This window comes from uncultured Umboniibacter sp., from assembly GCF_947497555.1.
Taxonomy (GTDB): domain Bacteria; phylum Pseudomonadota; class Gammaproteobacteria; order Pseudomonadales; family DSM-25080; genus Umboniibacter.
The window spans coordinates 1-204148 of sequence record NZ_CANMGY010000005.1 but is presented as its reverse complement, the minus strand read 5'-3'; the positions used below and the strand labels follow the sequence as shown (position 1 = coordinate 204148).

The 204148-nt window shown below is 48.2% G+C and carries 188 protein-coding genes, 14 tRNA genes and 1 pseudogene; 130 read left to right on the top strand and 73 right to left on the bottom strand.

Annotated features, from left to right (window positions below; genetic code table 11):
- Positions 1-76: transfer RNA gene (locus Q0698_RS08075), tRNA-His, on the top strand.
- Positions 77-97: 21 nt separating this feature from the next.
- Positions 98-173 (top strand) — tRNA-His (locus Q0698_RS08070).
- Positions 174-375: 202 nt separating this feature from the next.
- On the opposite strand, the gene guaC is transcribed toward Q0698_RS08070, so the two are convergent.
- Positions 376-1419: a GMP reductase gene (guaC, locus tag Q0698_RS08065; protein ID WP_298635543.1), complete on the bottom strand. Its 1044-nt coding sequence runs from the start codon at positions 1417-1419 to the stop codon at positions 376-378.
- Between the two features lie 266 nt (positions 1420-1685).
- Here guaC and Q0698_RS08060 point away from each other — a divergent pair, with 266 nt between their 5' ends.
- From Q0698_RS08060 to Q0698_RS08050, 3 genes are all read left to right on the top strand, one after another.
- Complete coding sequence (locus Q0698_RS08060; RefSeq protein ID WP_298635541.1) at positions 1686-2534, top strand: MBL fold metallo-hydrolase; 849 nt, start codon at positions 1686-1688, stop codon at positions 2532-2534.
- A gap of 54 nt (positions 2535-2588) precedes the next feature.
- Positions 2589-3380, top strand: coding sequence for a putative RNA methyltransferase (locus Q0698_RS08055; protein ID WP_298635539.1), 792 nt, complete (start codon positions 2589-2591; stop codon positions 3378-3380).
- A 110-nt stretch (positions 3381-3490) separates the two neighbouring features.
- Complete coding sequence (locus Q0698_RS08050; RefSeq protein WP_298635537.1) at positions 3491-4966, top strand: NAD(P)/FAD-dependent oxidoreductase; 1476 nt, start codon at positions 3491-3493, stop codon at positions 4964-4966.
- A gap of 149 nt (positions 4967-5115) precedes the next feature.
- On the opposite strand, the gene acnB is transcribed toward Q0698_RS08050, so the two are convergent.
- On the bottom strand, positions 5116-7713 hold the full coding sequence (gene acnB / locus Q0698_RS08045; protein ID WP_298635536.1) for a bifunctional aconitate hydratase 2/2-methylisocitrate dehydratase: 2598 nt from the start codon (positions 7711-7713) through the stop codon (positions 5116-5118).
- Positions 7714-7937: 224 nt separating this feature from the next.
- On the bottom strand, positions 7938-8765 hold the full coding sequence (locus Q0698_RS08040) for a hypothetical protein (protein WP_298635534.1): 828 nt from the start codon (positions 8763-8765) through the stop codon (positions 7938-7940).
- Positions 8766-8883: 118 nt separating this feature from the next.
- Here Q0698_RS08040 and miaE point away from each other — a divergent pair, with 118 nt between their 5' ends.
- Genes miaE through Q0698_RS08010 form a run of 6 tightly spaced genes read left to right on the top strand, consistent with a single transcriptional unit; the run spans position 8884 to position 14526 of the window.
- Entirely contained in the window at positions 8884-9522 is a 639-nt protein-coding gene (miaE, locus tag Q0698_RS08035) for a tRNA isopentenyl-2-thiomethyl-A-37 hydroxylase MiaE (protein WP_298635532.1), read from the top strand.
- Between the two features lie 23 nt (positions 9523-9545).
- Positions 9546-9983: a DUF2147 domain-containing protein gene (locus tag Q0698_RS08030; protein ID WP_298635530.1), complete on the top strand. Its 438-nt coding sequence runs from the start codon at positions 9546-9548 to the stop codon at positions 9981-9983.
- A gap of 52 nt (positions 9984-10035) precedes the next feature.
- A complete protein-coding gene (locus tag Q0698_RS08025) occupies positions 10036-10827 on the top strand; it encodes a TIGR00266 family protein (RefSeq protein WP_298635529.1) in 792 nt (263 codons plus the stop codon).
- Positions 10817-12886 carry a penicillin acylase family protein gene (locus Q0698_RS08020; protein ID WP_298635527.1) on the top strand — a complete coding sequence of 690 codons (2070 nt, stop codon included), beginning with the start codon at positions 10817-10819 and terminating at the stop codon, positions 12884-12886. The genes Q0698_RS08025 and Q0698_RS08020 overlap by 11 nt, the downstream gene beginning before the upstream one ends.
- Positions 12887-12895: 9 nt before the next feature.
- Positions 12896-13393, top strand: a complete 498-nt coding sequence (tpx, locus tag Q0698_RS08015; protein ID WP_298635525.1) for a thiol peroxidase — start codon at positions 12896-12898, stop codon at positions 13391-13393.
- 14 nt (positions 13394-13407) lie between these two features.
- Positions 13408-14526: a mechanosensitive ion channel family protein gene (locus Q0698_RS08010; protein ID WP_298635524.1), complete on the top strand. Its 1119-nt coding sequence runs from the start codon at positions 13408-13410 to the stop codon at positions 14524-14526.
- On the opposite strand, the gene Q0698_RS08005 is transcribed toward Q0698_RS08010, so the two are convergent.
- Together Q0698_RS08005 and Q0698_RS08000 are read right to left on the bottom strand one after the other, a co-directional pair.
- Positions 14523-14963: a MarR family transcriptional regulator gene (locus tag Q0698_RS08005; protein ID WP_298635520.1), complete on the bottom strand. Its 441-nt coding sequence runs from the start codon at positions 14961-14963 to the stop codon at positions 14523-14525. The genes Q0698_RS08010 and Q0698_RS08005 overlap by 4 nt on opposite strands.
- A gap of 48 nt (positions 14964-15011) precedes the next feature.
- On the bottom strand, positions 15012-15782 hold the full coding sequence (locus Q0698_RS08000) for a phenylalanine 4-monooxygenase (protein ID WP_298635518.1): 771 nt from the start codon (positions 15780-15782) through the stop codon (positions 15012-15014).
- A gap of 170 nt (positions 15783-15952) precedes the next feature.
- Here Q0698_RS08000 and Q0698_RS07995 point away from each other — a divergent pair, with 170 nt between their 5' ends.
- Entirely contained in the window at positions 15953-16147 is a 195-nt protein-coding gene (locus tag Q0698_RS07995; protein WP_298635515.1) for a type II citrate synthase, read from the top strand.
- Positions 16148-16162: 15 nt separating this feature from the next.
- Here the strand turns inward: Q0698_RS07995 and Q0698_RS07990 are convergent, their stop codons facing one another.
- The gene (locus tag Q0698_RS07990; RefSeq protein WP_298635513.1) at positions 16163-17437 is read right to left on the bottom strand and encodes a HAMP domain-containing sensor histidine kinase; all 1275 of its coding nucleotides are present in this window, start codon (positions 17435-17437) and stop codon (positions 16163-16165) included.
- A 44-nt stretch (positions 17438-17481) separates the two neighbouring features.
- Between Q0698_RS07990 and Q0698_RS07985 the strand changes: the two genes are divergently transcribed.
- From Q0698_RS07985 to Q0698_RS07945, 9 genes are all read left to right on the top strand, one after another.
- Positions 17482-18330 carry a hypothetical protein gene (locus Q0698_RS07985; RefSeq protein WP_298635512.1) on the top strand — a complete coding sequence of 283 codons (849 nt, stop codon included), beginning with the start codon at positions 17482-17484 and terminating at the stop codon, positions 18328-18330.
- Positions 18331-18365: 35 nt separating this feature from the next.
- Positions 18366-19241 carry an NAD(+) kinase gene (locus Q0698_RS07980; RefSeq protein WP_298635509.1) on the top strand — a complete coding sequence of 292 codons (876 nt, stop codon included), beginning with the start codon at positions 18366-18368 and terminating at the stop codon, positions 19239-19241.
- Complete coding sequence (locus Q0698_RS07975) at positions 19238-20161, top strand: metallophosphoesterase (protein ID WP_298635506.1); 924 nt, start codon at positions 19238-19240, stop codon at positions 20159-20161. Before Q0698_RS07980 ends, Q0698_RS07975 begins: the two co-directional genes overlap by 4 nt.
- A 93-nt stretch (positions 20162-20254) precedes the next feature.
- Positions 20255-20503, top strand: coding sequence for a DUF1315 family protein (locus Q0698_RS07970; protein WP_298635505.1), 249 nt, complete (start codon positions 20255-20257; stop codon positions 20501-20503).
- A 1-nt stretch (position 20504) separates the two neighbouring features.
- Positions 20505-21323 carry a DUF2797 domain-containing protein gene (locus Q0698_RS07965; protein ID WP_298635503.1) on the top strand — a complete coding sequence of 273 codons (819 nt, stop codon included), beginning with the start codon at positions 20505-20507 and terminating at the stop codon, positions 21321-21323.
- A 6-nt stretch (positions 21324-21329) separates the two neighbouring features.
- Positions 21330-23924: an aminopeptidase N gene (gene pepN / locus Q0698_RS07960; protein ID WP_298635501.1), complete on the top strand. Its 2595-nt coding sequence runs from the start codon at positions 21330-21332 to the stop codon at positions 23922-23924.
- Positions 23924-24499 carry a DNA endonuclease SmrA gene (smrA, locus tag Q0698_RS07955; RefSeq protein ID WP_298635499.1) on the top strand — a complete coding sequence of 192 codons (576 nt, stop codon included), beginning with the start codon at positions 23924-23926 and terminating at the stop codon, positions 24497-24499. Before pepN ends, smrA begins: the two co-directional genes overlap by 1 nt.
- 88 nt (positions 24500-24587) lie before the next feature.
- The gene (locus Q0698_RS07950) at positions 24588-29258 is read left to right on the top strand and encodes an NAD-glutamate dehydrogenase (protein ID WP_298635497.1); all 4671 of its coding nucleotides are present in this window, start codon (positions 24588-24590) and stop codon (positions 29256-29258) included.
- 40 nt (positions 29259-29298) lie between these two features.
- On the top strand, positions 29299-30324 hold the full coding sequence (locus tag Q0698_RS07945) for a quinone-dependent dihydroorotate dehydrogenase (protein WP_298635557.1): 1026 nt from the start codon (positions 29299-29301) through the stop codon (positions 30322-30324).
- A gap of 9 nt (positions 30325-30333) precedes the next feature.
- Here the strand turns inward: Q0698_RS07945 and rmf are convergent, their stop codons facing one another.
- A complete protein-coding gene (gene rmf, locus Q0698_RS07940; protein ID WP_298635495.1) occupies positions 30334-30510 on the bottom strand; it encodes a ribosome modulation factor in 177 nt (58 codons plus the stop codon).
- A 151-nt stretch (positions 30511-30661) separates the two neighbouring features.
- On the opposite strand from rmf, the gene rlmKL reads away from it, so the two are divergent.
- Positions 30662-32815 (top strand): bifunctional 23S rRNA (guanine(2069)-N(7))-methyltransferase RlmK/23S rRNA (guanine(2445)-N(2))-methyltransferase RlmL, encoded by a 2154-nt coding sequence (gene rlmKL, locus Q0698_RS07935; protein ID WP_298635493.1) that lies wholly within the window; start codon positions 30662-30664, stop codon positions 32813-32815.
- Complete coding sequence (locus Q0698_RS07930; RefSeq protein WP_298635491.1) at positions 32808-33041, top strand: glutaredoxin family protein; 234 nt, start codon at positions 32808-32810, stop codon at positions 33039-33041. Before rlmKL ends, Q0698_RS07930 begins: the two co-directional genes overlap by 8 nt.
- Here the strand turns inward: Q0698_RS07930 and Q0698_RS07925 are convergent.
- Together Q0698_RS07925 and Q0698_RS07920 are read right to left on the bottom strand one after the other, a co-directional pair.
- Positions 33025-33825, bottom strand: coding sequence for a TatD family hydrolase (locus Q0698_RS07925; RefSeq protein WP_298635489.1), 801 nt, complete (start codon positions 33823-33825; stop codon positions 33025-33027). The two genes, Q0698_RS07930 and Q0698_RS07925, sit on opposite strands and share 17 nt — an antisense overlap.
- Positions 33826-33837: 12 nt before the next feature.
- On the bottom strand, positions 33838-34272 hold the full coding sequence (locus Q0698_RS07920) for a universal stress protein (RefSeq protein WP_298635487.1): 435 nt from the start codon (positions 34270-34272) through the stop codon (positions 33838-33840).
- Between the two features lie 83 nt (positions 34273-34355).
- Here Q0698_RS07920 and Q0698_RS07915 point away from each other — a divergent pair, with 83 nt between their 5' ends.
- The 4 genes from Q0698_RS07915 to Q0698_RS07900 all read left to right on the top strand — a co-directional run bounded on the left by Q0698_RS07915 (position 34356) and on the right by Q0698_RS07900 (position 38257).
- Entirely contained in the window at positions 34356-34808 is a 453-nt protein-coding gene (locus tag Q0698_RS07915) for a hypothetical protein (protein ID WP_298635485.1), read from the top strand.
- 78 nt (positions 34809-34886) lie between these two features.
- Complete coding sequence (gene topA, locus Q0698_RS07910) at positions 34887-37529, top strand: type I DNA topoisomerase (protein WP_298635483.1); 2643 nt, start codon at positions 34887-34889, stop codon at positions 37527-37529.
- The gene (locus Q0698_RS07905; protein ID WP_298635481.1) at positions 37530-37928 is read left to right on the top strand and encodes a hypothetical protein; all 399 of its coding nucleotides are present in this window, start codon (positions 37530-37532) and stop codon (positions 37926-37928) included.
- A gap of 74 nt (positions 37929-38002) precedes the next feature.
- On the top strand, positions 38003-38257 hold the full coding sequence (locus Q0698_RS07900) for a hypothetical protein (RefSeq protein WP_298635479.1): 255 nt from the start codon (positions 38003-38005) through the stop codon (positions 38255-38257).
- Positions 38258-38375: 118 nt separating this feature from the next.
- Here the strand turns inward: Q0698_RS07900 and lexA are convergent, their stop codons facing one another.
- Entirely contained in the window at positions 38376-39011 is a 636-nt protein-coding gene (gene lexA, locus Q0698_RS07895) for a transcriptional repressor LexA (RefSeq protein ID WP_298635478.1), read from the bottom strand.
- 150 nt (positions 39012-39161) lie between these two features.
- On the opposite strand from lexA, the gene Q0698_RS07890 reads away from it, so the two are divergent.
- From Q0698_RS07890 to Q0698_RS07880, 3 genes are all read left to right on the top strand, one after another.
- Positions 39162-39791, top strand: coding sequence for a TetR/AcrR family transcriptional regulator (locus Q0698_RS07890; RefSeq protein WP_298635476.1), 630 nt, complete (start codon positions 39162-39164; stop codon positions 39789-39791).
- Between the two features lie 7 nt (positions 39792-39798).
- Entirely contained in the window at positions 39799-40344 is a 546-nt protein-coding gene (locus tag Q0698_RS07885) for a hypoxanthine-guanine phosphoribosyltransferase (protein ID WP_298635474.1), read from the top strand.
- 281 nt (positions 40345-40625) lie between these two features.
- Positions 40626-40835 (top strand): cold-shock protein, encoded by a 210-nt coding sequence (locus Q0698_RS07880; RefSeq protein WP_121876306.1) that lies wholly within the window; start codon positions 40626-40628, stop codon positions 40833-40835.
- A 100-nt stretch (positions 40836-40935) separates the two neighbouring features.
- Here Q0698_RS07880 and Q0698_RS07875 read toward each other — a convergent pair whose 3' ends face one another.
- Together Q0698_RS07875 and mfd are read right to left on the bottom strand one after the other, a co-directional pair.
- Positions 40936-42255, bottom strand: a complete 1320-nt coding sequence (locus Q0698_RS07875) for a CsiV family protein (RefSeq protein WP_298635470.1) — start codon at positions 42253-42255, stop codon at positions 40936-40938.
- Positions 42256-42257: 2 nt separating this feature from the next.
- Positions 42258-45683 carry a transcription-repair coupling factor gene (gene mfd, locus Q0698_RS07870; RefSeq protein ID WP_298635468.1) on the bottom strand — a complete coding sequence of 1142 codons (3426 nt, stop codon included), beginning with the start codon at positions 45681-45683 and terminating at the stop codon, positions 42258-42260.
- A 167-nt stretch (positions 45684-45850) separates the two neighbouring features.
- Here mfd and Q0698_RS07865 point away from each other — a divergent pair, with 167 nt between their 5' ends.
- The 10 genes from Q0698_RS07865 to sthA all read left to right on the top strand — a co-directional run bounded on the left by Q0698_RS07865 (position 45851) and on the right by sthA (position 55997).
- The gene (locus tag Q0698_RS07865) at positions 45851-47308 is read left to right on the top strand and encodes a glyceraldehyde-3-phosphate dehydrogenase (protein WP_298635467.1); all 1458 of its coding nucleotides are present in this window, start codon (positions 45851-45853) and stop codon (positions 47306-47308) included.
- 199 nt (positions 47309-47507) lie between these two features.
- Positions 47508-48836, top strand: a complete 1329-nt coding sequence (locus Q0698_RS07860; protein WP_298635465.1) for a Na(+)-translocating NADH-quinone reductase subunit A — start codon at positions 47508-47510, stop codon at positions 48834-48836.
- Between the two features lie 3 nt (positions 48837-48839).
- Positions 48840-50027, top strand: a complete 1188-nt coding sequence (locus Q0698_RS07855; protein ID WP_298635463.1) for an NADH:ubiquinone reductase (Na(+)-transporting) subunit B — start codon at positions 48840-48842, stop codon at positions 50025-50027.
- A complete protein-coding gene (locus tag Q0698_RS07850; protein ID WP_298635461.1) occupies positions 50020-50775 on the top strand; it encodes a Na(+)-translocating NADH-quinone reductase subunit C in 756 nt (251 codons plus the stop codon). The genes Q0698_RS07855 and Q0698_RS07850 overlap by 8 nt, the downstream gene beginning before the upstream one ends.
- 2 nt (positions 50776-50777) lie before the next feature.
- A complete protein-coding gene (locus Q0698_RS07845; protein ID WP_366140311.1) occupies positions 50778-51440 on the top strand; it encodes an NADH:ubiquinone reductase (Na(+)-transporting) subunit D in 663 nt (220 codons plus the stop codon).
- Between the two features lie 3 nt (positions 51441-51443).
- Positions 51444-52061, top strand: a complete 618-nt coding sequence (gene nqrE / locus Q0698_RS07840) for an NADH:ubiquinone reductase (Na(+)-transporting) subunit E (RefSeq protein WP_121876314.1) — start codon at positions 51444-51446, stop codon at positions 52059-52061.
- A 13-nt stretch (positions 52062-52074) separates the two neighbouring features.
- Positions 52075-53307 carry an NADH:ubiquinone reductase (Na(+)-transporting) subunit F gene (nqrF, locus tag Q0698_RS07835; protein WP_298635457.1) on the top strand — a complete coding sequence of 411 codons (1233 nt, stop codon included), beginning with the start codon at positions 52075-52077 and terminating at the stop codon, positions 53305-53307.
- Positions 53264-54310, top strand: coding sequence for an FAD:protein FMN transferase (locus tag Q0698_RS07830; RefSeq protein ID WP_298635454.1), 1047 nt, complete (start codon positions 53264-53266; stop codon positions 54308-54310). Before nqrF ends, Q0698_RS07830 begins: the two co-directional genes overlap by 44 nt.
- A gap of 2 nt (positions 54311-54312) precedes the next feature.
- A complete protein-coding gene (gene nqrM / locus Q0698_RS07825; protein ID WP_298635452.1) occupies positions 54313-54576 on the top strand; it encodes a (Na+)-NQR maturation NqrM in 264 nt (87 codons plus the stop codon).
- Positions 54577-54590: 14 nt separating this feature from the next.
- On the top strand, positions 54591-55997 hold the full coding sequence (sthA, locus tag Q0698_RS07820) for a Si-specific NAD(P)(+) transhydrogenase (protein WP_298635449.1): 1407 nt from the start codon (positions 54591-54593) through the stop codon (positions 55995-55997).
- Here sthA and Q0698_RS07815 read toward each other — a convergent pair.
- Both Q0698_RS07815 and Q0698_RS07810 read right to left on the bottom strand, forming a co-directional pair.
- Complete coding sequence (locus Q0698_RS07815; RefSeq protein ID WP_298635447.1) at positions 55987-56652, bottom strand: glycerophosphodiester phosphodiesterase; 666 nt, start codon at positions 56650-56652, stop codon at positions 55987-55989. The genes sthA and Q0698_RS07815 overlap by 11 nt on opposite strands.
- Complete coding sequence (locus Q0698_RS07810) at positions 56645-56929, bottom strand: hypothetical protein (RefSeq protein WP_298635445.1); 285 nt, start codon at positions 56927-56929, stop codon at positions 56645-56647. The genes Q0698_RS07815 and Q0698_RS07810 overlap by 8 nt, the downstream gene beginning before the upstream one ends.
- 85 nt (positions 56930-57014) lie before the next feature.
- Here Q0698_RS07810 and Q0698_RS07805 point away from each other — a divergent pair, with 85 nt between their 5' ends.
- The 3 genes from Q0698_RS07805 to Q0698_RS07795 are packed head-to-tail and all read left to right on the top strand — an operon-like array spanning position 57015 to position 60125.
- Positions 57015-58229, top strand: a complete 1215-nt coding sequence (locus Q0698_RS07805; protein ID WP_298635443.1) for an ABC transporter permease — start codon at positions 57015-57017, stop codon at positions 58227-58229.
- Positions 58222-58902 carry an ABC transporter ATP-binding protein gene (locus Q0698_RS07800; RefSeq protein ID WP_298635440.1) on the top strand — a complete coding sequence of 227 codons (681 nt, stop codon included), beginning with the start codon at positions 58222-58224 and terminating at the stop codon, positions 58900-58902. Before Q0698_RS07805 ends, Q0698_RS07800 begins: the two co-directional genes overlap by 8 nt.
- Positions 58902-60125, top strand: coding sequence for an FtsX-like permease family protein (locus tag Q0698_RS07795; RefSeq protein ID WP_298635438.1), 1224 nt, complete (start codon positions 58902-58904; stop codon positions 60123-60125). Before Q0698_RS07800 ends, Q0698_RS07795 begins: the two co-directional genes overlap by 1 nt.
- A 29-nt stretch (positions 60126-60154) precedes the next feature.
- Here Q0698_RS07795 and Q0698_RS07790 read toward each other — a convergent pair whose 3' ends face one another.
- Positions 60155-60670, bottom strand: a complete 516-nt coding sequence (locus tag Q0698_RS07790; RefSeq protein WP_298635436.1) for a DUF2062 domain-containing protein — start codon at positions 60668-60670, stop codon at positions 60155-60157.
- Positions 60671-60780: 110 nt separating this feature from the next.
- On the bottom strand, positions 60781-61248 hold the full coding sequence (locus Q0698_RS07785) for an NAD(P)H-dependent oxidoreductase (RefSeq protein WP_298635433.1): 468 nt from the start codon (positions 61246-61248) through the stop codon (positions 60781-60783).
- Between Q0698_RS07785 and Q0698_RS07780 the strand changes: the two genes are divergently transcribed.
- The 15 genes from Q0698_RS07780 (at position 61235) to Q0698_RS07710 (ending at position 74311) form a co-directional block, all read left to right on the top strand.
- On the top strand, positions 61235-63250 hold the full coding sequence (locus Q0698_RS07780) for a ComEC/Rec2 family competence protein (RefSeq protein ID WP_298635430.1): 2016 nt from the start codon (positions 61235-61237) through the stop codon (positions 63248-63250). The two genes, Q0698_RS07785 and Q0698_RS07780, sit on opposite strands and share 14 nt — an antisense overlap.
- A gap of 10 nt (positions 63251-63260) precedes the next feature.
- The gene (locus tag Q0698_RS07775) at positions 63261-64016 is read left to right on the top strand and encodes a MotA/TolQ/ExbB proton channel family protein (RefSeq protein ID WP_366140307.1); all 756 of its coding nucleotides are present in this window, start codon (positions 63261-63263) and stop codon (positions 64014-64016) included.
- On the top strand, positions 64013-64426 hold the full coding sequence (locus Q0698_RS07770; protein ID WP_298635428.1) for a biopolymer transporter ExbD: 414 nt from the start codon (positions 64013-64015) through the stop codon (positions 64424-64426). Before Q0698_RS07775 ends, Q0698_RS07770 begins: the two co-directional genes overlap by 4 nt.
- Positions 64423-65421 carry a tetraacyldisaccharide 4'-kinase gene (gene lpxK / locus Q0698_RS07765; RefSeq protein ID WP_298635426.1) on the top strand — a complete coding sequence of 333 codons (999 nt, stop codon included), beginning with the start codon at positions 64423-64425 and terminating at the stop codon, positions 65419-65421. Before Q0698_RS07770 ends, lpxK begins: the two co-directional genes overlap by 4 nt.
- Positions 65421-66173: a 3-deoxy-manno-octulosonate cytidylyltransferase gene (kdsB, locus tag Q0698_RS07760; RefSeq protein ID WP_298635423.1), complete on the top strand. Its 753-nt coding sequence runs from the start codon at positions 65421-65423 to the stop codon at positions 66171-66173. Before lpxK ends, kdsB begins: the two co-directional genes overlap by 1 nt.
- On the top strand, positions 66170-66616 hold the full coding sequence (locus Q0698_RS07755) for a low molecular weight protein-tyrosine-phosphatase (protein WP_298635420.1): 447 nt from the start codon (positions 66170-66172) through the stop codon (positions 66614-66616). Before kdsB ends, Q0698_RS07755 begins: the two co-directional genes overlap by 4 nt.
- Complete coding sequence (murB, locus tag Q0698_RS07750; RefSeq protein ID WP_298635418.1) at positions 66613-67635, top strand: UDP-N-acetylmuramate dehydrogenase; 1023 nt, start codon at positions 66613-66615, stop codon at positions 67633-67635. Before Q0698_RS07755 ends, murB begins: the two co-directional genes overlap by 4 nt.
- Before the next feature lie 72 nt (positions 67636-67707).
- Entirely contained in the window at positions 67708-68352 is a 645-nt protein-coding gene (locus Q0698_RS07745; protein ID WP_298635416.1) for a response regulator transcription factor, read from the top strand.
- Complete coding sequence (uvrC, locus tag Q0698_RS07740) at positions 68345-70156, top strand: excinuclease ABC subunit UvrC (RefSeq protein ID WP_298635414.1); 1812 nt, start codon at positions 68345-68347, stop codon at positions 70154-70156. The genes Q0698_RS07745 and uvrC overlap by 8 nt, the downstream gene beginning before the upstream one ends.
- Positions 70157-70200: 44 nt before the next feature.
- Positions 70201-70758 (top strand): CDP-diacylglycerol--glycerol-3-phosphate 3-phosphatidyltransferase, encoded by a 558-nt coding sequence (pgsA, locus tag Q0698_RS07735; RefSeq protein ID WP_298635412.1) that lies wholly within the window; start codon positions 70201-70203, stop codon positions 70756-70758.
- A gap of 90 nt (positions 70759-70848) precedes the next feature.
- A tRNA-Gly gene (locus tag Q0698_RS07730) sits at positions 70849-70924 on the top strand.
- Between the two features lie 57 nt (positions 70925-70981).
- Positions 70982-71055 (top strand) — tRNA-Cys (locus tag Q0698_RS07725).
- 21 nt (positions 71056-71076) lie between these two features.
- Positions 71077-71163: transfer RNA gene (locus tag Q0698_RS07720), tRNA-Leu, on the top strand.
- A 162-nt stretch (positions 71164-71325) separates the two neighbouring features.
- On the top strand, positions 71326-71712 hold the full coding sequence (locus tag Q0698_RS07715) for an MAPEG family protein (protein ID WP_298635410.1): 387 nt from the start codon (positions 71326-71328) through the stop codon (positions 71710-71712).
- 226 nt (positions 71713-71938) lie between these two features.
- The gene (locus Q0698_RS07710) at positions 71939-74311 is read left to right on the top strand and encodes an ATP-dependent helicase C-terminal domain-containing protein (protein WP_298635408.1); all 2373 of its coding nucleotides are present in this window, start codon (positions 71939-71941) and stop codon (positions 74309-74311) included.
- Between the two features lie 78 nt (positions 74312-74389).
- Here the strand turns inward: Q0698_RS07710 and Q0698_RS07705 are convergent, their stop codons facing one another.
- On the bottom strand, positions 74390-75250 hold the full coding sequence (locus Q0698_RS07705; protein WP_298635407.1) for an acyl-CoA thioesterase II: 861 nt from the start codon (positions 75248-75250) through the stop codon (positions 74390-74392).
- Positions 75251-75310: 60 nt separating this feature from the next.
- On the opposite strand from Q0698_RS07705, the gene Q0698_RS07700 reads away from it, so the two are divergent.
- Positions 75311-75976 (top strand): TetR/AcrR family transcriptional regulator, encoded by a 666-nt coding sequence (locus Q0698_RS07700; protein ID WP_298635553.1) that lies wholly within the window; start codon positions 75311-75313, stop codon positions 75974-75976.
- A gap of 183 nt (positions 75977-76159) precedes the next feature.
- A complete protein-coding gene (locus Q0698_RS07695; protein WP_298635405.1) occupies positions 76160-78079 on the top strand; it encodes an aminotransferase class I/II-fold pyridoxal phosphate-dependent enzyme in 1920 nt (639 codons plus the stop codon).
- A gap of 92 nt (positions 78080-78171) precedes the next feature.
- On the opposite strand, the gene Q0698_RS07690 is transcribed toward Q0698_RS07695, so the two are convergent.
- The 6 genes from Q0698_RS07690 to Q0698_RS07665 are packed head-to-tail and all read right to left on the bottom strand — an operon-like array spanning position 78172 to position 81658.
- Positions 78172-78588, bottom strand: a complete 417-nt coding sequence (locus Q0698_RS07690; protein ID WP_298635403.1) for a YiiD C-terminal domain-containing protein — start codon at positions 78586-78588, stop codon at positions 78172-78174.
- Positions 78585-79424, bottom strand: coding sequence for a Rossmann-like and DUF2520 domain-containing protein (locus Q0698_RS07685; protein WP_298635401.1), 840 nt, complete (start codon positions 79422-79424; stop codon positions 78585-78587). The genes Q0698_RS07690 and Q0698_RS07685 overlap by 4 nt, the downstream gene beginning before the upstream one ends.
- A 32-nt stretch (positions 79425-79456) precedes the next feature.
- A complete protein-coding gene (locus Q0698_RS07680; RefSeq protein ID WP_298635399.1) occupies positions 79457-80215 on the bottom strand; it encodes a pyridoxine 5'-phosphate synthase in 759 nt (252 codons plus the stop codon).
- Positions 80169-80768, bottom strand: a complete 600-nt coding sequence (locus Q0698_RS07675) for a peptidylprolyl isomerase (RefSeq protein ID WP_298635397.1) — start codon at positions 80766-80768, stop codon at positions 80169-80171. Before Q0698_RS07675 ends, Q0698_RS07680 begins: the two co-directional genes overlap by 47 nt.
- Positions 80768-81067, bottom strand: a complete 300-nt coding sequence (locus tag Q0698_RS07670) for a YciI family protein (RefSeq protein WP_298635394.1) — start codon at positions 81065-81067, stop codon at positions 80768-80770. Before Q0698_RS07670 ends, Q0698_RS07675 begins: the two co-directional genes overlap by 1 nt.
- A gap of 6 nt (positions 81068-81073) precedes the next feature.
- Positions 81074-81658 carry an inner membrane-spanning protein YciB gene (locus Q0698_RS07665; RefSeq protein WP_298635393.1) on the bottom strand — a complete coding sequence of 195 codons (585 nt, stop codon included), beginning with the start codon at positions 81656-81658 and terminating at the stop codon, positions 81074-81076.
- 64 nt (positions 81659-81722) lie between these two features.
- Between Q0698_RS07665 and Q0698_RS07660 the strand changes: the two genes are divergently transcribed.
- Genes Q0698_RS07660 through Q0698_RS07640 form a run of 5 tightly spaced genes read left to right on the top strand, consistent with a single transcriptional unit; the run spans position 81723 to position 85520 of the window.
- Positions 81723-82583 (top strand): PHP domain-containing protein, encoded by an 861-nt coding sequence (locus tag Q0698_RS07660; RefSeq protein WP_298635391.1) that lies wholly within the window; start codon positions 81723-81725, stop codon positions 82581-82583.
- Positions 82580-83215 (top strand): L-threonylcarbamoyladenylate synthase, encoded by a 636-nt coding sequence (locus tag Q0698_RS07655; protein ID WP_298635388.1) that lies wholly within the window; start codon positions 82580-82582, stop codon positions 83213-83215. The genes Q0698_RS07660 and Q0698_RS07655 overlap by 4 nt, the downstream gene beginning before the upstream one ends.
- 40 nt (positions 83216-83255) lie before the next feature.
- Positions 83256-84059: a segregation/condensation protein A gene (locus tag Q0698_RS07650; protein ID WP_298635386.1), complete on the top strand. Its 804-nt coding sequence runs from the start codon at positions 83256-83258 to the stop codon at positions 84057-84059.
- Positions 84052-84672 (top strand): SMC-Scp complex subunit ScpB, encoded by a 621-nt coding sequence (scpB, locus tag Q0698_RS07645; RefSeq protein WP_298635384.1) that lies wholly within the window; start codon positions 84052-84054, stop codon positions 84670-84672. The genes Q0698_RS07650 and scpB overlap by 8 nt, the downstream gene beginning before the upstream one ends.
- Positions 84673-84677: 5 nt before the next feature.
- Positions 84678-85520, top strand: coding sequence for a pseudouridine synthase (locus Q0698_RS07640; protein ID WP_298635381.1), 843 nt, complete (start codon positions 84678-84680; stop codon positions 85518-85520).
- Between the two features lie 128 nt (positions 85521-85648).
- On the opposite strand, the gene Q0698_RS07635 is transcribed toward Q0698_RS07640, so the two are convergent.
- Entirely contained in the window at positions 85649-86398 is a 750-nt protein-coding gene (locus tag Q0698_RS07635; RefSeq protein WP_298635379.1) for a YciK family oxidoreductase, read from the bottom strand.
- The gene (ubiG, locus tag Q0698_RS07630) at positions 86398-87099 is read right to left on the bottom strand and encodes a bifunctional 2-polyprenyl-6-hydroxyphenol methylase/3-demethylubiquinol 3-O-methyltransferase UbiG (RefSeq protein ID WP_298635551.1); all 702 of its coding nucleotides are present in this window, start codon (positions 87097-87099) and stop codon (positions 86398-86400) included. The genes Q0698_RS07635 and ubiG overlap by 1 nt, the downstream gene beginning before the upstream one ends.
- Before the next feature lie 256 nt (positions 87100-87355).
- Here ubiG and gyrA point away from each other — a divergent pair, with 256 nt between their 5' ends.
- The 11 genes from gyrA (at position 87356) to Q0698_RS07575 (ending at position 99900) form a co-directional block, all read left to right on the top strand.
- Positions 87356-90010, top strand: coding sequence for a DNA gyrase subunit A (gene gyrA / locus Q0698_RS07625; protein ID WP_298635377.1), 2655 nt, complete (start codon positions 87356-87358; stop codon positions 90008-90010).
- Positions 90011-90033: 23 nt separating this feature from the next.
- Entirely contained in the window at positions 90034-91107 is a 1074-nt protein-coding gene (serC, locus tag Q0698_RS07620) for a 3-phosphoserine/phosphohydroxythreonine transaminase (protein ID WP_366140304.1), read from the top strand.
- 5 nt (positions 91108-91112) lie between these two features.
- Positions 91113-92207, top strand: coding sequence for a prephenate dehydratase (pheA, locus tag Q0698_RS07615; RefSeq protein WP_298635375.1), 1095 nt, complete (start codon positions 91113-91115; stop codon positions 92205-92207).
- Positions 92204-94414, top strand: coding sequence for a bifunctional prephenate dehydrogenase/3-phosphoshikimate 1-carboxyvinyltransferase (locus Q0698_RS07610; protein ID WP_298635373.1), 2211 nt, complete (start codon positions 92204-92206; stop codon positions 94412-94414). The genes pheA and Q0698_RS07610 overlap by 4 nt, the downstream gene beginning before the upstream one ends.
- Entirely contained in the window at positions 94407-95081 is a 675-nt protein-coding gene (gene cmk, locus Q0698_RS07605; protein ID WP_298635371.1) for a (d)CMP kinase, read from the top strand. Before Q0698_RS07610 ends, cmk begins: the two co-directional genes overlap by 8 nt.
- A gap of 127 nt (positions 95082-95208) precedes the next feature.
- Entirely contained in the window at positions 95209-96888 is a 1680-nt protein-coding gene (rpsA, locus tag Q0698_RS07600) for a 30S ribosomal protein S1 (protein WP_298635368.1), read from the top strand.
- A 66-nt stretch (positions 96889-96954) separates the two neighbouring features.
- Positions 96955-97260: an integration host factor subunit beta gene (gene ihfB, locus Q0698_RS07595; protein WP_298635366.1), complete on the top strand. Its 306-nt coding sequence runs from the start codon at positions 96955-96957 to the stop codon at positions 97258-97260.
- A 78-nt stretch (positions 97261-97338) separates the two neighbouring features.
- A complete protein-coding gene (locus tag Q0698_RS07590; RefSeq protein ID WP_298635364.1) occupies positions 97339-97632 on the top strand; it encodes a lipopolysaccharide assembly protein LapA domain-containing protein in 294 nt (97 codons plus the stop codon).
- Positions 97633-98826 (top strand): hypothetical protein, encoded by a 1194-nt coding sequence (locus tag Q0698_RS07585; RefSeq protein ID WP_298635362.1) that lies wholly within the window; start codon positions 97633-97635, stop codon positions 98824-98826. It abuts the gene before it with no gap.
- Positions 98781-99530, top strand: coding sequence for an orotidine-5'-phosphate decarboxylase (pyrF, locus tag Q0698_RS07580; protein ID WP_298635360.1), 750 nt, complete (start codon positions 98781-98783; stop codon positions 99528-99530). Before Q0698_RS07585 ends, pyrF begins: the two co-directional genes overlap by 46 nt.
- Before the next feature lie 67 nt (positions 99531-99597).
- A complete protein-coding gene (locus Q0698_RS07575; protein ID WP_298635358.1) occupies positions 99598-99900 on the top strand; it encodes a helix-hairpin-helix domain-containing protein in 303 nt (100 codons plus the stop codon).
- A gap of 18 nt (positions 99901-99918) precedes the next feature.
- Here Q0698_RS07575 and Q0698_RS07570 read toward each other — a convergent pair.
- From Q0698_RS07570 to Q0698_RS07560, 3 genes are all read right to left on the bottom strand, one after another.
- A tRNA-Asn gene (locus Q0698_RS07570) sits at positions 99919-99994 on the bottom strand.
- A gap of 41 nt (positions 99995-100035) precedes the next feature.
- Positions 100036-100111 (bottom strand) — tRNA-Asn (locus tag Q0698_RS07565).
- 18 nt (positions 100112-100129) lie between these two features.
- Positions 100130-100205: transfer RNA gene (locus Q0698_RS07560), tRNA-Asn, on the bottom strand.
- Positions 100206-100365: 160 nt separating this feature from the next.
- Between Q0698_RS07560 and uvrB the strand changes: the two genes are divergently transcribed.
- The 4 genes from uvrB to Q0698_RS07540 all read left to right on the top strand — a co-directional run bounded on the left by uvrB (position 100366) and on the right by Q0698_RS07540 (position 104039).
- Entirely contained in the window at positions 100366-102342 is a 1977-nt protein-coding gene (uvrB, locus tag Q0698_RS07555; RefSeq protein WP_298635355.1) for an excinuclease ABC subunit UvrB, read from the top strand.
- Positions 102343-102436: 94 nt separating this feature from the next.
- A tRNA-Val gene (locus tag Q0698_RS07550) sits at positions 102437-102513 on the top strand.
- Between the two features lie 382 nt (positions 102514-102895).
- A complete protein-coding gene (locus Q0698_RS07545; protein ID WP_298635353.1) occupies positions 102896-103408 on the top strand; it encodes a YcxB family protein in 513 nt (170 codons plus the stop codon).
- A 154-nt stretch (positions 103409-103562) separates the two neighbouring features.
- Positions 103563-104039 (top strand): DM13 domain-containing protein, encoded by a 477-nt coding sequence (locus Q0698_RS07540; RefSeq protein ID WP_298635351.1) that lies wholly within the window; start codon positions 103563-103565, stop codon positions 104037-104039.
- Between the two features lie 18 nt (positions 104040-104057).
- On the opposite strand, the gene Q0698_RS07535 is transcribed toward Q0698_RS07540, so the two are convergent.
- Positions 104058-104984 carry a M14 family metallocarboxypeptidase gene (locus tag Q0698_RS07535; protein WP_298635349.1) on the bottom strand — a complete coding sequence of 309 codons (927 nt, stop codon included), beginning with the start codon at positions 104982-104984 and terminating at the stop codon, positions 104058-104060.
- Between the two features lie 190 nt (positions 104985-105174).
- On the opposite strand from Q0698_RS07535, the gene Q0698_RS07530 reads away from it, so the two are divergent.
- From Q0698_RS07530 to Q0698_RS07485, 10 genes are all read left to right on the top strand, one after another.
- Positions 105175-105999 (top strand): ion transporter, encoded by an 825-nt coding sequence (locus tag Q0698_RS07530; protein ID WP_298635347.1) that lies wholly within the window; start codon positions 105175-105177, stop codon positions 105997-105999.
- Between the two features lie 393 nt (positions 106000-106392).
- Positions 106393-107304 (top strand): hypothetical protein, encoded by a 912-nt coding sequence (locus Q0698_RS07525; protein WP_298635345.1) that lies wholly within the window; start codon positions 106393-106395, stop codon positions 107302-107304.
- 1 nt (position 107305) lies between these two features.
- On the top strand, positions 107306-108136 hold the full coding sequence (locus Q0698_RS07520) for an HAD-IIB family hydrolase (RefSeq protein ID WP_298635343.1): 831 nt from the start codon (positions 107306-107308) through the stop codon (positions 108134-108136).
- Between the two features lie 2 nt (positions 108137-108138).
- Positions 108139-109392, top strand: a complete 1254-nt coding sequence (locus tag Q0698_RS07515; protein ID WP_298635341.1) for a glycosyl transferase — start codon at positions 108139-108141, stop codon at positions 109390-109392.
- On the top strand, positions 109385-111124 hold the full coding sequence (locus Q0698_RS07510) for a sugar phosphorylase (protein WP_298635339.1): 1740 nt from the start codon (positions 109385-109387) through the stop codon (positions 111122-111124). Before Q0698_RS07515 ends, Q0698_RS07510 begins: the two co-directional genes overlap by 8 nt.
- Positions 111125-111484: 360 nt before the next feature.
- Entirely contained in the window at positions 111485-112846 is a 1362-nt protein-coding gene (locus tag Q0698_RS07505) for a DUF1254 domain-containing protein (protein ID WP_298635337.1), read from the top strand.
- Positions 112847-113071: 225 nt separating this feature from the next.
- Entirely contained in the window at positions 113072-113464 is a 393-nt protein-coding gene (locus Q0698_RS07500) for a VOC family protein (RefSeq protein WP_298635335.1), read from the top strand.
- Positions 113465-113569: 105 nt separating this feature from the next.
- Positions 113570-113716 (top strand): DUF2256 domain-containing protein, encoded by a 147-nt coding sequence (locus Q0698_RS07495; RefSeq protein ID WP_298635333.1) that lies wholly within the window; start codon positions 113570-113572, stop codon positions 113714-113716.
- Position 113717: 1 nt separating this feature from the next.
- Entirely contained in the window at positions 113718-115307 is a 1590-nt protein-coding gene (locus Q0698_RS07490; RefSeq protein WP_298635331.1) for a cryptochrome/photolyase family protein, read from the top strand.
- Entirely contained in the window at positions 115304-115801 is a 498-nt protein-coding gene (locus Q0698_RS07485; protein WP_298635328.1) for a TspO/MBR family protein, read from the top strand. The genes Q0698_RS07490 and Q0698_RS07485 overlap by 4 nt, the downstream gene beginning before the upstream one ends.
- Before the next feature lie 151 nt (positions 115802-115952).
- Here the strand turns inward: Q0698_RS07485 and Q0698_RS07480 are convergent, their stop codons facing one another.
- The 5 genes from Q0698_RS07480 to Q0698_RS07460 form a co-directional block, all read right to left on the bottom strand.
- Positions 115953-116426: a hypothetical protein gene (locus Q0698_RS07480; protein ID WP_298635326.1), complete on the bottom strand. Its 474-nt coding sequence runs from the start codon at positions 116424-116426 to the stop codon at positions 115953-115955.
- Positions 116427-118337 carry a putative Ig domain-containing protein gene (locus Q0698_RS07475; RefSeq protein WP_298635324.1) on the bottom strand — a complete coding sequence of 637 codons (1911 nt, stop codon included), beginning with the start codon at positions 118335-118337 and terminating at the stop codon, positions 116427-116429.
- 150 nt (positions 118338-118487) lie between these two features.
- Positions 118488-119066, bottom strand: a complete 579-nt coding sequence (locus tag Q0698_RS07470; protein ID WP_298635323.1) for a thymidine kinase — start codon at positions 119064-119066, stop codon at positions 118488-118490.
- A gap of 261 nt (positions 119067-119327) precedes the next feature.
- On the bottom strand, positions 119328-120131 hold the full coding sequence (locus Q0698_RS07465) for a S1/P1 nuclease (protein ID WP_298635321.1): 804 nt from the start codon (positions 120129-120131) through the stop codon (positions 119328-119330).
- A 58-nt stretch (positions 120132-120189) separates the two neighbouring features.
- A complete protein-coding gene (locus tag Q0698_RS07460; RefSeq protein ID WP_298635319.1) occupies positions 120190-123321 on the bottom strand; it encodes a TonB-dependent receptor in 3132 nt (1043 codons plus the stop codon).
- Between the two features lie 303 nt (positions 123322-123624).
- Between Q0698_RS07460 and thrS the strand changes: the two genes are divergently transcribed.
- The 10 genes from thrS to selD all read left to right on the top strand — a co-directional run bounded on the left by thrS (position 123625) and on the right by selD (position 132710).
- Positions 123625-125544, top strand: coding sequence for a threonine--tRNA ligase (gene thrS / locus Q0698_RS07455; RefSeq protein ID WP_298635317.1), 1920 nt, complete (start codon positions 123625-123627; stop codon positions 125542-125544).
- A 60-nt stretch (positions 125545-125604) separates the two neighbouring features.
- Positions 125605-126144: a translation initiation factor IF-3 gene (gene infC / locus Q0698_RS07450; RefSeq protein ID WP_298635546.1), complete on the top strand. Its 540-nt coding sequence runs from the start codon at positions 125605-125607 to the stop codon at positions 126142-126144.
- Positions 126145-126208: 64 nt separating this feature from the next.
- Entirely contained in the window at positions 126209-126403 is a 195-nt protein-coding gene (gene rpmI, locus Q0698_RS07445; protein ID WP_121876379.1) for a 50S ribosomal protein L35, read from the top strand.
- A 32-nt stretch (positions 126404-126435) separates the two neighbouring features.
- Positions 126436-126792, top strand: coding sequence for a 50S ribosomal protein L20 (gene rplT, locus Q0698_RS07440; RefSeq protein ID WP_121876380.1), 357 nt, complete (start codon positions 126436-126438; stop codon positions 126790-126792).
- Between the two features lie 103 nt (positions 126793-126895).
- On the top strand, positions 126896-127909 hold the full coding sequence (gene pheS, locus Q0698_RS07435; RefSeq protein ID WP_298635312.1) for a phenylalanine--tRNA ligase subunit alpha: 1014 nt from the start codon (positions 126896-126898) through the stop codon (positions 127907-127909).
- A gap of 12 nt (positions 127910-127921) precedes the next feature.
- Entirely contained in the window at positions 127922-130303 is a 2382-nt protein-coding gene (pheT, locus tag Q0698_RS07430; RefSeq protein ID WP_298635310.1) for a phenylalanine--tRNA ligase subunit beta, read from the top strand.
- Positions 130304-130307: 4 nt separating this feature from the next.
- On the top strand, positions 130308-130625 hold the full coding sequence (ihfA, locus tag Q0698_RS07425; protein ID WP_298635307.1) for an integration host factor subunit alpha: 318 nt from the start codon (positions 130308-130310) through the stop codon (positions 130623-130625).
- A gap of 17 nt (positions 130626-130642) precedes the next feature.
- Complete coding sequence (gene pdxH / locus Q0698_RS07420) at positions 130643-131284, top strand: pyridoxamine 5'-phosphate oxidase (protein WP_298635304.1); 642 nt, start codon at positions 130643-130645, stop codon at positions 131282-131284.
- 168 nt (positions 131285-131452) lie between these two features.
- Positions 131453-131529, top strand: a tRNA-Pro gene (locus tag Q0698_RS07415).
- Positions 131530-131681: 152 nt separating this feature from the next.
- Entirely contained in the window at positions 131682-132710 is a 1029-nt protein-coding gene (gene selD / locus Q0698_RS07410; RefSeq protein WP_298635301.1) for a selenide, water dikinase SelD, read from the top strand.
- A gap of 9 nt (positions 132711-132719) precedes the next feature.
- Here selD and Q0698_RS07405 read toward each other — a convergent pair whose 3' ends face one another.
- Positions 132720-133175 carry a DUF4440 domain-containing protein gene (locus Q0698_RS07405; RefSeq protein ID WP_298635299.1) on the bottom strand — a complete coding sequence of 152 codons (456 nt, stop codon included), beginning with the start codon at positions 133173-133175 and terminating at the stop codon, positions 132720-132722.
- An 86-nt stretch (positions 133176-133261) separates the two neighbouring features.
- Between Q0698_RS07405 and Q0698_RS07400 the strand changes: the two genes are divergently transcribed.
- Positions 133262-133888, top strand: coding sequence for a MarC family protein (locus Q0698_RS07400; protein ID WP_298635296.1), 627 nt, complete (start codon positions 133262-133264; stop codon positions 133886-133888).
- 148 nt (positions 133889-134036) lie between these two features.
- Here Q0698_RS07400 and Q0698_RS07395 read toward each other — a convergent pair whose 3' ends face one another.
- The gene (locus tag Q0698_RS07395; RefSeq protein ID WP_298635294.1) at positions 134037-135689 is read right to left on the bottom strand and encodes an electron transfer flavoprotein-ubiquinone oxidoreductase; all 1653 of its coding nucleotides are present in this window, start codon (positions 135687-135689) and stop codon (positions 134037-134039) included.
- A 346-nt stretch (positions 135690-136035) separates the two neighbouring features.
- Between Q0698_RS07395 and Q0698_RS07390 the strand changes: the two genes are divergently transcribed.
- Both Q0698_RS07390 and Q0698_RS07385 read left to right on the top strand, forming a co-directional pair.
- A complete protein-coding gene (locus tag Q0698_RS07390) occupies positions 136036-136785 on the top strand; it encodes an electron transfer flavoprotein subunit beta/FixA family protein (RefSeq protein WP_298635292.1) in 750 nt (249 codons plus the stop codon).
- Position 136786: 1 nt separating this feature from the next.
- Positions 136787-137716 (top strand): FAD-binding protein, encoded by a 930-nt coding sequence (locus Q0698_RS07385; protein WP_298635290.1) that lies wholly within the window; start codon positions 136787-136789, stop codon positions 137714-137716.
- A gap of 100 nt (positions 137717-137816) precedes the next feature.
- Here Q0698_RS07385 and Q0698_RS07380 read toward each other — a convergent pair whose 3' ends face one another.
- From Q0698_RS07380 to Q0698_RS07370, 3 genes are all read right to left on the bottom strand, one after another.
- The gene (locus Q0698_RS07380) at positions 137817-138908 is read right to left on the bottom strand and encodes a GGDEF domain-containing protein (protein WP_298635288.1); all 1092 of its coding nucleotides are present in this window, start codon (positions 138906-138908) and stop codon (positions 137817-137819) included.
- Positions 138909-139193: 285 nt separating this feature from the next.
- A complete protein-coding gene (locus tag Q0698_RS07375; RefSeq protein ID WP_298635286.1) occupies positions 139194-140495 on the bottom strand; it encodes an NAD(P)-binding domain-containing protein in 1302 nt (433 codons plus the stop codon).
- A 174-nt stretch (positions 140496-140669) separates the two neighbouring features.
- Positions 140670-141644 (bottom strand): 3-hydroxyacyl-CoA dehydrogenase family protein, encoded by a 975-nt coding sequence (locus Q0698_RS07370; RefSeq protein WP_298635283.1) that lies wholly within the window; start codon positions 141642-141644, stop codon positions 140670-140672.
- 665 nt (positions 141645-142309) lie between these two features.
- Here Q0698_RS07370 and Q0698_RS07365 point away from each other — a divergent pair.
- Positions 142310-142963, top strand: coding sequence for a TetR family transcriptional regulator (locus Q0698_RS07365; RefSeq protein WP_298635280.1), 654 nt, complete (start codon positions 142310-142312; stop codon positions 142961-142963).
- 30 nt (positions 142964-142993) lie between these two features.
- Here Q0698_RS07365 and Q0698_RS07360 read toward each other — a convergent pair.
- Together Q0698_RS07360 and Q0698_RS07355 are read right to left on the bottom strand one after the other, a co-directional pair.
- Positions 142994-143070: transfer RNA gene (locus Q0698_RS07360), tRNA-Pro, on the bottom strand.
- 48 nt (positions 143071-143118) lie between these two features.
- Positions 143119-143195: transfer RNA gene (locus Q0698_RS07355), tRNA-Pro, on the bottom strand.
- A 232-nt stretch (positions 143196-143427) separates the two neighbouring features.
- On the opposite strand from Q0698_RS07355, the gene Q0698_RS07350 reads away from it, so the two are divergent.
- From Q0698_RS07350 to Q0698_RS07325, 6 genes and pseudogenes are all read left to right on the top strand, one after another.
- Entirely contained in the window at positions 143428-144042 is a 615-nt protein-coding gene (locus Q0698_RS07350) for a dUTP diphosphatase (protein ID WP_298635278.1), read from the top strand.
- A gap of 88 nt (positions 144043-144130) precedes the next feature.
- Positions 144131-145111 (top strand): annotated as a pseudogene (locus tag Q0698_RS07345) (malate dehydrogenase); the annotation flags it as partial.
- Between the two features lie 180 nt (positions 145112-145291).
- Positions 145292-145771 (top strand): thioredoxin-dependent thiol peroxidase, encoded by a 480-nt coding sequence (gene bcp / locus Q0698_RS07340; protein ID WP_298635276.1) that lies wholly within the window; start codon positions 145292-145294, stop codon positions 145769-145771.
- On the top strand, positions 145768-146550 hold the full coding sequence (locus Q0698_RS07335) for an exodeoxyribonuclease III (RefSeq protein WP_298635274.1): 783 nt from the start codon (positions 145768-145770) through the stop codon (positions 146548-146550). The genes bcp and Q0698_RS07335 overlap by 4 nt, the downstream gene beginning before the upstream one ends.
- Before the next feature lie 51 nt (positions 146551-146601).
- Complete coding sequence (gene yajC / locus Q0698_RS07330; RefSeq protein ID WP_298635272.1) at positions 146602-146940, top strand: preprotein translocase subunit YajC; 339 nt, start codon at positions 146602-146604, stop codon at positions 146938-146940.
- A 66-nt stretch (positions 146941-147006) separates the two neighbouring features.
- Positions 147007-148359, top strand: coding sequence for a sodium:alanine symporter family protein (locus Q0698_RS07325; RefSeq protein ID WP_298635271.1), 1353 nt, complete (start codon positions 147007-147009; stop codon positions 148357-148359).
- Here Q0698_RS07325 and alr read toward each other — a convergent pair.
- Positions 148331-149401, bottom strand: a complete 1071-nt coding sequence (alr, locus tag Q0698_RS07320; protein ID WP_298635269.1) for an alanine racemase — start codon at positions 149399-149401, stop codon at positions 148331-148333. The two genes, Q0698_RS07325 and alr, sit on opposite strands and share 29 nt — an antisense overlap.
- A 74-nt stretch (positions 149402-149475) precedes the next feature.
- Between alr and Q0698_RS07315 the strand changes: the two genes are divergently transcribed.
- Positions 149476-150363: a 5'-nucleotidase gene (locus tag Q0698_RS07315; RefSeq protein WP_298635267.1), complete on the top strand. Its 888-nt coding sequence runs from the start codon at positions 149476-149478 to the stop codon at positions 150361-150363.
- A 68-nt stretch (positions 150364-150431) separates the two neighbouring features.
- Entirely contained in the window at positions 150432-151403 is a 972-nt protein-coding gene (gene cysB, locus Q0698_RS07310) for an HTH-type transcriptional regulator CysB (RefSeq protein ID WP_298635265.1), read from the top strand.
- Here cysB and pabB read toward each other — a convergent pair.
- Both pabB and Q0698_RS07300 read right to left on the bottom strand, forming a co-directional pair.
- The gene (gene pabB / locus Q0698_RS07305) at positions 151389-152807 is read right to left on the bottom strand and encodes an aminodeoxychorismate synthase component I (RefSeq protein WP_298635262.1); all 1419 of its coding nucleotides are present in this window, start codon (positions 152805-152807) and stop codon (positions 151389-151391) included. The two genes, cysB and pabB, sit on opposite strands and share 15 nt — an antisense overlap.
- Positions 152808-152849: 42 nt before the next feature.
- Entirely contained in the window at positions 152850-153671 is an 822-nt protein-coding gene (locus Q0698_RS07300) for a pyruvate, water dikinase regulatory protein (protein ID WP_298635259.1), read from the bottom strand.
- Between the two features lie 132 nt (positions 153672-153803).
- Between Q0698_RS07300 and ppsA the strand changes: the two genes are divergently transcribed.
- Both ppsA and Q0698_RS07290 read left to right on the top strand, forming a co-directional pair.
- Positions 153804-156173: a phosphoenolpyruvate synthase gene (gene ppsA / locus Q0698_RS07295; RefSeq protein ID WP_298635257.1), complete on the top strand. Its 2370-nt coding sequence runs from the start codon at positions 153804-153806 to the stop codon at positions 156171-156173.
- 124 nt (positions 156174-156297) lie between these two features.
- Complete coding sequence (locus Q0698_RS07290; protein ID WP_298635254.1) at positions 156298-157239, top strand: LysR family transcriptional regulator; 942 nt, start codon at positions 156298-156300, stop codon at positions 157237-157239.
- A 35-nt stretch (positions 157240-157274) separates the two neighbouring features.
- On the opposite strand, the gene Q0698_RS07285 is transcribed toward Q0698_RS07290, so the two are convergent.
- The 6 genes from Q0698_RS07285 to Q0698_RS07260 all read right to left on the bottom strand — a co-directional run bounded on the left by Q0698_RS07285 (position 157275) and on the right by Q0698_RS07260 (position 163102).
- On the bottom strand, positions 157275-158162 hold the full coding sequence (locus Q0698_RS07285) for a GNAT family N-acetyltransferase (RefSeq protein WP_298635252.1): 888 nt from the start codon (positions 158160-158162) through the stop codon (positions 157275-157277).
- A complete protein-coding gene (locus Q0698_RS07280) occupies positions 158155-159327 on the bottom strand; it encodes a cupin domain-containing protein (protein ID WP_298635251.1) in 1173 nt (390 codons plus the stop codon). The genes Q0698_RS07285 and Q0698_RS07280 overlap by 8 nt, the downstream gene beginning before the upstream one ends.
- Complete coding sequence (purB, locus tag Q0698_RS07275) at positions 159305-160675, bottom strand: adenylosuccinate lyase (protein WP_298635249.1); 1371 nt, start codon at positions 160673-160675, stop codon at positions 159305-159307. Before purB ends, Q0698_RS07280 begins: the two co-directional genes overlap by 23 nt.
- A gap of 97 nt (positions 160676-160772) precedes the next feature.
- Positions 160773-161384, bottom strand: a complete 612-nt coding sequence (gene hflD, locus Q0698_RS07270; RefSeq protein ID WP_298635247.1) for a high frequency lysogenization protein HflD — start codon at positions 161382-161384, stop codon at positions 160773-160775.
- The gene (gene mnmA / locus Q0698_RS07265) at positions 161385-162476 is read right to left on the bottom strand and encodes a tRNA 2-thiouridine(34) synthase MnmA (RefSeq protein ID WP_298635245.1); all 1092 of its coding nucleotides are present in this window, start codon (positions 162474-162476) and stop codon (positions 161385-161387) included.
- Positions 162477-162484: 8 nt separating this feature from the next.
- Positions 162485-163102, bottom strand: a complete 618-nt coding sequence (locus Q0698_RS07260; protein ID WP_298635243.1) for a pseudouridine synthase — start codon at positions 163100-163102, stop codon at positions 162485-162487.
- Between the two features lie 99 nt (positions 163103-163201).
- On the opposite strand from Q0698_RS07260, the gene icd reads away from it, so the two are divergent.
- Positions 163202-164464: an NADP-dependent isocitrate dehydrogenase gene (gene icd / locus Q0698_RS07255; protein ID WP_298635240.1), complete on the top strand. Its 1263-nt coding sequence runs from the start codon at positions 163202-163204 to the stop codon at positions 164462-164464.
- A gap of 44 nt (positions 164465-164508) precedes the next feature.
- On the opposite strand, the gene cspD is transcribed toward icd, so the two are convergent.
- The gene (cspD, locus tag Q0698_RS07250; protein WP_298635238.1) at positions 164509-164727 is read right to left on the bottom strand and encodes a cold shock domain-containing protein CspD; all 219 of its coding nucleotides are present in this window, start codon (positions 164725-164727) and stop codon (positions 164509-164511) included.
- A gap of 245 nt (positions 164728-164972) precedes the next feature.
- On the opposite strand from cspD, the gene clpS reads away from it, so the two are divergent.
- Entirely contained in the window at positions 164973-165305 is a 333-nt protein-coding gene (gene clpS / locus Q0698_RS07245; RefSeq protein WP_298635236.1) for an ATP-dependent Clp protease adapter ClpS, read from the top strand.
- Between the two features lie 22 nt (positions 165306-165327).
- Complete coding sequence (gene clpA / locus Q0698_RS07240; RefSeq protein WP_298635233.1) at positions 165328-167589, top strand: ATP-dependent Clp protease ATP-binding subunit ClpA; 2262 nt, start codon at positions 165328-165330, stop codon at positions 167587-167589.
- Positions 167590-167721: 132 nt separating this feature from the next.
- Here the strand turns inward: clpA and infA are convergent, their stop codons facing one another.
- The 4 genes from infA to trxB all read right to left on the bottom strand — a co-directional run bounded on the left by infA (position 167722) and on the right by trxB (position 170367).
- Complete coding sequence (infA, locus tag Q0698_RS07235; RefSeq protein WP_121876414.1) at positions 167722-167940, bottom strand: translation initiation factor IF-1; 219 nt, start codon at positions 167938-167940, stop codon at positions 167722-167724.
- Positions 167941-168027: 87 nt separating this feature from the next.
- Positions 168028-168726, bottom strand: a complete 699-nt coding sequence (locus Q0698_RS07230) for an arginyltransferase (RefSeq protein WP_298635228.1) — start codon at positions 168724-168726, stop codon at positions 168028-168030.
- Entirely contained in the window at positions 168716-169420 is a 705-nt protein-coding gene (aat, locus tag Q0698_RS07225; RefSeq protein WP_298635226.1) for a leucyl/phenylalanyl-tRNA--protein transferase, read from the bottom strand. The genes Q0698_RS07230 and aat overlap by 11 nt, the downstream gene beginning before the upstream one ends.
- A complete protein-coding gene (gene trxB, locus Q0698_RS07220) occupies positions 169420-170367 on the bottom strand; it encodes a thioredoxin-disulfide reductase (RefSeq protein ID WP_298635223.1) in 948 nt (315 codons plus the stop codon). Before trxB ends, aat begins: the two co-directional genes overlap by 1 nt.
- A gap of 263 nt (positions 170368-170630) precedes the next feature.
- Between trxB and Q0698_RS07215 the strand changes: the two genes are divergently transcribed.
- The 8 genes from Q0698_RS07215 to Q0698_RS07180 all read left to right on the top strand — a co-directional run bounded on the left by Q0698_RS07215 (position 170631) and on the right by Q0698_RS07180 (position 180217).
- Positions 170631-172991 (top strand): DNA translocase FtsK 4TM domain-containing protein, encoded by a 2361-nt coding sequence (locus Q0698_RS07215; RefSeq protein WP_366140299.1) that lies wholly within the window; start codon positions 170631-170633, stop codon positions 172989-172991.
- Between the two features lie 4 nt (positions 172992-172995).
- Positions 172996-173598 (top strand): outer membrane lipoprotein chaperone LolA, encoded by a 603-nt coding sequence (gene lolA / locus Q0698_RS07210; RefSeq protein WP_298635217.1) that lies wholly within the window; start codon positions 172996-172998, stop codon positions 173596-173598.
- Positions 173591-174904, top strand: coding sequence for a replication-associated recombination protein A (locus Q0698_RS07205; protein ID WP_298635214.1), 1314 nt, complete (start codon positions 173591-173593; stop codon positions 174902-174904). The genes lolA and Q0698_RS07205 overlap by 8 nt, the downstream gene beginning before the upstream one ends.
- Before the next feature lie 24 nt (positions 174905-174928).
- Positions 174929-175306, top strand: coding sequence for a fluoride efflux transporter CrcB (gene crcB / locus Q0698_RS07200; protein WP_298635212.1), 378 nt, complete (start codon positions 174929-174931; stop codon positions 175304-175306).
- 38 nt (positions 175307-175344) lie between these two features.
- Positions 175345-176622: a serine--tRNA ligase gene (gene serS / locus Q0698_RS07195; RefSeq protein ID WP_298635210.1), complete on the top strand. Its 1278-nt coding sequence runs from the start codon at positions 175345-175347 to the stop codon at positions 176620-176622.
- Complete coding sequence (gene cysG, locus Q0698_RS07190) at positions 176619-178016, top strand: siroheme synthase CysG (protein ID WP_298635207.1); 1398 nt, start codon at positions 176619-176621, stop codon at positions 178014-178016. Before serS ends, cysG begins: the two co-directional genes overlap by 4 nt.
- On the top strand, positions 178013-179368 hold the full coding sequence (gorA, locus tag Q0698_RS07185; protein ID WP_298635206.1) for a glutathione-disulfide reductase: 1356 nt from the start codon (positions 178013-178015) through the stop codon (positions 179366-179368). Before cysG ends, gorA begins: the two co-directional genes overlap by 4 nt.
- Before the next feature lie 459 nt (positions 179369-179827).
- A complete protein-coding gene (locus tag Q0698_RS07180) occupies positions 179828-180217 on the top strand; it encodes a hypothetical protein (protein WP_298635203.1) in 390 nt (129 codons plus the stop codon).
- Positions 180218-180626: 409 nt separating this feature from the next.
- Here the strand turns inward: Q0698_RS07180 and Q0698_RS07175 are convergent, their stop codons facing one another.
- From Q0698_RS07175 to purE, 10 genes are all read right to left on the bottom strand, one after another.
- Complete coding sequence (locus tag Q0698_RS07175; protein ID WP_298635201.1) at positions 180627-181256, bottom strand: hypothetical protein; 630 nt, start codon at positions 181254-181256, stop codon at positions 180627-180629.
- A gap of 143 nt (positions 181257-181399) precedes the next feature.
- Entirely contained in the window at positions 181400-182494 is a 1095-nt protein-coding gene (locus tag Q0698_RS07170; RefSeq protein WP_298635199.1) for a YcjF family protein, read from the bottom strand.
- On the bottom strand, positions 182491-183939 hold the full coding sequence (locus tag Q0698_RS07165) for a YcjX family protein (RefSeq protein WP_298635197.1): 1449 nt from the start codon (positions 183937-183939) through the stop codon (positions 182491-182493). The genes Q0698_RS07170 and Q0698_RS07165 overlap by 4 nt, the downstream gene beginning before the upstream one ends.
- A gap of 296 nt (positions 183940-184235) precedes the next feature.
- Positions 184236-184538, bottom strand: a complete 303-nt coding sequence (locus Q0698_RS07160; protein WP_298635195.1) for a transcriptional regulator — start codon at positions 184536-184538, stop codon at positions 184236-184238.
- A 1-nt stretch (position 184539) separates the two neighbouring features.
- Positions 184540-185484 carry a sodium-dependent bicarbonate transport family permease gene (locus tag Q0698_RS07155; RefSeq protein ID WP_298635192.1) on the bottom strand — a complete coding sequence of 315 codons (945 nt, stop codon included), beginning with the start codon at positions 185482-185484 and terminating at the stop codon, positions 184540-184542.
- Between the two features lie 133 nt (positions 185485-185617).
- A complete protein-coding gene (locus Q0698_RS07150; protein WP_298635190.1) occupies positions 185618-186058 on the bottom strand; it encodes a RimK/LysX family protein in 441 nt (146 codons plus the stop codon).
- On the bottom strand, positions 186055-187092 hold the full coding sequence (locus Q0698_RS07145) for a succinylglutamate desuccinylase/aspartoacylase family protein (protein WP_298635188.1): 1038 nt from the start codon (positions 187090-187092) through the stop codon (positions 186055-186057). Before Q0698_RS07145 ends, Q0698_RS07150 begins: the two co-directional genes overlap by 4 nt.
- 32 nt (positions 187093-187124) lie before the next feature.
- Positions 187125-188027 (bottom strand): 30S ribosomal protein S6--L-glutamate ligase, encoded by a 903-nt coding sequence (rimK, locus tag Q0698_RS07140; RefSeq protein ID WP_298635186.1) that lies wholly within the window; start codon positions 188025-188027, stop codon positions 187125-187127.
- A gap of 441 nt (positions 188028-188468) precedes the next feature.
- Positions 188469-189587, bottom strand: coding sequence for a 5-(carboxyamino)imidazole ribonucleotide synthase (locus Q0698_RS07135; RefSeq protein ID WP_298635184.1), 1119 nt, complete (start codon positions 189585-189587; stop codon positions 188469-188471).
- Positions 189588-189590: 3 nt separating this feature from the next.
- Complete coding sequence (gene purE / locus Q0698_RS07130) at positions 189591-190058, bottom strand: 5-(carboxyamino)imidazole ribonucleotide mutase (protein WP_366140314.1); 468 nt, start codon at positions 190056-190058, stop codon at positions 189591-189593.
- A 490-nt stretch (positions 190059-190548) separates the two neighbouring features.
- On the opposite strand from purE, the gene Q0698_RS07125 reads away from it, so the two are divergent.
- The 3 genes from Q0698_RS07125 (at position 190549) to Q0698_RS07115 (ending at position 194398) form a co-directional block, all read left to right on the top strand.
- Positions 190549-192663, top strand: a complete 2115-nt coding sequence (locus Q0698_RS07125) for a carboxy terminal-processing peptidase (RefSeq protein ID WP_298635181.1) — start codon at positions 190549-190551, stop codon at positions 192661-192663.
- Positions 192664-192702: 39 nt separating this feature from the next.
- Positions 192703-193512 (top strand): exodeoxyribonuclease III, encoded by an 810-nt coding sequence (xthA, locus tag Q0698_RS07120; RefSeq protein WP_298635179.1) that lies wholly within the window; start codon positions 192703-192705, stop codon positions 193510-193512.
- 112 nt (positions 193513-193624) lie between these two features.
- A complete protein-coding gene (locus tag Q0698_RS07115) occupies positions 193625-194398 on the top strand; it encodes an RNA methyltransferase (RefSeq protein WP_298635177.1) in 774 nt (257 codons plus the stop codon).
- A gap of 103 nt (positions 194399-194501) precedes the next feature.
- Here the strand turns inward: Q0698_RS07115 and tsaA are convergent, their stop codons facing one another.
- The 8 genes from tsaA to Q0698_RS07075 all read right to left on the bottom strand — a co-directional run bounded on the left by tsaA (position 194502) and on the right by Q0698_RS07075 (position 203756).
- Positions 194502-195209 (bottom strand): tRNA (N6-threonylcarbamoyladenosine(37)-N6)-methyltransferase TrmO, encoded by a 708-nt coding sequence (tsaA, locus tag Q0698_RS07110; RefSeq protein WP_298635175.1) that lies wholly within the window; start codon positions 195207-195209, stop codon positions 194502-194504.
- On the bottom strand, positions 195196-195411 hold the full coding sequence (locus Q0698_RS07105) for a hypothetical protein (protein WP_298635173.1): 216 nt from the start codon (positions 195409-195411) through the stop codon (positions 195196-195198). Before Q0698_RS07105 ends, tsaA begins: the two co-directional genes overlap by 14 nt.
- A complete protein-coding gene (locus tag Q0698_RS07100; protein ID WP_298635171.1) occupies positions 195412-195825 on the bottom strand; it encodes a hypothetical protein in 414 nt (137 codons plus the stop codon).
- Positions 195825-197849, bottom strand: a complete 2025-nt coding sequence (gene ligA / locus Q0698_RS07095) for an NAD-dependent DNA ligase LigA (RefSeq protein WP_298635169.1) — start codon at positions 197847-197849, stop codon at positions 195825-195827. Before ligA ends, Q0698_RS07100 begins: the two co-directional genes overlap by 1 nt.
- Positions 197846-198778: a cell division protein ZipA gene (gene zipA, locus Q0698_RS07090; RefSeq protein WP_298635167.1), complete on the bottom strand. Its 933-nt coding sequence runs from the start codon at positions 198776-198778 to the stop codon at positions 197846-197848. Before zipA ends, ligA begins: the two co-directional genes overlap by 4 nt.
- A gap of 12 nt (positions 198779-198790) precedes the next feature.
- A complete protein-coding gene (smc, locus tag Q0698_RS07085; protein WP_298635165.1) occupies positions 198791-202246 on the bottom strand; it encodes a chromosome segregation protein SMC in 3456 nt (1151 codons plus the stop codon).
- A 71-nt stretch (positions 202247-202317) separates the two neighbouring features.
- A complete protein-coding gene (locus Q0698_RS07080; protein ID WP_298635162.1) occupies positions 202318-203343 on the bottom strand; it encodes a hypothetical protein in 1026 nt (341 codons plus the stop codon).
- Entirely contained in the window at positions 203340-203756 is a 417-nt protein-coding gene (locus Q0698_RS07075) for a cytochrome c-type biogenesis protein (protein ID WP_298635160.1), read from the bottom strand. The genes Q0698_RS07080 and Q0698_RS07075 overlap by 4 nt, the downstream gene beginning before the upstream one ends.
- 222 nt (positions 203757-203978) lie before the next feature.
- On the opposite strand from Q0698_RS07075, the gene Q0698_RS07070 reads away from it, so the two are divergent.
- Together Q0698_RS07070 and Q0698_RS07065 are read left to right on the top strand one after the other, a co-directional pair.
- Positions 203979-204054, top strand: a tRNA-Val gene (locus Q0698_RS07070).
- A 20-nt stretch (positions 204055-204074) separates the two neighbouring features.
- Positions 204075-204148 (top strand) — tRNA-Asp (locus tag Q0698_RS07065).

Below are 204148 nucleotides of genomic sequence, written 5' to 3'. Positions count from 1 at the left end.
GTGGGCGTAGCTCAGTTGGTAGAGCCCCAGGTTGTGATCCTGGTTGTCGTGGGTTCGAGCCCCATCGTCCACCCCATATTTTAAACCACCAGTTATGGTGGGCGTAGCTCAGTTGGTAGAGCCCCAGGTTGTGATCCTGGTTGTCGTGGGTTCGAGCCCCATCGTCCACCCCATTTTATCCAGCTTCTTCGCTATTCTATTTACTTCTCGCATCAAGCTATTTACAGCGTGTATTCCTATGCCGCTCAAACTATTGCTTTTCACTAGTCATCGTTCGCGTTGTCGGGTTGACATTCCATACTACCCATTGCCAATGTCTGGAATCAGCGCAAAAAAAAGGGCGCCCTAAGGCACCCCGTTTCAGCTTCGAAAAAGCTATTCCTTTCCGAAAACGTTGTTTTCCTGCTCTTGGACGCGAATGAAGGTAGTTCGCTTAGAGAGCTCTTTCAGTTGCGAAGCACCAACGTAGGTGCAGGTTGAGCGGACGCCACCGAGTATATCGCTAATCGTATTAACGACTGGGCCGCGATAAGGTACTTCTACCGTTTTACCTTCGGAGGCTCGATAATTCGCTACACCGCCCGAGTGCTTGTCCATTGCGGTAGATGACGACATGCCATAGAACTGACGATATACCTTGCCATCGCGTTCGACGGTCTTACCACCAGACTCATCGTGCCCAGCGAACATGCCGCCGATCATGACGAAGTCAGCACCTGCGCCAAACGCCTTTGCTACATCGCCAGCACATGAACAACCACCGTCGGAAACCACATGGCCACTAAGACCGTGTGCTGCATCGGCAGATTCAATAGTGGCAGAAAGCTGCGGATAGCCGACACCCGTTTTTACGCGAGTTGTACAGACTGAACCAGGACCGATACCAACTTTAATAATGTCAGCTCCGCAAAGGAGTAACTCTTCAACCATTTCTCCGGTTACCACGTTACCCGCCATAATGATCTTGTCGGTAAATGCAGTACGCGCTCGACGAACGAAATCAGCGAAGTGTTCAGAGTAACCATTAGCGACGTCAATGCAGATAAAGCGAAGTTGTGGATTAGTAGCAATGACCGAAGAGATCTTCTCGAAATCACTTTCTGAAGTGCCAGTGCTAATCATAATATGATCGAAAATCGACGGGTCAGCTGACGCTAGGAAGTGGTTCCATTCGTCGATAGTGTAATGCTTGTGAACCGCTGTCAGGCATTTGTGCTTGGCAAGTTCGGTGGCCATCTCAAACGTTCCTACGGTGTCCATATTCGCCGCAACTAGCGGTACACCAGTCCAAGTTTGGCCGCTGTTACGGAATGTGTAGGTGCGCTCCAGGCTAACCTGCGAACGGCTCTTAAGCGTCGAACGCTTCGGACGGATGAGTACGTCTTTGAACCCAAGTTTAATGTCATTCTCTACGTGCATGATCGTTCTCTCAATAAGTTAAGTCATGATCGTATAAGCTCTTGGGCCGGCGGAAGTCGCCGAAAATGGCAAGCTTGGGCTCATACGCGCGGATTATTATAAATTAGTGAGTGATGTTCAATAGTTAATTCTTAGTAGCTTAGTCGAAGTAGGCATAATCGCTAACAAAGTGTTGTGTGTGAGCGTTTATGCGGGAACTACTGAGGCGCGAAGGGTGACGACTCTCGTAAAGTTGATCCTTAGCATAACTCTTAGGGATTTATATAATGAAAAAGCTGTTTGCAGTGATAAGTATGTTGTTAGTGTCGAATTTGGCGATGTCACAGGATCGATTTGCAGATGTCGAGTTAAGTTTTAGCCAAGTAAAAGATAATATTTGGGTTCTTTTTGGTGCAGGTGGAAACATTGGATTGAGCTTCGGGGATGATGGGGTTGTCGTTATTGATACTCAGTTCTCTGAATTATCCGAACGTCACTACGCAGCAATTGAAGCTGAGTTCCCAGGCTACGATACGACTTTAGTTTTAAATACTCACTACCATGGTGATCACGCTGGCGGTAACCCGTTTTGGGAAGCTCATGCACACATCCTCTCGCATAATAACGTCCGTACTCGTTTAGAGGCGGCGGATAAGCCAGGCTTACCCAGCCTCACTTATTCCTCGGCAATGGAGGTCTATTTGAATGGTCAGCACATTTCACTCGTTCATCCAGGTCCAGCGCATACGGATGGTGATACCATCGTAATTTGGAACGATCTTAATGTGGTTCATACTGGCGATCTATTCTTCAAAGACCGCTTTCCCTACGTTGATCTTGATAGCGGTGGGAGTGTTCAAGGCTACTATGATGCCGTTACCGCAATGATTACTAACATGGATGCTGAAACTAAAATCATTCCAGGGCACGGCGACCTAGCAACCTTAGCAGACTATCAAAATTTCCAAATGATGCTGGGTGATTCCATCGCTTGGATGACTGCCGCAAAGGCAGACGGTAAGACGTTAGAACAGTTGATCGACGAAGATGTTCCCGCTAAGTGGAGCGACTGGGGTTGGCAATTCATTAGTAATGAACGTTGGATTACCACGCTCTATAACGATATCAACGAGTAGTTAGAAGTCCCCGCAAAGCGCGTTATAATGAATAGCTGATTATTAGGAGCTTTTATGGCGCGCTTTCGTTGTCCCATCTGTCAACAGGCCTTGCAGGTTGATACTACCCCTGTTCACTGTGCCAACGGCCATTGCTTTGATCGTGCTAAACAGGGTTATCTAAACCTCCTACCAGTTCAGAATAAACGTTCAAAGAATCCAGGTGACTCCAAGGAAATGGTGAAAGCGCGCCGTGAATGGTTATCGCTTGGTCTTTACGAGCCAATTGTTGCGGGTATTGCGCAATTGTTAGACGGAATTTCTGCCAACGTGCTTGATGCAGGCTGTGGAGAGGGCTACTACACCAATGCGCTAGCTCAATACTGTGGTGAAATATGTGGTAGTGATATCTCCAAAGAGGCGGTTTTGTCGGCGGCGCGGCAATACTCTGGCGTAGAATTCACGGTCGCTTCCAATCGGGATCTTCCGTACCAAGATCAACAGTTTTCTGCGGTACTGTCGCTCTTTGGCTTTCCCGTTGAAGCGGAGTTTAGTCGCGTGCTTCAACCCGGCGGACGAATTATTACGGTAGACCCAACGCGGGACCATCTTATTGAACTAAAAGAAGCGCTCTACACAGAGATCAAAGCCGCCTCTATTCCATCCTTAGCAAACTGTACCTTGGAATGCGAAATTCCAATTGAGTTCGAGCTGCAAATAGATCATGCAGAGATGATACAGAAGCTGCTGGCTATGACGCCCCACTATTATCGAGCCCCGAAGGATAAGCTCGCCATGCTGCTTGATGCACCGCCTAGGCGCGTCACAGTTTCGGTGGTTGGGCGTATCTGGTCGCCCACACTATAATAACCCTAGGATAGCGCGGTTTTTGCGCTCAAGTGTTACTTGGGTGACAAAGGCTATTGCGTTGACCGTGGTAGTTTTTGCTTATTCAATTTTATTGGGAATAGTGCCTAATGGTCCAAGCAAAAAAATATAAAACAGATGTGCTAATTGTCGGGGCAGGTATCTCCGGTATTGCTTCTGCTTATCATTTGAAAGAGAAGTGCCCAAACCACGATTTTATGATCCTAGAGGGTATGGATAGCTATGGCGGTACTTGGCTAACCCATAAGTACCCCGGCGTGCGTTCTGACAGCGACCTTTACACCTTCGGCTATAGTTTTAAGCCTTGGACGGGCGTACCTATTGCCTCAGCCAAAGAAATTCTTAATTACATGGGCGAGGTGATCACTGAAAGTAAACTGAATGATCAGCTCTACTTCAATCATAAGATTGCCAGTGCGGACTGGCAGGCGGCAAAGAAATGCTGGGTAATCAAAGGCGTATTTGGTCCCGAGAACCAGCCGTTTGTATTGGAAACGAATGTACTTTGGATGGCCGCCGGCTACTACGATCATAAAACACCATATACCCCTGAATTCCCGGGAATGAGTGACTTTGATGGTGAGATTATCCACCCGCAGCACTGGCCAGAGGATCTAGACTATAGCGATAAGCAGGTTGTGGTCATTGGTTCGGGAGCCACGGCAGCGACAATCATCCCAGCCATGGCCGGGGACACTAAGCACATTACCATGTTGCAGCGTTCGCCAACCTATTTCGTGCCGTTGGAGAATAAGAACGAATTAGCGGATACGCTTCGTCAAATTGATGTACCTGAAGCGTTAGTTCACGATATTGTTCGTAAGAAGATTTTATTCGACGCCAAGCAAATTCACGAAGCTTCGAATGCCTATCCAGATATTGTTAAAGCCGAGCTATTGAAGACTGTTCGTGGCTTTCTGGGTGAGGAGTTTGACATCGAGAAGCACTTTACGCCGAGCTACCGACCTTGGCAGCAGCGAATTGCCTGTGTGCCTAATGGTGATCTCTTCGCGGGTATTAACACCGGTAAGGCTTCGGTTGTGACCGATCAGATCGATCGTTTTGTCAGCAATGGAATATTACTCAAGAGTGGCGAGGTACTCGAAGCAGACATCATTGTTACCGCTACTGGCTTTAACTTAGCAATGGTCGGCGGTGTGCAAGTCAGCTTAGAGGGCGAACCCGTTGATTTTGCCTCAATGACCACCTATCGCGGAGTGTTGTTTTCGGGGATGCCTAACTTCATTAACATCTTTGGTTATCTTCGAACTAGCTGGACAATGCGAGCGGAGTTAGTTGCTGAGTATGTATGTAGGTTACTGAACCACATGGACGAGAAGGGTGTTAGTGTGGTGACGCCAGAACTTCGCGTCTCCGATGCAGATATGGAGCGTAAGCCTTTCATTTCCCCTGATGACTTCAATCCGGGTTATTTGCAGCGTGCCGGACACCTTATGCCGAAGCAGGGAGATCGCTCGCCATGGCAGTTCAGTCAAGACTACTACAGCGAAGTTTCAGAGCTTCCAGCGGCTAGCCTCGATGACGATGTACTAAAGTACAGCTAAACGCTTTATAGATTAGTGAGCCGCGCAGTGCCTTAATACGGCGCTATCATCTTGCTCTAGGGCAGAAATAGCTTAAGAGTTGTTGGTTGGCTCAAGTTTAGACAAAGCAAAAAAAAGGAGCCTTTCGGCTCCTTTTTTGTTCAGAGTGATTAAGCTTTTACTTCATCAATCTGAACTGCCGCGATGCGTTTGCCATCAGCAGCTGCTTTTTGGAAGCTTTCGATTTGATCGAAGTTCATGTAGCGGTAGATCTCAGCACCCATCGAATCAAGCTTACCTGCGTACTCATTGTACTCAGCTGGCGTAGGCAGGCGGCCAAGAATGGCGCCTACAGAAGCGAGTTCGGCTGAGGTTAGGTAAACATTAGCACCATCACCTAAACGGTTCGGGAAGTTACGGGTAGAGGTTGATAGAACAGTCGTTCCAGCGCCTACACGTGCTTGGTTACCCATGCATAATGAACAGCCCGGCATTTCAGTACGAGCGCCAGCACGACCAAAGATGTTGTAGTAACCCTCTTCCATCAAGGTGTGCTCATCCATGCGGGTTGGCGGTGATAGCCATAGACGAGTTGCAACAGAACCTTGCTGTTCGTCTAGTAGCTTACCAGCGGCGCGGAAGTGACCGATGTTAGTCATACATGAACCGATGAATACTTCGTCAACCTTGTCACCTTCAACAGAAGAAAGTAGACGCGCGTCATCGGGATCATTTGGTGCACAAACAATCGGCTCAGTAACTTCAGCAAGATCAATTTCGATCACTGCAGTGTACTCAGCATCGGCATCAGCTTTCATCAAACTTGGGTTAGCAAGCCACTCTTCCATCGCACGGGCACGACGCTCTAAGGTACGCGCATCGCCGTAGCCTTGGGCAATCATCCAGCGAAGCATGGTGATGTTAGAGGTCAGGTACTCAGCAACTGAATCTTCGTCAAGAGCGATGGTACAGCCAGCAGCTGAACGCTCTGCAGAGGCATCAGAAAGCTCGAACGCCTGCTCAACGGTAAGACCTTTTAGGCCTTCAATTTCTAGGACACGACCAGAGAAGATGTTTTTCTTACCCTTCTTCTCAACGGTTAGTAGACCTTCCTGGATAGCGTAGTAAGGAATCGCGTGGACCAAGTCACGAAGCGTGATACCGGGCTGCATTTCACCTTTGAAGCGAACCAATACCGATTCCGGCATATCAAGTGGCATAACACCCGTTGCAGCAGCGAATGCTACCAAGCCAGAACCCGCTGGGAATGAAATACCCATTGGGAAACGGGTGTGAGAGTCACCACCAGTGCCCACGGTGTCCGGAAGTAGCATGCGGTTCAACCAAGAGTGAATGATACCGTCTCCTGGACGAAGTGAAACGCCGCCACGGTTAATCATAAAGTCTGGAAGTGTATGCTGAGTATCAATATCAACTGGCTTTGGGTAAGCCGCGGTGTGACAGAATGACTGCATCACGAGGTCAGCGGAGAAACCTAGACAGGCAAGATCCTTTAGTTCATCGCGCGTCATAGGGCCCGTAGTATCCTGAGAGCCTACCGTTGTCATTTTTGGTTCAACGTAAGTTCCCGGGCGAACACCTTCAACGCCACAGGCTTTACCGACCATCTTCTGACCAAGCGTATAACCAGCTTTAGTCGCTACTGGCTCAGAAGGAACACGGAATACGGTAGAAGGCGCTAGTCCTAGACTTTCGCGAGCACGACCCGTTAAACCACGACCAATAATTAGGTTGATACGACCGCCAGCCTGAACTTCGTCCAGAATAACGTCGGACTTGAGTTCGAAGCTAGATAGCTCTTCACCCGTTTCGGCATTGAGAATTTTGCCGTCGTAAGGGCGAATCTCAATCACGTCACCCATTGCAAGCTTATCAACTGGCGCTTCGAATACGAGTGCACCAGCATCTTCCATGGTATTGAAGAAGATCGGCGCAACCTTACCGCCAATACAGATCCCGCCGCCACGTTTGTTCGGCGTTCCTGGAATGTCGTCACCGGTGTACCACAGTACAGAGTTGGTAGCTGACTTACGCGATGAGCCCGTACCAACAACATCACCAACGAAGGCAACTGGGTGACCTTTCTTGTTAAGCTCTTCAATCTGTTCTTTGGCGTTGTGAATACCTTCGCGAGCAACTTTGTACATTGCCAGTGCGTGCAACGGGATATCAGGGCGAGACCATGCGTCCGGCGCTGGCGAAAGATCGTCGGTGTTAGTTTCACCAGTTACTTTGAATACCGTCACTTTAGCGGACTCGGCTACTGCCTCGCGGTTAGTGAACCATTCTGCGTTGGCCCATGATTCCATTACCGACTGCGCTACGGCATTGCCAGCTTTTGCTTTGGCTTCAACATCGTAGAAGGCATCGAACATTAGCAGAGTATGCTTCAGTTCTTCACCTGCAGCTTCGGCAAGATCGCTGTTGTCGAGCTGAGCAACTAAAGTCTCGATGTTGTAACCGCCGTGCATGTTACCAAGCAGTTTAACGGCATCGGCTTTAGTGATAACCGGCGAGTTAGCTTCGTCATTAATGATTGCAGTCAAGAAACCTGCCTTAACGTAAGCAGCCTCATCAACACCTGGCGGCACGCGCTCGCTGATTAATTCAACGAGAGTAGCTTCTTCACCAGCCGGTGGGTTTTTTAGTAGCTCAACCAACTCAGCAACTTGCTGTGGGTTAAGCGGGAGAGGTGGGATACCTTGCTCAGCACGTTCTGCAACGTGTTTACGATACGCTTCAAGCACGACTAATTCCTCTAAAGTGAAACGAAACCCCAATGGCCTCGTTGTTAGTCTAATTTTTAGTGGCGCTATTCTAATGAATTCTGCGCCTTAAGTTAAGCGGCCTAGGGCGTTAAATAGCTAGGTTGCTTAGTAATTGTTAATAATCATAGAACTGATGGGGGATTCCTGCACTATTCACAGCGATTATAAGCGGGATAAAACTTCTACTTAGCGGGACAAAGCGTCTATTTGGCAGCTAAATAGCGATGGACTCGAAGCATTGGAATGAGCGGCACACTGTCAATGCGTTGATCACTGCGAGATTTTCGTGGTGTTTTTTCGTCGGAGGCCGGAAGTGGTTTAATCAAGGGAAGGAAATCTTGCGCCGTTAAAAAAATGGGGGTAGAGCAGTTGAAGGCGGTCATCTCGCCGTTACCGAGGCGAACGTTAGCGCGTATCAGCGGTGCCTGTTTCTGCACGATGCAGAGTTCTGTGGTTGAGCTAATTCCCGCTAAGGTGCTCCACGCCTGCTGGATATCTACACCCTGACGATCAAGTCTTTCAAGGCGATCAACTACCTGTTGGTAATCCACCCGTTTAATGGAACGCCCGTTCTTGTACCAAGCGTAACTAACGCTCTTCACCGGCTGGTCAATGACGCGAACGCGGCGCCAACAGGCTTTCAGATTTAACCGACCGTGGGCCGAATCGGCGAGGGATTGGCGAGCATCAGAGTGGGTGGCAAAAATGGATCGCTGCCAGGACCTTGTTTCTTTTGGATATTGCGCACGATAGTTCGCAATGAGTGCCTTAAAACGGTCTTTGGACTCGTTTAGCGCCACGATCTCGGCGTTATTAGCACCACATATCACCCCGCAACACTGACTCGTTGCGCGTCCGTCGTCGCCGTCGCGATAGAAATAATCGCTTAAACTAGAAGCTAAACTACAGAGATAGGGTTCGTCTTGCTGCCAACAACTTTCGGGTGATAGTTGCTTAACAATCGCCGTGCTTTGCGAGGCAAGCTGGTCGAAAGCGCTGATGAGTTTGCTTGGGTTAAAGGTCTCGGTCATTTTCTTAGTCTACGTGGCGCGAGGTTGATGACGCAAGGGGTAGGCGGAACCCGCGCTCGCAATCTAGTTAACGGGCGATATAATAGCCCCATTCGGAAACAGATGACTGGAGCAGTTTGTGTCAAAAGACGTTGATTTAACGCCTATTAAGGCTTTTTTAGGTTGTGAAACACCTGACGAGTGGGTTTCGGTAGCTTTAAACAACCAAGATATTATGCTAATTGACCACGCTAACTGCGAAAAGAAAGCTGCAAAGACCGCGCTTCATCTCATTTTTCGCTATATCGAGCACAGTGATCTGCTTTACAAAATGTCGCGACTTGCGCGCGAAGAGTTACGGCATTTCGAGCAGGTAATGTCGATCATGAAAAAGCGCTCGGTTGCGTATGAGTATGTGAGTGCTAGTCGTTACGCCGCGAAGATGATGGCTTCAGTGCGTAAAGAAGAACCTGCGAGGCTTATCGATACGCTGATTATTGGCGCATTTATCGAGTGCCGTAGTTGTGAACGCTTCGCCAAGCTAGCGCCATTCCTCGACACCGAATTAGGGCAGTTCTATACCTCGTTGCTGCGCTCGGAAAGTCGTCATTTCATGGATTACATCGAATTAGCCGAAACCCTCGCGGGTGAGCCCATTGATCAACGAGTTTCGTACTTTCGTGAATTAGAGGCTAAGCTAATAATCAGTCGCGATGAAGAATTCCGCTTTCACTCGGGATTACCAAGCGACGAACTATTTAAAACAGGCTCAAGCTAACATTAACTCTCTTGGAGTAACTGATGAAGATTTTCGCGCGTTTAATTGCTATTAGTTGGTTATTAGTGGCGACCATGTCGTACGCTGAAGAGTCACCGATTGGTTATTGGAATACCGTTGACGATTCATCCGGTGAAATCAAATCTACTGTCGAACTCTATATGGAAGGAGATCTACTCTACGGCCGTATCGTTGAACTCACCAATCCTGAAGTGCCGGATCCCATCTGTGAGAAGTGTACGGGAGAAAAGCAGAATCAACCGGTGATTGGCTTGACGATTATCGAAGGGCTGAGTTTCGATGGTGACCATTGGGCTGATGGCGTAATTTTAGATCCAGAAAATGGTGAGACTTACGACTGTGTAATCTGGCGCGAAGGTAAAAAGCTTATGGTTCGAGGTTATGTTGGCTTCTTTTACCGAACCCAGTCTTGGGTACTCAGCGAGGAGACTCGCGACTAGTCAATCATCTTAGATTCCGTTAATCTGTCCTCATACTAAAGAGGGATTTAAGATGAAACATTGTCACGAGCTAGATGTCGAAATCCACGGTCATGATCTGCAGATAGTAGAAGTTACCTTAGATCCTTCTGAGACGGTTGTGGCCGAAGCTGGCGCCATGAATTACATGGAGGCGGGCATCGAGTTTAACACGCGGATGGGTGACGGCTCGGAACCCAACCAGACTATGATGGGATCGCTATTTAATGCGGGGAAGCGCCTGTTAACTGGTGAATCTCTGTTCACTACTCATTTCACTAATCAGGCTTCTAAACCGGCAACGATTGCTTTTGGAGCTCCATTCCCGGGTTCAATTATTGCTCTCGATCTTGCCGAATATGGTGAGCAGGTGACCTGTCAAAAGGACGCATTTTTGTGCGCCGCGCTGGGAACTAAGATCGATATCGCCTTTAACCGAAAGATCGGTTCGGGCTTGTTCGGCGGGGAAGGTTTCATCCTACAAAAACTCTCGGGTGACGGAATTACTTGCCTCCACGCCGGTGGTACGGTTGTTAAAAAAGAACTTCACGGTGAAACGTTACGTGTTGATACCGGCTGCTTAGTTGCCTTTACTCAAGGGATTGACTATGACATCAAACTAGCAGGTGGTCTTAAGACAATGATGTTTGGCGGTGAAGGAATTGCCTTAGCAACGTTATCCGGTCATGGGACGGTATGGTTGCAGAGTCTACCCTTCTCACGTTTAGCTAATCGAGTCTTATCGGCGGCAAGTTCACACGGTGGTCGAGACCAAGGTGAAGGTTCTGTTCTAGGTGGCTTAGGGCGTTTACTTGATGGACGCTAAAGCTCTAAAAACTAAACCTTCCAAAGGTTTATGGGTCGCCAAAATTTTGGGCGGCCTCTTTGTGTTGTTGCTCGCGACAGAACAATTTCTTTTCTTTGTGGGTAGTCAGGATTTTCAGCCGCAAGTATTTCGCGCGAAAGCACAGCAGTACGATGTTGAGATTATTCGTGATGGTGTTGGGGTGCCACATATATACGGTGCGAATGATTTCGATGTATCGTTTGGCCTAGGCTATGCGCAAGCTCAAGATCGGCTTGAGGATATCGAGGAAGCGATTATTATGTATCGCGGTCAATCCGCGGAATTTAACGGTTCGGAGGGCTTAACCGCTGATTACCTAATTCGTCTGTTAGGCGTTTGGGAGCCATTAGAATCGGGTTATGTTGAGTCACAGTTGCCCGTTGAGACGCTGGCACTATTGCAGGCCTATGTCGATGGTGTTAATGCCTATGCCGGCACCGATGTAAAACGCGCTACTCCTGAGCTTTACCCCATTACTCGCCGTGATCTTCTGGCAGGATTTCATCTCCAGCACTTATTTTTCTATGGGTTCGATGAGCAGTTAAAAACGAAAATAGCTGCGCAGACAAACGCCAGTGGCGTGGCCCAATTACAACAGCATCATTTACCCATCGGCTCAAATGCCATAGCGATTGCTCCGCAGCGAACCGAAACCAACTCCACGCTGCTATTGTGGAACTCACACCAACCACTCCGAGGCCCATTGGCGTGGTACGAGGCACACATCGAAAGCGCCACGGGCTGGCAGTTCTATGGAGGTTTCTTCCCTGGAAGCCCAGTGCCATTTATCGGCTTTAATAACAAGTTGGGTTGGGGAGTTACCGTTAACAAACCGAATCTGTTGGATGTGTTTGAACTGCCACAGTCTGAGGTTGAAAGCTACGGTTGCGCCGTTGGATTCAAGATTTATAGAGCCCTACGAGTTCCTTTACCTTTGAGCTGCTATCGTGATGGTGAAGGGCGGCCTGTGCTAGAGCAGGGCGGTCGTTATTTTCAGCTTCGCTATGCCGGCGCTGGAGAATATCGTCAGATTGATCAGTGGTACCAGCTTTCTCAGGCCGATTCGGTGGCTCAATGGCGCAGTATTTTTGCTGAGAATCATCTATCGAGTTTTGCCTTCATCGCTGCCGATGCAACGGGAGATATTCACTACCGTCATAATGCACTAATGCCGAATCGCAGCGCAGGTGAATTGTGGACGGAGTATCTGCCTGCAGACTCGGTTCCCGAGCTTTCGAACCCAAATTCAGGGGTCTTAGTGGCCACCAACCAAACTCCCTGGGCGGTAAGTCAGCTAAACGACTCGCTCACTGTGGTTCAAGCGCTCGATTATGAACAGCAAATTAATAACCGTGCTCTACGGGCACATGAGCTATTAGGTGGTAATCAAACGCTGAGTTTTGATGAGCTCGTTACTGCTAAGTACGACGTAAAATTCAGTCCGGAATCTCTGCAGGTCAGCTATCTTCGCTCGGGGTTAGAAGAGGGCCTTCCCGAGTACTTGTTGGAGGCTTCGGAGGTGTTGAAAGCCTGGGACTTCAGCGCAGATCAAGCGAACCGAGGTGCAGCGCTGGGTGTTTGTCTGCTCGAAGCTGTGGATAGTCAAGTCGGTGTTATTAAGACTCCATTCGTGGAGCAGTTGGCTTTCTGTAACGATCTTTTGCGAACTAAGCTTGGTACCTTGACCCCCCGTTGGGGACAGATAAACCGTTTAGTTGATGGCGGTAATTTCTGGGGAGTTAGCGGTGCTCCGGATACTCTCAGAGCAATGCATGCGGACCACGATGATTTTGAGACCTATGGACTTCGTAGAGTTGTTGCCGGAGATGGACTTCACGGTATAGTAGAATGGCGTGATGGCGCGTTATATCGGGCGGAAGTCATTTCACCTTATGGACAAAGTATTGCGAGATTAACACCGTTCCGAACAGATCAAACGGCAATGTTCATTAACGGACAACTAAGACCCGCTTTGATCGATCGCGCGGAGATTGAGCGTCAAGCAACACAGATTATACTTCCCAAAACCTATTATTAAGGAAATACGATGGCAATTGTTAAATTAGGTGATGCAGCGTTTCATACCATTGGCGAGCTTCCAACTGCTGGCTCAGCCGTTCCCGATTTCACCTTAACGGGTGTTGACTTGGGAGATATCCGACTAGCGGATTACCGTGGTGAATCGATTGTGTTGAATATCTTCCCGAGTATCGATACACCTACCTGCCAAATGTCAGTTCGCGAATTCAATAAAAGAGCAAGTGAACTCTCGACGGCTAGGGTGCTTTGCGTAGCAATGGATCTCCCCTTTGCATTTGCTCGATTTTGTGGCGCAGAGGGGCTGGAAAATGTAGTCAGCGCAAGTGGTTTTCGTTCGAGTTTTGGTGATGCGTTCGGCGTAACCATGACTGACGGTCCGTTGCGAGGTCTATATGCTCGAGCGGTTGTGGTAGTGAATCCAGAAGGACTGGTTACTCACACTGAATTAGTTGAGTCAGTGGGCTCTGAACCTAATTACGATCTGGCGCTTAGCGCAATTAAATAGGTAACCCAAGAATAATGGAAGAATCGACTGAAGCACCCACACCAATCATTGAAGCGTACGATATTGGCCTATTGTTCGAACGAATAGCAGCCTCACCCGCCGAGTTTTGGCAGAAAGTTGCGGTGATCGTTACGGCTACCCTCGTTCTGCTGTATGTGGTGGACCAGATTTTTAAGTTTCTCGAAAAACACCCAAGTGGCGATATCTTGGACGCCGTATGGTTCTCCCTGCGCCGTCCGTCGGCATTCCTGGTGATTATTGCTGGGCTTTATTCCTTAGCAAAGATCGAACAGTTTGGTTTTAATCGAGGCTATCCGCTAGGCGTTGTGAGTTTATTAAAGCTCTCTGCCGCCTGGGTTTATGCATGGGTAATGTTCCGCTTTGGACGAAGATTGCAGTTAAATATCTCCACGGATAGATTTCATCCTGCACGGGTCGATTTAGGCACTGCTGATTCACTCCGGACTCTAATTCGTCTGTTTGCCGTAAGCTGTGCAGTTCTCTACACCTTAGACACGCTGGGCTTCAATCTTTCCAGTCTGCTGGCTTTTGGTTCTGTCAGTGGATTAGTGGCAGGCTTAGCGGCGAAGGATCTGGTCGCCAATTTCGCTGGTTCCATTATGATTCGGATGGATCGCCCTTTCGTTGTCGGCGAGTGGATTCGCTCGCCTGATCAGGAGATAGAGGGCACGGTTGAAGAAATCGGTGTGCGGGTGACGCGAATTCGAACCTTTGACCAGCGTCCTCTCTATGTACCGAATTCTACCTTTACCAGAATTTCAGTGGAAACACCGTCGCGAATGTTAAACCGACGAATTAAGGAAACGATAGGCGTTCGTTATGACGACGCCGCGGTGGTAAAAAATATCATCGATGAGGTTAGAGAGATGCTAAACAATCACGATGCGATTGATAAGAATCGAACGCTAATGGTTAACTTACTAAGCTTCGGCCCATCTGCATTAGAATTCTTTATTTATACATTTACCCGCACCACCGACTGGGCGACATATCACGAGGTCAAAGAAGATGTGTTAATTAAGGTGATGAATATTGTAGCGTCACACAACGCTGAAATTGCTTTCCCTACACAAACACTCAAAGTAGAAATGGAGCCTTCCGCAGAGGGTTAAGCCTCCTTGGTCAGCGTATTCGCATTACATTGGAGCTCGGCAAGCAAATTGTCGAGTTGCTTTCGTTTTGCTTCAGAGAGACTTGAGACCAGTTTGTCTTCGTAAGACTGTGCGACCGGCACGATATCGTTGTAGATTTCGATGCCTTTGTTAGTGAGTGTGAGATAGGCCCGTCTTCGATCGACCGTACAGGGCTCACGCTCGATATAGCCCATCTGCACAAGACTGGCCACAGCTCGGCTTATTGCCACTTTATCCATCTGGGTAGTCGACGCTAAGTCAACCGCCGTTGAACGTGGTTTCTGTGCCAAGAGCGCGATGACTCGCCATCCTGAAATGCTCAAATTGAAACGCTCCGCATAGTATTCCGAAATCGCATTGGAGACGACATTCGATAGCACTGAAAGGCGGTAGGGTAGAAATTGGGCCAGTTCCATGTTCGAATTCCTTGATGATGAGCAGTTTATCTAATTGTTATGACTCAGTTATATCACAGCTGATTTTAAGTCAGAAATAGCGTTATCGATTCGAGTTAATAACTTTTTGTCCTGTATCCCGAGTAGTTGCTCCGTTGAATCCATAACGAAATAGTTAGGCTGAGGCGTGTCGATTCTATAACGAGTACGTAAAATCGTTTCAATATCGAATGGCTGGTGACTGACTAACGAGAGGTCTAAGGAATGAGTTATCTCCTTTGGAGAACTTAGAATACCCCCACCAAATATTTTGGTGTTGCCGTCCTCACGGATTAATCCAAATTCAATGGTAAACCAATATATTCTTGCTAACGCAACCTGTTGTTCGTGATTACATTGAACACCGAGCTTGCCAATCCAGTGCGTAAATGTGGAAAATTCGGGGTTACAGAGAATTGGACAATGGCCCATAACCTCATGGAAGAGATCAGGTTCTGGCAGGTATTCAAGCTGATCAGGACGGCGCATGAAGGTAGCGGCTGGGAATTTCTGCTCGGCAAGGAGTCCAAAAAAGCGCTTGAAATTGATAAGGGCATCAACCGGTTCTAGTTGCCAACCAGTTTTCGCCAATAACACACTGTTAACTTCAGGTAACTGAGCGGGGCCATCTTCTGAAAGGCCTAAAGTTTTCATTCCCGTTAGATACGAAGTACAGGCGTGTTGCTGCGCAAGCGGCTGCTGCCAGTTGAAGAGGTGTTTCCAAGTCTCACCATCTTCCTTTGAGTAGGGTACATAACCCTTTTCATCAACGGGTATGGCAGTGTAGGCGCTATTCTTCATCGTGAATGTCCTATAGATATCGTTGTTATTTTGGTTTCAAGTGTAACTATTAGCTTGAGGGAAAGCAAACGATGACGGAGCAACAGATGAATCGTTATTAGAATGTTGCCTAACGAGGCGTATTAGGCGACTATTAGCGTAATTACTTTTAGTTACGTGAGGAGAATGAAATGGCGGAATTACGTCGCGAAGTCAAGCCGGTGGAGATTAATTACCTCTGTGACAAATGCGAAAAGGGGATGGTGATTAAGTTAGAGCGGGATGTGACTGACGATAAGAACCATCAGTGCGTAATCTGTGGTGAAGGTTATCATTTTAATGGAAATGGCTATCCGCGGATAGTCTACACACCAGTTGAATCCTAAGCGCTGTTTAGAGGCTTAGTCCGCTGAATATCTTCGCGCCTTGTCAAGGGGGCGGATGGGCAACTCAATCGTCACTTCGGTTTCACCTCGATCATTAAGACCTATACGGATAGAGCCGCCGTGGCGATTTTCGATGATGTGAAAACAAAGGCTTAAACCCAATCCATATCCAGACCCCGCCTCTTTTGTGGTGAAGAATGGGGCAAAGACCTGCTCTGCCACGTTTGGGTCAATCGGCTCACCGTTATTACTAATTGTCAAAATCTGATAACCATCGGCCTGTGACTGGACGATGGTTATCTGGGGAATATCGCCACCCGCTGCGGCATCCCCCGCATTGCCTAAAATATTATCAACTACCTGACGTATCTCAATGGGATTGCACAAGACAGGTTCAAAACAGTTAGTACAGGGGATGAGTTCAACCTGGATCTTACTCTCAAGTCCGAATTCTGCAGCAGCAGAGTTGACAAGTTGGCAAACGTCAGTGGGTTCGATGGGTGTTGATGATGACCGGCCAAAAGTTAACATGTTGGCGACTAGGTCTGATAATCGCGTGGTGGCGCTAATAATATTTGCGGTAATAGGCTTGAGTTTTAGGCTATTGATAACGCTCGCGAAGTTGTCAGGTTTAATATCGTGAGCCAGTAATACTTCGTTAACCTTTGGGTTTTCAATATCTAACCGCTTTGCCAAGGTTGAGCAGGTAGTCGTCACAGCCATTAACGGGTTGTTGATTTCGTGGGCGATACCGGTAGTGAGGGTTTCAATCGTTGTCATCTGCGTAAAGAATTTCTCTCGGGCGAGTAAATCAAATTCCGCTGAGGCGTTAGTCAACGCAATGACGGCGCCACGTCGATTGTCTAAAACACTAATTTTCATCTTAGTTTCAAGCCATCCTAATTCAAGAAACTTTCCGACGTTTGGATGGGTTAATGAACGTTTACGAGCAATTAGCCTGTTAAAGTCTATATCGCTGTAGTCATCGAGGACCTTATCGATTAAGCGGTTGAAATTAATCTCCCCCGGTAGTTTAGGAATAGAAGGGAGTACCTTCTTAGCAATCTCGTTGCTATATAGAATATATCCGTGTGTATCGACGCAAAACATAGCAGCAGGAAGCTGGTCTAGTATAAGCTCTTGGGCACTTTGTTTGACGCTCGCGAAGGATTGGTGATCGGAGCTATCTGCGGTCGCATTACGATTTTGATAAAAAGCTCGGCAGATTAGTACACTAAAGACCGTTGACGACGCAATACAGATAACGGCGATGGCTAGGATATCCATCATAACTCCTATCAGCTATTCTGATTATTTTAATTATTGGAACATTGATGTCTTTAATCCATCTTAGAGAGGCCCTCACCAAAAAGCTACTGGTACGCGAATACAGCATGGACGCCTGTAAGTTCTATGTGGCCCACCTAGATGCTGTTAATCACCAATGGGGCGGTAACAAGCTCTTCAAACTTATTGGCTTTCTAGAAGAGGTCTCGATCGGAGATACGTTAGTTAGTTTTGGTGGGGAACATTCAAATCACCTCTACGCTTTGGCAGCGTTGGCTGATAGCTTTCGAATAGTGGTTTATATTCGTCGGTCCTACACCACGCAATCGAATGTCGATAGTAGAGTAGTAAGGCTGTTGAGAGAAAGCGGAGTTAGTTGCCATTATTTAGCTAGCAAAGATTATCAACGAGCACGTAACGATGAGGCGTACCGACAATCTTTAGGTCGAATTCATAACGCCTCATGCATTATCCCTGAAGGTGGGAATGGTGCTGAGGCCGAGTTCGGGTTGAGACTGTTAGCGACGAAATTGAACCATCAGTTTGTAGCGCCGACGGAATTTCACTTGGCCGCCGGTACGGGAACGACAGCGCGTTATTTGGCTAAGCATCTGAATGATCGCCATCGGCTAATGGTCACCCCGGTGGTCACCCCCTCGCAACTTGGTTTTGATGAGCTCGACAATGCCGAAATCGCTTGGTATCAACCCCGGAAACGCTTCGCGAAACTAAGGGCCGCCGATGAGCTAAGACTGGCCCACTGTGCAGACATAAAGCTATCTTTGGACCGTGTCTATAATATCCACGCACTAGAAACTCTGATGGCCTCAAATTTCAGGGGACCTAAATGTCTTGTCCATACGGGTGGAATGCGTTCGCAAATTGCTAACTTGTGATATGCTCATATAAAACTTAATAGGCTAGGAACAGCATGAAAATTGAGCGCGTGGGGATCTTAGGACATAAATATAACCCACAGGTTGCTGAGACAATGGTTTCGGTGGTCGATGTGCTAGTTAAGCGCGGCGTTAAGGTGCTTATTGATCGCTCTAATCCCTACGTTGAGCAGCTAAAAAACGTTGAGTTAGTAGGAATCGATGATATCGGTCAGCAAGCTAATCTGGTCATCGTGGTTGGCGGTGATGGCACGTTATTGGGTAGTGCGCGTAAATTAGCGGCTTATGATGTACCAATGTTAGGGGTCAATAGAGGAAAGCTCGGATTCTTAACAGATATTGTTCCTTCCGAAGTAGAGCCGAGTATCAGTCGGATATTGGATGGTAACTACTACGAGGAAAAGCGCTTTTTGCTGGATGCAACGCTCTATCGCAACGGTGTTGAGATTGCCAATTCGCAAGCGCTAAATGACGTGGTATTACACCCCGGTCAGTCTGTTCGAATGATCGAATTTGAAGTCTTCATAGACGGGCATTTTGTATATTCTCAGAGTTCCGATGGATTGATTCTGGCCACGCCAACGGGCTCAACTGCCTATAGTCTTTCTGCGGGTGGACCGCTACTTCATCCGAGTCTCAACGCCTTTGTAATGGTGCCGATGTTTCCTCATGGTCTGACTAATCGCCCGATTGTTGTACCAGGGACGAGTGAACTCCGCATTGTTATTGCTAAGCATAATCGGACGTATCCTCGCGTTACCTGTGATGGCCAGTCGCATGCTGCGACTCAACCTGGCGATGAGCTGATTGTTAAACAATATGAGAAACCATTAACACTGATACATCCGACGAATCATAATTTTTACCAGATCTGTCGCTCTAAGTTGGGCTGGGGGAGTAGGTTGGTGTGAGTACCGGATTCGACATCATCGGCGATATCCATGGTGAGTCTGAGAAACTCGAAGATTTACTATTGGCCTTGGGCTATCGCGAAGCGTCTGGGGTATTTCAACACCCAGAACGTAAAGCAATTTTTGTGGGCGACATCATCGATCGTGGCCCCAACGTCCGGCGGGTGGTCGAAATAGTTAGTCGTATGGTAGGGGCTGACCATGCGTTCTTAGTTTTAGGCAATCACGAACTTAATTTAATTAACTGGTTTCGACCACTAGGACTGTCTAATACCTTTGCTCATCCTCACAGTAAGGCGAACCAATTACAGCTTGCGGCTACGCTTGATGCATTTTCTGAAGACGAAGCGAAATCATTTGTCAGTTGGTTAAGCTACCAACCGCTTTTTTTAGAGTTTCCGAAGTTTCGTATTGCTCACGCCCTGTGGGATCAAAACTTTATTAGCCGCTTTATTGATACCTATGGAAGTTGCTGTTTGTCGCCTGACATTCTAAAGGATTCGGATCGCAACCCGTGGTTACTCCAGGGGTTAGATCGATTAACTCGAGGTTTAAATCTTCGCCTACCTGAAGGTTATTTTCTCTCTGGGAATGATGGCGTTTCTAGAAAGCGAATTCGTGCTAAATTCTGGGGTGAGCCGGCAACGAACTACGGCAATGTATTGCTGCAGCAACAGGCTTTACCACCAGAGCTTGCTGTTCGTGAACTGACAGCTATCCAGAAGCAACAGCTCTGTCTCTATAGTGAGAGGGAACGACCGTTGTTTGTTGGCCACTACTGGCAGAGTTTACCGGCAAACTTATTTAGTTCGAATATTGCCTGCGTTGATTTTTCCGTCGCCGGCGACGGACCATTGGTCGCCTACAGGCTTTATCATCAAGACACCGCACTTAATCCAGAACAATATTTTCACGTATAATTAGGACTCAATAGCTTGCGTTATCGTCACGACCGAATACGACTGTTTCGGTGCTCGGTAAGCTTCGTGAGTCTAAAAAAGATAGGAATCAACATGGAATACTCTGAAGCCATTCGCCAAATGCCTCGCCATCAGTACGATGCGTTAAAGTCTGCACTCGAAACGGGTAAGTGGCCCGATGGTAAAGCTATTAGTCCAGAGCAGCGCAAGCACTGCATGGCGGCCGTGATTGCCTACGGTGAGATGCATCTCCCTGAAGATGAACGCGTAGGTTATATCTACAACCCGAAGCACGATCATTGTGAAACGGGTGATGTGCAGCCATTGAAGTGGGATAAATAGGGTGCGGGGGTTAGCAACTAAATTAGGCGTTGAGTCGCCCGAGGGGCTAGCGCAATACACACTTCGTTTGGGTGATCAGCAGTTATCACTGAATGAGTTAATCGGTAGCTCGCTGTCGCTGCGTTTTCATGGAGAGATTCGCTGTGCTCACTGCGCGAAGGTCACTAAGAAAAGCTATTCGCAGGGGTATTGTTTCAACTGTATGCAGACGCTACCGCAGTGTGATAGTTGCATTATGAGTCCGGAGAAATGCCACCTTCATGTAGGAACCTGTCGGGATCCTGAGTGGGGAAAAGCGAATTGTGAGATCGACCACATTGTCTATTTAGCCAATTCATCGGGGCTTAAAATAGGTATTACTCGTCATACCCAAGTCCCAACACGCTGGCTTGATCAGGGTGCGGTGGCAGCGGTTCCCTTATATCGCGTTGCCACACGCAGGCTCTCTGGCCTAATCGAAACTCATGCGAAGGGCGCTGTAGCCGATAAAACAAATTGGCGCGCTATGCTCAAGAATGAGGTTCCAGAGATAGACTTAGCTCAAGAGGCCGTCGGAATGCAGAAGCGACTGGGTGAATATGTGGAGGATTTGCAATTCGCCTTCGGGCCGCAAGCCATCGTGCCGTTAGTCCCTTCTGTTTGGCGGACCAGCTACCCTGTCACTGAATATCCTACCAAGGTCGTATCATTAAATCTTGAAAAGCTGGGAGTGGTAGAGGGGAAGCTGATGGGCATCAAAGGACAATATCTGATTTTCGACACCGGTGTTATCAACCTAAGAAAATACACCGGTTACGACATTGAATGTAAGGTGAACTAAGACGCTATGAGTACACAACCCAGCACTATCTATCTGGCGGATTATCGCCCAGCGAACTTCAGTGTTTCCCACGTTGAATTAGATTTCAATATCCATTCAACGCAAACGCGTGTGGTGTCGACTATGACGATGCAGCGCCATCCGCAGGGAGAGCCGATCATTATCCTCAATGGGTTTGAGCTCACCTTGGTTGAGATTGAACTCAATGGCCGAGCTTTGTCTCAGGATGAGTATCAGCGTGACGAGGAATTACTGCGTATTCCCTGTGATGCCGCTGAGGTGACTGTTCGGGTGACCACTGAAATCAACCCGCTGGAGAATAAAGCGCTTGAGGGGCTCTACCGCAGTGCCTCCATGTTTTGTACTCAGTGCGAGGCAGAGGGTTTCCGACGCATCAGCTTATTCCCCGATCGCCCCGATGTATTAGCAACCTACCGTGTCCGTATAGAGGCTGATAAGGCTGAATGTCCGGTGCTTTTGAGCAACGGAAATTTGGAGTTGTCGGGTGACCTTGCAGATAATCGACACTTTAGTGTTTGGTATGATCCATTTCCAAAGCCGAGCTATTTATTTGCGCTAGTAGCGGGTGATCTTCAGGCCCAAAACGATGTTTTTGTTACCGCTAGCGGTCGTAAGGTCGACCTTCACCTGTATGTGGAGGCCAAGGATTTAGATAAATGTGATTTCGCGCTTGAGGCGCTTAAACGCTCCATGACCTGGGACGAAGAACGCTATGGTCGAGAGTACGACTTAGATCTGTTTAATATCGTCGCCGTTGATGATTTCAACATGGGGGCCATGGAAAACAAAAGTCTTAATATCTTCAATTCATCCTGCGTATTAGCAAAGCCAGAAACAACCACCGATCAGGCGTTTCAACGAATTGAAGGGATTGTTGCGCACGAGTACTTCCATAATTGGAGCGGCAATAGGGTAACCTGTCGTGACTGGTTTCAGTTGAGTTTGAAGGAAGGTTTCACGGTTTATCGCGATGCACAATTCTCTGCGGACATGGGTTCGGCAGCAGTGAAGCGAATAGAGGATGTTGCACTGTTGCGTGCGCGACAGTTTGCTGAGGACGCAGGCCCGTTGGCCCATCCAGTTCGCCCAGCCTCCTATATTGAGATTTCCAACTTCTACACGCTCACGGTGTACGAGAAAGGTGCTGAGGTGGTGCGGATGATCAATACTTTGATGGGTGATGAAGCCTTTCGTAAAGGTTCAGACCTCTACTTCGATCGTAATGATGGCAAGGCCGCGACAATCGAAGACTTTATTTCTGCCATGGCCGACGCAAGTGATCGCGATTTTAGTCAATTTATGCATTGGTATTCTCAGGCAGGCACGCCAGAAGTTAGCGTTACCGAGAAGTGGGACGAGACCTCAGGCTATTATGAGTTGACGTTTGAACAAGCCCTTCCGCTGGCGGGTGATCGAACGAAGTGGGAGCCACTGGTCATTCCTATTCGCTTAAGCCTACTAGGTGAGGCTGGCGCGTTGCCTATTGCTCAAGCCGGCTCGGAAAGCGCAGATAATACCGAGTGGGTGTATGAGTTTGACCAATATTCAGCCTCCGTAAAGTTTGGCCCCTTTAACGAGCGCCCCGTTCCTAGTTTACTCCGAGACTTTTCTGCTCCCGTTAAATTAGTTGATGAGCTTAGCGACGAGCAAAGGCGTTTTCTCATTGCTCGTGATACCGATGCGTATGTTCGCTGGGATAGTAGTCAGAAGCTGCTATTGGCCGAGATCGAGCGCGCTAAGTTAGCTGAGTATTCGCTGTGTCCGCTTCTTAGCGAGGCCTTACGAGCGGTATTAATGGATGAGAATGCCGATCCAGCGTTACGCGCTTATAGTCTGTCGCTGCCAAGTGACGCCCTTCTCCAGCAGGGCGAGGGCATAGATCCGTTAGCATTATTTGAGGCGAAGGGGCGTGTCAAGGCTGCGATAGCCAATGAACTCGCTAGCGAATTTAAGGCTATCGTTGCACAGCGAATGAACTGGGATGAGTATCAACCATCCGCAGAGCAAGTAGGGCAACGATTACTCCAAAACTTAGCGCTTGATTATAGTGTCATGCTAGGGGAAAGCTCTGCAGCGGAAGCGCAGTTTAACAGTGCCAACAATATGACGGATCAGTTATCGGCGCTCCGAAGTTTATTCCGCTATGCCGATAGGCACCCCATGAACGAATTCATGGCGCAATGGGCCACCGACGGCCTAGTTTTGAATACTGCCTTTGCACTCCAGGCGAGTGCTAGAAATGGCGCAGCACTTGCTGATATCCAACGCATTACCGAGCATCCTGCATTCGATTTCGATAACCCGAATAAAGTTCGTGCGGTGTTCGGTAGCTTTGCCAGCGACAATACGCCGTTATTCCACGCTAAAGATGGCTCCGGTTACGAGTATCTAGGCGATATGGTACTTAAGATTGATGAATCGAATCCTCAAACAGCGTCTAGGTTAGCGGCTCCGCTTACTCGCTGGCGCAATCTCGACTTGACCCGTTCGGCCGCGATGAAGGCCGTTTTAGAGCGGTTATCCGGGTGCTCAACACTATCGAAAGACCTCTATGAGGTCGTGAGTAAGAGTTTGCTGTGATGGCTGATGATAAATCGTTATTCGAAGCCGAAATGGCGGGCGTCAAAAAGCTAGATATCGCACCCCGTGTTGAGCGTAAGACAACGCGATTGAGTGCTGAGCAAAAGAAAATTCGTCGTACCGTGGCTGAGTCGGAAGATTCTGTCGATTCGAATCAATTGATGACGGATCATCTAGAATTCGTTGAGCCACTGTCGTATCTTGAGTTTCATCGAACGGGTATTCAGTACGGCGTACTGAAAAGCCTTCGCTTGGGGAAATACGGGATCGAAGCAAAGCTCGATCTACATCATCGCACGGTTGAGCAAGCCCGAACTGATGTTTATGAGTTTGTTCGGGATTGCGTTCGATATGATGTCCGAACTGTTGTTATTTCCCACGGCAAAGGTGAGCGCAGTGAGCCAAAAGCTCTACTTAAGTCACACGTAAACCGTTGGTTAAAGCAGTTAGATGAGGTTATGGCGTTTTACACGGCACTTCCGCGTCACGGAGGTTATGGTGCGGTTTATGTGATGCTGCGTAAATCACCAGAGAAAAAATTAGAGAACAAAGAGCGCCATGAGCGCCGAAGATAATCGCGCTCTTTTGATAAAATACATAACGGGTGGATAAAAGGCCCACCTCATGACTACACTGTGATTAAGACAGGATGAGAGCAGTAAAATGGGTATAAAACAAATGGACCCCAATGCGTTACTAGAAGAGGCTCAAAAGGCGAACTGTAGTGACGAGCACCTGGCGTTTATTAATGCTTGGTTGAGTAACTTCCCTTTGGACGAATTTTCTTCGCGCAAAGTCGATAATGTTGCAGGCTGGCTAGTTGATCTGGCGCACCAGCACGTAGGACGAAGTGACGATTATATTCGCGTCTATAACCCTACTATTGAACGTAATCGGTGGCAGGCTGCTAATACGGTTATCGTCATATCTTTTTCGGACCTCCCTTTTGTTATTGACTCTATTCGAATAGCGCTTGGAGTTATTGGGATCGAAGTACGATTACTTCATAGTCATGTATTTCTTACCGATCCGTCTCGTTCACTTGCCTATATCGAGGTTGGCCGTCGCGAGAAGGTGGACGAACTTAATGCAATGGCTGAGACCCTAAACACTACCCTAAGCTCCGTTAAGAACGTCGTCGATGCGTTCCCGAGTATGCAGGAGCAAGTTAGGACCCTAGTAGTGAACTATGAGAAGAAGCTGGCTGGCGATCCAGCACATGACTTCTTAGATTGGCTCCGCCGTGAACATTTCATCTTCTTGGGTTACGGTGAATGGAGTGATGGAAAAATCACCCGTACGTTGGGAACCACTAACGACGACAGCGAGGACGACGATCTCGTTTCGGTTCCCATTCTTCTCGAAGGTGAAAATATTGCGTTCTCCAAATCATCTTCTCGATCTCAGATTCATAGGCACGTCTATTCTGATTATGTCGTTATTCGGGATCCGAAAAAGCCCAAGATAGAACATCGTTTCGTTGGGCTCTTTACCTCAAGCGTTTATCACCAAAACCCGTCTTTAATTCCAGTGGTTCGAGATAAGATTGCCTATGTTCTTCATAAGGCCAATCTCCCCACTAATAGCCATGACGGCAAGGTATTGGATCAGATTTTAGCAAATTATCCTACCGATGAATTATTCATCAGCTCGCCTGAAGAGCTTTATTCTGGGGTTAATCGTGCGCTCCGAATTCAAGAGCGCCCAATTGTGCGCGTGAGTATTCGTCGGGGCCGCCTAGGTCGCTTTGTGAACTGCCTTGTCTATGTTCCTCGGGATCGCTATAACACTGAGCTGCGCAAAAAAATCCAGACGTATTTGAGTAATGAACTCAATGCAGTAGATAGTGAATTTACAACTTACTTCAGCGGGGGTAATCATGCCCGCGTTCACTTTATCCTCCGCACGGCAACGAACGAGCGTCGTGATGTAGATTTAACAAACTTAGAAGATACAATCCTAGATATGTGTCGCGAGTGGCCAGATAGGCTTCGTGATACGCTGTGCGAAACGTTGGGTGACGACGTTGGTAGCCGATTGGCTAGTTTGTATCAGGGTGCTTTCCCTGCGGCGTATCGAGAAGACTATGATACTCGCTTCGCCGGTAGAGATATTGTCACAATTGATGAAATGGCCAATGATCAATCTATGGCGGTGAGCTTTTATCAGCGAGTCGGCGACGCGGATAACGCGGCACGTTTCCGAGTATTCCGTTTCGATACACCCATTGGTCTTTCTGAAGTGCTACCAAAGTTTGAAAACTTGGGTTGGTATGTCTTGGGAGAACACCCCTATGAAATCGATCGTCGTGATGGCGAACGTGTGTGGCTGCATGAATATCGGATCTTAGTTGAAGGACTTAGTGGTGAAAAGATTGAACGTAACGCCACCCTCTGTCAGGAAGCGTTCGAAGCGGTATGGCGCGGGGATGCGGAAGACGATCGCTTTAATCGCTTAGTCCTTCGTGCAGGGCTTAGCTGGCAACAGGTTGCGATATTACGAAGCTATGCGCGCTATATGTTCCAGATACAGTTTGGTTTCTCGTTAGACTATATCGCGGATACCTTATCTGAACATAGCGAGGTTGCTACGCAACTCGTTGATCTCTTTGAAGCAATTTTCGACCCCGAGCGGTCCCCAACGGAGTCGAGTAACATCGACGATAAGTTGCAGGCACTGCGAAACGAAATTGACCGGGTAGAAAGTCTCGATCAAGACCGTATATTGCGTCGCTACCTTGACTTGATTATGGGTACCGAACGAACTAACTACTATCGGCCAACACGCTCTGGACAAGAACGATCGGTACTGTCATTTAAACTCAATACGCGACGCATCCCGGACCTACCAAAGCCAACACCGTATTTTGAGATCTTCGTCTGTTCGCCGCGAACAGAAGGGGTTCACCTTCGTGGTGGTCCGGTCGCTCGAGGCGGCCTGCGTTGGTCTGATCGCTTTGAAGATTATCGAACCGAAGTGCTTGGCCTCGTGAAGGCGCAGCAGGTAAAGAATTCGGTGATTGTACCCGTAGGCGCTAAAGGCGGTTTTGTAGCTCGAAAAACGGATAGCACTTGGTCGAGAGACCGGTTCCTCGAAGAGGGGATAGCCTGTTATAAGGAATTTATTAGCGGTCTGTTAGATATCACCGATAACCGCTCTGGCGAAGAAATTGTCTCACCGCCAGCGGTCATTTGCCGCGATGAGCCTGATCCTTATTTGGTAGTCGCTGCAGATAAAGGTACGGCAACTTTCTCTGACATCGCGAATGATTTGGCCAATGATTATGGTTTTTGGCTCGGTGATGCGTTTGCTTCGGGTGGAAGCCAAGGCTATGACCATAAGAAAATGGGCATCACGGCCAAGGGCGCTTGGGTCTCTGTACAGCGTCATTTCCGTGAAATGGGTATTGATATTCAGTCCGATCCCGTTACCGTATTGGGTATCGGTGATATGTCGGGCGATGTTTTCGGCAACGGCATGCTGTTGTCTTCATCGCTAAAGGTGGTGGCGGCGTTCAACCATCGCCATATCTTTATTGATCCAAATCCAAACCCTGCGAAGTCATTTAAGGAACGACAGCGATTGTTTGAGCTGCCGCGATCCGGTTGGGATGACTACAATACTAAACTCATCTCCAAGGGTGGGGGAGTCTTTAGTCGAAGTGCGAAAGTCATCAAGATTTCGAAGGAAATGAAGGCTCTATTCGCTATAGAAGAGGCTGAACTAAGACCCACCGAACTCCTAGAGCGCTTACTGAAAGCACCGCTTGATCTGTTATGGAACGGCGGTATTGGCACTTATGTTAAGTCGTCAGCGGAAAGTCATACTGACGTCGGAGACAAAGCCAACGATTCCCTTCGAGTGAATGGTGTTGATTTAGGGGCTCGGGTAGTGGGGGAAGGGGGCAACCTCGGACTTACGCAGCTAGGGCGCGTGGAGTATTCCCTCGAAGGTGGGCGTTGTAATACCGATTTCATTGATAATGCCGGTGGCGTAGATTGCTCCGACCATGAAGTTAATATCAAAATTCTTCTTAATCAGCTAACACGTGATGGCGCGATGAGTGAGCTGCAGCGTAATGAGCTGCTTGAATCGATGACCGAGCAGGTCTCGAGCCTCGTGCTTCATAATAATGCTCTCCAGGCACAGGCTATCAGCTTGGAGTCACTCCGTAGTACCTATCGTAGTGGCGACCATCGACGATTTATTATTGACCTAGAGTCAATTAATGTACTCGACCGTGAGTTGGAATTCTTACCGAGTGAGTCAGCGTTGCAATCGCGAATCCAGGACCGTGAGCAGGCTTTAAGCCGACCCGAGTTATCAATTCTGTTGTCCTATGCTAAATCAGAACTTAAGCGTCATTTCGCCCGAGCCAAGCTTATAACTGGTCAATACAGAAAGGCGATGGTGCAGTCCGCTTTCCCTGACATCTTAGCTGATCAATTCCCTCAGCAGATTGAGGATCATCAGCTCAACACTGAGATTGTAGCAACTCAAATGGCGAATGAAATCGTCAACTTTATGGGCATTACCTTTGTTCATAGGTTGCGAAAATCAACCGGCGCCAGTTACCAGGCCATTGCGAGGGCGTGGATTTTCTGTCGCGAGGTCTTTAGTTTAGATACCCTCTGGGATGATATTGAGGCACTTGGATCAAATGTTGACTCCACTGCGCTGCTAGAGCAACTGGATCGAGAGCGGCGAATGGTCCGGCGTGCTGCACGTTGGTATATACATAATCGCCGTACCTCGACTGACGTCGAGACTGATATCCAGTCATTCAAGGATGAGGTGAGCCGATTAATTGAACAGTTGCCAAACTATCTGTCTACTCGGCAGCAGTCTAAATGGACGAAGCGTTATAATGCGATGATTAGCGCCAATGTCCCTGAAAAATTGGCGACCCGCTGTGCCGCGACGGATTATCTCTTTGCAATGCTCAGTATTTGTGATGTCGCTTCGGAAACCGAAACGGATAGTGTACTGGTTGGTAGCGCTTACTTTGAGGTAGCTTCCAAGCTTAGACTCAATGATATTCATGAGTTGTTGACATCCTATAAGGTTCGGGATCAATGGGAGGCGATGGCGCGGGAGGTTAACTTAGATGAGTTAAATCTCCGTCGTAGAGAGCTAACAGCAAGTGTTGTGCGAGGTCTTGAGGACGGTGATGACAACGCTTGTAGCTCGGTAGGTAGCTGGGTGACTCGGAACAAGACGGCGGTTTCTCAGTGGCAAGCTACGATGGCAGAGGTTGATGCAACGAATCAACATGGCTTTGCGCTATTCGCTGTGACACTAAGGGCTTTATCTCAGTTGAGTTCTGACTGCTAAGGCGCGATAATCGCGGCTCAATCAATCGCAAAATAGGATCATTATGTTTTCACTCGTTAAGCCCTTGTTGTTTAGTATGTCTGCGGAAGCTGCACACGATTTAACGATCGACGGACTTAGCGCGCTCGGGCGCCTTGGGTTGATTAGCTTGGCTGGTCAGCGGAGAGTGGATGATCCTTTCACTTGCATGGGATTAAACTTCCCTAACCGTGTTGGTTTAGCGGCCGGCTTAGATAAAAACGGTGTAGCAATCGATGCCTTCGGTGCAATGGGCTTTGGTTTCGTTGAAGTGGGTACCGTGACACCGCGGCCTCAACCGGGTAATCCTAAGCCGCGACTATTTCGTTTAGAGGAACACGGCGCCATTATCAATCGAATGGGATTCAATAATGCCGGCGTTGACGCTTTAGTAGAGCGTCTCGCCGCAAGAAAGTACGATGGTGTGGTTGGCGTGAATATTGGCAAGAACTTCGATACTCCGGTTGAAGATGCTGCCAGTGATTACCTCCATTGTTTAAATAAGGTTTACGCCTTTTCCGACTATGTAACGGTTAATCTTTCATCTCCTAATACCCCCGGACTTCGCGAGCTTCAGTTTGGTGCAAAATTAGATGAATTACTCTCCCAGTTACGAGAGCGACAACTTCAGCTCCAGAGTCAGCATCAGCGCTACGTTCCGATTGCTGTAAAATTGGCTCCAGACATGGAGGATGATGATCTTCGCCAGGTAGCTGAGCAGATTATTTCGTCGGAGTTGGATGCTGTTATTGGCACCAATACTACTCTGGATCGTTCGAACGTTGATGGTCATCCTCTTGCGAATGAAGCCGGTGGTTTGTCAGGCTCCCCGCTTACAGACAAAGCTGAACACTGCTGTAAAGTGCTTAGCGAGCAGTTGGCGGGTAAAATTCCGTTGATTGGTGTTGGGGGAATAGATAGTGGTGATGTAGCTGCGGAGCGCATTGAGGCGGGAGCGGATTTGGTGCAGATATATTCTTCATTTATATATCAAGGGCCTGAGCTAATCAAAGATGCCGCGAAGGCCATTAAGAAGCTCAGATCCTAAGACTACGTATTAACGATCGGGGTCGACTTCCCATTGATCGGCCCGAGCTTGTCGCCAACCACCTAGCCATTCGAGCCGATGGTCTTCTTGAGAGTGGGGGCATTGTTCACGTGATTTGCCCTTCATGCCGGCGTTATATCCTTTATCGTAGGCGCGTTGACTCATATCTCGTTTTTGTCGTTTCACTGGCGAACCTCCAAATTATTACTCAGATGTTACAATTACATTAAAGCAGTGGGAGAGAATGCTTTCCACTCGAAGCGACGAACGGAAGTAATGAATCCGTTCATTTGCGAATCTTGTCACGAAAAAGTGACGCTAAATTAGGAACTACATCATGTCGGCAAACTACACACTTATCGTTACCTGCGCCGGTGGCCTTGAACGCCATCTAGCGGATGAAATCCAGCAGATCCTGCCGGAGGCCTCGGTAGCGCAGGCGCTTGGTCAAGTTAGCCTTGAGGGTGGTATTGAAGAGGTCTATCGTATTTGCCTTTGGTCTCGTGTCGCTTCGAGAGTGTTGCTTCAATTGGCCAGTGCGCGGGTTAACGATGTTGAAGAGCTTTACGACGTCGCGGCAAGTATTCCCTGGCTAGCGCATCTAGGGCCAGAGCACAGCTTTGCCGTGGATTTTCGTGGTATGAATAAGTGGTTGCGCCATACCAATTTTGGCGGGCTGAAGATTAAGGATGCGATCGTCGACGTTATTCGAAATACCACTGGTGAGCGGCCAAATGTAGACACCGAAGACCCTGCTATCCGCGTTTATGGCCATTTACAGCGGGACAAATTTTCCGTGGGGTTAGATATGTCGGGTGGGGGGCTTCATCGTCGAGGCTATCGCGCTGGCGGCGGCTTAGCGCCACTTAGAGAGACCTTAGCCGCAGCGTTATTGTATCAAAGCGGCTGGCCTGTCATTGCCGCAGAGGGAGGATCTTTTCTTGACCCCATGTGCGGTTCGGGCACCTTCGTGGTTGAAGCGGCGATGATGGCAACTGATATGGCGCCGGGGTTAAATCGGGAATCATTTGGTTTCGAACAGTGGTATCGACATAGCGATAGCATTTGGGAGTCTATCTATCGCGAGGCTGTGACGCGAGATCAACAGGGGCGTGCTGCGTTTGAAGGTCATGTGATTGGCTTAGATCTTTCTCACAAGGCACTTCAGGCTGCACAGCGAGCAGTGGCGGGTGCTACGCTTGGACGTTTTGTTAAGATTCATAAGCACGATATCAACGATGAAATTGATCCCGATTGGACGGCAGATTTAGTGCTGACGAATCCACCTTATGGCGAGCGTATTGGCGAGGAAACCGAGCTAGCCGGCCTATACCAGCAGTTGGGTAATCGGGTTGCAGCGTTGCCAAATGTCAGGACCTTTGGTGTATTTACGTCGCGCGTAGATCTCTGCCAGCATATGCCGCTTCGCTCACCAAAGCGCAATAAGTATCAGAACGGCGATATTGAAGCTTTTCTGCTTCGCTTCGATATGAGTTCAGAAGATAGCCGGGGTTATGGTAAACCGTTGCCTACCGCGATCTATGAACGAGAACGGTTATCTGAAGAGGGGTTAATGCTCTATAACCGTTTGAAAAAGAACCAGAAACAATTGAAAGCTTGGGTAAAGCGAGAGCACATTAGCTGTTATCGCGTCTATGACGCGGACCTGCCCGAATTCAGTGTTGCCATTGACGTATATGGCGATCAGCTTCATGTCCAAGAGTATGCAGCGCCGTCCACGATTCCTGAAGCCAAAGCCGCAGCTCGCTTTAAAATAGCACTCACGGCTATTTCCGCAGCGTTTGATGTGCCACTAGCTGAACTAAATAGTAAGGAGCGACGTCGCCAAAAGGGCACCTCTCAGTACGAATCAGCGCCCGAGTCGAAACGTTTCTTTGTGGACGAGTTTGGCCATTCTATCGAAGTAGAATTGGCATCCTACTTAGATACGGGTTTGTTCTTGGATCATCGTCCGCTGCGCAGACGAATCATGAATGAGGCCAAATCTAAGCGCTTCTTGAATCTATTTTGCTATACCGCCGTCGCCTCTTTGCACGCGGCCATGGCGGGTGCCAAGACGACCAGCGTAGACATGTCACGAACCTATCTAAACTGGGCTAAAGATAGCTTTCGCCGCAACTACGTAACCCTTGCACAGCATGAGTTTGAGCAGGCAAATTGTGTTGAATGGCTGGCTAATGCCACAGGCGAGTACGATATCATCATGCTCGATCCTCCAACCTTCTCTAACTCGAAGCGTATGAGTGATGTGTTCGATGTGCAGAAGGATCATGAGAAGTTGATTGACGACGCGATGCGTTTGTTGGCAAAGGATGGCACACTCTATTTCTCAAATAACTATCGGAAGTTCAAACTTGAACCTGGATTAGCTGAGCGTTATCAGATCGAGAATATTAGTGCATCGACCATTGACGTTGATTTTAAGCGTAATCCGAAGATCCATCAGTGCTGGATAATCCGCCATGGCTAGTACCATCAGCCTGATGCACACCCAATACTGTCACCTCTGTGAACAGGCGCTGGAGCTCATTCGCTACTATGCGCCTGAGTATACTCTGAAATTAGTTGATATCGCCTTAAACGATGAACTGATGGAGGCCTACGGAGTCCGTATTCCGGTGGTTGTGATGGGAGGCAATGAGCTGAACTGGCCATTCGATGGGGATCAGTTGAAAGCGTTTATCGCTGCCAATTAAATAGCGAAGTGACATTGGCTTCGGACTGTTCGCGGACCGTTTCAACGGAGACCTGCTTTAGTCGGGCAATGGTAGCGGCGAGATGCGGAATATGACTTGGCATCGCGCACCCCGATTTCGGCTTAGGCCTGAGGTCGCGGGCTAGTAGATAGGGCGCGTCAGTCTCGATGATTAATCGATCAAGGGGGAGGTAGTCAAGGGCCTTGACTAGCTCTTGGTTGCGTCGCTCGTCGCACAGCCAACCGGTAATGCCGATATATAACCCACGATCCAAATAACTGCTCATCTCGGCGCGTCCCTCGGTAAAGCAGTGTGCGATGCCTTGAGAAATATCGAAGTCGGCTAGGCACTGTTGGAACACCTTGTGTGCCTCGCGTTGGTGAAGATAGACGGGGAGCTGATGAAGCTTTGCGAGTTCGAGCTGTGCTTCGAAGGCCCGAACTTGATCCGCTTCAGTCTGCAACATCCGCGCGAAATCCAAGCCAGTTTCACCAATCGCACAGATATTCCTATCCGCCGCTAAAATTCGCTCCGCCTCCCGAAGCACGGCATCTAACGCTGACTTCGATGCATAGTGGGGGTGCAGTCCAAAGGAGGTTCGCCAATCAATTTTCTGGGGGCCGTTGGCGTGAATAAACTCGTAGTCGGCGAGTTCTGTCGCGATACAAAGCCAGCGATCGACACCGTTTGCTAAAGCGTGTTCGATTAGCACTTCACGACGCTTTTGTAGCCGCGGGTTACGCCAGTTTACACCAGCGTCCGTATACTGAGGTTTGTGAGTCAAACTAGCTGTCAGTTAGTCGCCGACACGAACGGCTAAGACGTCACAGGAGGCACCGTTGAGCATGCTGTTGGCGGTAGAGCCAAAGAGCATTGATAGGCCGGCTCGACTGTGACATCCCACGACAACCAAGTCGGCTTCGATTTCGTCTGCGAGTGCACGGATCTCTGCCTCCGGCTGACCAATAAGGATGCGGCAATCGTAGTCAGGAATCTCAAAGCGCTTGGCAATCACTGCTATGCGCTTCGCACTTTGTTCTTTTATTTGCTCCTGAACATCACTCATGTCTAACGGAATATCACCGCCATACGCTAACGCCAGTGGCTCGACCACATGTGCTAAGGTGATTCTTACATCAAGTTCGCTGCTAAGTGCCTTTGCTCGTTTTACAACCTCAGGGGAATATTCAGTGAGATCTAGTGCAACTAATACTTTTTTGTATTGGCTCATGGGCGGCTCCTTGGTCGCATTCGCAATGTTTTCATGATATAAGACAGAGCCATGATTAGGCAACGACTAAGTTAACAACTCCCATGACTATCTATCTAATTATCTTTTTCGCAGTATGTTTGGTCTTAGGCGGCATCGCGATGATAAAACCATCGAAGCGAGAGCAGCAGTTGTCGCGACTGCGGCAAATAGCGTTAACTAAGCGTTGGCATGTAGCGATGGAGAGAGATTCACGGACAAAGGACTTTGTTACGGTCTACCGCTACCAAGATAATAATAAGCGTACCTTCAAAATATGGCGTTGGCGCCAACGTTTCCGAGATGATTTTTTGAATCTTCCAGAACCTGTCATTGACTATATAAAGAAGGCGTTATATCAAGACGAGCGCTTCATTGAACTCGCTACCTACGAACGCGGCATCATTCTAAAATGGCGTGAATTCGGCTCGGATGAAGATGTAACAAATTTATTAGATGACTTGCTAACTTGCCTTAATGCTTCTATTAATGCTAACAATAGAAAAAATGATGGCTAGTGTTAGAGAAGACCAAATTCCGTTCTGTAACGAATAAATACAGTTAACTATTCAAAAATTTAGGTAACAAATCCACATATGGGAAAGTCTTTAGTTATTGTCGAGTCGCCCGCTAAGGCGAAAACGATCAACAAATATTTGGGTTCCAAGTTTGTCGTGAAATCCTCCGTTGGCCACATTCGTGATTTGCCAACGAGTGGTAACACGTCTACAACCACCCCAGCTGAACGAGCTAAACAAGCCGCGAAGACTCGAAAGATGAAACCGGCCGCGAAGGCTGCGTATCAGAAAAAGAAAGCGCATGATCAACTTATACGCAGAATGGGAATTGATCCTGATCATGGTTGGGACGCGCAATACGAAATTCTACCGCGCAAAGAGAAAGTGGTTGAAGAATTACAGAAACTAGCCCGAAACGCTGACACGATTTATCTGGCAACGGATTTGGACAGAGAAGGGGAAGCCATTGCCTGGCATTTACGTGAGACGATTGGTGGCGATCCGGAGCGTTATCAACGCGTAGTCTTCAATGAAATCACCAAGACGGCGATTCAAGAGGCCTTCGAAGAGCCGGGTCGTCTTGATATCGACAGAGTGAATGCGCAGCAAGCACGACGTTTTCTGGATCGTGTTGTCGGCTTTATGGTTTCACCACTGCTCTGGAAAAAGGTCGCCCGAGGACTCTCGGCAGGCCGAGTCCAGTCTGTTGCGGTCAAACTCCTCGTTGAACGTGAACGAGAGATTCGGATCTTTGTCCCGGAAGAATTTTGGGATCTTTCGGCCTTCTTAAAATATCAGGGCGATACCTTTAAGTTCGCCCTCAATAAGAAAGATGGTAAAGACTATAAGCCAACTAGCGGCGCCGAAGCTGCCGAGGTTAAGGCGAAGCTTGAGGCAAGCGATTACAAGGTTAGTGCCCGTGAGGATCGACCAACTAGTTCGAAACCTTCAGCGCCATTTATCACTTCAACACTTCAGCAGGCAGCCTCAACGCGACTAAGCTTTTCGGTAAAGAAGACGATGACCTTGGCTCAGCGACTATACGAAGCCGGTTACATTACCTACATGCGAACCGACTCGACCAATTTGAGTAAGGATGCAGTAGAGAGTTGTCGCGCCCTAATTAGTGACAACTTCGGCGACAATTACCTTCCTAAAACACCCAATACCTATGGGTCGAAGGAGGGCGCTCAGGAAGCACACGAAGCCATTCGCCCATCGAGTATTGAAGTGCTTGAAGAGCATCTTGATACCATGGAGCCCGATGCGCGAAGACTGTACGCGCTAATTTGGCGTCAATTCGTTGCGTGTCAGATGACCCCAGCGCGTTACACCAGTACCCGTATTAAAGTGAATGTGTCAGCTTACGAACTCTCTCTAAAGGGTCGAATCGTAGAGTTCGATGGTTATACCAAAGTATTACCGGCGATGAGCAAGAAAGACGACGACGTTATGCTCCCGGATATGCAAAGTGGCGATGCGTTGGCACTGGCAGACGTGGATGCGAAGCAGAACTTCACTAACCCTCCAGCTCGCTATTCAGAGGCCAGCTTGGTTCGTGAACTTGAGAAGCGTGGCATTGGCCGACCTTCTACCTACGCGGCAATTATTTCTACCATTCAAGATCGAGGTTATGCCCGCGTTGAGAATCGACGTTTTTATGCTGAGAAGATGGGAGACATTGTCACTGAGCGGTTGTCCGAATCGTTCGCTGAGTTGATGAACTATAACTTCACTGCTGATATGGAGTCACGTCTTGATGATGTGGCGCTTGGCAAACTTGATTGGAAGCAAGTGCTTGACGAGTTCTATGAACAGTTCCAGGGCGAGTTAAGTCAGGCGGAGAATGAAGAGGGTGGAATGCGTGCCAATGAGCCGGTGGCAACGAGTATCGAATGCCCTACGTGTAGCCGGACTATGCAGATTCGAACCGGCAGTACCGGTGTCTTTCTTGGTTGTTCGGGCTATAATTTGCCGCCAAAAGAGCGCTGCAAGACGACGATTAACCTAGTTTCGGGTGACGACGTTGTATCTTCAGATGGGTCAGAGGAGGCAGAATCGGCGCTGATTCGGAGTAAACGCCGATGTAGCATTGATAACGCAACGATGGACAGCTACCTAATCGATGAGGGGCGAAAGCTTCATGTCTGCGGGAACAATCCAGATTGCGACGGCTACGAGATTGAGACTGGTTCGTTTAGAATTAAAGGTTATGACGGCCCCACTATCGAATGTGATAAGTGTAGCTCGGAAATGCAGCTTAAAACCGGTCGTTTCGGCAAATATTTTGGCTGCTCTAACGAATCCTGTAAGAATACCCGTAAGCTTCTTAAGAACGGCGAAGTGGCGCCTCCGAAAATGGATCCAGTGCCGATGCCTGAACTCAAGTGTGACAAGGTTGATGACTTTTATGTATTACGTGACGGCGCATCAGGTATGTTCTTAGCAGCAAGTGGTTTCCCTAAGAACCGGGAAACTCGAGCTCCGTTACTCAAAGAAATTATCTCGCACCGCGATGAAATCGACCCGAAATACAACCATTTTTGGTCAGCGCCAGTAGTCGATGGTGATGGCGTACCCGTTACGATACGTTTCTCCCGCAAAACCAAGTCTCACTATGTGCAGAGTGAAGTCAATGGCAAGCCAAGTGGATGGCGAGCAGAGTTCGATGAAGACGCATCACGCTGGGTCGTTAGCGATAAGAAGAAAAAGGCAAAGTAAATGGATTATGCCCAGGCGCAGCGTGAATTACTTGCTCTGCGCCATATTCTTCAACGTGCACGGAATGACGGAGAGCTGACTAAGCTCGACTATCGGCCTCTTTGGGATCGGTTCCTAGGGGCGCTAGCAACACTCCATCAGCTACCCCGCGCAGCGCTTGATCGCCAAGAAAATATCAGCGCACTCCCGTTTGAGTTGGGAGCATTGGTGGTTTTGCAGTATGAAAATAATTCATGGCTACAAAAGTTATTTAAGATTGCTCCTGCAACCATTGCAAGTAGCCAGTTAATTGGTTCAGACCGCGGTATTCATACTGTTGATGAATCAGAAATTGAGTCATCCGTCACAGTCTTTCTGGAACAGCTCGAGTTGCAAATAAATCTCCAATTTGAAGCGTGAAATTGATTTCTTAATGATGTTATAGTGGATTTTACTGCTACAGAGATAGAAAAATATAATAATTAGGGGGTCGTATGGACGACGAAGTATTTGAACTGGTTGAGTTAAGTTCAGGGACCATAGCACTTAAGCGTCACGGTGATGATTCAGACAATGCTGAATGTCTAATCAAAATTGAGATTGGCCCTGAGATTGACCAGAATTTAAGTGTCGAGCGAATGGAATTTGTTCGCATAATGCTCGAAGCAGGTTTTGCCGAAGCTGCTGATCGCCATCAGAGTTGCTATGAAGAGGAACTTCCGCTTCAGCATTCTCAGGTGCTTCACTAGCTGTGTAATAAACTAGCTATGCACTAAAAGCGAACGGTTGTTATTAATCAACCGTCGCATAAAAAAGCCCGTTCGAAGAGACGGGCTTTTTTATGTTTAAATCGCACGATTTAGTTTATTAATGGCGACGTATAACCCCAACGCTAATGCCCTCTATATCGAAGTCCTGATAGCTTAAATCTACTTCAATAGGCGAGTAATCCTCGTTCTCAGCATGAAGTAGTACCTTCGCTGCACTAATCTTTTCGTAGCGTTTTACCGTAACTTCATCATCGATACGCGCGACAACGATATCACCATTTCGAATATTCTTCGTTTGATGTACTGCCAATAAATCACCATCGTGAATGCCAATGTCGATCATCGAATCACCCTGAACGTTTAACATGTAGTTTGCACGGGGGTGAAAGAAGTCCGGTGAAACAGGGCAGTGAGCTTCTACGTGCTCAATGGCTAAAACAGGAGAACCGGCTGCCACTTTGCCAACGATTGGCAGTTGGTTATCGTTAGCCGCTGCACGATCGATATTTGCCTGTTCAGGATTAATAAGAATACGGAGCCCGCGAGACGTCCCGGCAATTTTTTCAATTGCCCCTTTTCGTGCCAAGGCTTTCAAATGTTCTTCCGCGGCGTTAGCAGATTTGAAGCCTAATTCTGCAGCAATTTCCGCACGAGTTGGCGGCAAACCAGTGTCTGCAATATGCTTTGCTAACACATCAAGAACATCTTGTTGGCGTTTGGTAAGTTTGACCATTGTCTTTGCCTGTTTGTTTATACAGTGTTGTAACTATATACAGGTTTAGATGATGCTGCAACCTTAGTAAAAAGTTGTTTTATAGTGGTGCTGTGATCTTGACGAACTAATAATTCAAACGTATGTTTGAATTATTAGTTAGGGAGCATTATGAGTACCACATCACTTCGTATTTTGGATCAGGCAGAACGACTTTTTGCTGAACAGGGTTTTAATGAGACTTCGTTACGAGCAATCACCTCTGCAGCGGAAGTCAATATTGCGTCGGTTAACTACCACTTCGGTTCAAAGAAGAACCTCATTCAAGCGGTGTTTAACCGCTATCTTGAGGATTTCTATTCTGGCTATAACACGCAAATATCATCACTTTCAGTAGCAGATTCTGAGGTGTCACAACGACAGGCTATTGAGGCTGCAATTATTGCGATGCTTGGCACCGATCTGAACGTTTCTCGAGCGCGTCGATTTATGATGTTGTTACGTCATGCCTATGCTCAACAACAGGGGCATTTAAGGCGCTTCATTAAGGATCATTACAATGAAGACTACCGGCGAATGATTCAACACTTAGCGGGGCAGAATCTCCAAGAGAGCTCGAAGTTGAAGTTCTATTGGCAGTTACAATTTCTAATGGGTGCGGCGATGTTCTCGCTAGCCGAGTTTGATACGCTGGATGCCATAGCAGACGCGCAATATCACTCCCGCATAAGCACTAATGAGCTACTCGACTTGTTTATCCCCACAGCTTTAGCTATTTTAAATCCTCACGTAGCAGAGTAGGCAAATTATGGCGGCGTCTGAAGCAGTAGACTTGATGGGGCAGGCAGAGTGCCTCTTTGACCATCAAACCGTTTGTGGGGCAATTGAGCGTCTTGCAGCGGCATTGAATAGGGACTTCACAGACAAACAGCCTGTCGTGCTTGTGGTGATGACAGGCGGTGCCATTGTCGCGGGACATCTTTTACCGCAATTGAGTTTTCCGTTAGAGTTGGATTACATTCACGCGACTCGTTACCAGGGTAAGATGACGGGCGAGAAGGTGCGTTGGTTAGTTCAACCGCAAATATCACTCATTGGTCGCGATGTGTTGATCGTGGATGATATTCATGACGTAGGTCTAACGTTGGGAGAAATTAACTCGTACTGCCTGGAGCGGGGCGCTAACAGCGTTACTTCAGCGGTATTACTCCTTAAGAATCACCCTCGGAAGGCATCGGTACCTTGCGATTACCACGCTCTCGAGGTTGGTGACCGTTTTGTATTTGGCTTCGGCATGGATTACAAAGGCCTGTGGCGCAACGCTCCAGGAATATTCGCGCTGTCGAAGGAGTGATCCTAATTTGCTCCTAACAACGCGGTCGGTATGAAATTAAGGCCGTCAAATCTGTTTGCCGAACTTGTAAGCACGGGACTTTGTGAGTGTTACTAGCCGTCCTTTCTACTCTCTGTTTTTAATTTAATTTGTAGGCAAAACGGGTCCTCACTCGGGGCCATCCATTGAGTCTAAGTTGAATTTGACTTGACAACGTCTCGCTCGCAATAAATTATTATAACTAGCTAACTTAGTTTGCTAACCATAACTCGAAATAAAAATAATAAGATGAGGTTGTAAAAATGGATGCTCGTGAAATCGGCACTGTAAAGTGGTTCAATAATGCTCGTGGTTTTGGCTTTATTCAGCGTGCTGACGGGGAGGACGTATTCGTCCACTACCGCTCTATTCAAGGCGAAGGCTATAAAACTCTCGATGAAGGTCAACAGGTTGAATACGACATGGTGACCGGTGATAAAGGTCTTCAAGCCGAACAGGTAGTCCCTGTTTAGTTGAGAAAATCGACGCTACGTGGCGCAAGCCAATAAATTAAAAGGCCGTGCTGACATGTGTCAGTTCGGCCTTTTACTATTCGAGAGCGTGTATTACGTCTTAGTCATTTAATTCGCTGTCACTAACCAGTGTAGGAAGCAATAAGTCCATAAGTTCTTGGCGATCTTCATAGCGTGTCAGTTTTATGATTACGCCAAATCCAGGATGATCAACATAATACTGTACTCCCGAACGCATTCGCTGAACGGTGTTCAAGCTAAAGTGTTGTTTTGATACCCAATTCTCTGAGTTCGCAGGGCTTTCGTCGAGGGATGGAATGACTAAGCCCGAAGGCATTGATTGAGTTCCGTTGAAATTGAATGGGCTTGATTCATCGAGGTTTTCACTCAGAGACAGATCAACATCATCTACGATAATGTTTTTGGGTGGAATAGGTGGTAGATGTTCATTAACTTCCGCATCGCTCAGTGCCAGTTCGAATGTACTCATCCAAAGGTTGATGTCGGCGTGAACGTAGCGCTGTTGACGGTCAAGTCGGATACTACCCTCTAGTTCGAAGTGATCACCTAATTGTCTGCCTCCGAGGACAATCAATGATTCACCGTTGGAGGCCGGCGGGATGTATTGGTGCCATGCAGAGTGATGAAGAACTCGATAACGATTTGCCGTTAGTCTCGAATCTGGAAACTCAAAAATATCCTCACTAAGCGGAACGTACTCTGCAAAATGCTGGACGAGCAGAGCTATTTCGTCGAGTTCTGATTGCCATTGAGGAATGTCATTATTCGGCTCTGCAGGCGCTGTCAATAAAGTCTCGTCACCGAGAATTTCCGTCTCGCTTTGAGCGAGCTCTAAGTCGCGACTTAACTCATTGTTTTGCCGCCATAGGTCATACAGCTGACTCACCCAGTCCCGCACTGACGGGGCAATCGCAAGTACTGTATTTTGTTGCGGAGGTTCTTGAGTAAGTGCTTGAATCGATTCCTGATCCAGCCCTAACGCAGAGTTTGCTTCGAGACTGCTTGCAGACAGTGCGGCACCATCCTGCCCAGAGCTAGCTGCCTGTGAAAGTCGCTCTTCATCGCTGGACATGGCAGGTAAGAGTGCGGTAGCGGGCTGCAAAGCTGTATCCCAATCGGAGTTCGCCGTGGAGGTTTCATTTGCCTCGGTTGCCTTCCATGCACTCTCCAGCCGCTCAGCGAGTAGCTGTTGAGTAACCTCTGCAGCGGGCTGGAGATGAATTGCATTGAGCGGGTAACTCAGAGGAGGGTTCTCTGGCCAGCGTTCATTGTTAATTCCTGCCTGATTACCTTGTGTGAAGACGAGTAGTTCCACTCGGTACCAGTTTTCGGCACCATAGCTAGGTAGACTTAACATTGCAGCATTTAACAGTGCTACGAGACAGATTTTTGCACGCATTATTATGAGGCCTGTGTTGTTTTACTAAGGTGGTCGATCAAGTCGTTTACCCACACCAACCGCTGTTCGCGATCATCTAATGGTAACCCGAAGCGTAGCTCGTTGGCACCCTGAAGACTAAAAATTCGTGACTGCTGTTGTACTAGTTGAACAATTTCCAAGGGTTCAACCTTAGTATTTTCGGCGAAAACGACCTTACCGCCGGTTGAAGAGCAAACTAGCTTCTTGATACCGATGTCTTGGCAGCGCTGCCGAACTTCATTGACGTCAAACAGGCGTTTGGTGGGTTGTGGCAATAGTCCGAAGCGATCGATCAACTCAATCTGCAATTGCCGTAACTCAGCGGGGGTTTTGGTGTTACTTATTCGTTTATACAGAACCAGGCGCTCATTGACATCACCCACATAGTCATCGGGAATCAGTGCGGGCATTTGCAGGTCTACTTCGCCCGTAGTTTGAAGGCCTTCAAAGCCCGATGGTGTTCTTCCCGCTTTGATATCAGCTACTGCCTGTTCGAGCATATCAATATAGAGGCTGAAGCCCACTGAGTGAATCTGGCCACTTTGTTGATCGCCCAGGAGCTCTCCAGCACCACGAATCTCCAAATCGTGGGTGGCGAGCGTAAATCCAGCGCCTAATTCGCCGGTCGTCGAGATGGCGTCAAGTCGCTTCTTGGCGTCTTTCTTCAATCCTTTGTAGGGTGGGGTAAGAAGATAGGCATAGGCCTGATGGTGCGACCTACCCACTCGCCCGCGAAGCTGATGAAGCTGCGCGATACCGAATTTATCGGCTCGGTGGATGATGATGGTGTTGGCATTAGGTATATCGATCCCAGTTTCGATAATGGTAGTGCACACCAAGACGTTAGTACGGCGGTGGTAGAAGTCAGACATAACACGTTCGAGCTCGCGCTCGCGCATTTGGCCGTGACCAATTCCTATGCGGGCCTCGGGAACTAGCGCTTGGATTTCTTCCGCGGTACGTTCAATGGTAGTGACTTCGTTGTGGAGGAAGTAAACCTGGCCGCCACGGAGAATTTCCCGTAAAACGGCTTCTTTGATCAAGTTGTCATCATTCTCGCGGACAAAGGTATTGATCTTCAAACGCTTAGCCGGTGGCGTGGCGATGATCGATAGGTCTCGCATGCCGTTCATCGCGAGATTTAAGGTTCGTGGAATTGGTGTAGCGGTCATGGTGAGGATATCTACCTCAGCACGAAGAGACTTTATTCGTTCCTTTTGTCGGACGCCAAAACGATGCTCTTCATCGATAATCAATAGCCCAAGGTCGTCGAACTTAAGTGACGATTGAAGTAATTTGTGGGTGCCGATAAGAATGTCGACTTTACCTTCGGACAGCGCCGCATTGATTTCGTTAATCGCTTTATCACTTTTGAAACGCGAGATGACCTCAATTCGAACGGGCCAATCTTTAAATCGATCAAGGAAATTATCATAGTGTTGCTGTGCCAGAAGTGTTGTGGGTACAAGCACGGCAACCTGCTTAGCGGCGTGAACGGCTACGAATGCCGCGCGCATTGCGACTTCCGTCTTGCCGAAACCTACGTCGCCACCGACGAGTCGATCCATGGCTCTAGGAGCCATCATATCGGCCACCACCGCATTAATTGTCTTTTCTTGGTCGGGTGTTTCTTCGAACGGAAAGGATGCTGAGAACTGCGCCAGTGCGGGACCTGGATCCGGAAAGGCAAAGCCCTTCTTGGCTTCACGCCGAGCATAAATATCTAGCAACTCGACCGCAGCGTCACGCGCTTTCTCAGCCGCCTTCTGTTTGGCATTGCTCCAAGTTTCGCTGCCCAGACGATGAAGCGGCGCAGAATCCGGGTCCGAACCCGAGTACCGGCTGAGCACGTGGAGACTTGCGACGGGAATATAGAGCGTAGATTCGCCCGCATACTCTACAACAACAAACTCGATTTTCTCACCGTCAATAGTCAGGTTTTCTAAACCGCGATAGCGTCCAATACCATGCTCAATATGAACAACAGGGTCGCCCATCTCCAATTGACTGAGGTCACGAATAATTAGGCTGTCATCGCTGACCGCTTCATTTCGACGTCGGGTTTGGCGAACCTGGAGACCGTAGAGTTCGGCGTCGGTAAAGATCTGAATGCCATTCTGGGAAATGGAACCTTCGTAGAAGGGTGATGCCAAGAGATAGCATTTCGGTGTTTTATGGTCGGCAAGGTCGTCCCAGTGCGCTAGGAGTTCTACTTTGATCTGTGCTTTGCGCAGTTGCTCGTCGAGCAATTCACGGCGACCTAACGAATCGACACTAATGACAACAGGCTTTGATTGTTTCGCTAAGTGAGCTTTGAGTACCTCTAGGGGTTGCTCGCGGCGTCCATCAATCGTCACGCCTAGGTCGCGTATTGGATTTCGATTGTCGATGGTGAATTGATACCGGGCAAAGGCTTTGATCCTTGCCATACTTCGATCCACTGGGTGGAAGGCTAAATGCGGAGCAAGGATAGGGCGCTGAGTATCGCCGCGGAACTGTTCGTAGCGGTTGTTGATATCCCGCCAGTGGCGATCTAAAGAGCTACTAATGTCACCAACTAAGAACAGGTGACTGTCGGCAGGGCAGTAATCCAGAATTGAAGTGGTTTCGTCGAAAAACAGGCTAAGAAAATATTCGATGCCCGGGGTTGTTAACCCATTAATAATATCTTGGTACATGGGTACCGAATTAAAATCGACGTCAAACTGTTCATGCCAAGCTTCTTCAAAAGCAAGTCGGTGATTGCGATCAGTCGGCACCTCTTGGGCTGGCAGTAATTCAATGGATTCAACTGTCTGGGTGGTCCGCTGAGTATCAACATCAAAGAACTTCAGTGTTTCGATCTCGTTATCAAATAGATCAATTCGGACTGGCTCGTCAGTGCCCATTGGAAAGATATCAATGAGACTGCCGCGAAACGCGTATTGGCCGTGGTCTCTAACGATTTCTACATTCTGGTAACCGCTACGACCTAACTTAGTGCGTAGTTGAGCGACATCAAGATCTTGACCTTTGGCGAGTTTCAACGCTCGCAACTCAACATAGTCGCACGGAGGGAGACGATTACTGAGCGTTGCCGCAGGGATGATAAGTACCCCCTGATCTAGGCGAGGGAGCTCATTCATAGCCTTCAGTCGATCGGAAATAATATCTTGGTGAGGTGAAAACTGATCGTAGGGCAGTGTTTCCCACTCGGGAAAATTGATCACCGAATATTGGTCTTTTGCTAAATAGCTAAGCTCGTCAGTGAGTTGCAGCGCCATGGATGCTTCGGCGCAGATAACAACGAGCAGTTTCTGCTGAGACTGTTGCCAGTCATGGATTGAGAGCGCTACGCCAGCACCATGTAAATCAGGCCATTTGGATATTCGCGCCGGAGAGTTAGCGAACGGCAGGCTAGGGGGCATAGTAGAGCTTCCTGAAAATTTGGTAGTAAAAGACCATAGCAAGTTTACCACTTTTACAAACTAAGCATAAGTCAAATAAATGGCTATATTGTTGAATGAAACTGGCGTGGAAGCGCATAATTAGCAACAGAATACTCCACACACTAATTAACCAATAAGGTGTTCCCATGACGCAAAATCGCCCTGTACCAAGTGATTACTTTCAAGATTGGAAAGCGCGCGAAGCGCTAGCAGAGGGAATGATCCCCCTTGTTGGCAAGATGTATCGTGAAAACAATGTCTCTTGTTACATATACGGCCGAGCGCTAGTGAATAAGTCAGTGATCGATATTATGAAGGCGCATCGTTTTGTTCGCCAGATTGAACATAATGAACTGTCTGAGTTTGACACCTTTCCAATTATTAGCATGCTAGCGAAGCTTGATCTTAGCTACTCACACATCGATGTCGGTCGTTTAGCCGTTGGCTTTATGAACGATAACACCGGCGCTACCTTAGAAGAGTATGTTCAGTCACATCTTGATGTCAGCTTGAATTCAAGTAAAAAGCCGATTGATGACTCTCGTGATGTAGTTCTGTATGGCTTTGGTCGAATTGGTCGTCTTATGGCGCGCTTGCTTATTGAGAAGACCGGTGGTGGTGATGTACTGCGTCTTAAGGCAGTAGTCGTTCGTCCCGGTGGCGAAGGTGATCTGATTAAACGTGCTTCACTGCTTCGTCGCGACTCAGTTCATGGTGGCTTCAAGGGTACCATTCGTATCGACGAAGAAAATAACCGTCTAATTTGTAACGGTAACCCAATTCAATTCATCTACGCGAATGCTCCGGACGACATCGACTACAACTCATACGGCATCGATAACGCCATTTTGGTTGATAACACCGGTAAGTGGCGTGACGAAGCGGGCTTAGGTTTGCACCTCAAGAGCAAGGGGATCTCTCAAGTCCTTCTTACCGCGCCAGGAAAAGGCGATATCAAGAATATCGTGTTCGGTATTAACCACGAAGCAATTCAGCCTTCGGACACCATCGTCTCGGCAGCATCCTGTACTACCAATGCCATCACGCCGGTATTGAGCGTAATGATGGATGAGTATGGCGTTGAAAATGGACACGTTGAAACGGTTCACGCTTTCACCAATGATCAGAATTTAATTGACAACTTCCACAGTGCTGAGCGTCGTGGACGTGCTGCGCCATTGAATATGGTATTGACGGAAACCGGTGCTGCTAAGGCTGTTGCTAAAGCTTTGCCTGAGCTTGCAGGTAAGCTAACTGGTAATGCGATTCGCGTCCCAACCCCGAATGTATCGATGGCGATCTTGAATTTGACGCTTGAAAAGGAAACTACGAAAGAAGAGTTGAATGAATTTATGCGTCGTATTTCGCTACATTCATCACTGCGTAAACAGATTGATTTTACCGATTCTCCTGACGTGGTTTCTTCGGATTTCGTTGGCTCACGCACAGCCTGTATTTTTGACGCTAAGGCTACTATCGTTAATGGTCGTCACGCGGTTCTCTACTGCTGGTATGACAATGAATTTGGTTATTCGTGCCAGGTTCAGCGCATCGTTGAGCGTCTCGCTGGCGTGAAGTACGACATCATTCCGCGTCAAGACTAAAGTCATTGAGTATGGCGTCTTCGTGAATTTGGGGATTTCCACTGGATAAATCTCCTCAGTGCTTTTACAATGCCGCTGAAATTTTACAAAGTCGAGGTAGCTTTATGCTAGTCTCGGCTTTGCTTTGTAAGGTATTAGCTGATTTTTCAGCTAGTATTTTGGTTGTCACAATGAACTTTCATTATTTGGGCAGAGACGTATGATAAAAATCCGCCGGGGCCTCGATCTTCCGATCTCAGGTTCGCCAGAGCAAGCAATTGGTGAAGTGAATCCAATTCACACCGTTGCTTTAGTCGGGTTTGATTACAACGGCATGAAGCCTACTATGGCAGTGCGTGAAGGCGATATCGTCAAACGCGGTCAGGTAGTCTTCTCAGACAAGAAGAATGAAGGTGTAGTATTCACTGCGCCGGCTTCTGGTAAAGTTACCGCGGTAAACCGCGGTGCTCGTCGTGTATTCGAATCTTTAGTTATTGAAGTTGAGGGCGACGAGGCCGTCGACTTTGGTGTTGTCGACGTAGCGGCAGCTACCCGCGAAACACTTGAAGAGAAGCTGGTTGCTTCTGGCCTTTGGACTGCGTTTAGAACGCGTCCATACTCAAAGGTCCCTGCGCTGGGTTCTCAGCCAAACTCAATCTTCGTCACTGCAATGGATACCAATCCGCTTGCAGCGGATCCGCGGATCGTTATTGCGGAGCAGAAAGCTGATTTCGCGCTGGGTCTTAGTGCTCTTGAAAAACTAACTAAAGGTCGAGTTTACGTGTGTCAGAATGACGACGAAAACTTAGCGAAAGAAACGGCACAGATTGAAATCGCCCGTTTCGGTGGTAAGCATCCAGCTGGTTTAGCTGGCACCCATATCCATCACCTTGATCCGGTTACCGCATCCAAGACCGTCTGGTCTATCGGCTACCAGGACGTCATTGCGTTCGGTAAGCTCTTCGCGACAGGTAAACTTGATGCTAGCCGTGTTATCGCCTTAGCTGGACCGCAGGTAAATCAGCCTCGCTTGGTTCGCACTATCTTGGGCGCCAGCTTGGATCAGCTAACGGCTGGTGAGCTTAAAGAGGGTGTTAATCGACTCGTTTCAGGTTCGGTTCTTGGTGGCCGTACTGCCGAGGGTACAACGTCTTTCTTGGGTCGCTACGACAACCAAGTGACTGTATTACTTGAAGGTTACGAGCGTCCGATGCTGCATTACGCAGGTCTTGGAGCAAACCGTTTCTCGACGACCCCCGTATATTTATCAAGCCTATTCAATAAATTGTACGACATGACCACCAGTTGTAACGGTTCGGAACGTGCAATTGTACCAATCGGCAACTACGAGCGCGTCATGCCTCTAGATATTCTTCCAACTCAGTTGATCCGTTCATTAGTGGTTAAAGACACTGAAGCGGCTCAGCAGCTTGGCTGCCTAGAGCTTGATGAAGAAGACGTAGCGCTGCTAACTTTTGTTTGCCCAGGTAAACACGAGATTGGTCCAATGCTCCGCGACAATCTGACAACGATTGAGAAGGAGGGTTAAGCCATGCGTAAGATTCTCGATAATTTAGAACCTCATTTCCACACCGGCGGTAAGTGGGAAAAGTGGTACGCGCTTTACGAAGCGGTAGATACCTTCCTTTACCAGCCAAATGATCGAACCAAAACTACCGCGCATGTGCGCGACGGTATCGATCTGAAGCGCATCATGATCATGGTGTGGTTCGCAGCATTACCATGCATGTTTTGGGCAATGTATAACACGGGTTTTCAAGCTAATACTGCACTCGAAGCAATGGGTGCGACGGGCATTGAAGGCTGGCGTGGAGCCTTACTTGGCGAGTCGATGATTAATTCGGCTAGCTTCTGGGCCAACCTCTATCACGGCGCACTCTACTTCTTACCAGTTTATCTAACGGTATTCATCGTTGGTGGTTTCTGGGAAGTGATGTTCGCGATGGTTCGCGGTCATGAAGTTAACGAAGGTTTCTTCGTTACTTCTATCCTATTCGCACTAACGCTTCCCGCCACGATCCCTCTTTGGATGGTTGCGCTGGGCATCTCGTTCGGTGTTGTCGTAGGTAAAGAAGTTTTCGGTGGTACCGGTAAGAACTTCCTCAACCCTGCACTCACAGGTCGTGCATTCCTTTTCTTCGCTTACCCTGCAGCTATGTCAGGTGATGCGGTTTGGGTAGTTGATGGCTACACCGGTGCTACGGCACTGTCTATGGCTGCTGCTCAAGGCATGGAAGTGATGCAGAACAGCGTGACTTGGATGGATGCCTTCCTGGGTAATATCCAAGGCTCAATGGGTGAAACATCAACACTAGCGATTCTTATTGGCGCCTGTGTGCTTCTCACTACCCGTATCGCTTCATGGCGAATCATGTTGGGTGTGTTACTAGGCATGGCTGCAACCGCTACCTTGTTTAACATCATTGGTTCTGAAACCAATCCAATGTTTGCAATGACGCCAGCTTGGCACCTTGTTATTGGCGGCTTTGCCTTCGGTATGGTCTTCATGGCAACTGATCCAGTATCAGCGGCGATGACCAATCGAGGTCGTTTCTTCTACGGCGCCCTGATCGGCTTCATGGTGGTATTGATTCGTGTTGTGAATCCTGCGTTCCCAGAGGGCATGATGTTAGCGATTCTTTTTGCCAACTTGTTTGCACCTATCTTCGACCACTTTGTGGTTCAAGCGAATATCAAGCGGAGGTTAGCACGTGGCTAATAAAGAGAGCACGGCGCGTACGTTTATCGTCGCCATCCTGTTGTGTTTAGTCTGTGGTATTTTTGTAGCAGCAGCCGCTGTTGTGTTAAAGCCACTTCAAGAGACCAACGCGCAGGAAAACCTTCAGCGTAACGTATTACTTGCTGCGGACGCCTACGATGACTCAAAGACCGTTGCAGAGCAGTGGGGTTCAGTTGAAGAACGCTTCGTTGATATCAACGAAGGTACTTTCACTGAAGCGCCTGTTGGCTACGACTTGAACAAAGTCTTGAAGGATAATGAGCAATCAGTGGTTATCGAACGAGCAGATGATGCTGCCGGTATCGGTCGTCGTGAAAATCTAACTCGGGTCTACATTTTCTCCGATGAGAATGGCGACATCAGCCGTATCGTATTGCCTGTTCGTGGTAAAGGCCTTTGGTCTACCATGTGGGGTTTCTTGGCGCTTGAGAATGATTTCAACACCATTGCTGGATTCACCTTCTACGAGCATGGCGAGACGCCTGGGCTTGGTGGTGAAGTTGACAATCCACGTTGGAAAGCTCAGTGGCCAGGTAAGACACTTTACAACAGCGATAACGAATTGCAGTTGAGTGTCACGAAAGCAGGTCAGGCCGGCGAAGGCCAAATTGACGGTCTTTCGGGCGCTACACTTACTACTAACGGTATCGATGGCACCATCGAGTACTGGTTGGGTGAGAACGGTTATTTCGCGTTCCTACAAAACCTTAAGGCGGGAGATGCTTAATTATGAGTGATTCAGTCAAAGATGTATTGACTAAGCCTATTGCGGATAACAACCCGATTGCGCTGCAAATTCTTGGTGTATGTTCGGCACTAGCTGTAACAAGTAGTATGCAGGTTGCTATGGTGATGACTATCGCGGTAGTGGTAGTTTGTGGTTTATCAAACCTCATTATCAGCTTGTTGCGTAATCAGATTCCTAGCAGTATCCGATTGATTGTTCAGATGACGATTATTGCGTCATTGGTAATTGTGGTTGACCAGGTTTTAAAGGCTTATGCCTATGAAATTTCTAAGCAGCTATCGGTATTCGTTGGTTTGATTATCACCAATTGTATTGTTCTGGGTCGTGCTGAAGCGTACGCTATGAAGAACGGTCCGAAGGCGTCTTTTTGGGACGGTATCGGTAACGGTTTAGGCTACGGTCTAGTCCTATTCGTAGTTGGCTTCTTCCGCGAGCTTTTGGGTGCTGGTAAGTTGTTTGGTTACACCGTTCTTCAGCCGATCTCAGAAGGCGGTTGGTACGAGCCAAACGGCTTGATGCTATTGCCACCTAGCTCCTTCTTCATCATTGGTCTTTTCATCTGGGCATTGCGTAGTTACAAGCGTGAGCAGATTGAGACGCCTGATTTCGTCATTGCGCCGAACTCGCGCACGGCCGAGGGTTAATCGATGGAACAGTTTCTAAGTATTTTTATTAAGTCTATCTTCATTGAGAACATGGCGTTGGCCGCATTCCTCGGAATGTGTACCTTCCTTGCCGTTTCTAAGAAGATTGAAGCCGCTATTGGTCTGGGTATCGCCGTTGTCGTGGTACTCGTGGTAACTGTCCCAGTTAACAATCTGATCTACACCAATCTTCTTGCTCCGGGCGCACTAACCTGGACTGGTATCGAAGGTATGGAAGAGGTTGACCTAGCGTTTCTTGGCCTATTGAGCTACATCGGCGTTATTGCCGCGTTGGTACAGATCATGGAAATGTTCCTAGATAAGTACGTACCTTCGCTTTACAACGCATTGGGTGTATTCCTCCCATTGATCACAGTGAACTGTGCAATTTTGGGTGCAACACTGTTAATGGTTGAGCGTAGCTACTCATTCAGTGAGTCAATTGTCTACGGTGCCGGCGCCGGTGTTGGTTGGGCAATTGCGATTGTTGTATTGGCTGGTATTCGTGAGAAGCTCAAGTACAGTGATGTACCAGATGGTTTACGCGGTTTGGGTATCACATTTATTACCGTTGGCTTGATGTCGCTTGGCTTCATGTCGTTCGGTGGTATCCAGCTTTAAGGGGTAGGATGTAATGAGTATTTCTAGTATGACCATCGTCATTGGGGTCGCAATGTTCCTCGTCATCGTCTTGGCGTTGGTTGTTGTAATTCTAAGTGCGCGTTCTAAGTTAGTGAATTCCGGTGACGTGACAATCAACGTCAACGGCGAGCGTGACATTGTTGTGCCAGCAGGCGGCAAATTGTTGCAAACGCTGGCAGCGAACAACGTTTTCCTATCGTCTGCCTGTGGCGGCGGTGGTAGCTGTGCGCAGTGTACCTGTAAGATCTTCAGTGGCGGCGGCGATTTGTTGCCCACTGAGGAGCCTCACTTCACTCGTCGCGAGGCGAAAGAAGGCTGGCGTCTAAGCTGTCAGGTTAACGTTAAGCAGGATATGAAAGTCGAAGTACCTGAAGAGGTCTTCGGTGTTAAGAAGTGGGAATGTACTGTTGAGTCAAACCCGAACGTAGCAACCTTCATTAAAGAGCTAACGCTTAAGCTTCCTGAAGGTGAAAACGTTGATTTCCGAGCTGGCGGTTACGTTCAGCTAGAGTGTCCTCCGCATACGGTTAAATACAGCGACTTCGATATCCAAGAGGAATATCGTGGTGACTGGGAACGTTTCGGCTTCTTCGATGTTGTTTCGGATGTGAAAGAGACCACAATTCGTGCTTACTCGATGGCTAACTATCCCGAAGAGAAGGGCGTGGTCAAGTTCAACATTCGTTGTGCGACACCGCCGCCGAACAATCTAGCGCTGACTCCAGGTATTATGTCTTCATGGGTTTTCAGTCTAACCCCCGGCGACAAAGTTACTGTTTACGGTCCATTTGGCGAGTTCTTTGCGAAAGATACCGATGCTGAGATGGTTTTCGTTGGCGGTGGTGCAGGTATGGCGCCAATGCGTTCTCATATCTTCGACCAGCTCAAGCGTTTGCAGTCTAAGCGTAAGATTTCTTTCTGGTACGGTGCGCGTTCCTTACGTGAAGCGTTCTACATGGACGAGTTCGATACGCTTGCTGCAGAGAATGAAAACTTTACTTGGACGCTGGCGATGTCTGATCCTCAGCCAGAGGACAATTGGGAAGGTGCTACTGGGTTCATTCACAATGTTCTCCTTGAGAACTATTTGAAAGAGCACGAAGCACCAGAAGATTGTGAGTTCTACATGTGTGGTCCACCAATGATGAACGCAGCGGTTATTACCATGCTGAAGAATCTTGGTGTTGAAGACGAAAACATCATGTTGGATGACTTCGGTGGTTAAGCTTAATCGCTTAGTAAAAACAGGGCTTTTGGCCCTGTTTTTGGTTGTGTATGGCTGTGATTCCGGCCCGAGTTCTACCTTTATTGACGGTGCAACAATGGGTACTACGTATCACATTACCGTCGTGAGTGACGAAGTGGTTGATCGCCAATGGCTGAAGCAACAGATTGATGGCGTCCTGATTTCGGTGAACGATGCTATGTCTACCTACCAATCGGATTCAGAGTTATCACGCATCAATCGCAGTGAACTAACAACTTTTTCGACTTCCGTAGCATTGTCCAATGTGTTGGACACGGCACTTAGTATCTGTGCACAAGCTCCTAGTCATTACGATGTAACCATTGGTCCATTAGTTAATCTCTGGGGTTTTGGCCCTTCAAGGCGTGGTGAAGACTCGCCCACTGCGTTACAGATTAGTGAAGCGCTTTCGCGAGTGGGTTGTGATCAGGTTTCACTGGATAACCAGCACCTAACTCGCCCAGCAGGCATGTATATCGATCTTTCATCGATTGCGAAGGGTTATGGGGTTGATTTGGTGTCCCATGAGCTGGAAAAGCTAGGTTATTCCCACTATATGGTGGAAATTGGCGGCGAAGTATTCGCTAAAGGTTATAATGAGCATGGTAGAATATGGACGATTGGAGTGGAGCGTCCTAGTCTAGAAGTTGGAGCTCCTGTTGTTGCGGTGGCGTTGGATTCTTCTGGTCTTGCAACATCGGGTGACTATCGTAACTTTTTTATCGAAGGCGAGCAGCGCTACGGCCACACTATTAGCCCCCAGACGGGTTTTCCAATCCAGCACAACACACTATCGGTCACCGTGTTGGCACCAACAGCGATGGAAGCGGATGCTTGGGCGACCGCGCTAAACTCAGCGGGTGTTGAGGCAGGAATTAAGATTGCCACAGACTTGGATTTAGCTGCGTTGTTTATTTATGCGGAAGCTGGTGAGTTACAAACTTTAGCTTCGCCCTTATTTACAGAGTTAACGGAGCAGTAATCATGATAACTATCCTTTTGAGCGTTGTAATTTTTGCAGTTTTAGTCGGCGCAATGGCCGTGGGCGTTATACTTGGAAATAAGCCCATTGCTGGTTCTTGCGGTGGTCTTAATACTATCGGGATGAAAGAAGATTGCGACATCTGTGGTGGTAATGACACGCTTTGTGACGAAGAGAAACAACGTAAGAAGAAAGCTGCGAAGCAGGATGTGCTAGCGGTAGGCGGTACCTTACAGCCACTTTTTAACGACGCTACAAAAAAATAACAACGGAGTAATTTATGCCTTCGTACGATTACGATCTACTTATTATCGGTTCCGGTCCAGCTGGAGAGGGTGCTGCCTTGCACGCCGCAAAGCTGGATCAGCGTGTTTGCATGATCGAAGAACAGCATTTCGTGGGGGGGAACTGTACCCACAAAGGAACCATTCCCTCTAAGGCGCTCAGACAAGCAGTACGTCGTATTATTCAGTTCAATACTCTACCTATGTTCCGAGATGTCGACGCACCGCAAATATTCGGTTACCCGAAGGTGCTAAAGCAGGCCGAGCGTGTGATTCGCAAGCAGGTGAAGCTTCGTACTGAGATGCTGGCGCGTAATGGCGTTAAAGTCATTACGGGCGTGGCTTCATTTGTTGATGGCAATACCGTTGACGTCTTAGGCGAGTCAGGAATCGAGGAAAAAATTACCGCGAAGAATTTCCTTATTGCGACAGGCTCGCGCCCCTATCATCCAGCGCATATGGACTTCAACCACCCAAGAGTATTTTGTTCAGACTCAATTCTGCACCTAAACAACACTCCGAAGACGCTAATCGTCTATGGTGCTGGCGTTATTGGGTGCGAGTACGCCAGTATTTTTGCGGGATTGGGTGTTCACGTCGATCTTATTAATACTCGATCAAGCCTCCTCGAATTCCTCGATGACGAAATCTCTGATGCGCTTGGCTATCATCTGCGCGATATGGGCGTAAACGTTCGTCATAATGAAGAAGAAGAGCGGCTTGAGGTTACTGATGACGGCGTGACGCTTTTTCTAGCGTCCGGCAAGCGACTTAGGGGGGATGCTATCCTGTTCTGTAACGGCAGAACTGGTAATACCATTAATCTTAATCTTGAAGCCGTTGGCTTGAAGGCTAATCATCGTGGGCAAATTTCAGTCGATGAAAGTTACTGCACCGAGGTTGATAATATTTATGGCGCAGGTGATGTAATTGGTTGGCCAGCCTTGGCGTCAGCGGCCTACGATCAAGGTCGTTCAGCGGCTGCGGCAATGTTGGGTGGAGAGCAAGTACGTTTCGTAAACGATGTTCCAACAGGGATTTATACGTTGCCGGAGATTAGCTCAATCGGTAAGACGGAGAGTGAGTTAACCGCGGCACGGATTCCGTATGAAGTGGGTAGGGCGTTCTTTAAGAATATCGCCCGTGCTCAAATTACTGGTGACGAAGTGGGTATGCTGAAGCTCTTATTCCATGTCGATACGCTGGAGATCTTGGGCGTGCATAGTTTTGGTCCAGAGTCGTCGGAGATTATCCATATTGGCCAAGCGGTAATGAATCAACCGGGTGATAACAACAGTATCGAATACTTCGTAAATTCTACCTTCAATTATCCCACAATGGCTGAGGCCTATCGTGTTGCAGCGTTAGAAGGATTGGAGCGAGTTGGTCGTCTTAACGACTAAGTTGCGGGCAGAAAGCCCAGGGGCGGTCAGTGATTATTTGGTCGACCCCTAAAGTCTTTAGGTATTTAGCCCGTTTCAGGCTATTTACCGTCCAAACGCTAACCGCTAAACCGTATGCTTTGGCTTTCCTTAAAAGACTGAGGTTAATGCTATTGTCACGCACAGCGATCAGTTCGCAACCCAATCCCCAAGCAAGCCCAACTGGATTGCAGTCCAATTTGTCGACGAGAAGCCCTCGTCTCAGCTCAGGATGATCACGATTTATCAGCGTCAGTAGCTGCCTATCGAACGAAGTTACTACGACATTAGGATTGTTAGTGGCAAAGGCGGAAATTAATCTGATGTGGTGGCGCCAGATGTGAACGGGGGCGGGTTTCAACTCTAGCTGAATCATACCTGGATAGGGCGGCAACTCAGCGAGTTTATCATCGAATAGAATTCTTGAATCTGCCGAAGCTATCTCCGTACTACTGGTTTGGTAGACCGTTCTCGCCCGTAATTTTGCATCGTGATAGAGCGCGAGACGGCCGTCGGAGGTGGGGCGAGCGTCAAGCTCGATCCCGTCGCATCCATACTGGTAGGCGGCCCAAAAGGCCTCCATGGTATTATCATGAAAGCGTTTGCGGCAACCTCGATGTCCGAGTATCTCAGTCACTTTCTACCTCACTAACTGTACTCAAAACCCGATGCTCCTCAAATACGACAATGAATTGTTCGTAGTGCCACCTGCTGATAGCAGGTTCCCCAATGGGCACAGACTCGCTCGTGGGCTCGCCAAACTCAGATAACACCTCCAATTGTGTCTGTCCGCGAGAAGGGAGCGTAAGATCAGTATCGGTTTCTTGAACCACAGGAACTTTAATATCTTCCGCAAACGTGACAGAGGTTATTGAGGTGAGACTAAGCAATATACAAACAACAGCGAGTTTCATAGTATTTTCCATAGTGTGAATTCAGTCTAGCAGTGTATCATGTAGATAATTAACACTCAGTTACTGCTATTGGATATTGTGAAACATGACGCAGAGATTTCTGCTTTCGGTTGCCTGGCGATTCCTCCGCGCTAAACACGCAGGCTGGTTTGCTTCATTTATTACGCTTACCTCGGTACTGGGAATAGCTTTGGGTGTTTGTAGCCTAATCACCGTGATGTCGGTATTGAATGGCTTCTCAGATGAGATTCGTACTCGGGTAGTTGCTGCGGAACCGCACCTTTATGTGGCGCTAGATTCTAGTACCCTCGAAGATTTTAGCGAGGTTGATGTGCTGGCCACCGCGCCGGTTCTCCGTTTTACTGCGATAGGGCAGTCTGCGTCGCAACTTCAAGGCGTAGAAGTTAACGCTGTCATAGCCAACAAATATATCCACGTAGTGCCCATGGATTCGTACCTGGTGGCGGGTAGGTGGCTGGACCAAGACGACCGTTTCAATATTGTGGTGAGTCAACTACAGGCACGTCGTTGGCGCCTTGATGTCGGCGATTCGCTGAACCTTCTTCTACCTAGCTTTATCTCAACCCCGGCTGGACTGTTTCCCAGAAGTAAGTCACTGCGAATTGTTGGTCTCTACAGTTCAAGCTCAGATACAGACTCGGCTCAGGTCTTTATCCCACTCCGAATCGGCGAGTTATTAATGCGCGGTAGTCATTACCAATCCGAGTTAGCTGTTCGAACTACCCGGGCCTTCGACCTTGCCCCCCTTATTGCGCGCCTTGAGCTAAGGAAGGATGTCAATAAAATACAGTCTTGGCAGGATAAGCACCAAGCGCTGTTCGCCGCCATTGCAATGGAAAAACGTGTTACCTCATTCGTCCTGTTAGCGATCGTAGCCGTAGCGGCATTTAACGTTATTGCAGCCTTGTCGATGCAAGTATTGAATAAACGTAAGGGCATAGCAGTAATGAGAACACAGGGTTTATCTCGAAGAGCAGCGGGCCGAATTTTTGCATATCAAGGAATCATCATTGGTGGGGCGGGGATCCTAGTTGGTTCAACGATTGGGGTTCTTTTAAGCTTATATTTCCGAGAATTCAGTAATTGGATTCAGGAGACTTTGGGAATTTACCTCTTTGACCCCAGCATCTATTACGTTAACTATCTGCCGACTTCTCTTGACTGGCGTGACGTTGTTCTTGTGAATGTTGCTACCGCGTTGATCGCCGCGCTAGCGATTTGGCATCCCGTCAAGAAAGCCCTAACTATTGAACCAGCGGAAGCGTTGAATTATGAGTAAAGTCATGTTGTCGGCAAGCGCCATCAGTAAGTCCTATCAGCAAGGGCAAAATACCCTCCCAATACTTCGTAACTTGGATATCACGGTTGGTGAAGGTGAAATGGTTGCCATTGTTGGCCGTTCCGGGAGTGGTAAATCAACGTTGCTGAATCTATTAGCGGGACTTGACCATCCAGACAGCGGTGAAGTGACTCTCGCGGGGTGTTGTTGGCAAAAAACTGGCGAGCGTGAGCGTGATCGTGTTCGTAATCAGTCACTTGGCTTTGTTTATCAATTCCATCACTTATTGCCAGAGTTTAGTGCGGTTGAGAACGTTGCAATGCCGCTCCGAATTGCGGGTGTGAGCAGATCCGAAGCGCGCACGCGAGCACTTGAACTACTGGAAAAAGTTGGCTTATTGGAACGGGCGAAGCATCGACCCAATGAACTCTCCGGGGGTGAAAGGCAGCGTGTCGCCATTGCTAGAGGTTTGGCAAATAACCCCGCAGTAGTTCTGATGGACGAACCTACCGGTAACTTAGATGTAGAGACGGCGTCAGAAGTCAGAGATCTCATTCGGGAATTAAGTCAATCTGCGGCGACAGCCTTCGTTATTGTGACTCACGATCCGAGTTTCGCAGCCTATGCCGATAGGGTGATGACGCTCAATGACGGTAGACTAGAGGGCGAATAATGCGCGTCAGTTTTGATATCGGTCAACGCTATTCCAAGGTGACTCAGCAGGGTTCACTGATTGGGTTTATTTCGAGTTTAGCGGGGAAGGGACTCGCGTTATCGGTGGCAATCTTAGTGGTAGTGATTGCCGTCATTGATGGCTTTGAGCGAGAGCTTGAGGAACGGATCTTAAATCTAGTGCCACATGTTGAGCTGAGCCGTTATGGCGGAGTCGGTGACTGGCCTCAAGCGATTGCCAACCTCGAAGCACTGCCGGAAGTCACTTCGGCAGCACCCTATATTAATCAGTCAGTCCTTTTTAAGAGCGGAACGCAGGTTGCCCCCGGTATCCTTTCAGCTATTGAGCTAGAATCGGAAATGCAATTTAGTCCAATCGCTGAATTCGTCGCGTCGGGGAGTCTTTCTGATCTAGTAAGGGATGACTCCATTGCATTAGGCTCGGCGATTGCTGAAGAACTTAATCTAACCGTGGGGCAATCCTTAACTTTAATGATTCCCGGGAGTACCGATGGCAGTCAGTCCACCATTCGGAGCTTAAAGGTGGTGGCGGTTATAGCCTCAGGGACTGAGCTTGATCATGTGCTGGCGATCACGACTATTGATTCCGCATTGTCTTGGCTTAAGCGAACCCGCGTTGACGGAATCAAACTTAAGCTCACGGATCTTTACCGCGCCGATATGACGGGCCTGCTCATTGCTGAGAGTATGGGTGGTGGCTATACCTCAAAAAGTTGGCAGCGCCAATTTCGCCAGTTATCGTTCGCTATACAAACATCAAAACAGATGATTAATCTATTATTACTGCTGATTATCCTCGCAGCGGTCTTCAATGTAGTGACCACGTTGACAATGGTTGTCATTGAAAAGAAATCCGATATCGCCATTCTTCGCTCTATGGGGGCTTCTCGGTTTGCCATCATGCGAATTTTCGTGAGTCAGGGATTTATGGTGGGCGTTAATGCGGCTTTAAAAGGCGTCATTGCTGGGGTCATGGTGTGCCTCGCGCTGCCATGGTTAGGTGAGGCGATCGAACTGTTTACCGGCGCATCGTTACTCAGCTCAGACGTATATCCTGTTGATTTCATTCCGGTATTTCTGACTATTGATACGATTGGGTTAGTGGCAGGTTCGGCAATCTTGGCGAGTTCGCTCGTATCAGTCTTTCCCGCTTGGCGCGCATCCAAAGTAGACCCAGCCAAAGTTTTACAACTTGAGATTTGAACTTGAGATTTTAAATTGAGGACAGGACGCTATTTTCTGTTTTTATGGCGATTTTTCCAGGCTCGGATTACGTGAAAACGCCAGAAGCCTCTGGCAACCGACCAACCAATCCCACCAAAGAAGCAACCGCAGCTTATACAGCCAATTAGGAAGGGAAGCCAAGATGTTGAGAGTTGCTCACCTAGCCATTCTAACGACAGTTCATCTGGCATAGGAATAGGCGGCTGTCCAAGCAGTAATAAGCCAACACGATACGAGCCGTAAAAGAGGAATGGCATGGTGACAGGGTTACTTATCCAGACAAGAACGACGGATAAGGCAATATTTGCGCTAAGCAACACCGCTAACGCTGCAGCGGCTAGCATCTGAAATGGGATTGGTAGAAAACTACAAAAGATACCTATAAATACCGCTCGAGAAACCGAACGGCGGTTTAGATGCCATAGGCTACCATCCGCTAACCAATGCTGAATCCACGACAAGCCTTTATGCTCACGAAGATACTGAGGGTCAGGGATGATCTTTTTAAAGAAGTTTTTGGGCATCTAAGGTTGTGCTATCAAATTAGGTCGCCTAATTATGTGCCCGATTAGGCGAAAAATCTATTAAAAGGCAGGGAAAGCTTAGGAATTATTTCGCACTGAATAAAAAGTACTCAAATAATACCTAATTCCAGGGCGGTTGCTACGGATTCTCCCAGTTCTTCCGCTGCGTCAAGGTCAGGACCTAACGGTCTTCCGCGAACGATAAGAGCGGTGCCAATCTGCCGAAATTTATATCCTGTAAGAATACGTTGCATTTCTCTCTCCGCTCCCGTTCCGTCGTTACCTGCGCTAATTATTAACTGATAGGGTAGTGCTAGTTGTAACGCTTCGACTTCATAATAGGTTTGGTCGAAGAAGTGTTTCATTCCGCCAGACATAGTGCCGAAGTTTTCGGGTGTTGCTAGAACGAGTGCCGAACACTCCATGAGATCCGATGGAACACCGTGAAGAGCATCAACGATACGAACCCGAATATTGGAGACACGTCTAGCTCCCTCAAGAAAGGCGTCACAAAGCAGTTGCGTATTACCCGTCTTACTGTGTTTAACAAGTAGGAGCGTTTTAATGCTAGTCATCATTGTGCTCGTTCTCTTACTGCTGGTGTGGATGTTGGCAAATTATGTCGCCCTAACTGGGTGGTTCTATGGCTGCTTGATTATAGCGATACTATTCGTGTCGCGTCGGCATGCGGGCCTAGTTATTATGCTGACCTGTGCTTTTCTTGGTCACTACTATTTTGACTATTCAGGTCGCCATCAAAGTATCGACGCTACGGTCTCTGAGGTCAACAAAGGGGGCTTTTCTCAGCAGCTTAGTTTTCACGAGCAGGATCTTCGTATTCGGATTGATCAACATGCTCAGATTGAGCCCAACTGCCTTTTCAGCGGCCAAGTAAGTTGGCGGTACCGCCCAGCTCCTGAAGATTACGGCAATCGCTCCCAGCGTCAACAACAGCTGGTCCCACATGCTTACTCAGATAATTTTGAGATCGATTGCTCAGTGCTGCAAAGCGCAGTTTCTGAAGCCAAGTTTCCTCGACTTAGGGCATTAGTTCAGGGGCATTTTAGGCTGCTTAACGCTAATGAAGTTGAGCAGCTTAGGCGCACTGGAACGCTACATTTATTCGTGGTCAGTGGTCTCCATATTGGCGTCATCTATCTCGCCATAAGCTGGCTATCGAGACGCGTCGTGGGACTTTATACCGCGCGGAAATTGAGCCTGCTAGCTATTTGTTGCTATCTAATCTGGGTGGCATGGGGAGTAGCAGTGGGCCGAGTTTGGTTAATGATTCTCTTCGCGGCGATCACCTGGTGGTCAGCTCGAATATTTAACCGTTACGCGATCTTAACTGCGGTAGCACTGTCAATGTTGTTATGGGCCCCTCAGCTGATTTGGCGACCCGGATTTTGGTATTCATTTAGTGCTGTGCTCTGCATTTTAACCCTCTACGTTGGGGCAAAGGGTGGTGGGGTGACTAAAGTCAGTGCCGCACAGTTATCGATAAGTTTACTGTCGGCAGGGATCAGTCAGCTCCCCACTAATCCTTTTCAATCATTCGCTACAAATCTTATTTTGGTACCGTTATGGGGCTTGGTCGTGCCGTCTGCACTATTGGCGCTAATTCTTCCTTTTGAGCAGCTATCTCAGTTTCTCGAGGCGATGCTTGAACTGATTATTAGATGGCTTCCATCTACCGGAACGCCATGGCTATCGATCAACGCTGATTGGTACTTAGCGCTATTTGCCTTGAGTGTGTATGTGATCATTATAAGTCCCGGCTCATTCAAGTTACTGGGGGGCTTTCTTCTCGTTATCACTTGGTTCACAAGTTCTCAGTTAAGTCAGCTAAGAATTCACGATGTGGGCCAGGGGAGTGCCGTTAGTGTTCTATCTGAGGCTAATTTTAGTCTTTATGACACGGGCTTCGGAAGTACTGAGTTCGGTGCGGTGGTGCAGCGAACAATTTGGCCTCAATTGGTGGCGCTAAAGCCTCGCCACGTTAACTATTTTCTAAGTCATAGCGATGCGGATCATGCAGGAGGTCTTGCCGCAATGCGTGAGCTAAGACCTTCCACGAGATTCAATGGCTTGCAATCCTGCAGTGCCGGACAGCGTTGGCAAATAGGCAACGCGAGAACGTTAGTACTCTGGCCTCGCTATTCGCAGCGCTTACTTAGGAATAACAGTGCAAGTTGCGCCTGGTTGATCGAATTAGACGGCTTGCGAGTTTTAGTTTTGGGTGACATGGGGTTGAACGATGAGCTAGCGATGTTAAGAATGTGGCCAAATTTGACAGCCGATATTGCGGTACTGGCTCATCATGGTAGCGCGACCTCAACATCGTATGCGTTATTGAGTAAGGTTAGGCCGAAATTCGCAATCATTTCTTCTGGGCAGGATAATCGATTTGGTCACCCTTCGAATACAGTAATTCACAAATTATCACAATTTGGTGTTAAAACGCTTGTCACAGCTAAGGTAGGCACTATAACCTTTTCTAAGGTGGATGACGTTGAGTTGATCCGATTAAGTTGTTTAGAACTCATTTCCGCTAAGGACTGCAAAGTCTCGGTGAATTAAGGGGTAGTTTGTGTACGATATTTTAATGGCAGGTGGCTGGCTCATGCTACCACTCGTATTATGTTCTATAGCGGTAGTAGCTATTGCGCTTGAGCGCTATTGGGCATTACTTCCAGCGAACATCTTGCCTAAAAACTTAACGGCTGAAGTATGGCATCAATATAAAGATAGCGGCCAACTGAGTAATGACAGGCTCAGGAATCTGCGTACCAGTTCGCCGTTAGGGCATATTTTAGCAGCGGGTATTGCTAATGCGTCGCATGGTCGAGATACCGTTAAAGAAAGTATGGAGGCCGCAGCAAGCCAGGTTCTCCATGATTTGGAACGTTTTCTCACCGCGCTCGGCGTGATTGCCACGATTGCTCCACTAATCGGTCTGTTGGGCACAGTGACAGGTATGATTGATGTATTCGCCGCCATCGTGACCGAAGGAACCAGTGATGCAAGTCTCTTAGCTGGCGGCATTAGCAAGGCACTGATTACCACAGCGGCAGGACTCAGTGTTGCCATTCCTGCTACCATGCTCGACCGTTACTTCGGTCGCCGTGTTGAGTCGATTGCTGTTAGCCTTGAAAAAGAGGCTGTGAAATTTGTGGACGCAATGTTCGCCCAGCCTTCGTTAAAGACGCCAGTGCAAAGAACTACAACTAAACGCGCTTCGGCAAACACGATCAGTGACGAGAAAAAAGCGCCCGTCAAAAAATCGCCTGCGAAAAGAACTCCCGCTAAAAAATCGGCGGCTAAGAAAGGCGCGGAAAGCTCATGAAATTCGCGCGCCGTTCCAAAACGAAAGAGGGTGTCAATCTAACACCGCTAATTGATGTGGTGTTCCTTCTGCTCATCTTTTTTATGGTGACGACCACTTTTAAAACAGAAAGCGAGCTATCCGTTGATTTACCACAAGCGAGTAACGAAGCTGAGCGAGCCGAGGCTGATATTCGCGTCGTTGTCCAAGCCACCGGGCTAATTACCGTTAATGGCATTGCTCTCCCTAACTCGGATTCAGCAACCCTCATTCGAGGGCTTCGGGAAACAGGTCTCACGGGTCCACAAATAACCGTGGCAATTGAAGCTGATAAAATGGCAACGCATCAGATGGTGGTCACTGTACTCGATGCTGTGGGTAAATCAGGCTATAGTAGAGTGCATCTAGCCACTAGCCAAGAAAGCGAATGAGTCTAAAACAATCTATTGTTAATCAATGGTACCAACGTTCCCCAGGTATGCTGCGATTACTAACCCCGTTATCGTGGTTAGTCGAGAAGCGCGTTGCCAAGCGTTTTAGTCAGCGCCAGTTGGGATTGGTGAATGGTGTTCCGGTTATCGTTATCGGTAATATTTCAGTTGGCGGAACGGGGAAGACGCCCCTCATCGGTTCTTTAATCGCGCATTTTCAGGCTAAAAATCTTCGCGTAGGTGTGATCACTCGTGGTTATGGCGGCGCTCTTTCTGGGCAACAGGTGGTCAAAGTTAACAGCGATCATACGGCGACCGAAGTTGGCGATGAGCCATTGATACATCTTTGTCGCGGCGCCGCTGTATTCCTGTGTACGCAACGGGCGAAAGCTGCAGAATTAGCCTCACGCGAGTGCGATATTATTTTGGCTGACGATGGTTTGCAGCACTATAGTTTAGTGCGGACTATTGAGGTTTGCGTCCTAGACGGCGACAGAGGCCTGGGTAACGGTCACTTACTTCCCGTTGGCCCCTTAAGGGAGCCAGCGAGCCGGCTCGACAGCTGTGACATTGCGGTGGTTAATCACGGCGAGCAGATCCTCGCGGAAAAATCCATTGCTCATCATGCTGAATTTGCCATGAAGGTTGCTCCGGGCGAATTACGATCAGTTCGTGATAACGGCGTTGCAGTACAGCCAGCGAACCGGGTAACGCTAGTCAGTGGCATTGGGAATCCAGCTCGTTTCGAAGATACGGTTAATTCATTGGGTATTGAGTGGGATCAACACATCCGTTTCGGTGATCACCATGCCTATCGAGCGTTCGATTTTGATGAGGCCGAGTCGCAGGTGCTAATGACCGAGAAAGATGCTGTGAAAGTGGCGTCAATGGCACCGGCATCAAGTTTATATATTACTATTAAGGCAGAGTTGAGCAGCGACTTTTACACACAACTAGACGCTCTACTTAATCATAAGCAACAAGAGTTTAGCTAATGAATTTTCACATTGTCATCCCAGCACGTTACGCATCTTCAAGGTTACCCGGCAAGCCCTTAGTTGATATCTGTGGTCTGCCCATGATTCAACGAGTCTGGCAACAGGCCTGCAAAGTGGGCGCCATAGACGTGGTTATCGCAACCGATGATCCGCGAATTCAAAAGGTTTGCGAAAGCTTCGGTGCAAAGGTAGTGATGACAAGAGACAATCATGAATCAGGCACTGATCGATTGCAGGAGGTTGCGGCAATTATGCAGTGGGCGGACGGAGAAGTTATCGTCAATGTTCAAGGAGACGAACCCCTAATTCCACCATCAGTCATTCATCAAGTCGCGAAGAATTGCGCCGTGAATAGCGATGTCAGTGTCAGTACGTTGAGTGAGCCGATTGAACGATATGGTGATTTTGTAAATCCTAACGTGGTCAAAGTTGTGGCGGATCAGCAGCAGCGCGCGCTCTATTTCTCGCGCGCGCCCATGCCTTGGCCACGTGATGACGCTCAGCAGTTGCCGTATTGCGGAGCGTTTCGTCACATTGGCATCTACGCCTATCGCGTGCACGTTTTACATCAATTCGTCAGCTGGGCACCTGTACCGCTAGAGTTAACCGAGAAACTCGAGCAACTTCGATTTATGGATCATGGCCATCGTATTCACGTTGAGCCAGCTTGTGCGTTAGTGCCCGGAGGCGTCGATACGCCGGAAGATCTCGCTGCTGTGAGATCATGGTTTGAGGATCATCCCGAGTGAAAATACTGTTTGTGTGCCTTGGAAATATTTGCCGCTCGCCGACGGCCGAAGCGGTTTATCGTTCAAGGTTTTCATCTGAGGGCCTATTCCTCGATTCAGCAGGAACTGGTTCATGGCACATCGGTAAGGCACCGGACGCTCGTATGTTGGCCACTCTCGCTAGTCATGGTATTGATGCCTCGGACTTGAGAGCGCGTCAGTTTGGGGCTGCAGATTTTGAACAGTTTGATCTGATCATTGCTATGGATGAACAGAATCGGCGCGATATCGAGCAGCTTCGCCCTCCAGGAGCTACCACGCCGGTCCGTTGCCTACTCGAGTTTAGTGGTACCCATCGCGGCGATGTAACGGATCCCTATTACGAGGATGAGAAGGGTTTCGAACTATGTTTCAATCAAGTGGTATCGGGATGTGAGGGGCTTTGGGAACAGCTGAAGCGATGATTGAGATCGAATCGAACGTTAATTTAAAGCAGTTGAATACCATGGCACTCGCGAGTATCGCCGAGTATTACTGCGCGGTTCACTCCGTAGCCGAGCTCACGGAGGCCATAGACTTTGCTCAGCGGGAGGCGTTAGCGCTCCATATTTTGGGCGAGGGTAGTAACACGCTTCCCGTTAGTCATGTCTCCGGATTGTCCTGTCGAGTTGCTCTGAAGGGTATCGAGATTGTTCAAGATAGTCAGGATACCGTCATCTTGCGGGTAGCCTCGGGTGAAAATTGGCATCAACTCGTTGCACACACGGTTAACAACCGGTGGTGGGGAATTGAAAATTTAGCGCTGATTCCCGGTGCGGTTGGCGCAGCGCCTGTGCAAAATATTGGTGCCTACGGAGTAGAAATTGCCGATGTCCTGCTCGCCGTTGAAGTATTTGACCTACAAACGCTTACTCAGCGAACACTAAGCAAAGCCGAATGTGAGTTAAGTTATCGTGAGTCAACCTTTAAAGGAAACGATCGCGGCCGCTTTGTGATTCTTCAGGTATTACTTGAGCTCTCTAAGATAGCCAAACCTGTTTTGTCTTATGCAGGATTGTCAGAGTTAGCGGTGCTGGCAGACCGCGAAGCGTTATCTGCTAGTCGTGTGGCCGAGCGTGTCATTGAACTTCGCTCGGCGAAATTGCCGAATCCAACCGAACTACCTAATAGTGGCAGTTATTTCAAAAACCCCATTGTCGCTCGCAGCGTAGCTGATTCGCTCCTCGAAAACTTTCCTCAAGCGCCGCATTGGGTCGTAGGGCAAGAGGTTAAATTCGCAGCAGCCTGGCTAATGGACCAGTGTGGTTTCCGTGGAACGGAACTTGCAGGAGGTTTCCAACCCTACCATCTTCAGGCTTTAGTTATGACTAATCCCAAGGGTGGAAGTTATCGAGATTTGCTCCGAGCGGAAACGGAAGTGATTCGTACCGTTGCGTCTCGATTCGGGATAACACTTGAGCGTGAGCCGCAATTGTTGGGCTAACGGTGATTAATTAGTTGAGCAAGCTGGCTGAACTAATTACACTGAATCTATCAATAAATTGGCCGCTATAGAATGAAAATACTCATTGCTGATGATCACGAACTCGTCCGAACTGGAATGAAGTATCTACTACGCGCTCTTGCTTTCGATGGCATTGTTCTTGAGGCAGCTAGCGGCGATAACGCGCTAATTCAGGTTCAACAACATCAGCCCGACTTAGTGTTAATGGACGTCAACATGCCGGGCTTGGATGGTATCGAAGTAACTCGACGTATTAAGCGTATTAGGCCCGCTACTCAGGTGATTATGTTGTCCGCTTCGGTAGACTTACTTTGTATCGACGCAGCCTTGGCAGCTGGCGCTGCGGGCTATATTAGTAAATCCATTGGTGGCGACAGGCTTGAACTAGCCATTCGTACTGTCATGGGCGGTGGTTCATTCTTATGCGATGAATCGCGTCGACTTAAGGAACGGTATCGCACCAATAGGACGAACTACTTTGAGCATTTATCTGCTCGCGAGCGGCAAATTTGCCTACTTATTGCAGAAGGCATAAAAGCGAGTGAAATTGCTGAGCAATTGTCACTGAGTCCTAAGACCATCAATACCTACCGCTATCGCATCTTTGAGAAGTTTTGTGTCAATAGCGACGTAGCGCTTGCTCTAGCAATCCATCAGTATCGTCAGCGCGATGCAAGCGCAGTTACAGATGTTTGAATCTGAGCGTTTCCTTGCGGGTTTAACAAGCCAGCCCGGCGTGTATATGATGTACGACAGCGCACAAAAACTACTATACATTGGCAAGGCAAAGAATTTACGAAAGCGGGTTTCAAGCTATTTCAACGCGAGTCCCAAGCCCCTAAAAACGATGGCATTAGTCCGCAAAATAGCGGACATTCAAGTCAGTGTGGTGAGTTCCGAGACGGAGTCGCTATTACTTGAGCAGAGCCTGATTAAGACTCATCGCCCGCCGTATAATATTCTCCTTCGCGACGATAAATCATTCCCTTTTATCTATTTATCCACTCATAAGCAGTTTCCTAGACTGCAAATGTTACGCGGGAAGCGCCCTAAGCACGGTAAATTGTTTGGCCCGTATACCAGTGGCTTAGCAGTGCGAGATAGCTTGAATTATCTACAAAAGGCACTCCAATTGCGTCAATGCGATGATACGTTCTTTAGTAATCGCTCTAGACCCTGCCTTCAGTATCAGATAAAGCGGTGTAAGGCTCCGTGCGTTGGCTATATCAGCGAATCTGAGTACAAGGAGGACGTTGATGCCACTGTGGGCGTGCTCGAAGGTCGAAGCGAGAGCTTAACTTCTCACTTGGCGCAAGAGATGGAACAGCATGCGCGTAACTTCGAATATGAAGAGGCTGCACTCTGTCGCGATCGAATTAGCGCTATTCGCCATATTCAGGAGCGTCAGGGCGTTTTCAATCGTGATGGAAGTGTTGATGTCTTAGCTGTGATTTACCGAGCTGGACTCGCGATTATTCAACAACTTGAGGTACGAGGTGGGCGCATTGTAGCGAATCAGAGTTGGTTTCCTAAACTCGGCTTAGATGAGACTCCTGAGGGGCTTCTTGAGCAGTTTGTCGCTCACTATTATCTCAATGATCGTCCTGATAGGCCGGCCGAGTTGATTGTCAACATTGAACCAACCAACACTGACACGCTTCGCGCTGCAATTAGTGAATCGATGTCGCGACGATTTACTATCAGTACTAAGGTACGAAGTGATCGCGCTAAATGGCTAGAATTAGCGATTCGCTCTGCCGAGGAGAATATCGGACAACGGCTCGCTAGTAAGCGTGTGTTCTACGGCAAGCTCATGGCGTTACGAGAGGCGATTGCGCAACCGAGTATTGATCATATTGAATGTTTCGATATCTCTCATTCATCGGGTGAAGCTACCGTTGCATCCTGTGTTGTGTTCGATGAAAACGGTGCGGACAAGAAGGCTTATCGCGCTTATAACATCAAGGATGTCACCGCAGGTGATGACTATGCAGCGATGCGGCAAGCGCTTAGTCGGCGCTACCAGAGCGCGATTGAAAAACAGCGCTCGCTTCCTGATCTACTCATCATTGATGGCGGTAAGGGTCAAATGAAGCAAGCCATTGAAGTCTTGGATGAACTTGCGATTTCGGGTGTTTGTATACTGGGCGTAGCGAAGGGGCCCACGCGCAAAGCCGGTTTAGAAACCTTGTATCTAGGTCGAGAGTTAGCCGAGATCAACTTGATGCCACATGATCCTGCGCTACATTTAATCCAACAGGTACGCGATGAGGCCCATAATCATGCAGTTAGGAACCACCGTAAGCGCCGTGATAAGAAGCGTGTTGTATCTCGGTTAGATAACATTGAAGGAATCGGTCCAGCTAAAAAACAAGCGCTGCTAAGGCATTTTGGTGGCGTAGCACAAATCGAACGCGCTTCGCTGCAAGATTTATCGCGGGTCAGCGGAATATCACAAAAACTAGCAGATAAGATTTATAACCACTTTCATCCCGCATGATGCTCAGGTACGATTAGCCCACTTTTTATTAGAATTCTTAAAATATGACGATACCCAATATACTCACCACAATTCGCGTTTTCCTTATCCCTGTAATTATTCTCGTGTTTTACCTTGATTGGGTTTGGGCAGGGTTCTGGGCAAGTATCCTTTTTGGCGTAGCTGCGTTCACGGATTGGTTAGATGGTTATCTCGCCCGTCGATTAGATCAGGGCTCTGCCTTCGGTGCATTTTTGGATCCGGTTGCTGATAAACTAACCGTGAGTGTCGCGCTGATTTTGATTACCACTCACTATCCAGCAATTTCAATCACTATCGCTACGATCATCATCATCGGCCGAGAAATTATCATTTCCGCGCTAAGAGAGTGGATGGCCAAAGCAGGGCAAAGCCACTTAGTGGCGGTTGATGCAGTGGGTAAATGGAAAACTGCGGCACAAATGTTAGCTATTGGCTTCCTCATGGGATCAACTTCAGAGCCAACCGCTTGGGGCTTTTGGCCCGGCTATGTACTACTCGTTTTAGCCACTTTGCTCACTATTTGGTCGATGGCAGGGTACTTGCGTTCTGCAATGCCGGTAATCTTGCAATCTGGTCGCTAAGTTCTCTAAGTTATTGAAATTAAAGGTTGACACAAATTCCTGAGTCCATAAAATACGCCTCGTTCTCAGGTACAAAGTAATTGAGAATTTGCGGGAATAGCTCAGTTGGTAGAGCACGACCTTGCCAAGGTCGGGGTCGCGAGTTCGAATCTCGTTTCCCGCTCCAATTTATTATTTGTAATGAAGCAATTTCGCTACAAACAGTAAATTGAAAATCTGTAAAGGCGCGATAGCAAAGCGGTTATGCACTGGATTGCAAATCCACGTAGGCCGGTTCGACTCCGGCTCGCGCCTCCACTTATTTAAGTGGGCCATCCTGCCCGGGTGGTGAAATTGGTAGACACAGGAGACTTAAAATCTCCCGACCGCAAGGTCGTGCCGGTTCAAGTCCGGCCCCGGGCACCATTCTTTTTTACATCCTCATATCATCTTGAATACCGTGTGGTTAACAGCCAATACTCATACTTGTAGTATCACTCATCTCGCTTAGCTGTGTCGACTAGTCTAAACTAGCCGTCAGATGGCATGATAGGTCATCGATCATCACATAATAATAGGGAAGAACTCATGACACATATTACTGCGCTGTATGCAGGTATCCTCGCTCTGATCTGGATGGGCTTAGCATATCGAGTTGTTAAAGGTCGCTGGAAACATAAAGTTAACATTGGCAATGGTGCCAACGAAGATATGGAACGCCGTATTCGCGTCCACGCTAATGCCGCAGAGTATATGCCGTTAGCGTTAATTCTATTGGCATTGCTCGAATTAGCCGGGGTAGGACACCTCTGGTTGCATGGCCTAGGTATTGTACTAGTCGTTGCCAGAGTGTTGCATGCTGTGGGTTTTTCCAAAAGCTCTGGTGCATCGTTTGGTCGTTATTGGGGGACCCTCCTAACCTGGTTGGTCGTGACCGTGATGGCGTTAGCTAATGTGGTTCATTTCTTTATGTAGGGTCCAACAGACTCGCTGCTGATGAAGACATTCCGTCTACAAAACTCGAGATTTGTCGTTTTTTTGATGTGTTTGTTGACTAAAGAAAAAGATGCCCGGCTCAAAGAACCGGGCGAATACCATTAGGAGAATTCTTGATAGCGATTAAGCTTTCAAGACACCGGCCCCGATAGATAAGGGGGAAATGTCGAGGCCCGTACTTGAACTATCGTAGAAATTTCTGAATATGCAAGAAACTAGGTTAAAAAATGCGGTTACGACGGTAAATACGCAGCTGATGAAATGTGGTTATGCAAGTTTCTGTGCTGAACCAGGCGCTGGTAAAACTATCTTAGTACCTTGGTTACTTGCACAGTTGGGGTTTAAGCGAGTGATTGTGACTCAACCTCGTGGGCTGACGGCAATCAGCGCCGCTCGCTTTGCGGCGAACTTCCATGGTGTTGAGTTGGGTTCTGAGATCGGCTTCGCTACTGGCGATTCGAGAAATTCTAGTCATTACGCTCGCGTAGAATACGTCACCGATGGCGTTTTAGCTCGTCGTCTTGCCAGCTCAGCTGACGAATTTGATGGTGATCTATTAATTATCGATGAGTGTCATGAGCGTAGTTTGATGACAGATGCCTGTTTCGCTATGTTTACGGCTGCCAAAGAGTTATACCCAGATAGTTTCAATGCCAAACTGCTACTTATGTCTGCCACGATGAATGGTTTGCAGCTGCCAGCTAGCTTGAGTCAAGACCAAGCGATCTCCGTAGCGGGGAGAAGCTTCCCAATTGCCACTTCTTTCAAGCCCTGTGATCTAACTGATTACCAAGCCGTGGCGGATGCCGTCGTCGAAGAGGCGGAGAGAGAACCTAGCGCAACACTGGTTTTTGTCTCGGGTCAGCGTGATATTCGAGCACTTACCTCGCGGCTCAGCCAACAGACGCGCATTCCGGTGGTGGTTCTTCACGGAGGCCTCAATGTCAAGGAACAGTATGACGTAGCGCAAGCTAGTCGGAGTGCGAGAATAATACTCGCTACCAACTTAGCGGAAGCGTCTATCACTATCGAAGACGTTGGTACTGTGATTGATATGGGCTTGGTACAGAATGCCTATTTTGATCCAAAAACGGGTAATAGTGAGCTTCGACGGGAGGCTATTTCTAAAGCGTCGGCAACTCAACGAGCGGGTAGAGCGGGGCGAATAAAAGCCGGGCGCTGCGTACGTTTATGGTCGGAGCAACGTCACGCAACATTATACGAACAATCTATCGCTCCAATCGAGCGAGAATCCATCGATGAATTGCTGTTGCTATTAGGGCAATGGGGTTCATTGGATGCCGAAGACTACTATTGGTTAGCAGCTCCCAATTCCAAGCGCTGGGAGCGGACGTTACAGCGCCTTGAGCAATTTGAATTTGTCTGCGGGAGGAGGCTGACTGAAGCGGGCGAAATCGCCGCCAAGCTGCCATTAACAGCGGCATTGGCGCGCTCAGCTATCCTAGCCAAAGACGTGGAGTTACTTTCGAAGCAGCTATTAGCACTTGATGCAAAAAGTGGCACAGGAAGTACCATGATTCAGCTTAGCTCGACGCCGTTACTCACTAAGGTCCAAGCTCGGCGCAGTCAACACGTTACTCGCATAGTGGCAGCAAAACACGTTGCAATGACTCAAGTGGATGCTCACATAGCGCTTGTTTCCTCGGCACCGAATCGCCTTGCTAAACGTCTGCACGGCAATTGCTACAAAACGGCGGATAATCAAGAGGTTCTTATTACTGAGCCTGCCTCCTTGTCCTGTCCAGACACCGTATGGTTGTCCGGTATATGGGGGCAACCGCAGAAGACAGCGACGCATGTTTTAGCCTTGTCTGCTAAGGAATTCTCCTCGTTGTGTAAGCGTTTTGCTACATTGGAAGTCACAACGGTATTCGAAAACGAGCAGCTGTGGCAGCTGGATATCCTCCGGCATGGTCAATTCGAGGTGGTTGAGAATCGGAGGGTGCTACGAGGCGATGGGCTGATAGCGTATTTGGGCGCTGTAGAGGGCTCAAAATTACTGCCGTTACTAAGTTACCCTCAACGTAACGACTTTGAGCGCGAGGCGATACGTTTGTTGCTTGGTCTAGGTTTAGATAGCCGACAAGCTATCGAGCATTTGAGTAGGGCGCTTATCGGCCGTGTAGGGGTGGGTGATTCGCTGCAAGAACTCAGAAAACTCTCCATCAAGGGGCTTGTAACGGAAAGCCTGAGCTATTCCGATCAGCAGTTATTGAAGGCGAAGGCGCCGGATAATTGGCGAGGTCCACTTGGGTCAGCTGCGATTCTTTACACTCGGCACGGTGACGAGGTGCTAGCTAAAGTATCGCTGAGATTACAGTGGGTTTTGGGCTTGTCCGATGTTGTTTCCTTGGGGGTTGCACCCAATCAAATTGAACTCAGCTTTGAGTTACTGAGCCCAGCCCAACGGCCTATCCAAACCACGCGTCATCTAGGTGGATTTTGGTCGGGGAGTTATCGCGAAGTTCGCAAGGAAATGAAATCACGGTACCCGAAACATCATTGGCCTGAAGATCCAGCTAACGAAAGCCCCATCAGGATGACGCGGCAACGTTAACGCACGATTCGCTTGGCGGATTCTTTAGTAGCGTAACGACGCAGCGTATTCTCGTGCTCACCGAAAGCTTTACTAAAGTTAGCGACTCTTCTTCCTAACTAGTCCTTCCTGAGCCGTTGAGGCCACCAGCTTCCCAGTGCGGTCATAGAAAGCGCCGCGGGTGAAGGCTCGGGCGGAGCCGGCGAACGGTGCATCGGTAGTATAGAGCAACCAATTATTCAAGTTCACATCGTGATGGAACCACATTGAATGGTCCAAGCTTGCTGCCATAATGGATGGGTCTAGTAAGCTAACGCCATGAGGTCGTGCAGCAGTGCCAAGTAGGCCCATGTCGGAAACATAGGCAAGAATACCGCGCTGAATAATTTGATCATTGGGTAATACGCCATCAGCTTTTATCCAAGCCATTGAGGTTGCCGGAGCTTTTTCAGGATTGATAAATCCCAGAAAGTCGACGGGCCGAATATCTAATGGAATCGGAATCTTTGCGAAATGAGCTAACTGCGGAATTTTTTCAGCGAGTTCATTACGATGTTGGGCCATCGATTTGAAGTTTTCGGGCCCCTCGGGGAACTCAGGCGTTTCTAATTGATGTTCGACACCTGGTTCTTGCACATGGTATGAGCAGGACATGTTGAAGATTGCTTCGCCATGTTGACGCGCTACAATACTGCGGGTAGCGAAACTACGGCCATCGCGGATTCGGTCCACTTCGTAGCGAATGGGCTCCTTCGGGTCGCCGATTTTTAAAAAGTAGGCATGTAGCGAGTGAGGGAGTAAGCCGTCAATGGTATCGGTTGCTGCCAGCAGAGACTGAGCAATAACCTGACCGCCAAAGACCCGAGGCAGCCCCATAGAGGTGCTATTTCCATAATAAATGCCATCTTTATCGGCTTGGACGTTCAAAATCTTGATTAATTGCTCTAAAATTTGCGTCATAGGTCATTCTCGGTGATTATTAGGTTTCAATCGCCCACAGATATTTAAGGAATAGGATTGATGGTACCTCAGGCTTCAACCAGTATCGAGCGCGCACAGAAAAAAGTTCAACTTTTTCGTGCTCGAGAGCAAGCCATTCTCGACGCCGCGTTGGAACTGTTACTTAAGTACGGTGAAGATCGCGTGACGGTTGAGAGTATTGCCGAACACATTAACATTGGTAAAGGTACTATCTACAAACACTTCCGTTCAAAGAGTGAAATCTATATTCAGTTGCTGCTGGATTACGAACGACAGCTGACCGAGAGCTTACAAGATGCACTAAAGGAATCTTCCGCTGCTGCCGCCCGAATCTACTTCGATGTGCGCTTGAGCAATCCTGAGCGTGACCGCCTCTTTCAGCGCCTTGAAGAGCGTCTTCTTGCCGACGGTGGTGTCGAAGAACAGATTGGCCAGCTTCATGCTTTGCGCTCGTCTAATCGTGACGGTTTGAATGCAATGATTGGCGAACGTATCCGCATTGGCGCGCTTGAGAATGTGGATCCAGCCTACCACTTTTGCATTTGCTGGGCGCTAGCTCAGGGTGCCGTTGAACTCTGGCACTCACCATTCTTCTCTGAAATTCTTAAAGATAAGGATGACTTCATGGAGTTTGTGAAGGACATCGGAATCAACATGGGACGCGTAGGAGCGCTGCACCATACGTCGAATTCAAAGAGCGAATAACTCCAGACGAATTATTTATTCTTTTAGACGAATATTTCGAACAATATTAACCCCTCCGCAGCTTGCAATCAGGCTGCTGCTGAGTGACGATAATTGCCATCTCCGAATTGGCTAATGTGCTCGTTGCACGTTGCTAATTTCGCTACCATAACAACAATAAAAGGCCTTAAGCCTGGGTACCAGATGTTAGCTAATTTCGTTATTTATTCGCACGAAGATCAATCGATTGTCAAAGACTGGGAGAGTACGCTCAGCGTTCAGGCCAAGAAGCGCGCCGGCAGCTTTGCGGTTAAGTCGTCCTATGTTGTGGGGCCGCAAGCGCTAGAGGCTTGCCTTAGTGAAGATATCAACTTACAGGCGCTGGTGTTAGTCACACCGCTCTGCGCACAAACATTAGGTCAGATTAAGGCGCTTAGGCCGTCGCTTGATTTATTAGTCGCGATGACTGAGACAGGACAGACCAAGCAAGACCGAGCGCTACGCGAACAGTACGGTATCAAACAGCTTATTGGCATGAATGACCAGCCTGCACAGCAGGTGGTCAACGCCATTGCTCAGTGCATCGAACATCGCGCCGCAACGCCCTTTGCGGACGCGCTCACTCAGTATGTAAAAGCGAACCGCGATTCTTGGCATACCCCCGGTCATTTCGGCGGGAGTAGCTTGAGTCATAGCGACTGGGCAAATCATTTCTATGACCTAGTAGGTCCTAACGTTTTTGCGCTGGATTTAAGTGTTTCAGTGGCGGAGCTTGACTCACTCCACGAGCCGCATTCCGTGATCGCTCAAGCTAAGGAGTTGGCCGCTGAAGCGTTTGGAGCTAAGCATACCTATTTCGCTACCAATGGTTCATCCACTGCGAACAAAGTAATTCTGCAAGCCCTAGCGCATCCAAGAGATGTACTATTGGTGGATCGAGGGTCTCATAAGTCAGTCCATCACGGTATCATCATGTCCGGCGCGCAACCCGTATGGCTGGAGCCTTCGTGCAATCACGAACTTGGCTTAATGGGGCCCGTTCCTAAACAGGCTATTTTTGATGCGATCGACGCTAATCCCAACGCAAAACTGATCTTCCTGACTAGCTGTACCTATGATGGCTTGCGCTACGATATGGCACCGATTGTTGAAAAAGCCCACGCTCATGGTATTAAGGTGGTCGTGGATGAGGCTTGGTACGCGCATGGATATTTCCATCCCAAGCTCCGCCCTACAGCGCTGGAATCCGGTGCGGACTACGTGACTCAGAGTACCCATAAGGTGTTATCCGCGTTCTCCCAGGCGTCGATGATTCATGTGAATGATCCGGACTTTGACGCCCATCGATTCCAAGAATTCTTCAATATGCATGCCTCAACCAGTCCGCAGTATTCCATGATTGCCAGTTTAGACGTTGCCCGCATGCAGGCGAGTATGGAAGGCTACGGTCGACTTTCTCAGGCGCTACGTCTGGCGCAGCAGTTGCGCGATGCGATTAATGAAATTAGTGGCCTTCGTGTTCTGGAGTGTGATGAAATTATCGCCGATAGTTTGGTTGATGATAGCATTAGCTTCGATCCCACCAAGATCACCATTGACCTAAGAGCTTGTTCGCTTTCCGGTGCGCAGTTACAGAATCGCCTTCTCGATAGTCACGCTATACAGGTTGAAAAGTACACCGAGCACACACTGTCCTTACTTGTGACGATTGGTACCACGGCGAGCAAGGTTGAACGCCTGATTGATGCGTTACAACAGGAATCGCGTGACGCGTCGCTCGTTGAAACAATTCAGCCTGCGTATCGTCTTCCGCCTTTACCTATTCCGACATCTCGTTTCGTCCGGCCTCGCGATGCGCTGAAACTGCTGGCTGAAGATGTTGCGCTGAAGGATGGGCAGGGGCAGGTGAATAGCGCCCTGGTTGGTAGAGTGGTTCAAGACTTAATTGCCCCGTATCCGCCTGGCGTTCCGCTATTAACCCCGGGTGAAGAAATCAACTCGGAAGTATTGGAGTGGCTAGCGCGCTGGTTACAAAGCGATGACGATGCCGAAATTCACGGCCTTAACTGGATCAACGGTAAAGCCTATTTCCGCTGTTGTCTTATGGATGAAGGCACTCACTAGTTAAACTCGAAAATTCCTTAAGTGATCGCAACTAGCGTTCGCTCAAGGGCTTAGCACAAGCAGCGTGGAAGAAGTAAACAATCCGTCGCGATCTATTCGTCTAGCAGGACGTATTCGAGGTCTGCCTTGGCACCTAAAAGGCCGACCTCCGCATCATAAACTGCTACCTCTACAGCAAAGCTTCTTCGTCCATTGTGCTGTGACTCAGCTAAAATCCTGGCGCATAACAGGGCGTCATTGCTAATCGGCTTCAAAAACTGTACCTGCTGCTCCCGAATGACTAGTGCTGGAAGGGCGGCGCCATTAAGCTGCTGGGCAACGTGAAACCAACCCAAAGTCGTAGTCAGTAGGCTAATAGATCCGCCAAAAATGCTCAGCTTATGATTGCGGTGCAATGTAATGGGGGCCAAAAGGAAACTCGATGAGCTTTTTGGAGATAGGTCATAGGGCTCTGTATTTAAAGCCTGAAGAAGAGGTATATCCTGGAGCAGTTGGTCCCATCTCTTCACTTTTTAAGTACCTTGTGCAGTTGCTCGCCCGCTGCCTGGTTCCCGTGTGCTAGCTCCGTAATAATGGCGCTCAGACTGGCGTAGGCATCACGAAGTTCAGGATTGAGAGACAGGGCGCTCAAATGTTTTTCGACGGTCGCAATGTCACCGCGTTTTACGGGGCCGGTTAGGGCATCGCTGGGCGAATTCTGCTGCAGGTTCTCTAGGGTGTTGCGCATCAGCGAATTGACTAGGGAGGCCGCTTGCTCCGCAGAGATTCCCGATTGCTCGGCTACCGTTTGTGCCGCGGAGGAAAGACCTACGAGTAAATTCGATGCCATGACCGAAGCCGCGTGATAATGCGCTCTGGAGATGTTTTCGCTAAAGATTAAGTTTTCTGATAGTGGCGAAAATAGCTGTTCCAGAGAAGGCTGATTAACGGCCGACGATTCAATCGCCAAGGTTGAGCCGTGAAAGGTGTCTAAGCCTACGAACGCACCGGTGAAACTATAGGCTGGGTGAACGGCGGCTAGCATATAGGGTTGTTCCATCAGCGGGGATAAGGCTTCAACCCCAAGGCTTCCTGAGCAGTGAATAACGAGCCTAGGATTGATAGCCAGTTTGCTAAGCTGCTGCGCGACCGACGTTATTTCCGCGTCGGTTACCGCCAGAACGAGCAGGTCAATGTTGGTGAGGTCTGCGAACGTCGCGATGGACCAAAACGCTAACGGCTCCACAATGTCGGATCTAGACGAAATCAGTATTTCGGCGCTTGGATAGGCTTGATGAATCAGACCTGAGAGTCCGCGAGCTAATTTCCCCTGACCGATGAAACCGACCCGTTCAAGCTCAATCATGGGAGCTTAGACTCGGGCCTTGACGGTCAAACTCACGCATCGGCGAGTAGGGCGCGATAGCGTGTAAGCGTATTCGCCAATCCCATATCAAGGGATTCGATGGTTAGGGCATGACCGATACTTACTTCACTGAGCTCAGGCAGAGCTTTAAAGAGGGCCATATTATCAAGGTTAAGGTCGTGACCGGCATTGATACCTAAACCCAAAGAGTGGGCTAATTGCGCGCACTTAGAATATTGTAAAAAGCTATCCTTAGCTTCCTGCTCTGAACGATTATATGCGTCGGCAAACGGACCCGTATAGAACTCGATTCGGTCTGCGCCGGTACTTGGAACTTGCCTAATCTGCTCCTCGTCCGCGTCCATAAACAATGATACGCGGCAGCCGAGTTCTTGGCAGAAAGCTATTTGTTTTTCCAGTAACGAATTGTCACCACTTAAGTCAAAGCCGTGATCAGAAGTGAGCTGATCATCGCTGTCTGGGACTAATGTAACTTGATCGGGTTTTACCTGCCGGACTAATTCGAGGAATCCGGGATAGCTGCCTAGGGCCTCCGCATTCGGATTTCCTTCAATATTATATTCAATGCTTGGAAATTCAGTGCACAGCGCAGCCAGGGGCGCGATATCGTTAGCGCGGATATGGCGCTGATCGGGGCGCGGGTGAACGGTAATCCCTTGTGCGCCAAGTTCAATACAGCGGCGGGCGTAGCTAACGAGATCTGGATTGTTGCCTTCGCGCGAATTACGAATCAATGCTATCTTGTTGATGTTTACACTGAGTATAACCATGATTATCGCTCTCGATTTCCTTAATCCAAATTAGCCGAACTGGGTTGGCTGGTAAGTGTTGATACGTCTCAAATTGGCGTACGGGTTCTTTCGCGATGGCATCTACCACCGTCATACCACAGTCAACACGGGCAAACACAGTGTAGCCCAGGCTCTCTTCGCTAGGGTCTAGATGCGGGTTTTCCTTAAGGTTGATGTAAAACTGTGAATCAGCCGAGTTAGGATCGCTCCACCGGGCCATGGCCAGGGTGCCGCGGATATTCTTTAAACCATTGCGACTTTCGTTTTCGATGGGATCTCGTGTTTCCGGAGTATCTAGCACGGTGTTGACACCCCCAGTCTGAATCATAAAGTCATCGATAACCCGATGAAAGATCAGGTGCTTATAGAAGTCATCGGCAACGTAAGTCGCAAAGTTTTTAGTGGTGATAGGTGCCTCTTCATCAAAGGTTTCAATGTAGATAGTGCCAAGATCGGTAAACATCTCATAATGCTTGCCATGGGCAGAAACTGCCAATAAACACATTAAAAGGAGTAACAGAGAACGGAACATTAGGGTAGAACCACCTTATAGGGTTTAACTGTCACGTTAGCATAAACGCCGCGCGCTACGTAGGGGTCTGCATCAGCCCAGCTTTGTGCGGCAGCTAAACTCTCAAACTCTGCGACCACCAACGAGCCACTAAATCCGGCTTCGCCCGGATCCTCACTATCGATGGCCGGGTGAGGCCCCGCTACGAGTAATCTACCTTCATCTTTTAGCGCCACGAGTCGTTCAATGTGGGCAGGACGAGCGCTCAGACGCAGTTCAAGGCTATTCGGTACATCCTGAGAAATGATGGCGTAATACATAGTTCTCTAATCCTTTGAATTTTCTTCTTTTAAAGCGGGTAGCAAAATGGCGGCGGTGATTAGCATAATAGCGACACTAAAGCCGATGGAGCTATAGAACTTAAAATCAACCCAAGTGGCTTCGCTAAAATTATAGGCTACCGCCAAATTTAGTGCCCCGACGAAGCTGAGGTAAACAACCCAAGTCCACTCTAGCTTTGACCACACTGGGTTTGGCAGGGACATTTGCGTTTGCATCGCCAGCTTCAGCCACGAGCGACGGCCCATTAATTTGGGTACTAGAATTCCGAGGGCCAATGCCCAGTTAACCAGTGTTGGCTTCCATTGGATAAACTCTGCGCTGCGTAACAGGAGTGTCACAGAGCCCAAAATGAGAATAGCCGCGGTGGTCCAGAAAGTGCGTTTATCAATTTTACGGGTACTCACAACATCAACCAAGAAGAATAGCGTTGAGCTAATCATGAGTGCCCACGTAGCGGAGTAGATACCGTCAAAGGTATAACTATAGTCAAACAGGCTAATCGTCTGTCCATCAGCTTGGTACACGAGGAAAAATAGGACTAACGGAATAAATTCAAAAAGTTGTTTCATTACTCACACATCGACAATTTAGGTTTGTGCCATCATAATGAAGAGAAATGATTAAGTCACCTACATGAAACACGCAATCAATACTTGGGATTTCCACTTTCACTCGAATTTATCGGATGGCGCCCATTCGCCTGAAGAATTAGCCGAATTCTGCGTTGCCGCAGGTATCACTGCAGCGGCACTAACTGATCACGATACAACAGCCGGTATTGAGCGCTTTCGCGCTGCCGCTGGAGATCGCTTTCAAGTGATCAGCGGCATCGAGTTATCATCGCGCTGGCAACGACAAAATATTCATGTTGTGGGTCTTGGCTTTGATGTCACGCATTCGGCCATTCTAGAAATGATTGATCTACAGACGTCGTTGCGAAACGAACGTAACGCGAAGATTGCTAACCGTTTGAATAAGTTGGTAGGCGGCGATCATGACATCCTTGCAATGGCTCAGGAGCTTTCCGGAGAAGGGCAGTTATGCCGGCCACATTTCGCCCAAGTTGTTGTTAATCTTGGCTTAGTGAATGATACAGGTAGGGTCTTTGATCGTTGGTTGGGTAACGGCAAGCCAGCGGCCGCGAGCATTGAGTGGCCTGATATCAGTGCAGTGGTTGAAGCAATTTCAGCGGCGGGTGGCTTTGCCGTGATTGCCCACCCAATGCATTACAAAATGACCCGCAGCAAACTGGAGTCGTTGATGGCTGATTTCGCAGAATGCGGCGGTCAAGCCATCGAAGTGGCAACACCTGATCTACAATTAAACGGTGTGCAGTCCCTGATCGACCGAGCGGCTAAATATGGGCTGATTGCGTCGGGAGGTAGTGACTTCCATAATAGTTCTTGGGGTGGCCGCGGGGTGGGAAGATTTCCGCAGTTGCCCGAAAATACGGCAAGTGTTGTATCTGCCCTCGTAGCAGGAGAAGCATTATGAGTCAGTTTTTCCAAATTCACCCCGATAACCCGCAGCTCCGCTTGGTTCGTCAAGCCGTTGCCATCATGCGAGATGGCGGAGTTATTGCCTATCCAACGGATTCCGGTTATGCGTTGGGTTGTATGTTGGGTCGCAAGCGCGCGATTGAACGGATCCGTCGAATTCGTGGCTTAGATAGCAAGCATCCGCTGACCTTGGTCTGCGGTGACCTGTCGTCAGTTGGGGTGTATGCCAAGGTCGATAACACGGATTATCGAATGTTAAAAGCCGCTATGCCCGGCGCGTTCACCTTTATTCTCAATGCTACCACCGAAGTCCCTCGACAGATGATGCATCCAAAGCGACGCACCATTGGTATTCGCGTGCCGGATAATGCGATATCACAGGCGTTACTGCTAGAGTTGGGCGAGCCGATTATTAGCACCACGATGATTCCACCCAATGAAAATGACGCGCTGTTCGACCCGATAGAAATTCGTGAACGCTGGGAACATGAATTAGACCTCATCATTGACGGCGGCTCCGTTCCTCCCGAGGAAACGACGATGATTGATCTAACGTCACATGTTCCGGAATTGATTCGAAGGGGTGCGGGCGACTGGACGCCATTTTTCGCTGACGAGCCCGCTTAAAATCGGTACACTCATAGATATCTCAACAAAGGGTGCTGGCGTGGACAACGAAACCGATGACGGAGTAATCGTCGCAGGAGCGACTGTTACAGAATTGCCAAAGGATCTTTTTATACCTCCCGATGCGCTGAAGGTGATCTTGGAATCGTTCCAAGGTCCGCTGGATCTGCTTTTATACCTCATTCGCAAGCAAAACATCGACATACTCGACATCAACGTCGCTGAGATCACTCGCCAGTACATGTCTTATATTGAGATGATGCATAGCCTTGAGCTTGAGTTGGCTTCTGAATACTTAGTGATGGCGGCAACACTGGCTGAAATCAAATCAAGAATGCTGTTGCCCCGGAGTTCCGAGCACGACGACGATGATGAAGATCCTCGGGCAGCATTGATCCGCCGTTTACAGGAGTATGAACGATTTAAGGCTGCGGCGTTGCGAATAGATAACCTTCCTAGAGTGGGTAGAGAAATTTATTTAGCCGAACCAGCGAGCTACGCGCCAATCGTTGAGCGAGCTCACCCCGATGTCTATCTAGGTGAGTTGAGTCTGGCCTTCGCGGAAGCGTTGAAGCGTGCCAGCATGTTTGAATCACATCAGGTTGCTCGCGAACAGCTGAGTACCCGTGAGCGGATGTCGCAGATTCTCGACCGCCTTGCGGGGCGCACCGAACTCTCACGCTTTAGCGATTTGTTTGACGGACGCGAAGGGCGGCAGGGGGTCGTGGTGACATTCCTTGCTATCATGGAGCTGATCAAAGAGTCACTTCTGGATATCGTGCAATCTGAGCAGTATGGTGAAATTCGCGTTAAACGACGTCAGGAGGACGTTTTCAATGGATAAACTTACCCGCGCAAATATTGTTGAGGCGCTCATATTTACCTCCGACGAGCCCGTCAGTAAAGAGCGAATGAAACGCGTATTCGGCGATGCGCCGCCCACCTCTGCAGAGTTGGATGAATCGCTCGCAATTATTACTGAGCGACAGTGCGGTGGAGTTCAGCTCCAAAGGGTAGCCAGTGGCTGGCGTTTCGCAGCCATCGACGAAGCAATCCCGTATCTCTCTACTCAGCACGAGGAGCGTCCGCAAAAATATTCTCGCGCAATGCTGGAAACTCTCGCATTAATAGCGTATAAGCAGCCCCTCACACGGGGTGAGATTGAAGACGTTCGCGGGGTAGCCGTTAGTTCGCACATTATGAGAACACTTAGTGAGCGCGGATGGGTGAAAGTTGTCGGTCACAAAGAGGTGCCAGGCAGACCCTCTCTCTACGCAACGACGCCGGCTTTCTTAGATTATTTCAACCTGAGATCGCTAAGTGAGCTACCTTCATTAGACGAGCTTCGTGATTTAGAAGAAATCGGCCGTGATGTATTCACGAGTGCTGAGATTACTGATGATTATACTAGCGTGACGCACGAAAGTGCCGATTACGCCCTAAACGAGGAAAACTAAGCCAGATGAATAATGGCGAGAAGATTCAAAAGGCACTAGCAGCTAGCGGTGTCGCGTCACGACGTGAGGTCGAACGCATGATTGCTGACGGTAAGATTACCGTTGATGGCGAACAGGCTCACGTGGGAATGCGCATTAGTGGTACAGAGCGTATCGAAGTTGAGGGTAAACGAGTTCGTCTAGCAACATTGGATCGACGCCGCGTTATTCTCTATCACAAACGTGAAGGCGAGGTATGTACGCGTAAGGACCCTGAGGGTCGCCCGACCGTTTTTTCCAACCTGCCATCGATTAATGGCGAGCGCTGGATTAGTGTTGGTCGTTTAGATATTAACACCAGTGGGTTGCTGTTGTTCACCAATGACGGGGAGCTAGCGAATCGTTTGATGCACCCGCGTTATAATATGGATCGTGAATACGCGGTTCGGGTCCACGGTGATGTAACCGATGAGATGCTGGGTAGGCTGAAAGAGGGCGTCTGGCTAGAAGATGGTATGGCCAAGTTCACCGATATCCGTAAAGGTAACAATGAAACTGAAGGCCGTAATAGCTGGTTTTACTGTGCGTTATTAGAGGGCCGAAACCGTGAGGTTCGCCGTCTTTGGGAGTCGCAGGAGGTCGAGGTAAGCCGATTGAAGCGGGTTCGCTATGGGCCGGTATTTATTCCGTCGCACCTAACACAAGGTTCTTGGTTGGAGTTGCCGCCTCAGGACGTGTCGGTGTTGCTGCGCGAAGTGGAGCTCCACGGCGAGAAGCACAAGCTTACTCCGGACCAGTTAGCGCAGTTTAAACGGCAAAATACCCGTCTACGCCGCAAGGCTGAGCGAAGCAAGAAGCCCAAGCGTTAGATGATATCGCGATGACGTTCAGCTACTAAAATGGTTGCAGAGCGTTACCGAGAGGGCGCTACCGAGTATTAAAAGAAAGCGAGCTAGTAGCTCGCTTTTTTTGTGTCTTAAAGTTAGCCGTTGAGTGCTCAGTAACTCAACTGTTCACCTGACACGCCAATGCTATCGTCGCTAAGAAGAAACAGATACCAGGGCATGAGTTCCTCTGGACTTTTCACCGATGCTGGATTCTCAGCAGGGTAGGCGCCTGCGCGCATGGCGGTGCGGGTAGCACCCGGATTGAAAGTATTACAGCGAACATTGGAGATGCCGTCGAGTTCATCCGCTAACGTGAGCGCCAAACCCTCCGTCGCGAATTTTGAAACACCATAGGCTCCCCAGTGAGCGCGGGCTGTTCGGCCGACACTGGAGGAGGTGAAGATTAGCGAGCTATGCGCTGGGATTTCAAGTAGCGGCAGCATGGCTTTACTGAGCAAGAAGGTCGAATTAACGTTCACCTGCATCACCCGTTGCCAGGTTTCCGCAGGATAGTTGGTAATAGGCGATCGACGACCGAGTAGCGAGGCATTGTGAACAAGGCCGTCTAGCCGACCATACTCGGCCTCGATGGATGCGGCAAGGGTGTTGTAGTCATCCTCTTGGGCGCCGCTTAAATCGAAGGCTAAGATGGCAGGCTCGGGGGCGCCAAGTGCGCAAATCTCGTCATAGATCTGCTCAAGCTTGGCGGTGGTTCTACCCAGCAATAACACCGTTGCTCCGTGCTTGGCGGCAGTCAGGCTCAAGGATTTCCCGATGCCGTCGCCGGCGCCGGTAACTAAGATTACACGATTCTTCAGGCAGTCTTCGCCGGGCTGATAGTTTGGATCGAGTTTTGTCATTAGGATTCTGGTCGCTTGGTATGGAACATGTAGTTTACATCAAGATCATTTGGATTGAGCTTGTACTGCTTAGTAAACGGGTTGTAGGTTAGGCCCGTGCTGTCAATGAGCGTTAGTTTCGCATCGCGAAGGGCGCTCGCAAGCTCAGACGGTTTGATGAACTTACTGTATTCGTGGGTGCCTTTAGGGAGCATCTGCAGGACGTATTCTGCACCGACGATGGCGAACATATACGACTTAGGGTTGCGGTTAAGGGTTGAGAAAAACACGTGTCCTCCTGGCTTTACCAGTTTGGCGCAGGCGCGCACAATCGAGGCGGGGTCGGGGACATGCTCAAGCATCTCCATGCAAGTGACGACGTCGAAACTTGCTGGCATTTCCTCGGCTAGCTCTTCAACGGGTACTTGGCGGTAGTCTATCTCTAGGCCAGTTTCGAGGGCATGTAATTTAGCAACACTAAGCGGTGCTTCACCCATATCAATGCCCATGCTCACGCTGCCGCGCTGAACGCAGGCCTCCGTAAGTAAACCGCCGCCGCAACCTACATCTAAATGGCGCTTGCCTGGGAGGCGAGTGCGCTCATCGATATAATTGGCACGCAAGGGATTAATTTGGTGTAACGGCTTGAATTCGCTATTCGGGTCCCACCATTTGTGAGCAAGTTGTTCAAATTTTGCAATTTCACTAGGGTCGACATTCAGCGGTGTTTTTTCCACGCGTCTTTCCTCTTGTTAATGTCAGTTTTAGGCACAGTCTACACCTTTATTTGCCTAGCATCAGCTCCAAAACGATAGACCTTACATTGACGTGCCAATTACCCTGAAAAAGGGTATGAAAAAGAATGAGTTATGGTACACTAAAATTCATATTCTAAGCGTTGCAGCGTCAGCCCTATATTCAAATAATGACGGGCGTTCAAAGCCACGTATTCAACCACAATAAGGAAACTCTTATCAGATGGGTGAGTTAGCACAAGAAGTACTGCCAATTAACATTGAGGATGAACTGAAACAAAGTTACCTCGATTACGCAATGAGTGTCATTGTCGGGCGTGCATTGCCTGACGTTCGCGATGGAATGAAGCCAGTTCATCGTCGCGTTTTGTTCGCGATGAGCGAACTAAAAAATGACTTCAACAAGCCGTACAAAAAGTCGGCACGTGTTGTCGGTGACGTTATCGGTAAGTATCACCCTCACGGTGACTCTGCTGTTTACGACACAATTGTTCGAATGGCTCAGCCTTTTTCGCTTCGCTATCCGCTCGTTGATGGTCAGGGTAACTTTGGTTCGATTGATGGTGATAATGCTGCTGCAATGCGTTACACCGAAGTTCGAATGGCTAAGGTGGCACATGAGCTGCTGGCTGATTTGGATAAAGAGACAGTTGATTTCGTGCCTAACTACGACGGCACAGAGCATATTCCCGCTGTACTGCCAACTCGTATTCCTAACTTGCTGGTTAATGGCGCCTCCGGTATCGCGGTGGGCATGGCGACCAATATTCCGCCCCACAACCTAAAGGAAGTCGTTGGCGCCTGTTTGCACCTTATTGAGAATCCTCACGCTACCATCGAAGAATTAATGGAGTTTGTTCCAGGTCCTGATTTCCCAACCGCGGCAATCATTAATGGCCGTGCAGGCATCGTTGAGGCTTACCGAACGGGCCGCGGTCGTATTCGAATCCGTGCTCAGGCTGATGTGGAAACGAACGATAAAACGGGCCGTGACACAATTGTTGTTAACGAGATCCCTTACCAGGTTAACAAAGCTCGCTTGATCGAAAAGATCGCGGAGCTGGTGAAGGATAAAAAGCTCGAAGGTATTTCTGAGCTGCGCGATGAGTCGGATAAAGACGGCTTGCGCATCGTGATTGAACTGAAGCGCGGTGAGCAGGGTGATATCGTCCTGAATAACCTGTTTAAGCAAACTCAGCTCGAAACGGTATTTGGTATCAATATGGTGGCATTGGCTGACGGCCAACCGCAGACCTTAAACCTTCATCAGATGCTGACGCACTTTATTCGTCACCGCCAAGAAGTCGTCACTCGCCGTACGGTTTACTTGCTTCGTAAAGCCCGAGAACGAGGTCATATCCTTGAAGGTTATGCGGTGGCTTTGGCGAACATCGACCCTATTATTAAGGTGATTCGTAACTCACCATCGCCTTCTGAAGCTAAGGTGTTGTTGCTAGAACAGTACTGGGATGCAAGTGCTATTAATGCAATGCTTGCGAGCGCCGGTACGACCGATTCACGCCCAGACGGTTTAGCGCCAGAGTTTGGCCTAAGCGAGAAGGGTTATAAGCTATCTCCTGTCCAAGCTCAGGCTATCCTAGAGCTTCGTTTACACCGCTTAACGGGTATGGAACATGACAAGCTAATTGGTGAATATAAAGAGAAGTTGGCACAGATTGCTCGCTTCCTTGAGATCCTAGGTTCTAAAGAAGAGCTAATGGGTGTTATTCAGCAGGAGCTAACAGCCATTACCGAAGAGTACGGTGATGACAGACGCTCAGTGATTCAAGCCTCTACACATGATTTGAATGTGGAAGACCTTATCGCTCCAGAGGAGCGCGTGGTGACGATCTCTCACCAGGGTTATGCAAAGACGCAATCCTTAGGCGACTACCAAGCGCAGCGTCGAGGTGGTATGGGTAAAAGTGCCACAGCGGTCAAGGATGAAGATTTCGTTCAGCATTTGACCATTGCAAACACGCATACCATGATGCTCTTCTTCACTAACCTGGGTAAAGTTTACTGGCTCAAAGTGTTCCAGATCCCACTGGCGTCCCGTGGCGCACGTGGCCGCCCAATGGTTAACTTGCTCAACCTTGACGAAGGTGAGCGCGTGACTTCCATGTTGCCAGTTGAAGAGTATACCGAAGATCAGTTTATTTTCTTCGCGACAGCGAATGGTACGGTTAAAAAGACACCGCTAATGGCGTTCTCACGTCAACGTAGCGTCGGTTTGATTGCCATCGATCTGGTAGAAAATGATGTGCTAGTCTCCACCGCCATTACCGATGGTGCTCAGGATGTCATGCTGCTCTCCAGTGAAGGGAAGTCAGTCCGTTTCCGTGAGTCGGACGTTCGTTCTATGGGTCGTACCGCTAAAGGTGTTCGTGGTATTCGTTTGCCAGAAGAACACTCGGTGCTTTCGATGATTATTCCTGAAGAGAACGGCTACATTTTAACTGTTTCTGAGAATGGTTATGGTAAACGAACTGCAGTGACTGAATACCCCTGTAAGGGACGCGGTGGTAAAGGTGTTATCGCCATGACCTGCAGTGAGCGTAACGGTTCAGTCGTTGGTGCGGTTCAGGTGAAGTCTGGTGACGAGATTATGTTGATTTCAGATCAGGGCACGCTTATTCGTACCCGAACTGATGAGATTTCTCAGTCTGGCCGTAACACTCAGGGTGTTCGTGTTATCCGAGTTAAGGGTGATGAGAATCTTGTCTCAATGGCTCGCATCGATGAATCTCAGATTCAAGAGGAACTACCGCCGGAAGAAGACGCTGAAGACTCAGTATCGACTACGCCAGTGGGTGACTCTGATGCGCCAGCTGCTGACGGTGAATCGTCGAACGAATCAGACGTAAGTTCTGACTAATGTTTTAGCCTGACGGAGGTATCGTGAGGGCGTTTAATTTTTGTGCGGGGCCGGCCTCGCTGCCAACAGCGGTACTCGAACAGGCTCAGGCAGAGCTACTCGACTACCAATCGTCGGGTGTTTCAATTATGGAGGTCAGCCATCGCGGCGACCTTTTTATGTCGGTGTTGGCAAGCGCTAAAGCTCGCCTTCGCCGTCTGATGAAGCTTCCTGAGTCACATGACATCCTCTTTATGCAGGGTGGAGCAACGGCTCAGTTTTCACTAATTCCTAGTCATTTTCTTCACGGTGTTGGCGCTTATGTCAATTCGGGTCAGTGGTCGATCAAGGCTATTGAGGCCGCGAAGCGTTTCGGTGATGTTCAGGTTTTGGCCTCAAGTGAAGAGGCTAACTTCAGTTACATGCCTCCTCAGGCTAGCTGGGATAAGCTTTCAGCGAATGCGGATTATCTTCACTACACACCGAATGAGACCATTGGTGGGGTGCGAAGTCCGTTCATTCCTCAGGTTGATGTGCCGCTTATTGCCGACTTTTCATCGTCTATTCTCAGTGAGACTATCGATGCTTCCAAATTCGACTTTATTTATGCAGGTGCGCAGAAGAATATTGGACCTGCGGGCGTTGTAGTCGTAATTGTAAAGCGCGAACTACTCAAGACGGCCAGAGAACAGGCTTCTCCAGTCTTCGATTACAGCAAAATGTTGTCGGCTGACTCGATGGTTAATACGCCACCGACCTATAGTATCTATCTAGCAGACTTAGTTTTTAAGTGGTTGGAGGAGCAAGGTGGTGTGAGTGCCATGGAAGCGATTAATAATCAGAAAGCAGCTAGTCTGTATGATTGTATTGATAACTCTGGCTTCTATCGTAATCCCGTTGCGCTCTCGGATCGGTCAAAAATGAATGTGCCATTTATCCTGGCTGATGATCGTCTCGATGCAACCTTCCTTGCGGAATCGGAGGCTGCAGGCCTTAAGAGCCTTGCCGGCCACCGTTCAGTGGGGGGAATGCGTGCAAGTCTTTACAATGCGATGCCGTTATCAGGCGTTAATGCACTAACAGAATTCATGCGCGACTTTGAACGTCGCTACGGTTAAAAATTATGTCTACGGAAAATGAACTCAAAGGCCTTCGCGAGAATATTGACGCGATTGATAGCCAGCTTATCGAGCTAATTAGCGAACGCGCTAAGTGTGCCGAGAAAGTGGCAGAAGTTAAATCAAAGGCGAGCGATAACGAGGTTGCACTGTTTTATCGCCCAGAGCGCGAAGCTCAGGTTCTTCGCTCGGTGATGGAACGCAATCCAGGCCCGTTTTCTAATGAAGAGCTGGCGCGTTTATTTCGCGAAATTATGTCGTCATGCCTAGCGTTGGAACAGCCTATTCGTGTGGCATTCTTGGGCCCAGAGGGCACCTTCACCCAGCAGGCGGCTATTAAACACTTCGGTAAGTCTGCCGTGGCTAGGCCAATGGGAGCCATTGATGAGGTTTTCCGTGAAGTTGCCGCGGGTGCAGTGAACTATGGAGTAGTACCGGTGGAGAATTCCACTGAAGGTGTTGTTAATCACACCTTAGATAACTTCATTGAGTCGTCAGTGCGGATTTGTGGTGAGGTCGAGCTTCGTATTCACCATCATTTATTGGTTGCTGACACCACCAAGATTAAGCAAATCTCGCGTGTTTATTCACATGCTCAGTCTTTCGCTCAGTGTCGAAAATGGTTGGATGCTAATTATCCAACCGTCGAGCGGGTAGCGGTTAATTCGAATGCCGAGGCGGCGAAGCGAATTAAGAGCGAGTGGCATTCAGCTGCTATTGCGGGTGATATGGCTCAAGAGCTCTACGATCTTCAACCCATCGAAGAGAAGATTGAAGACCACCCAGATAACACGACACGCTTCCTAATTATTGGTTCAGAAGCGGTGGCTCCTAGTGGTAACGATAAGACTTCGATTGTCGTGTCTCTGCGCAACAAGCCCGGAGCGCTGCATGATTTGCTGCGCCCGTTCTATGAGAATGGTATTGATCTGACTCGCGTGGAAACTCGACCGTCTCGCAATGCGAAGTGGACGTATATTTTCTTCGTTGACTTCATCGGCCACAGCGAAGACGCGGTGGTAAAGTCTGTACTTGAGTCAATTGCGGCGAATTCGGGCGATCTTCGTATTTTAGGCTCTTACCCAATCGCGGTGCTATGAGCTCAGAACCTACATTACCTACCGTAGGTGTTCTCGGTCTTGGGATGATGGGGGCGTCGCTAGCAGCGGCGCTTAGCCAGCGCGGTTATCGAGTTTTTGGCTTTGATAATCATGCTGAGTCACTGCTCGAGGCTGAGCAGATTGGTTTAATTTCAGGTCCACTGGATCTTGCTGCAAAGCAGTTAGTGAAAGGCGATGTGTTCATCATCGCTATTCCGGTTCTAGCGGTTGCGAAGTATTCCTCGCTCATTTGTAAGCTACTCGAACGCGGTGTTGTTGTTACCGATATTTGCTCAACTAAGGGCTATTTGGCCGATCTCTTCGCTGATGTTCAGGGTAGTGAGAATCTGGTGTTAGGGCATCCTATCGCGGGTTCAGAGCGGGCTGGTGTGGCCAATGCCGAGCCCACACTATTCGAAGAACAAAGTGTCATTCTAACTCCGGTAGACAATACGACCGACGAAGCCTTATCTGTCGTTAGAAAGCTATGGCATCAAATTGGTGCTAAATCCGCCGTGATGACAGTGGAAGAGCACGATCAAATCTTAGCCGCGACGAGTCACCTGCCGCATTTCTTGGCGTTTTCGTTGGTGGATACGCTTGCTGGTGATGCGCAAAATCGGAAGATATTTCAATATGCCGCTGGAGGCTTTCGCGATTTTACGCGTATCGCCGCTAGTGATTCTCGCATGTGGCATGACATCGCTCAGACCAATCAGACCGCATTGCTTCAGGCACTTGATAGTGCAATTGAAGGTTTTGGCGCATTACGCGCTATGATTGCAGAGGGTGATTCAAATAAATTAATGGGTGTACTCACTCGCTCGAAAGTCGCTCGCGATCATTTCGGGGCAGTGTTGCAGCAACGTAGTTACAGACAATATAAAGTGGATTCAATGGATTTTATTGCAAAAGCAGGCGGTGCCGTCGTTGGCGATATTCGCGTTCCTGGTGACAAATCAATGTCACACCGATCAATTATGCTTGGCGCGTTAGCCGATGGTGTTACCCATGTGAGTGGTTTCCTCGAGGGCGAAGATGCGCTTGCTACACTGCAGGCATTCCGTGATATGGGAGTTGTTATTGAAGGCCCTGAACGGGGTGAAGTGGTGATTCATGGGGTAGGGATTGATGGTCTATCTCCGCCGCCAAGTGAGCTGTACGTGGGTAACTCAGGTACCACAATTCGCCTACTTTCGGGCTTGCTGGCCGGTCAACAGTTTAGTACGGAGATGTCCGGTGATTCATCGTTGGCTAAGCGCCCGATGCGCCGTGTAACCGTACCTCTCGCTGAGATGGGCGCCGCGATTTCCACCGCCGAGGATGGTACGCCACCGGTACGCATCGCAAAGTCCGTGCAGGGCTTACAGGGAATACATTATGAGCTACCTATCGCTAGCGCTCAGGTTAAGTCCGCCTTGCTACTTGCTGGGCTGTACGCCGATGGCACCACCACCGTTGTGGAGCCAGCGCCAACCCGTGATCACACCGAACGTATGTTGCGTGGCTTCGGTTACCCGGTAGAAACTAATGGCGACACGATTAGCCTTGTTGGCGGTGGGCGTTTGACGGCCTGTGATATTGATGTACCAGCCGATATTTCATCTTCGGCCTTCTTCCTGGTGGCAGCCGCGATTACCCCGGGTTCAGATTTATGGCTTCGTCACGTTGGTGTTAACCCAACGCGAATTGGCGTGATCAACATTCTGCGCGCAATGGGTGCTAATATTAGTGTTGAGAATGAACGTAGCGTGGGTGGTGAGCCAGTCGCCGATTTACATATCCAATACGCGCCACTGAAGGGCATTGATATCCCAGAGGATCAAGTACCGTTGGCGATTGATGAGTTCCCAGTATTATTTATTGCCGCGGCGTGTGCTGAAGGTAAAACCGTCTTAACGGGCGCAGAAGAGCTTCGCGTCAAAGAGTCGGACCGAATTCAAGTTATGGCTGACGGACTCCAGGCACTTGGCGTGAATGCCACAGCTACCCCTGACGGAATGATTATCCACGGTGGTCCAATTGGCGGTGGTGAAGTGGTCAGTCACGATGATCATCGAATTGCGATGGCATTCTCGGTGGCATCACTTCGTGCGAACGACGATATCGTTATTCGCGACTGTGAAAACGTAGCAACGTCCTTTCCTAACTTCGTGGAGCTGTGTGCATCGGTAGGGAAGGCAATAGAGATTGAAAAACATGGTTGATTTTCCCGTAGTATGTATTGATGGTCCTAGTGGTGCCGGTAAGGGCACCGCTGCGGTGATGGTAGCGCAGGCGCTGGGTTACCACCTTTTAGATAGTGGTGCGCTGTACCGTGTAGTGGCAATCGCAGCCGAAAAGCGCGGTGTTAGTCCAACGGACGAAGCGGCTGTGGCGGCTATTGCCCAAACCATGCGTCTTGATTTCGCGGTGAGCAGCGCAGAAGAGCCGGTTCAGGTTCTGCTTGAAGGTGAAAATATCACTGATGAAGTTCGTCTGGAGTCAACGGGAGCAAAAGCCTCAGTGGTAGCACCCCTAAAGGCGGTGCGGGCAGCATTATTGGACTATCAGCGCCACTTCGTTAAGTCACCTGGCTTAGTGGCGGACGGCCGAGATATGGGCACGGTGGTTTTCCCCGAGAGTCACTATAAGATTTTCCTGACCGCTAGTGCGGAAGAGCGTGCCGATAGGCGCTATAAACAGTTGAAAAATAAAGGCGTTAATGTTAGCCTTGCCGCCGTTTTAGAGGATATCCGAATTCGTGATGATCGTGATATGAATCGAGCGACTGCGCCGCTTAAGGCCGCCGCCGATGCATTGACCATCGATTCAACGTCTCTTTCAATCAAAGAAGTCGTTGATTTAATCATTGAATTCGTGGGTTCTCGTTAATTTAACTGTTTTATTTCAGTTGTAGCATGTGCCCTCGTAGTGCCGCTATGACTTTTACTAACCGGACCTTGCAGCGAGGTGCAAGGAAGGGCTAATAACAGCCCGTACAACTATCGTAGGTATACGAATGAGCGAAAATTTCGCTGAGCTTTTTGAAGCGAGCTTGAACGAAGTCAACATGGAACCAGGTTCAATTATCACTGGTGAAATCGTTGCGATTGATAACGACTGGGTAACTGTACACGCTGGCCTTAAGTCAGAAGGTGTCATCCCAAAGAGCCAATTCCTAAACGAAGCCGGTGAATTCACCGCTGTTGTTGGCGAATCAGTTCAAGTCGCGTTGGAAGCAGTAGAAGATGGTTGGGGTGAAACCCGCCTATCACGTGAGAAGGCTAAGCGCGCAGAAGCTTGGACCACTCTTGAAGCTGCTTTCGAAGCAAATGAAGTCGTTAAAGGTATTATTAACGGCAAGGTTAAAGGTGGTTTCACTGTTGACCTAAACTCTATCCGTGCTTTCTTGCCTGGTTCTTTGGTAGACGTTCGCCCAGTGCGCGAAACGACTCACCTAGAAGGCAAAGAGCTTGAGTTTAAAGTAATTAAGCTTGATCAGAAGCGTAACAACGTTGTTGTTTCACGTCGTGCTGTGCTAGAAAGTTCTAACAGCGAAGAACGTGAAGAGCTACTTGCTTCACTTCAGGAAGGCATGGCTGTTAAAGGTATCGTTAAGAACCTTACCGATTACGGTGCTTTCGTTGATCTAGGCGGCGTTGACGGTCTACTACACATCACCGATATGGCTTGGAAGCGCATTAAGCACCCAAGCGAGATCGTGAATGTTGGTGACGAAATCGACGTTAAAGTTCTTAAGTTTGATCGTGAGCGTAACCGTGTTTCTCTTGGCCTTAAGCAATTGGGTGAAGATCCATGGGTATCAATCACTCAGCGTTACCCTGAAGGCGCGCGTACTACAGCAGTTGTTACTAACCTAACTGACTACGGTTGTTTCGCAGAGCTTGAAGAGGGCGTTGAAGGTCTTATCCACGTTTCTGAAATGGATTGGACTAACAAGAACATTCACCCATCTAAGGTTGTTAACGTAGGCGACGAGCTTAACGTTATGGTTCTTGATATCGACGAAGAACGTCGTCGTATCTCGCTTGGTCTCAAGCAGTGTCAAGAAAACCCATGGGATGCATTTGCTTCTCGTTTCGCTAAGGGCGACAAGATTGCTGGTAAGATCAAGTCGATCACTGACTTCGGTATCTTCATCGGTCTAGACGGCAACATTGACGGTCTAGTTCACTTGTCAGATATCTCTTGGCATGAAGCTGGTGAAGAAGCAGTACGTAGCTTCAAGAAGGGCGACGAGATTGAATCTGTGATTCTAGCTATCGACCCTGAGCGTGAGCGTATTTCTTTAGGCATCAAGCAGCTTGAGTCGGATCCGTTTAGCGAGTACGCTACTAAGAACGACAAAGGCAGTATCGTTACAGGTGAAGTGGTATCTGTAGACGCTAAAGCCGCTACTATCAAGCTAGCTGACGACGTTGAAGGTGTTCTAAAAGCATCTGAACTAAGCCGCGAGAAAGTAGAAGACGCTCGTAACGTTATTAAAGAAGGCGAGTCTCTAGAAGTTAAGATTGTTAGCATCGATCGAAAGAACCGTGCTATCGCTCTCTCTATCAAAGCGAAAGAAGTTGATGACGAGAAAGCAGCAATCAAAGAGCACCGCTCAAGCGGAAGCGATACATTAGCTCCAGCAACTATCGGTGACCTTATCAAGGCACAGATGGCTAGCAAGGACTAATGACTACTTGGGTGCTTCGGCACCCAATGCTAGCGCTCTCGCCCTGAATTCGAAGTATTTCGTCTAATGAGGGTTAGTGAAATGGCAATGACAAAATCCGAGCTCATCGAGCGGATTGCAGAACGCCAATCTCAAATGTCCGTTAAAGATGTTGAGTTGGCAGTTAAGACAATCCTTGAGACGATGTCTCAAATGCTTGCTGAGGGAGACCGAATCGAAATTCGCGGCTTTGGTAGCTTTTCGCTCCATTACCGTGCTCCTCGAGTCGGGCGTAATCCTAAGACCGGTGAGGCCGTAAGTTTGTCGGGCAAATTTGTCCCGCACTTTAAGCCAGGTAAGGAAATGCGTGATCGTGTTAATATCATTCAGTGACTAGCTAGTGTCAGATGACCAAAAAAGCGGTATGATTCATTTCATACCGCTTTTTTATTTTCAGAAAAGAGATTTACTATGCAGCGTTTCTTCAAAGCATTACGAAAATGGTTTGTTATAGTGGTTTGCATTGCGGCTACGATATTTGCCGCGGCCGTTGTTATGCTTAATGCAGTCACGGTAGAAATTGTTATTCCTCTATTGCAGCAGCCCGTTGATCTACCTCTAGGCGTTGCCCTAATCGGTGCATTTATCTGTGGCTTAGGCGCTAGTCTACTGCTACTGGGTATTGCTGGTACCGGTAATCACTTCAAAGTGAAGCGTTTGCAGCGTGAACTTGACCGAAAGAAGAAAAGTGAGGCATCTCACTAAATGGATATCCAATCCTTCCTTTTGCTAGCGGTCCTATTTGTCGCAGTAGCCATTGGTTGGGTTATGGGTCGTGGTGCTCGAAATGAGAATGAGAGTACCGACGATCAAAGTAATTATTTTCGCGGTTTAAACTATCTTATCGATGAACAACCCGATAGTGCCGTTGATTCATTCATCGAAGCGCTTGAGGTGAACGATCAGACTCTAGAAACACACTTTGTCCTAGGTCAGCTTTTAAGGCGCCAAGGTCAGCCAGACCGTGCAATACGCATTCATCAAAACCTCTTGGCCCGTCCCGGGCTTGATGCAAGCTACCGATTTCGTGCGAAGTATGAGCTCGCCTTAGACTTTTCATCGTCCGGCCTATTTGATCGTGCCGCACGTATTCTGGATGAGCTGGTCTCAGAAAAGAATGAGTACCGCGACTTAGCTGCGCAGAAGCTACTGGGTATTCATCTATCGGAACACGAGTGGGAGGCTGGCGTGCAGCTTATCGATAGGCTGAGTTCACGTCGTCTGAGCCTAAGTAATAAAGCGCGACCTCTACGCAGAGTGAAGAGTCATCTGTGTGCACAGATTGCAGAGGACGCGATTTCATCCGGTAACTTCACTAGCGCCCGAGAGTGGTTGAAACTAGCGAGGGAAGCTGATGCTAACTGCCCCAGGGGTTGGTTTGTTGAAGTTCAATTGGCGCAGGCAGAGGGTAAATTTAGTCAGGCAAAGAAAATACTGGCGAAGGTTATCGATCATGATCGAGCGCGCGTTCCTCACTATCTTAGCTATGCTAATGATCTTTACTATTCAGACCAAGATCTAAATGGCTTTTTAAAATATTTAAGTAATGCCATTAAAGAGGGAGCACCAGAAGTGTTTCAGCTGTTTTACCTACGCACCTTAGTGTCACTAAAAGGACCTGCGGATGCCGAAGTAAAACTTAAGTTGACTGAACTGATGGCTACTACCGCTTCGCTCATTGCAACGAAGCTCTATCTCGATGTGTTGCGTCATGAGCCGAGTGGGCTTGGATCTGAACTAGCACTCGTGCAAAGAGTTATTGCTGAGCGAATAGGGCAGCACAGTTTATTTAAATGCACCAATTGTGGTTTTAAGGGGCACCAGTTGCACTGGAATTGCCCAAGCTGCAAGGAATGGGAAAGCATTGTTTCGAATTACGATGTAGGAGTGAAGTTGTGAACGATGAAAATCGTGTTGTGATAGCGTTAGACTATACGAATGAAACAGATGTACTAGCAATGATAGAACGGTTGGATCCACAACGCTGTCGTCTTAAGGTTGGTAAAGAATTGTTTACCTACTGTGGCCCACAATTGGTCCAGAAGCTCGTAGACCGAGGTTTCGACGTCTTTCTAGATCTTAAGTACCATGATATCCCTAATACGGTAGCGGGTGCCGTAAGCGCTTCTGCGACACTTGGCGTTTGGATGGTAAATGTGCACGCGAGCGGTGGTTTTGCAATGATGAAAGCTGCAGCCGATGCGTTGAAGGATTTGGATAAACGACCGTTGTTGATTGCAGTGACGGTTCTTACTAGTACTGCGCAATCTGATCTTGATCACCTAGATATACCCGGTGCTATCGAGGAACGGGTCCTTCACTATGCAAAGCTTGCAAAGGAAGCGGGGCTAGATGGCGTAGTGTGTTCTGCTCAGGAAGCAAAGCGTCTCAAAGCCGAGTTAGGTTCGGACTTTTTGTTGGTTACGCCAGGGATTCGTCCTTCGGGAGCCGACGCTGGTGATCAACACCGCATTGTTACCCCGGCGAAGGCGATTACGGACGGTAGCGATTTTCTGGTTGTCGGCCGGCCGATTACTCAGGCCGATAATCCACTACAGGTTCTTCATGAAATCAACACAGAAGTGGAGTCGTCACTTCACTGATACTTCGGTAGTTTAGTGGTACGTAGTGAGTTTGCTGCGTACTTCTAACCTATATCGGAGTATTAATATGATTCGTTTATTTTCTTTCGCGTTATTCTTAGTTTTAAATCTAGCTTTGAGCCAAGTCACCGTCGCGCAAGCGGAGGGAGAAGGGCGTGTGCCTGAAGTACTAATTGTTAACGTTAATGAAGCCAGTGCGGAAGAGATAGCCGCCAAGCTCGTCGGCGTTGGACTAGTGAAAGCACGGGCAATTATTAAGTATAGAGATGAATTTGGTCCCTACGAGCACATAGAGCAACTTTCAGAGGTAGTTGGGATCGGGCCAAAGACACTGGAGGAGAATAGGGAGAGAATTAAACTGGCAAGTTAAGTACGTAGCGGTCTTAGATGGCTCCGCCTGCTGGGCTCGAACCAGCGACCCACGGATTAACAGTCCGTTGCTCTACCAACTGAGCTAAGGCGGAATATCTAAAATTTACTACGGTGTTTCTGGTATTACTTAAAGTGGCTCCGCCTGCTGGGCTCGAACCAGCGACCCACGGATTAACAGTCCGTTGCTCTACCAACTGAGCTAAGGCGGAATCATGAATTGAAGAAATTGGCTCCGCCTGCTGGGCTCGAACCAGCGACCCACGGATTAACAGTCCGTTGCTCTACCAACTGAGCTAAGGCGGAATCTCTTTCAATTCGGCGCGTATCATAACGCAGGTAGTTTTTTCGTCAACATATTTTTTAAAAAAAGACGCTAACTAGTTGAATCTATTATAAAAAACACCGAGCTATGAAATCTGCTCATGGCTGAGTAAACTATTCGCTCTACTTATAGGTGTTTGGTATGTCAAAATCGTTCGAGTTAGTGTCTAAATATCAGCCAGCCGGTGATCAACCTGCGGCGATTAAATCCTTGGTTGAAGGTTTTAATAATGGCTTAAGTGCTCAGACCTTACTTGGGGTAACAGGTTCAGGTAAAACCTTTTCGGTGGCCAATATTGTTGCTCAGCTTGATCGTCCGACCATTGTTATGGCGCATAACAAAACTCTGGCGGCTCAGCTCTACGGTGAGTTCAAGGAATTCTTCCCTAATAACGCCGTTGAGTACTTCGTCTCATACTACGATTACTACCAACCTGAGGCCTACGTGGCAGCGTCAGATACTTATATTGAAAAAGACGCCTCAGTCAACGAACACATCGAACAGATGCGCTTAAGTGCTACCAAATCGCTGATGGAGCGAAGAGACTGTCTAGTGGTGGCTACCGTAAGCGCTATTTATGGTTTGGGTAATCCCGAATCCTATCTGAAGATGGTCCTCATTGTTCGCAAGGGCGATAGAATTGATCAACGTGAGATCCTCCGGCGTTTAGCGGAGCTACAGTACACCCGTAATGACCAAGTATTCCAGCGCTCTACCTTTCGGGTAAACGGCGACGTCATAGACATCTTCCCTGCGGACTCAGAGCATCAAGCTCTGCGTGTTGAATTGTTTGACGAGGAGATTGAGCAAATTAGTTGGTTTGACCCATTAACAGGGAAGGTAAGCCAACGTGTGACTCGCGCTACGGTGTATCCCAAGTCCCACTATGTAACGCCCCGGGAAACGGTCTTAGGCGTGCTAGATGACATCAAGGCGGAGCTAGTGGACCGTTTAGCCTATCTGCGCGAGCATGATCGCCTCGTTGAGGCTCAGCGCTTAGAACAGCGTACTAAGTATGATTTAGAAATGTTGAACGAACTGGGTTATTGCTCGGGGGTTGAGAATTATTCTCGCTATCTATCCGGTCGACCACCCGGTGCTGCGCCGCCAACACTCTTTGACTATTTGCCGGACGATGCCTTGCTGTTTATTGATGAATCGCACGTTAGTGTGCCGCAGATCGGGGCAATGTATAAGGGCGATAGAAGTCGAAAGGAAAACTTGGTTGAATACGGTTTTCGCTTACCTTCGGCAATGGATAATCGACCGCTAAAGTTTGAAGAATGGGAAGCCCTAGCGCCACAGATGTTGTTTATCTCCGCAACGCCCTCAACCTATGAGGCAGAGCACGAGGATAACATCGCGGAAATGGTGGTACGTCCAACGGGCTTGATTGACCCAGAGCTTGAGGTGAGGCCCGCGACAACACAGGTGGATGACTTGCTATCGGAGATCCATATTCGCGTAGGGGTTAGTGAGAGGGTTTTGGTTACGGTGTTAACCAAGCGTATGGCGGAAGATTTAACGGACTATCTGTCTGATGCAGGGGTTAAAGTTCGCTATTTGCACTCTGACATCGACACCGTAGAACGGGTAGAGATCATTCGCGATCTCCGGATTGGTGAGTTCGATGTACTAGTAGGTATCAATTTACTCCGAGAAGGCTTGGATATGCCGGAGGTATCGCTCGTCACGATTTTGGACGCGGACAAAGAGGGGTTTCTTCGTTCCGATCGTTCGCTAATTCAGACTATTGGTCGAGCCGCTCGTAATGTTAACGGTAAGGCAATCCTTTACGCGGACAAAATCACCGGCTCGATGAAGCGAGCAATCGATGAAACGGAGCGCAGAAGGGCTAAGCAAATTGCCTATAACGAAGCGCATGGTATTACTCCAGTTGGAGTGAAGAAGTCTGTAGAAGATATTCTTGAGGCAGGTACGATCCCTGGTAAATCTAAGCGCCGCGTTAAGGTTGATAATACTCAGGAAATTGTCACCGAAAAGAGTCTTGCTGAAGTCGAGAAGGCGATGTTGCAGGCAGCACAGGATCTTGAGTTCGAAAAGGCAGCTCGGTTACGTGATGAATTAAGTGCAATGCGTGATAAGTTATTTAAGTAGCTGTTATTGTTGCTATTTTCTCAAAAAGTTCTTGCATCTACATTGGCGCTCAATATAATGCCCACCTGTTGACGCAAATTCTTGCAAACGACATAGGACTATAGCTCAGTTGGTTAGAGCGCTACCTTGACATGGTAGAGGTCCCCAGTTCGAATCTGGGTAGTCCTACCAATTATTTCCTTTCAAAATTCCAGAATCATCCTTCAAAGCTTGCTTTTACCGATCCAATATCCACTCGAATGGCACAAAATTCAGTTCGCTAGCGTAGCAGTGTCAGCTTCTAAACCGTAATGGATCTCTTAATTGCTTTGTGCAATCTGTCTTGAAAACCCCATTTTTTAAAGATGTTGAGTGCCCAGCGTGTCGATTATTGGCAGTTCGCCCAGTGAGTACCCTTTCAACCAGCTCCTTAATTGAATACTGGCCACCCAATTGCCGTAGAGATATAGAGCTGCTAACTTAGACTGAAGCTCTGGTCCAAGTCAGATAATCTACGCGCACCGAGGGCTTATTGCATCGAGCTAGCTCGCAAAACATAGATAACGAGGTTTAAATGCAGCCCTATACAACTCAATTCGTCCTTTCTAAAGAATACCTCGGCGAATGCTTCGATGAATCAAAGGCTTACAATAAAAGTGCGAGACCGAACTTCGTTTTCCCTTTAATGATGCTTTCTCTAGGTATCTTTGCACTAATGTGGACAGACCAGCCAAAGTCACTCGGCTTGTTTATCTTAGCCCTTGGCTTAATCGAGCTACTTCATATTCGTTACAAACGAGCGTGGTGGCTAACTCGCCAAATGATAGGACGTACAGGCGGTCGGCAGGTCACGCTCAGTCTTGACGAACAGGGTATCGAAACGCGAAGTGGTAACACCATTACAAACATCAACTGGACGGATGTCTCATCGCTAGTAGAAACCGAGCGCGGATTAATACTCGTCACCGCAAAAGGTGCTCAGCAATACCTTTCAAAATCCATATTCTCTGAGGAGGTGGTGTTGGATATCATCCGAGTGGGTAACGCTCGCTCCCACCATAGCGACTCTGAAGCAAGTCACGAATAATGCGGTCAAAAGGCGGCATTATTGTCACATGAAAGGTGGGAAAGTACGCGTATGACGAAATAGTAATGCTAGATACGTCATCTATCATATGCCGGAAGTAATCGCTGTGCGAGTTCATAGTGATATCCCCCCATCTAACTTTGGATAATAACAAATGAGTATTCGAAAAATTATCGGCCTAACCGCCAGCCACGTCATGGTGTTAATACTTGGCTTTTTTATCGGGATCTACATGCTTCCCATCCTTATAGCGCCCGATGCGCCAAGCCACGATGAGGTTAGCGTCGTCTCAGCCGAAGCTAAGTATCACGCTAGCTTCAAGATAGAGCTGACGGATAGCGATAGTTTTCATTGGGGGAAGGGAGAAGTGTCGGTTGGGGAGAAGCAAGTAAGCTTTGTGGGCGAATTAGCACCGGGTCCTGATTATAAGCTATACCTTTCTCCAGAGTTTGTCGAAACCGAAGCGGATTTTGAACGCCTTAAACATTCTATGATTCGCGTCGCGGACGTTAAAACCTTCGACAGTTTTATCGTCGACCTACCATCAGATGTTAATGTCGAGGACTATAACTCGGTGATTATCTGGTGTGAGCAATTTGGGCAATTTATTACGGCAGCTCAGTACCGCTAGTATTAGCGAAGCAAGATATCAGCGCTCAAGCTCTTGAGTCCTTATCACGAAATCTAATCCACCTTGAATGGCGGCAACCTGAGCGCGGTTGCAGATTTCCGGTGAGGCACTCGGACTATCCGGATAAACTTCGGTCGTCGTCCCGTATTGGCAGTTGGTTAAACTTCCACAGAGTCCAAGATTCTTCATGGGGTAAAGAATCACTCCATGCGCCACCACATCAGAGCCAATGATTTGATTATGACTATCGGCCGGTGCGATATGAGTAATCGCAGCAACCGAGTCAATCACAGCAGCTTGGAAAGCAAGTTCTGGACTAGCTGTGTTGCCCACGGTATAGAAACCGTCAGGAACCTCGCCGGGCTGGTAAGTTTTTCCATCTCTTGCAGCAAGGGCGGGGCGAAACTCCTGCTCATCACTATCAGTTGTTTCGTGTAGATCAACATGGATGAGAATATCTGGCTGTTGAGACATAAAAGCAATAAGTTGAGCGGCTTCTTCGGAAGGGCTATTGGCAATGAAAGAACGATTTGGATCTACACACCGATTATTCCATCGGTTAATCGTTTCATAGCCCCAGGGACTGACACACGGAACGATTATTAGGTTGAAGTGAGCCACATACTGTTGCGCATGATACTCGGCAAAATCTAGCGCTCCTTGAACACCACTCGTTTCGTAACCGTGGACACCCCCAGTAATAAGCACCGTAGGTAGAAGTTCTCGACGCGGTAAGCTAAGTAGTGCGAATAACGGATATCTCTCAGCGTCGATACTAAGCGCGCCGTATTGGTGTAACTGGAACGTTGAGTCTAATTGGCTGATACGGTCAAGTACGTCACGTTGGTAGCTACGTTTGATGGTAGTGTTCTCATACCAACTCTGGCGCTCGGAGTCACTCCATGGTTGCCCTTCAATACCAATTGGATAAAAGTGAGTTGTCATGACGTTACCTTGCTGTAGTTTGTAATTCAGCGTAAGAAGCTACCGCTCGGTTGTCAATTCCTTACCTCAGCCTTTTTGTCTAAAGTCCTTGGTTGAAGTGGTACTTTGATTGATAATTATCGCATTACAACAACGATGGAGCACAGGCCCGCTTAAACTCGTAATCTGACCAGCTGGCCAACACATACTCATGAACAACTCTGGTAATTCGTCCGAAGGTTCAACCGCGGCGCTTCAAGCAGCATTTTTCCGTTTACGATCAAATAAAGCATTTGAGCTTTTTGTTGTGGCGGTGATTATATTCTCGGCCTTAGTGATTGGTGCGAGGACCTATGAACTATCTCCCGGGTTAGTTAATGCCATTACCATACTCGATTGGGCTGTAACGTTTATTTTCCTTTTTGAGATTACGATTCGTTTTTTGGGTGAGCCAGATAAAAAACGGTTTTTTCTAAAGGGCTGGAATATTTTCGATACCCTAATTGTTGTGGTTAGTCTTATTCCAATTGATAACAGCGAGATGGCGCTGATTGGGCGTTTGGTGCGAATATTCCGAGTGTTACGGATGGTGTCAATCATTCCAGAGCTCCGTGTTTTACTGGACTCTCTATTCAAAGCGCTGCCACAATTGGGCTATGTCATGCTCATGATGTTTATCATCTTTTATATCTATGCCGCCATTGGCGCTACCTTCTTCGCGGAGGTAAATAGCACACTATGGGGAGACATCTCTATTAGCATGCTTACGCTATTCCGAGTTATGACGTTTGAAGATTGGACGGATGTCATGTACGAGACCATGGCAGTCTACCCGCTTAGTTGGATGTACTATTTTTCGTTCATCTGTTTAACTGCTTTTGCCTTTTTAAATATGGTCATTGGTATTGTCGTGAGTACGCTTGAAGAAGAGCATGCGCGTATTGCTAAACAGGAAGCTGAAGACGCTGGCGTGCCGACTATGCTAGACCTACAGGAGCAGATATCCGAGTTGAAAGTGCTATTAGAAAAGCGCTAGTTTAAGTCTGCTACTCTGTCGGTGACTGACGTATTACCTCCAATATGGTGGTATTGCAGCCCTGATCTGCGAAGCCTGTAACCTTTGATTAGTGCTTGTTGGAGTCTATCCCAATAAGTTCTAGTCCTAGTTTCAGCAGCCGCTGTTTACATCCTAGGCCATGAAGAACAACAGCATACGCTTCGAGACACTGTAACGTTGTTTAGAGGTGTTGTGACCCACTCTATTTTCCATATGTTTTAGCACACGTAACCCACTAGAGCTGTATTGAAGTGATTTACACACTAGGCACGGTTATTGCTGTACTGGTTTTATGTGTCATGACGATGTAAGCGGATAGTGCCGTACCATTTTGGTTACACTAACGTCTGACTTATCGATCAGGAGAGGGACGTGGAATCAAGGGATAGAATAGCGCGAATTGTTGAAGATTTTGCTGAACAAAATGATTTAGGCCCAATGTTCATTCGTGATGCGATGAAATTTATCGCTCCATTATGCCTTCATATTAGTTCACTTCGAGCGCTGGAAGGACGACCCATTGTACTAGGGCTCAATGGATGCCAAGGCTCAGGCAAGTCTACGATTGCAGCACTACTAGTGGAATTACTTTCAGCTTGCTCGGAATATAGCGCACTGGCAATTTCAGTGGATGACTTCTATTTAGGCTCCCAGCCTCGAAACGCGTTGGCGACGACTGTTCATCCCTTACTAAAGACGCGCGGAGTCCCTGGAACTCATAATCTACGGTTAGCGTTAGATACCATTGATGGATTAACACGAGGCTCGGGCAAAGTAGCAATTCCTTCCTTTAACAAAGCGACCGATGAACCCCGTCCAAAAGCAGATTGGCACCAATTTGGTGCACCCTGTGACATTTTGATCCTAGAAGGCTGGTGTGTAGGGATTAGTCCACAAGTTCCAAGTGCCCTAGAATTACCTATTAACAGCTTGGAGGCACTCGAGGATCCTCAGGCAACGTGGCGAACGTGGGTGAATGGAGAATTGACGCGCTATCAACGGCTCTTCGATGTCATTGACTGCTTAGTGTTGCTAAAGGCACCCAGTTTCAGCTGCGTTGTCGCGTGGCGTCTGGAGCAGGAAGAGCGTTTAAGCGCTAGCTTGGGTGAAGAGGCGGATCGTTCTGGCATTATGGGGGCTAAACAGGTAGACCGATTTGTACAGCACTACCAACGGCTGACGGAACATGCCCTAGCTACGCTAGAAGAAAATGCGGATGTTGTCTTCAAATTGAATACATCACGCCAAATAGTTGGCTCGATCATCAAGATGGGAGGGCAATAAATTGTCATTTATTGTGTTCTCTGACCTAGACGGCACGCTGTTGGATCACCATGACTACTCGTTCGACGCCGCGTTAGCGTCGATTGCTGCACTTCAAGCGCAGGCTATTCCTCTTGTGCTGAATACCAGTAAAACCGAAGCCGAGACAACAGAGATCAGAACCGCGTTAAGGCTTGAAGATGCGTTTATTATCGAAAACGGTGCGGCAGCATATCTTCCAAAGCGTCAGTTTTTAGCGGCGCCCGCGGAGAGCTACGCCGTAGGTGACTACTGGTGCCACGCCCTCGTTGAACCGGTCGAGTATTGGCGTAAATTACTCACACAATTCGCTGGCGCTCACCCACAATGCTTTACCACCTTTAGTGAGATGTCGGTTACTCAATTGAGCGATTTAACTGGTCTAACAATGGATCAGGCGAGGTCAGCAAAGTCCCGCGCGTACGGAGAGGTATTACATTGGATAGGAACAGATTCATCGCTGAACGCGTTCCGTAGTTTTGCCAAAGATAATGGTGCGAAGGTACATATTGGTGGGCGGTTCGTTCACTTTGGCGGTGATACAGATAAGGGCAGGGCAATGGAGTGGGTCACTGCGCGCTATCAGGAGTTGAAGTCTAGCGCTTTGCAAACTATTGCTCTGGGTGACGGCGGAAATGATGCACCAATGTTAGAGGTTGCTGATTTCCCTATTGTTATTCGCTCGCCAGTAAACCCATCACCAAATTTAACCACCACAGCCGCTGTTCGCACGAGCAAATCCTGCGGTCCGCTTGGCTGGCAGGAGGAAATTGCTCGATTCCTACAAATCGAACCTGATACAAAAGGGAAGTAACCATGGCAGATTTTCATCAAAACGGAAACATTACAACGTTACATAACCTTGGCACTCACTCTCTTGAGAGTATGGAGGCCGAACTCGTTAAGTTCAGCCAGCAGCGACCACTAGGGTTAATCTTGCCCTCGCTGTATTCCGAGCTTGGCACCAAAGCCCTACCGAGTATTCTTGGCGAGCTTAAACAGGTACCGTATTTGGCCCAAATTGTTATTGGTCTCGATCGCGCTACCGAAGAGGAATATCGCCATGCGCTATCGTTCTTTTCGGAGTTACCGCAACACCATCAAGTGTTATGGAATGACGGTCCACGACTTCGCGCGATTGATGCCGAACTGCAAGCTATGGGTTTGGCTCCGCCGGAGCCCGGTAAGGGGCGAAACGTTTGGTACTGTATGGGTTATACCCTTGCTACGCGAAAAGCTGAATCGATTGCACTGCATGATTGCGATATCTTAACCTACAATCGAGAGCTTCTCGCACGGCTCATCTACCCGGTCGCTAACCCACTATTCAATTACGAATTCTGCAAAGGCTATTACGCTCGCGTGGCCGATAAACGGATAAATGGCCGCGTCTCGCGGCTTCTTGTAACTCCGATGATTAGAGCCATCAAGCGGGTCATGGGTGAAAGCGACTATCTAAACTATCTCGATAGTTTTCGTTATATCTTGGCAGGGGAGTTTGCGTTTCGTAGAGAGGTCCTGAGAGACATACGTATTCCGAGCGATTGGGGTTTAGAAATCGGTGTCCTCTCCGAGGTCTACCGGAACTACAATAGTAATCGACTCTGTCAGGTTGATATCGCGGACAATTATGACCACAAGCATCAGGAGCTTGCGCCAGAAGACAAAGCTGCTGGCCTTAATAAAATGTCGATTGATATATCAAAAGCTGTGTTCCGAAAGTTAGCAACGCGCGGCATGGTTTTTGAACAGGAAACCTTTCGGACGATTAAAGCTACGTATCTGCGAATCGCACTCGACTTTGTGGAAACCTATAGAAATGATTCTTTAATGAACGGCTTAGACTTTGATATTCATAGCGAAGAGAAGGCCGTCGAGCTCTTCGCTAATAATATTATTGATGCCGGTCAAACCTTCCTCGACGAACCCCATGAAAGGCCGTTTATCCCAAGTTGGGGGCGGGTGGTCAGCGCAATCCCCGACATTTTTGAGCGTTTGGTTGACGCCGTTGAAGGTGATCATCAGGAATTTGCAGTCGCCAGTCAGCACGACGATTATGAACATGCTTAATCCTTTACGCCTCAGACTTGAGCAGCATCTAAGTAAGATCTACCGTGATATTGAGCGAGAAGAATCCATCAGTGATCTTGCCACCACGTTGCTACAATTGATGAGGCTCGAGCCCTGTGCGGAAGCACCTCGGGCCCATCACAGTCTTTGGGACCAAAGAGACATAGCACTGATTTGCTATGGCGATAGTTTGTTGGCCAACGGTGAAAAGCCGCTGCATACTCTAGCTGGATTTCTTGAAGACCACCTCTCTGAAGCGATTAGTATGGTGCATATCTTACCGTTCTTTCCGTGGACGTCGGATGACGGTTTTGCGGTACAGGATTACACGGTAGTGAATGATTTTCTCGGCGATTGGGACGATATCGCGGAGATTGCAGCAAACTTCAAATTAATGGGAGACCTTGTAATTAATCATGGTTCTAGCCATAGCGTTTGGTTCGAAAACTTTAAACGGGGACTTCATCCGGGCAAAGATTTTTACTTTACGGCACTGCCAACGGACGATCTGAGTAAAGTGGTTAGACCACGTACAAGCCCGCTGTTACAACGTGTTGACACTGTTGAAGGCCCGCGTTGGGTATGGTGTACCTTCAGTCATGATCAAGTTGATTTTGATTTTCGCAATCCCGAGGTACTCAAGGCGTTTGTAGAGATTATTCGCTTGCATCTAGATAAGGGGGTTCGAGTATTTCGGTTGGATGCTGTGGCGTTTCTGTGGAAGCAAGTGGGTTCTTCAAGTATTAACCTAACTGAGACCCACGAGTTGGTCCGGCTTCTAAGAACATTAATAGAGCACGCGGCTGATGGCGCGATGATCATTACCGAGACCAATATTCCTAATGAGGAAAATCTTGCGTATTTCGGGAATGCTAACGAAGCACACGCTATCTATAACTTTTCATTGCCGCCGCTGTTGGTATATTCGCTAATAAGCGGAGATAGCCACTACCTCCGACAATGGCTGATGACCCTTCCGCCAGCACAGTTTGGCACCACCTATTTCAATTTTCTTGCGTCGCATGACGGAATTGGTTTGCGTCCGGTGGAAGGCCTATTAAGCGATGACGAGGTAGACGCCTTTATTCGCACTATGGAGCGCTCAGGCGGCTTAGTGTCATGGCGCGCGGGTGCCGGCGGCGTTCGTAAAGCCTATGAAATTAATATTACGCTGATGGACGCGCTGCAGGGCACAGTGAAAGGGCACGATGAGTTTGGCTTTGCGCGGTTTATCTGTGCCCATGCAGTGATGCTGGCGCTAGAGGGCATCCCGGCTATATACATTCATAGTCTGCTGGGTACCCGTAACGATCATCTAGCGGTAGAGCGCTTGGGTTACAACCGCGCGATCAATCGTCATCAATGGGACTACGAGCAACTAATCCAGCACCTAAGCCACCCAGAATCTCCGAATGCGAAAGTAGTCTCAGCACTCAAAGTACTTATCACTCTTCGCAAGTTACAGCCCTCGTTTCACCCGAATGCAACACAATATACATTGCAGTTAGGCCCAGGTTTGTTTGGCTTTTGGCGACAGAGTAACGACCGCAGGCAGAGTATCTTTTGTCTCTATAATCTAACGGGAGAGACGCAGCGAATACCGGTTAGTGAGTTAAATCTTGTGGTGTTAAGCGACTGGTACGATTTAATTACTGATGAAATCATCGCAGTGGGCGCTGGTGAACTCGAATTTCAACCTTATGCCTTTAAATGGGTTAGTAATCGTCAGTAAATAGTCTCAGTATTTGGCGTTGTTTAACACCATAGGTCGAGTAATAACGACTATTCGTCGCTCGATTTAGGGCACTCATTAAACTACAGATAGTCTCTAATTCTGATTCGGATGCGATGAGCTAACTCGAACCAAGGTGTTGCGGATGACCGTAAATGGTGTGCTTTGGGCCATGATTCTTACCGAACTATTGTGATTTAATTTCCCCTACAACGGTTACCCCTGGCATTGAACCAGACCGCTTTGATACGCTAATCCATCATCTCCTTTACAGTTGAACTTCGCGAGTTGGCTCTGTTAGAGTGAGCAACAAACTAAGTCAGTCATACTACTGGCAATTAGCACTTTTGGGGGATTACCGTGCGATTAAAACTGATGACCTTAATTTTGATTAGTATTTTAGCGTCTTGTTCCGGTGATACGTGGAAGCTTATCACTGCAGACAAGTCAAAGCTGAGGGCGGCTGGAGAGGGTTATGTTTATGGACTTCCCTTAGTTATAATGGATGGGACACGAATCGCGATGACCGATCCACGAAACGCTGGTAGCGTTCCAATTAATACTTTCCGCCATCAGAAGACCTTTCCCGATGCAAACTTTACAGCGGTCGTCCGTCCAGCAGTTGATTTCTTATATAGTACTGCCATGCTTGATCTCTCCGCGGGCCCAATCGAACTGAACTTACCTAGCTTTTCGGATAGGTATTACATGATGCCTATCTTAGACGCTTACACTAATGTAATTGCCACACCGAGTTCACGAAACCCCAACGAATTTAAGCAACGGCTTATTCTCGTCGGTCCTGATCATAGCGCTCCGGAAGGCGACGAGGCTTCGATTATTCGAAGTCCCACCAACCTCGCATGGGCCATTGGACGGATAGCGGCCACTGCCGGCGACGACCAGTTGTTGGCAGCGGAAACGCAGTCGCAGATATCGTTGATAGCCGAAAACGACCTAGTAGATATTCCATCAGTTCAACGGATCACTAAGCCCAAGGATTGGGTGTCAAATATGTCTGCGGAGGAATTCTTCTATCGGCTTTCTGTATCGATGGCTGCGAACCCCCCTGCAACCAATGACGATGAAATTATTGGCAAGCTTGAGGCGATTAATTTTGTACCTGGCGAGCCTTATATCTTGTCGGAGCAATCGGAGGAAATACAAGAGGTCGTTGCTTTGGGAGTAAAGGTGGCCCGCGAACGCCTCCAAGAGCATATTACCGATCTTGTTGACTCTACCGACGCGGACTGGCGTTTCCCTCCTGACAATCTTGGCCGCTATGGAGTTGACTACAATACTCGAGCATTAGTAGCGCTAGTCGGCCTGGGTGCAAACCTGCAAGAAGATGCAGTCTATCCGTCGGCATCGAGGGATAGTGAGGGCCGATTATTAGATGGTGCACACAGTTACCGCCTACATTTTCCCGAGGGAACCCTACCACCTGCGCGCGCTTTGTGGTCGATAACTGTTTATGGCTCGGATGGATTCTTGCAATCAACGGCGACGAGTAAGTACAAGTTGGGGTCAATGGACTCACTCGTATTGAATGCTGATGGGTCCGTTGATCTCTTCTTCGGAGGCAACCCGCCGGAGGGGAGAGAAAGTAATTGGCTCCCTGCCAACCCCGGAGAGATGGTGTTGACGATGCGGCTATACTGGCCTGAACAAGCTGTCCTGAATGGAAGTTGGAACATTCCTCGTCTTGAGCGCCTTAATTGATTCAGCGTTAAAGACTAGTTTTACACTTGATTATTTGAGTGAGCACACGTAGAGGACTTAGATTCCGTAGGGTAATGCAAACGCTATACTTCATTAGCCAGTGCTCTCGTCCCATCCTGGTTAGGATTTGAGTGCCGTTCTCCGCTTGTGGTTGGTCTATAGATGCGTTGAACGGCGCCTTAATCCTTTTGAGCCGTGCAATAACAAACCAAGGAGTACAGTTAAATGTTCAGTCATATGATGATTGGGTCGAATGATATTGAAGCGTCTAAGACGTTTTACGATGCAGTGCTTGCTGTCCTCGGTGCCGGTGAAGCCATGACACATGTCAATGCGACAGGTCAAAAACGGCTATTCTATATCCACAACGGTTCAACTTTCTCCATTAGCGAACCGATCAACGGCGAGCCAGCGACGGTTGCCAACGGCTCGACGATTGGTTTTGCGTGTGATTCACCGGAGCAGCTTCAAGCTCTTCATGACGTTGCAATAGCCAACGGAGGAAGGAGTGTTGAAGGCGCACCAGGTCCTCGTGATAGCGATATCGGTGTGATGTATCTATGTTACTTTTTGGATCCTGATGGCCATAAGGTGTGTGGTCTTCATCGCCCTGGTTAATATACGCTTAAACAATTGTGGGCAGTGGACCGTATTGGCTCGCTGGTTACAGTGAGAAAGTAGGGTTCTGCTAGAGACAATTCGATACTGCGTAGGAGGCTGCCAATGAAAAAGACGTCAGAGTTAGCAACTAAGATTTGTCCTGTCTGTCAGCGACCTTTCTCTTGGCGTAAGAAGTGGGAAAAGAATTGGGATGAGGTGAAGTACTGCTCAAAGCGCTGTAGTGCATCGCGAAAGACGAAGGCAAGCTAGAATGACTTCTCGAGTGTCAGGGATAGGGCCTAACGCCGAGGCATCGTTTCGCACGCTTCGACTCGTGCTTGCCGATCAGCTAAACGCGCAACACCATTGGTATCATGACGTTGACGAATCAGTAGTCTATCTGTTGGCAGAGCTTCGCCAGGAAACGGACTATACGACACATCATGTGCAAAAGGTCTGTTCTTTTTTCGCAGCGATGGAAGCGTTCGCCAATGATCTGAGAACATCTGGTCATCACGTGGTACATCTAACACTTGACGACACCGCTGATTTTTGCAATTTAGATGCGCTTTTAGAGTATTTTCTTGAAGCATACTCAATTGCTAAGATTGAGTATCAGTTACCTGATGAGTATCGTCTTCGGCGTCAACTTAGTCAGTTTTTGACGCAAAAAGAGATTCCTTGCTCGGCCGTTGATAGTGAGCATTTCTTGATTTCCGATCACGAAATAGAAAGCTATTTTCAGGAAGCTAAAGCCCATCGAATGGAAGCATTTTATCGTAAAATGCGGCAACGCTTCGACATTCTCATGGTAGATGGCAAACCCGAAGGGGGGGCTTGGAACTATGATCAGAATAATCGCCAGAAACTCAAGGCAGAACACCTCGCATCGATACCAATTCCCCTTAAGCTTACCAACGATGTTAGCAAGATTCTCAAGCGACTCCAGCGTCATGGAGTACAAACAATCGGGGAGGCGGACACACATCTTCTATGGCCCATAAATAGAGTACAGGCCATTGAACAGCTCGATTTCTTTTGTCATTTCTGCCTACCTTGTTTTGGTCAATTTCAGGATGCCATGACGGCAAATAGTGAGTCGGCCTGGAGTCTTTATCATTCGCGAATCAGTTTTGCTCTAAATGCCAAAATCCTGTCGCCACTGGAGGTCATTGACGTCGCTATTCAATACTATCGGGCTAACCCGACGACAATTGATATCGCACAAATTGAAGGCTTTGTACGTCAAATCTTAGGCTGGAGAGAGTTTGTCCGAGGCATCTATTGGGCGAACATGCCGAAATATTCAACACTCAATACCTTAACGGCAACGCGGCCGCTTCCTGAATGGTTCTGGACCGGGAATACTAAGATGCGCTGTCAACGCTTTGCGATTGAGCAGTCGTTACAATTCTCGTATGCCCATCACATTCAGAGACTAATGGTTACCGGTAACTTCTGCCTCATCGCCGGAATCCATCCTGATGAGGTCGATAATTGGTATTTGGGTATCTATATTGACGCAATTGAATGGGTCGAGCTACCCAACACCCGCGGTATGAGCCAATTCGCCGATGGGGGACTTTTAGCGAGTAAAGCGTATGCCGCAAGTGGCAATTATGTTAATAAAATGAGTGATTATTGTAAGGATTGTTTCTACAGCGTTAAAGCGGTTATGGGGGAGCGAGCTTGTCCACTAAATTCATTATATTGGCACTTCATGAGTCGGCATGAGGATAAGTTTTCGGTAAATCGACGCAACCGAATGGTGTACGCGAATTGGCGAAAAAAGAGTCCACAGGAACAGCGAACAATTCTCCATCAGGCCGATCTATACCTTAAGGATTTAAATCAACTGTGAGTAAATATTCAGTTTCGATTCAGGTCTCCGGACTCATCGGATGGCTACTCCTGTGTTATGCCGCGTCGGCAGTGGGTGCAATGGGTTCAGCTCAGGCGGTAGACTTCTACGGGCAACTAATCCAACCTTACTGGGCGCCACCCCCGTCGCTTTTTGGTCCAGTGTGGGCACTCTTATATACGATGATGGCAGTGTCTGTTTGGATGATTTGGCGTCAGGCTGATTGGCGCTTAAAGCGCTTAGCAATCAAGCTTTTTTGCGCGCAACTCGTGGTGAATTCGTTATGGAGTTGGGTGTTCTTTGCCTGGCAGCTGGGTGATGTTGCGTTCATCAATATCGTAGTACTATGGCTGTTTATTGCAGTGACCCTCGTTGTATTTTGGCGCTCCTCTAAGTTGGCGGCGGTGCTGTTGGTGCCTTATCTTCTCTGGGTAAGCTTCGCGGGAGCGTTAAATCTTTCTTTATGGTTAGCCAATCCGCAGCTTTTGGGGTGAGGTTCCTTCAAGATGAATCGAGCGCGTTGAGCTAGCCTATTCCATTTAAACCATTACGTTGGCGTTTAGTCGCCAAGTTGTATCAGCGTTGAGCCGCTTTTACTCAGCTGGCTCAAGTTCCTTGGTTGTCTTTAAAGTGGTTGTCGAAGGGCTATTCTTCCTCACGATTGGTACTAGCAGGCATTATAACTAGACCGTTTACCAAGGGGGTTAGTTCTGGACTAAAGTCGCTGACCTCAAGTTGATATGAGCTAATGTGGGGCTTTCGCTCGTCTCCTTCGTCAATGACGACACTAATCAAAGGTTGTGCCTTGAGCTGAGTATCAACGGTAAACGCATAGTCGATCGATGTAAGGCGTCCGTTCTTATTGAGGTTTTGGTGAAGTTCCTGAAGGGTACCCCCAATCATAAACAGCTGCGTTGAATTCGGATCGACGGGTGCGTTGAAGGTGATTGAGCCCTCAGATATAGCGCCGCGCTGAGTAGCGCGTTCCAGCGACCAAATGATAGCTGGAGTAGGGCGAGGTCGATCGTAGAGTTCTTCTGAAGTAACTTCAGCGGTGACTTGGTTGATGAGAACACAGTAAGCCAATAAACCGAGTAGGGTTTTCATATAACGCTTCATTTACTGCTCCAAACTTATAGTGGTTGAATAACAATAGGTATCATCGCGCGGTGTGAGATCTTCAGAAATTAGATATTCGCGAAGTGCTAACCTATGTTCGCCCGACTGGGTTGCGGTGAAGCTAACTTCCTCACGATCTTCAACACCTGAACCACCTACCGCAAGGAAGTTGTCCTCATAATAGACAAAAAAGTCGGGGTCACCCGGAGTCACCGAGGGCGGATAGGTTCCTCCTGAAACTCTATTCACTTGAATGGTATATCGAGTCTCTGCGACGGCCTGAAATCGATAAAAACGACTGTTGCCCAACTTATTATAGGTGCCGTAGGTATCGTCCATACACCGAACTATCGGATTATTCAGTAAAAGTGTATCAGTAACCGGTAGCGTAAACGTGCTGCCCGAATCGTTCTGTTCGTTCGAACCAAGACGATCTATTCCGACGCTGTTAATCGATTGACTATTTAATAGCGCACCAAACTGTTCTGCATCGTTAATAGAGAGCATAGGAAGGAGCCTAGAGGCCCAACTGAATATCGAAATAAACTCTGGCGCAGACTGAAGATTCTGATGAAGCGATAAGATGTCTGCTAAGGAAACTTCAAGCTCGTCGTCACTGGAAGTATCCAGAATATCGTAAACGAGATTCATGATAGAGACTTCATTATACCAGCCCCTCGCATTGGTTGAAGTGCGTTCCGGGTCAAGTACAAAGGCGCTACGCTGACCACTACCATAGGTGTCGATATACTCGTTACCATCCATTAGGAAGATACCGAGTCCTGTAGCGTAGCCTTCAGAGAACGCCACACGCAGATCAAGGCGATCATTTCCAGAATGAGGGCCGCCAATGCTGTCGTCACGGGAAATAACGTCTTGGAAGAAGTGAACCCATTCGTGCGCAATCGTCCCATCATCGTATTCGGTCGTATCAACGTCTTCCGACCCGAGTAGATAGATTACGTTTTGGAAGTAAGAATCAGTACCAATTTTTCCAGCAGTGACATCGCCATCTTCGGGAACATTCAAGGTACTCCAATACACCTCTAGATTAGGTAACACAACGGACGGAAGGTTTTGAATAACGTTACTGGATACGCCATATAACGTATCTAGAATTGCAAAGGGCGCCGCTGAACGAGATTCTGAATAACTCCCGTTACTCCATCCGGAGGCAAGGTGTATATCACGATTTGATCCCAATGCGCGTAAGCTCCCGAGTTCGGTTTCGGCCGCATAAAGGCTAAAGTCTTGCGTGTTATCAACGACTTTGACGTATAAAGTTCCCTGCTGACTAACAAGTGCTGCCTTTACCCGAACGCGAACTACTTCATCTAAGGCTATAGCTGTAAACTCATAACGTCCATTCGGCTTCGTAACAGCGGCCTCAATAACGTTATTTTGCTGGTCAAGAAGTTCAATTAAGGCGCCTCTTACTGGTTTAGTCTCTGTCTCGGCATAATCCAGGCCTGAAGATGTTGCGGGCACGTCTTCATAGGTCACCCTTCCGGAGATCTCGGGTTTCAGAAGTGTGATCTCAAATTGAATCGTTACGCTTGCGCCAGTGCTATCCGTAGCAGTAACCGTCACAGTGACTTTAGTCGTGTCATCAAGCTGGCCCACTACACGGTTACCGTCAACGGTAAGACCTGCACCTTCCTCGCTTAGCGTCACATCATAGGTCAGCGAATCGCCATCTGGATCGCTGAAGGTCGTAGAGTTTTGAGTGACGTCTAAATCAATCTCTTCATTCGCTGCAACGATGATATCTTCAATTGTATTTGAGATAATAGGAGCTCGATTTGAGGGTGTAGTATCTTCTGGCGAGTCACCACCCGAACCACCGCAACCGACAGCTAATATCAATGGCAGTGTTATGAAAAGAAAGCGGAGGTTTTTAGTCACTATCATACTTCAGATGATTCCCGGAAATTAATAGAAAGGGTTCTAGTGTAATTGAATGATTGATCCTAACAGCACTTAGCGCTGGTCTCACTCGCTTTTTCGAGCGACTTCGGAGCTCAATCTCGTGGCGCTCTCGGCATTCGGAGTTTGGGACGATTAGTTTAAAAATGCTTCACTGAAATGCTTCCTACATAAAGATTTATATTTCTCATTGCCGCCCACAGCTATCTTGTCTCCCTGTCGAACAACTTCACCCGCCTCATCCAACCTGACTACCATCGTCGCTTTTCGCCCACAATGGCAAATCGTCTTGATCTCCTTCAGTTTGTCAGCAATGGCAAGAAGCCGTTTAGAACCACTAAATAGCTCCCCCAAAAAGTCTGTCCGAATACCGAAACAAAGTACTGGGATACCTAAGCAATCCACAACTTGTGCGAGTTGATCAACCTGAGCTCTCGAAAGGAATTGCGCCTCGTCGACGAGTACGCAGTTCGGTCGCTCATCGGATTGAATTAGTGATATCTCATCAAACAGGTCAGTACGGGCGTTGAAGATATTCGACTGTGCTTGCAGTCCTATCCTAGAGTTGATTGTGCCAGCTTCAGTTCGGTTATCTAGCGCCGCTGTGTAGAGGAGCGGCGTTAAGCCTTGCTCTCTGTAGTTATAGGCAGACTGAAGCAGGGTGGTGGACTTCCCAGCATTCATTGATGAGTAGTAAAAGTAGAGCTGTGCCATCAATTCGTTCTCTCGACAGTTTAGTGAGACAGTTTATTTATTAGCTATGATTGATCAATTTTCGCTTTAAAACCAGTGTCGACGCTGCAATAAAACAGTGATTAACCTGGTATAGGGCGTTACTGCTTGTTGAGTTGCTTCTTACGGAGTCGAGAAGGCACTTAGCCGACAGCGTAGCCGCTAACGATGTTAGTTCTTTGGGAAAAGCGAGACGACGGGGCTAATTGCGACATGAAGAGGTCACCCCGTTCATAATATCGTTTATTCCGCCGCGAAGATGTTATTCAGTTGGTAGGCCAACCGGTAACTAGCCAGTCGCAATCGATCTCTGACCAACTCACCGTTGTAGTAGGCATATTCATAGCCTAGGTCCGGGTATTCGCCATCGTCGCCGTCGAGGCGCTCATAGCATTGGTTACGCAGAGCCATGGACTCCGCAGCCCATTCAATAGGTCTAACGTGGGCACTTTTGGTGTCAGCTAGGGTAATGTTCTCATCTAACGCTTCGACTAATTCCGTGAAACTTAGGCCCCAGTGGTCAATGATTTTACTATCCCACACACTGTGGAGATTGCTTCGCTGACCGAACCAATCAACCCGCACAGCGTTGCCGCCGCGGTCAGAACGATTGCCAACGTGCAGTGGTTGATGAATATCGCCAACGAAATGTATATAGAACGCTAAGGCCTCCCATCGTTCTTCTACCGAAAGCGAAGGGTCATTGATCTTGCTCGCCATAGCATCGATACCACTAAGAATATCGCCGCGATCAGAGCGAGGAAACTCACCATAAATGTTTTCATGGTCGTCAATTGAAATGTAGTGCCAGGGAAAGGTATGGCGCCAACTATTGGGATTGGATCTAATCTCATCAGGCCATGTTGATAGCTCCCAGAGCTGGTTCTCCGACCCGATAATCTCGTTAACGCCGGTCCGAGCCTCCTCACTGAGGTAGTTATCGGCTAGCTTAGCGACGGTTCTATGACCTGATGCGCCCCATGCATTGACCTCAACGGCTAATACACTTACGAGTGGTAGGCCGGCTAGCAGAAATGCTCTTTTCATAATTAGCTCCTCATACATGAAACGGGAGCACCACTGGCGTGGCACTCCCTTCAAAGGCTTAGAAGTTGTAGCGCAAGCCTAACTTAAGCTGCCAGACTGATCGTTCCGGATTTACTCGATCCCAATTTTGCGTTTCGAGTTCGTCTTGACCGAACGGCACACTATAAGTGTAGACGCCCGAAGCAGGGTCGTAGTCGTGATCCACTAGGATCTTATTACCGAAGCTCTGTGAACGATAAACACCCCATTCATCGTTAAGCATATTAAGTACGTTCACGAAGGAAAGTGTGACCACGCCACGATGCTCGTCGGTGAAGCCGGGAATCTCCTGGCTAATGTTCAAATCCAGCGAGCGAATCCACGGCTGAGAGTCCACGCCCCGCGGCACCATGTCACCGGCATATCCACCCAAGCCGATCTCATTAACCGCGTCCATGAGTATGTCGTAGTCCAATCCCCAGCCATAGGCTACGTTTGGGTCGTTCGCATCCACTGGGATATACGGTAGGTAAGCATCTGAACCCTGTAAAGATGATTGATCACCTAAGCCACCATCGCGGTAAGAGCCAAGAACCCAGCTAAGAGGCTGACCTGAACGTGCTTCGTAGAACATGTTGACTGAGGTTTCATATCCGGAGAAGAGTTCCTTTTCCCAGTTCAACGAGAGAGTGAAGCGATGTTCGGACTGCCAGTAGCCCGGGCCGAGTGTTGTACCATTTCGGTCGTAGCGGGTGACTGGATATTGGTAGTTAGAACGCGCGGTACTACTTGAACCCTGCGTGCCCTCAGTCACGTCCTGATAGGTGTAGGAGGTGAACATGCTCCATCCGTTAGACCAGTCATTGGCCATCGATAACGTAAAGATGGTGCTCTTACCGTCATCTTGCGCATTGGTTAGCATTAGATCGTAGCGGTCGGTCTGTGACTGTGTTAGCGGATCATAAGTCTCATAAACCGTCCGGCCAGTTCCATCTTCGCCGATATAGCGGCGAGACAGATCAACCCAGCGGACGTCGTTCTTGTTGTGCTTAAGCATAACCTCAGCTGCGATTTCAACGCTTTCACTCAACAGTGGAATGTCCCAGTAAGTTTCTGCGCGCAAGCTGTAACGCCAATCGTAAGGGATGTCGAAGTTAGGCGACACCGCATTGACCAAACCATCTCCGCCAACAAGACCTGCCGTCGCATCCGCAGGAACCTGTGCGAAGTCAATCGGCCATGCTGGATCCCAGCCACCGAAGTAGGTTAGCGCAGATTGGCCGTCGTTAGAATAACTATTAGACATCCAAACTAGAGGTGAACCGCCCGAGAATTTGCCGATACCACCAGAGAGAACAAAGTTATCGGTCACGGTATAATCGAAGCCGATACGCGGCAAAATCATTGATTCACCGTCAAACGTTGAGTTGTTCGAAAAACCATAACGATTAACAAAGTTTTGGTTAGTGGCCGGTGAATCAGGCATTGAAATTTGTTCGTAGCGAACGCCGTAGTTAATGTCCAATTTGTCCGTAACGGTCCAGAGGTCTTCAATAAAGAAAGTGTTGGTGACCATACTGAAGCTAGCGGCCGCATCTTCGGCATTGCCGGATGCAGCGTTGGAATAGTTAAAGCGGTCGACTAGGCCGTTCTCGAAGTCATCAATCGAGGAAAAGCTCCATGAACCCTTTGCCGCAGGAACAAATAAGTTGAAGACATCAACATTTTCGTAGTTATAGCCGAAGGTGATTTGGTGATCCCCTAACAGGTAATTACCTTTGAAAAGGAACTCGGTAGTCTGGTTATTTAGGCGATTAGCCTGACGATACTGGTCCACACCGAAGTTGACGGTACCCGAGCTAGAGCGAACAGCAACTTGACCGATGCCTAGATCGTAGAATGGTTGCTGACTTGTAGTAGTGTCTTTATAGCCTAGCTTTACTTCAGTAGAAAATACATCGCTCCAATCACTGTTCGCGATCATCACGAAGGTTTCGAGCTCCTCTTCCTTGTCATACCAGTAAGATGAAGCATTGAGTGAGAAGGGGTTGCTAGAAACTAAGTTAGTGCGGTTTCCGATGGTATGTTGATAGGTCGCTGCAAGGCGATGATCATCGGAGATCTGCCAATCAATTTTGGCTAGTATTTTTTCGTCTTCTTCAACAGGCTTGATGGCATAGCTGCCAATCGAAGCTAGACCATAGGTTTGCTGAGCTATTGAATCAATACGATCCCAGTCGGCCTGCGTAATGTTACTCTCGTTAGCAAGGCCACTTCCTGCTGGCCCGAACTCGGGGTTTAAGGGCTTGTCAAATTTCTCGTAGCTTAAGAAGCCAAAGAGAGTATCCTGAATAATTGGGAAACCTGCTGAAACACCCCAGGTAGTTTCCTCTGAGATTAACCCCTCGTAGTTCTCGCCATCAACTTTGTCTCCAGCCAGACTGTCATCGGTAAACTCATAAAAAACACTACCGTTTAATTCGTTAGTACCAGATTTGGTAATCACGTTAATTTGTCCGCCGGTGAAACCACCCTGAGTAACGCTATACGGCGCTACGTTTAGGCTGACACTCTCTACGGCGTCAAGCGATATGGGTGAGCGCTGTGTTGGGTAACCGTTGGAGTTCAAACCGAAGTTGTCGTTTTGGCGAATGCCATCAACAACAAATGCGTTGGTACGCGGGTTCGCTCCAGCTACACTAAATTCGTCACCGTCCAAGACAGCAAGTGGGTTTCGCTTCAAGGTATCACGAAGGTCACGGTCAATACTGGCGGATTTACTGATGTCGTCAGAGCTAAAATCTCGACCAGGCTGTCGGTCTACACGCGAACCAGTTACGGTGACCTCTTCAAGAACTACCGTACTACCAACAGTGAAGTTGAAGTTGGTGTTATTACCTTGAACAAGGAATACATCATTAATCGTGCTGTCCGTGAATTCCGTTGTATCAACTTCAATGGTATAAGGGCCGCCAACGCGAAGACCGTTAACGACAAATACGCCGCTGTCATTTACAGAAGTATCAACCTGCCGACCAGTATTCTCGTGAGTGATGGTTACCGTTGCGTTAGTCACTGTTCGACCATCATCGGTTACGACCTTGCCGCGAATCGACGAAGAAGTGTCCTGCGCAATGGATTGCATAGACAAAGATAGAGTTGATACTACCGCGATAGATAGTAGATTAGGTTTGAAGCGAGTAGCTCTCATAGGGTCCCTCCAGGACTCATTTTTGTTATAGAACTGTAGTTACGTCAGCATATAGGGCTTTTGACCTGTTGGACTCTGAATGCTGATCTTTTCATTTTCATTACAACTCAAAGATTTATCAAGCAATAGTTACATATGTCAGCATTCCAGCAATGAATAGTCGGCTGGATCAAGATAGTGAGAATGCCTAGATTGCACGAACTATCCTTGGGCTATATACTGCTGCTTCAAACTTAATTTAGGCTGCCCAAGCAGCCCATCACGTGGCCTTTCGTAGGGGTCACCACTGAAAAGAGGTCTCTAATGCCTAGCATTACGCTCCCAGACGGCAGTAGCCGTCAATTTGATTCTCCTGTTTCTATTCTCGACGTTGCCGCCGATATCGGTCCTGGTCTCGCAAAGGCGACCCTGGCTGGTGTGGTCGATGGCGTAGAGCGCGATGCGTCGTATCTTATTGAGAACGATGCCGCACTTGCGATTATCACCGAGAAGTCTCCAGAGGGACTCGAGGTAATTCGTCACTCTACCGCGCATTTGCTAGCTCAAGCAGTCAAGCAGCTATTCCCTGAAGCGCAGGTCACTATCGGTCCTGTAATCGAAGATGGCTTTTATTATGATTTTGCCTACGAGCGCCCGTTTACCGCTGAAGATCTGGCGGCAATCGAGAAACGTATGCTTGAACTCACCAAGCAAGATATCCTGGTTACGCGTCGTGAGCTATCTCGCGATGAAGCGGTTGAGTATTTCAAAGGCATTGGTGAAGCGTATAAAGCTGAAATCATTGAGAGTATTCCAGCTAATGAAGCGCTGTCGCTTTATCGCCAAGGTGATTTCGAAGATCTCTGTCGTGGACCTCACGTACCAAGCACTTCGAAAATCAAAGCGTTTAAGCTGATGAAGGTTGCCGGCGCCTACTGGCGTGGAGATAGCAATAACGAAATGCTTCAGCGTGTTTACGGTACCGCATGGACCGATAAGAAAGCGTTAAAAGCCTATCTGCACCGTATCGAAGAAGCGGAGAAACGTGATCATCGTAAAATTGGTAAGCAGCTCGATTTCTTCCACCTACAGGAAGAGGCTCCGGGTATGGTGTTTTGGCACCCCAAGGGCTGGGCCGTTTATCAAGCCATTGAATCCTATATGCGTACCAAGCAACGCATCCACGGTTACCAAGAAATCAAAACCCCACAGGTTGTCGATTACTCACTCTGGCAGCGATCAGGCCATGCCGATAAGTTTTCTGACGGGATGTTCATGGTTAAAACTGAAGAGCGTGATTTTGCCGTCAAACCGATGAACTGTCCTTGTCACGTGCAGGTCTTCAATCAGGGACTGAAGTCGTACCGCGATTTGCCACTCAGATTGGCTGAATTTGGCTCCTGTCATCGCAACGAACCTTCGGGCTCGTTACATGGCATTATGCGTGTTCGAGGCTTCACTCAAGACGATGCACACATCTTCTGTAGTGAGCAACAGATTCAAGCTGAGGTTTCTACTTTTATTGACTTCCTCCATGAGGTCTATCATGACTTCGGTTTCAGCGAGATTATCTATCGCCTATCTACTCGTCCGGAAAGTCGAGTGGGGACTGATGAATCATGGGATAAGGCTGAAAAGTCACTTGCCGATGCACTCGATGCCAAAAATCTGCCTTGGGAAGAACTTCCGGGTGAGGGCGCTTTCTATGGTCCCAAGATTGAATTCTCTCTAAAAGACTGTATTGGGCGCGTATGGCAAATGGGTACCATTCAGGTGGACTTCTCCATGCCTGGTCGTCTTGACGCTCAATATGTCGCGGAAGATGGCTCACGTCAAACGCCGGTTATGTTACACCGCGCGATCTTGGGTTCATTCGAACGTTTTATCGGTATTTTGATAGAGAACTATGCGGGTGCATTCCCGACTTGGCTAGCGCCAACACAGATTTCTGTCCTCAATATCACCGATAAACAGAGCGATTGGGCTACTTTTGTAGCAAAAGAATTGGAAAAAGATGGTTTTAGGGCAAATACGGACTTGAGAAACGAGAAGATCGGCTTTAAAATCCGCGAGCATACTTTACAGCGAGTGCCATACTTAATCGTAGTGGGTGATCGTGAAGTAGAGCAGCAAACTGTTGCGGTTCGAACACGTCAAGGGGAAGACTTAGGGTCTATGCCTCTAGCGGATTTCAAATCTTTGCTGCAGAACGCAGTGAATGAGTATGGAAGAGCCAGCAATTAGGCCACGTATTATCACTCATGATCAACGTGGTTAACTGTAACTAGAACGGAGAATTGGATTATCAAGCGAGACAACGGTAAAGAGCGCGGTAATAAGGTTAAACTTAACCAACATATTCAAGCTCGCGAAGTCCGTCTGATCGGACCTAACGGTGACCAGATTGGTGTTGTAGCATTAGCAGACGCCTTGGAAGCAGCACGCTCAGTAGAGCTCGATTTAGTGGAAATCTCACCAGATGCCGAACCACCTGTTTGTAAGGTGATGGACTTTGGTAAGCACATCTACGAATTGAAGAAGCAGAAGGCTGCCGCTAAAAAGAATCAGGTACGAAACACCGTGAAGGAAGTCAAGTTCCGTCCTGGTACAGATGAAGGTGACTATAAGATTAAGTTACGCAATCTTATTAAGTTCCTTGAATATGGAGACAAGGCTAAAATTACGCTTCGCTATCGCGGACGTGAGATGGCCCATCAAGAACTCGGTATGCAGATGTTAAAACGTCTGGAAGGAGATCTTGAAGAGTACGGTAGTGTGGAGATGTACCCCAAAATGGAAGGTCGTCAACTTACTATGGTAGTGGCTCCGAAAAAGAAGAAGTAATCCCGGCACTCGGTATGCCGGCTTACTTGTCGATTAAATCCTGAAATTTACTGGAGTTAACGAAATGCCGAAAGCTAAAGTACACAGTGGCGCAGCTAAGCGCTTTAAGAAAGTCGCAGGCGGCTTTAAACGTAAGAGTGCTCACAAGAGTCACATCCTTACTAAAATGACAACAAAGCGTAAGCGTCAACTTCGTGGTACCAATTTGGTTCACAAGTCTGATGTTGTACTAATTGATCGCATGTTGCGAACTAAGTAACCCTGAGTTTAATTTTTAGAAGGAAGTAGGCTATGCCTCGCGTAAAACGTGGAGTGACCGCTAATCGTCGTCACAAGAAAGTCTTAAAGCAAGCTAAGGGTTACTATGGAGCCCGTAGCCGTATTTATCGCGTTGCTGTTCAAGCAGTAACAAAAGCAGGTCAGTACGCTTACCGCGATCGTCGCGTTAAGAAGCGTGATTTCCGTAAGCTGTGGATTGCGCGTATCAACGCAGCAAGCCGTGCTAACGGTATGACCTACAGCCAGTTTATCAACGGTCTTAAAAAGGCGTCTATCGCTCTTGATCGTAAGGTTATGGCTGATTTAGCAGTTCACGACAAAGCAACTTTCTCTCTTCTTGTAGAGAAAGCTAAAGCAGCTTTAGCGTAAACCGCAAATAAAGTATACCTAGAGTACAGTTCGCTGTATTCTCACGAGCAGGGAAAGAGGCGACTCTTTCCCTGTTTTTGTATTGAGATATCGGAGATTCCGCATGGAAAACCTTGCTTCATTGGGCGATGAGGCCATCCAGTTAATCGCCTCCGCTGAAGATATTCAGTCCCTTGACGCTGTTCGAGTAGATTATTTGGGTAAAAAAGGCAAAATCAGCGCGCTGATGAAGAACCTTGGCAAGTTAACGCCTGAGGAGCGCCCACAGGCCGGCGCCCGCATCAACGAAGTTAAGATGCGCGTTCAAGATGCGTTGAACGAGAAGCGTACCGCTATGGAAACTGCAGCGGTTAATGCTCAGCTCGCAGCAGAAAGAATTGACGTAAGCCTACCAGGTTTACAGTCGACTACTGGTGGCTTACACCCAGTAACGCGTACGCTAGAGCGTATGCAAACGATCTTCTCTAAGATTGGCTTTGAGACCGTCGAAGGTCCAGAAATTGAAGATGACTACCACAACTTCGAAGCCCTAAATATTCCCGATCATCACCCAGCGCGTGCCATGCACGACACCTTCTACACGTTAGAGGGTGGTGTTCTTCGAACGCACACTTCACCAGTGCAAGTTCGTACCATGGAGCGTCAAGAGCCTCCCATTCGTATTATCTGTCCAGGCCGCGTATATCGTTGCGATTCTGACCTTACGCACACTCCAATGTTTCACCAGGTAGAGGGTTTAGTCGTTGCGAAGGATGTGAGCTTCGCCGACCTACGCGGCACTGTAGATCAGTTTTTGAAGGCCTTCTTTGAAGCAGACCTTCCCACGCGATTCCGTCCAAGTTATTTCCCATTTACCGAACCAAGCGCTGAGGTTGATATTCAATGTACCAGCTGTGGTGGAGCAGGATGCCGTATTTGTTCGAATACTGGCTGGCTGGAGGTGATGGGTTGCGGCATGGTTCATCCTGATGTATTCAAGATGTCTGGTATCGACTCGGAAGTCTATTCAGGCTTCGCCTTCGGTTTTGGTGTAGAACGTCTTGCAATGCTACGTTACCGAGTCAATGATCTACGACTGTTCTTCGAGAACGACATTCCGTTCTTAGAGCAATTTTAATCGAGGTTTATTATGATTTTTAGTGAAAGCTGGTTACGAGAGTGGGTTAACCCCTCATTAACCACCGAAGAATTAGTTGCTCAGATTACTATGGCTGGGCTAGAAGTGGATGGCGTTGAAGCGGCTGCTGGTAAGTTCAGCGGTGTCATCGTTGGTGAAATTGTAGCCATCGAACAGCACCCTGATGCCGATAAGCTAAAGGTTTGCTCAGTGGCTGGTATTGGCGAAACGCTAACGCAGGTTGTCTGCGGTGCGCCAAATGCTCGTCTAGGTATTAAGGTGCCGTTTGCGACGGTAGGCGCCAGACTTCCTGGAGACTTCAAAATTCGTAAGGCTAAGTTACGTGGCGTAGAGAGCTTCGGAATGTTGTGTTCTGAGTCGGAACTTGAAATTAGCGAAGCCAACGAAGGTTTATGGGAGCTTCCCTCTGATGCACCCACTGGTGCCGATATTCGTGATTATCTAAATTTGGATGATTCGCTAATCGAGGTAGATCTCACGCCGAATCGCGGCGATTGCCTTGGTGTTATCGGTCTAGCGCGGGATGTTGCGGTATTAAATCGCCTGCCGTTAAATATCCCCGAAATTGACTTCATTGAGCCAAGTCACGACGACGTGATGGATGTCGCTCTTTATGATGGTGAAGCCTGCCCTCGATACGCAAGTCGTGTAGTCAAGAATGTCAACGTTTCTGCTGCAACACCGATGTGGATGCAAGAACGTCTTCGTCGTTCAGGAATTCGCTCTATTGATCCGGTTGTTGATGTAACCAACTATGTCCTGTTGGAGCTTGGTCAGCCAATGCACGCCTTTGATTTGGCCAACATTACCGACGGATTAGTGATTCGTATGGCCGATGCCGACGAAAAGATTACCTTGCTAGACGAGCAAGAAATCAGCCTAAAAGAAGATACGTTAGTGATCGCGGATCACTCCAAAGCATTGGCCGTAGCGGGTATCATGGGTGGCTTGGACAGTGGCGTAACAACGTCCACACAGGACATTGTTTTCGAGTCAGCGCACTTCACGCCTGAGCTAATTGCCGGTAAGGCGCGTTCTTATGGACTTCATACTGATTCATCACACCGTTTCGAGCGTGGTGTTGATATCGCCATGCAAGAAGTCGCCATTGAACGTGCAACCCAATTGCTGTTAGCCATCTGTGGTGGTGAGCCAGGGCCAATTCAAATCGTTGAAGCGGGTACCGACGGCGTCGCTGATCGCTTCGTTACCTTACGACGCGCTAAGTTGCAGCAGTATCTAATGCTTGAACTTTCGGATGACGAAGTGCTTGATATCCTCGATCGTCTTGGACTTGAAATGACCGAGAATGATTCAAAAGGTTGGACCTTCCGAATTCCGACTTGGCGTTTCGATATCTCCATAGAAGTTGATTTGATTGAAGAGATCGCTCGTATCTACGGCTATAACAACCTGCCAACCCGCACGCCACAGGCGGTCCTAGAAATCGGCGAGGCCGACGAGCGAATTAAGCCTATTCAGTACCTTCGACGAGACTTGATTACTCGCGATTACCACGAAGCTATTTCCTACAGCTTCGTTGATCCAGCGGTCCAGAAGCTAATTGATCCAAGTATTAATCCAGTGAAGTTGGCCAACCCTATTTCCAATGACCTCTCGGTGATGAGAACTAGCCTCTGGGCAGGCCTTGTGACCGCGTTGAAGCGGAATATCAATCGCCAGCAGGGAAGAGTTCGTCTGTTCGAAACCGGTTTACGTTTCGTCCCAGGCACAGATCATAACGAAGTGATACAAACCCCAACGCTCGCGATGTTGGCTTACGGTCCTCGTACCGGTGAAGCGTGGAATCATACTTCAGATGCGGTTGACTTTTTCTCGGTTAAGGGCGACTTGGAAGCTATCCTTCCTACCAATGAGTTTAAGTTTGTTGCGGCAACCCGTGACGCGCTTCATCCAGGTCAAAGTGCAGAAATCCTCCTACACGGCAAGTCGGTTGGTTGGATCGGCGTACTTCACCCTGAAACTCAGCGCGAGTTGGACATTCCTCAGAGAGCAGTATTAGTAGAAATTGATCTTGAGGTGTTGCTCAATAATGGTCTGCCAAATTACTCACCGGTTTCTAAGTTTCCCGAGACGCGACGCGATCTTGCTTTCGTGGTGGATGAAGGCATTGCCGCGGGAATACTTTGTGATCGAATCCGCACACTTCTAGGTGCTAACGAGATCTTCCAAGAGTTAGACATTTTTGACGTGTATCAGGGCAAAGGTATTGAAAAACAAAGAAAAAGTGTTGCTTTGGGCTTGACCTTTAGACATCCATCTCGCACTCTTAATGATGAAGAAGTCAATGATTGCGTTAACAACGTAGTTGACGTTCTAGCAAACGAATTTGGGGCGAGCCTAAGGAACTGACATTATGCATACAGCGTTGACTAAAGCGGATTTAGCAGAGCGCTTGTTTAATGAGCTTGGCATTAACAAAAAAGAGGCTAAGGATTTAGTTGAACTCTTCTTTGAGGAAATTCGCCAGGCGCTTGAGCATAATGAGCAGGTTAAACTCTCGGGGTTTGGTAATTTCGACCTCCGAGATAAAAACGCTCGACCAGGTCGTAACCCTAAGACGGGTGAAGAAATTCCAATAGAACCTCGACGCGTTGTTACATTTAAGCCCGGACAAAAGCTTAAATCTCGCGTTGAGGCTCATCCTGCAGATGCTGCCGAGGTAGACTCCTGATTTTTGGAGAAATTCCCATGACTGATATGTCAGATATTCGCCGAGAATACCAACTCGGTGAACTCCACCGCAAGCAATTGGCCGACTCACCTCACACGCAGTTTGATCATTGGTTTCAACAAAGTGTGAATAGCGATCTTATCAAAGACCCCACCGCGATGACGTTATCAACGGTCAGTCCCGACGGCTACCCAACCGGGCGAACGGTGCTACTAAAAGGGCATGACGAAGCTGGTTTTAGATTTTTCACTAATTTCACCAGTGATAAAGCTGAGGATATTAATTTCAATGCTAACGTGAGCCTGCTATTTGCTTGGCTACCGTTAGAGCGACAGATAATTATTAGCGGTACGGCCTATCAACTTACTCGTGAAGAGAACGAAGCCTACTTTCATAGTCGTCCGCGCGCAAGTCAACTTGCTGCCTGGTCGTCGTTTCAAAGCGCTATGGCTCAAGATCGCTCAGAACTCGATTTGCGTTTTGACGCCCTTAGTCGTGAATTTGAGGGAAAAGAAGTCCCTTGTCCTGAGTTTTGGGGTGGTTATTGTATTGAGGCGCATTCCCTGGAGTTTTGGCAGGGACGAAGCGAGCGCCTTCATGACCGCTTCCGTTATACCCGCACAGAGAACGGCTGGCATCTTGCCCGTTATAATCCCTGATTAAAAACCTTTTGCATCTCGAAGTTGCTGGCGTTATTATCAACGCCAGATACTTAAAGTCTCAATAAAATCAGTAGTTTACAGACGTTTTTGATCCAAATTCGTAGCTTAGTGGTTTGAAACACTTCTTGACGATCAGCTGGAGTTAGGTACAGACAGAGTTATCTTCGGAATATAGCGCAGCCTGGTAGCGCACCACACTGGGGGTGTGGGGGTCGTGGGTTCGAATCCCGCTATTCCGACCAACATAAAAGCGACGGCATTTGCCGTCGTTTTTTTTGCCGAAACGTTCATCGCCGAACAATGGAAGCGACAATGCTGACAGCAGTCCGTTGACACGCTATGCTAGGAAAATATCCCTAATTTCAATTTAATATCCCACTAAAAGTGAGCTGAAATGGTCAAGTTAACACAATATAGCCATGGTGCCGGTTGCGGCTGTAAGTTGTCGCCGGAGGTGTTATCCGAGCTACTAGCTGGCTCGAGTCAGCCGCAGTTCGATAGTTTGGTTGTTGGTAACGATACTAAAGATGATGCGGCGGTGGTCGATTTGGGTGATGGCACGGGAATTATTTCGACGACCGATTTCTTCATGCCGATTGTCGATGATCCTATGGATTTCGGTCACATTGCCGCCGCTAATGCGATTAGCGATATTTACGCGATGGGCGGCACACCGCTGATGGCTATCGCCATCTTCGGTTGGCCGATAGATAAGTTGTCTCCTGCAGTAGGGCGTGACGTAATCAATGGCGGCCGACGAGCTTGCGAGCTTGCTGGTATACCACTTGCCGGTGGTCACTCTATTGATTCTCCTGAACCCATCTTTGGCCTTGCGGTGACAGGACGGGTGCCGTTGGCGAATTTGAAGAAGAACAGTACTGCTAAGGCTGGCGACCAGCTGTTACTGACCAAACCACTAGGAGTCGGTATTCTAACCACCGCTGAAAAGCGAGCACTACTGTTGCCTGAGCATGAGGGCGTTGCCGCAAAGGCTATGATGGAGCTAAATACTTTTGGTATGATTGCCGCGAATATCCCGGGGGTAAATGCCCTGACGGACGTCACTGGATTTGGACTTGCAGGACATCTTTTAGAACTCTGCGAGGGTGCTGTGCTAGGGGCCTCCGTGTCCCTTAATCAATTACCGGTACTACCAGGGGTACATGATTATCTTACTCTAGACTGTGTACCCGGAGGCACGCATCGTAACTTCCAAAGCTATGGTGTGGGATTGGACCTAAACGCCCTAGAGAGCCCTGATTATCGGCTAATCTGTGACCCACAAACAAGCGGCGGATTGCTTATTAGCGTCAGTCCTTCGTCTCTAGCTTCGCTTGAATTACTAGCTCGAGAATCGGGTCAATCGTTGACCTTAATTGGTGAGATGACCAACGATTGGACGGGGGTTAAGGTTCTCGCTTAACACACATTCTTAGCTACTATGGTCACTGACGATTAGCCATTCACCGTCAATTAGTTGCCAGAGTAGCGTGAAATGGCCGCTTGAGCGCTCGTTAGCGCGATTCAGCTGCCATCGTCCGATCATCCAGAGGTAATCCGTTTGGAGAGGCTGTATGTCAATGACATCAAAGCGAAGCGTACCCATGATTTCGACGTTAGGATAGCGAATTTCATAACGAGCTAACGCTTCATTCCAACCTCTGGTGATTATTTCAGGGCCTACTAGGCTTAGTTCGTCGGACTGCCAATAGCCGTTCATAAAGCCGTTTAGGTCGCCTCGATTCCAGGCTTCCTGTTGAGACTTGAGTACCGTGATACTTGGATGTTCATCGAGTACGCTCGAGCTTTCCTCTGCTGCGCTATTAAACACGATGATGATCGCGCCAAAGATAAGTGTTCGTACTGTCAGTAGAAGTCGTGATCGCATGAAATGGCCTTTTGTATGCTAAAGTTCTCTAATAATAGATCGATCAGCTAATTTTTCCTCAAACAAACATTTTTCAGGGACGGACTGTGGACTGGATTAACGCAGACTTTATCAAGGTCTTTACAACACTCATAGCGTTAGCGAATCCAATTGGCTTAGTACCAATATTCCTTGCGATGACACAGGGTCGCTGGGAGTCTCATCGGCGTAGTATCGCGCTTCAGGCGAGTATCGCGATTATCGTTATTCTAAGTATTTCGGCGTTAGCTGGTGACCATCTACTTGAGTTCTTTGGAATCAGTATTCATGGCTTCCGCATCGCCGGAGGTATTCTGGTGATGATCATGGCGCTGTCGATGATGCAAGCTCAAACCGATGACGTTCGCCAAACTGACGAAGAGGCGAACGCCTCGCAATTACGACCCGCAATTGCGGTCGTACCACTCGCCATGCCTATTACTGCCGGTCCTGGGGCAATCTCTGCGATGATTGTTTACGCCAATACTATCGGTGTGCTCATTTCAATCCTGGCCAGTGTGGCGCTCGCCTTCGTGCTCTATATCTTCATGCGTTCCGCGCCAACCATTGCACGTCTACTAGGTACCGTAGGTATGAACGTAGTCACCCGTATCATGGGTTTACTTCTTGCGTCTATGGCCGTTGAATTTATCGCGCTGGGGATGAAGGGTTTATTTCCAAGTTTACTTGGTTAGTACTAGCCGAACTGCAAATAGGCTGCACTCGAGATCGTAAGTAGGGCAATAAAGTCGCTTCCATTTTTGTCTTCGCCCTAAAAAAATACCCCATCTGATCAACATCAACTGGGGTATTTTGTTCTGTCGAGCTGCCGTCTAGTTTTGCTTACATATTCGGATAGTTCGGTCCACCGCTTCCTTCAGGTGTTATCCAAGTGATATTCTGACTGGGATCCTTGATGTCACAGGTTTTACAGTGCACACAGTTCTGAGCATTAATTTGGAACTTAGCCTCGCCATTAGCGTCTTCAAGAACCTCATAAACGCCAGCAGGACAGTATCGCTGAGCGGGCTCCGCGAATTTAGGCATGTTCACTGAAAGCGGAACCGATGCATCGTTCAACCTTAGGTGACAAGGCTGGTCTTCCTCGTGGTTGGTATTCGAAAGAAATACTGACGAGAGGCGATCAAAACTTAACTTGCCATCGGGCTTTGGATAGGTGATTTCGGCAAAGTCTTCGGCTGGTTTAAGTTGTGCATGGTCTGGCTTCGGGTCACTGAGAGTCCAAGGCAACGAGCCATTGAAAATATTAATATCGATGAACGCGTAGGCGCTACCAACAATGTTGCCCCATTTGTGCTGAGCAGGGCCAAAGTTACGCTGAGTGTGAAGCTCTTTATAGGCCCATGATTTTTTATATTCACTGGCAAATTCAGACAGATCGTCGCTTGCACGGTCAGCCGTGACAGCCTTAAAGACCACCTCAGCGCCAACCAAACCTGACTTCATTGCGGTGTGAGAGCCCTTAATCTTCGCGAAGTTAAGCGTCCCCGCGTCATCGCCTAAGAGCAGGCCTCCGGCAAAGCTCATTTTTGGCTGACTTTGAAGGCCGCCTTTTGTGATGGCACGAGCACCGTAGGAAATGCGTTTACCACCTTCTAAGTACTGCTTAACTACCGGGTGGTGCTTATAGCGTTGAAACTCTTCGAAAGGACTCAACCAGGGATTGCTATAGCTCAAGTCAGTAATAAGACCCAACGCTACCTGGTTATCTTCAATATGATAGAGGAATGAGCCACCTGCAGCACCGTGCTCGGCGAGTGGCCAACCCGCGGTATGGACAACAAGACCCTGTTCGTGCTGCTCGGCAGGAATTTCCCAAATCTCTTTGATGCCGATACCATAGTGCTGAGGCTCTTTACCTTCGTCGAGATTGAACTTCTCGATAAGTTCCTTACCCAACGAACCACGACAACCTTCGCAGAAGAGCGTGTACTTTGCGTGAAGTTCCATTCCCGGCATATAACTATCTTTCTGTTCACCGTCCATTCCGATGCCCATATCGCCAGTAGCAATACCTTTGACCGAGCCGTCCTCGTGATAGACAACTTCGGCTGCCGCGAAACCAGGAAAGATCTCCACTCCAAGTTCCTCAGCTTGCTCGGCCAACCAACGGCAAAGATTTCCAAGGCTGATAATATAGTTGCCATCATTATGCATGGTCTTTGGCGTGAAGAAGTTTGGAACCTTGATATGCTTACTGTCGTTGTTCAGCATATAGATATCATCACGCTTCACTTCAGTATTTAGTGGCGCGCCGAGTTCTTTCCAGTTAGGAAACAGCTCAGTCAGCGCTTTCGGTTCGAACACGGCACCTGAAACGATGTGTGCGCCAACCTCTGAGCCTTTCTCGACCAAACAGACGCTAATTTCCTTGCCGCTCTCTTGGCTGAGCTGGCGAAGTTTACATGCTGCGGCAAGTCCGCTTGGACCTGCGCCCACGATGACTACATCGTATTCCATCGATTCACGTTCCATGGATTTAGTCTCCTAAACTGAGTAAGTGCTATTATTTTACGACGAAAGCTGCTGACTGGCTTTAATATTTCACAATCTCGTCTGAACTTTCTGGCTTCATGATACGTATAACTGGGTAGATATTAAACGTAAACTGGCGCCTTAGACATTCAAGTGACTTATAGAGACAATACTGAAAGCCTCTTTCTAGTCACATTACGTCATTATAGGCTTAAATATTACAGAGTATTGGTGTTAAACTGTAGCCAATAACTGTGATATCAACAGTCAACTAGGGGACACATTGCTTGCGACTAGCGAGCTATAGTGAATTAGCTTTAACGATAATCAATACGATGGGACACTCATGAAAGTTTTGGTAGCAGTAAAACGCGTTGTAGATTACAACGTAAAAGTTAGACCAAAAGCCGATGGCTCAAACGTCGAGCTTGCTAACGTAAAAATGTCAATTAATCCATTCTGTGAAATTGCGGTTGAAGAGGCGGTTCGTCTTAAGGAAAAGGGCGTCGCAATAGAGATCATTGCAGTTTCTGTAGGCCCGAAGGCCTGCCAAGAGCAGCTACGTACAGCACTAGCGCTAGGCGCCGACCGTGCAATTCAGGTAGAAGTTGAAGGCGACGTAGAGCCATTAGCGATTGCTAAGCTGTTAAACGGTATCGTGTCAGAAGAGAAACCAGATCTAGTCGTGTTGGGTAAGCAGTCCATTGACGGTGACAACAACCAAACGGGTCAAATGTTAGCTGCGTTAGCTGGCATGGGGCAGGGTACCTTTGCATCAGAAGTTGTCGTTGAAGACGGTACTGTTGCGGTAACGCGTGAAATTGACGGCGGCCTGCAGACAGTCAAGCTTCAGCTTCCAGCGGTCGTTACGACTGATCTTCGTTTGAATGAGCCGCGTTACGCTTCACTACCAAACATCATGAAAGCCAAGCGCAAGCCGTTAGAGGTGAAAACTCCGGCTGACTACGGTGTCGATACCGCAACACGTGTAACGCTTGTTTCGGTTGAGCCGCCTGCAGAGCGCAAAGAGGGTATCAAGGTTGCTGATGTTGCAGAATTGGTTGATAAACTAAAGAACGAAGCGAAGGTGATTTAACATGTCAGTACTCGTAATTGCTGAGCACAATAACGCTCAATTAAACGCGGCAACATTAAACACGTTAGCAGCGGCCAAGGAATTCGGATCAGAAATCCACGTTCTTGTAGCGGGTTCAGGTGCAGCGGATGTTGCGGCCAGTGCTGCTGAAGCAGACGGTGTTGCCAAGGTTTTCCATGCAGAGAGCGCAGTGCTTGAGCACCAACTCGCCGAAAATGTAGCGCCAGTTGTAGCGGCGATTGCTGTTAACTACACGCACGTGCTAGCTCCGGCGACTACCTCGGGCAAGAATATACTCCCACGTGTTGCTGCAGCACTCGATGTTCAGCAAATCTCTGACATCATCGCTGTGATCTCAGAAGATACCTTCAAGCGTCCTATCTACGCAGGTAACGTGATCGCAACGGTTAAGTCTAGCGATGCAGTGAAAGTTATGACGGTTCGTACTACGGCTTACGATCCTGTTTCTGCTTCGGGTGGTAGTGCTGAAGTAGTCGCTATTGCTGATGTTAGCGATGCGAGCTTATCTAGCTTTGTCGGCGAGGAACTTGCTAAGTCAGATCGTCCGGAACTTTCTTCGGCGTCTATCGTCATTTCCGGTGGTCGCGGCATGCAAAACGGCGATAACTTCGAACTTCTCTATAAGGTTGCAGACAAGCTTGGCGCCGGTGTCGGTGCAAGCCGCGCTGCCGTTGACGCGGGCTTTGTTCCCAACGACATGCAGGTAGGGCAAACCGGTAAGATCGTTGCTCCGGACCTCTACATCGCGGTAGGTATTAGTGGCGCGATCCAGCATTTGGCTGGTATGAAGGACTCAAAAGTCATCGTTGCAATTAACAAGGATGAGGATGCTCCGATCTTTTCAGTGGCAGATTACGGTCTAGTAGCCGATCTATTTACCGCTGTTCCAGAGCTAGACGCGGCGCTATAAAGAGTCGTAACCAGCCTATCTATGATGGTTGAGATGTTAAAAGGCGAATAGATCAAGCCACGATCTATTCGCCTTTTTTATGGTTGAGTCGTTAAGGAGGTTAGTGGTCAGAGCCAACGAAGCGGCAACAGTTACGACCCTCCGATTTCGCCAAGTAAAGGCCTTGATCCGCACGGTTGATAAGATCCGCTTGTTGATCACCTGAATAATAAATCGTAACGCCGATAGAAACCGTTAGGTTGAATTGGTTGTCGCATTGGTGAGTATGGATTAGTAGCCGCAATTTTTCTGCCATACCCATTGCCTGATCAGCTGTCTGATTAAGCGTCAAGAGTAAAAACTCCTCGCCGCCCCATCGAATTAACGTATCCGATTTTCGAATGGACTGCCTGATGATACTTGCTGTTTCGGCTAAAACTCGGTCTCCGGCTTCGTGTCCATGGGTATCATTAACTATCTTGAATTCATCTAAATCCAGCATAAGCACACTAAAGCTTTGTTGCTCTCGTTCACATCGAGGTATCTCAATAGCAAGCCGTCGATCAAGTTCATTACGATTGAAACACTTAGTCAGCGGGTCAGTGACCGCTAGTTTTCGATAGGCTAACTGCGTAGCGAATTCGGCTCTTCTTGAGCCATCATAAATTATTGACCCTAAGAGCCCGAAGAGAAAGCTACAACCTAGCCAAAATAAATGCATGTAATAGAGTGGGCTACCCTGCATGGTGTAGCTCGCATAGATACCAAAAATAGAAAGACTTGCTAATGCGCTGAATAGCGCAAATCGGGGAGATAAGCCCGAAATAATGAACGTCCAAATCAACAGAAGGTAGGCCTCCGTCTGAAGTGGTGAGACCTCGAGGAGCCTTGAGCTGATATAGACGTGACACGCAGCGGCAAAAACAGTATGGACCATAAGGAGGGGTTCAATCAGGCGTGCCAGTCTAGCTTCCTTTGAAAGAAGCGCGGTGATTAAAAGGCCGGGGGCAATAAAGAAGAGGTAGAGTAGCTGCATAGCAGATTCTGCCTCGGGATTAGCCCACGGCTTCGGAAGTACAGCAAAAATGAGATAAAGTAGGCCGGTTAAGGTTGAAACTTGTGCTATTTGTTTGAAACGCCGCCGCTTATCCCAATCATTAAATTGGGTAATTGAATACGGCCCGTCAATGGGTAGATCTACTGGCTGAACCATTAGCTAGCATCCTTGCATTAAGCTATCGGAGTAACATTTACATTAACTCTTTCGGTACTTGTTTACGACAATATAAGGTAAACGTATCACTAGCAACTTTGTTTAACTAAGTGATACCTAATTCAGCTTAGGTTTAGTTATCACTACGTTAGTGGGCTCAGCATCTTCTTATCTCGTAATTGACACCAAAATACTTGGTAAAAGTGGGCTGTACCCCCCCAGAAATAACAGCCGTATTTTGTACCTTCTTATTTTCTTTCAACAATCATCATTAATCCGCCTCTGCTAAGCAGAAATAGATCTTTTGATTTCTTTTTTTAGTCTAGCTCTGAATGAAATATCATCAACGGTTATTGTGTGTCTTGGGGTGTCGATCTGCTTCACATCCGGATTAGCCAGTTCACGTTCAATTAGCGCTTTAATCGATTTCTTTGGCTTCCAGTTGCCCAGAAGATGTTGAGCAGCCAATTTAGACTGAAGTTCTGCTCCAGGCCAGATGCAGCCCAACGGTTGAAAAAGCCCTATGAAGTACAAATTATTTATATCAGCCGGGATCATTTTATGAAGAAGTGGCACTTGGCCTTCTTCATAATTAATTAGACTTTTATCGAAGAAGTCATGTTTAATTTTAAAACCGGTACACGCAATGATGACGTCAAACTCTTCGCTTGTGCCGTCCTTAAATACAACCTTGCTGCCTTCGTATCGTTCTATATCCACATGGGGCTTTACTTTGCCATGCCTTACCGCGTAGTAGAGTTCTGAGTTTACTGTTGGGTGAGTTGCATTTAAGCTTTTGTCTGGTTTCTGCAATCCAATATCTTCATTTTTTCCTTGGAAGATTTCTAGCATGACCCTTGTGAATGGCCCTCTAAGAAAATCGGGCATCCACCTATTTTTGATAGCTTGTACATCTGTTGGCAAGCCATACATGAACTTAGGAATAAGATAATATCCTCTTCGCCAGCTAATCGAAGTTGATTTAGATACTCGTGCAGTCTCAACCGCAACATCGCAGGCAGAGTTACCACCGCCAATAACCAAAACACGCTTATCCTGAAATGGTTTAGCTGATTTAAATTCATGAGAGTGGAGTAATTCCCCGGTAAACTCGCCAGGATAATCAGGATATCTAGGTTTATGATGATGACCATTACAGATAACGAGCGCATCGTATTCGTCTAGATTTGTGACATTAGAGCCCAGCGTTTTCCATTCTACTTCCCATCTATCCCCATCGAGTTTTCTACAATTAGTCACTTCGGTGTTAAATCTAATTAGTTTCCTAATGTCAAAATGATCAGTGTATGCATTGAAGTAGCTTAGCAATTCTGTATGTGAAGGGTAGTCGGGGGTCGAATCAGGCAAAGGAAAGTCTTCATAAAATGAAGTGTACTTGGAGCTTATTAGATGGGTGGTTTCAAAAACACTAGAATGCCCAGAAGGGTCATTAAACCGCCAATTTCCTCCCACTCCCTCGCATCTATCAAAAGCAGTGACCGCAAAACCTTGATCTGAAAAATTTTTAATCGCAGTAATACCTGATGGTCCCGTGCCAATAATGGCAACCTTTTTGATCTCTTTCATTTTGTTGACCTCGTTCATATAGCTATCTAGTAATTATTCGTTTGTTTTCGTTTTCGTTTTCGTTCTTGTTTTTGTTTGTCTGGGCATTTTTTCTTCAACCTTTGCCGAAAGATCAATTTAGAAACCATGCGGAATTGGATCGAATCTTTAGAGTGGCCAAGATATGCTTTGTACCTATAGTCTTGCTTTCAGTGTCTTGATAATATCGCCGTTGATCTCCTCCCAGAATTCATCGGCATTGGCATTTGCATATTGGTAGAAGCCCTTGCCGGTTTTAACGCCCAGGTCACCCTGAGATACTTTGTCGCGAATGCGTCGATGAGATCGCCAACTAGGATCATTCATTGTCTCTGCGAGATAGTCTCCTACGTTAACTATTGAATCTAGCCCAACCATATCCATGAATTGAATAGGGCCTACACTGGGCAGCCTCAAGCCAAATCCACTTTTAACGACGCTGTCAATTTCGTCCGCCGTTGCAACACCCAAATCCATCAGGCCCATCGCTGCATTGATTAGGGCACCCTGAAGTATGTTATGAATAAATCCGGGCGTGTCTTTACACCGTACCGGGTGCTTACCGATTTTATTTAGCAAATCCATGGTTTTGAGTTCCGTGCCTTTAGCTGTTTGTATTCCGGGTACGACTTCTACTAATGGGCTCAGGTGGGCAGGGATAGTCCAGTGGGCTGTGATGGCCCGTTGCGGATAATCCATGCCCTGTGAAATATGTGAAATGCTCATGGACGAAGTATTAGATGCGATGATGACATCTGGCGCACAAATTTTATCGCATTGCTCAAACACAGCCTTTTTTTGAGCTATATTCTCTGGAACCACTTCCATAACAAAGTCGGCGTTGGCCAGCGCACCATCCCATTCAATCGTGCGTACAATAAGCTGTTGTGCTTTTTGCGCGCAGTCTTCTTCCACTAAACCACTTTCAATCATCAATTTTAGACTTGCTTTTGTTCGATGTTCGGCGATTTCAATTTGTTGCTCAGAAACATCCACAGCAGTGACCTTATAGCCGGCAAGAGCAAAAGTGATGGCGATGTCGACACCCATAATTCCCTGACCCAACACAGCAATGTTCTGAATATCTTTGCTAGATATTCTGGTTTCTAATTCCATGGATTGTGTCTGCATATATGATCTCTTACTCGCTAATAGCCCCATTGAAAAATAGGATGCTCTGTTGTCTTAATAGCCGACTTGGGTGCCATCGGGTTCAAGAATGCTAATTCCTCTGCTGGCGGCCGACTTCACAGCGCTTAGTATCGGTAGTTTCTTCCAGCGCATTAACGGAATACATTGTGTGGGGGTCTACTCCCATGTCAGATGACTCCATTCAACAGCCCCCTTAACATTCCATGCTTGCTTAGTCTCGAACTCCGTTGGGAACAAAGTCGGGTGTTGGTGACCAATCGCTCGGCGCTTGGAACCACTACTGCGCTTCTAGAGCCTATCGATACTAAGTTGCCATTAATCAGGGGCTTTATTTCGTTGCTATTATGGCTAGTGGAAAGCAATAGTTGATTTCGTTAGTTATCGAAATCTATCAGCTAAAAACCTGTAGGGCAACTGGTTTAAGCTACTAAACCGCGCTTAAGGTCGGGTTTAGCTGTCGAATGAAATCAGCGAACAGCAGTATTCGTGCTCCTTAAACCTGTCTCACTCAAGCTAAGAACACTCGGTGGTTAGCGCTTAGCGCTATTTAGGTCATTAAATCAGTAGAGCTGCAGATTTAGTTGCATTAATCGGTCATGTCGGATAGTTTTCGCGCACAACATTTATAAAGCTGAGATCGTTAAATGAGTCTGTTGGATGAAACCCAAAGTCAGGTCAAGGTTCGCCGTCGCGTCCAAGCGCGGACCGAAATTGCCCGTTCGAAGTTAATAGAGGCAGCAACGCCAATGTTTGCCGAGCAAGGCTTCGACGCCATCTCGGTACGAGATATCGAAAATGCAGCCGGTGTGAAGCGAGGGGTATTGTCTTACCACTTTGGAACCAAAGATGGCCTCTGGCGAGCGGTGACGGATGCGCTATTTAACCCGCTTATCGCGGCACTTGGACAACGCTTAGATATTCTACGGGATCTTTCTTCCCGTGAGCGCGTCGCGTTACTAATACGATTCCATGTGCGCTACTATGCTGAAAATCCATTATTAAGTAGGTTGATGAGTCAAGAAGCACGTCAGGATACATGGCGTATAGCTTATCTGAGTCAACACTATGTGGGCCCCAGTGTCGCAGAGATTAAAAAGCACATCGCAGATGAATTGGAGCTGAACGAAACCGAATTTGCCCATTGGTATTACATTATGGTGAGTGCTAGCGCGACGATTTTTTCATTCGAGAGTGAGTGTAAAAAACTTTTTGGTTTCAACCCTAGGACAGATGAAGCAATTGATCGGCATGCGGATATGCTAGTCACTATGCTAATTAAGCCGGTAAACGGCGACTAGGGAATTGCGGAGTTTTCAAGACGGTTAAAATGGTCGGGGTAGAGAGATTTGAACTCCCGACATCCTGCACCCAAAGCAGGCGCGCTACCAGGCTGCGCTATACCCCGAAGTCAGTTTTCGGCTGACAGGCCGTAATAAGCAAAACTTATCAAAAATGGTCGGGGTAGAGAGATTTGAACTCCCGACATCCTGCACCCAAAGCAGGCGCGCTACCAGGCTGCGCTATACCCCGAAATTGTATTGTTAGCAAGTAACGAGTCTTAGTTACGAAACGGCTGAGTAATTGGTTTACTCTTGGGATTAACTGCTGTCTCGTCAATACGGGCGCCATTATAGGGACGAAGCCTGCCCCTGTAAACCATTGATTCAATGAAACTTTTGCTTTTCTATTTGGCTGAAATACTCGGTTCAAATATTAGGTATTTCACCGTATTATAGTGTTTTGCCTCAACTAGGGTCTAAGAATGCAAATACATCAACTACAAAGCCTTCTGTCCATGCAGGATGCGATGAACTCGAAGGTGAACGCCAATTGGATTGAGCTCGGCCACGAGTGGTACCGTGCTATTTGGATTGAGTGCGGTGAAATGCTGGATCACTATGGCTGGAAATGGTGGAAGGCGCAGGAGTGTGATTTACCCCAGGTCGAGCTTGAACTGATTGATATCCTGCACTTTGGTTTGTCTGACTTAATTCAGAGAAATGGCAATATTCAACAGTTGGCGGCTGAGTTAGCGGCAAACTGGCCAGCGGTCCAAAGTGGTAGCAAGTTTGAGAATCAGCTTGAGGCATTCGCTGCCGATTGTTTGATGACTAAGACCTTTAATCTGGCATTATTTGTTCAGCTTGCCCACTCAATAGATATGACTAGCGACGATCTTTATGTAGGGTATATCGGAAAGAATGTCCTGAATCGCTTTCGCCAGGATTACGGCTATAAATCGGGTGAATATATTAAGGTCTGGCACGGAAAAGAGGATAACGAGGTACTTGTCGAGCTCTGCGCTACACTAGATGTGGCGAGTGAGTCATTTCAAGAGCAACTCTATGATGGCTTAAAAGCCGCTTACCCAGTTTAACTAGGGGTAATTTCGGTAAAGACATTTGCGTGCGAGCTAGGTAGAATACGCCCGCTTGAAACAACCTGACCAATAATGGAGTCAAACCGTGAAACAACCAGTACGTATTGCAGTAACCGGCGCGGCCGGTGGTATCTCTTACAGCCTTCTTTTCAAAATCGCCGCTGGCGAAGTGCTTGGCTCAGATCAACCAGTGATCCTTCAATTACTTGAAATCACACCCGCTATGGACGCGCTTCGCGGTGTAGCGATGGAACTTCAAGATTGTGCCTACCCGCTGTTGCAGGGTGTTGTACTTTCTGATGATCCTACGGTTGCTTTCAAGGACGCAGACTATGCATTCTTAGTTGGTGCTCGTCCTCGTGGACCTGGCATGGAGCGTAAAGACCTGTTGGAAGCAAACGCTGCTATCTTCTCTGTACAAGGTAAAGCACTTAACGACGTCGCTAGCCGTCAGGTTAAGGTGCTTGTAGTGGGTAATCCAGCGAACACTAACGCACTCATCGCTGCACGTAACGCTCCTGACTTAGATCCAACACAGTTCACAGCAATGACTCGCCTTGACCACAATCGTGCCGTCGGCCTTGTTGCTAACAAAACTGGCTTCGCTACGCCTACCATTAACCGCGTCACCATTTGGGGTAACCACTCGGTCACTCAGGTACCTGACCTTTTCCACGCTGATGTAGCGGGCGAAGACGCCGTTGATGCAGTTGGTGAAGACTGGTACAAGAATACCTTCATCGAGACGGTTCAGAAGCGTGGCGCTGCGATTATCGACGCGCGCGGAGCGTCAAGCTCTGCTTCGGCGGCTCAGGCTGCTATCGATCACATGCGTGACTGGGCACTAGGCACCTACGAGGGTGATTGGGTCAGTATGGCGATTCCTTCGGACGGTTCTTACGGTGTCGCGAAGGGTATTATCTACTCATTCCCAGTTCGCTGTGCATTCGGACGTTACGAAATCGTTCAAGGCTTGGAAATCAACGATTTCGTTGCCGGCAAAATGAAAGCTTCAGAGCAAGAGTTGGTAGAAGAGCGCGATGCAGTGGCGTCATTGCTCCCTGCAGAAACTGAAGCGCATCTTGAAAATGTCCAGATTGCAGATCGCAGTAACCGTGAGCTAAATGCTCGCGGGCTGAACGAGGATGCAAAAGCCGTATTTACCGAACGTTTCTAAGCGCGGGTATAAGCGGTAAACTAAACGGCGGGCCAGATGGCTCGCCGTTTTTCGTTGGAGAATATAACTATGGAATATCCTAAACTTGATGAGAAAGCGCCAGACTTCAATCTACTCAATCAGGAGGAACAGACACGATCTCTTGCTGACTATGCAGGGAAGTGGCTAGTCCTCTATTTCTACCCGAAGGCGATGACTCCGGGATGTACTACTCAAGCGTGTGAGCTACGTGATCACAAGGCCGAGCTAGATGCTGTTAACGCTGTTGCGGTTGGATTAAGTCCCGATGCAACCAAGCGATTGACTAAGTTCACCGAACGCGATTCCCTTAATTTTGACCTGTTATCAGACGAAGATCATGCCGTAGCAGACGCTTATGGCGTTTGGGGTTTAAAGAAATTCATGGGCAAAGAGTATGACGGTATTCACCGCACCACGTTCATCATCAACCCCGAGTCCAAGCTTGTCCATGTCATGAATAAGTTTAAAACTAAGACCCATCACGACGACGTGCTTGCGCTACTCGGCGAGCTTCAGGTCAAAGCGTGACGATAGTAACCACGCTAAATTGCAACGGACTGCGCTCGGCTGCACGTAAGGGCCTTTGGCGATGGGTAAAGGAGAACTCTCCGGATGTCCTGTGCCTGCAGGAAATTCGTATTCAACATCATCAGCTTCACGAGGCTGACGGTTTTCCAAAAGGTTATTTCGCCTACTACAACCCTGCGGAAAAACCGGGCTATGCGGGCACTGCCATCCTTAGCAAGGAGAAGCCTGAGCTGGTAACTTTTGGTGCTGGTTGGCCTAGAGCCGATTCCGAGGGGCGTTGGACCGAGGCTCACTACGCCAGTACAGTAATCGTTTCACTTTACGTGCCCTCTGGTTCTGGGCTTGGTACTAAACAGGTTGCCAAAGAGGACTTCATGGAAGCGTTGCGTTGTCGAATGAAGTCATTAAAGACAATCGGCAAGCGCGTTGTCATTTGCGCTGATTGGAATACCTGCCATCAGAATGCAGATATCAAAAATTGGAAAGCGAATCAAAAGAACAGTGGCTTCCTTCCGGGAGAGCGCGCGTGGTTGGACAATCTAATCACCGATGAAGGTTGGCGGGATTGTTTTCGTGAGCTTCCACAGGAACCCGACACTTACAGTTGGTGGAGTAACCGGGGTAGGGCATACGAGAATAACGTGGGATGGCGACTCGATTACCAACTTATTAACTCAGACGACAGTACGGGCTTATCTAAGACCTTCATTGATCGTGATGCTCAGCTATCTGATCACGCTCCCGTCACACATTGGTATGAATGGGAGCTTTACCCCTGATACCTAATTGATATAATCGCTAAATCATTAATTCACTAAAAAGAGATAACTATGAGTTTATTAATTCCTGAAGCAGTAGCACAAGACGGCGCACCACAGCAGGGAGATCCTATGATCACTCTTTTGATGTTCGGCGGTCTATTTGTGTTTATGTGGTTCTTCATCATTCGTCCACAGCGCAAGCGTCAAAAGGAGCACAAAAACCTTGTAGACTCACTGACTAAAGGTGCTGAAGTGGTAATGACTAGCGGTATGCTAGGAAAAATTACTGCAGTAGACGACGAGTATGTAGTCGTGAAGTGTGCCGACAACGTAGAACTTAGCTTCCAAAAGGTTGCGGTTCATGCAGTACTGCCAAAGGGCACTATTAAAGGTATCAACCAAGCGTAAAAGTTTGGATCAAGAAGAGCGACATAGGTCGCTCTTTTTTTATAACAATAAAAAATAGGTTGTCATATGTTAGAGACTTTCGTTGGCCTACTCCAAAGCTTAAACGCGATCGTTTGGGGCCCGCTCACCATTATTCTAATTCTCGGTACCGGCTTATATTTAATGCTCGGTCTCCGTTTAATGCCAATCCGCAAGCTCGGCTATGGCTTCAAGCAGCTCTTCTCGGGTAAGAAAAGTGGCGCTACCGGCGAAATTTCGCCCTTCAACGCGTTAATGACTTCGCTGTCTGCTACCATCGGAACGGGTAATATTGCTGGCGTTGCAACGGCCATTTTCGTAGGTGGCCCTGGAGCGTTATTTTGGATGTGGTGTACTGCACTCGTGGGGATGGCGACTAAATACAGCGAGGCCGTTTTAGCGGTTACCTATCGTGAGAAAGATGCGGAAGGAAAGTACGTTGGTGGTCCCATGTATTACATCCGTAACGGCCTCGGTAAGAAATTTATCTGGCTAGCGTTTGCCTTTGCGTTTTTGGGTACCTTCACAGGGTTTGGTATTGGTAACACGGTACAAGCTAACTCGATGGCTGCGGCACTAGAGAACTCGTTTGGGGTTGAAAAGTGGGTGACTGCGGTCGTTCTAGCTTCGGCCGTCTTCGTCGTCTTAATCGGTGGTTTAAAGCGTATTTCAGATGTAGCTGGTAAGGTTGTACCCTTCATGGCTATCGCCTACCTCTTCGCCGGTATTACCGTCCTAATCCTCAACGCTAGTGCAATTCCAGCGGCGTTCTCGACGATCATCGAATCTGCCTTTACCGGTCATGCGGCGGCAGGCGGTTTTGCGGGCGCTGGCATTATGTTAGCGCTGCAGCAAGGTGTTGCAAGAGGCATCTTCTCCAACGAAGCAGGCTTAGGTAGCGCCGCAATTGCTCATGCAGCAGCGCAGACCGACGAACCGGTCAGGCAGGGTGTCATTGCAATGCTTGGAACCTTCATCGACACCATCATTGTCTGTAGTATTACTGGCTTAGCGATAGTTGTCACAGGTGTTTGGAGCGGAGGTGAAACGGGTGCAGTGTTAACATCACAGGCATTCGATCAGTCATTAGCGTTCGGTGGCGATATTATCGCGCTCGGGTTGATCGTTTTCGCCTTCACCACGATTCTGGGTTGGTCCTACTACGGTGAACGATGTGCACAGTACCTCTTCGGTACTCGGATCATCCTTCCATTCCGACTATTATGGGTGGCTGCGCTTCCCTGTGGCGTATTGCTTGAATTAGACGTCGTCTGGTTGTTAGCAGATACACTCAATGCAATGATGGCGTTCCCGAACTTAATTGCACTGCTATTACTATCACCCGTTGTCTTTAAGGCAACTCAAGCGTACTTTAATTCACTTGATCGTGATAACGAATAAGCACCCGAGACGTTAAGTTCAATAACAGTTCGTAGGCGATGGTCCCGGCGTTTTCAGCAACGTCGGCCACCGCCAACGATTTACCCCATATTTCCGCCACATCACCTACTTTTATATCGTCATTGCCAATATCTATCGTTGTTAAGTCCATGGAAACTCTTCCAACAATCGGGTAGCGCTTGCCGTTTATCATAATCGGAGTGCCTTGCTTCGCGTGTCTTGGATAGCCATCGCCATAGCCAATGGCTATAACGGCGAGACGGGTGTTGTTCTGGGCAGTCCAAACTTGTCCATAACCGACACTTTCGCCGGCCAACACGTCGTTCACGGCAATTACAACGCTGGTTAACGTCATAACCGGTTCACCCTCGAATGGGATCTGTCGTGATGGGCTGACGCCATACATCAATAGCCCTGGCCTAATCCAATCACGATGACTAAACGGATAACGGAGAATGGCGGCGCTGTTTGCGGTACTCTGTGGGTGTCTGATTTCACTACAGGCGGTGTCAAAGCGTTGAAGTTGATCGATACTGAAATCGTTATTGAGTTCGTCGGCACTCGCGAAGTGGGTCATTGTGACAATACTGTCAACGACTTCGAAACTTTCAATTAGCGCTAGTTTCGCAGCAAAGTCGCTGGAGAAGCCAAGACGATGCATGCCGCTATCAAACTTAGCCCATACTCGCAGTTTGCTACCGCCACTTAGGCGCCTGAGTAGCTCAATCTGAAAGTCCTGGTGTACGACGAGGTCCAAGTGGTTATCTTGAGCAAGGATTAGCTCGTCGAAATCTAATACACCACTAAGTAAAACAATAGGCCGTAAATAACCCGATTCGCGGAGTAAGATTGCTTCTTCAATCCGAGCAACCGCTAGGGCGTCACAGGCGGCTAGGCTGGAAAGGACCTGCTTGATACCATGACCGTAGGCATCTGCCTTGACTACGCCTAAAACTTTAGCGTTAGGAGCGAGGGAGGCGATGAGATTGAGGTTCCTTCGAAGGGCACCCAAGTCAATGTTAGCGACGACGCGTGGAATCATTGTATAGTATTACCGTGATTAAGTGCTGACAGTTTAACTAATCTTTATTTACTTTGGCTAGAAGGATTATTAGGATGACCGAAAACCCCGCACGACCACTTGTGATTGGTGTCACTAGCCGAAGTCTGTTCAACCTCGACGATAGTCATATGATCTTTGAGCAAGACGGAGTAGAAGCCTTCGCTCAATATCAGATTGCCCACGAAGAAGTGCCGTTGGGACCCGGTCCAGCTTTCGCATTGGTCCAAAAATTTCTTAATTTAGTGGTTAATGGTAATCCGCTTTGTGAAGTCGTTCTACTATCCAGAAACTCAATGGATACCGGATTACGAGTATTTAATTCCATCGAAAATCATGGTTTAAAGATTACGCGTGCAGCATTCTGTGGCGGCAATGAGCCCTGGCCATATGCCCGAGCGTTCTCCTGCGATCTATATCTTTCCACCGAAGCCTCTGATGTAAGACGAGCGCTGGAGGTTGGTCTAGCTGCCGCCCAGTTGATAGGCGATCATAAGGACGCTGATTCACCGGAAGTTCGTATCGCTTTTGATGGTGATGCGGTAGTTTTTTCCGATGAGGCGGAGCGGGTTTTCCACAGCGATGGACTGAACGCATTCCAGGATTCTGAGGTTGCATCGGCCCATGTGCCGCTGACGGCAGGTCCCTTCAAGGAGTTCCTATCCGCGTTACATTCACTACAGGCGCATTACTCGCCTAATGAATCTCCTATTAAGACGGCGTTGGTTACCGCTAGATCTGCTCCGTCGCATGAGCGAGTGATTAGAACGCTCAGAGAGTGGGGGATTCGTGTGGACGAAAGTGTTTTTCTTGGTGGTCTACCTAAATCCGCATTCTTAGAGGCGTTTAATGCTGATATCTTCTTTGATGATCAGCGCATTAACGTAGAGCGTGTGGGAAGCGGAGTAGGAGCTCATGTTCCGACGGGAATCAAAAACGAATAAAAGCCTTGCTTGCTTATATCATTTAAGTATATAACGGTGGTATTAAAACAACCTGCTAGAGGCCTTTCGTGAAACTACAGCAACTGCGCTACATCTGGGAAGTCGCCCATCATGATCTAAATGTTTCGGCGACAGCACAGAGCCTATTCACCTCACAACCTGGAATTTCAAAGCAAATTCGTATGCTTGAGGACGAGTTAGGGGTCGAAATTTTCAGTCGCTCAGGTAAGCATTTAACGCGAATCACTCCTGCTGGTGAGGCTATTCTGTTAGAAGTGGGTGAGATACTTAATGGTACTCAACGCATCAAACAACTTGCTGAAGAGTTTTCCGATGATAGCAAAGGTACGTTATCTATAGCGACCACTCATACCCAAGCGCGTTACGCATTACCTGGACCTATCCGCGCATTCATTAATCGCTACCCCAACGTTACGCTGAATATGAACCAGGGTACGCCGATGCAAATCTCAGAAATGGCCGCAAATAGTACGGTTGATTTCGCCATCGCTACTGAAGCTATTGCGCTGTTTAATGATCTCGTCATGATGCCTTGTTATCGCTGGAATCGCTGTGTTCTCGTTCCCAAGGATCATCCGTTAGCTAAGGTAAAACGGCTCACCTTGGAGGATGTCGCCGCCTCGCCAATCGTTACCTACGTATTCGGTTTTACGGACCGTTCGAAACTAGATCGTGCGTTCAAGGACCGGGGCTTAGATCCAAAGGTTGTTTTTACTGCCGCGGATTCGGACGTTATTAAGACTTATGTTCGGCTTGGCCTTGGAATTGGTATTATCGCTGAGATGGCGGTCGATGAGCAGGATACTGATCTTGTTGCATTGGATGCGAGTCATCTCTTCGAGAGTAGTACCACGAAAATTGGCTTTCGACGCGGTATTTTTCTGCGCCGATACATGCTGGAGTTTATTCGAGAGTTTGCACCGCACCTCAAACCGGACCTGGTTCTCGCCGCAAGTAAGGCGAAGAGTACGGCGGAGATTGATGATCTATTTAAGGATGTGCGCTTACCGGTCTTCTAGGTCGTCGTCATATTCCAGCGTACCACCTAGGGCGTTTACGAACGCTCGAATCTTGTTGCGAGATTCCGCTTGTTCCGCATCGGCATCGGAATCTGCAACGATTCCTCCGCCACCCCAGATATGCAGCTTATCGTTATCTTTAACGAGCGTACGAATTGCGACGTTCGAATCTAGATCGCCACTCGCATCGAGGTAAAAAATAGTCCCGCAATAAGCTGAACGCCGAGCGGTTTCTAACTCCTCAATAATTTCCATTGCTCGGATCTTGGGCGCGCCGGTAATACTCCCCCCAGGCAGGGTTGCCTCGAGCAAATCTATCGCATCATAACGCTGATCTAGCTTCGCTTTAATGGTACTAACTAGATGATAGACATTCGCATAGGGTTCAATGTCAAAGAGCTTGCTAACTTCCACTGTGCTTGGCTGAGCAACACGACCGATATCATTTCTCAGTAGATCGACAATCATCAAGTTTTCCGCGCGATCTTTCTCGGACTCAACGAGTGTAGTCCGTGATTCCTCATCAGCTATCGGATCGTCATAACGTGGCATGGTGCCTTTGATGGGCTGCGTTGTGATTACCCCATTTGTTAATTGAACTAAGCGTTCTGGGGAAACACTGATCACAGCTTGATCCAATCCGACCGGAAGCAGCGCGTTGAACGGTGATTGAACCGAAGCCTTGACGCGTTTGTAGATCGCTAGTGCAGGTTGTGTGTAACGGGCAGTAAAGCGTTGAGTGTAGTTAACTTGATAGCAGTCGCCAGAATCGATGTATTCATGAATTCTGTTAATCGCTTTCTGATACTTCAAAGGTGATGTTGCAGCGGTCCACTTTATACCTTCTTCAGTAAACGAGGGAATGGTTGGCGTAGTAACGCTCTCCTCTGATACCTGGGCGGCGAGGGAAATTAGTTTTTGGTGGAGTACAAGATCGTCGCCGGTGAACCATGCGCGCCGCGATCTATGACACTGAACGACTGCCCAATCGTAGCGTGAGACAAAGGCTATTGGCAGGCGTGGTTGCGCTTTTCCAACTAACGGCACCACCGAACCAAGAACTTGGTTTATGTCATAACCAATATAGCCGATCAGTCCCTGGCTAAAGGGTATATCAGGACCGCTTAACGTATCGCTCTTAAATGAACGCCCAGCGTTAGTCGCGTGGAGACTCCTGAGAACGCTAAAGAAATTCGAAGTCGTTTGGCGAGTGATCGTCTTGCCCATCGTTAGTTCTAGATGCTCATCCCATAGTACTAACTTCGCGCTAGGGGCGGCAGCGATGATGTCGTGATTAGCACGGGAGTGACTAGCCCCATCCAGCAGAACTGGTTGACCCAACGGCGTTAATAGCTCAAACCAGTTAGTAGCATCTTCAAAATAGGGTAATTCAAGTGGGCTCAATGAACTTTTCTCCAATACTACGCCAACGACAGCACTTAACGATTACAACATCTTACGCTTGATGCCGACTTCAGCAAGAATGCGGGTCGATATTTCTTCAACGGAGTGATGTGTGGTATTAATACTCGGGACCCTATGCTTACGGTAGATTGCCTCAACCATCCTGACTTCATCGGCGCATTGGCGCAAGCTTGAATAGCGGCTATTTGGACGGCGCTCATTACGAATAGCAGACAGTCTATTGGGTGCGATAGTTAACCCGAACAACTTTGCTCTATACGCTTGAAGTGGTCTCGGTAGATTAAAGTTATCGGCATCGTCTTCGGTGATGGGGTAATTGGCCGCTTTAATCCCATACTGGAGGGCAAGATACAGACAAGTTGGCGTTTTACCACAGCGTGAAACGCCAACTAAAATGATGTCAGCGTCGGCATAGTTTTTTATTTGCGCACCATCATCGTTGTCGAGTGAATAGTGAACGGCATCCATCCGGCTCTGATATTTTTGTTCATTAGCAATGTTATGGGTTTGCCCCATTTCGTGATTCGAGACCGCACTAAGCTCTTTCTCAATAGGTCCTAGAAATGCGTCAAAACTGTCTAACATCAACGCATCCGCCTTCTGAACAATCGCCCGAATCTCGTCGCTGATGATTGTCGATACCACAATGGGGCGCTCGATACCACGCTTTGATTCGTTAATCATGGTCACGGCGCGCTCAGCTTTTTCTGGCGTATCAACGTAGGGGAGGGATAGCTCTTCAAACTCAATACCCGGAAATTGGGTTATGAGACTGCGGCCGACATTTTCGGCAGTGATACCTGTGCCGTCCGAAACAAAGTATGCGTAGCGTTTTGTAGTCATGTAGTCGGTTTCCCATAAACCCGATGTATGGATTGCAGAAATGTATAGATTAGTAGCGCTATTAGCAAGTGGAATAACTGCACTATAATACCTCCATACACTATAGATGACTCCACACAAAGAGGTGCTCCCGTGGCTGATAATGTGCTTTGGTTTAACGAATTGAATATGTCGGATGTTGATCGCGTTGGCGGTAAGAACGCCTCTCTAGGAGAGATGATCAGCAACTTAGCTAACGCTGGCGTAAACGTACCAGGTGGCTTTGCAACCACAGCAAGTGCATACCGAAGCTTCCTTATTGATACGGGTCTCAAGGCGAAGATTGATACAGCGTTGGACGCATTAGATGTCGAAGACGTTAACGAACTTGCTCGAGTTGGTAAACAAGTTCGTGACTGGGTTATGGAGCAATCACTCCCAGAGACGCTTGAAGTTGATGTTCGTAACGCCTACGAAGAGCTGGCTGTAAATGGTATGGATGCAGTGGTTGCCGTGCGCTCTTCGGCTACAGCTGAAGATCTTCCCGACGCGAGCTTCGCCGGTCAGCAGGAAACCTTCCTTAACATCCAGGGCTTCGATAACGTCATTTCTGCCATGCGCGAAGTATTCGCTTCGCTATTTAATGACCGCGCCATTGCTTACCGCGTTCATAAAGGCTTCGATCATTCAGAAGTTGCACTCTCGGCCGGCATTCAACGTATGGTTCGCAGTGAGACAGGCGCCGCAGGTGTCATGTTCACCATGGATACCGAATCGGGTTTTGATGACGTTGTATTCATTACCTCAAGCTATGGTTTGGGTGAAACGGTGGTTCAGGGAGCAGTGAATCCTGATGAGTTCTTCGTCCATAAGCAAACACTCGCAGCAGGACGTCCCGCAATTATCCGTCGTACGCTCGGCTCGAAAATGATCAAGATGGTTTATGGCGCCGCCGCAGAGACGGGTCGCTCAGTTGAGACCGTAGGTGTCGATATTGCCGAGCAGCAGCAGTTCTCTCTCAATAACGCTGAGATAGAGTCGCTTGCTAAGCAGGCGATGATTATTGAAAAGCACTACGGTCGCCCCATGGACATTGAGTGGGCGAAGGATGGCGACGACAACGGTCTCTATATCGTTCAAGCTCGTCCAGAGACAGTTAAGTCGCGCGAGAATATCAATCAGCTCGAACGCTATGTTATCAAGGAAAAGGGTACTGTAGTCACTGAAGGTCGTTCAATTGGCCAACGTATTGGCCAGGGTAAGGTCATTAATATCACTGATTTATCGCAGATGGATCAGGTAGAGCAGGGCGATGTGTTAGTCACTGATATGACCGATCCGGATTGGGAGCCGGTAATGAAACGCGCTTCGGCAATCGTCACTAACCGTGGAGGCAGAACCTGTCACGCCGCTATTATTGCTCGCGAACTCGGCATTCCTGCCGTCGTTGGCTGTGGTGACGCAACGAAGATCCTTAGCTCTGGCGATGAGGTAACCGTTTCCTGCGCTGAGGGCGACACTGGCTTTATCTATTCAGGGCTACTTCAATTCGATATCAATCGTAGTGATTTGGCTTCTATGCCAGAGCTACCATTCAAGATTATGATGAATGTTGGTAACCCAGATCGAGCGTTTGACTTCCAGGGGCTCCCTAACGCCGGTGTTGGTCTAGCGCGCTTGGAATTCATTATCAACCGCATGATTGGTGTTCACCCCAAAGCACTATTGAACTACGAGTTAATGGCTGCTGATGTTCGCGAACTGATCGATGACCGTATGGCGGGTTACGAATCACCGGTTGAATTCTACGTTCAAAAGCTAGTTGAAGGAATAAGCACTTTAGCGGCGTCCTTTGCTGATCAACCCGTTATTGTTCGTATGTCAGATTTTAAATCAAATGAGTACGCCCACCTTATCGGCGGGATGGACTTTGAACCCGTTGAAGAAAATCCAATGTTAGGTTTCCGTGGTGCGAGTCGTTACCTAGCACCAAGCTTCCGCGACTGTTTTGATCTTGAGTGCCGAGCGCTGAAGATTGTGCGCGAAGAAATGGGCTTCAAAAACGTACAGATTATGGTGCCATTCGTTCGTACAGTTAGCGAAGCCGCAGATGTGATCGGGCTTCTAGCGGAGAACGGCCTGGAACGTGGTAAGGATGATCTTAAAGTGATCATGATGTGTGAGCTTCCCGCTAACGCCTTACTCGCCGACCAGTTCCTAGCTTATTTTGATGGCTTCTCGATTGGCTCTAACGATCTTACCCAGCTAACACTTGGCCTTGATCGTGATTCCGGTCTTGTCGCACAGCTGTTCGACGAACGAAATGATGCGGTAAAAGCGCTGCTCAGCATGGCAATTAAAGCCTGTAAAGACCAGGGTAAGTATGTGGGTATTTGTGGGCAGGGACCGAGTGATCACATCGACTTCGCTCGCTGGTTAATGGAGCAGGGCATTGATTCAGTCTCATTGAACCCTGACTCAGTTCTTGAGACTTGGCTCTACTTAGCAGATAAAGACGTCTAATGTCGCCAAAGTACCCACAACGTTTAGTCATTGTGGTTACAATAGGCCTTTAACGCCGTGCTTCATTGCCCACCATCTGGGCTTGTGGCATACTTTGGTGACTGCTTTTAGGATCTAATTATCTATGAATATCTCTCGGGTCGACCTCAACCTTCTTGTTTACTTTGATGTACTACTTGAAGAAAAGAACGTCACTCGCGCTGGTGCTGTGCTGGGTATCACTCAACCGGCAATGAGTAACGGCTTACGTCGTTTGAGAGAACTCTTTGATGATCCACTACTCGTTCGAACTACTGAGGGGATGACGCCAACTGAGAAAGCGTTATCGATCCAGCCACGCGTTCGACATATCCTTACCGAAATAGAACAGGTGTTGCAGCCGACAGAGGGCTTTGAACCGGAATTCTCTAGCAGAATGTTCCGTATCATTGTCGGCGATTACGCCGAATCTACACTCATTCCGGAAGTTCTTAAGCGTCTCCGTCGCGAAGCCCCCAATGTTGTGCTAGATCTGCTCACTCCCAGTGATGCTTCGATTAGCGATCTAGAACAGGGCAAGGTTGACTTAGCAATTAATCGCTTTGATGAATTACCACAGAGTTTCCATTCAGTCGTAGTATGGCGAGACAGTTTCTCATGTTTGATGAGTGCCAATAACCCGCTATCAGAGAACTTGAATCTCGATACCTATCTAGACGCTCAACACATTTGGGTTAGCAAAACTGGCGTAGGCCGAGGTACGGGTATCAACGTCGAAAACTACAACAAGCTTGGTTGGGTAGACAGGGCGGTAGAGAAAGCAAAGCCGGGTTGCCGAAGAAAGATCGCTATCTTTACACGACACTATCAAATGCCTGGCGTCTTGATAGCGCGTGATGATCTTGTGGCCACGTTACCAACACGTGTCGCCAAGCGTCATCACAATGATGGTAGCTTTTTCGTCTCGGAACCACCGTTTCCAATCCCGCCTATTGAGTTAAATATGGCTTGGTCTCCACTACTACAGCACAATCCCGCTCATCGATGGCTGCGCAGATTGATTATGGATGTGGCGAGTACGCTTTAACCACTTATCGTTGAAGCGTAGGCTGATCATAAGTCTTAGATCATAAGCCTTCGAAAGCGCTTGTCGCGCCGACTACGCTCCCAAATTTGCTTGAAACGTTGTAGCTGCGTTCCAAGAACAGGGGATCCAGCGGCAGCTTGTGACAAGCCCTTCGCCTGTTTAAATTGTCCGGCAAGCCCAGGTATCAGCCAACTCGCTCCAAGTTCGGCGGCATCAGCTTCTGATAAGACGCGATAATGAACTCTTGAGTTTAAGCGCTGAAGCCAATTAAAGAATTCTGGGCAACGTTCAATCAAGGCAACCGAGTCGAAGGAAAGAATGAAGATTTCGGCCCTCGCATTTTCACGCAGTAATAATGTGAGTTTTGCTGTTATATCCGCTAAGTCATTGGACATTGCACTGAAATCTAATTCAGCAATGTAGACATCACGCCTTGCTTTCGTAACCAGCTGAAGGCGATTAGCCGAAAACGCAGAGGGAGTGATGGGGCCATCACGAGGTGTTAGCGCTAAATCCATGGTGACGTGCTCAATACCCGCTTCCAGGTAGCTATCACCATTCACTTTAAAATCTGCACGTTGATAGAATCCTGATGCATGCGCTTGGGCGTGAAGATAGAGGGATAAAAAGCCGGCGTGCCCACCTATTTCAACTAGTTTTGTTAGGAGCAGGGCGCCAATACCTTTCCCGCGAGCGCGCTTTAGTACCGCCATACGACCAATCTTCCCGGATGGCATTAGACGGCCGGTGCCTACGGGTGTTTCATTATGAAATGCCAAAACGTGGACACATCGTGAGTCCTGGCCATCCCATTCAATATTTTCCGCGACGCCCTGTTCCTGAACAAAAACTTCATGGCGGATAGCATGAACTTCCCCTTCATACTCAGGCCAGCGTACACGAATAACACGAAGATCATTCATAGAGGTGGTAATGACCCTGTTCCAGTAACTCGTTCATCCACTCGCGAGTGCTTTCGTCATCAACCAGTGCGCTAACTTCTTCAAGCGACAAAACTGCTTCGTTGGCTAATCGCTCTGCAAGTATGGCGCAGGACGGATTCAACGACTGAACTTCGCCATTACAAAACCAGAGAAACTCATCTTCGGTTTGATAGTAAGCTACTCGGGTCACAGCATCTCGTACTAAGCACGATTCATAGGCGCCGTCGACGTCAACGCGATCAACAAGAGGGAGAAGTTCATCGCGCTTCGGCTCGGTCATAAACGAACCGAACCAATTGGCAATGACTTTAGGGTCCGCGACGTGCTTGGCTAAAATCTGCTGAATACGGTCTACATCCTGCTGGGCGAGCTCGCCCGGTGACTGACTGATTGTCCGTTTAGGATCACTGAAGCGAGTATCATTGCCGAGTAGACCTTCGAGTTCCTTACCGAAATCCTGAAAGACTTCGCCAACGCTTGGTGCGCGAAAGCCGATACTAATGGTCATCGCGGACGTCTTCGCAACACCCCAGTGAGCCACACCTGGAGGGACATAGAGTACATCTCCGGGCTTCAATAGGTGCGTTTCCTGAGCGTCAATATTGGCGAGTAGATCGAGTTGGTCATTTTCTGCTCGTTCGGTCAGATCATCACACTTAGGCCCAATGGTCCATTCGCGCTCGCCCTCTGCCTGTATCAGGAAGACGTCATAGTGATCGTAATGCGGACCAACTGAGCCACCCGGTACAGCGAAACTAATCATGACGTCGTCGCGACGCCAGTTGGGGATAAACGAGAACTGTTGGAGCAACTCCCATATACCGAGGTTCCACTGATCCACCGCCTGAACTAACAGCGTCCAATTTTCCGCTGGAAGCGTGGCAAAGGTTTGATCCGAAAAGGGACCGCTCTCCATTGTCCATTGATTAGGAGTAGCTTCTTGGATCAGTCGACTCTCGACCTCATCCTCTAGTGCTAACCCAGCTAATTCATTCGCGTCAATCGGGGGCTCGAAGCCTGGAAAGACTTGGCTCAGTACAGCGTGCTTCTGCTGCCAATACCGGAGAAGAAACTCCTCAATCGACAGGTTACCCAATCGATTGAGCGGCTTAACGGAAGGTTCAAATTGCGTTGGCTTGATCAACGGCATTTCCTATGTAATTAGCAGGGGTAAGAGCTTTCAATTCCACTTTAACGTGGTCTGGAAGTTCTAAGGTGTCAACGAACACCGCCAAAGTCTCGGCGTTAATAGTCTGACCACGAGTTAAGGCTTTAAGCTTCTCATAGGGTTCATCGATGCCATAGCGACGCATGACTGTCTGAATTGGCTCAGCGAGAACTTCCCAGCTTGAGTCAAGATCAAATGCGAGTTGTGCGGCGTTGAGCTCAAGTTTAGACAAGCCCTTCAACGTCGCCTCATAGGCAAGAAGACTGTAGGAGAAGCCAACACCCATATTTCGTAACACGGTGGAATCCGTTAGGTCGCGCTGCCAGCGGGAAATTGGGAGCTTCTGCGCCATGTGCGCCAGTACAGCGTTTGCCATACCAAGGTTACCTTCGGAATTTTCAAAATCAATTGGGTTGACCTTATGCGGCATGGTAGATGAACCCACTTCGCCCGCAACAACCTTCTGTTTAAAGTAGCCCTGAGAAATATAGCCCCAAATATCACGATCCAAATCAATTAGGATGGTATTAAATCGAGCCACCGAGTCGAAGAGTTCAGCAATATAGTCGTGCGGTTCAATCTGAGTGGTGTATGGGTTCCAATCGATATCAAGGCGTTCCTCAATGAACGTCTGCGCGTTGGCTTGCCAGTCAATATCATTGTAGGCACTTAGGTGTGCGTTGTAGTTACCTACCGCGCCGTTGATTTTACCAAGGAGCGGTGTTTCAACCACTTGCACAAGCTGGCGACGTAGACGGTAGACAACGTTTGCTATCTCTTTACCAACGGTAGTAGGCGAAGCCGTCTGTCCATGAGTGCGGCTAAGCATGGGCACAGCGGCGAACTCGTGGGATAGGGCGGTAAGTTTGTCGATTAACTTCTGCATAGTTGGCACAAGCACATCATCGCGTCCGGCGCGAAGCATCAGTGCGTGCGAAAGGTTATTGATATCTTCTGACGTACACGCGAAGTGAACAAACTCGGAGACTGCAGAGAGCTCTGCATTCGAAGCAAACTTGTCCTTTAGAAAGTATTCAACCGCTTTAACATCATGGTTAGTCGTGCGTTCAATATCTTTTACCGCCTGAGCATCAGCCGTGCTGAAATCATGGAGCAAGGTCTCTAAGAATTGATTCGCCTCAGCACTCAGCGCAGGAACCTCGGTCACACCCTCAAGTTCCGCGAGTTGCTGTAACCAACGCACTTCAACGAGAACGCGATTGAAGATAAGTCCGTACTCTGAAAAATGTTCTCGAAGAGCAACGGTTTTCGAACCGTAACGACCGTCAATTGGAGAGATGGCGGTGAGCGCGCTTAATTCCATGTTAGTAGCTTATCCTAATGATATGAATGATGAGGCCATTTTAGCCGAATCTTAATCTGTTCGCATGGCGATTTCAGTGTGAATAGCACCAACGATGTTAGTGCTCGGTGGCTAGCCAGGCCTCAAATTGTCGAGTGATCTTGCCGCGCTGGAATAGCAGTTGATATCGTCTACCGTTCAAGTTTCGCCAGAGCATCGTGGCACGAATTCCGGCAAAGAGTAGGGCACGTATACGACTGGCGACTCGATCTTGGGTTAGCCAATTGACGTCACCAACCACTTGTATTCGATGGCTAAGGGTAGAGAAGGTTGATTGATAAAGATTACTTAGAGAGCCACTAACGGAGTCATGCTCATAGCCATAGAGCTCAACCTGACGAGTACTTAGAGTGAGTCCTTCATCGATTTTCGGCATAAAATCCTTGCGAGCGCGCATTTGTTTTTCTAGCTGAATCATACCCATGACATAGATCATAAGGTTCTGATAGTTCGCCTTTCGCTGCTTGGCGATATCTACGCAAACCTGAGCGCCGTAGCGCAAATTGTTAACGTCTTCGTAAACTTTTGCGACATTATCAGCGTCGTTGCTAAAAACACTTTTTATCACTGCAAGATATGCTTGCTCGTCACAGCGTCCGTGACGAGCAAGTTCACTAATGAGGTCAGCGCATTGAAACATGCCTGCAACGGCGAGGGTGCGAGACTCCATTTAAGCTGCCTCGTTATAGAATTTATTAATGACGGCGCCACCCAGGCACTGATCATCTTGATAGAACACCACGCTCTGTCCCGGCGTAATTGCTCGCTGTGGTTCATCGAAGCGCACGATAAGCGAATCACCAGCTATCTCTACTCGGCAGCCTTGATCTGGCTGGCGATAGCGTGTCTTCGCCATCAGCGGCTTAGATAAATCCACTGAGGAGTTAATCCAGGTGACCTGGTCGGCTTCCAGCGTAGTATGGAATAGTGCCGGGTGGTTAGTACCTTGCACCACGACTAATTCATTAGTTTCAAGTCGTTTCTGCGCCACAAACCAAGGATCATCAGAAGCACCTGCCATACCTCCGATACCCAACCCCTGACGTTGCCCGTAGGTGTAATACATTAAACCTACGTGCTCGCCAATCTTAGTGCCGTCCAGAGTAATGATATCGCCCGATTGATGGGGTAAGTAGGTATTCAGGAAGTCACTAAAGCGGCGCTCGCCGATGAAACAAATACCCGTACTATCCTTCTTTTTAGCCGTGACTAATTCATATTTTTCAGCCAGTGCTCGAACATCGGTTTTATCCATCTCGCCAATGGGAAAGTAACTGCGAGCAAACTCATTAGTGGTAACCGCATGGAGAAAATAGCTTTGATCTTTATTGCCATCTAGGCCCTTTAGCAGGGTAGTTTCGCCATTCTCGTTGGTACCGCGGCGCACATAATGCCCCGTGGCTATGGCACTTGCGCCTAACGCTTCTGCATACTCAAGAAATACCTTGAACTTAATCTCGCGGTTACAGAGGATATCCGGATTTGGCGTTCGGCCAGCCTTATATTCTTCTAGAAAATGCTCGAAGACATTGTCCCAATACTCAGCAGCGAAGTTTGCAGTATGAAGGGTGATACCGAGTTTGTCGGCCACAGCCTGCGCGTCAGCCAGATCTGCCATTGCAGTACAATACTCGCTACCATCGTCTTCGTCCCAGTTTTTCATGAAGAGACCTTCAACTTGGTAGCCTTGCTCTAGCAGTACGGCGGCCGTTACCGATGAATCGACACCACCGGACATTCCTACGATCACTTTCTCAGTCATATCTACTCTTAGCGCCTAGTGCGCATTCTTCCTCTGGTTTTAGTTCTATCAGTCTTGCCTCGGCTCGTTCTAGCCGTATTAATCGGCATATTAACCGTTATCTCCCGGTACTTTCCAGGAAGCAATTGATCGAGACTCCACGGCCCAATCTGTGTGCGTATTAAGCGTAGCGTTGGATTACCTACGGCTGCCGTCATACGACGAACCTGGCGGTTTTTCCCTTCGCTGATAGTAAGTTCAATCCAGCTTGTTGCCAACCTCGGATTTACCGGTGGATCCCGCTCCCAAAGTCCTGTTGGGAAGGAAATGCGTTTTGCCTTAGCAGGTCGTGTTAGGCCATCCTTGAGCTCAACACCTTTGGAGAGTTGTTCCAGCGATTCGTCGCTAATATTGCCTTCAATCTCTACCTGATAGGTTTTGCGCTTATTACTCGATGGGTGGGCTATCTGATGTTGTAGCTGGCCATCGTCCGTAAGTAGCAACAGTCCCTCGCTATCTTTGTCGAGTCGACCAGCAGGATAGACCCCAGGAATGGCTATATAGGATGCCAGCGTAGTTTCATCAGGCGTACCCGTAAACTGCGAAAGCACGCCAAAAGGTTTGTTTAGAAGAATTAACTTAGCCATTCACACCGTCTATTTGCCCAAATTGAGCGGTATTCACACTCGTTGACTCTATGATAGAGTATTTCCACTGTTAGCACTGCACTGAGAAGCACCTATTTTATGACGTTCCAGTACATATTACCGCCAAAGTCAGGCGAAGCCATTGGTCATACCGATGATAATCAGATGATTGTCCCTGATAGACCCATTATCCCATACATTGAGGGAGATGGCATTGGTATCGATATTACTCCCGTCATGCTAGAGGTCGTCGACGCAGCGGTCGCTCAAGCCTACAAGGGTAAGAAAAGTATCGCTTGGATGGAAATATTTTGCGGTGAAAAAGCGGCCGACATCTACGAAGGGGATTGGTTTCCACCGGAAACGCTAGCCGCTTTAGAGAAATACTCAGTGGCCATCAAGGGGCCGTTAACAACCCCCATTGGCGGTGGTTTTCGAAGCCTCAATGTAGCACTGCGCCAAGAGCTTGACCTCTACGTTTGCCAGCGACCCATTCAGTGGTTCAAGGGCGTGCCTTCTGTAGTGCGTAAACCTAACGCCGTAAAAATGGTTATCTTTCGTGAGAACTCCGAGGATATCTACGCAGGGATAGAATGGCGAGCAGGTAGTGAAGAGGCGGCAAAAGTTACTCAATTTCTGCAGGAAGAGATGGGGGTAACAAGCCTTAGGTTCACTGAAAATTGCGGCTTAGGGGTAAAGCCCATTTCCGAACAGGGCTCCAAACGGCTAATCCGTAAAGCAATTGAGTACGCCATTAATCATGATAAACCGTCAGTCACGATGGTGCACAAGGGCAACATCATGAAGTACACCGAGGGCGCATTCTGCGAGTGGGGCTATGAGGTAGCGTGTGACGAATTTGGTGCTACTCAGGATCCTGAAACTCAGTGGCTCACGATCAACAATCCAAACACCAACCAGCCGATTATTATTAAAGATGTGATCGCGGATGCCATGATGCAAGAGATCTTGATGTACCCCCAAGAACACTCTGTGATTGCCACGATGAATTTAAACGGAGACTATCTTTCCGACGCGCTGGCTGCACAGGTTGGCGGTATTGGGATTGCGCCTGGCGCAAACATTGGGGATCGAATTGCATTATTTGAGCCTACGCACGGCACCGCTCCGCGACTAGCAGGTCTGGATCAGGTTAACCCGTGCTCGCTATTACTATCCGCTGAAATGATGTTGAGACATATAGGCTGGACTAAGGCAGCAGACTTAATGGTTAAAGGCGTGAAGTACACAATTAGCGATCGGACTGTAACATATGACTTCCACCAGATGATGGAGCATGGCGAACTACTCTCTACTAGCCAGTTCGGAATGGCAGTGGTGAAGAATATGAGGCGACGCTAAGTCGCCATTCATGTAGAGTATCGTGACTTAGGCGATCGAGCGAGTTATGCCATCGCCTCTTCGTCGACGGTTATATTGATAGCATGGAGCCCTTTATCACCTGGCTCAACTTCAAAACGAACTGGTTGGCCTGCCTTTAGCGTCTTGTAACCGTCCATAGTGATGGTTGAATAGTGGGCAAAAAGATCATCATTGCCTTCGTCCGGTAGAATAAAGCCGTAGCCCTTTGCATTGTTAAACCACTTAACAGTTCCTGTTGCCATATCTAACTCCCTGTTGAAATAGCATTTTTTATGTTTGAGAAACTAAAATTTGATATCGGTGTTTAGTCCATTACTAGCATTGCAAAACCTATGAGTCAAGATGATTTTACGGAAACCCGTCATAAAAAAGTTATGTTATCGGCCAAAATTAGCGCTATTCTGCAGTTATGACACTCGTTTCTTTACGGTGCAATGATTTGGTAGAATAGAGCAATCTAAAACGAATTTACCAGAGTATATAAAGTATGAGTGACGAGTTAATACATTTTGACGGCAGTACTGCAACGCTGGCAGAAGAGCCCGCGCTGAAAAAACCGCCAATGTATCAAGTAGTAATGTATAACGATGACTACACACCAATGGACTTTGTCGTTGATGTGTTAATGCAAATATTCTTTTTAGACGAAGCGGCTGCCACCTCGGTCATGATGGCGGTTCACCAGCAAGGTAAAGGTGTAGCGGGTATCTACCCTAAGGATATTGCGGAAACTAAGACTATGATTGTTAATCAGGTAGCGCAGGAACACGAGCACCCCTTAAAGTGCGAATGCGAAGTTCTCCCTGAAGATAACGAATAACAGCGAATAGCGGAGTACTCCTATGCTGAGTAAAGATCTAGAACTAACGCTAAACAACGCCTTTCGAGGTGCTCGCGACCGTCGTCATGAGTTTATGACGGTAGAACACTTATTACTTGCGCTGTTAGAGAATGATTCTGCGTTGGAAGTACTGACTGCCTGTGGCGCATCACTAGCTCGCTTACGCGTAGAGCTTGATGAATTCGTCAACACAACGACACCACTTATACCAGAGCATGAAGAACAACGAGAGACACAGCCAACGCTCGGATTCCAACGCGTTTTGCAGCGCGCGGTCTTTCATGTTCAGTCATCCGGTAAAAGCGAAGTCTCCGGCGCTAACGTACTAGTAGCTATTTTTAGTGAGCAGGAAAGCCAAGCAGTATACTATCTTAAGCAACAATCAATCGCTCGTATTGACGTGGTAAATTTCATCACCCACGGTATTTCAAAGTTCACGGATGCCAACGAAAGTAGTACCCCGGGACAAATCGATCAACAGGAGGCCGAAGCCGAGCAGGATACGAGTAACGATCCACTCGAGGCCTATGCAACTAACCTTAATGAAGTTGCAATGAAAGGTAAGATTGATCCATTAATCGGTCGCGATAAAGAGGTCGAACGCGCGGTTCAGGTATTAGTAAGAAGGCGTAAGAACAACCCGTTGTTAGTAGGTGAGTCGGGAGTTGGTAAAACAGCCATCGCCGAAGGTCTAGCACTCCGCATAACAGAGAACCAGGTACCTGACGTACTTAACGACGCGGTCATCTACTCACTAGATTTAGGTTCACTATTGGCGGGGACGAAGTATCGCGGCGACTTTGAAAAACGATTCAAAGCGCTTCTGGCCGAACTCAAGAAACGGGACGGCGCGGTATTGTTCATTGATGAAATTCATACGATCATTGGTGCAGGTGCTGCCAGCGGTGGTGTGATGGACGCATCTAACCTACTAAAGCCGCTTTTGAGCTCTGGCGAACTCAAGTGTATCGGTTCGACAACCTTCCAGGAATACCGAGGTATTTTCGAGAAGGATAGGGCGCTCAGTCGTCGCTTCCAAAAGATAGACGTTAACGAGCCTTCAGTCTCCGAAACTTACGAAATCCTCAAGGGGCTTAAACCGCGATTCGAGACTTTCTATGGTCTAGAGTATAGCGATAGCGCACTGCGTACCGCGGCAGAGCTAGCTGGGAAATACATCAATGAGCGCTTCCTTCCCGATAAGGCCATTGATGTCATTGACGAAGCGGGCGCCTATCAAAAAATTCAAGAGGAGCAGAATCGGGTTAAAACCATCGGCACTGCTGAAATTGAACGGATCGTTGCGAACATGGCGCGTATCCCTGAGAAAAATGTCTCATCAAGCGATAAAGAATTACTGCAAAAGCTTAATGACTCTTTGCGTATGGTCGTCTTTGGTCAGGATGAAGCCATCGAGACGATCAGTGACGCAATCAAACTAAGTCGAGCAGGCTTAGGGAACCCTGAGTCCCCCATTGGTAGTTTCTTATTTGCTGGGCCTACTGGAGTGGGTAAAACAGAGGTGACCAAGCAGCTCGCTCAAGCAATGGGCGTAGAGCTTATCCGCTTTGATATGTCTGAGTATATGGAACGCCATACGGTATCTAGGCTTATTGGTGCGCCACCAGGCTATGTCGGTTACGATCAGGGCGGCTTGCTAACCGAAGCAGTTACCAAGGCACCTCATTCAGTAGTGCTGCTTGATGAAATCGAGAAGGCACATCCGGATGTTTTCAATCTACTCTTACAGGTGATGGACCACGGAACCTTAACCGATAATAACGGCCGATCTACGGACTTCCGCAATGTAGTGCTGATTATGACAACTAATGCTGGTGCAGAGCTCATGCAACGATCAAGCATGGGCTTTACCAAGCAAGATCATAGTAGTGATGGCATGGGTCAGATTAAACGAGCATTTTCCCCAGAGTTTAGAAATCGTTTGGATGCGATCATCCAGTTCTCGCCTTTGACACTGCCGGTAATTAAAACGGTTGTCGACAAGTTCTTGACCCAACTGCAAGCGCAGCTAGATGATAAGAAGGTTCACCTTGATGTGGATGAGCCTGCTCGCGAGTGGCTAGCTAATAACGGCTACGATGAAGCAATGGGGGCTCGTCCTATGACGCGTTTAATTCAAAAACTGTTGAAAAAACCTATGTCGGAAGAGGTGCTCTTTGGGGCTTTATCTGAGAACGGCGGAACCGTACATGTTTCTGCATCCGATGACGGACTAGTATTGGAATATGAACCGGCCGAATAACCTTAGTGACTATAAAAACGGGATAGTTGCGCTGGGTAAACTTAATCATTTCCGTTGAATATCGTAGTACTGCCCTGAATAGCAGGCATAAAAAAAGCGGACATAAGTCCGCTTTTTTTTATCAACGCTAGTTTAACGAGCGCGATAGGTGATACGACCTTTCGTTAAGTCGTAAGGTGTCAATTCGACCTTCACCTTGTCACCCGTCAAAATACGAATGTAGTGTTTGCGCATTTTACCTGAAATATGAGCCAAAACTTCGTGGCCATTCTCCAAGCGAACGCGGAATGTGGTGTTAGGGAGGGTATCAACTACCTCGCCTTCCATTTCGATATGGTCAGTCTTTGCCATTAAGGATACTTCCTACCTGTTTAACTATTAAAAGTTGCGTGTTGCAAAACGCCGTCATTTTGCCCGAATACAAGGCCAGTTGCAAAACTATTTGGGAATCAACTGCCATTTACCATCAATGAAACGTTCCTGAGGGTGATGATCCGCCTTGTACTGCATCTTTTGGCATTGATCAACGGCATACCCCAAGTAGAGGTGAGGTAACTTCAGATCCTGGGTAAGCTGGATCAGCTTTAGGATTAATAAACGTCCTAAACCGAAGCTGCCTTTGTCAGGATCAAAGAAGCTATAGACGGCTGAGAGACCGTCATAGAACTGGTCATAAACCATTACCCCAACCAGATTGTCGCCGTCGTAAACAGCAAGGTAGCAGTTAAAGTCATACATTGGCCCAAGGAAGGACGTAAATTGCGTATAGGAGGGCGGAAACATATCGCCATCGGCGTGTCGCCGATCGATATATTCTGCGTAGAGCGGGTAGAACAGCTCGTCATCGAAGTCCGCAGCCCATTCGATGCGTAACTTATCGTTTTTCTTAATGCATCGCTTACTAGCTCGGTTTAGCTGATAGTCCGCTACCCGCACGCGGGTTGACTCACACGCACTGCAAGTGCCGCAGTGCGGACGATACAGGTGATCCCCACTGCGTCGAAATCCATTAAGATTTAAATGGCTCGCCACGTGTTTGTTAACAATTTCTTCCGGCCAGAGGACTATGTTCCGCGCTTCATTTCCTGGGATGTAAGGACAGGGGTGTGGTGGTACTACGCCAAATTTATAGGTCAATAGTGCCTCCTGCTGATAGCTCCGCAACAGGAGAAGTATCAACGTCAGTATTGATAAGCGTATTAAACCAAGTACTGCGATCAATCTCCGCAACACCCAACGAACTGAGATGCGTAGTTGGCATCTGACAATCAATCCAGTCAAAGTTCAGTTCGTTCAATTTTTCACTTAACGCGTAAAAAGCGAACTTACTTGCGTTAGCGCTTCGGCTGAACATGGATTCACCACAAAAGAATGGAAACATAGCAATACCGTAGAGCCCGCCAACAAGCTCATCACCGTCCCACACTTCCACGCTGTGGCACCAACCTAACTGATGGAGTTGCTTATAGGCCTTCACCATACGTTCATCAATCCAGGTGTCTGGACGATCAGCAGAGGACATCCTGCAGGCGTTGATTACCGCATCAAAACTGTGATTGAAGGTGACTGTCCAAGTATTGCGCTTCGCACTTTTCCGTGTTGACCGTGAACAATGAACCTGGGCTGGTGACACCACTGCTCGTTGCGGTGGGCTCCACCAAAGTAACGGGTCGTCGGAATTGAACCACGGAAAAATGCCGTGGCGATAGGCATTCAGTAGTCTCTGAGGCGAAAGATCACCTCCTACAGCGAGTAAGCCATCCTCTTCAACTTCGTCCGAAATTGGCGAGGGGAAGCCTAGGTCATCATCTAGGAGGCGATAGATAGTCATTACTGTTCGTCGAGAAACTTCTCTGCGTCCAGCGCCGCCATACAGCCGAAGCCAGCTGAGGTCACGGCTTGACGATAGACCTGATCCGCTACGTCACCGGCAGCAAAAACGCCTGGAATACTAGTTTGGGTAGCATTTCCCTGCAAACCACTTTGAATAGTAAGATAACCACCGTCCATTGCTAACTGATCGACAAACAATTCGGTGTTAGGCCGGTGGCCGATAGCAATAAATAGCCCGGCGATATCAAGATTCTTACTCGTATTATTTTCAAGGTCATTTAGACGAATTCCATTAACGCCCATTTCATCACCAATTACCTCTTCCAAGGTATGGTTCCAGAGGATGTTGACGTTACCGTTCTTCTCTTTCTCGAAAAGTTTGTCAGCGAGAATCTTCTCGCAACGGAGTGAATCGCGACGATGTATTAGCGTAACTTCCGAGGCGATGTTAGATAAGTACAGCGCTTCTTCCACGGCCGTATTACCGCCACCAACCACTGCAACTTTCTGACCGCGATAGAAAAATCCGTCGCAGGTTGCACAGGCACTCACACCTTTACCTTGAAACGCTGTTTCTGACTCTAATCCTAGATACATCGCAGATGCGCCGGTAGCAATGATTAATGCGTCGCATGAATACGTCTCATTGCCTTCTAGTACAAATGGACGCTGACTCAAGTCTGCATTTAAGATGTGGTCGAAAATTATTTCCGTATCAAAGCGTTCAGCATGTGCTTGCATGCGCATCATCAGCTCCGGACCTTGCACGCCTTCGGCATCACCAGGCCAATTATCTACGTCTGTAGTGGTCGTTAATTGGCCGCCCTGTTGCATGCCGGTGATGATAACCGGATTAAGATTGGCTCGCGCTGCGTAAACTGCCGCGCTATAACCCGCTGGACCCGAGCCTAAGATGATTAAACGATGATGTTTGATATCGGACATTGTTGCCTCTGAAATATTGGGATGTAATACAATAGGGCGTCAGTTTAGCGTGGAGCAAAGGTAATAAACAAGCCATGACATCTTCGGTTTTCACGATAGGTATAAACGTTAATATATTGTCTAGCTACCTAATAGCGGGCAAGGCTATGTTGTCTAGCCACGCTTTTGGTTGCTTCGGCTATAACTAGGGGCTTTTTTACAAAAGGTTTGATAGTATTTAGCATAATAACAATAGTTAAATGAACCACTTAAGGGCATCGCTTGTGAGTAATTCTCCGGTTAACAGTTCAAGCCAGTTAGTTGAGCGCTTCGCGAAGGAATCCTTAGCTATTCTGGTCATCGCCTTCGGGTCACTTCTTCTCGTTGCGCTGTTCACTTGGACGGCTACCGATCCAAGTTTTAGTAACTCTAACACTGGCGTACCGGTGCAAAATGCTATTGGTATCGTTGGCGCACGCGTAGCCGATGCTCTGTTCAGTCTGTTTGGCGCAATCACCTGGTTGTTCGCGGTCTTAGTGATCTGGCGTGGAGTATTAAGTTTTCTTGCTTACCGTCGCAATGAAATGGATTTCAGTAGTGTTACGCTTGCGATTCGTTTTGTAGCGCTACTGATCACTTGCATTAGTGGGTGTCTGCTAGTGGAGCTGATGTTCGGTGAATTAGCCACCGAGCTTCCGTTCGGCGTTGGTGGAATTATTGGCGAGTACCTGTTGGCACCGACTATCGAATGGCTTAACGTTTTTGGGGGTGTATTGCTTGCTAGTGCCTCGTTTCTAATAGGCGTCACACTCTTCGTTGACTTTAGTTGGCTTCAGTTGCTCAAAAGGCTGGGCAACTTGACAGTGAGCTTCATTAGGGCAACGTTCAATCTCTTCCGGGCAGGTTTCGAATCACTAGCGGGCTTAATAAAAGGCCTATTTGCACGAAAGCCGAGGTCTAACATAGCGCCAAAACGGGCGGTGAAGGTTATGGCGGAACCCATGGAAGTGAAACCTCCTAAGCCAAAACCCAAGATAGTGCAGTCCGCGCCACCGAAGTCTAAAATCGACAGTGCCCGCCTTCAGAGAGAGAAACAGGTTTCAATTTTTGAAGACGAGGCGGTTGTTGGGACGTTACCAACGCTGGATTTGTTGGATCCACCGCAAAATAACGGTAAGCCCGCTTATAGCTCGAACACATTGGAAGCTATGTCTCAACTCCTCGAAGCGCGCTTAAAGGAGTTCAATATTATCGCGACTGTGGAAGCCGTACTCCCGGGTCCAGTCGTTACACGCTTCGAGATTCAGCCCGCCGCGGGAATTAAGGGTGCGCGTATCACCTCACTCGCTAGAGACCTTGCGAGATCCTTAGCGGTCAAAAGTGTTCGCGTCGTCGAAATCATCCCCGGTAAATCCTTCGTTGGCATTGAGATTCCTAATGAACATCGTCAAATGGTTATGCTGCAGGAAGTCCTCAACTCAACCGTGTTCGATCAGTCGAAGAGTCCATTAACGCTTGCTTTAGGTCACGACATCAGTGGTCAGCCGATTGTAGGTGACTTAGCTAAGATGCCACATTTATTAGTCGCCGGAACCACGGGCTCGGGTAAGTCTGTTGGGATCAATGTGATGATCTTGAGCCTTCTTTTTAAATCAACGCCTGACGATGTGAGATTAATCTTAATTGATCCTAAAATGCTCGAGCTGTCTGTTTACGATGAGATTCCGCATCTACTAACACCCGTGATTACTGACATGGAAGACGCTGAAAACGGGCTACGGTGGTGTGTTGGCGAAATGGAACGCCGTTACAAACTGATGTCGAAACTCGGCGTTCGTAACCTTGCTGGCTATAATCGTATGGTCAAGGAGGCCATCGCAGCGGGGGAGCCTATCGATGATCCATTATTCAATCCCGAGACGGTTTACGTTCCTGAAGGCGAAGCGCTAGAAATACCGAAATTAGAAGCGTTACCGAGTGTGGTTGTCATTATTGATGAATTCGCCGATATGATGATGATTGTTGGTAAAAAGGTTGAACAGCTTATTGCTCGTATCGCTCAGAAAGCCCGTGCCGCCGGCATTCATTTGATTCTTGCCACGCAAAGGCCTTCCGTAGATGTTATTACGGGGTTGATTAAAGCCAACGTTCCCACGCGAATTGCCTTCCAAGTATCATCCAAAATTGACTCACGAACTATCCTGGATCAGGGCGGTGCGGAGCAACTTCTAGGCCATGGTGACATGCTCTATTTGGCTCCGGGTACGTCGAATACTCAACGAGTTCACGGCGCGTTCGTCGACGATCACGAAGTGCACGCTGTGGTCGCAAATTGGAAGAAGCGAGGCAAGCCGAACTACATAGATAGTATCCTCGATGATCAATCACACATCGCGGTACCAGGCATGAAAGAGGATAAAGCGGATGCCGGTGGCAGTGGCGATGAATCGGATCCACTCTACGATGAAGCGGTCGCTTTCGTTACCGAAAGTCGTAAGGCGTCAGTGTCGGCCGTTCAACGACAGCTTCGTGTTGGTTATAACCGGGCTGCTCGCCTTGTTGACGCGATGGAACAGGCCGGAGTCCTCTCCGAGGCAGGCCATAACGGGGCGCGAAAAGTACTCGCTCCTAAACCAGTAAGGTAAAACTATGATGTTGTTACGACTATTGTCAGTAATCATATTAGCAAGCTTTTCTTCGCAAGCACCCGCACAGGAGTTTAGCGAATTATCGTCGCTCTTAGCGAAGCATAGCGCTTTTAGCGCACAATTTGAGCAGTCTAGTTACGACGAGAATGGACAGCTGATGACGACATCTTCGGGTAGTGCAGACTTGGCTTCTGGGCAACGCCTTCGTTGGGAAACTTTGTCGCCATGGCCGCAGTTATTAATCGTGAACGATTCCAGTGTTTGGCTATATGATCCTGATTTGGAACAGGCTTCCTATCGAACTATCGACTCAAGCAGCCCGGTAAACCCCGCTTTACTTTTCAACGCGGATGTTGAGGCGATAGCCGAAGTTTTTGAAATTACGGAATTGGCTCACGGTTATAAATTTACGCCGCTGTCAACGAGTCAATTTAGTGTGATCGAACTCGTGCAAGATGGCGACCTTATCGCCGGGCTTAATTACGTTGATTTAATCGGGCAGCGAACCGAAGTTGTCTTTTTTCAGCACAATTTCAGTGTTCCAGAAGATCAGATGTTCGAGTTTACTCCACCAGAGGGTGTTGAGGTCGTAACGGGTGGCTAATGACCTGTTTAGCGAGAGTACGCCGCTGGATCAGCCTTTAGCCGCTAAGCTTCGTCCTAAGTCCCTTGATGATTACGTAGGGCAGACTCATCTGCTCGGCAGCGGCAAAGCGCTTCGCAAACTCCTTGATAGGCGTCGGCTGCATTCCATGATTTTTTGGGGGCCGCCTGGCGTGGGGAAAACATCGCTTGCACGGCTTCTGAGCCAGCAGGTTGATGCCGAATTCCTGGCACTGTCGGCCGTCCTTTCTGGTACCAAAGAAATACGTGAAGTGGTCGCTCAAATGGAGCAGTACCGTGCCCACGGTCGTAGAGTTGTCCTATTTGTAGACGAAGTCCATCGTTTTAATAAAGCGCAACAGGATGCTTTTCTGCCCTTCGTGGAGGACGGTGATCTGATCTTCATAGGCGCCACCACCGAGAATCCTTCCTTTGAAGTCAATAATGCACTGATCTCTCGAGTTAAGGTTTATCGCCTCAAATCACACTCAGCTGAAGACCTAGGCTTCCTATTACAACGTGCTTATGATGAGCTCAAATTGCCTACTGAGTTCATGACTCCTTCGCAGCAGGATGCTCTAATCGCGGCAGCAGATGGTGACGCGCGTCGCTGCTTAAGTTTTCTCGAGATGCTGATTGATGTCGCAGATGACCTTAAGGTGTCGGATGCGGACCTGCGCGATGTAATTTCCAGTGCCGCCGTTCGTTTTGACAAGGGCGGGGACTATTTCTACGATCAAATCTCTGCCTTACATAAGTCTATCCGAGGGAGCTCACCGGATGGGGCCATTTATTGGCTAGCACGGATGCTCTCGGCAGGCTGTGAGCCACTCTATGTTGCCCGTCGGCTCGTTCGTATGGCTAGCGAGGATATTGGCAATGCCGATCCCCGCGCACTTGAATTATGCCTTGCAGCGTGGGAGTCTCAGCATCGACTCGGCTCGCCAGAAGGCGAACTGGCCTTAGCACAGGCGGCGGTCTACCTTGCGAGCGCGCCAAAGAGCAACGCGGTATATAGTGCCTGGAAAACGGCTCAGCAACTCGCTCAAGCAGGGAGCTACGAAGTTCCTAACCATCTTCGTAACGCGCCTACTAAGCTAATGCAAGAGGCTGGCTTTGGCGATGATTATCGCTATGCTCATGATGAGCCAGAGGCCTACGCCGCGGGAGAGAGCTACCTACCTATTGAACTCCATGGAACTCGGCTTTATGAGCCTGTTGGGCGAGGTCTTGAGACGAAGATTAGTGATAAGTTAAAGCATCTCCGTGCGCTTGATGAAGCGAGTGGCCGGCAGAGATATGACTAGGACTAGCAGTCGGAGTAACTATTGATGTGGATGTACCTAGCCGTTGCAGTTGGCGGTGCCTTTGGGGCCCTAGCACGATTCTCTGCGTCTAAGTATGTGGCAGAGAACTTTAGCGATCTTAGTTTTCCGCTCGCCACCTTTAGTGTCAACATGATTGGTAGTTTTCTGCTGGGCTTTAGCTATGTGTTAAGTGCGGAGAAGATGTCACTCGAGCCGCACGTTGCAGCGGTCATCACCGTGGGCTTCTTAGGTTCATTTACTACCTTTAGCACCATGAGCTTGGATTTTTATCACCTACTCGCTGAGGCTAAGTATCTACTTGCGGGAATTTACATAGCGAGTAGTGTGTTTTTAGGTTTAATTGCTGCCTCACTCGGTATTATAATGGCGCGACTTTTTTAACGATATTTAAATCAAATTTTCAATATTCGGATGTAACCATGTTAGACGCAAAATATGTGCGCCAAAATGCGGCAGCTGTCGCAGAGAACTTAGCTAAGCGCGGCTTTGATTTTAACTCTGCAGAGTTTGAAGCCTTAGAAGCTGAACGTAAAACCCTTCAAGTTGATAAAGAGAATCTTGAAGCCGAACGACGTCAGCGCTCTAAAGCGATCGGCCAAGCCAAAGCAAAGGGCGAAGATATTCAGCCGCTGCTTGATGCGGTCGCCGACATGGGAACCAAAGCTGATGAAGCGAAAACGCGCCTAGCGGTCATCCAGGATCAGCTAGACGAGATTCTATGGTCGACCCCCAACACTCTTGCTACAGAGGTTCCTGAGGGCAAAGATGAGAGCGAAAATCTCGAAGTGTTGACGTGGGGAACGCCAAAAAACTTTGCGTTTGAGGCAAAGGATCATGTCGATCTCGGTGAGCCGCTAGGGCTAGATTTTGCCACCGCGGTCGATAAGCTTGCCGGTTCACGCTTCGTGGTTATGAAGGGGCAAATTGCTGCGCTTCATCGGGCTCTTGCCCAGTTCATGTTGAATACTCATACCAACGTACATGGATACGAAGAGATCAACGCACCATTGCTCGTTAATAGTAATGCGCTGCGCGGCACTGGTCAGCTGCCAAAATTCGAAGAAGATTTGTTCAAAGTCGCAGGTGAGTCTAATTACTACCTAATCCCGACTGCCGAGGTACCGGTTACCAATATCGTTGCGGATAGTATTCTCGAAGTGACTGAGCTACCTAAGAAGATGTCCTGCCACTCACTTTGCTTCCGTTCGGAGGCAGGTAGTTATGGAAGAGATGTTCGTGGGATGATTCGCCAGCACCAGTTCGAAAAAGTTGAGCTTGTCCAAGTTGTCGCGCCAGCTGATTCCGACGCTGCGCTTGAGGAGCTAACCGGCCACGCTGAGGCGATTCTGCAAGCGTTGGAGCTACCTTATCGTAAAGTACTTCTATGTGCTGGTGATACGGGCTTCTCAGCGGCTAAGACCTTCGACCTTGAAGTTTGGCTGCCAGCACAGAATACCTATCGAGAGATTTCTAGCTGCAGTAATTTCCGAGATTTTCAGGCGCGAAGAATGCAGGCTCGGTACCGTAATCCAGAGACAGGGAAGCCGGAATTGGCCCACACCATTAACGGTTCAGGTTTGGCCGTTGGCCGAACGCTGGTCGCCGTCCTCGAAAATTACCAAGAGGCAGACGGTAGTGTTCGCGTGCCTACAGTTCTTCAGCCATACCTGGGTGGTAAGGAACGCTTAGCGATATGAACTACCTGCCACTTTCACTAAACCTTGCGGACAGAGATGTATTAGTTGTTGGGGCAGGGGAGGTGGCACTGCGAAAGCTTAAATGGCTCCTCAAAGCTAAGGCAGCTGTTCGTGTGATCGCCCTTGACGCGGATCCGAGAGTAGAAGCGCTATCGTTGAACTTGAGTTTAAGAGCCGTAGCGCTAGACGATCTTAGCGGCGCATATCTAGTAGTTATCGCTACTGAAGATACGGCGCTCAATAAAATGCTTGCTGAGGCATGTTCCAAACAGAATATTCTGGTTAACGTGGTTGATCAACCCGCCATTTCGACCGTCATTTTCCCGGCGATTATTGAACGCGACGAATTCACCATTGCGCTGTCAAGCGCAGGGGACGCTCCAGTCCTAACACGCTATTGGCGTCGTAAACTTGATGCTTATATTCCTGCCGAGCTAGGGAAGTGGGGGCGATTCTTGGGCCGCCAGCGCGATAAGGTTAAGATGCTGTTGGGTTCCGTGGACCAACGACGTAGCTTTTGGGAAGACACTATCGAATCTGAACTCGCCGAGTTGTGTTATCAAGGTAGTGACGAGCTACAGGACCGCTTTGATCGTAATCTCGAAGCTTATGCGAGCGATGATGGCTTGAAGATGGGGGCGGTTTATCTCATTGGCGCGGGCCCCGGCGATCCAGAACTTCTCACCTTTAAGGCAATCAGGCTGCTACAACGCGCGGATGTTGTCCTCTATGACCGTCTTGTCGATCCTCGAATTGTTGATATGGCCAGACGTGATGCGGAGTTCATCTATGTTGGGAAGCGCGCTTCAAACCATACGCTTAGCCAAGACGAAATTAATGACCTCATCTACCGCGAAGCCACAAATGGTCGAATTGTCGCGCGCTTAAAGGGTGGAGATCCTTTTATATTTGGTCGCGGTGCAGAGGAACTGGAGCTGCTTGTGGAGCAGAAGATTCCATTCCAAGTTGTACCAGGAATTACCGCGGCTAGCGGTTGCGCGAGTTATGCCGGCATCCCCTTAACGCATCGTGATCATGCTCAATCAGTCCGATTCGTTACTGGGCACCTCAAGGATGGTTCGCCCGAACTCGACTTTTCTTCCTTACAGGACTCTCGGCAAACCCTTGTTTTCTATATGGGCCTTTTGAGTTTAAATGCCATCTGTCAAAAGCTTATCGGTACCGGACGAAATCCGCAGACGCCAGTGGCGCTTATCGAACGAGGCACCACCGAAAACGAATGCGTTTATACCGGTACGCTAGAAACTATCCATTCACTGGTGAGCGAGCATCAAGTTAAAGCACCAACCCTTATTATTGTTGGTGACGTGGTGGGCCTTCATCAAACGCTAAAGTGGCGTGGCAAAAGTGTTAACGCTAAGGAAACTCTATGAACTACGATTACGATCTCTTTGTTATTGGCGCCGGTAGCGGTGGTGTTCGCTGTGCCAGAATGTCGGCGGGTTTTGGTGCCAAAGTTGCGGTATGCGAAGATCGCTATATGGGCGGAACCTGCGTCAATGTAGGTTGTGTACCTAAGAAGCTTTTCGTCTACGGCAGCCAGTTCAAAGAAGAGTTTAGTGATTCAGCGGCTTACGGCTGGGATGTAGAGGTCAAGGGCTTTGATTGGGATAAGCTCCGTGACAATAAGACACATGAGATCGATCGCTTGAACGGAATCTACCGCAATATGCTAGGCGGAGCAGGCGTCACAGTTATCGACGGAAGAGGGCGCATTACTGGGCCAAATACTGTTGAAGTAAACGGCACTAGCTACACCGCAGAACGCATTCTGATTGCTACCGGTGGCTGGCCAACACGCCCGTCAATTCCGGGCGCTGAACTCATGATTGACTCTAATGAGATCTTTTACATTAAGACATTCCCTAAGCGCTTTGTAGTGCTTGGTGGCGGTTATATTGCTACTGAATTTGCTGGTATCTTTGCCGGCTTAGGTAGCGAAGTTACACAAATCTACCGTGGCGATCAGATTCTACGAGGGTTCGATAACGACATTCGTAGCGAAGTCAGCGAGGAGATTGTGAAGAAGGGTGTCAATCTTGCGCTTAACTGCAACATCGTTGCGATTACCAAGCATGGCGACGAGCTCAAGGTCGAACTAACCAACGGTGAGACCATCACTGCGGATGCGGTATTAACCGCTATTGGTCGCCACCCAAACCTAGAGAACCTGGGTGCTGTTGAACAGGGCGTAACGCTTAACGAACGCGGTTATATTGATGTGGATCCGATTAGCTTTGAAACTAAAGCGCCAAACGTCTATGCCGTTGGTGATATCATTGGCGGCATGGAGCTAACACCTGTTGCGCTGGCCGAAGGTATGAGTCTTGCTAACCGCCTTTACAATGACAATACCTATGAAATCGATTATGCGGACATCGCTACTGCAGTGTTCTGCCAGCCAAATATTGGTACTGTCGGGCTTACTGAGGAGCAGGCTCGCGAACGTTTTGACAAGATCAGAGTCTATACCAGCAAATTCCGCCCTATGAAGTTCACTGTTTCTGGACGCGAAGAGCGAAGCTTTATGAAGCTTATCGTGGACGACGCGTCAGATAGAGTCGTCGGCTGCCATATGGTTGGTCCGGATGCCGGTGAAATTATTCAGGGCTTAGCCGTTGCCATGAAGGCGGGCGCTACTAAGGCGGTCTTTGATGCGACCATTGGTATTCATCCAACGGCCGCTGAAGAGTTTGTCACAATGCGTCAACCAACTCGTCACTAACTTTTCGAGCTAGAACTCAGTTTGTTGAGAAGCTAAGCAAAGCAGATACTTATTGATAAGGTATCTGCTTTTTTTTGATGAATTAATTACAGAATGAGTTGCTCTAAGGGTTCACTAAATGCGTTTAACGCCAAGCCAGGATTCCTTGGTAAACGGCGCAGCGAAATGATCCGACACTCACCTAAGGTTAATTCCTGTCTATTTTCATTATGCTATTTTAGATGAGCCTTTTGGAGAACGAACGCGACCAACTACCTTGTTAGCCACAAACGCAATCGAGCATTTAAATTATTAAGTTGCCATTTCTGTTAAAGAACAGGGCAGATGTTAAAGCCATGCCATCTGATCGTGTCAATTGCTTAACCCGAAATCTTAGTATAAGGTCATGTATAGGAGGCGCAAAAACGCTTTGTTGCTTTCATATTGATTGTATTTTTTAAATGAGCATAAGGATTGATCATGAATGTAATCAAACTCGTTGTTGTAGTTTTAGGGATATCAATTAGTAATTTAGCGCTTGCTTCCAAAGCTGTTATTGTCAGCGACGCTTCTATTGTAGATGATGATAATTATGGGATCGTTATCAAGGCGGTAGACGGAGAAATAAGAAATAGATCTCAAATGAGGCTCGATGAGGGCACGTACACTTTAGTTCTTCAAACAACGAAAGAGCCTTACGGAAATGGAGAACCCACAATGCAAGGCGTTAGCTTCGAAGTTGCGGCTTGCACGAAATACCGTATTTCGGCACAGCACAAAAACCGATTTTCCGAAGATTGGGAACTTCAAATTCACGAGGTGACCACTATTCCAGGTTGCAACGCTGAAGAGAATACTGTTTCCAGCTAATCCGCAGGGTTCTTTAGCTAATCGTACCAAGTTAACTTTCAGATGGAGGTTAACATTACAATTCGGGACAGATGCACGCATAAAGTACGCTTCATTCAGTGGATTGCAGCTAGGCTCACAAAAAACACTGTCCCGAATTTATTCTATGTTAACTACGTCAGCTGTTTCCTCAAGCGACACAGAGACAACCCCTAAGGTTAATAGCACCTTCAAATTCAATAGTCAGGCCTCTGTTGCGGTTGTGGTCAATCTTCCTGATTAAGTAATCTATCACTACGCATAATGTATATTATGTTAAATAATGTACATTAAATAAAAGGGCTGACCTCTCAGCCAAACCCTTTTTTATCTTACCGCTATTCCGACCACTCCAATCAGAGCAGCCGTTAGCTTAGCAAGCTTATACTCGTTACTCAGCTTCGCGAATACTAATTTCGCCGACGCCTAGTTCAACCTCAAGACGTGCTTCACCGTCTCCTCTCCAGGTCAGGCTCTCATTGACAAACCAACGATCACTTTCAGTAACACGTCCGTCGTCTAAGCGAAGATCTACCTCACCTACACCCACGTCCGCGTCGATTCGACTAAAGCTAGCACTATCAACGTGGATAGTGACTTCACCAACACCGACGGTACTTCTAAAGTTGTCACCAGCGGTAGCTTTCAATTCGCCGACACCCATTTCTACTTTGGTCTTAAGCGTTCGCGGAGCTGCGATCGTAAAGTCAGCCACGCAGTCTTGATGATCAACACTGACTTCAAGCACATCACCGCGTAACTTAGCTTCCACCTTCGGATCGGCTTCGCTGTCTCCAGTACAGTCATCCCCGTCGATGAACGCTGTGATCGACAACGAGTTGTTGTCCACAACGTTAAAATCTAATTTCCCAACGTCGAGTTGAAGTTGCAGTTCCTGAACATCCACCGTAGTTAGATCAAACGTTGAGCTGAACTCAAATTCTTGATTCGCCAAGGCTGCCGATGTACCCATTAACAATGACGCAATAATTGCCGCTTTAATCGCTTTGTTACTATCCATGGTTATTCCCTCTAAGGTTAATTCATCATTAATTGTGTCGTAAATTTGTTCTTAATTATTCGCGTAAGGTCTTGTTCAGTGTTTGGTAACTTACTTAACTTCGGCCCGATATTACTGGCCTGTCAACGCCGGTACAAAATATACTAGCCACGCTTTACCTGCGTCTTCTCACCCAAAACTCTCGTCACGCCCATTGCTTCAAGCTCTTCCGTTGTAGCGCGTTGGGTAATCCCCCGAACAATGCTCTTGAGTTTTGGCGGCGACTCATGAAACGGGACCGGTCTAACCGCGTTGAGTGCCTCAAGCCCTAAGCGAGACATCAGAACTCCCGCGCCAATACCCTGACCAACCCGACCAAGTAACTGAGAGCCCATACCCAGTCCCAGTTCAGGCAGAATAGTCTGTAAGCCAATCTCAGATGCTCCCATGGAAAATGTATTCCGCAGCATCTTGTGCGCTAGCTGATAACGTACGCGACCGTTCGGACGTAACCCGTATATTTTGGCAATGCCGTCGACCAGCCGAAGCGAATGCCAAAACACCAGCATCATGTCTAACGTTGCAAAGGGGCTAATTCCAACCGCCAACGCCGATTTTTTTGCCGTTTCAGCAATGAGTTTCTGGGCCTGCTTATCTTGGTGTTGGCACAAAGCCCGATCGATTGCTAGAACGAATTCACGGCTGTCGCCGTAATCCCCTGCATCGTTTGATACTTTAGTTAGCAATCGCTGCATATCAGGATTATTAAAATACCGCTCAGCATCCTTCTGCCAGGCGTTCTTTAGCTTCACTGAACGTTGCACTAGCGCGCGTTCAGCATCGGTGCGCAGTGTCTCGTAGTTACTCAGTTGTTTTCCAGCGAGGCGCCATCGCCAAAGCCTAAAGCCAGCAGCGCCGACTAAACCGGCGATTAACACTGTGATGGCTCCGCCAAAGACAGTGTTAACTTCCCACGCAAAATTTAGCAGTCGGTAACCTTCAATAACGATGATTGTTGCAATACCAACCGAAAACCAGCGACTCCAAAAGATAACGCGGCTGCTGACTGTCGTTCCTCTTGAACCCTTTGAATCATCAGAAATTGCGGGTGATGTCGGCCAAGACTCACTCTGTTCTCTTTCCTGAATCGCCGATGCTTCGGCATCAGCGGTCTCTACCTTGCCTTCTCTATTCCCAGAAGCCGGTACTTCAAACTCTGTCGTAAACTCAATATGTCCGGTTCGCTTCACGCTGCTCATCGTAGCCAGTCCCCCAATATTTGTTCAATGGCCACATCCATTCGGAGATGCTCCGGTACGCCGTGCTTAACCCTAGGTTGTAATTGCGGCAAAGCGTATTGCTTGAAACTATCGTAATTAAGTGAGTCTGCGCCAATCAGTGTAGGATTTTGAAAGCGAACGAACTCTCCTTCAGCCGTCCTGGCAGTTAAAAATTCACCAGTCTCTTCCCTGCTGTAACGCGTTACTCGCATCGCCGCGACGGCCTCGACGTGCACACTAGCACCCTGTGTTTGGGTATATCGAATGGTATCCTGTGCTACCTGCTGCACCACACGGCGCATTTCCTCGTGGTCTTCAGGGAGGACTAGATCCGCCTTCGTTGCGTAGATCATGATCTTATCTACGTGCGGACTTAACCAATTCATTAGCGAGTGCGCTTCAGTGAACATCACTTGCCCCATGATTAATGCGAGTGCTTCAGACACCTCCTCCTTACGCTTCTTGCCGTGATGAAGCACGGATTGAACGTCTACGAGCAGTACCTGCCTATCTAGTCCTTTTATATGGTTCTCATAGAAGGGTTTAACGGATGTTTTAACGTACTCGTTGTAACGAGACTCCATGAGCGTTAAAAGCGCTTTGCTGCGATCTGAATCGTCAACATTGAAAATGGGAACAGGAAATACATCAACGCTATCATTCGGGACGGTTACTTGTCCTGGGGTGTAGAGTGTGCCGCCTGACTCTGAACGTTTGGACTGTAGAAAATTTCGATATTGCGCGAATACCGAGAGCAATTCATCGCTCGGAAAACAAAGGCTGCTGGCTTCAGAATGTCTTGCCTCGGCATCCGAGCCTCCTTCGGTTCCTGTATCTACGCCTAGCTGAAGCCGTCCAAGCATCGCTGTAATCTCATTTTGCTCTGTTTGGCTCCAAATTTTAGTCTGCCAACTATTCCACTCGGAATAGCTCATCTTAAGCAAAGCGGTATCCACAAGCCATTCACCAGGGAAATCAGTAAGCTCGAGAGTTAAAGCCTTTCGCTTACCCTTGCGACTCACATAGTTAATGCGAATATCGATAGCACTAGGCTGTTGAGTTGAAGGCGGGAAATTTGGTTCATCCGCATCGAGTTCGTGTAAGAATTGGTCCACGGCAAAAGCGGTTAGTACCTCACGATGCTTGCTCAGGGCGAGCAGCTCGACAGCACGAAGGCGTCCTTCAACAGATGCTGACAGCGATGTTAACGTCGCCTCGTCGAACCCGCGCAACTGCGCTATTAAACTGGTAATGAAGGTTGATTTTCCCGCACCGGAGAGCCCAGCCACACCCACTTTAAGGCGCTGATGACGAAGTCTTTCCCAATGATGACTCGTTAGGCTTTTACCCTGGTCGACCAGATCATCGAATGACGAACCGACTTGGCTAAGTTTTCGCCGTAGCGATGATTTCGATAGTTTCATACTCATATACTTTATTTGACGTGCGTTGATGCTGTTTGGATGCAGCGAGTTAGTCATATATTTTCGAGTTGTTACAGGACAACCATAGCGCCCAAGCGAGAAGCAGGCAATCTAAGGGTTTGCATGAACTACCAAACTATCGAGTTATTGGCGAGGGAGGTTCTCTTTAGACAATGAAACTAGTGATAAGTCGGAACCGGTGATCGAATACTGGACGCACTATAGTTTGACTAGCGGGACATTGGCTACCGCCAATGAAAGCATTGGTTCCCTGTTGTAATACTTATCATAGCGCCCTAAAACTTTTCCGGGCGAAGAACGAAGACTTCATGACTATAAGTGATCATCGCAAAGTTATCATAATACTTATCTTGTAAATGATTCATCAAATCGAGTGCAATCTGCTCACTACAGATAACCTCAACCCGGATATTGCTCTCTACATCCCAGTCACCACTTCGAAGTCCTCGGGCGCCCTTCCCTCTGGCGTCAATGATGGTATAACCATGAACACCAAACTCATCGAGTTCCCTGGCAAGTCTGTTTTCCAAAGAAGCCTCGGTGACGATAGTAATTAACGTTCGGTTTGTGGCTTGCATATTAGGCTCCAGTGTACTGATGGGCGAACACGGCAAGCTCGTAGTATAGCGAGATGCCGATTAAGACGTTAAAGGGAAAGGTTATACCCAGCGACGCGGTAAGCGACAGGGTTGGATTCGCTTCAGGTACTGATAAACGCATCGCGGCGGGTACGGCGATATAAGACGCACTGGCGGCCAAAATACCGATCATCGCCGTGCCGCCCACTGATAGTTCCAGAAGTAGGCCCACCCCGATACCGATCAGCGCCGATACCAACGGCATCACGATGCCAAACGCTAATAGGAAGAGTCCGTACTGTCTCAGTGCACTCAGCTTTGATGCCGCAATAATTCCCATCTCAAGCAGGAAGAGCGCAAGTATGCCCTTGAAGAGGTCGAAAAATAGCGGTTTGATTGAACCGAGCGCAGCTTCCCCGGCTATCCAGCCAATGAATAAACCTCCTAGAAGAAGCAATATTCCTTTGCCCGTGAAGATCTCGTGAGCGACTTCGCCCCATTTCGTCTTCTTTGAAAGCCCTTTAGCTAACACAATACCGACAATGATGGCTGGTATCTCGAGAATAACTAATAAGAGCGCCATATACTCTTCAAAGTAGATGTTATTCGTGCCCATAAACGCAATGGCTACCGCAAAGGTACCCACGCTGACTGAACCATAATGCGCTGCGATGGAAGCGGCATCCGCACGGTTGAACTTACCCAAGATCTTAAGCACTGGAAAGGCAATGAAAGGGATCAGAACGCCCATTAGGAAGACTGCGATGATTTGAGGGAGGAGTGTGAGAAACGGTTGCTTCGCAAGTTCGACTCCCCCTTTAAGTCCGATCGTAATCAATAGAAGAGTACTAACAAAATCATAAATTTGAGAAGGTAGACGTAATTCTGCCTTTATCAAGCCGGCTAAAACGCCGAAAATGAAAAATAAAATAATTGGTTCAGTCATGCAGGCCGTCAAATCCCTATAGCACTAGGTGAAATTCCAAGGTAGTCGTAAACGCTCGAGTCCTGAGTTCGAGCTAAGACTACCTTGAAAACAGCTTGCTAGCTATCGTAATTTAACCTAGTTGACCAAACAGTCACTCTGCGTTAAGGCCATCTGAAGCAGCGAATGCTTTCGATGGATCGATATAGAAATTACTGCCCATCGCTTGACGTCCAAGTAACATTAAGTAGGTCATATCAGATCGATCAGTAAGGGTAATTTCTATCGCCCAACTAAACTCACCAAGCCTAGCAGTCGTTCTGATCACATAGCGTTTCTCAGTAGCGCCATTAGATGACTTGATCTTACGAACATCTACGAGAACCGCTTTGCAGTTGAGCACGCTATCCACATTATATATTTCGGGCTGAATATCAAACGAAACGCCAGGTTTACCCTTCACGCTCGTGGTTGAAATATTGTCAACGTGGAGTGATGAGGTCTGAGCGCCTGAGTCAACTCTAGCGGTCAGTTGATAGAGCCCCAAATCGGGTAGATCGATATTCTCAATATGTCCGATGATGATTTTTTTCACTCTAAAAACTCATCTGATTTCATACCCTGCTTAATCAACTCTTCCTCCCGCTGTTCAATTAGATTTGCAATATCGTCATCATTGCCTTCGAAAAAGGCAATATGGTACATGGCTTCACCCTCTTGAACTAAGGGAATATTTTGCCTGCCAATAATGACGCCGCTTTTATTCGCAATGACCTCATCAAGTAGCTCGCCATAGGGGCTACCAATAGTTGCGAGGACATCGCCTTTAGCGACTTGGTCGCCTAACGAATAATTATGCGCAACAAATCCACTACTTCCAGCACGAACCCAGCGACTATTATTCGCAATGAACTGCTCGGTCTTTCGTTTCTTTGAGCGGCTCTTTGGCATCATCTTTAGGTGTCTTAGTACGTTAATCACACCTTGCATTCCGGCCTGAATCGAGAAGTCATCGAAGCGCAGAGCCTCGCCTGCCTCGTAAAGCAGAATCTTGGTGCCATTCTCAACCGCTGCACCGCGAAGGGAACCATCGATAATATCCGCGTTCAGTATCACTGGGACGTCGAACGCTTTAGCTAACTCTAGCGTCTCAATGTCGTCAAGTTGTGCTCGGACTTGAGGTAAGTTCGATCTGTGAATCGCACCCGTATGCAAGTCAATTCCGTACTGACACTGCGAGACAATTTCCTTCAGGAAAATACTTGCTACTCTACCTGCTAGAGAGCCCTTGAGCGAACCTGGAAAACTACGGTTAAGATCACGTCTATCAGGCATATAACGAGATTGATTCAATACTCCATAGACATTAACGATAGGTACTAAAATCAAGGTGCCCGCCGAGACTTTAAAGCCCTTCAAGCTAATTAATCTACGAATTATTTCCACGCCATTTAACTCATCTCCATGCACTGCTGCACTGACGAAGATCGTCGGTCCAGCCTTCTTCCCGCGCTTTACGAAGATCGGAAGATTCACGTCGGCATCGGTATAAAGTTTAGCGACCGGAAGATCAATCTTTTTTGATTCACCTGGGTAAACTAGGTGTTCCCCAATTTTTAACGGTTCCATAATAATTTCCTTGCTTCAATTGCCAATTACCCTTATCCCTTCGTACTATTGCTCGCGTTGGCCTTGGCTTTCTTTTCAATGAATTCAATCACTTTTCCAGCAACGTCTAGCTTAGTAGCCCTCTCGATCCCTTCTAGACCAGGCGACGAGTTGACCTCCATAACCATTGGTCCGTTGGCGGAGCGAAGTAAGTCAACCCCACAGAAGTTAAGCCCCATTACTTTGGCAGCGTTAAGAGCGGTCTCTCGCTCGGCTTTAGAGAGTTTCACGACCTCTGCAGAGCCTCCGCGATGGAGATTCGATCGAAATTCGCCCTCAGCGCCCTGACGCTTCATTGCGGCCACGACCTTTCCGCCAACCACTAAACAGCGGAGATCAGCGCCTCCGGCCTCCTTAATAAATTCTTGAACCAAAATATTCGCTTTTAAACCCATAAACGCTTCAATTACACTTTCAGCGGCCTTAGCCGTATCAGCTAGTACCACTCCGATACCTTGGGTGCCTTCAAGAAGCTTAATAACAACTGGTGCACCCCCTACGTTTTTGATCAAATCCTTGATGTTATCGGGCTTGCTGGCGAACCCCGTTCTGGGTAAACCAACGCCCTTGCGTGAAAGTAATTGGAGAGAACGTAGTTTATCCCTAGATCGGCTAATGGCTACAGATTCATTAATATTGTAGGTACCCATCATTTCAAACTGGCGGGCTACAGCGGTACCATAAAAAGTCACTGATGCGCCAATACGAGGAATGATAGCGTCGTACCGAGGGAGCTCCTCACCATGATATCGAACGGTTGGGCGACTACTCGTGATATCCATATAGCACTGAAGCGTATCAATGACATCTACCTCATGACCAGCTTGTTTCGCTGCCTCATAGAGTCGTCTCGTGGAATAAAGCTTTGGGTTACGCGATAAAATAGCAATTTTCATCAGGCGCCTCTTAATTGATTAAACTTCTAAAACTAGTAGACAGTGAAAAAAATGTGAACTTTTTCTCAGGGGAAATCACAAATCGACCGAAGAGAAAACAATGAATTAATCTTTGCTTACCTGAGTAAATAGCTTCCGAGTAACCGCTACGCGTCTTGAGGGAGGCGTTCAATTAGATTGCGGGCTGATTGACACGAAGACACGTTAAGTTGGTTGGATTAGTTCAACAAAAATCGATAGTGCGTGGGTGTATGGGTACCTAGTGTGGTGACGCCATAATACTTAATCTTGGTCTCTGAACGCGTTGCGCGTGGATTAATTCGGGTCGGAAACACTACCGAACTAACCAGCCCAGAGACCACTGCCACTAATTAACCCTGAACGTTCCATCGATTCAGTATAGAGAACAATCACTATGACAGCCTATTTGCAGACGAATAGCTACTTGAGAAACGACGCTGCTAAGTCAGCTTCGCCAACCATTGCAAGTAACGTTGATACATCCTGTTTGAACTCATAGAGAGACTGCTCGTTGTTTCTAACCAAAGTGATGTGGCCGACCTTTCTATTTGCTCTATCTGATTTACCATACGCATGCAGATTCGCGGCTGGCACTGCTGCTAATCGTTCCTGTTCCGGGATACTACCAATGAGATTAACCATTGCCACGTCCGTACTCACCGTTGTTGAGCCTAGGCGCTCATCGGCGATGGCCAATAGGTGGTTTTTGAACTGCGACGTTACCGCACCTTCGATGGTCCAGTGACCGGTATTATGGACTCTCGGTGCGAATTCATTAGCGAGAAGCTCGTTGCCTACCTGGAACAACTCAAGGGCTATCACTCCCACGTAGTTAAGCTCCTCCATCAGGCGCTTAACCATACTTTCAGCTGTCGCTTGCATCGGGTCGTTCTGCAGTGCAACGGAGAGCCTAAGAATCCCTTCACGATGACTGTTTTCACTAATTGGGTAGTAGGCAATTTCACCGCTCGGCGAACGAGCAGCAATCACGGAAATCTCGCGATCAAAGGGAACCATTGCTTCAAGGATACAAGGTACGCCACCCACACTTTCCCACGCTGCGGCAATATCGTCGAGAGAACGTATCACCGCCTGACCTTTCCCATCGTAGCCTTCTGAGCGGGTTTTCAAAATACAGGGACGAGCTAGTTCTTTAAAGGCGTTAACCACTTCCTCCGCTGAGGAAACTGCGCAAAAGTCAGCAGTGCCTACCTGCTGTGAATTGAACAAGGTTTTCTCTAGTAATCGATCGCTGGATACTGCCAACGCAGAGGATGAAGGATGAACAGGTACTTGAGCTTCGATATTCGCAACAGCCTCACCGGAGACATTCTCAAACTCGTAAGTCACCACATCGGCCCATTGCGCCAGCTTGTTCTGCGCGTTAACGTCCTCGTAGCTCGCGACAATTAAGTCTCCGTATGGGGCTGAGCAAGAGTTCGGATCGTCACTCAAAAAGCTGAACTCGTCATTAATTTCCCTACCCGCTATGGCCATCATTTGCGCAAGCTGACCAGCACCTAAAATTCCAAATTTCATAAATTAAGCTTCTCGTGGATCTGGGTTACTCAGGACGGTATCGGTCTGCGTCGCGCGGAATTCGTTCAGCGCGGCTTTAATTTCTGGGTACTTATTCCCTAAAATACTCGCTGCTAATAGACCAGCATTGGTAGAGCCCGCCTTGCCAATTGCTAACGTTGCTACGGGGATACCACCGGGCATCTGCACAATAGAAAGCAGCGAATCCATACCATTTAAGGCCTTCGACTGCACTGGAATCCCTAACACTGGTAGCGAAGTCTTCGCCGCGACCATGCCTGGCAAATGGGCAGCGCCGCCAGCACCCGCAATGATTACCTCTATACCCCGTGATTCAGCGTGTTCTGCATAGCTGAATAATTTGTCCGGAGTACGGTGTGCTGAGACGACTTCCACTTCATGAGGAATACCAAATTGCTCTAAGATTGCAACTCCGTGACTCATTGTTTCCCAATCCGACTTAGATCCCATAATGACACCAACCAATGGCGTGTTAGATGTACTCACAACAACTTCTCCATAAAAAGCAAAAAAACAACCGTTTTGACTCGAATACTAGCTGTAATCTCGATTGATCGTAGTCGAACGTATTGCGAAAAAGCGGCTTTGGCAAGGTGCCAATATAAGCATAATCCGTTAACTAGTTCCGTAAACGAAGGCACCGTCTTTATCTGAACGTAACAAAAAAGATCTTTCTGAAAAACCTACTCAGCGGCAACCTAACTAAATAGTAACAGTTACTGTTATGAGAAGAGATGGAGGCTGTAAAATTCACACTAATCAATAACTCATCGAGCTAGACGCTTGATATCCTAAACCCGTCAACCTCATCCTCTCCGATCCCGATCTTTCTAATGGATTACCGCAGAACCTAGCTTTAAACATTGAGCGGAACGAAAACATTCATTACGCTGTCTATACTTGCAGATAACTGAAACTGCGTCTGATTTAGGAGTACGCTGTGATTAAGAGTTCCCTCAAACCACTAGCTATTTGGCTAACCATCTCGAGCTTTAGCGTTGGTTCTGCTATCGCTTACCAACAAAACGATTTCGAATTCAGTGCCGTTGAGCAGGAAACTCTGCAGGACATTGCTGAGATGCTTGAGGCGGAACATTATTCACGACAGACCCTCAACGACGCCTATTCGGAACGTTGGTTTGAGTTATATCTCAAATCTCTCGATCCAAGCCGACTCTTTTTTATTCAGGGCGACATCGATGATTTCGAAAAGTATCGTCTTACCCTGGATGATCACACTTTATCGGGCTCGCTTGAGCCGCTTGAATATATTAATGAACGCTATAATCAACGTACCTTTGAGCGCTATGAATCAATCCAAGCGCTCCTCGGTGGCGGTGTCGATCAGTTCGATTTTAGTATCGATGAAGGTTTAGAGCGCGATCGGAGTGAGGCTGCGTGGCCAACGGATATGGCCGAGGCTGACGATCTTTGGCGCCGTTATCTCAAGAATGCCGCACTCAGTCTTAAACTTGCGGGAAAAGATCCGGAGGCAGCGACTGAAACGCTTCAAAAGCGTTACGACAATCAAGCTCGAAGACTATCACAGCTTAATGCAGGCGACGCCTTCGACCAGTACGCGAACGCGCTCACATTAGCCTACGATCCGCATTCTTCGTATCTTTCTCCCCGAGCATTAGAAAATTTTGAGATCTCGATGCGCCTGCAACTTGAAGGCATTGGAGCAGTACTTCAACAGGATGGCGAGTACACCAAAATAGTTTCCTTAGTAAACAATGGCCCAGCCGACAAAGAGGGGAATCTCTCTCCTGCCGATCGGATTATTGGCGTTGCTCAAGATGATGAACCTTTTGAGGATGTCATTGGATGGCGGCTCGATGATGTCGTGGATTTAGTTCGCGGAGATTCGGGTTCAACCGTTCGCCTCCAAGTCCTAAAACGCGGGACTGACGATATTTCAGGCGCAATTGACGTTGCCATTGTGCGCGAGGCCGTTCAACTGGAGGAATCCGCCGCATCGGGCGAAGTTCATGACGTATGGGATGGCGAGCGTATCCGTAAAGTGGGTGTTATTACCATTCCAAAATTCTATATGGATATGGAAGCCTATCGAAATCGCGATCCAAACTTTCGTTCCACAGCCAACGACGTCTTCGACATACTCCGTGATATGGAAGCGGAACGGGTTGAGGGGATTGTGATTGATTTGCGGAATAATGGCGGTGGAGCACTTTTAGAAGCTGATCGTCTCACCGATTTATTCATTGATCCCGGAGTTGTGGTACAAATTCGTTACGGCGATACGCGTGTATCACGCCAACACCGTGCCCGTCATCCCATGATTTATAGTGGTCCACTAGTAGTAATGACCAATCGTCTTTCAGCTTCTGCATCGGAAATCTTCGCTGGAGCCATTATGGATTACCAACGAGGTATCGTCGTAGGTACCCCGACCTTCGGAAAAGGAACAGTTCAGAGCATCGAATCGTTTGACGGCGGGGCACTCAAAGTGACTGAATCGATGTTCTACCGAGTGAATGGTCAAAGTACACAGTTTGATGGAGTGGTGCCACACATCGAGTTTCCGTTGCAGTACGATCCTAGCGACATTGGAGAGAGTGCTTATCCTTATGCGCTAGCGTGGGAGCCTATCCACGCCGTAGATCACAATGTTTGGATTGACACTGAACTTTACGCTCCGATGCTAGCCGCTCAGCATCGTGAACGGACAGCTGACGACGGTGATTTCAACTATCTTCGCGAACGCTATGACTGGATGCAAACGCAAGGACAACAAACCGAGATCACTTTAAACTATGAACAACGCCTCAAGGAAAAGGATGAGTTTGAAGCATCAGCATTAGCATTGGAGAACAATCGCCGTTCGCTTAAAGGCCAAGAACTGCTAACTTCGCTCGACGAGCTGAACAAAGAAGCTGATGACGCGACTGACAGCGATCTTGAAGTTGCTGAGGAGAGTGAAGAAAACTCTCCCCCCGACTTTATTCTCGACGAGTCCACGTATATCCTTGTTGACCTAATTAATCTAACACGTTCAGAGAACATTGGTCGTTGGGTTCAGCGCGACGACTAGTCGTCCTTTACATGGCCCCTGTTCTCTTCAGGGGTCAGCATGCGTTTCATCAGTTTTAATATCAATAGTGTCCGAGCTCGGCTTCATCAACTTGATGCCATTATAGATCGCCACAACCCCGATTTTATTGGCCTGCAGGAAACGAAGGTTGATGATCCTCAGTTCCCACTCGAAGCAATTGAAGCCATGGGCTATCACTGTATTTTTCATGGTCAAAAGTCGCACTACGGCGTAGCGCTACTGTCGAAACTTCCGCCGCTTACAGTCACCAAAGGTTTTCCATCCGATACAGATGAAGACCAAAAGCGCTTCGTTGGCGGCAGTTATGATGTCCAGGGGGAGATTTTCCACGTTTACAATGGCTACTACCCTCAGGGAGATAGTCTTAGTCACCCAACAAAGTTTCCTGCTAAGGAGAAGTTTTACACGGATCTCACTGCGCAAATGCAGGCGCATGATTTATCCAAGGAAGCGGTGATACTCATGGGCGACAACAACATCGCCCCTGCAGACATTGACATTGGCATTGGCTCCGATAACCAAAAGCGATGGCTGAGAACAGGCAAAGCGAGCTTTCAGCCTATTGAACGTGAATGGTTAGCAACATTAACAGGCCTAGGCTTTGTAGATAGTCATCGATTCCTTAAGCCGGATGCTACCGAGTTGAGTTGGTTTGACTATCGCAGCCGAGGTTTTGAGCGCGACCCTAGAACCGGTTTACGTATTGACCTGATACTAACGTCGAACTTTCTAACCGATAGCCTAAAGCAGTCTGGGATCGATTACGATATTAGAGCAATGGAAAAACCCTCTGATCATGCCCCATGTTGGCTTGAAGTCGAGCTATAATCTTCGCAGAAGTGACTAGACGAATATTTAGGGTAGTGACTAGCTAAAGTTTGCGACACTAAAGTCATCCTAGACATATAATCAAACGTCCACCAATTAACAAGAGAGTCCAATGACCGCCGACTATCAAGCTAAGAAGCAGTTTCTCGCGTCAATGATCAGCGTATATGGCCGTAAGCCGGCGTTGGAGATGTTAGAAGACAAATCTCTGTCGATTCATCGGCTGCATCTAGCCGATAGTAATAAGCCTCAGGGAATCATCAAAGATATCATTCGGGCGGCTGAGAGTCGTAACGTAGAAATTCTGTATCATGACCGCAAGGCGCTCTCACGTATTTCACGTAATATGAAACAGGACCAAGGTGTTGTGGTAGACGTACACAATGCCAAGATGAACCTATTGAGCGCTGAAACGCTTAAGAGTGAGTGCGAGGTTGGTCACTGGTTGCTTTTAGATAATGTCACTAACCCTCAGAACGTAGGTATGATTATTCGAAGCGCTGCGGCCGCTGGTATAAACGGGCTCATCATCCCTCGCCAAGCTAACGCTAGCCTTAATGCGCTGGTAGTAAAAAGTAGTGCTGGAACCCTATTCAAAGCCCCTATTTTGCTTTGCGATACCGTTATCGAGGCACTTGAGGTCATTCAGACTCGGGGACTTAATATCGCTGTGTTAGCGGGTGAAGCGGATGACAACGTATTTAATTACGCTGCCAAAGATAAGGTGGGCACTGTTTATGTAATGGGTAACGAGAGCGATGGAGTCTCCAAGGAAACCCGTCGTGCCGCTACTCATGCGTTATCCATCCCCATGAGTAACGAGGTAGAGTCATTGAATGTTGCGGTTGCTGCATCGCTCGTAGCGTACGCAACCCAAGTGCGTTAGTACGGTAGTATTCGCACAACTGAAGCACCTCGTGTTTCAGCAAGGCAAAGTAAACTAAAGAGTCGAGAACGAGTGGCCCTTTCGCTAGCGTAGGTTGCTTACGTTAACACGGCGTTTCAACTGTCTGAATGATCACTTCATTGTTAGTCACCCGAAACTTGAACTCTACGCCCTCTAAGCTCACTCCGTATACGCGCGAATCATCGCTGTGATAGGAAGGTCGAGGATCCTGCGCAAGTATTTGCTCTACTGCCACTTTGTCAATCAACACCAGTGAAGGCTTAATTGACTCAAAGCTATTGCTAGCCGCTTGGCTCCACGTTACTTGCAAGCGATCGGGCTGGTTATCGGCAAGAGCGTACTCGGCGTGATTTACCGAATCCACATACGGTGCATACGGTTTTATATCTAATATCGGCGTGCCGTTAACTAAATCCACACCCGAAACATGCAGCTCAGTCCGAGCCTTGTGTTCGACCCGATCTAGCCTAACTACTGACAAACCGAGGGGGTTCGGCCGATGTGTTGAGCGCGTCGCGAAGACCCCTACCCGTTCGTTACCGCCCAAACGTGGTGGCCGAACAGTAGGCTTACTAGAAGCACCAACGAGATGGAAGACGAAACTAAGCCAAATATGTGAGCAGCGCTCCAGCCCTAACACGTAATTCGGATCGGAATAGCCTTCATCGAGGACAATCACCCCGCGTGTTGAGGGCGCTAAACTAGGTTGGCGAGGCACTGCAAACTTGCTATCAAACGGGGTGCGAATGACGCCGATCTGAGTAAAGCTGAAATCCCTAGAGGTCGTCACGGCGAGAGGTCCACCAACGCAACAACAACGCGGCAACGCTTCCTAGCGCAATAACGAAAAGAAAGAATGGCGAGACTTCCTTAAAGAGCGCAAACATTTCGCCATAGCTAACGTGAAAGGCTCGGTGAACACCCCAAAGCATCACCGCCATGGCAATGATTCCCAGTACCGGGGTTTTGAATTTACGAAATATTTTCTTCATTTAATAACTCGTCTCATGTAGCCACTCACATTTCACCGACATTGCATTGCTGCCGGGGCGATGGTGGTCTCCGTCAGGGGTCCATACAAAACTATGAGTGCCTCGTAATTCAGTTTCGAGATGGACGGTTGCCGACACCCAATACATCTTCGTTAATAGTGCTTCAAACTGTTTAATCCACTCATCCCATTCATATTCAATGGCACCATACGATGAACCGAAATGCATAACTTCGGTAATAAAATCGCCACGTGGCTGAGTATGCTCTGGTACCGAAAACATTTCACGGTTAAGAAACTGCCAGGCTTCATTGGCGGGTAAATGCGCCAACGCAATACGGTTCTGTCGGCGTCGTTCAACGTCCAGCGCCGGACTCGTATCTGTTATGCAGCCGTATACAATCGATTCTTGCATTACTCTGTTACCTCTGAGTCCAATGTGGCGAATAGTTGAATTAAGTCTTCTTCGGTAAACACCTCAACACCCAACTGCTCTGCTTTCGCTAGCTTTGATCCTGCACCAGGACCCGCATACACGCGTGAGGTTTTCGCCGATACCGAGCCTGCCACCTTCGCACCAAACGTCTGTAATCGCTGTTTTGCTTCGTTGCGATTCATCGAGGAGAAACTCCCTGTTAAGACAATGGTCAATCCCGCTAGCGCGTTAGGATTACCGGACGAAGCGGTCTCCACTTTCGGCTTTACTCCCACTGCGAATAGTTTATCGATGGTCGCTCGATGTTTAGGTTCAGCGAAGTAGGTCAAAATATGTCCTGCGACGATAGGCCCTACATCATCAATAGACTCTAAGGTTTCCCGAGATGCATCAGCCAAGCGGTAAAGATCACCAAAGTACCGCGAAAGTTCTAAAGCCGTAGCCTCACCCACTTCACGAATACCGAGTGCATAGATCAACCGCGCTAACGTGACCGACTTACTGGCCTCAATCGCCGAAAGTAACTTGGTCGCACTCTTCTCTCCAAATCGTTCGAGGTTCACTAGCTGATCGAAGGTAAGCGTGAAGACGTCAGGAAAATCAGTGAGCACTTCATTGGTGACGAGTTGATCGATAAGCTTGTCACCGAAGCCATCAATATCAAAGGCCTTACGGGAGGCGAAGTGAATTAAGCTTGCTTTACGCTGGGCCGAACAAACAACGCCACCGGTACAACGGGCCACCGCAAAGTTATCGTCTCGCTCTACCAGCGATTCACACACAGGACAGCACGTCGGTAGCGCCGGTTTTTCCCCTCTCACTGTGTCTTCAGGAGCCAACGCAGCCGCAATCTGAGGAATCACATCGCCTGCTCGACGAATCACAACTCTGTCGCCAATATGGAGTCCTAAACGTTCGATCTCATCCATATTATGTAAGGTCGCATTGGAAACGGTTACTCCACCGACAAAAACGGGCTCCAAACGAGCTACCGGGGTAATGGCACCGGTTCGCCCCACCTGAAACTCAACATCGATTACCGTTGTGAAAGCTTCTTGAGCTGGAAATTTACGCGCGACTGCCCACCGTGGCGCTCTCGCTACAAAGCCAATTTGCTGCTGCAGTGTTAAATCGTTGACCTTATAAACAATACCGTCGATATCATAGCCGAGGGAGGCGCGATCACGATCCGCTTGCTCGTAATACTCGATAGCCTCATTCAGTGAGGTACAGACCCTTGTAGTGGCATTAACCGTTAGACCCGCAGCACTAATATATTGAAGTTGCTCAAAATGGCTATTAAAGGCCTTACCCTCTGATAGATCGCCAACACTATAGGCATAAAAGGCTAATGGCCTTGCCGAGGTAATGACTGGATCGAGCTGACGCAGGCTCCCTGCGGCGGCGTTTCGAGGATTCACAAACGGCTTAGTATTGTTTGCTACCGCATGTTCGTTAAATTCCTTAAATCCGGCGTGGGGCATAATCACCTCGCCACGAATCTCAAGTCGAGCCGGTGGATTAGTCAACGCTAGCTTAAGCGGGATATTACGAATGGTTCGAACATTACTGGTAATATTCTCGCCCGTCGTTCCATCTCCACGGGTTGCGCCCTGTACTAATATTCCGTGCTCATAGACAAGACTTAGCGCCACTCCATCCAATTTGTACTCACAGCATAACTCAAGATCTTGCCCACCGATCGCCGCCGTGCAGCGACGGTAGAAGTCAGCTAAATCGTCATCCGAAAATGCATTATTGAGGCTGAGCATGGGTTTAAGGTGCGTTACCGACTGAAAGCCATCGAGAGGCTTATCACCGACCCGCTGAGAAGGCGAATTTTGCTCTACCCATTCTGGAAAAGTGTCTTCTAGTTCAACAAGTTCTTGATACAGCTGATCATACTCTTGGTCAGATACAAGCGGTGTATCATGAGTGTAATAGGCTACAGAGAGCGTATTGAGCCGATCAACCAGGGATTTATAATACGTTTGTTTGGTCATTCGGCGGTGCTTTCTCGCTGCTTGCGCATCTGCGTCCGAGTAAATTCGTGAAGCCGGTTTTCATAATGAGTCAGCGTCTGCTGAGTGAATACCGAGAGGTCGGAATCGAACACCTCGCCATCGAGCGCTGTAGACGTTGATCTTGCTGCATCGACCATTGTACGAAGTGCTATGTGAGGATTCTGTTTCGGCAGCGACATGAAAAAAATCAGTCCTGTCGTTGAAAACTCACTTAGCGCTTCGATATCAAAGTAACCCGGCTCAACCATATTAGCTACCGAGAAACTGACTTCGTTTTTAAGTTTGTCATCGAAGTGTGCATGGAAAATTTTCTTACTACCGTAGTTAACACCACTACGAAGTAGTGCTTCAACTACTTCATGACCACCGAACTGAGTCCCTTTTCGAGCTCGGACAAAAATTGTAAGCACTTCGTCGCCGGGTTCAAGGTTGTGACCTGGCTCTTGAGAAACCAGCGGCGCGGGCGCTGGCTCCTCAACCGACTCGGTAAGTGTTGGCACTTCATTCAGATCAAAATCTTCATTTCCGGATGCAACGTGAGTAGTTGCTGCTTCCTTAACTTCGGGGAAGTCAAATTCCACCTGGTTAGGTGTCACTCCGAAGCTGGGCTCTCTCTTAGTGGTTTCATCATAGATAGGATCTACTGACTCATCAGCCGAAACTTCAGTGTCCCCCTCCGCATAAGCATCTATCGTTTCGCCATTGCGATTTACAACACGGGCGCCACCTCTGGGAAGCTCATGCGAGAGTTCTTCGAGGACATCTTTATCAAGGCCATCTTTCAAATTCAAATTCATTCTAATTTCAGAGCGCCTAGCTCGAATTGAACGACGTAAGCCATCGAGTGCTAAAACCAGCAGAATGAGCACGCCTACTAAGATTGAAATATTTTGAAGGTTAAGTTCCATGTTATATCTCGGTTATGCCTCGGCTAATGCCACGGCCTCATCAACATCCACAGAAACTAGGCGAGAAACGCCTGGTTCATGCATCGTGACACCCTGCAACTGTTTCGCCATTTCCATAGCAATCTTGTTGTGGGTTATATAAATAAATTGTACGTTTTCACTCATTTCTTCAACCAACCTTGCATAGCGTCCGACGTTAGCATCATCTAGCGGAGCATCAACCTCGTCTAGCATACAGAACGGCGCTGGATTTAGTTGGAAAATCGAGAACACCAGTGCAATGGCTGTCATCGCCTTTTCTCCACCGGAAAGCAAATGAATGGTACTGTTCTTTTTACCTGGTGGCCTGGCCATAATGGAGACACCGGTATCTAAAAGGTCTTCGCCCGTTAATTCAAGCCATGCCGCGCCGCCTCCAAAAACCTTAGGGAAGAGCGTTTGCAGACCAGCGTTCACTGTATCAAATGTCGCTTTAAAACGAGCACGTGTTTCTTTGTCAATCTTATGAATGGCCGCCTCGAGCGCCTCTAAGGCTTCATTGAGATCGGCATCATGAGCGTCGAGGTAGTCTTTACGCTCTTTCTCCTGTTCATACTCATCGATAGCCGCTAGGTTTATGGCTCCTAAACGCTTAATTCGCTGTTCAAAACGAATTAATTCGGCTTCCCAAGCCTTGACGTCAATCTCTTCGGGTAAGCTATCTAATACCGCTTTCAGGTTAATTTCATGTTCGCGTAACTGCTCAGCTAAACCGCCTAGTTTGACGTAAACAGTTTGTCGCTCAAGTCGCTGATGTTCTAGTCGTTCGCGAAGCTTTTCAACCATCCGTTCTACGTCGCCACGAGACGATTCTAAACTGCGAAGCTCATGAGCAACTTCATCAGCCCGTTGCTTTGCGGCAACGAGATCAGACTCCATGGCCATACGCTGCTCGGCAAGCTCTTCAATCTGCAGCGGCAGTTCAATATTTTCCTCCGCGATGAGCGAGAGCTCTTCTCTCAATTCCGCTTCGCGTTCATGACGTGATTCAATCTGTTCATCGACTCGGGCAAGCGCTGCTTGAGCCGAATCGATGGTCAAACTATGACGTTGGACATCCATTATCAGCTGTTGTTGAGTAGCCTGAGCCTCACGTTGCTGGTTTAACAATAACTGCAATTTCCCTTCAGAAGATTCGAGTGTTCGTGTTAACGTCAATTGAGGGTCATCCTGAGATTCTTCCATCAACATTTCTAACTGCATGGACAGCTCTTCACGGAGTTCAGCGGCTAGCAGCTCACTTTCTTCGAGTTCAGCCTCGTTACGTTGAAGTGACAGTTTTTGGTTATTGAGCTGTGAATAGGTAGCTTCAGAGGCGCGGAAATCCGCTTCGACCTGCGCTGTGAGATTCTGTTGCGCAATGAGTGCCTGGCGCTGTGTTTGCAGCGAAGCCTCTAGCCCGTTAAGTTCCGCTGTGAGGCTCTGCAGATTACTGGAGCTAGCCTCAAGTAACTCTGAATTCTCACGAAGTTCATCACTAATTAATCTTTGCTCTTCCAACAGCACCAGCGGATCAATGGCGGTTTGCTCTCCCAACATAGTTTGGGTGTTACGACTCAACCATTCACCAGTTTTACAAATAACACTTTGTCCAGGCGCCAACGAGCGGCGCATTGTCTGAGCCTGAGCTAAATCCTCAGCCACCAAAATATTATTGAGAAAATCAGGCACCTGCCCTGCTTCAACTAACGACGCTAAGCTTCCAGTCATTGGGCTAAGTGATGAACTAACGACCAATAAATTTGGCGCGACAACATCGTGCCCGTGATCTCCGCTGCTAATTCGCGCGTCCAGCCAAGCGCCAAGTACCCAAGAGAACACAGTTTGCCAGGCTTCGGGGACTTTAAGCTGACTCATCAAGGTCGGCGAATCGTCGAGATTGTATTTAGCGATCACTGACGCCAAATCCGCAGTTTCACGCTCCGCAAGGAGTAGCCCAATGGCCTCTAGTCGCGACTCGAGTTTCACACTGGTATGACTTAGTTCACTCTGCTCCGTTTTGGCTTTGTTGAGCTCTGCTCTAAATTGATCACGAAGGAGCTGTGTATCCGCAACTTTCTTGGACATCTCGGCTAATTCTGAACTTGATGCGTCGCGTTGCTCAGCAAATAGCGTAAGGTCACTGCTCTTTAACCCGAGCTCTACTTTTTCCAGCTCAAGTTTCAGCGACTGCTTGCGCTGAGCAATTTGCTGCAGCGTTGTATCTTGCTGGTTAATCTGCTGCTGGACGTTGGCCTTGCGCTGTTCGAATGTCGCAAGGTCTCGTTTACACTGCTGTAACGCCTCGAAGGCCTGCTCACGAACTGCGCGCTCTTCATCAACAAGGCGCTGCTGCTCAGATAAGGATTCGTCAAGTATCATCAAATCCGGTTCTAGAAGCGCTAACGAGCTTTGAGCCTCAGATAACTGCTGGTGATCACCTTCGCGTTGGAGGTCGATAGCACTTCGTGCTGCCGAGGACTGTTGTAACTCCTGCTGCAACTTACTGGACTTATCCTCGCTAAACTTGGCACTTTGCTCGAGTTGAGCCATCTTTGACCCCAACTGAAAATAAGCCTGCTGAACAGTCTGATAGCTTTGCTGCAAAGATTCACTTTGGTTACGAAGTAAATCAATTTTGCTCTCCGCACCCATTTTATTGGCGCGAACGTCTTCGATCTCTTTATCGAGTTCTGTTATTCGTGCATCATACTCGACCAATTTCTGATCAAACTCGTTCCACTGAACTGCGATCACCATGGCTTTTAGCTCACGCTCTTCAGCACGAAGCTTCCGATACCTTTGGGCTTCCGATGCTTGTCGAGCAAGACGTTCTAACTGCCTACCGAGTTCGTCCCGCAGATCCGTTAGACGTTCGAGGTTCTCGCGAGTTCGTTTAATTCGATTCTCGGTATCTCGGCGCCGATCCTTGTACTTCGATATCCCCGCCGCCTCTTCGATAAACACACGCAGCTCGTCGGGCTTCGATTCAATCAACCGAGATATCATTCCCTGTTCGATGATTGCATAGCTTCGCGGGCCAAGCCCGGTACCAAGGAAAATATCAGTGATATCACGTCGGCGGCACTTAGTACCATTGATGTAGTAGGTGTTTTGACTTTCGCGGGTGACTTTGCGCTTAACGGACACTTCGGAAAATTGATTCCATTCACCTTGAATCGAGTGATCGGAATTGTCGAAAACTAACTCGATGGAAGCCTGACCGACAGGTTTACGCCCACTTGAACCGTTGAAGATGACGTCGGTCATCGATTCACCGCGGAGGTTCTTAGCAGACGACTCGCCCATTACCCATCTGACTGCGTCAATGACATTTGACTTGCCACAGCCATTCGGTCCCACTACAGCACTCAGATTCGAAGGAAAATGAACGGTAGTCGGATCAACGAAAGACTTAAAGCCTGCCAACTTGATCGATTTAAGACGCATGCGGCGGAACCAGCTCCTTGCAAACAGTGGGCGCCTAAAGCGCTCCAATTATTATTAGCTTAACTTCTAATTTATTCGACTTGGCGGTCAATGACAACATCTAGTGCTTCAATCTCACTATCTACACTAAATGTAGCACTCTCCCAATCACCTTGCTGTTTCCCTGCCTGGCCGGTCTGACTGAGTACGGCATAGACAATGAATTGATCGAAATTCGCAATATTGTGGCCACTAATCATCTCATCTTGAGCACTGAGAACCACCTCTGTAGGAAGCGATGCTGCCGAGATACGCTTTACCGCTAGCGGAGCGCCCTGGCTGGTAGGACGAGCAACGATGAAGACCACCGCTGCTGGTGACGCGACAATTTCCTCGGCACCTTTAATGGCAACCTTAACTGACCGAGCTGATGTATCGATTCCCAGTTCGGTCGTAACTTGATTAACAGCTTCGACGATCATCGGACGGCTTGGACTATCTACCGGCAATACCCGTAATAATCTCTGCCAATAGTTCAGGGCAAGTTCAGGTTGCTGATTCTGATAGTTATGGACTGCTAACAGCGCTAAAACCGGGCGACTTTCAGAATCAAGTTCTAAAGCACGGTCCAAGCGAGCCTGAATAGTTGGCGTCATAATACCCCGATTAGCAAAGTAACTAACCTGAGCGTATTCTGCCGCGACCTGCGGGTCATTTGGCGATAACGCAGTCATTTGAGCAAAGCGAGCCTCAGCAGCTTGATATCGCCCTGCTTGTTTATCGAGCGTTGCCGCTAAGAATAATAGTCGTTCGTGCTCGGGTGAAGACTCCAACGCGTTGTTAACGCGTGCGCTCAGCTCAGTGGTAATTGCCGCGGCATCTGCCCCCGTATTCACAGCCTCCGTCCATTCTACTGCTAGCGAGTCGATCTCAACGAGGTGCTGACTACCGGAAGATTGATAACCAAGCACCCCAATCAACGGCACTAAGATCACCGCGAAGGCCAGTAGCATTCCCGACAGACCGCTATTCCTCACTCTATCTCGATTAGCAAGCTGCCATACCACGACACCGCAAACCAACAACGTGGCGAGTACCACTAAGGCCAAAGACATCATATCGAGGTACCTTCATCATCTGTTAAATCATTGCTGTTGCGACGAACAACCACCACCGCAGTGGCAACCACCAGAAAAAGAAGGACAAAAGGCCCTAGCCACAACACATAGTTCACACCGGTCATCTCTGGGCTATATAAGACAAACTCTCCATAACGGGCAACTAAATAGTCTTTAATCTCAATATCCGACTTATCGGCCATCAGCATTTCATAGACTATGTCCTTCATATCCTCAGCAATCGGTGCATCGGAATCTGAGATAGCTTGATTTTGACACTTAGGGCAACGCAACTCGGCGGTGAGAGATTCAAAGCGAATACGATCTAAATCATTGCGAAACTCATAGAGATCAATTGATCCATATACAGCGGAAGTAATTAGCAAGGAGAGAACGGCAAGTAGTTTTTTCATATTAGGTTCCGTTAGAACTTTCGCATCGAATAGTTGAATGTGACGGCACTGCGATTCTATAACACGAATGATACCATTAGCCCTAGCCTATAGGTACACTTAGCGCGGGTTTTTTACGGTAAGTGCATAGTCATTAAAAATCGTTAGTTTATTGATTTATTTAGTTTTTTTAACTTTATAGTTGACAACTTTCCCCGTCTACGTAAAATGCGCGGCGTGCTCGGGTGATTAGCTCAGCTGGGAGAGCGGCGCCCTTACAAGGCGTAGGTCACAGGTTCGATCCCTGTATCACCCACCAGTTTCAAAAGTTTAAAATGCGGACCGGTAGTTCAGTTGGTTAGAATACCGGCCTGTCACGCCGGGGGTCGCGGGTTCGAGTCCCGTCCGGTCCG

Coding starts and splice junctions, on each gene's coding strand:
- Q0698_RS07810 (WP_298635445.1), bottom strand. CDS start 56,929: ATGAAACTCGCTGTTGTTTGTATATTGCTTAGTCTCACCTCAATAACC.
- Q0698_RS07350 (WP_298635278.1), top strand. CDS start 143,428: ATGCAAATACATCAACTACAAAGCCTTCTGTCCATGCAGGATGCGATG.
- Q0698_RS07610 (WP_298635373.1), top strand. CDS start 92,204: ATGAGCTCAGAACCTACATTACCTACCGTAGGTGTTCTCGGTCTTGGG.
- Q0698_RS07845 (WP_366140311.1), top strand. CDS start 50,778: ATGAGTGATTCAGTCAAAGATGTATTGACTAAGCCTATTGCGGATAAC.
- Q0698_RS07675 (WP_298635397.1), bottom strand. CDS start 80,768: ATGTTCCGTTCTCTGTTACTCCTTTTAATGTGTTTATTGGCAGTTTCT.
- purE (WP_366140314.1), bottom strand. CDS start 190,058: ATGGGATCTAAGTCGGATTGGGAAACAATGAGTCACGGAGTTGCAATC.
- Q0698_RS07155 (WP_298635192.1), bottom strand. CDS start 185,484: ATGACTGAACCAATTATTTTATTTTTCATTTTCGGCGTTTTAGCCGGC.
- Q0698_RS07500 (WP_298635335.1), top strand. CDS start 113,072: ATGTTCAGTCATATGATGATTGGGTCGAATGATATTGAAGCGTCTAAG.
- Q0698_RS07475 (WP_298635324.1), bottom strand. CDS start 118,337: ATGATAGTGACTAAAAACCTCCGCTTTCTTTTCATAACACTGCCATTG.
- Q0698_RS07880 (WP_121876306.1), top strand. CDS start 40,626: ATGGATGCTCGTGAAATCGGCACTGTAAAGTGGTTCAATAATGCTCGT.
- guaC (WP_298635543.1), bottom strand. CDS start 1,419: ATGCACGTAGAGAATGACATTAAACTTGGGTTCAAAGACGTACTCATC.
- Q0698_RS07080 (WP_298635162.1), bottom strand. CDS start 203,343: ATGATGTCTTTGGCCTTAGTGGTACTCGCCACGTTGTTGGTTTGCGGT.
- Q0698_RS07985 (WP_298635512.1), top strand. CDS start 17,482: ATGTCTTTAATCCATCTTAGAGAGGCCCTCACCAAAAAGCTACTGGTA.
- Q0698_RS07145 (WP_298635188.1), bottom strand. CDS start 187,092: ATGGAACCGTTAAAAATTGGGGAACACCTAGTTTACCCAGGTGAATCA.
- Q0698_RS08020 (WP_298635527.1), top strand. CDS start 10,817: ATGGACGCTAAAGCTCTAAAAACTAAACCTTCCAAAGGTTTATGGGTC.
- Q0698_RS07115 (WP_298635177.1), top strand. CDS start 193,625: ATGACCGCCGACTATCAAGCTAAGAAGCAGTTTCTCGCGTCAATGATC.
- uvrB (WP_298635355.1), top strand. CDS start 100,366: ATGTCAAAATCGTTCGAGTTAGTGTCTAAATATCAGCCAGCCGGTGAT.
- pgsA (WP_298635412.1), top strand. CDS start 70,201: ATGACGATACCCAATATACTCACCACAATTCGCGTTTTCCTTATCCCT.
- Q0698_RS07490 (WP_298635331.1), top strand. CDS start 113,718: ATGACTTCTCGAGTGTCAGGGATAGGGCCTAACGCCGAGGCATCGTTT.
- alr (WP_298635269.1), bottom strand. CDS start 149,401: ATGATTCCACGCGTCGTCGCTAACATTGACTTGGGTGCCCTTCGAAGG.
- Q0698_RS08060 (WP_298635541.1), top strand. CDS start 1,686: ATGAAAAAGCTGTTTGCAGTGATAAGTATGTTGTTAGTGTCGAATTTG.
- Q0698_RS07805 (WP_298635443.1), top strand. CDS start 57,015: ATGACGCAGAGATTTCTGCTTTCGGTTGCCTGGCGATTCCTCCGCGCT.
- mnmA (WP_298635245.1), bottom strand. CDS start 162,476: ATGACTGAGAAAGTGATCGTAGGAATGTCCGGTGGTGTCGATTCATCG.
- Q0698_RS07865 (WP_298635467.1), top strand. CDS start 45,851: ATGACGCAAAATCGCCCTGTACCAAGTGATTACTTTCAAGATTGGAAA.
- xthA (WP_298635179.1), top strand. CDS start 192,703: ATGCGTTTCATCAGTTTTAATATCAATAGTGTCCGAGCTCGGCTTCAT.
- Q0698_RS07915 (WP_298635485.1), top strand. CDS start 34,356: ATGACTATCTATCTAATTATCTTTTTCGCAGTATGTTTGGTCTTAGGC.
- rplT (WP_121876380.1), top strand. CDS start 126,436: ATGCCTCGCGTAAAACGTGGAGTGACCGCTAATCGTCGTCACAAGAAA.
- mfd (WP_298635468.1), bottom strand. CDS start 45,683: ATGCCCCCTAGCCTGCCGTTCGCTAACTCTCCGGCGCGAATATCCAAA.
- Q0698_RS07395 (WP_298635294.1), bottom strand. CDS start 135,689: ATGGAACGTGAATCGATGGAATACGATGTAGTCATCGTGGGCGCAGGT.
- Q0698_RS07905 (WP_298635481.1), top strand. CDS start 37,530: ATGGATTATGCCCAGGCGCAGCGTGAATTACTTGCTCTGCGCCATATT.
- pdxH (WP_298635304.1), top strand. CDS start 130,643: ATGACTGATATGTCAGATATTCGCCGAGAATACCAACTCGGTGAACTC.
- Q0698_RS07160 (WP_298635195.1), bottom strand. CDS start 184,538: ATGCAAGCCACAAACCGAACGTTAATTACTATCGTCACCGAGGCTTCT.
- nqrE (WP_121876314.1), top strand. CDS start 51,444: ATGGAACAGTTTCTAAGTATTTTTATTAAGTCTATCTTCATTGAGAAC.
- serS (WP_298635210.1), top strand. CDS start 175,345: ATGTTAGACGCAAAATATGTGCGCCAAAATGCGGCAGCTGTCGCAGAG.
- Q0698_RS07285 (WP_298635252.1), bottom strand. CDS start 158,162: ATGAATGATCTTCGTGTTATTCGTGTACGCTGGCCTGAGTATGAAGGG.
- Q0698_RS07370 (WP_298635283.1), bottom strand. CDS start 141,644: ATGCAGACACAATCCATGGAATTAGAAACCAGAATATCTAGCAAAGAT.
- Q0698_RS07515 (WP_298635341.1), top strand. CDS start 108,139: ATGGCAGATTTTCATCAAAACGGAAACATTACAACGTTACATAACCTT.
- yajC (WP_298635272.1), top strand. CDS start 146,602: ATGAGTTTATTAATTCCTGAAGCAGTAGCACAAGACGGCGCACCACAG.
- purB (WP_298635249.1), bottom strand. CDS start 160,675: ATGGAATTAAGCGCGCTCACCGCCATCTCTCCAATTGACGGTCGTTAC.
- Q0698_RS07480 (WP_298635326.1), bottom strand. CDS start 116,426: ATGAAGCGTTATATGAAAACCCTACTCGGTTTATTGGCTTACTGTGTT.
- Q0698_RS07365 (WP_298635280.1), top strand. CDS start 142,310: ATGAGTCTGTTGGATGAAACCCAAAGTCAGGTCAAGGTTCGCCGTCGC.
- Q0698_RS07660 (WP_298635391.1), top strand. CDS start 81,723: ATGAAACACGCAATCAATACTTGGGATTTCCACTTTCACTCGAATTTA.
- Q0698_RS07890 (WP_298635476.1), top strand. CDS start 39,162: ATGAGTACCACATCACTTCGTATTTTGGATCAGGCAGAACGACTTTTT.
- kdsB (WP_298635423.1), top strand. CDS start 65,421: ATGAATTTTCACATTGTCATCCCAGCACGTTACGCATCTTCAAGGTTA.
- pepN (WP_298635501.1), top strand. CDS start 21,330: ATGAGTACACAACCCAGCACTATCTATCTGGCGGATTATCGCCCAGCG.
- Q0698_RS07860 (WP_298635465.1), top strand. CDS start 47,508: ATGATAAAAATCCGCCGGGGCCTCGATCTTCCGATCTCAGGTTCGCCA.
- Q0698_RS07380 (WP_298635288.1), bottom strand. CDS start 138,908: ATGGTTCAGCCAGTAGATCTACCCATTGACGGGCCGTATTCAATTACC.
- Q0698_RS08005 (WP_298635520.1), bottom strand. CDS start 14,963: ATGGAACTGGCCCAATTTCTACCCTACCGCCTTTCAGTGCTATCGAAT.
- clpA (WP_298635233.1), top strand. CDS start 165,328: ATGCTGAGTAAAGATCTAGAACTAACGCTAAACAACGCCTTTCGAGGT.
- Q0698_RS07635 (WP_298635379.1), bottom strand. CDS start 86,398: ATGACAAAACTCGATCCAAACTATCAGCCCGGCGAAGACTGCCTGAAG.
- ihfA (WP_298635307.1), top strand. CDS start 130,308: ATGCATACAGCGTTGACTAAAGCGGATTTAGCAGAGCGCTTGTTTAAT.
- scpB (WP_298635384.1), top strand. CDS start 84,052: ATGGATAAACTTACCCGCGCAAATATTGTTGAGGCGCTCATATTTACC.
- lolA (WP_298635217.1), top strand. CDS start 172,996: ATGATGTTGTTACGACTATTGTCAGTAATCATATTAGCAAGCTTTTCT.
- Q0698_RS07770 (WP_298635428.1), top strand. CDS start 64,013: ATGAAATTCGCGCGCCGTTCCAAAACGAAAGAGGGTGTCAATCTAACA.
- Q0698_RS07700 (WP_298635553.1), top strand. CDS start 75,311: ATGGTACCTCAGGCTTCAACCAGTATCGAGCGCGCACAGAAAAAAGTT.
- Q0698_RS07875 (WP_298635470.1), bottom strand. CDS start 42,255: ATGCGTGCAAAAATCTGTCTCGTAGCACTGTTAAATGCTGCAATGTTA.
- Q0698_RS07170 (WP_298635199.1), bottom strand. CDS start 182,494: ATGAGCAGCGTGAAGCGAACCGGACATATTGAGTTTACGACAGAGTTT.
- Q0698_RS07575 (WP_298635358.1), top strand. CDS start 99,598: ATGATTCGTTTATTTTCTTTCGCGTTATTCTTAGTTTTAAATCTAGCT.
- Q0698_RS07545 (WP_298635353.1), top strand. CDS start 102,896: ATGCAGCCCTATACAACTCAATTCGTCCTTTCTAAAGAATACCTCGGC.
- Q0698_RS07390 (WP_298635292.1), top strand. CDS start 136,036: ATGAAAGTTTTGGTAGCAGTAAAACGCGTTGTAGATTACAACGTAAAA.
- Q0698_RS07180 (WP_298635203.1), top strand. CDS start 179,828: ATGAATGTAATCAAACTCGTTGTTGTAGTTTTAGGGATATCAATTAGT.
- sthA (WP_298635449.1), top strand. CDS start 54,591: ATGCCTTCGTACGATTACGATCTACTTATTATCGGTTCCGGTCCAGCT.
- ihfB (WP_298635366.1), top strand. CDS start 96,955: ATGAGGGTTAGTGAAATGGCAATGACAAAATCCGAGCTCATCGAGCGG.
- Q0698_RS07715 (WP_298635410.1), top strand. CDS start 71,326: ATGACACATATTACTGCGCTGTATGCAGGTATCCTCGCTCTGATCTGG.
- thrS (WP_298635317.1), top strand. CDS start 123,625: ATGCCTAGCATTACGCTCCCAGACGGCAGTAGCCGTCAATTTGATTCT.
- Q0698_RS07135 (WP_298635184.1), bottom strand. CDS start 189,587: ATGAAATTTGGAATTTTAGGTGCTGGTCAGCTTGCGCAAATGATGGCC.
- aat (WP_298635226.1), bottom strand. CDS start 169,420: ATGACTATCTATCGCCTCCTAGATGATGACCTAGGCTTCCCCTCGCCA.
- Q0698_RS07680 (WP_298635399.1), bottom strand. CDS start 80,215: ATGGTTATACTCAGTGTAAACATCAACAAGATAGCATTGATTCGTAAT.
- zipA (WP_298635167.1), bottom strand. CDS start 198,778: ATGGAACTTAACCTTCAAAATATTTCAATCTTAGTAGGCGTGCTCATT.
- Q0698_RS07510 (WP_298635339.1), top strand. CDS start 109,385: ATGCTTAATCCTTTACGCCTCAGACTTGAGCAGCATCTAAGTAAGATC.
- smrA (WP_298635499.1), top strand. CDS start 23,924: ATGGCTGATGATAAATCGTTATTCGAAGCCGAAATGGCGGGCGTCAAA.
- bcp (WP_298635276.1), top strand. CDS start 145,292: ATGGAATATCCTAAACTTGATGAGAAAGCGCCAGACTTCAATCTACTC.
- Q0698_RS07795 (WP_298635438.1), top strand. CDS start 58,902: ATGCGCGTCAGTTTTGATATCGGTCAACGCTATTCCAAGGTGACTCAG.
- icd (WP_298635240.1), top strand. CDS start 163,202: ATGACGTTCCAGTACATATTACCGCCAAAGTCAGGCGAAGCCATTGGT.
- Q0698_RS07665 (WP_298635393.1), bottom strand. CDS start 81,658: ATGAAACAACTTTTTGAATTTATTCCGTTAGTCCTATTTTTCCTCGTG.
- Q0698_RS07470 (WP_298635323.1), bottom strand. CDS start 119,066: ATGGCACAGCTCTACTTTTACTACTCATCAATGAATGCTGGGAAGTCC.
- Q0698_RS07710 (WP_298635408.1), top strand. CDS start 71,939: ATGCAAGAAACTAGGTTAAAAAATGCGGTTACGACGGTAAATACGCAG.
- Q0698_RS07075 (WP_298635160.1), bottom strand. CDS start 203,756: ATGAAAAAACTACTTGCCGTTCTCTCCTTGCTAATTACTTCCGCTGTA.
- clpS (WP_298635236.1), top strand. CDS start 164,973: ATGAGTGACGAGTTAATACATTTTGACGGCAGTACTGCAACGCTGGCA.
- Q0698_RS07670 (WP_298635394.1), bottom strand. CDS start 81,067: ATGTATTACGCCATCATTTCTCAGGATGTACCGAATAGCCTTGAACTG.
- cmk (WP_298635371.1), top strand. CDS start 94,407: ATGGTTGATTTTCCCGTAGTATGTATTGATGGTCCTAGTGGTGCCGGT.
- Q0698_RS07290 (WP_298635254.1), top strand. CDS start 156,298: ATGAATATCTCTCGGGTCGACCTCAACCTTCTTGTTTACTTTGATGTA.
- selD (WP_298635301.1), top strand. CDS start 131,682: ATGGTCAAGTTAACACAATATAGCCATGGTGCCGGTTGCGGCTGTAAG.
- Q0698_RS07930 (WP_298635491.1), top strand. CDS start 32,808: ATGGCTAGTACCATCAGCCTGATGCACACCCAATACTGTCACCTCTGT.
- gorA (WP_298635206.1), top strand. CDS start 178,013: ATGAACTACGATTACGATCTCTTTGTTATTGGCGCCGGTAGCGGTGGT.
- Q0698_RS07460 (WP_298635319.1), bottom strand. CDS start 123,321: ATGAGAGCTACTCGCTTCAAACCTAATCTACTATCTATCGCGGTAGTA.
- rpmI (WP_121876379.1), top strand. CDS start 126,209: ATGCCGAAAGCTAAAGTACACAGTGGCGCAGCTAAGCGCTTTAAGAAA.
- tpx (WP_298635525.1), top strand. CDS start 12,896: ATGGCAATTGTTAAATTAGGTGATGCAGCGTTTCATACCATTGGCGAG.
- Q0698_RS07465 (WP_298635321.1), bottom strand. CDS start 120,131: ATGAAAAGAGCATTTCTGCTAGCCGGCCTACCACTCGTAAGTGTATTA.
- Q0698_RS08030 (WP_298635530.1), top strand. CDS start 9,546: ATGAAGATTTTCGCGCGTTTAATTGCTATTAGTTGGTTATTAGTGGCG.
- hflD (WP_298635247.1), bottom strand. CDS start 161,384: ATGGAGTCTCGCACCCTCGCCGTTGCAGGCATGTTTCAATGCGCTGAC.
- Q0698_RS08010 (WP_298635524.1), top strand. CDS start 13,408: ATGGAAGAATCGACTGAAGCACCCACACCAATCATTGAAGCGTACGAT.
- Q0698_RS07495 (WP_298635333.1), top strand. CDS start 113,570: ATGAAAAAGACGTCAGAGTTAGCAACTAAGATTTGTCCTGTCTGTCAG.
- Q0698_RS07260 (WP_298635243.1), bottom strand. CDS start 163,102: ATGGCTAAGTTAATTCTTCTAAACAAACCTTTTGGCGTGCTTTCGCAG.
- Q0698_RS07885 (WP_298635474.1), top strand. CDS start 39,799: ATGGCGGCGTCTGAAGCAGTAGACTTGATGGGGCAGGCAGAGTGCCTC.
- rimK (WP_298635186.1), bottom strand. CDS start 188,027: ATGAAAATTGCTATTTTATCGCGTAACCCAAAGCTTTATTCCACGAGA.
- Q0698_RS07585 (WP_298635362.1), top strand. CDS start 97,633: ATGGATATCCAATCCTTCCTTTTGCTAGCGGTCCTATTTGTCGCAGTA.
- infA (WP_121876414.1), bottom strand. CDS start 167,940: ATGGCAAAGACTGACCATATCGAAATGGAAGGCGAGGTAGTTGATACC.
- lpxK (WP_298635426.1), top strand. CDS start 64,423: ATGAGTCTAAAACAATCTATTGTTAATCAATGGTACCAACGTTCCCCA.
- pyrF (WP_298635360.1), top strand. CDS start 98,781: ATGGGAAAGCATTGTTTCGAATTACGATGTAGGAGTGAAGTTGTGAAC.
- Q0698_RS07970 (WP_298635505.1), top strand. CDS start 20,255: ATGGAATACTCTGAAGCCATTCGCCAAATGCCTCGCCATCAGTACGAT.
- Q0698_RS07785 (WP_298635433.1), bottom strand. CDS start 61,248: ATGATGACTAGCATTAAAACGCTCCTACTTGTTAAACACAGTAAGACG.
- pheA (WP_298635375.1), top strand. CDS start 91,113: ATGTCTACGGAAAATGAACTCAAAGGCCTTCGCGAGAATATTGACGCG.
- Q0698_RS08000 (WP_298635518.1), bottom strand. CDS start 15,782: ATGAAGAATAGCGCCTACACTGCCATACCCGTTGATGAAAAGGGTTAT.
- Q0698_RS07105 (WP_298635173.1), bottom strand. CDS start 195,411: ATGAAGAAAATATTTCGTAAATTCAAAACCCCGGTACTGGGAATCATT.
- rlmKL (WP_298635493.1), top strand. CDS start 30,662: ATGTCGGCAAACTACACACTTATCGTTACCTGCGCCGGTGGCCTTGAA.
- Q0698_RS07535 (WP_298635349.1), bottom strand. CDS start 104,984: ATGACAACTCACTTTTATCCAATTGGTATTGAAGGGCAACCATGGAGT.
- Q0698_RS08050 (WP_298635537.1), top strand. CDS start 3,491: ATGGTCCAAGCAAAAAAATATAAAACAGATGTGCTAATTGTCGGGGCA.
- Q0698_RS08040 (WP_298635534.1), bottom strand. CDS start 8,765: ATGACCGAGACCTTTAACCCAAGCAAACTCATCAGCGCTTTCGACCAG.
- uvrC (WP_298635414.1), top strand. CDS start 68,345: ATGTTTGAATCTGAGCGTTTCCTTGCGGGTTTAACAAGCCAGCCCGGC.
- Q0698_RS07800 (WP_298635440.1), top strand. CDS start 58,222: ATGAGTAAAGTCATGTTGTCGGCAAGCGCCATCAGTAAGTCCTATCAG.
- Q0698_RS07375 (WP_298635286.1), bottom strand. CDS start 140,495: ATGAAAGAGATCAAAAAGGTTGCCATTATTGGCACGGGACCATCAGGT.
- Q0698_RS08055 (WP_298635539.1), top strand. CDS start 2,589: ATGGCGCGCTTTCGTTGTCCCATCTGTCAACAGGCCTTGCAGGTTGAT.
- smc (WP_298635165.1), bottom strand. CDS start 202,246: ATGCGTCTTAAATCGATCAAGTTGGCAGGCTTTAAGTCTTTCGTTGAT.
- Q0698_RS07100 (WP_298635171.1), bottom strand. CDS start 195,825: ATGCAAGAATCGATTGTATACGGCTGCATAACAGATACGAGTCCGGCG.
- Q0698_RS07540 (WP_298635351.1), top strand. CDS start 103,563: ATGAGTATTCGAAAAATTATCGGCCTAACCGCCAGCCACGTCATGGTG.
- nqrM (WP_298635452.1), top strand. CDS start 54,313: ATGATAACTATCCTTTTGAGCGTTGTAATTTTTGCAGTTTTAGTCGGC.
- Q0698_RS07855 (WP_298635463.1), top strand. CDS start 48,840: ATGCGTAAGATTCTCGATAATTTAGAACCTCATTTCCACACCGGCGGT.
- pheT (WP_298635310.1), top strand. CDS start 127,922: ATGATTTTTAGTGAAAGCTGGTTACGAGAGTGGGTTAACCCCTCATTA.
- Q0698_RS07695 (WP_298635405.1), top strand. CDS start 76,160: ATGTTAGCTAATTTCGTTATTTATTCGCACGAAGATCAATCGATTGTC.
- crcB (WP_298635212.1), top strand. CDS start 174,929: ATGTGGATGTACCTAGCCGTTGCAGTTGGCGGTGCCTTTGGGGCCCTA.
- Q0698_RS07790 (WP_298635436.1), bottom strand. CDS start 60,670: ATGCCCAAAAACTTCTTTAAAAAGATCATCCCTGACCCTCAGTATCTT.
- Q0698_RS07175 (WP_298635201.1), bottom strand. CDS start 181,256: ATGGATAGTAACAAAGCGATTAAAGCGGCAATTATTGCGTCATTGTTA.
- pheS (WP_298635312.1), top strand. CDS start 126,896: ATGGAAAACCTTGCTTCATTGGGCGATGAGGCCATCCAGTTAATCGCC.
- Q0698_RS07950 (WP_298635497.1), top strand. CDS start 24,588: ATGGGTATAAAACAAATGGACCCCAATGCGTTACTAGAAGAGGCTCAA.
- Q0698_RS08025 (WP_298635529.1), top strand. CDS start 10,036: ATGAAACATTGTCACGAGCTAGATGTCGAAATCCACGGTCATGATCTG.
- cysG (WP_298635207.1), top strand. CDS start 176,619: ATGAACTACCTGCCACTTTCACTAAACCTTGCGGACAGAGATGTATTA.
- rpsA (WP_298635368.1), top strand. CDS start 95,209: ATGAGCGAAAATTTCGCTGAGCTTTTTGAAGCGAGCTTGAACGAAGTC.
- nqrF (WP_298635457.1), top strand. CDS start 52,075: ATGAGTATTTCTAGTATGACCATCGTCATTGGGGTCGCAATGTTCCTC.
- Q0698_RS07640 (WP_298635381.1), top strand. CDS start 84,678: ATGAATAATGGCGAGAAGATTCAAAAGGCACTAGCAGCTAGCGGTGTC.
- trxB (WP_298635223.1), bottom strand. CDS start 170,367: ATGTCCGATATCAAACATCATCGTTTAATCATCTTAGGCTCGGGTCCA.
- Q0698_RS07980 (WP_298635509.1), top strand. CDS start 18,366: ATGAAAATTGAGCGCGTGGGGATCTTAGGACATAAATATAACCCACAG.
- Q0698_RS07325 (WP_298635271.1), top strand. CDS start 147,007: ATGTTAGAGACTTTCGTTGGCCTACTCCAAAGCTTAAACGCGATCGTT.
- Q0698_RS07655 (WP_298635388.1), top strand. CDS start 82,580: ATGAGTCAGTTTTTCCAAATTCACCCCGATAACCCGCAGCTCCGCTTG.
- Q0698_RS07990 (WP_298635513.1), bottom strand. CDS start 17,437: ATGATGGATATCCTAGCCATCGCCGTTATCTGTATTGCGTCGTCAACG.
- Q0698_RS07590 (WP_298635364.1), top strand. CDS start 97,339: ATGCAGCGTTTCTTCAAAGCATTACGAAAATGGTTTGTTATAGTGGTT.
- Q0698_RS07405 (WP_298635299.1), bottom strand. CDS start 133,175: ATGCGATCACGACTTCTACTGACAGTACGAACACTTATCTTTGGCGCG.
- Q0698_RS07300 (WP_298635259.1), bottom strand. CDS start 153,671: ATGACTACAAAACGCTACGCATACTTTGTTTCGGACGGCACAGGTATC.
- Q0698_RS07780 (WP_298635430.1), top strand. CDS start 61,235: ATGCTAGTCATCATTGTGCTCGTTCTCTTACTGCTGGTGTGGATGTTG.
- Q0698_RS07165 (WP_298635197.1), bottom strand. CDS start 183,939: ATGAAACTATCGAAATCATCGCTACGGCGAAAACTTAGCCAAGTCGGT.
- Q0698_RS07920 (WP_298635487.1), bottom strand. CDS start 34,272: ATGAGCCAATACAAAAAAGTATTAGTTGCACTAGATCTCACTGAATAT.
- topA (WP_298635483.1), top strand. CDS start 34,887: ATGGGAAAGTCTTTAGTTATTGTCGAGTCGCCCGCTAAGGCGAAAACG.
- lexA (WP_298635478.1), bottom strand. CDS start 39,011: ATGGTCAAACTTACCAAACGCCAACAAGATGTTCTTGATGTGTTAGCA.
- Q0698_RS07385 (WP_298635290.1), top strand. CDS start 136,787: ATGTCAGTACTCGTAATTGCTGAGCACAATAACGCTCAATTAAACGCG.
- ligA (WP_298635169.1), bottom strand. CDS start 197,849: ATGACCAAACAAACGTATTATAAATCCCTGGTTGATCGGCTCAATACG.
- Q0698_RS07900 (WP_298635479.1), top strand. CDS start 38,003: ATGGACGACGAAGTATTTGAACTGGTTGAGTTAAGTTCAGGGACCATA.
- cspD (WP_298635238.1), bottom strand. CDS start 164,727: ATGGCAACAGGAACTGTTAAGTGGTTTAACAATGCAAAGGGCTACGGC.
- Q0698_RS07685 (WP_298635401.1), bottom strand. CDS start 79,424: ATGATTGAGCTTGAACGGGTCGGTTTCATCGGTCAGGGGAAATTAGCT.
- Q0698_RS07705 (WP_298635407.1), bottom strand. CDS start 75,250: ATGACGCAAATTTTAGAGCAATTAATCAAGATTTTGAACGTCCAAGCC.
- Q0698_RS07995 (WP_298635515.1), top strand. CDS start 15,953: ATGGCGGAATTACGTCGCGAAGTCAAGCCGGTGGAGATTAATTACCTC.
- Q0698_RS07745 (WP_298635416.1), top strand. CDS start 67,708: ATGAAAATACTCATTGCTGATGATCACGAACTCGTCCGAACTGGAATG.
- murB (WP_298635418.1), top strand. CDS start 66,613: ATGATTGAGATCGAATCGAACGTTAATTTAAAGCAGTTGAATACCATG.
- gyrA (WP_298635377.1), top strand. CDS start 87,356: ATGGGTGAGTTAGCACAAGAAGTACTGCCAATTAACATTGAGGATGAA.
- Q0698_RS07530 (WP_298635347.1), top strand. CDS start 105,175: ATGAACAACTCTGGTAATTCGTCCGAAGGTTCAACCGCGGCGCTTCAA.
- Q0698_RS07315 (WP_298635267.1), top strand. CDS start 149,476: ATGACCGAAAACCCCGCACGACCACTTGTGATTGGTGTCACTAGCCGA.